Origin of the sequence: Marinobacter sp. W-8, assembly GCF_044342215.1 — a bacterium.
GTDB lineage: Bacteria > Pseudomonadota > Gammaproteobacteria > Pseudomonadales > Oleiphilaceae > Marinobacter > Marinobacter nauticus.
This window is the reverse complement of sequence record NZ_CP172297.1, coordinates 919,875-1,148,763: the sequence shown is the minus strand read 5'-3', so window position 1 is coordinate 1,148,763 and position 228,889 is coordinate 919,875. Positions and strand designations below refer to the sequence as shown.

The window sequence follows — 228,889 nt, the reverse complement described above, 5'->3', positions numbered from 1 at the left end:
CCGGGAAACTCCACTGGAACTGCGGGTCCCCTTCCTGCAGGAAGGCCTCGTAATCCAGATCGCTGACCTGAACGCCCTCACCATACTCCGGGTCGTCCACGTCAATCACCAGTGGCTTGTGCTCCAGATGGCGCACCGCATCCTTGATCACCTGACCGAACTCCCGGTCAGCAATCACCACCTTGGCTTCGCCATGCTCCAGCATGAAGGCGATGGCTTCGGCATCCAGGCGAACGTTCAGGGTATTGAGCACGGCACCGATCATAGGAATGCCGAAATGGCACTCCACCATGGCCGGAATGTTCGGCAGCATCACGGCAACGGTGTCGCCCCGGCCGATTCCACGGCCTTTCAGGGCAGATGCCAGGCGCAGACAGCGGTCGTAGGTTTCAGCCCAGGTGCGGCGGATAGCACCGTGAATGATGGCCGGGTAATCCGGATACACACTGGCCGTGCGCTCGATAAAATCTATGGGGGATTGAACAGCGTAGTTCGCGTCCCGGGGCTCTAGGCCCTGGTCAAAAATCGACGTCATTGGCGTGGTCCTCTAACTCGAATGTTGTTCTTATGGCGTATTCAGAAGAATCGCTAAATCAGCTATACTCAGCATTGCCGAAAATGGTAGACCACAGCAAAACTACTAGAAACTCTACCATGGTATTATGGGAATACTTCTATAATATATGACAAATCCCAACAATCCTCGACAAATCAGTCTCCTGCTGGACAGCGACCCGCAACCCACGCTGATTCTGGCAGCCGACGCAACGGTATCCGACTGCAACCGTGCCACCCGTGAGTTGCTCACTTCCAGTAAAGCACCTTCACCGGATACTTTGTTGCCGGTAAACACTCCGGCGCTGGTGCAGGCGGCCATCAGCCAGGGCCGGGCCATTGAGGATGTGGAGTCACGGTTCAGTGATCGAATCGTTCTGTGGAGCTTTATTCCCTTGCCAGAGGGCACGCAGGTTCTGGTGCGCGGGCGCGATGCCACCAACGACATTCTGGATCAGGAGCAGGCGGTCCGCTCCAACCGGCTTTACCGCCTGATCACTGAAAACACCACCGACCTGATCTCCCGCCATGCCCCGGATGGCCGTTTTATCGACGCCACGCCCGCCTCCTGGCGGCTTCTGGGATACTGGCCCGAAGAGCTGCGCGGCAAAGCCCTGGAAGACGTTTTCCAGGGGGAGAATCTGGCCGAAGAGCTGGCACAAACCCGCCACCGCCTGCGGGAAGACGGCTACGCCACCCTCACTCTGGAACTCCATCACCGGGACGGCAGCCGCCGCTGGTTCGAAATTGCCAGCCGGGCCATCCGCGAGACATACACCGGTGCCGTAGTTGAAGTGATCAGTGTCTCCCGTGATATTACGGCCCGGGTAGAATCGGAAGAGCAGAACCGCCGCCTGGCAGACGAGCTGGCCCACACCGCCCGCCTGGCCACCCTGGGCGAGCTCGCCTCGAGCATTGCTCATGAGATGAACCAGCCGCTGGCCTCCATCGTCAATTTCGCCAGCGCCAGCCAGCGTTTTCTCAAGGAAGCCGACAAGCATCCGGACCGTCTGCTGAAAGTGGACGACGGTCTGCAGAAGATCGTGCATCACGCCAACCGGGCCTCGGAGGTCATCAAACGGCTGCGAGCTTTCCTGCGCAAGGGCCAGAAGCGCATGGCACCGGTCTCGCTCAACGCCGTCATCAGCGACGTGGTAAAGCTGTGCCAGTGGGAAGCGGAAAAAAACGGGGTCCGGTTGCAGGAGTATCTGGCGGCCGATTCTCCTGTGATTACCGCAGACCCGGTTCTGCTGGAGCAGGTGTTGATCAACCTGGTCCGTAACGGCATAGAAGCCAATGTCGAAGCCCGCGGCGAAACCGGTCGACTGTCCCATATCGTGGTGACCACCTGCATCAACGATCAGCGCGAAACCCTGATCCAGGTCACCGACGAGGGTACGGGCCTGGATGACGAAGGCATACGCCAGATGTTCCAGCCGTTTTTCACCAGCAAACCCAAAGGCCTGGGGCTCGGGCTTTCCATGAGCCGTTCCATTATCGAAGGTTTTGGCGGCTTTCTCGACGCCATACCCGCCGAAACCGGCGGGCTGTCATTGATCTGCCGGTTCCCGCCCAACCAGCACCGGCTCGCCCCAAATCGCAGCGCAGATTTCGCACATCCGCCAGGAGAAAAACCCTGATGCCAGACACGCACAACACGGTCTACGTGGTCGACGACGACGCCGGCATGCTTGAATCCACCCAGTGGCTGCTGGAGTCAGTGGGACTGAAAGTGAAAGCCTACAGCGATGGCCGCCAGTTTCTGGATGCGGTGGAGGACCAGCGGCCTGGCTGCGTGGTTCTCGATATCCGTATGCCGGGGCTGGGGGGATTGAACGTACAGGAAGAGTTGCAGAAACGAGGCCTGGACGTGCCGATCATCTTTGTGTCCGGCCACGCCGACGTGCCCATTGTGGTACGGGCCTTCAAGTCCGGGGCTTTTGACTTCATCGAAAAACCATTCAACGAACAATTGTTGCTGGACAGCGTGCAACAGGCCCTTCAGGACGCCGACGATCCCGCACCAAACGCAACGCCTGCTGCCGGAACCGAAGCATTGATTGCCAGTATGACCCGCCGGGAGAAGGATGTATTCCTGCCCCTGGCCCAGGGTTACACCAGCAAGGAAATTGCCGAGCAGCTGGATGTCAGCGTCAAGACCATCGACCTGTACCGGGCCCGGGTGATGAAGCGCCTTGGTGCCGAGCGCCTGCCAGACGTGACTGGCCTGGCCATTGCCGCGGGTCTGTTGAACCCGCTCGAACTCAGGCAGCCCGCTCAGCCGGACTGACGCTGGACTTCGTGGGCCAGGGAACCAAGTCGTATCACCGCGGTCTCCAGCCGGTCTGTCCAGGGATTGCCACCATTCAGTCGCAGGCAGTTCTCGAACTTGTTGGTGGTTGAGAACATCAGCCCCGGTGCCACGTTGATGTTTTCAGCCCGGGCGCGCCGATACACGTCAGTACCGGACACACCGTCCGGCAGCTGCACCCAGAGCACAAACCCACCCTGTGGCCGGCTGACCGCCGTGCCCTCCGGGAACGACCGGGCCACGGACGAACGCAGCCGTTCGGTCGCCTCCCGGAAGTGTTGCCGGGCACCGCGCAAATATCGGTCGTAACCGCCCTGCTCCAGAAAATGCGCCACCGCCAGCTGTGGAATGGACGAGGTTGCCAGATTCACGAAATATTTGTGCTGGCGGGCACTGGCCATGTGTCGGCCGGGGATCATCCAGCCCAGTCTCAGGCCCGGTGAAATGGTTTTGGAAAAAGAACTGCAGTAGATCACGTTGTCTGCGCGATCAAAGGCCTTGGCCGGCCGCGGTCGTTCACCGGTGTGGTAAAGGTCGCCATAGATATCGTCTTCAATCAACGGCACATTGGCAGCCGCCATCATGGCTACCAGCTGCTGTTTGCGCTCGTCCGTCATCCGGGCACCCATGGGATTACTGTGGTTCGGCACCACCACACAGGCTTTCAGAGGCCACTGCTCCAGGGCCAGCTGCAGGCCCTCCAGACTGATGCCATCAGACGGATGGGTCGGAATCTCAATCACCCGGAGCCCCACCACCTCCAGCGCCTGCAAGATACCCGGAAAGGAAGGCGACTCCACCGCCACAATGTCACCGGGCTGGGTCACAGCCCGCAGGGCCAGAATGATGGCTTCCTGGGCACCGTTGGTGGCGAGCACATCGTCTGGCGAGATCGGCACGCCGAGGCTCGCCATGCGTTGGGCAATCTGCCGGCGAAAGGATTCCTTGCCAGGGAAGGCGTAGTCCAGGGTTTCCAGGCCCCGCCGGGCAGCCCACAGGGTGCTCTGCTGGATCTGCCGCAGCGGCAGGTAATCCGGGTGTGGTATGGCTGTTGCCAACGGCACCATGCGCTTTTGCTCATCCGCGCACAGACCCAGTGTCATTTCCCGGGCAGACACCGGCAGCGGTTGGCTGCGTTGTTCCGACATTCTGGGTTCCGGCACGTCCCTGGCAGGCAACCTTACGAAATAGCCACTGCGCTCCCTGGCCTGCAGATAACCACGGGCTTCCAGCGTCTGGTGGGCCTGAAGCACTGTGGAAATGCTGACACCAAACTGACGGCTGAGCACCCGAACCCCGGGCAAACGCTCACCCTCCCGGTAAACGCCATCCCGGATCAGCCCCTGCAGCTGATCTGCCACCTGGTTATAAAGTACGCCCATGGTCATCTCCCTGTTTGCAGTGGGCCAGTCAAAATCTATTGCAGCAGATCCGGCGCCAATTCAGGCAGTACAGATTGGCTACTTTTCGGCCAGCACAGTTTAGATTATAGGTCATCTGTACCGATTCAATGCATGGTTAACTGAATCTGTTATGGCGACACGGATAAGCGAACAATAAAGCCATCCACTGAAGAAGGAGTTTCACCATGGCACAGGTACAGAAAACCCACGAGCGTTTTGATCAGCAACCGGAAAGATCCAGAGCCAGTCAGAAGGATCTGTTCAACCTTGCCGGTGCAGACGCTACTAAAGGCAGCGGTCTTCACCTCAAAACCATACAAGGCCTGGCCCGGGAGGGCATCCAGGTAGTCCCGGCCGGCCACAACCACTGGATTCTCACCGGCAACCGCCCGCTGCCGGAAGTCCACTGCTACAGTGAGCAGGAATTACAGCGCTTCGCCCGTTCGCCAGCCAGACATTATCTGACCAACCTCAGCAGGGAGAACCTATGAACACCACACCGATTTATCAGGTCGATGCCTTTACCAACACCCTGTTCGGCGGTAATCCGGCGGCCGTTATGCCGCTGGACCAATGGCTGCCAGACGAGCGGATGCAGGCAATAGCGCTGGAGAATAACCTGTCGGAGACTGCGTTCCTGGTGCCGTTGCCAGAGTCTGACCGGGCGGATTTTCACATCCGCTGGTTCACCCCTGCGGTGGAAGTACCGTTATGTGGCCATGCCACACTGGCCTCGGCGTGGGTGGTGTTCAACCGGCTGAGCTGGCCGGCCGACACCGTGCACTTTCACTCCAAAAGTGGTCCATTGGCCGTTACCCGCCGGGCAGAAGGCTGGCTGGAGCTGGATTTCCCGAACCTGCCCTTCGAGTACAGGCCAACGCCGGCGCTGATTCTGGAGGCTTTGCCCGGGGCGCCGGCCGAGTCTTTCTTCGTGCCTAACGACACCAATTACATGGTGGTGCTGGGTTCCGAAGACGAGGTACGGAACGCAAACCCGGATAACCGCAAGCTGGCCGAGCTGGGCAACCAGGGCCTGATTGTGACCGCCCCGGGAACGGACTGTGATTTTGTCAGCCGCTATTTTGCTCCCGGCGCCGGTATCGACGAAGACCCTGTGACCGGCTCCATCCACAGTGTGTTGGTGCCCTACTGGGCTGAGAAGCTTGGTAAAACCGAACTCAGGGCGCGCCAGGTTTCTGCCCGCGGCGGCGAACTGCGCTGCGAGCTCCGGGGCGAGCGGGTGGCCATTTCTGGCCAGGCAGCCTTCTACATGGAAGGCTCCGTTCACCTGCCGTGAGGCTGGTATACTGCCCGGCGTTCTTCACCAACGGCGGGTAGTATCATGGCAGGTTCATCCTCAGCGTATGACGTAATCATCATCGGCGCCGGCGCAGCAGGGCTGATGTGTGCGGCAACCGCCGGCTACCGGGGCCGGCGTGTGCTGGTACTGGACCATGCCAACAAACCGGGCAAGAAGATCCTGATGTCCGGCGGCGGGCGCTGCAATTTCACCAACCTGAACAGCACACCCGCCAACTTCCTCTCGGACAATCCCCATTACTGTATCTCAGCGTTGAAGCGGTACACTCCCCAGGATTTCCTCGAACTGGTGGATCGACACGGCGTCGAGTACGAGGAGAAAGCGCCCGGTCAGTTGTTCTGCCGGGACAGCGCCAAAGACGTCCTCAATGTTCTGCTGACCGAATGTGAATGGGCGGGCGCGGAGATCCGACTGAAGACCCAGATTCAGAAAGTACGGGAAGCGAACGGTGGCTATCAGGTTGTGACTGGCAGCGGCGTGCTGAGCTGCGAATCTCTTGTGGTTGCCTGCGGCGGCCTGTCCATTCCCACCATGGGCGCGACCGGATTCGGTTATGAGCTTGCCAGAAAATTCGGGTTGAACATTCTGCAGACCCGGGCCGGGCTGGTGCCCTTTACCCTGCAACCGGAGCTGAAACAGCAACTGGCACCACTCTCGGGCGTCAGTTGCCCTGTGGGTGCCCACTGCCACAACCAGCATTTCCGCGAGCCCATGCTGGTGACGCACCGGGGGCTGAGTGGCCCGGCCATGTTGCAGGTGTCCAGCTACTGGCGGCCGGGGGATGAGGTGCACATCAACCTGTTGCCCGGCCTGCGTATTCAGGAGGACCTGCTGGCACTTCGCAGGCAAAAGCCGCAATCCACTCTGGCGCAGTATCTCAACCAGCATCTGCCCAAACGTTTTGCCCAGGCATTTAATGAACTTCAGGGCTGGCAGGGCCCACTTCAAGGCTGCAGCAATCAGGACATCGAGCAGATTGCCGAAACTCTGGGCAACTGGACGGTGAAACCTGCCGGCACCGAGGGTTATCGAACCGCAGAAGTGACCTTGGGCGGAGTTGATACACGCCAACTCTCTTCCAAAACCATGGCGGTTCTGGACCGGCCAAATCTGTTCTTTATTGGCGAAGTGGTGGACGTGACCGGGCACCTGGGTGGTCACAATTTCCAGTGGGCCTGGGCGTCCGGTGTGGCTGCCGGCAACGAGGCCTGAGCCCCGCTACAGGTACTTCTCGATAGGCAGCCACGACAGCATCCGCGACATGGCCCGGCGCCAGAAACCCACCTCCGGCTCGTGCTGCACCTCCTGCCCCTCTGACCGCCATACCAGTTCATCCTGGCCGTTCAGTTCAACCCGCCAGCTGTTCCGGGGCTCCATGGCGTAACGGATATCGTCCGCCACGGCACCGGCGAGCTCCTGACTTTTGATCACCAGCACCGTCTCGCCATTGAGATAGATGGAACGCAGATTCACGTTAAAGGAACCGATAAACAGGGTTTCCCGATCAAACACCACCGCTTTGGAATGAAGGCTTACCTCACCGCCTTCACAGGCTGCACTGGCGGCCACCCAACGTTGGCATGCAGGGGCATCCGGTCGTAATTCGTGTAGCTCAATACCCTGCTCCAACATCGCCCGGCGCCACCGTGCGTATCCGGAGTGGTTGGTAACTAGATCATTGGTGGCCAGCGAATTGGTCAGGGCGGCAACCTGTAAACGACCTCTGCCAATGTCGCTCATGGCACTGAGCTGATGGTCAGTCAGGATCAGATACGCCGATTCAATAAGAATCTCGGACCGGGCACCGTCCACCAGGTCATACAGGGTTTGCGCGGTTCGCTGGGGAGCCTCTGCGGGGGCATCCGGGTCTTCGGGAGGCGGATCAAACACCAGTTCGGCGGGTGCGGAAACGGTGTTGGCAAACAAGGTCTCCAGATAGGTTCTTGCCGTTTGCCGGTTTCCTGGGGGCTCGATCTGGTAATGCCGCGAGGCGGCAGATTCAATCAGGACGCTGAGCTTCGGTTGTGCCTGTTCAGGCTTGGGATAAAGCTCTACCAGCGGCAAGGTCCAGGGACTGTCCCAGTAGGCCTCAAAATTGGCGGTCATGTCCTCAGCCAACGGCCCCAGCACCAGAACATCGCGGTCCCGGAAGTTCAGTGTCGGATGCTGATCGAAGTACTCATCCCCGATGTTCCTGCCCCCGGCAATACCCACAAGACCATCCACCACAAAGGTTTTGTTGTGCATGCGCCGGTTGATGCGATCAAAGTCAGTGATAAACGAGAGCCAGCGACCGAATCCATCCCGGGACCGGGATGGATTGAATATACGCACACGGATATTGGCATGGGCATCCAGCAGGGCGAACAGGGATTCCTTGCCAGCAACATTAATGTCATCCAGCAGCAGGCGAATCACCACCCCGCGATCAGCGGCCGCAACCAGACGGCTGGCCAGGTAACGCCCACTGTCATCATCGTTCCAGATGTAATACTGGGCGTCGATGCGCTGGTTGGCGGTCTCGATCAGAGCAGCCCGGGCCAGAAAGGCATCCTGGCCTGTGTTCAGCAGCTTCACCGCCGGCAGCCCGGCGCCGACCCGCTCCTGGCTCTGCGACTGCAGAAAAGCGTCTGGCTCCGAAACAACCGGTATTGCCGGCCCGTGTTCCATGGGCTTGATTCCTCCTGCACAGCCAGCAAGAACGACCAGGGATATCAGGGTCAATAACCCTCTGATCATCGGTTTCCCTCCCCGGCTGCCTGTGAGCAATGGTTGTTCCTTATCTGAGAATAACCAGCGGTTTGTGCGCGGTTTTCAGCATGGTGGTTGTCGTACTGCCCACCAGAAACTGGCGGATTCGCGAGTGGCCGTAAGCGCCCATCACCAGAATGTCGATGCCGTGCTCTTCCTGATAGGCATGCAGCGTGGGCTCCACATCGCCGGCCCGGATAGCCAGGGTGATCTCCATGCCGAGGCCTTCCAGCATTTTTTCCGCCTTTTTCATCTGCTCCCAACGATCGGCCGTGTCGGCTCCAACCATGACCAGGTGCAGGGGCATACCCCGTAACACCGGGCTGGCCGCAATCATGTCAATGCCCTTGAAGGCCGTCGCGGAACCATCAAAGGCCACCATGGCACTTTTCGGCTCGCGGTATTCATCCGGCACCAGCAGAATCGGCCGATGCACACTACGGATCACGGTCTCAAGCTGGCTACCGATGTGCACATCGCGATCGGAACTGCTTTCACCGTGCAACCCCATCACAAATAGCCGGGTTTCTTTTTCCAGCGCGGTCAGGGCCTCGGCCAGGTTGTCATGGCGCTGGCGCTTGACCGTCTCGCCAATACCCGCGGCTTTTACCCTGGCCTCTGCTTCGTCCAGCATGTGGTGGCCGTGTTCCAGGGCAAGCTTGGAACGCTTACGGTCCAGCTCCGCCAGCTCATCCAGCAAATGCTCGCGGCTGCCAAGGCCGATGCTGCCAGCCAGATCCGGCTCGGCCGGATACCGTTCTTCATCCAGAACATGCAGCAGCATCAGCGGCGTGTCCATGTGGCGGCTGGCCCAGGCGGCGAAATCGCACACTGCAGGGGCGGCTCTGGAGCCGTCAATACACGCCACAATTCTCAACTTGTCTGCCGTCATAGCTGCCTCGCCTTGCGCCTGATTCTGGCTGTTATTATTGCTGCGAATGTCAGAGTTTTCTTTGGTCTGAGTCATATCAGTGCCCCATCAGCTGGTCAACGGCGTCGGGCTTGTCGTGCACCCCGAAGCGGTCAACGATGGTGGCACTGGCCTCATTCAGGCCAATCACTTCCACATCCGCACCCTCACGGCGGAACTTGATCACTGCCTTGTCCAACGCGCCTACGGCGGTAATGTCCCAGAAGTGCGCGCGGCTGAGGTCTATCACAACATTGTCCACCGCTTCCTTGAAGTCAAAGGATTCCAGGAATTTTTCCGAGGAACTGAAAAACACCTGGCCCACCACGGTATAGCGACGGGTGTCCGTTGCCTCGTCCAGCTCGGAGCTCACCAGCATGTAATGGCCAACCTTGTTGGCGAAGAACAGGGCCGCCAGCAGCACACCGGCCAGTACGCCGAAAGCCAGGTTATGGGTGGCGACCACCACAATCACCGTCACCAGCATCACGATATTGGTGGACAATGGGTGCTCCCTGAGATTACGTATGGAATCCCAGCTAAAGGTACCGATGGAGACCATAATCATCACCGCCACCAGGGCAGCCATCGGAATCTGCACCAGCCACTTGTCGAGCACCAGCACCAGAATCAGCAGGAAGACACCGGCCGTGAGCGTGGACAAACGTGTGCGACCACCGGATTTCACGTTGATGATGGACTGGCCGATCATCGCGCAGCCGGCCATGCCGCCCAGCAGGCCGGACCCGATATTGGCGATGCCCTGGCCCTTGCACTCGCGGTTACGGTCGCTGGTGGTGTCCGTCAGATCATCGACAATCGTCGCCGTCATCAGGGATTCCAGCAGGCCCACAACAGCCAGGGCAATGGAGTACGGCAGGATGATCATCAGGGTTTCAAGGGTCAGTGGTACCTCTGGCCACAGGAAAATCGGCAGGGTATCCGGCAGTTCACCCATATCACCCACGGTGCGAATATCAAGCCCCATGACCATGGCCACAATGGTCAAGCCGACAATGCAGACGAGGGGCGAGGGAATCAGTTTGCCCACGGTGGGTATCAGCGGAAACAGATAGATAATGGCCAGGCCTGCAGCGGTCATGGCATAAACATGCCAGGTCACATTGGTGAGTTCCGGCAACTGGGCCATAAAAATCAGGATGGCCAGAGCGTTCACAAAACCGGTCACCACCGAGCGGGACACAAACCGCATCAGGCCGCCCAGTTTCAGATAGCCAGCGGCAATCTGGATCACACCGGTCAGCAGGGTTGCCGCCAGCAGGTATTGCAGCCCATGCTCTTTCACCAGCGTCACCATCAGCAGCGCCATGGCGCCGGTGGCCGCCGAGATCATTCCCGGGCGACCACCTACAAAGGCAATAATCACGGCAATACAGAAGGACGCATACAAGCCCACTTTCGGGTCAACCCCGGCAATGATAGAGAAGGCAATCGCCTCCGGAATCAGTGCCAGCGCAACCACGGTTCCGGCGAGCAAGTCGCCGCGGATGTTCGAAAACCAGTTCTGCTTGAGTGCGTTTGTCATGGTCAGGGGTGTCGCTTTCAATTCCTGGGGATATCAGATCGGGGCCGCGAAGGGTACCAGAAACCGTCCTGAAAGTATGGCCATCCCGACAGACCGGGGGTGCCGCCGGGGCCGCTAATTGCCTAGAATGCGTTTAAATAATCTTTTTGGTGACAAGTACATGGATGATGTAGCAAGCCAGTTCCTAAACGCCAACCAGACCACCATCAATCTGGCCGTGGCCTTGCTGCTCGGAGCCATCATTGGCCTGGAGCGGGGCTGGGATGCCCGGGAGCAGAAATCCGGGGAACGCATTGCCGGTATCCGCACCTTCTCACTGGTCGGGCTGTTGGGCGGTATTGCCGCCGTATTGTCGGAGCAGATTACCCCCTGGGCCTTTCCGGTATTGCTACTCAGTGTAGTGGCCATGGGGCTGGTGGCCTACAGCGAGCGCCTGGAACACATCCGCAATTTCAGCATTACCGGCATGGTCGGCATGTTACTGACCTTCTGTTTTGGCGCCGTTGCCGTGGCGGTGGATCCGGTGATCGCCACCGCTGCTGCGGTGGTCACCGCCATCATTCTGGACAACAAGCAAGAAATCCACGGCTGGGTACACAAGCTTCAGGCCAGCGAACTGGACGCGGCCCTTAAACTGCTCTTGATCTCGGTGGTGATGCTGCCTCTGCTACCAAACGAGGCTATGGGACCGGGTGGCGTGCTCAACCCCCGGGAAATCTGGTGGATGGTGGTGATGATCGCCTCCATCTCATTTGTCGGTTACTTTGCCATCCGGGTGGCCGGAGCCCGCAAAGGCATTCTGTTCACCAGTCTGTTTGCCGGGCTGAGTTCATCTACCGCCCTGAGCCTGCACTTCGCCCGGCAATCGGCGAAGAATCCCGACTTCAGCCCGCAGTTTGCTGCCGGCATCCTGATTGCCTGCGGCACCATGTTCCCTCGGATTCTGGTTTATTGCCTGGTCATCAACAAGGCACTGCTACCCAGCCTGATCTGGCCGGTCGCCATGATGACCGCCCTCCTCTACGTGCCCGCGCTGATTATCTGGCGCCGCAACGCCCGGCAACTGCAGGTGAGCCAGCCCACCATGAACCAGAACCCGCTGGATCTCTCTTCCGCGCTGGTGTTCGGTTTCTTGCTGACCGCCATTCTGTTACTGGGGGAATTCCTCAAGAATGCCTTTGGCGATGTCGGCATTTACGCCCTGGCCGCCACCTCTGGCGTGGCGGATGTCGATGCCATCACCCTGTCTCTTACCCGGATGTCCAACGATGGCCTGGGCATGGATGCAGCCGTGCTGGGGATTGTCATCGCGGCAGCGGTGAATAATCTGGTGAAATCGGGCATCGCCTGGAGTATCGGCAACCGACAAACCGGTCTGCTGGTGGCTGGCCCGATGGTGTTATCTCTGGCCGCAGGCCTGTTGGTGGCCTGGCTGCAATAAGGCATCAGCCAGCCTTGCGGAAGGTCAGATTGTAGCGGGCCGAGCCGGTCACCGGGTGTTCACCGGCTTTCAGGGTCAGTACACCGTGGTAGCGCAAACGGGCCGGGCCGCCCCAGACCACCACGTCGCCGTGCTCCAGCAGAATACGCGCGGGGCGGTCACTGCGCTTAAGCCCGCCAAACTGAAACACAATGGGCAAGCCCAGGGATACCGACACAATGGGCCAGGAAAAGTCTTTTTCATCCTTATCCTGATGCAAACCCATTTTGGCCCCTGGCTGATAGCGATTAATCAGGCAGGCATCCGGGTCAAAGCCGGGAAATCCCGCTTCCCGGGCTGACTTGCAGGCCAATGAGACAAAGCTTTCGGGCATGGCCGGCCACGGAAGCCCGGATAAGGGATCCTGAGGCTGGTAGCGATACCCTGTCTCGTCAGTCACCCATCCCAGGGGGCCGCAACAGGTCATGGCGGCCGACATCTGATGGCCACCCGGCGTTTTCATGTGGCGAAACGGCGCCTGTCGCGCCACCTGTTCTATATCTCGTATCAAGGCTTGCTGGTGCTTCACGGCATGGCGCCGTAGCACAACCACGCCCTCGTCAAAGGCTTCCATTGTCGGTTGATCGTTCAACCCGGAAAACAGATCTGGCGTCATAAGCCACTCGCTTATCTTCTGAAATCAGAATAACGCCCGCAGAGCGTCTACACTTAGAGAACCCTTCATCCGTCGTTGGATCCCGACGCTGTGAGACAGACAAAACCGCCACACAACAAACAGTCCGCCCGGGTATCACTGGCATTCCTGATAGCCTCTGCCATTACCCTGGGAATGCTGATACTGGCCATCACACTGGTGGCCCAGAGTTATCGGGGCATGGAACAGGCCAAGGTCACCGCTGCCGCCGCCACTGCCCGACAGCTGGCTCTCAGCGTGGACGATCGTATCAATGCCATTACCCAACCGCCGGCTACGGCGCTGGCCTTGTTGCGGCACGACCCACTCACCCGGAGTTCCACCCTTGAGCAACGACGGCAACGCCTGCCGGTGATTGCCGATGTGCTCACCAGCAGCGATATTGTCAGTGCGGTATACGCAGGCTATGACAATGGCGATTTTTTCCTGTTCCGTAAGATTCGCAGTTCAGGCTCACTCCAGTTTCCGGACGCCCCCGCAACCAGTCGCTATCTGCTGCAAAGCCTGGAATACCAGGGCAACCTGCGCAAGGGCATCTGGCAATTCTATAATAGCGACCTGGAACTGCTCGAACGCCGCTCGCTGCCGGATTACGACTATGATCCCCGCCAGCGCCCCTGGTATCAGGCAGCCAGGGCCGGAGATTCACTGCAGCTATCAGCGCCCTATGTGTTTTTCACCACCCAGGAAACCGGGCTGACCCTGTCTCAGAGGGCCGCCAGTATCCCGGGTACCGTGCTGGGTGTTGATGTCACCGTGACCGACCTGGGCTCGCAACTGGCGGAGCTGAAACAGACCCCAGGCAGCCGGCTGGCCATTGTCAGCGCCTCCGGGGAACTGCTTGCAGACGCCGACGGTAACACCGAGCCCGATGCCGTGATCCGCCAGGTGCTTGAGCCTGGCACCAACCGGGAAATCCGCCGCTTTCAGCAGCAGGGCCGTGACTGGTATGGCATGGCCGAGCGACTTGGAACCCTGCCCGATGAAGCACTCTCCGTGGTTGTCGCCATTCCCTCGGATGAACTGCTGGCCGATGTCTGGGCTGCCCTTGCCCGCCAGACCGCGATCGCCGGAGCCATTGCCCTGCTGCTGTTGATACTTGGCTGGTTTATGGGGCGCCAGGTGGGCAAACCCCTTGAACGTCTGACCGACCGGGTCAGCAGCCTCTCCCGCTTCCGCTTTGACACGCCAATCCGTTCGGAGTCGCATATCCGGGAAGCCTCAGAGCTCAGCATTGCCCTGGATGACATGGCCCGCACCATCCGAAGCTTCCAGAACATCGCCACGGTGCTCAACCGGGGCCAGGATCTGAACCAGTTGTTACGCGACATTCTTGATCAGATCATCGCCATCGTCAGCCAGGAACGGGGCGCGATTTACCTGTACAGCAGCCATGAACATAAGCTCGACCTGGCGGTTAACCGCGGTCTTGAACTGCCCGCCAGCCTGCCAGCCATCAACCAGGCGGCAGACGATAACGAGATCATTCGCCAGCTAAGAAACCACATATCCGGCCACCCGGTGTTTGCCATCCTGCGTAATCGACGCAAGAAACTCATTGGTGCGTTGATCATCGAAATGGAAGTGGGCGACCACACCTACCTCAGTGATGACCTGATTGTTTTCGTGGATGAAATTGCCGGCTCCGCCGCAGTTGCCATCGAAACCCGTGAACTGATCGAAAGCCAGCAGGCCCTGCTCGATGGGTTTATCCGCCTGGTGGCCAGCGCCATTGATGCCAAGTCGCCCTACACCGGTGGTCATTGCGAGCGGGTACCCAAGCTCGCCCAGATGATCACGGAGGTGGCAGAGCAGGCATCGGAAGGGCCTTTTGCCCATTTCCGCATGAACGAAGACGAACGTTACGAATTTCACCTGGCGGCCTGGTTGCACGACTGCGGCAAGATCACCAGCCCGGAATATGTGGTCGACAAAGCCGTAAAGCTGGAAACCATCTACAACCGCATCCACGAAATCCGGGCCCGCTTTGAAATCCTGCACCGGGATGCCGAGGTCCGTTACCTTCAAGCCTGCCTGAATGGAGAAGACCCGACCCAGGCTGCCCGTTACAGAGATGAGGCCCAGGCAAAACTGCAGGCTGACTTTGGCTTCCTGGCAAACGCCAATGTGGGCAGTGAGTCCATGTCGGACGAGGATGTAGCGCGCATTCGCCAGATCGGAGCCCAGACCTGGCAACGCCATTTCAGTGACCGGCTGGGCCTCTCCGGGGATGAGCAGCAAGCCCTGGCGGATTCTCCGGAAGCGGCACTGCCCGCCACAGAGCCACTGCTGGCAGACAAACCCTGGCATATTCGCACCTGGGGCGACCGGGTGCCTCCGGTCCAGCGGGACGACCCGCGCAATCTCTGGGGCTTTGACATGAAGCTGCCTGAGTATGCCTACAACCGGGGAGAACTCCACAATCTGACCATCCAGTACGGCACCCTGACGGAAGAAGAGCGCTTCCGTATCAACGAACACATTGTCCAGACCATCTGCATGCTGGACGCCCTGCCCCTGCCAGACCGTCTGGCCCGGGTGCCCCGCCTGGCCGGCACCCACCACGAGCGTATGGATGGCAAGGGCTACCCCTTCGGCCTGAGCGGTGAGGACATGAGCATTCCAGAGAAGATCATGGCCGTGGCAGACATCTTCGAGGCGTTGACCGCCGTGGATCGCCCCTACAAGCAGGGCAAGACACTGTCTGAAGCGCTGAATATCATGGATAACATGACCCGGCAGGGCCATATAGACCGGGACGTATTTCTGCTCTTTGTCCGCTCCGGCACCTATCGGCGCTACGGTGACCAGCACCTGAAGGCCGAGCAGATCGATACCGTGGATGAAAGCCTGTTCATGAAGCCCTGACCAAAAACACGTATATTCTCAGGACTGTTTACTCAACGAAGGATAGAGAATGCTGTTCGCAATCATTTTTGGTGGTCTGATCGGGTATGCCGTTGGTCGATTCCCCGGCTTTCTGGTTGGCGCAGCCATTGGTGCGTTCCTGTTCCAGCGCATGAAAAGCCGACTGCTGGGCAAGCTTCAGGGGCTGCAGGCCAGTTTCATCGAATCCGTATTCGCGGTGATGGGCGCCCTGTGCAAGGCCGATGGCGTGGTCTCACGGGATGAAATCCAGATGGCAGAGGCCATGTTCATTCGCTTTCGCCTGAACGAATCCCAGAAAGCCATGGCCAAGGAAGCGTTCAACCGGGGTAAAGCATCGGACTTCGACCTGGATGCCGAACTCCAGCGCTTCATGCAGGCTTCTGGCCGCCAGCCGGTGCTGTTGCAGATGTTTCTGCAGGTACAGGTGTCTGCGGTTGCCGCAGACGGGCAGGTACATCCGGCCGAGCACGAAATGCTGGTTCGTATCGCCCGTGGGCTGGGGCTGCCGGAAAGTCAGGTCGACCAGCTCGAAGCTATGCTGCGTGGTGCCCATGCCGGCCAGGCGGGCGGTACCCGCAATTATTCCAGCAGCCAGCAGATCGATGATGCCTACAAGGTTCTTGGCGTCTCGCCAGAGGCCTCAGACGCCGAGATCAAGCGCGCTTACCGCAAGCTGATGAGTGAAAACCACCCAGACAAACTCGCCGGACGCGGCTTGCCCGAAAGTATGCGGGAAATGGCGGAAGAACGAACCCGTGAAATCAGCCACGCTTACGACGTGATCAAGGAAGCGCGGAACAAAGCGTCCTGAACCGGGCGGTCAGAACCAGCGGGGCACTCGTTTGCAATAGGCCTCGTACTGTTCACCAAAACGCCTGGCCAGGGCTTTCTCCTCCTCCCTGGCCTGGCGCATGATTACCAGCAAGCCAGTCACCAGACACACCAGCGAAAACACACTGGGCAACGCCAGAAAGAACCCCAACTGCCCCGTCATCACCGCCAGAAACAGCGGGTTTCGGCTGCGACCAAAAGGCCCCTCGGTCAGCAAATGGCCACTGCCATGGTGGTCATCAATGCCGGAACGCCAGTCCTCATGCATGTAGGCCTGCAGGTAATTTACCGAGGTGTAGGAAACCAGAAGCAAAACGGCGCCAGTCAGTAATACCGGCCAGTGGTACAGCATGGGGATAACGCCCAGCCAGGCATCCAGATCAACCCAGATCCTGGCCAGGCAAATCAGCAGGATCGCAGCCCGGAACAGGTTGAAGGTATGACGATGCCACCAGGTGGCCGTCCCGGTCTTGCCATAATTGATGTGTGAGAAGCCCAGTCGCGAATACAGGCCGAGTGTACGGGCGGCAAACTGCAGGCCAATCATCAGGAAAAAGACGCCGAGGAAAACCCGGACAGCAGGCTCAATCAGATCCATTATTCATTCTGGTTCAGTAGGTTGGCAACCAGCTTACTGTGCTTGACGCTGCATTGAAAGAGACGGGACGCAATCCTTACAAACCCACCTTTTGCACCTGTTTTGTGACGTCACACCTGAAATGACATATCGTCACGTTTAAGCCTGGGTTATGTTAGTAAGCCTCTGTTTTTGCATTCAGGAGCCGCCATGAATCAGCCAGCCAGTACCCGCTTCCATTGTTTCCGCAACGACGCGATGGCCGACAACGACGCCACCGCCCTTGCCGAACGGATTCGTTCAGGCGAAGTTTCGGTACAGGAAGTCACGGCGGCGGCGATTGAGCGGGCACGGCTGGCAGCGCCGGTGATCAATGGTGTGGTGGCCGAACGTTATCAACCGGCGCTGACGCAGAGCCAGCGCCCGGGCGCCCAGACCGGCCCTTTTGCCGGCGTGCCTACCTATATCAAGGACAACACGGACGTTGAGGGCTTACCCACCGGGCACGGATCACAGGCGGTTCCGCCCCGGGTGGCAAGCAGAACCAGCCCGTTTGCCCAGCAGATGCTGGCTCAGGGCTATGTTTGCCTGGGCAAGTCCACACTGCCGGAATTCGGCTTTAACGCCTCAACTGAGCCCGCCCAGGGAGACCCGACACGCAACCCATGGAACCTGGACTATTCCTGCGGCGCTTCTTCGGGCGGCGCTGCCGCCCTGGTGGCAGCCGGTGTGGTGCCCATTGCCCACGCCAATGACGGTGGTGGCTCGATCCGCATACCGGCGGCCTGTTGCGGATTGGTGGGCCTGAAACCGACGAGGGGGCGCGTCGTGGACAATGATGCCGCCCGGGATTTGCCCATCAACATCATCAGTGATGGCGTCGTCACCCGTTCGGTGCGTGATACCGCCGGCTTCCTGGCGCACGCAGAGTCCTGGTTCAAAAACCGGAAACTCCCAGCCATCGGGCATGTACATGGTCCCTCTGGCCGGCAACTGCGCATTGGCCTGGTTCTGGACTCCATCAACGGCCACCCCACCGATACGGAAACCCGGCAAACCGTTGAGCAGACTGCCCGCTACCTGGAAAAGCTCGGGCACATTATCGAGCCCATGGATGTGCCGGTCGCCAGCTCATTTCCGGATGACTTTGCGCTTTACTGGGGGATGCTCGCGTTCGGTGTAAAAGCCCGCGGTAAGAAGCTCTATCACCCGGATTTCGACAAATCCCGAGTGGACGGCCTGACCAATGGCCTGGACAAAATGTTCCGCCGCCAGTTCTGGCGCCTGCCCGCTGCCATCTGGCGGCTGAAACGGTCCTGGCACGATTATCAGAGGCACATGAATGATTATGACGCGGTGCTGACGCCAGTACTGGGACACACCACTCCGCCACTGGGCCATCTGAACCCCGGCGTACCTTTCGATACCCTGTTCGAACGGCTGACCCGCTATGTGAGTTTTACGCCGCTGGCCAACGCCACAGGTGCTCCGGCTATCGCCTTGCCTATGGGGGAAAGCAGCCAGCACCTGCCCATTTCGGTGCAGTTTATGGGTCGGCATGGCGATGAGCGAACGCTACTTGAAATTGCCTACGCGCTGGAAGCCAACCACCCCTGGCCCACTCTAAGCCAGGCAGCCCGGTCAAATCAGGCCTGACAGACTGCCTGGTCCTGCCCGGCCTGGGTGTTTGCAATCACCCTGTTGCGGCCCTCCGCCTTGGCCTGGTAAAGCGCGTCATCGGCACAAGCGAATAATGCCTTGGTGGCGTCCGCCTGGCTCGGCGCACAGCTGCACACACCGATGCTGACGGTCAGGTGAAGCACCTGATCGGACACCCGGAACGCCATTTTCTGGATATCCTCTCGGATTCGCTCAGCCACTCGAAGGGCACCGGCTTCCGGCGTATCCGGCAATAACACAACGAACTCCTCACCGCCGTATCGGGCCGCCAGATCCTGCGGCCGGGTCACGTGTTGTTTGATGCAGTCCGCCACCATTTTCAGGCAGTCATCGCCCACCAGGTGGCCGTAGGTATCGTTGAAGCCCTTGAAGTGATCAATATCCACTATCAGCAATGACAGCGTTTCCTCGAATCGATAGGCATGCACCACGTCGGACTGAAATTTCTGGTCGAAATGCCCGCGGTTTTTCAGGCCGGTGAGGGGATCGGTCGCGCTCAGTTCCAGTAATTGCTCGTTCAGGATTTCCAGGTCACGGGTCCGCTCCTGCACCCTTTCCTCCAGCAGTGCGTTGGCTTCCTGCTGAATACGAAGCGATTTTTCCTGGGCCAGTCGGGCCTTGCGCTCCTCCCGTAACAGCTTCTGCTGGGCGGCAAAGGACTTCTTCTTTTCCCGGTTCAGTCGGTCCGCCAGGGCAATGGACAGCAGAATCACGCCAAGTGCCGACCCCACCTGTGTGGCGTTCTCAGTCAGCAGATTGCGTGGCAACATAGTGAACTTGCTCAGCGCCAATACGATCCCGCCAAACAGCATGAACACCCAGGCCACCGTGTAATAGCGGGCAGCCGGGTCCTTCTTGATCCAGCGCACCACGCTGAGCATGAGCATGGTGGAACAACCCACAAAAGCCACCAGGATGGTGGGCAGAATCATCCAGCGATACGGAATCAGCAAACCGGCCGCCGCCAGCAAGCCAGCCGCCATAATCATGGCCCAGGTCCAGCGGTTGAGCCAAGGGTGGTTCTGCCGGGTAACACTGATGAAGCGGATGCTGAAGGCGCCACCGAACAGCACCACCAGGTTCAGGAAAACAATAATGGACTGGTCGTTCCACCAGATTGCTTCCGGCCACAGATACTGAAACGCCACACCATGCAGCGACGCCAGAAACAGTGGCATGGCCGCAATGTAGCCCACATAGTACAGAAAACTGCGCTCTCCCACGGCCATGAACACGAACAGGTTATAGAGAATCATCACCAGGACAATGCCGTAGTAGATGCCCTCAAACAGGCTCCGGGCCTGCTCCGCCGAGTAGAAGGCATCCTGATCCCAGAGCGTCATCGGCACCTGCATGGAGCTGGTGGTGTCCACGCGTAAATAGACCGTGGTGGTGGACTCCGGAGGTAATGGCAGGGGAACAATGAAATTGCGGTGGTGAATCGGGCGATCGTAGAAGGGATGTTTGTCGCCCAGCAGCAAGGGCTCCTGCATGCTGCCGTCGACTTCCCGATAGACTTCAACGTGGTCCAGAACCGGGTAGCCAATTTCCAGAAAATTGCTGGCTTCGGATTTCAGAGTATTGGTCAGCTCGACGCGGAACCAGTAGATGTCGTCGCCATAGCCAAGACTGACGCTGTCGCTCCCGTTCCGGGTCCAGGCCTGCGCCGGCAAACCACGAACGTCTTCGACCGACCGGGCGCCCTCTTCCTTCCAGTAGTCGACGAAACGGGAGAGCTCCAGTCGCTTGGAGAACGGGCCCCATTCCACCGATTCGGCACTCGACAGCGACGGTGCCAACAAGCAACACAGCAGACTGAGTAAGACAAAGAGCCTTGGCATATGGGTCTCTGGCGTCAAGCGCCTTTGTTATTGGTTATAAGCCTACAAAGGAGTATGCACCAAGGTGAACGAAGCGTCTGCCGAGGGTACTATTTGTCGCAAATTGACATAAAAAGCTACACAAGTTGGCCTGTTCGGAAACGCTCCGCTATTGCGGCAGTGGAAGGTCGTCCCCGTCAAAAATTGCCAAAACCTGCAAGAAACTGCGCTCAGGGTGGGCCTTCAGACACAGGGGTTCATCGGTTACCGGATGTCTCAGTCGCAACTCCGTAGCCGCCAGCATCAGGCGCCCCTGACCGAAACGCTCGGCGAAATACCGGTTGTGCCTGCCCCGACCGTGGTTGGCATCGCCAATGATCGGGTGGTTGATGTGTTTCATATGCCGGCGAAGCTGATGTTTCCGGCCGGTTTCGGGCTTCAGTTCCACCAGGCTGTATCGACTCGTGGGGTAACGCTCAATCGCCACGGGCAATTCGGTCGTCGCCAGCCGGCGATACCGGGTGAGCGCGTCACGAACCGGTTGCTCCTGGCCTTTGAGACGTCGGTCTTCCGGCTCTTCCCGGAGCGGGTGGTCGATCACCCCCTGCTCCGGTGCCCAGCCCCTGACCATCGCCAGATAGGTTTTGCTCACTGCACTGGCCATCATCGCCAGACCAAGCGTACGCGCGGTTTCCGGATCCCGGGCAAACAACAAGACGCCCGAGGTGGGACGATCCAGCCGGTGCACCGGGTATACATGCTCACCGCCATTCATGGCCCGGGCATACTGCAGGGCAAACTCGGTTTCGTGCTTGTCGATGGGACTGCGATGCACCAGCAATCCGGCTGGCTTGTGCACGGCCAGCAGCCAGTCGTCCCGATAAATTTCAGTGAGAGGGTTCAGCACTTAACGCTCCCTCAATCGCCCGGCCAGATCTCTGACCCGCTGGCCGGTGCGCTCTCCCAGAACCAGCAGAGCGGGCGTCAGCAGCAATGTCAGCAGAGTCGCAAAGGCAAGGCCCCCGGCGATGGCACTGGACAGCTGGGTCCACCATTGGGTGGATGGTGCCCCCAGACCCAATGACGGCTCCAGCAGATTGACATTCACCCCCAACACCATAGGCATAAGACCAAGAATCGTGGTGACTGCCGTCAGCAACACCGGCCGGAAACGCAGACAACCGGTCTCCAGGGCTGCCTCGTAGGCGGCTTTGCCTTCCCGCTTCATCTGGTTGAAGGTATCGATCAGGATGATGTTGTTGTTCACCACGATACCCGCCAGCGCAATAATTCCCATGCCCACCATCACCACGCCGAAAGACTGACCGGAAAACAGCAAGCCCAGAAGCACTCCGGCGGTGGACAACACAATCGCAGACAGGATCAGCAGGGTCTGGTACAGGGAATTGAACTGGGTCACCAGAATCAGCAACATCAGGCCAACCGCCACCAGGAAAGCGGAGGTCAGGAAGTTTGCGGCCTGCTGCTGATCCTCGTTTTCACCGGCAAAGCGCACGCTCACCCCCTCCGGTGGTTCCGGCATCTCAGCCTGCAGGGTTCGCAGCAGCTCGTCCATCCGCCGGCCGGGCGCAATATCCGATTTGATGGTGATCGTGCGCTGGCCATCCACCCGCACGATCGAGCCGGTCTTGTCGCCTGGCTCCAGGTCCACGAATTCAGACAGCGGCACCTGACCGCGGGGGGTGTTCAGTGTCTGGCGCTCCAGGTGATCCAGCTCCCGCCAGTTGTTGGGCACCCGCACCGCAATGTCCACCTCATCGCGAACATCTTCCGGCCGGTAGGTGGCCAGCACCAGGCCATTGGTTACCAGCCGAACCGCACTGCCGATGCTCAACACATCGGTACCGAATCGAGCCGCCGCCTCACGATCCACATTCAGGCGCCACTCGATCCCGGGCAGGCTCCGGTCGTCTTCAATATCGACAAAACCACCGAGTTCGCGCATGCGGTTCTCAATGCTGTCGACATAACCATCCAGCTGTGTACTGTCCATACTGCTGACCTGCAGCTCGATGGGCTTGCCTTCAGCCGGGCCGCCCTCCTGCTTGCGGAACTCCAGTTCAATGCCGGCAATGTCGGCCGTACGTTCCCGAAAGTCTTCCAGAATATCCGTGGCAGTGCGGCGGGTGTACCAGTCCGTGAACTGGAACTGCAGAACGCCGATCACATCCGGCGCCATCTGGGAGCTGGTGGTCACCATGGAGCGCGCATACAGGGCCTTTACCTCCGGCATATTATGCAGCCGAGACTCCACTTCCCGCACAATGGCATCCCGTTCCCACACCGACAGATCGCCACGAGCCCGCACCTGAACCTGGGCCGAATCCGGCTCGACACTCGGGAAAAACTCGACACCGTGGTTAAAGCGCCCATAGGCGGCGTAGATCACGACAATCACCACCAGGGTGCCAAGCAAGGTCAGGCCCGGGCGCTGCAGAAGAGCGGCCAGCACCTGTCGATAGCCCCGCATGAAACGCCCTTCGCTGGCATCCTGATGGTGCCGGCGACCGCCGCTGACACCGCCCATGACCGGCAGGAATACCAGCGCCATGGCAAGCGAGGCAATCAAGCAGATCAACACAGTCATCGGCAGGTATTGCATGAACTCGCCCACCACACCGGGCCAGAACAACAGCGGTACGAACACCGCGAGCGTCGTAGCGGTCGAGGCAATGACCGGCCAGGCCATGCGCGAGGCCGCTTCTACCCAGGCGGTCTTAACCGGCTGACCGTCCGACAGGTTCCGATCGGCCAGCTCCGAAACCACAATGGCACCGTCCACCAGCATGCCTGCTACAAGGATCAGGCTGAAGAGCACCACAATGTTGAGCGTCAGGCCCATACTCCAGATCACCAGAATGCCGGTCAGAAACGCCCCGGGGATGGTGAGCCCCACCAGCACCGCAGAGCGGGGCCCCATGGCCGCGATCACCACGATGATCACCAGCACAATGGCGGTCAGCACGTTGTTGAGCAGATCAGAGAGGATATCTCGCACTTCCTCGGACTGATCCATGATGAAGCGTATATCGAGGGTCTCCGGCAACCGGGGCCGGGCCTCATCAATCAAGGCACGAATCTGCTCAATGGTCTCAATAATGTTGGCACCGGAACGTTTGGAAACTTCCAGTACCAGGGCCGGCTCCCCGTTGATGCGGGCGAACCCGGTGGGGTCTTTGAAAGTGCGCTGCAGCATGGCCACATCACCGAAGGTAACCACGGTGTCTCCGTCTACTTTCACCGGCATGGACATCACATCTTCGATGGTTTCGATCACCCCTGGCACTTTCAGCGCCATCCGGCCATTGCCAGTGTCCAGCGAGCCGGCAGCCACCAGCTGGTTGTTCCGGGTAACCAGTGAGGCAAGCTGATCAAAATCGATGCCATAGCTTTCCAGCACCTGGGGATCCACCACAATTTCCAGCAGATCCTCCCGATCACCGCCAATTTCCACCTCCAGCACTTCCGGAATGGCTTCAATGGCGTCCTGAAGACGGCGCGCAATGGTGATCAGTTCGCGTTCCGACAGCGGGCCAGACAGGCCTACCGACAACACCGGGAACAGCGACACATTGATTTCATTCACCCGGGGTTCGTCGGCTTCCTGTGGTAGCTTGCTGCGGGCGGTATCCACCTTCTCCCGGACATCCTGCAAGGCCTTGTCCGGATCAAAGCCGGCGTCGAACTCCAGCATCACCGAGGCATGGCCTTCCGAGGCGGTACCGCGCATTTCCTTGATGCCTTCAAGCGAGCGCAGCTCCTGCTCCATGGGCCGGACCAACAGGCGCTCAGCGTCTTCCGGGCTGATGCCTTCGAGCGTCATCGAGACATAGATCATCGGAATGGTGACGTCCGGGTTCGATTCCTTGGGAATCACCTGGTAGGCCGCCATACCGCCCAACAGCAGGAACAGGAACAACAACAGCGTGGTGCGGCTTCGGTCCATGGCCGCGGCGATCAATACTCGCATGGCGGTCAGCCCCGCTGGTCTGAGGTGTCAACAGGGCGCACCTGCTCACCCGGCGAGACAAATCCGGCGCCCCGGGTAATCAGGCGGATCTCCGGCGGCAATCCGGCAACCCAGGCACCGTCGGTCGAGACGCTCAGCAACCGTACGGTTTCGAACACCACCCGGTTATCAGCATCGACAAACTTCACGCCGGGGCGACCGTCGTCATCCAGCCCCAGGTAGGCAGGCGATATGAATGTGGCCTGTTGCTCCGGCAGTTGAATGCTCAGGCTGGCGGAGCCGCCCGCAGCACGCCTCAGTTCCGGATTTTCCACCACCACTTCCACCGCAAAACTTCGGGTGTCTGGATTGGCAGCACTGGCCACAAAACTGACAACGCCGGCCAGCCGGGAGCCGTCCAGCAGTTGTATATCGACTGCCTGCCCCGGTTGAACCAGCGCCGCCGATTGTTGGGGGATCTGTCCGGTGGCTTTCAGGCGGTCTATCTGTACCAGCTCAAACAGGGGCGTTCCCACCTGCACCAGACTGCCTTCGTCCACTTCGCGACGATTCACAGTAGCATCAAACGGTGCGATGGGCTTGAGGTGATTCAGCGCCAGTTCAGCCGCAGCGAGTTCTGCTTGAGCCGCGGCGAGTTCACTCTGCAGACGCAGTATTTCAGTTTCGGCGGCCAGATTGCTGGAACGCAGCTTCCGGGCGGCGGCCAGATCCGCTTCCAACTTGCGAATACTGGCCTGCCAGCGCTGTACCACCGTGTCCCGACCATCCATCGACAAGGTCGCAAGCACCGTACCCACTTTCACCTGCTGCCCCAGCTCAACGTTCAGTTGCTCAACGGTGCCGGCCACCCGGGCACTGACCTGAACCGACTGCCAGGGTTCCAGTTGGCCCTGAAGCTTCAGGGCTGGCTGATAAGCCCGCGCGCTGACCGGTGTTACCTCAACCCGGGTGACAGATACCTGTTCGGAAGCCGGCGCCTCCGGCGCCTCTTCACTGGCGACTTTTACCTCACCCGTTGCCATCCATACAACCAATAAGACGATGACCAGAAGGGATAATCCCAGGGAGCTCCATTTTGCTCTTGTCATGCACCACTCGCCGTGAACAGATTTGGTTTGAGAAAGCGAAAAAGCCGGCACCGGTTGAATTTCCGGAAATAAGCCCTTGCATCCGCCTGAAAACGTGGGTTAGATTCTACACACATTGTTCAACTCAATTCAGAGCAGATTGTCGATTTCATGAATCTCAACGCAGTTATGGTCCTTGTGAAGCTAGTCCTGGTGGTCGTGGTACCGTCCGGGGGCTTTTGCGTGGACAAGCGGGTGAGATAGCGACAACCTGACAACGACACCAGAAACCCCCGGCACCGCAAGGTCCCGGGGGTTTCTTTTTTGCGGCAAAGAAAAAGGGAAAAACGACCATGAACGGCTCACAGCACATTCTTGCAGCGTTCCACCGCCATAACATCAGCACGGTTTTCGGGTATCCGGGTGGCTGCATCATGCCCCTGTATGACGCGCTGGTGGATGACGTGGGAATGGAGCATGTGCTGTGCCGCCACGAGCAGGCCTGCGCCCTGGCGGCAGACGGTTACGCCCGGGCCAGTGGCCAACTGGGGGTTTGTATTGCCACCTCCGGCCCCGGCGCCACCAACCTGATCACTGGCGTTGCCAACGCCTACATGGATTCCATTCCCCTGCTGGTGATCACCGGGCAGGTCCCCTCCGGATTGATTGGCACCGACGCCTTTCAGGAAACCGACATCCTTGGCATGACCCTGGGCATCGTCAAACACAGCTACCTGGTGGATGACCCCGAAGACCTGCCGGGCATTCTGGAGGAAGCCATCGACCTGGCCCAGGCTGGCCGCCCCGGGCCGGTATGGATTGATATTCCCAAAGACATTCTGTTGTCCGAGATTGAGGCTCCAGCCCCGGCCTGCACCGAGGCACCGCCAGCACATTGCCCGGAGATCAGCCCGGCCCTGGCCATGCTGAGATCAGCCAGGCGGCCCCTGCTCTACAGCGGTGGTGGTGTGTCTCTGGCCGGAGCCGAAGACCGTTTTCGTACCTTTGCCGAAGTCTCGGGGCTGCCGGGCGTGGTTACCCTCAAAGGCATAGGCAACGCCGGCCGAAACAACCCGAATGATCTGGGCATGCTCGGCATGCACGGTTCCCGGGCGGCCAACAAGGCGGTTGACGAGTGCGACCTCCTGGTCGTCATCGGCGCCCGGCTGGATGACCGAGCCACCGGCAAGCTGGACGGGTTCGCGCCTAATGCCCGGATGATCCATATTGATGCCGATGCCGCCGAGATCAACAAACTGCGGCCGGCAGACCTGTCTCTGCGTGGTGACCTGAACGCCATTCTGGCGGCATTGACCGATGCCATTGCGGCTGAGCCACTGGCTATCGACGCCTGGCAGAAACAATGCCGCACCTGGCATACCACCGGAGGCTTTCGCGCCGCAGATAACGAGGAACCGTTGGCACCCATTACCGGCCCCGCATTCATCCGTCAGCTTTCCGGCATCACCGGCGACGACACCGTCATCGCCTGCGATGTTGGCCAGCACCAGATGTGGGTTGCCCAGTATTACCAGTTCGCCCATCCACGCCACCACCTTACCAGCGGAGGCCTGGGCACCATGGGCTTCGGGCTTCCGGCGGCCATCGGCGCCCAGTTCTCGGACCGAACACGCACCGTCATCAACGTGACCGGTGATGGCTCGTTCATGATGAACGCACAGGAACTGGCCACCATACGGCGCTACAACCTGCCGTTGAAGCTGATCATTCTGGACAACCAGTGCCTGGGCATGGTTCGTCAGCAACAGGAACTGTTCTACAACAACCGCGAAAGCCAGATCGATCTGGACGACAATCCGGACTTTGTCGCCATGGCCCGGGCGTTCGATATCCCGGCCCTGCACATTGAGCGGACCGACCAGATCCGCCGCGGCATCGAAACCATTCTGGCTTACAACGGCCCGATGCTGCTGCACGTTGCCATCAGTCGTGAAGAGAACGTCTGGCCCATCGTCAAAGCCGGCGCCAGCAACAAGGAAATGATTGACGAACCCCGTAAAACGAACAGCCGCAAGGAGCAGGTAGCATGAAGCCGAATCATGAAAGCGCCAGTCAACGATATACCCTGAATTGCCGCATGAACCAGGAAGCGGCAGCTCTGGAGCGGCTGTGCCGGGTGGTGCGGGTACGCGGCTTCCGGATTTCCAGGATGGCCATGGAATCAACTGGCGATACCCTCGACATTGCCCTCACGCTGGAGGGTTCCCGGCCAGTTGCTATGCTTCAATCTCAGCTGGAGAAACTGCATACCGTTGCCGGAGTTGAACTGGTCTCCGATACCATGGCACGGTCGCGATCGGCTTGAAACGACGGAGAGGGATAACGCATGACAACCGATAAACGACGCCGACACTCGGCACCGGTGGTAGACGGTATCAATAAATCCGCCAGCCGGGCCATGCTCCGGGCGGTAGGTTTTACCGACGAGGATTTCCGCAAACCCCAGATTGGCATTGCCTCCACCTGGAGTAACCTTACGCCCTGCAACATGCACATTGACGGCCTGGCCCGGGAGGCCGCCAAGGGTGCCGACGGAGCCGGGGGCAAGAGCCTGATCTTCAACACCATCACTATCTCTGATGGCATCGCCAACGGCACCGAGGGCATGAAATATTCTCTGGTGTCGCGCGAGGTGATTGCCGATTCCATTGAGACCGTGGCCGGTTGTGAGGGCTTCGACGGACTGGTCGCCATCGGTGGCTGCGACAAGAATATGCCCGGCTGCATGATGGGCCTTGCCCGGCTGAACCGGCCCTCAGTCTTCGTTTACGGCGGAACCATCATGCCCGGCGAAAACCATACCGACATCATCTCCGTGTTTGAGGCGGTGGGCGCCCATGCCCGCGGTAACATGGAGCTGATCGAAGTCAAACAGATCGAGGAAACCGCGATTCCCGGCCCAGGCTCCTGTGGCGGCATGTACACCGCCAACACCATGGCCTCCGCCATTGAGGCCATGGGCATGAGCCTGCCAGGCAGCTCCGCCCAGAACGCCGTTTCCGACAGCAAACTGGCGGATTGCGAAGCCGCGGGCGCCGCGGTACTGAAACTGCTGGAAGCCGATATCAAGCCCTCCGACATCATGACCCGGGAAGCGTTCGAGAACGCCATCACCGTGGTGATCGCGCTGGGCGGTTCCACCAACGCCGTGCTTCACCTTCTGGGTATGGCCAGTACCGTGGGAGTGGAGCTGTCACTGGACGATTTCGTACGCATCGGCAAACAGGTACCGGTCCTGGCAGACCTTCGCCCCTCCGGCCACTACATGATGTCCGAGCTGGTGGCCATTGGTGGCATTCAACCGCTAATGAAGATGCTGCTCGACCGGGGGCTGCTGCATGGGGACTGCCTCACGGTAACCGGCAAGACCCTGGCAGAGAATCTCGAGACCGTGGTGCCCTACCCCGAAGACCAGCAGATTATCCATGCCTTCGATAACCCCATCAAAGCCGACAGCCATCTGCGTATTCTCTATGGCAACCTGGCTCCGGAAGGCTCGGTGGCGAAAATCACCGGTAAGGAAGGCACGCATTTTTCCGGTCGAGCCCGAGTGTTTCACTCTGAAGAGGAAGCCCAGGCGCGCATCCTGGACGGCACCGTGGTGGCCGGCGACGTGCTGGTGATTCGATACGAAGGCCCCAAAGGCGGGCCCGGCATGCGGGAAATGCTCAGCCCCACCTCGGCGATTATGGGTAAAGGCCTGGGCAGCGACGTGGCGCTGATTACCGACGGCCGCTTCTCCGGTGGCAGCCATGGTTTTGTGGTTGGCCATATCACACCAGAGGCCGCCGTGGGCGGGCCAATTGCGCTGGTGGAAGACGGCGACACCATCACCATTGATGCCGTGAGCAACTCGATTGTGCTGGAAATCTCTGACGCGGCAATGGAAAAGCGGCGCAAAGCCTGGACGCCGCCAGAACCGCGATTCACTCGGGGTGTGCTGGCCAAATATGCCCGTGTGGTGAGCTCTGCATCTACTGGGGCGGTAACAGATCTGCCATAGTGGGGCTTGGGTTCCCAGCCTTCTCGTCTAGGGGCAGGTACGGGGGTATGGGGTATTTTTTCTTCGGGAAAAAGAACTCGCTTCGCTCAGACACCTTTTTCCTGTCAGAAAAAATACCCCACACCCCCTACCGACGTGCAGAGCAGATATACCCCCCACCGACGTGCATCACCGCTATACCCCTAATGCCCGTCGGCGCGGGGTGGTTGGTGGATTTTTCGCCGGAAAAAGGTGTCTGAGCGAAGCGAGTTCTTTTTCCAAAACAAATCCACCGGCCACCCCGCAAGCCCGCCCCTGAGCTGACAGGCTACAGGGGAAATAAGCCGATCAGATCAGTTCAATAGCCACAGCCGTACCCTCACCCCCGCCGATGCAGAGCGAAGCCACGCCGCGCTTGAGCCCGCGCTGTTTCAGCGCATTGATCAGGGTGACGATGATCCGGGAGCCGGAGGAACCAATCGGATGCCCCAGTGCACAGGCACCGCCGTGCACGTTGACCTTCTCCGCAGGAAGCTTCAGCTCATTGATCGCCGCCAGAGTGACCACGGCAAAGGCTTCGTTGATCTCGAACAGATCCACATCATCCACACTCCAGCCTGCTTTCTTCAGCACCTTTTCGATGGAACCGATAGGCGCGAGGGTGAATTCAGCCGGTAAACGGGCGTGAGTCGCATGCGCCACGATGCGGGCCTGCGGGGTCAGGCCCCGGGCATCGGCTTCGGCAGCGGAGGCCAGTACCAGCGCGGAAGCTCCATCACTGATGGAGCTGGAGTTGGCGGCGGTGACAGAACCGTCCCTGGCGAACGCGGGTTTGAGATGTGGAATTTTCTCCGGTTTGGCGTTGCCCGGCTGTTCATCGGTATCCACTTCGGTGTCACCGCCCCGGCCCGGGACGGTTACCGGTACGATTTCGTCCCGGAACCAGCCGTTTTCGATGGCCGCCAGGGATTTTTGCAGGGAGCCGATGGCGAATTCGTCCATGGCCTGGCGGGTGATGTCGAATTTGTCTGCCGTGCGCTGGGCGAATACGCCCATCAGGCCACCCTCGTAGGCATCCTCCAGACCGTCCAGGAACATGCTGTCGAGCACCTGGCCATGGCCCATGCGCATGCCGGCACGGGCTTTCGGCAACAGGTACGGTGCCTGGCTCATGTTTTCCATGCCGCCGGCGATCATGATGTTATTGGTGCCAGCTTTGATCTGGTCGTGAGCCATGATGACGGCCTGCATGCCGGAGCCGCACATTTTGTTGATGGTGGTACAACCTGAGCTGTCCGGGATACCAGAGGCCCTTGAGGCCTGGCGAGCTGGTGCCTGGCCCAGCCCCCCGGGCAGTACGCAGCCCATGATCACTTCCTGGATGTCTGCCGGCTGAAGGCCGGAGCGTTCAATGGCTGCCTTAATGGCGACGGCACCCAGGTCCGGTGAACGTGCCGTGCTCAGGGAGCCCATCATTCCGCCCATGGGGGTTCGGGCGGAGCCTGCTATAACGATGTCATTGTTGTTCATTGAATCTGGTCTCCATGTTGGGAGTCAGGTTCGATCAGGGGGATACCTTTCCGAGACACGCTGTGAATACATCCCTGTACGCTCGACAAAAGCCATCCATGGCTTTTGACGGTCCCGGAAAGGTATCCCCCTGCTCGAACCCCATACATTTCAGTCGCCTTCAAAAAGAATTAGCGCTGGATTCAGGAGGTACTATCTTCCGAGTACCGAGCGAGCAATGATTTCCTTCATCACTTCCGACGTGCCGCCATAAATCCGCTGCACCCGGGCATCAATAAAGTTCCGGGAAATCGGGTACTCCGTGGTGTAGCCGTAGCCGCCAAACAACTGCAAACAGCCATCAGCAACGCGGCACTGCATCTCGGTAGCGCTGTACTTGGCCATGGACGCCGTGGGGGCGTCCAGCTTGCCCTCTTCGTATTCCCGAATGCACTGGTCCACAAACGCTTTGTTGATACGGTAATCCGTTTCCATGCGGGCAATTTCGAAGCGTGTGTTCTGCAACTGGCTGAGCTTCTGGCCAAACAGCTCACGCTCCTGGGCGTACTGGATGGTCATGTCCAGCGAGCCCCGGGCCGCTGCCACACCCAGCGCTCCGATCACCAGTCGCTCTCGGGGCAGTTCGCGCATCAGGTAAACGAAACCCTGGCCTTCCTCACCCAGCAGAGCCGAGGCGGGTATGCGCATGTCGGAGAAAAACAGCTCGGAGGTATCGCCAGAGTGCTGGCCAATCTTGTCCAGGTTCCGGCCTTTGCTGAATCCTGGCAGCGAGGTATCCACCAGAAACAGGCTGATCCCTTTGGCTCCGGCTTTGGGATCGGTTTTGGCGGCGACGATCACCATATCGGCGTGTTGACCGTTGGTGATGAAGGTCTTGGAGCCATTGAGGATGTAGTCGTCGCCGTCTTTTACAGCGCTGGTGCGCATGGCCTGCAAGTCGCTGCCGGCGCCCGGCTCGGTCATGGCAATGGCGCCCACCGCCTCACCTGATACCATCTTCGGCAGCCACTGCTGTTTCTGCTCTTCGTTGCCGATATGGCTGAGATAGGGCGCGACAATGTCGGAATGCACCATCACGTTGGTGGAAAGCGCACCGAATCCCAGCCGGGCAAGCTCCTCACCCACCACGACCGAGCACTGGAAGGGTGCGCCGCAGCCGCCGCAGTCTTCCGGCACATCGACGCACAGCATGCCTGCATCGCCCAGAGTGTTCCAAAGCTCCCGTGGCACAATGCCGCTTTTTTCCCAGGCCTCGTAATGCGGGGCCACTTCGGTTTCCAGAGCCTTGATCACAGACTCCCGGAAAAGAGCCAGTTCTTCCTGATCGACAGGGTTAGTCATATCACTCACCTGTGGTTACCGGTTCGCTTTTGGCGAACGCCATTACAGAAACCCGCTTTTGGCAGGTTGTTTCAATGTCACTTTGGCGCCATCCGCAGGGCACAATCAAGCCGGATGACTTCGCCATTCAGGATCGGGTTGCGCACCATCTGGTCCACCATCATCCCGAACTCTTCAGGTTTACCAAGGCGTTTCGGGAAAGGCAGCGTGGCTGCAAGGCTGTCCTGCACTTCCTGGGGCATACCCGCCAGCATTGGTGTCATAAACAGGCCAGGAGCAATGGTGTTCACCCGAATCCCTTCACGGGCCAGCTCGCGGGCTGCCTGCAGGGTCAGGGACACCACACCGCCTTTGGATGCGCTATAAGCAGCCTGGCCAATCTGGCCTTCGTAGGCAGCAACTGAGGCGGTATTGATGATGACACCGCGCTCGCCGTCACCGTTCGGTTCCCGTTGCGCCATATCGGCAGCCGCCAGCCGCAGGATATTGAAGGTGCCGATCAGATTAACCTGGACCACCTTGCTAAAGCTTTCCAGCGGCATCACACCTTCACGGCCCAGAATCTTGGCCGCCGGTGCAATACCCGCGCAGTTCACGGTGACACCGCAGGGGCCGTGAGCCTCTCGCGCAGCAGAGACAGCTGCCTCAGCACTGTCGGCCGAAGTCACATCGCAATGCAGAAAGATGCCGCCGAGCTCAGCCGCAACCTTTTCGCCCTGCTCCTTGTTCACATCAAGAATCGCAACCTTGCAGCCAGCCGCCGCCAGAGCACGGGCAGCGCCCTCACCCAGACCGGAGGCACCGCCTGTTACAATTGCCGGCACATTCTGGAATTCCATCGGGTACTCCTTATTAACAATGATCGAAGTCTGATCCGCGGGTATCCATTCGGACCACAAAAACACTTTACGTTTACGTAAACTTTAACTAACCTTGGTGAAAAAAGGAAATCCGTCATGAGCGAAAAACGAACTTTCAGCATCAGCGAGCTTTCCCAGGAGTTCGATGTAACCACCCGGAGCATCCGGTTCTATGAAGACCAGGGGCTGCTCAAGCCCTCCCGGCGTGGGCAAACCCGGATCTTCAGCACCAAGGACCGCGTTCGCTTGAAGCTGATTCTCCGGGGCAAGCGCATGGGCTTTTCCCTGGCCGAAACCAAAGAACTGTTCGACCTCTGGGACGAAACGCTGACTGGCAATGAAAAGCAGCTGCTGAAGATGCTGGAAATCCTCAGCGCAAGACGGGAACAGCTGGAACAGCAGAAAGAAGACATCGCCATGGCAGAGATGGAAATGGACACCGCCGAAGCACGGTGCCGCGAGGCCCTGACCGAACTGCAGAAGAAAAAGGAAGAGCAGGGCCTGACGACGAACACCAAAGAAACCGCTGTCAGCAAATAGCACCTGGCAGCCAACGGATACCCGACGTTAAAAACAAAAAGGTAGCAATCGATGAAATCACAGTACTCAGAGCTCAATTTCGGCCTCGGCGAGACCCTGGACATGCTCCGGGAACAGGTGAACAACTTCGCCGCCACCGAAATCGCCCCGCGGGCCGAGGAAATCGACAAAAACAACGAATTCCCCATGGACCTGTGGCGCAAACTGGGCGACATGGGCCTGCTGGGCATTACCGTCAGCGAAGAGTACGGCGGCTCCGACATGGGCTATGTGGCCCACGTCATCGCCATGGAAGAAATCAGCCGCGCCTCGGCCTCCGTTGGCCTCTCTTACGGTGCCCACTCCAACCTGTGCGTGAACCAGATTCACCGCAACGGCACCGAAGAACAAAAGCAGAAATACCTGCCCAAGCTGGTCACCGGTGAACACATCGGCGCCCTGGCCATGTCCGAGCCCAACGCCGGCTCCGACGTAATTTCCATGAAACTCCACGCCCGCGACGAAGGCGACCACTACGTCCTCAACGGCAACAAAATGTGGATCACCAACGGCCCGGACGCACACACTTACGTTATCTACGCCAAGACCGACCCGAAAGGCGGTTCGAAAGGCGTTACCGCCTTTATCGTAGAGCGCGACTACCCGGGCTTCAGCCGCCACCAGAAACTCGACAAACTCGGAATGCGCGGCTCCAACACCTGTGAACTGGTGTTCCAGGACTGCAAAGTTCCCAAAGAAAACGTCCTGGGCGGCGTGGGCAACGGTGCCAAAGTCCTCATGAGCGGCCTCGACTACGAACGCCTCGTCCTCTCCGGCGGCCCGCTGGGCATCATGCAGGCTGCTATGGACGTGGTCGTCCCCTACATCCGAGAGCGCAAACAATTCGGCCAGGCCATCGGTGAATTCGAACTGGTACAGGGCAAAGTCGCCGACATGTACACCTGGATGAACACCGCGAAATCCTACGTCTACATGGTGGCCCAGTCCGCCGACCGCGGCGAAACCACCCGCAAAGACGCCGCCGGTGCCATCCTCTACTCCGCCGAAATGGCCACCAAACTGGCCCTGGACGCCATCCAGCTGCTGGGCGGCAACGGCTACATCAACGAATACCCGACCGGCCGCCTGCTGCGGGACGCGAAACTCTACGAAATCGGCGCTGGAACGTCTGAAATCCGACGGATGCTGATCGGTCGCGAGCTGTTCCTGAACAAGTAACGACGCACAGAGTCCAGCTCCAATTGTACGACTAGGGCCTGGAGGGGTGTCGTTCCGAAAATTTCGGAGGCCATGGATGGCCGGAGAGAAGCGCACATGGATGTGCTCGTAGCGGTTTTCGGAACGACACCCCTCCAGGCCCGTGCCCCCAACCCGAGGGACCACGGAACATGACGATACTCCAAAGCAAAATCAACCCAAGGTCCGACGAATTCCAGGCCAACCACCAGGCCATGCAACAAGCCGTCGCCGACCTCCGGGAAAAAGTCGAAAAGATCCACCAGGGCGGCGGCCCCGACTACCAGAAGCGCCACACCGACCGAGGCAAACTCTTGCCTCGCGAGCGCATCAACACCCTCATCGACGAAGGCTCCCCCTTCCTCGAAATCGGCCAGTTCGCCGCCTACAACGTCTATAAGGAAGAAGTGCCCGCCGCTGGCGTCATCGCCGGCATCGGCCGCGTCTCCGGCACCGAGTGCATGATTATCGCCAACGACGCCACCGTCAAAGGCGGCACCTACTTCCCGCTGACCGTGAAAAAGCACCTGCGGGCCCAGGAAATCGCCATGGCCAACCGCCTGCCCTGCATCTACCTGGTGGATTCCGGTGGCGCCAACCTGCCCCAACAGGATGAAGTCTTCCCCGACCGCGACCACTTCGGCCGCATCTTCTATAACCAGGCCCGTATGAGCGCAGACGACATTCCCCAGATCGCCGTCGTCATGGGCCTGTGTACCGCCGGGGGCGCCTACGTACCCGCTATGGCCGACGAATCCATCATAGTCCGTAACCAGGGCACCATCTTCCTGGCCGGCCCACCGCTGGTAAAAGCGGCCACGGGTGAAGTGGTCAGCGCGGAAGACCTGGGGGGCGCCGATGTGCACTGTAAAATCTCCGGTGTGGCCGACCATTACGCCGAGAATGATGCCCACGGCCTGGCAATCGCCCGCCGTTGCGTGGCCAACCTCAACCGCCGCAAACCGGTACCGGTTGAGGTCCAGAAGCCCCGCGCCCCGCTGTACGATCAGGAAGAAATCTACGGCATCGTCGGCACCGACCTGCGCAAGCAGTTTGATGCGCGCGACGTCATCGCCCGCATCGTTGACGGCTCAGAATTCGACGAATTCAAGCGTTACTACGGCTCCACCCTGGTGACCGGGTTTGCCCACATCCACGGCTACCCAGTGGGCATCATCGCCAACAACGGCATCCTGTTCAGCGAATCCGCCCAGAAAGGCGCGCACTTTATTGAACTGTGCTGCCAGCGCAACATACCGCTGCTGTTCCTGCAGAACATCACCGGCTTCATGGTCGGCCAGAAATACGAAGCCGAGGGCATCGCCAAACATGGCGCCAAGATGGTGATGGCCGTGGCCTGTGCCAACGTGCCCAAGATTACCGTTCTGATTGGCGGTAGCTACGGTGCCGGCAACTACGGCATGTGTGGCCGCGCCTACAGCCCGGACTTCCTTTGGATGTGGCCCAATGCACGCATCTCAGTGATGGGCGGCGAACAGGCCGCCGGCGTACTGGCCCAGGTGCGCCGGGAAGGCCTGGAGCGTAAAGGCCAGAGCTGGAGCGCCGAGGAAGAAGCCGAGTTCAAGAAGCCCATTACCGAAACCTACGAACACCAGGGCCACCCGTACTACGCCAGCGCCCGTCTGTGGGATGACGGCGTGATCGACCCGGCCCAGACCCGGGAAGTGGTTGCCTTGAGCCTGTCTGCCACCCTCAACCGGCCCGCCAAGCCAACGCGCTTCGGCGTGTTCCGCATGTAAAGGAGCGCAGCCATGTCACAGCAAGACACAGCGGTTCTGCTGCACCAAAGGGGCGATGGCGTCTCGGAAGTGGTGTTGAACCGCCCGGACAAACGCAATGCCTTCGACGACGTGATCATCCAGCAGTTGATTCAGGCACTGGAACACGTGGACCGGGATGAGCAAACCCAGATTGTTATCCTGCGCTCAGAGGGCAAACACTTTTCCGCCGGTGCCGATCTGGGCTGGATGCGCCGCATGGCGGACAACACCCGCCAGGAAAACCTGGACGACTCCCGGGAACTGGCCCGTCTGATGAACACCCTGAACCACCTGTCCAAGCCCGTGATCGGCCTGGTGCAGGGCGCGGCCTTCGGCGGCGCGGTCGGCCTAGCGGCCTGCTGCGACATCGTGCTGGCCACTGAAAAAGCCAGCTTCTGCCTGAGCGAAGTCAAACTCGGCCTGATTCCGGCCGTGATCAGCCCCTATGTGGTGCGAGCCATCGGCGAACGTCAGGCCCGGCGCTACTTCCTGTCGGCGGAAGTCTTCAGTGCTCAGGAGGCGCAGCACTACGGCCTGGTTCACCTGGTGTGCGAAGACGAACAGGCCATGCACCAGCGTTGCGACGAGCTGCTACTGCAACTTGCGCTGAACGGTCCCGAAGCCATGAAAGCAGCCAAAGAACTGGTCTTTGCGGTCAGCCACAAGACCATCACCTCCGAAGTGATTGACGACACCGCGCAGCGCATCGCCGATATTCGTGTGGGCAAAGAAGGCCAGGAAGGGCTCAGCGCTTTCCTGAACAAACGAAAGGCCAGTTGGATTCCGGAGACACAATAATGTTTAACAAGATCCTGATAGCCAACCGGGGCGAAATCGCCTGCCGGATCATCCAGACGGCCCATCGAATGGGCATCCGCTGCGTGGCGGTCTATTCCGAAGCCGACGCCAACGCCCGGCACGTGGCCATGGCCGATGAGGCCTTCTACATCGGCCCTGCCCCCAGCTCTGAGAGCTACCTGCGGGCCGACAAGATTATCGAGATTGCCAAAGAAAGCGGTGCCCAGGCCATCCACCCGGGGTACGGCTTCCTGTCTGAAAACACCGACTTCGCAGAAGCCTGCGAGGCCAACGGTATCGTCTTCATCGGCCCGCCCTCTTCCGCCATCGCCGCCATGGGCTCCAAGTCCGCGGCAAAAGCGATCATGGAAGATGCCGGTGTACCGCTGGTGCCGGGCTACCACGGCAAGGACCAGTCGCCGGACCTGCTGCGGGCTGAAGCCGAAAAATGCGGTTTCCCGCTGCTGCTGAAAGCGGTTGCCGGCGGCGGCGGCAAAGGCATGCGGGTGGTCGAGAACATGGCCGAATTCGACGATGCCCTGGCCGCGGCCCAGCGCGAGGCAAAAAATGCGTTCGGCAACCCGGACATGCTGATCGAGCGCTACCTGACCCAGCCACGCCATGTCGAAATCCAGGTGTTCTGCGATCAATCCGGCAGCGGCATCTATCTGGCCGAGCGTGACTGCTCCGTGCAGCGCCGTCACCAGAAAGTTCTGGAAGAAGCTCCGGCTCCCGGCCTGAGTGAAGACACCCGCAAGGCCATGGGTGAAGCGGCCGTGCGCGCGGCCCAAGCCATCAACTATGTGGGTGCCGGCACCGTTGAGTTCCTGTACGACGTGGACGGTTCCTTCTTCTTCATGGAAATGAACACCCGCCTGCAGGTCGAGCATCCGGTTACCGAAATGGTCACCGGCCAGGATCTGGTGGAATGGCAGCTGAAAGTGGCCTGGGGCGAGCCCCTGCCGCTGCCCCAGGACCAGGTAAAGACCCGTGGCCACGCCATCGAGGCGCGTATCTACGCCGAAGATCCGGATCAGGACTTCCTGCCAGCCACCGGAACCCTGCGTTACCTCAGCACTCCGGATGAGTCTGCCCACGTGCGGGTAGATACCGGCGTGACCGAAGGCGATGAAATCAGCATCCACTACGACCCGATGATCGCCAAACTCATCGTGTGGGACGAGACCCGCGAACAGGCGGTCAACCGCATGGTTCAGGCCCTGGAGCACTACCGTATCGCCGGGCTGAAAACCAATATCCGGTTCCTGCACGCGGCGGTGGATGCGCAGCCATTCCGCGAAGCCGAACTGACCACCAACTTCATTGCCACTCACAACGACCTGCTGTTCCCGAAATCCAGACTGGATCTGGACAAGGCACTGGTGCTTGCCGCTGGATTCATTCTGGAGCAACGCAAATCAGCGGAACCGGTTACCGGCGATCCCTGGTCGCCGTTCGGCCGCAAGAACAGCTGGCGCATGAACTCCGAATACGCCCAGCCTCTCACCCTTCAGGTGGGCGACGATAAACACGAGCTCAAGATCCTGGAACGGGATGACCGCTACCAGGTGTTCGTGGGCGGCAGCGTGTACCACCTGAACGCCAAACTGAATGACGATTACCTGCAGGCGGTGATCAACGGCCACCGGCTAAGCGTGCACGGCAACCTGCACAACGAGGAACTGGTGCTCTTCTACGAGGGTGATACCTTCAAGTGCACCGTATACCGGGAAACCTACGGGTTTGAGGAAATGGCCAGCGAAGGCAGCCTGGCGGCGCCCATGAACGGCTCCGTGGTGGCGATTCAGGCCAAGGTAGGCGACAAGGTAACGGCCGGCCAGACGCTGGTGATCATGGAAGCCATGAAAATGGAACACGCCATCAAGGCACCCGCCGATGGTGTGGTTTCCGAGATTTTCTACGCCGAGGGTGACCAGGTGGCCGAGGGTGCGGAACTGATCGCCATCGAGGAGGCAGAATAATGGCCTTTCCGAAGCGGGTTCGGTTGGTGGAAATGAGCCCAAGAGACGGGCTTCAGAATGAGCCCGGCGATGTGATCGCCACCGGGGTCAAAACCGGCCTGATCGACCGGCTGGCCGATTGCGGTCTCAGCCACATCGAGGCCGCCAGCTTCGTATCACCCAAATGGGTGCCGCAAATGGGCGACGCGGCCGCAGTGATGGCCGGCATCACCCGTAAACCCGGCGTTCGCTACTCGGCCCTTACCCCGAACCTGAAAGGATTCGAGGGCGCCCTGGCGGCCGGGGCCGATGAAGTGGCGGTGTTCGGTGCGGCATCGGAGTCTTTCACCAAAAAGAACATCAACTGCACGATTGCTGAGAGCCTCGAACGCTTTGCGCCGGTGGTCGAAGCAGCCCGCAAACACGGCATCCCCGTGCGCGGTTACGTGTCTACCGTGATGGGTTGCCCGTACGAGGGCGATATCCAACCGGCACAGGTGGCCACTGTGGCCAAGGCCCTGTACGACATGGGCTGCCACGAAATTTCCCTGGGCGACACCATCGGCGTGGGCACGCCCCTGAAAGCCAAGCGCATGCTCGAAGCCGTGGCCGCCCATGTGCCCATGGACAAACTGGCGGCGCATTTCCACGACACCTATGGCCAGGCCCTGGCCAACCTGTACGCAGTACTGGAAGAGGGCGTAAGCGTGATTGACGCCTCTGTGGCCGGTCTGGGCGGCTGCCCTTATGCCAAAGGGGCATCTGGCAACGTAGCCACCGAAGACGTGCTATACCTGCTTAACGGCCTGGGCATCGATACCGGCGTGGATCTGAACAAGCTGGTGAAAACCGGCGACTGGATCTGCGCGCAACTGAAACGCCATAACGGCTCTAAAGTGGGCCAGGCACTCGGGGGCCTGTGCCAGTAACTTTCCAGCCCTCAACTACAAAAACAATGGAGGCAGAGACATGAGCAAGACTCTCCCAAGTTACACCAGTGGTATCGCAGAAAAGCCACTGCTGGGCATGACCATCGGCGATATGCTGGATCGCACCGCCCAACAGTTTCCCGACAACGAGGCCTTGGTTTGCCTGCACCAGGACATTCGCTGGACTTACAAAGAGTTCGTCGACAAGGTGAACGAAGCTGCCCGGGCGTTCATGGCCATCGGCGTCAAGCGTGGCGACCGCGTGGGCATCTGGTCACCCAACCGCTACGAATGGACCGTTACCCAGTTTGCGACCGCGAAAGTTGGTGCCATTCTGGTGAATATCAACCCGGCCTATGGTGTACATGAGTTGAACTACGCCATGAATCTGGCGGGCATCAGCGTGCTGGTCACCGCCGACACCTTCAAGACCTCCAACTACCGGGACATGATTTACGAGCTGGCCCCCGAACTGAAACGCAGCGCACCGGGTAAGCTCAAAGCGGACAATATACCCGACCTGCGGGCCGTGATTAACGTTCATCCAGACCAGCACGACGGCATGTGGACCTGGCAGGATTTCCTCGGCTTCGCCGCAGAAGTGCCGGAAGCCGACCTCGCCAAGCGGCAGGATCAACTGCAGTTCGACGATCCCATCAACATCCAGTTCACCTCTGGTACCACCGGCAACCCCAAAGGCGCCACACTCACCCACCACAACATTCTGAACAACGGCTATTTTGTTGGCGAAAGCCAGCGCCTGACCGAGAACGACCGACTGGTGATCCCGGTACCGCTCTACCACTGCTTCGGTATGGTGATGGGCAACCTGGGGTGCATCACCCATGGCACCGCCATGATCTACCCGAGCGAGGGCTTTGACCCGAAAACCGTACTCCAGGCGGTCCACCAGGAAAAAGCCACGGCCTTGTATGGTGTACCCACCATGTTCATTGCCGAGCTGGCCGACCCGGAATTCGACAGCTACGACCTCTCTACCCTGCGCACCGGCATCATGGCAGGTTCCATCTGCCCCGCCGAAGTAATGAAGAAGGTCAACGGCAAAATGCACATGAAGGAAGTGCAGATTGCCTACGGCATGACGGAAACCAGCCCGGTTTCCACCCAGACCAGTTCCCTAGACCCGTTCGAGAAGCAGGTCACCACCGTGGGCCGCACCCAGCCGCACCTGGAAACCAAGATTGTCGACCCGGGCACCGGCAACGTCATGCCCCGAGGAGAGATTGGCGAACTGTGTACCCGCGGCTACAGCGTGATGCTGAAGTACTGGAACAACGAGGAAAAAACCCGCGAAGCCATCGACGATGCCGGCTGGATGCACACCGGCGACCTGGCGACCATGGACGAGGATGGTTACATCCAGATCGTGGGCCGCATCAAGGACATGGTGATCCGCGGTGGTGAAAACATCTACCCGAAAGAGATCGAAGAGTTCCTCTACACTCACCCGGCCATTGAAGAGGTGCAGGTAACCGGTATTCCGGACGAGAAGTACGGTGAAGAGCTGATTGCCTGGGTGAAACTGCGGCCCGATGCAGACCCGGTAACCGCAGAGGACCTGCAGGCCTTCTGCAAGGGCAAGATCGCCCACTTCAAGATTCCCAAAAACTACAAGTTTGTGGATGCATTCCCGATGACCGTGACCGGGAAGATCCAGAAGTTCAAGATGCGGGAAATCTCGATTGAGGAAATGGGACTGAAGCAATAATCGAATACCGCCCAACCCCAGGAAACCCGGCCACGGCCGGGTTTCTGCTATCTGTGAAACCTAATGCTTGCTCATACGCTGGTACCGGTAGGGCTCACCCTCTTCATTCTGCAGTTGATAATCGTAGGCGGCCTGGAGCCCGGTTTCGTCTTCCGTCTCCTCCTCCGGTTCCTGCTCCAGATAGCGCGGGTATAGAGGTGAAAACATGACCACGACAATGCCAATGGCGCAGAAGAACCCAAAGGCATCGGCATAGCCCACCGGCCCCATGGACAGCCGCCCCGGCCAGAAAAAGAACCGTGGGCACCGCGACCATCACCCCCACGCTGGTACCAGCATTCATCACCGAGCTGACCCGGCCATGCATCGAGCGCCGCACCAGTGCCTGCATGGCCGCTGTCAGGGCAGGCATCATCAGGCCCGTGCAGATACCACAGGCAAATACGCCCAGCCCCAGTGACAGGGCACCGGCCGACTGACTGATCAAAGCCAGTCCGACTACCCCAAAAACGCCGGAGGCCATCGCCGTATTCCGGGCGCCGAGACGGTCGGCACACCAGGGCGCCACCACCGACGCCAGTGCAAAACTGATCAGAGGGAGTGCACCGATGATACCGATCACATGGGGCGACAAAGACAGATCCGCACGAATGGGCGGAATGAACAGGCCGAATGCAAAGCGCGCAAGGCCGAAGCTGATCGCAATCAACCCTGCGCCCAGTAATGCGAATGCTGTGCTTGAGGGAAACCTCATGCCACCTCCGCTAAATGAAAAGCATGGTGAACCATGTATTCAAATGTCAGCGTAGTCGCCAACCTCAACCAGCGACAACTTTGATTTACTTCCCACCATTCCCCTGCTGAGCTCAAACACTCGGTAAAGGCGCACGCCGCTCGCTTTCTGGATAGTTGCCGATAGCCGTTGTCGATTTCGACCATTCCCAACCGACTAGACTCATAGACACAAACCAAACGTCCAGGAGGGTTATTGCCATGACACATCCGAGAAATACCATTTGCCTCTGGTTCAACGGCCAGGCTGAGGAGGCCGCCCAGTTTTATACCAGCATCTTCCCCGATTCCTCAGTTGGCAGGATATTGCGCGCACCCGGGGACTATCCCGCCGGATCCAGGGGCGACGTCTTAACGGCCGAATTTACGGTGCTTGGCGTTCCCTGTCTTGGGCTCAACGGCGGCCCCGCCTTCCAGCATAACGAGGCCTTTTCTTTCCAGATTGCGGCTTGGGATCAGGAAGAAACAGATCGCTATTGGCATGCCATAGTCGATAACGGGGGCGAGGAAAGTGCGTGCGGATGGTGCAAAGACAAGTGGGGACTTTCGTGGCAGATAACCCCCGTGGCCCTTACTGAGGCGATCAATAACCCGGACCCCAATGTTGCCAAGCGTGCCTTCGACGCCATGATGACCATGGGAAAAATCGATATTGCTACTATCAAAAATCTCAGTGGAGGCTAGAACGGGCTACAACATTCTATCAAGTGTTTCCAAGCTTTCAGGCCCGCCGGCCAATCGCACACACCGAGCCGATTCTTCTTCCCAGGATGCAGCAGACTCTGTGTGAAGATGAACAGATATCTTCGACGTAAGAGTCTCTTCCAACAACCCAGCAGGAATCCAGATCATCCCGGTGTCCCTCAGACTATTAGGAACCGGACTGCCACAGACCGAGCAAAAATCGCTTCTGAACCCACTGGGCTTCTTGTAACTGCGTATACCACTCTCACCGGAAACCCACCGAAAGGCATGCTCATTTACAAAAGTTGCGGCATTCGCCGCCGCTCCAGTGGCTTTTCGACAGAGCGAACAGTGGCACTGATAGAGGTTTCGGATTCCCTCTGTGATTTCAAACTTTACACTTCCACAGAGACATTCGCCTTTCATAGATCATTCCTTTCGCCAGCTACCCCGTTCCCGGACTAATACCTCATCTCGGTTACGTATAACTTCAAGCAATCCATCCTGATGCACGTAGTACGTGGTATTTCCATTCTCAAACTTATACCCGAGAAAACGGCAGGGAGTATCGCCGTCGGCACAGAGTGTGTGCCAGGAACTCCCTTCCAGCATGATGCTATTTCCTGTTGCCTTGCTTGTACCGTGATAGGTCATTTGGTTGCACGAAACCTCGCCTTCAGCACAGCGTGATTCTATATTGATGATGAAGCTGCCTGTTTCCAGCTCCGCCGCCGAAGCCGAGAACGAAAGAAGAGCGATGAAAATGGGGTGATTCACCCTGAAGCTGATAGTCATACCTCTCCTTGGCAATTGGCGCCTGGGCGCTCCGTTGCCTTCGCGAAAACGGGGACCAAAGTATCCGGTGGAAACCGCAGGCTTGAACGACTGGTTAACTGGCTCCGCCGTTGTAGCAGGATCGTAGCACCTTATGACGGTGCTCGAAAACGAACCGAAAAACAGGTCCCAGGACATATGCCAGCAGCGGCAACCGACACTGAAACTCGACGGTATCGATGACCCGGCATGATACCTCGTTTCTATGGAGGTCCCGTCGATGGTGCCAAATTTTGTTCGTTAAAGAGCTTGATGCCTCGGAAAAACCTCTTTGGCGATCAATGGCTTGAAAAAAGAACGTATGTCGATCAATAGGCAGAATACCGAAAAGAAGTATCCAGCTTGAAAAGAGCACCTTACCGGTGGGCCATTCAAAGATTGATTTGCTGGACCACTCAGAGGGAGCCGTCATACGGATGAATGGGCTTAATTCTCTATTCACCCCTTGTATCCTGAGCAGCCCATCTGCATCTTCAGGACTGATTTCAAGATTGCTCGATACTTCAAATTTCATGAGGTATTCCTTGACAGTTAGCGAAGCACAGCGGCGCTGACCTGCACCCAACTTTCCTCAATCTACTCATAACGCCCCCAATCACGCGCTTGTCGCATGGATTGCATTGTTAAGGCTCCCGGATCAAAATGTACCAATTATTGGTACTAGCGAGGTGGCATCATGCAAAAGAACACCAGCATCACTTTAGGCCAACATTTTGATGCGTTCATTGCAGAACAGCTCAAAAGTGGCCGATACAGCTCAACCAGCGAGGTCGTTCGTGCCGCATTGCGCCTGCTTGAGGAGTCTGAAACCCGCCTGACTACACTGCGTAAACTGCTCAAGGAAGGCGAGGACAGTGGTTTCGAGGATTACTCCTATGACTCTTTTATTCGTGAACTGGACAACGAAGGGCGCTGATGCCAAGTTTCAAGCTTTCCAGGAAGGCCAAAGCTGACCTCAAATCTATTGCCCTGTACACGGAACGTGAATGGGGGCGAGATCAACGAAACCACTATGTTCTCCAGTTCGACCAATGCTTTCACCTACTGGCTGACAATCCGAACTTGGGGCAAGCTTGTGATGAGATAAGTCCGGGCTACCGACAGTACACTCAGGGGAGCCACATTATATTTTATCGGCTAGCCACCGAGAGCACTGTCGAAATTATCCGCATCCTACACAAACGCATGTTGCCTGAGGGGCATCTGCTTTAGGGCGTAACGCCGATGTGCAACGGCCCTACAGGGGCGTCCGGTGGAGGCCGAAGGCCGGAACGAACTTGATTGACTTGTTACAGGGCATTGGTCAGCTCCTGAATTTGGCGCCTACGCAGGGCTTCGTAGTCTCCGAAAACCTGGTGGAAACGATCCTTTCTTACGAAGGGAAACTGGAGATGGTAGTGACGGCTAAAACCCTGTACGTGACGAGTTTCTTTGCCGTAGATCGGGTTTTCGTCACACCACTCATTGTTAACGCCACGCACGGTAGCTCTGTAAACACTAATGGTTTGATCTTTGATATCCACGATGTAGGTGGCAAACGCACCTTTGATCAAGAGATAACCTTTGCATGACGACTGCTCAACAAACTTTGAGTGATCGGTTTGTCCAATCATGACCGGGACATCCCTAAACGTCTCAATTTCACCGAAATTGGTTTTGATCGTCATGCCGTAGGCATCACAACCCATCCGGAATTCTCCGAGAGGGTTAAGTTCAATATCCTCGACTACTGCTTCCCTTCTCATGAATTGCTATGCAAGTCCCTGTAACGCCCGCAGCATGCGCGGCTTTGAAATGGAGGCGAAGCCGCAATGAAAAAGACGTCGCCGTGCCTGCGATTGATACTGATTGAGCCTTCTCCCCAGCCCTGCGGTTACCCGCTAAGCTGGAAGGCGACCAAGCACTACAAGGGAGAAGACTCAATGAACTTTTACCATAGCACCCATCGCCATTATTGTGGAATCGATCTGCACGCCCGTAGTCTGTACGTCTGCATCATCGACCAACAGGGCGAGGTCCTTCTGCACAAGGAAATCAAAGCCCAGCCTGAACTTTTACTCGCCCTGCTCGAACCTTTCCGTGATGACCTGGTCGTGGGTGTCGAATGCATGCACTGCTGGTACTGGATATCAGACCTGTGCGAAGAACACGGCATCAACTTCATTCTGGGCCATGCGCTGTACATGAAGGCGATCCATGGCGGCAAAACCAAGAACGACCGTATTGATTCCTTCAAGATCGCCATGCTCATGCGCGGTGGCAATTTCCCATTGGCTTACGTCTACCCCAGGGAGATGCGGGCCACCCGCGATCTATTGCGCCGCCGTACCCGCATTGTCCGGCATGGTGCCATGCTCAAGGCCCACGCAGTGAACACTCTGGGCCAGTACAATCTGCCGCCCAGCAAAGCCAACCTCAACAACCCTGGTGGCCGATCACAACTGACCGCCGCTTTTAGCGATCCAGACGTTCAGCGCAATATCGATCTGGACCTGGCCATCGTCGACTGCTATCAGCACGAACTCAAAAAGCTTGAGTGGCACCTGGAGCAGCAAGCCAAGCAACACGACCCGGCATCACTCAACGTACTGAAGACCATTCCTGGAGTTGGTCGCATTCTGGCCCTAACCATTCTCTACGAAGTCGGCGATATCCAACGTTTCGAATCCGTTCAGAAGTTCGCGTCCTACGCTCGCCTGGTGAAGTGCAAAGCCGAATCCGCCGGCAAAATCTACGGCACTCAGGGCAACAAGATCGGCAATGCTCATTTGAAGTGGGCGTTCTCAGAAGCGGCGGTGCTGTTCATTCGTAACAACGACAAGGCCAAACGCTACGTCGAAAAATTGCAGAAGCGCATGAACAAACCCAAGGCCCTATCCGCCTTGGCACACAAGTTGGGTAGAGCTGTGTACTTCATGCTCAAAGACAAGAGGGTGTTCGATGAACAACGGTTCTTGAGAGGTTAGTCACGCCACGGGCTGAGCAAGACGTCTAACTGGATCAGAAAGGATGACACCGAAGACCGCAAGTCTGCTGACTGGTACACCGATACCCAAGCGGTTTTCTGTCACCGATGTTGAAGCCAGAGCGACTTGATTAGCCAGCCCGTGGGCGTGCCTTAATACCATGAGCCAGTGCGCTTACACCGGTCCTGAGCCTGACACTAACTGGAGCCATGCAGCCCGTCGTTTGAATAGTGCCAGTGACCGGTTAACCGATGAATGTCTGGTGCCCCTGACCCACTGATGGAACGACCGGTCAGGCAGTGGCCTAAAGCCACGTAAGAGAGCCCCTATATGTGTTTGCTGTAAGTGCCTGACAGCTCCGCGAGACTGACGAAGCAGGCGTTCTCGCTCATGGATTTAGGTTGGCCGCTGGCGCGGCCAAAAAAATGACTCTTGCCTATTGATTCCGAGAAGGCTCATATGTGTTATGACTTGCGAAGTTCGCCTGCTCCCTAGCCGGCCGCTGCCTAAGAAGACACTTCATGGCCATCGAAATTTTTAATGTGACGATCACTATAACTTTCGGGATTCATTCGGATCTTCGTGGCCAATGACACCAAAGCCTCTCGATTTCGGTTGTCATATTCGGTGACCTCGGACTCAGACAATTGAATGTCCACGGAGTACATCGCCACTGACCCACACAGAACCGTGAAAAACAGCTTCCCTTCATCTCTGAATAACATCCAGTCCCATGGACTCGACTCTAAAACCTGCACAAAGACCTCATAGAGTCATAACGCTTAGTTCAGCTGCGGCCGCTGCGCAGCAGTGGGCGTCGGCTGGAACGTATGGTTAGAGGCTGTGCTTGAGGTCATGTAGGTCCACCGGCCCCGGGCAAATTATTGATTGCTCGTTGCCCTTCTGTGCAATGAGCTTAAAGCTCGACTTCTCGGAGTCACTCTCAATTGGCCGAACTCCATCTAGCACACACAAAACTCCAAACAAGGTAGCATCTGCTGCATCTCGCATGGCTCTAGCCACCATGTTGCGGTCAGCGGACGATAAAGATTTGTACCACTTAGACATCTGAACAAGCGCTGGATCGGGTTTGCGTCCCGGTGGTGACTCAAAATCTTCAAGACACCCTTCAACAGCTAAATCCCTGCAATCGCGTTCAAGTGCTCTTACGAAATACTCAGGTTCCATATTGCCTCTAACGCCGCCAGCATGCGCGGCTACGGAATGGAGGCGAAGCCGCAATGTAGTAGGCGTCGCCGTGCCTGGCTTGGTTAAATGCCGTACTCACGCTCCACCCTTGCCACACGAACCCGAAAGCTGGAGTACCATTTCTCATGGCCAAGTCGCTGAGCTTCTCGATGCTCTGCGTTCTTTTTCCAATTGGTGATGGATTCCAGGCTTTCCCAGTAAGAGACCGTGATACCTAAATCCTCCCGCACAGACTCCATACCCAAGAAACCTGGTTGGGATGCCGCCAACTCGACCATCCTGTCTGCCATTTCCCCGTAACCGTTGTCACCCTCGGTGCGATGGCTACTGAAAATGACCGCGTAATACGGCGGCTCAGGAGTTTTGGCTAGCTCTGACATAGATCCCTCTAGGCATTTAACGCGAAGGTAACCGGCGCCGGAGCGCCAGCGGAGGGAACCAAAAGCGGTACGCTTTTGGCGTCCGGTTGACCGGCTAGTTAGTGGCAGGGTGTTGACGCTGCCGGCTCCCTGGCACTGACCGTGACGGCCTACTCCGTTACCTTGCACCGGCTTACGCCGATACGAATTGTTTGAAACCACCACCAATCCAGCGGTGGATGAACCTGACCTCAAAGGTATCAGATCCTCACTGAAATTTCGGCGAACAGCCCAAAACGACCAACACCGATTTTGCTACCAACGCCGTTGACAATTAAAGCTGCCAAACCGGACGCGGATTTTGCTGGCCTTGGTGCTCCCCAAACTGCCGGGTTTAGCTACCAAAGCCCGGCACCAAGGCCACTGGCACACAGCCACCAAAAAGACCGAGGCCTTTGCCATTAACACTGAAGCATTTAATGGTCGTGCGCAGCATGGCCTTTAAATGTGGGTTGGACTAAGCCGCTGCCACTAATGCCAGCACACAATGTATAAGGGTAAAGTAAATTTTGAACGGATACCGGGATGGCGGTTCAGGCCCGCAAAGGTACTCTGCAGAAGTGCTTATCGTCCTGATGGTCCCCATAAAATGCCTCATCCCTGGGTGGTTTGGATCAGCCTACCCCTCTGTCTCTTTCATTGCCAGCCTCAGACCGAGTCACAACCCAGCTCCTCAGGAACTGTAGCACCCACGGGAAGCCGCCAGGAAATGCGGCTAAACCGTCACTCTACCAACGGCTCTAAACCGGGGAATCTGCCGAACCATATGAACCACACCGTCCTCGCATCGAGGGCACGGCCAGCTGCGTTGGGACTCCGAGCCATTCTTGACTTCAACATCGACCTCGGGTGGCTTTTGAAGGGCCTGACGAATGGCCGTCAGCTTGCGACGTCGGGTTCGGTTACTCAGATAACCAAAGTGACGAATCCGCATAAAGCCCTTGGGCAGGATATGCATGAGGAACCGTCGAACAAATTCCGCCCCTTCCAGTTGCAGGCTCTTCTGGCGCCCTCCTTCCCGGTAGTCCACATAGCGGATCATGATTCTGCCGCCGTCCTGTGACAACAAACGACCGTTACTGATAGCAATGCGGTGGGTGTAGCGAGCCAGGTAATCCACCACCGTCTCCGCCTGATTCAGACAAGGGCGGGCGTAAACCACCCAATCCTGCTGCATCACTTTTTTGAGTACGTCGTCGATGGCTTGAGGCTCCGTGAGTCTGTGCAATTCGCCGGTTCTGACCGATCGTCTGAGGGACGATACCATGCGGCCGCGAAAGCGGCGGGACAAGGCCCTGACGGGGAACAGATATTGATGTTTAGCCTCATGCCATTCTCCGGCCTCTGTGAGCACCCCGCCCGGAATCAGGCAATGCAGGTGAACGTGGCGACTCAGATTCTGCCCCCAGGTATGGAGCACGGCTGTCATGCCCAACTCACCCTGCAAGTGTTTGGTTGTATGGCCAAACTGACTGAGCGTATTCCAAACTGACTCAAACAGGCGACGGTAAACCACTTCCGGGTGCACCTGAACCCAGCCATTCAGGGCGTGGGGCACGGTGAACACTAGGTGGAAGTAGGGTACCGGCAGTAGCGATCGACGCTGGCGCTCACACCACTGTTGGCTAGCCCGACTCTGGCATTGCGGACAATGCCGGTCCCGGCAACCGTAGTAATGCACGGTTCGTGCTTTGCAGTGATCACAACGCATTTCCATACCGCCCATCCGGGCTGTGCGGCAATCCATCAGTCGGCTGCACACCTTGCGACGGTGGCGGTCCAATGAGTCGGTCGAGAGGAACTGGGTCAGTGCCGACTGGACCGTAACTGAACCGGCCATCACGCACCTCCCAGATCCGCGATCAAGTCCGCAGGCGAACGGTTTTGTGAGGATATTCCCGGCAACCAGTGCAGGTAGCGCTCCGTGGTGCGCAGATCACTGTGCCCAAGATATTTCTGTAACTCGTTGAGCGGTACACCATGTTCCAGCTGATGGGTCGCATAGGCGTGGCGCAGTGCGTGTATCCCTCCGCGTCTTTGCACGCCGCTGAGTCGCTTGGCGTGACGATAAATCTTCTGGGCCGTGGTGGCGGTCAGGTGCTGACCAACCAGTACTTCACTCGGAAACAGCCAGAGTACGGGGCGGCCAAGGCACCAATACGCTCGCAATACATCGAGTAGCACGTCAGTCAGGGGCACCATGCGATCCTTACCGCCCTTGCCCTGATGGATGTGAAGCAGGTGGCGCTCCCCGTCGATGTTCTTCACTTGCAATGCCACGGCTTCACTCACTCGCAAGCCGCAGCCATACGTGATCAACAGCAAGGCCCGATGCTTGGGGTTCTTGGTGGCTCCCACTATCCTTGCAACGTCCTGACGAGTCAGTAACTCAGGAATGCGCTGTGGTCGCTTGGGCAGCACCAGGTTCACGTCGAAGTCTGCCCAATGCAGCACCTGCAGATACAAAAACCGAATGCCATGCAGGTAAAGCCGACAACTGGCCGGCGCCAGGGAACGTTCCTGGACGAGGTAATTAAAGTAGGTCTGCAGATCCCCGACCTCCAACTGGTCCGGGGATCGACGATAATATCGAGCCAGATCCGCGACTACATAGAGATAACTCTTTTGGGTCTGCGGGGAAAAACCATGCTGACGCATGGTCTGGATCATAGCCTGACGTAAGGGGGTCATGGCGGCATCTCCTCTTTGAAAAGCCCACTTGGGCCATTCAAAAGTATCCTCCAATCACCTCCATTCCGGGGAGTTTCTCAGTATCACCGCTACCGCGGAGCGGTTTAGTTCAACAGCTAATTATACGAACGCGTTCGTATAACACGCATTCGTATAACTCCAAAAAACGCGACTCTCAGAAACCCCAGCTTCACCAATAAAATCAGCAGATTACCTGAATCCACCACGGCTACCGCCGGAGTTATACGCCCGTGTTCGAGCCACCCCTGCTCCAGATTGGGGGCGTATAACTCCGCACGCCCCGATATTCCTTTTCAAACTTATCAGAAGGTTAGCAACATTTCCCGGTACCTTCCCGGAGTTTTGCGAACGCGTTCGTATAACTCCGGGCTGAATGTTGTTTCTGGCTGGTTTGGCACGGGGGAATCCTGCAATACTTGGGCTTTACCCTCACTGAAAGAGACGCCTTTATGCACGCGCCTTTCTGGCTGACTACGGCTTTGCTGTTTCCGGTGTTGCTCTATCAGGGCAAGCGCACCCGGCGGGTGACGCCACGGCTGCCAGAGGCCACTGGGGATTGCGCAGGCCAGTACGGCGAGGGAGAGCCCGTTTTTCGGTTGCTGGTGCTGGGCGAGTCCACTGCGGCGGGCGTGGGGGTTGAAAGCCACGCCCAGGGTCTGGCAAGCCAGTTGGCGTTGCAGTTACATCAACGCACCGGGCTCTGTATTGGCTGGTCTACCTTTGGGGTGAATGGTATTCGGCTGGGTGCGCTGCTTGATGCGCTGGGCTCCGCCGACTTGCCACCGGCAGATGCAGTATTACTGAGCATGGGGGTAAACGACACTACCGGTTTCACTCCACGGTTCCGGTTTCGCCGGCAACTGATTCAGCTCCGCGAAACCCTGGCAACCCGGTATCAGGCGCCCATTACGTTGCTCAGCGTGCCGCCCATGGACAAATTCTCGGCCTTGCCGGCACCCCTGCGCCAGGTTATGGGATGGCGGGCGCGGCAGTTGGACAGGGTGTATCAGGTGCTTGCGGCAAGGAACCCGGACGATTTCCGGTATCTGGGTTACCCCACGGTGTCAGACCCTGCCCTGCTCGCCCGGGACGGCTACCACCCGAGCGACAAGGGCTACCGCGCTATCGCGCAGGCGTTGGCCGAACAGGACTGGGGGCTGCCGCCCCCGTAACTCATCCCAGGTTCTTGCGCATGAATTTCTGCAGCTCGCCCACAATCCCGCTGCGGAAGGCCAGTACCGTCAGCACAAAGATGCCGCCGAGGATCGGGTCTACCCAGTCGCGCAGGGGCCCCTGGGACAGCTGGTATTCAATGTTCACCACAAAGGTGGCGCCCACCACCGGCCCAAGCAGCGTACCCATGCCGCCCACCAGAGTCATCAGGATGACCTCGCCCGACATATGCCAGTGGGCATCATTGAGAGACGCCAACTGGAACACCACGGATTTCATGGAGCCGGCCAGGCCCGCCAGCGCGGCGGAGATCACAAAGGCCAGGATCTTGTAACGATCCACGTTGTAACCCAGCGAGACCGCCCGCGGTTCGTTCTGCTTGATGGCTTTCAGGATCTGCCCGTACGGGCTACTGACAATGCGCTGCACCAGCAGATAACAGGCGATAAACACCACCAGCACGAAGTAGTACATGTTGAGGTTGTCTTCGAGGTTAATCAGACCAAACAGCTCGCCCCGGGGGATGCCGTGCATGCCGTCTTCGCCGCCGGTGAATTCCGACTGCACAAAGAAGAAGAACACCAGCTGTGCCAGCGCCAGGGTCACCATGGCAAAGTAGATGCCTTGCCGGCGGATCGACAGTAACGCAAAGGCCAGTCCCAACAAGGTGGCCGTGGCGGTACCGGCAATGATGCCCATCTCGGTGGTCAGGCCGGAGAAGTTACTGAGCAGGTAGCCCGTGGTGTAACCTCCGGTGGCCAGGAAGGCCGCATGGCCGAAGGACAGCAGGCCGGTAAAGCCGAACAGCAGGTTAAAGGCCACCGCAAACAAGGCAAAACACAGGATCTTCATCAGGAAGACAGGGTACATCACGAAGGGCGCGGCCAGCAGCAACAGCAGCAGCACGCCGTTCACCATCAGTTTCTTGCGGTCCTGGATCTTTTGCTGCTCGACAATGGCTTTGTGGATATCGACAGGATTAACAGGCTGGTTCATGATTATGCCTCCTTACCGAACAGGCCGGTGGGTCGGATCATCAGCACCAGGACCATCACCAGGAAGATAACGGCCGAAGACGCCGGCGGGTAAAACGTTTTGGTGAGGCCTTCGATCACGCCCATCAGGATGCCCGTGATAATCGCCCCGCCAATGGAGCCCATGCCCCCGATCACCACCACCGCAAAGACCACGATGAGAATGTTGGCCCCCATCACCGGAGTTACCGAATAAATGGGTGCCGCCAGCACACCGGCGAAGGCGGCCAGCATGACGCCGAAGCCGTAGGTCAGGCTCACCAGCCAGGGTACGTTAATGCCGAAGCCCTGCATGAGCTGTGAGTCTTCTGTCCCCGCCCGGAGGTAGGAGCCCAGCTTGGTTTTCTCGATGATGAACCAGGTGCCGAAACACACTAGCAGGGCCACTACGATGACCCAGGCCCGGTAGTACGGCAGGAACATGAAGCCGAGGTTGATGCCGCCTTTGAACATGTCCGGCATGGAATAGCGCAATCCGGACACGCCGTAGATATTGGTGAGCACGCCCTGGATGATCAGGGCCACCCCGAAGGTGAGCAGCAGGCTGTAGATATGATCCTGGCCGGCAATGCGCCGGAGCAGGAAGTATTCGATGAGCATACCAAACGCGCCAACCAGTACGGGAGCGACAAAGAGCGCGACCCAGTAATTGACGCCCAGCAGGTCAAACAGAACCACGGTGACCAGGGCACCGAGCATGTACATGGCGCCATGGGCGAAGTTGATGATCTTCAGCAGACCGAAGATAACCGCGAGGCCAAGGCTTAACAGGGCGTAGAAGGCGCCGTTGATAATCCCGATCAGCAGCTGGCCAGACAGCACAGCAAGGGGGACGCCGAAAATCATGGTCATGTTGCTAACTCCACAAGCAGCGCAGACGTTGTTTTTGTTGGGGTATTCGTCCGGGCGGGTACCCGGCGCCGGTCGCGCTTGGAGACCGGGCACCGGGTAATTCCCCGTTGCTTAGTTCACCAGCTTGCACTTGCTCTCAGAGAGCGGGCGGTAGGCTTCATCCGCCGGAATGGTCCGCAGGATCTTGTACAGATCCCATTCATTCTTGGACTCCGCCGGAGTTTTCACTTCCGCCAGGTACATGTCATGCACCATACGGCCGTCTACCCGGATTTTGCCGTTCTTGGCAAACATGTCGTTAATGGGTGTATCCATCATCTGCTTGCGCACGGTCTGGGCATCATCCGAGCCGGTGGCAGCCACCGCATTCAGGTATTGCATGGTGCTGGAGTAAATGCCGGCATGAACCATGGTCGGGCGCACACCGGTTTCTTTCATGAAGCGATCAGACCACTCGCGGGTTTCATCGTTCATGTCCCAGTACCAGCCGGTCGTCAGCTGGATGCCTTGCGCGGTTTCCGCACCGAGGGCATGGACGTCGGTAAGGAACAGCAATAACGCCGCCAGTGTCTGGCCCGCCTGGGTTACCCCGAACTCACTGGCGGTGGTGATGGCGTTGGTGGTGTCTGCACCGGCATTCGCCAGGCCGACCACATCCGCTCCCGAGGCCTGGGCCTGGAGGATGAAGGAAGAGAAATCCTGGGTCGGGAACGGATGGCGCACGCTGCCCACAATCTCGCCGCCGTTGGCCTCAACCACGCGGGTAACATCGGCTTCCAGGGCGTGGCCGAAGGCGTAGTCTGCTGTCAGAAGATACCAGGTCTTGCCGCCTTCCTTCACCACAGCGCTGGCCGTACCATTGGCCAGCGGGTAGGTGTCGTACACATAGTGAATGTGGTTGGGCGTACAGTGTTCGTTGGTGATGCTGGAAGCGGCAGAGCCGGAAACAATGCCCAGCCGGTCGTTTTCTTCCAGAATCTTGCTCACGGCGATGGACACCGATGAAGCCACCATACCGGCCACCATATCCACCTTGTCGTTTTCCACCCAGCGGCGAACGGTACTGGAAGACGTGTCCGGGCTATTGCGGTCGTCGGCACTCACCACTTCAATCTTGGCGCCATTGACGGTGCCGCCAAAATCCTTGATCGCCATTTCCAGGGCAGTCAGGCCATTGGGGCCGGCCAGGTCTCGATAGGTACCGGACATGTCGGCCAGGTAGCCAATTTTTACGGTGTTGTCCGAGATTGCCGCTTGGGCACCACTGGCCATCAGAGCTGATGCAACGGCTGAGGTCAGAAGCTTTTTCATCATTGTCATTGTTGTTTCTCCGCTACTGTCTTGCGTTGGTTCGGGTTGTTGTTGCTCTTATTACTCTCGTTCTATCCGGGGTCAGACCCCCAAATAGCCATCCAGCACCGACTGTTTGGCACTCAGTTCGTTGGCGCTGATTTCTTCCACAATCTGGCCGTGCTCCACCACGTAATGTCGGTCGGCCAACGGCGCGGCAAAGTGGAAATTCTGCTCCACCAGAACAATGGTCAGGCCCTTGTTCTTCAGGGCTATCAGGACTTCCCCCAGTTTCTCCACGATCACCGGGGCCAGGCCTTCGGTGATTTCATCCAGCAACAGCATGTTGGCGCCGGTGCGCAGAATGCGGGCCATGGCCAGCATCTGCTGTTCGCCACCAGAGAGCTTGGTGCCCTGGCTGAAGCGGCGTTCATAGAGGTTGGGGAACATGGTGTAGATTTCTTCCAGGCTCATGCCACCGCTGCGCACCACTGGCGGCAGGGTGAGGTTTTCCTGCACGCTGAGAGAGGAAAAAATGCCCCGATGCTCGGGGCAATACCCGACACCCAACCTGGCAATATGATGAGGCGCGCACTGCATGGTTTCTTCGCCGTTGATCATGATGGAGCCCGTGCGCCGGCCCACCATGTTCATGATGGCTTTCAGCGTGGTGCTGCGCCCGGCGCCATTTCGGCCGAGCAGTGTGACCAGTTCGCCCCGCTGAACCACCATGTCGATGCCGTGCAGAATGTGGGATTCGCCATAGAATGCGTGCAGGCCGGAAATGCGCAGCTGCTCGTATTCGCGGTCCGGATTCTTGCTCATTGGGCCGCCTCCACGTTTTCGCTGGCGGCGGCCTGTGACCCCCGCTCGCCACTGCCATCACTGCCCATATACACCTCACGCACACGCGGGTCGGCGGAGACCGTCTGGTAATCGCCTTCCGTCAAGACTGCACCCTGGGCGAGTACGGTGATGCGGTCGCACAGTTTGCTGACCACGCTCAGGTTGTGCTCCACCATCAGTACCGTGCGACCCTGGGCGGCCTTGCGCACCAGTTCCACAACGCGGTCAACGTCTTCCGAGCCCATGCCCTGGGTGGGTTCGTCCAGCAGCAACAACTGGGGTTCCATGGCCAGGGTGGTGGCCAGCTCCAGCGCCCGTTTGCGGCCATACGCCAGCTCTACCGTGGTGGTATTGGCGAACTCGGCCAGGCCAACAGACTCCAACAGCTCCATGCAGCGCTCGTTGAGCTTGTGCAGGGAGTTGCCGGATTTCCAGAAGCTGTAGGAGGAGCCCTCTGCGGTTTGCAGGGCCACGCGAATGTTTTCCAGCGCGGTCATGTGGGGAAACACGGCAGAGATCTGGAAGGAGCGAACAATGCCTTTACGGGCAATGGCGGCGGATTTCAGGGGAGTGATGTCTTCGCCGCGGTACAGAATCTGCCCGCGGGTGGGAATCAGGAACTTGGTCAACAGGTTGAATACGGTGGTCTTGCCGGCACCGTTGGGGCCGATCAGGGCGTGGATATCCCCCTGACGGATCTGGAGGTTGACGTCGTTAACGGCGACAAACCCCTTGAATTCCTTGACCAGGTTACGGGTCTCGAGAACGTACTGTTCACTCATGAGCCACTTCACCTTTTGTTATTGTTGTATTTCGCAACTAGCACACAGATTAGATTTACGTGCACGTAAACGTCAAGAACTAATTTTGTTATTTCTCGGGCGGTATGGAATAGGTCATGGTGGAGTGTGCCACCGGGTCTTCCATGCCATCGGAATAGACGAAAACCTCGCCCACGCCCATGGTGCGCCCCACCTTCAACAGGGTCGCCCGTGCCCGTATCGGCGCATGTGCCACCGGCTTGCGAAGGAAGTTGATGTTCAGGTTCGTCGTCACCGCCAACGGCACCAGGCCAATCCGGCTGAGCAAGGCTGCATACATGGTGACATCCGCCAGCGCCATCATCGCAGGCCCGGATACGGTCCCGCCCGGGCGCAGGTGATCATCCTCCACGGCCAGGGTCATTTCCGCCCAGCCGTCACCCAGTGCCTCCAGGGAGCCGTATGCGGCCCCCTGGGGGAACTGAACCTCGAGGAAGTCTTTCAGCTCCTCGAAGGTCACTTTCATGCCGGCACCTCATCCTGGGCCCGGTTGCGCAGCACGAAGCGCTGGATCTTACCACTGGGCGTTTTCGGCAGTTCATCCACGAATTCGATCTCGCGCGGATAGGCGTGGGTGGACAGACGACGGCGAACCAGCTCCTGCAACTCCTCCTTGAGTGCCTGCTCGTCCACCGGCTCCTGGCCAGCTTTGATCACAACATAGGCTTTGATGATCGAGCCGCGCTTTTCATCGGGCTTGGCCACGACACCGGATTCGGCAACAGCGGCGTGTTCCAGCAAGGTACTTTCGACATCGGCCGGCCCCACGCGGTAGCCTGCGGTGGTGATGATGTCATCGTCCCGGCCACTGAAAGAATAGCCGCCATCGCCATGGCAGATCACCATATCACCGGTCAGGTAGTAGCCGTTCACGAACGGGTCTTTCTCACCCCAGGTGTAACCATCGAAATGGAACAGTGGCGAGGCTTTGATATCCACCGCCAACTGGCCAATCTCGCCGGCCCCCACTTCTTCGTTTTTCTCGTTCAGCGCCACCACCCGATGCCCGGGCGATGAGTACCCCATGGAACCCTGGCGAATGGTGTGCTCCAGGCCATGGAAGTTGCAGCAGGTCATACCGGTTTCTGTCTGGCCATAATGATCCTTGACCGGGCAGAAGTGCCGGCGGGCAATCCAGTTCACCACTTCCGGGTTCAGCGGTTCACCCGCACTGCTGCACACCCGCAACCCCAGATTCTCCCCTTCCGGCAAGACCTGATCGTTGGCCTTCAACAGCCGATACGCCGTGGGCGCCGCCGCCAGGTTGGTGATCTTGTACTTGCGGATCATGTCGTAGGTAGATTCGGGGGTGAACGGGTTGGGGTTGAAATGCGTGGCGTGGCCCATCAACAGCGGGCCCGTAACGGCGTAGTACAGACCATAGGCCCAGCCGGGGTCAGCCACATTCCAGAACACATCGTCGTCGCGCAGTTCAATGGCGTACTTCATGTACACATAGAAGGCCAACAGGGCTTTGGCGGGCACCGCCACGCCTTTCGCTTTGCCGACAGTACCGGAGGTGAACATCTGCAGGAACGGATCGCTGCCGGTGATCATCACCGGCTCACACTGGTCTGACTGCTGGTCCAGTACCTGCTGGAAGTCTGCAACGTCCTCGCCCGTGGCGGCGGCGTTCACGCACAACACCGGCGGGCAGTTGTTGACGTCATTGAGCTTGGGATAGTTGTCCGGATCGGTGACCACCAGTTTGGTGCCGGCTTTTTCCAGGCGGTATTCAATGGCCCCGGAGCCAAACGCGGTAAACAGCGGCTGGTAAACCGCACCCAGGCGCAAGGTGCCGGCAATCACGATCAGCAGTTCCGGGCCCCGTGGCAGCAGGCCCGCTACCCGGTCACCCTTTTTGACACCATGAGACTTCAGGTAGTTGGCAAAGCGGGCCGAGGCTGCTTTCAGCTCTGCGAAGGTAAGCACGCCATCACCACCACCCACTTTCTCGTAAAACAGCGCAACCTTTTGCGGGTCGGAAGCCCATTTATCACAGATTTCGTGACAGACGTTCAGGCCACTGTCCAGGCGCCCGTCCAGGATTTCCGCTTCCAGTGCGGCCGCATCAAAGTTGTCATACACCTCGTTGTAGTGCGGTAGGCTCATCGTACACTCCATTTGTTGTCGTTGTTGGTTGCACAAGATTTAGTCAGGTTTAGCATAACCTTCACTTTACGTAAAGGTAAACTTTAGGCTAAAAAGAAAGGGCGACCTGCCATCGCCCTCCCCTGCTTACTCCGGTTTGTACAGCCGCAGAATGCTGGAGAAATCCAGCTCTCCGTTGCCCTGCCCAGCATGCAGCTGGAACAGGTTTCGGGCCAGGGAGCCCATGGGAATCGACGCCTGATTGGTCACCGCGTTGTCGAAGGCCAGGCCCAGATCCTTCGCCATCAGGTTCACCAGGAAACCGCCCTGATACTCGCGGGAGGCTGGCACACCCTCCATCACCCCCGGCCAGGGGTTATAGACATTCAGTGCCCAGTTACCGCCAGAGCTTTGTTTCATGATTTCCGAGAGTACGGCAGGGTCCAGGCCATTTTTCGCACCCAGGGCCAGGGCTTCGCTGGTGCCGGCCATCAGGATCGCCAAAAGCATGTTGTTGCAGATCTTGGCCACCTGCCCGGCACCATGGGGGCCGGCGTGGAAGATATTTTTACCCATGCCTTCCAGAATCGGCTTGGCTTTCTCGAAGGTACTCGCGTCGCCGCCACAGATGAAGGTGAGCGTGCCGGCTTTGGCACCACCCACACCTCCGGATACCGGGGCATCGATAAACGCAAGCTCTCGCTCAGCCGCCTGTTCGGCGACGTTGCGGGCCGTTTCCGGGGCAATCGTGGAAGAATCGATCACCAGCGTGCCGGCTGGCAATGCAGCCAGCAGGCCATCGTCACCCAGGTAGACCGCCTCCACATGCTTGCCGGCCGGCAGCATGGTGATCACGCATTCTGCGCCCTCGGCGGCGGCTTTGCCGGAATCCGCCGTGCGGGCACCTTCGGCCACCAGGGCCTCAACTGCTGGCTTGGACAAATCGAACACGGTAACGTCGTGGCCGGCCTTGAGCAGGTTGGCCGCCATTGGCGCACCCATGTTGCCCAGGCCGATAAAGGTAATCTTGGCCATGTTGCTTCTCCTTGTTGTTGTACGGGTCATCGCTGCGCAAAGGCAGACTACTGGCTGAAAAATCCGTTAACCCAGGCGCTGTCCACTTCACTGAGTGAGGCATAGCGCCAGCGGGGCTGCATATCCTTGTCGATCAGCAATGCCCGTATGCCCTCGGCAAATTCACCTTTCTTCAGGCTGTTGTGGGACATCACCAACTCGTTGTCGAGTACCTCTTTCAGGCTGTGCAGGCGGCTGCGGTGGTAGTGCTGCCACATCAGGGCCAGGGAGGTCGGAGACGCGGCCTTCAGCCCCTTCACCGATTTGCCGAGCCAATCTTCCCGAGCCCCCAGCTCATCCAGTTGCGCCACCACCTGCTCCAGAGAATCGGCATCGGTGGCCTGCTGGATGTCTTCAAAATGCTCACGCACGGGAGACGCGGGTAAGGCCTCACGGCTCTGCTGTTCAAACTGCCGCAGCACTGCACTCACCACCGCCTGCGCATCCGCTCGTTGCCAATCCGCCGCTTTCAGGGCATCCACAACCTGGTCTTTCAGACCATGGGAGATAAACCGGTCGGCCATGTTCACGAACAATGCATCGGCGCCGTTCATGCGGGCACCGGTCAGTCCCAGAAACAGGCCCGTGCGCATGGGCATGCGGTTCAGGAACCAGCCGGCACCGATATCCGGGTACAGGCCGATGCTAACTTCCGGCATGGCGAGCTTCGAGTGCTCGGTCACCACCCGGTGAGAAGCACCCACCATCAGACCAATACCGCCACCCATCACGATGCCGTTGCCCCAGCAAACGATGGGCTTCGGGTAGGTGTGGATCTGGTAATCCAGCTCATATTCCTCGTTAAAGAAGCGCTCGCCCTCCGCCAGCTTGCCCCGCTCGGTCATGGCCCGGTACAGCGAGACGATATCGCCGCCAGCGCAGAAGGCTTTGTCGCCCTCGGCTTCCAGCCAGACAGCCTGAACCTTGGGATCCTCGGCCCAGCGGCTGAGCTGGGGCTTGAGCAGGCTGATCATATCCATCGACAGTGAGTTGAGATTGCGCGGCGTATTCAGCCGTGCCACGGCAATCAGCTCACCATCAGCGGTTTTCCATTCTTCAAATACGATTGGTTGATCACTCATAGCGAATCCGGGTTATCGGTTTTTCCAGTCGGGCTTACGCTTCTCCAGAAACGCATTCACGCCTTCTTTCTGGTCTTCGGTATGGAACAGCTCCACGAACAGTTCACGCTCCATGCGCCAGCCGTCGCTGTGGCTGCGACCGTCGCGGGCGCTCATCACCAACTGCTTGCAGCGGGCGATGGACGACGGGCTCTGCTTACAGGCACCTTCCGCCAGTTTCAGGGCGGCTTCCAAGCCGTTGCCGGTGGGCACCACTTCTTCCACCAATCCGATTTCCAGGGCCTTGGCGGCGGTTACCCGTTCACCACACAGAATCATGCGTTTGGCCCAACCCTCACCTACCAGCCAGGGCAGGTTCTGGGTGCCGCCGGCACAGGGCAGCAGGCCAACGCTGGCCTCCGGCAGTGCCATCTGGGCATGCTCTTCTGCAATCCGGATATCACAGGCCATGGCACATTCCAGGCCACCACCCATGGCATAACCGTTTACGGCGGCAATCGATACGCCACGGAACGCCGTCAGCGCTGCGAACGCTTCACCGAATCGTTGCGCCATGTCGTTGGCGCGAGCCCGGTCGCCGTCGGCGAAGGTTTTCAGGTCAGCACCGGCGGAGAAAAACTTTTCCCCCTGGCCAGTCACCACCAGCGCGAAGATGTTCCGGTCGGCGTTGAGCTCTTCCACGGTCGCCTTCAGCGCGGCAAGGGAATCGGCCGTCCAGGTGTTGGCCGGCGGATTGGCGATGGTCAATACCGCAATGTGGCCGCGTTTTTCCAGTTGAATCAATTCACTCATCACAAATTCCTCGATAGTCCGTGGCCGGTTACTGGATCGCTTCGGCAACGCCGTCGTCCAGCAGCCGGCGGGCAATGATCAGGCGCATGATTTCGTTGGTGCCTTCCAGAATCTGGTGTACCCGCAAATCCCGAAGGTAACGCTCAAGCGGGTATTCCCGGATGTAACCGTAGCCGCCATGCAGTTGCAGGGCTTCGTTGGCCACCTCAAAGCAGGCGTCGGTGGCGAATCGTTTGGCCATGGCACAATGCAGCGTAGCCTCCGGGTCGCCACTGTCGAGTTTGCACGCACCCAAACGCACCATCTGCCGGGCAGCCACCAGGTTGGTAACCATGTCCGCCAGCTTGAACTGCAGCGCCTGGAAGGCCGCCAGCGGCTTACCAAACTGCTGGCGCTCGTGCATATAATTCCGGGCCCGGAGCAAGGCAGCCTGGGCACCGCCCAGGGAACAGGTGGCGATATTCAGGCGGCCGCCGTCCAGGCCCTTCATCGCAATGGCAAAGCCATCGCCTTCATTACCCACCCGATTGCTGGCAGGCACGCGAACGTCTTCCAGGGTAACCAGGCGCGTGGGCTGGCTATGCCACCCCATCTTTTCCTCATTCTTGCCGTAGGAGACACCGTCGGCATCCGCTGGTATCACGAAGGTAGAGATGCCCTTCGAGCCGCTGTCGGCGTCTCCGGTGCGCGCCATCAGAACCAGAATATCGGTTGCGCCAGCTCCGGAGATGAACATTTTGCTGCCATTGATCACATAGCTTTCACCGTCCCGAACTGCGCGGGTGCGGAGACTGGCAGCGTCGGAGCCGGCACCGGGTTCAGTCAGGCAATACGAAGCCAGCCATTCACCACTAGCCAGCCTGGGGACAATTTCCTGGCGAAGATCATCAGAGGCGAAACTTGCCACCATCCAGGTGGCCATGTTGTGGATGGTGATGAAGGCGGCGGTGGACGGGCACGCTGCCGCCAACTCTTCCACAATCACCGAGGTATCCAGGCGAGACAAGCCCATACCACCCAGGGATTCGGGCGTGTACATGCCCATAAAACCCATGGCTCCGGCTTCTTTCATGACATCGACCGGAAAAATATGCTCGGCGTCCCACTGGGCGGCATGGGGCGCCATGGATTTTTCAGCGAAGGCTCGGGCAGCATCCCGAAACGCCTGCTGGTCTTCAGTGAGATTAAAATCCATCGTCGGGCTCCTTGGTTGTTACGGTCGGGGCTTCCACTGAAGAAGCGGAAAAAGGGGCCGGTGGGGGAACCGGCCCAATAACCTCACCGACAACGAGATTAACGAAGCTGGATGGAGAAGTTGGCCTCGGATGAGGTCGCCTCACTGGAGAACCAGCGAGAGGTCACCGTTTTCGTCTCCGTGTAGAAGCGCACCGCCTGTTTGCCGTAAGCGTGCTGATCACCGTAGAACGAGCCCTTCCAGCCGGTGAACGAGAAGAACGGCAGGGGCACCGGAATGGGAATGTTCACACCCACCTGGCCCACATCAATCTCGTGCTGGAACCGACGCGCCGCGCCGCCATGACTGGTAAAGATGGAGGTTCCGTTGCCGTACGGGCTGGCGTTGATCAGCTCGATGGCATCACCAAGGCTGTCAACATTGACGCAGGACAGCACCGGGCCAAAGATCTCTTCGTTGTAGATATCCATGTCCGGTGTGACTTCACTGAACAGGGTTGGCCCTACCCAGTTGCCTTCCGGCAACCCATCGACGGTGCAGCCACGGCCGTCCAGCAGCAGTTTGGCGCCCTGGGCTTCACCGGTGGCGATCAGCGATTCAATGCGGTCTTTGGCCTTGGCACTGATCACCGGGCCATAGCTGGCACCGGAATCGTTCCAGGCGCCGGGGCGCACTTTCGCCATGGCCTCTTTCAGTTCCGGAATCCACTCCTGGGCAGCGCCCACGAAGACCGCCACAGAGATCGCCATACAGCGTTGGCCTGCGGCGCCTACCGAGGCACCTACCAGGGCGTTGATCACTTGTTGTTTGTCCGCATCCGGCATGATCACCATGTGGTTCTTGGCGCCGGCGAAGCTCTGCACCCGCTTCATGTTGCGGGTACCGGTTTCGTAGATGTACTGCCCGACCGGAACGGAACCGACGAAGGACACGGCCTTGATGGCCGGATCAGTCAGCAGGGTATCAACCTGCTCTTTGGCCCCGTGAACCACCTGCAGTACACCCTTGGGTGCGCCGGCCTGCTCAAACAGCTCGGCCAGGCGGGTTGGTGTCAGCGGGTCCTGCTCCGACGGTTTCAGGATAAAGGTGTTGCCGCAGGCAATGGCCATGGGGAACATCCACAGCGGGATCATGGCCGGGAAGTTGAACGGCGTAATGCCGGCACACACCCCCAGAGGCTGGATCCAGGAATGGGTATCTACCTCGCGGGCCACGTTCTCAACGGTCTCGCCCATCATCAGGGAAGCTACGTTGGCGGCGTGTTCCACCACTTCAATGCCGCGCCAGACATCGCCTTTGGCGTCGTCAAAAGTCTTGCCGGTTTCCTGGGACAGGATCTCGGCGATTTCGTCGTGATGTTCTTTAAGCAGCGCCTGATAACGCAGCATCACCCGTGCTCGCTCAGAAACCGGGGTTTCTTTCCAGCTTTTGAACACTTCACTGGCGTTATCAATCGCCTGACGCATCTCGTCGGCAGTGGCGCAGGGCACCTGGGCTATCACTTCGTTGGTGGCGGGGTTGGTCACGTCGATCCAGTTCTGGGTCTGGCTCTGAACGAATTCCCCTGCAATAAACTGAGGTACTTTTTTCATGATGATGTTCCCTGTTTGTTGTTATCCGGGATGAGCCGGCCTACCGATAACAAGGCAGATCCGACGATGATTTGAAGAAAGACTAGCACGCGGATTTACGCTTGGTGATTGACTAAATTTCGCCCATGATGGATTATTTTTCGATGAATGAGATCGCAGCCAAGAAACCGGCCACTCAAACCTCACAGTGGCCCGTGCCAGCCGACAGTGTTCGCTATGTGGTGCCAGAGCCTATTGTGCGGCTTTTGGCGGCACATCCGCTCACCCGGGAGCTGTATCCACTTGCCTTCGGGCATTATCGGAGAGCGGCCGGGCATCACATGCATAGGGAACACCACCGTGATAATCTTTTGATCTATTGCACGGACGGCAAGGCCTTTCTGAACGTCGCCGGCGTGCCCCTCACAGTCGAGGCCGGCGACCTCCTGCTACTGCCCGCCGGCGCCAGCCATCGGTACACCGCCGACCCGGACAACCCCTGGACCATTCACTGGGTTCACTATACCGGCCCCCTGGCCGAAGACTTTGGCCAGTACATGGGCTTTGATGACAGCACCCGCATCCGGCATCTGGGCAGACAGCCCCGGTTACTGGTGGATTTCAACGGCCTGCTGTCGGTGCGGCAGACGGGCTTCCGGGCCCGTGGGTTGATCCACGCCAGCAATCGGCTACGACAGTTGCTGGCCGCCGTACCCATCAACGCCGACGAAACCAGCCAGGCCCGACAGGCCGAGCTGGACTCCTTGCACAGCTTCATGCGGGAGCATCTGGAGGAACGCCTGACCCTGAACCAGCTGGCCGAGCTTTCCGGCCTGTCTCCGGCTCACTTCGCCACCCGGTATCGGGAACAGACCGGCACCTCGCCAATCCAGCACTTCCTGCATCTCAAAGTGGAACGGGCCTGTGAGTTGCTGGATACCACCAGCCAGAGCTTCGCCGACATCAGCCGGCAACTGGGCTATGACGATGCCTATTACTTCTCACGGCTGTTCAAAAAAGTGATGGGGAAGTCGCCCACGGATTACCGCCACACAGCGCGGCACTGAGCATCAGCGCCATGGATACGCACAAGCACCCACTCCATCCGGTAAAAATTTTGTAGCGCAGACCGTATTCTCGTGATAAATATCGCGCGAATACGGTCGGATTCCCCACCACCGTTTCCAGGATAAGCCTCAAAGGAGTCAAAAGGCGGCACCCCGGTGTTTTCGCAAACACCTGCCACCTCCGGCCACCCTCAGCAGACCTGCACAACACCGCGTGCGTCCTGCACGCTTTGTATCCATCCCTTTTCAGTGAGGGACACCATCCAATGTTGAAGTTGTGTAAGCCACAGGCGCTTGCCGCCGCTGTTGCTATGTCTCTGGGTGCATCTTCGGTTTTTGCAGCCGGAGAAGTGCGTGTCTACAACTGGTCTGATTACATCGCCGAGGACACCCTGGCGAAGTTCACCGCGGAAACCGGCATCAAAGTTGTTTACGACGTTTACGACAGCAACGAAGTGCTGGAAGCCGCCCTGTTGTCTGGCCGTTCGGGCTACGACCTGGTTGTGCCGTCCAACCACTACGTGGCCAAGCAGATTTCTGCCAAAGCCTTTGTCGCGCTGGACCATGGCCAACTGCCGAACATGACCAACCTGAACCAGGACCTGATGACCCAGCTGGAAAAGGTCGACCCGGGTAGCCAGTTCTCCCTGCCCTACCTGTGGGGCACCAACGGTTATGGCTACAACGAAGGCCGCATTCAGGAGATTCTGGGTGACACCGCACCGACCGACTCCTGGGCTCTGGTGTTTGACCCGGAAGTGACCGGCAAGCTGGCCGCCGGCGGCTGTGGCATTGCCATGCTGGATTCCGGTGAAGAAATGGTGCGTGCCGCCATGGCCTACATCGGCCTGGACCCGAACAGCAACAACGCCGACGACATCAAAAAAGGCGGTGAAGTGATCAAGGCTGTGCGCCCGAACATCACCTATTTCCACTCTTCCCGTTACATTGGCGATCTGGCTAACGGCGACCTGTGCGTAGCCGCCGGCTACTCCGGCGACATCCTGCAGGCCGCTGCCCGCGCGGAAGAAGCCGAGAACGGCAACGTCATCCGCTACACCATCCCCAAGGAGGGCGCGGTGCTGTGGTTTGACATGATGACCATTCCGGCCGGCGCGCCGAATGTGGAGAACGCCCACAAGCTGATGAACTTCCTGATGCGCCCGGAAATCATCGCCGATGTCACCAACTACGTGTGGTACGCCAATCCGAACAAGGCGGCCGATGAGTTTGTGGAGGCAGAAATCCGTAACGACACCAGCATCTATCCCACCGATGAGGTGATGAAGAAGCTGTACATCATGGAAGGTCGGCCTCAGGACGCCCAGCGTCTGATGACCCGCACCTGGACCAGCGTGAAATCCGGTCGCTGACGGTGGCCGTGACCAACAATACCTCCGCGCAAGCGGAGGTACTTCTCAGCATCAAGGGCATCTCCAAGAGCTTTGACAGCACCCTGGCGGTCGACGACGTCAGCCTGGACATCCACAAGGGCGAGATCTTTGCCCTTCTGGGTGGCTCCGGCTCTGGCAAATCCACCCTGCTACGCATGCTGGCGGGCTTCGAGACCCCGGATTCCGGCCGCATTGTGCTGGATGGTCAGGACATCACCGCCCTGCCGCCGTACCTGCGACCCACCAACATGATGTTCCAGTCCTATGCCCTGTTCCCGCACATGACCGTGGAGCAGAACATTGCTATGGGTCTGAAACAGGACAAGCTGCCAAAGAACGAAATCACCGACCGTGTGGCCGCCATGCTCAAGCTGGTGAAGATGGAGCCCTACGCCAGGCGCAAGCCGCAGCAGCTCTCAGGTGGCCAGCAGCAGCGTGTGGCCCTGGCCCGCTCGCTGGCAAAGCGACCAAAGTTGCTGCTGCTGGACGAGCCGATGGGCGCGCTGGACAAAAAACTGCGCACCGAAATGCAGCTGGAACTGGTGGATATTCTGGAGAAGGTGGGCGTGACCTGCCTGATGGTCACCCACGACCAGGAAGAAGCCATGACCATGGCCAGCCGGATAGCCATTATGTCCCACGGCCGGATCGCTCAGGTGGGTTCGCCCATTGATATCTACGAAAGCCCGAACAGCCGCATGACGGCGGAGTTTATCGGCTCCGTGAATATCTTTGAGGCGAACATTCTGGAAGACAATTCCGACAGCCTGTCTCTGGCCAGCGAGCTGCTGGACGCACCGGTGTTTATTGACCGCGGTGTAACCACGCCGGCGGAAACCACGGAAACCCTGATCGCCCTGCGCCCGGAGAAGATCTACCTGACGACCGAGAAGCCCGAAGGCGATAGCAACTGGAGCTGCGGCACGGTGGACAATATTGCTTACCTGGGTGACATCACGTCTTACTACGTGAAGCTCGCCAGCGGCAAACGGGTGCAGGCCACCATGGCCAATGTGGAACGCCGTGGTGAGCGGCCCACCTGGGGCGACCGGGTCTATGTATCCTGGGAAGCCTCCAGCCCTATCCTGCTCTGGAACTGACGCCATGACCAAGAAGCTTCTGGCAACCCCTCTGGCGGAGCGGGTGCGGGCGGTGGTATTTCACCGGCGGGTCGTCTTCGGTGTGCCCTTCGCCTGGTTACTGCTGTTCTTCCTGCTGCCGTTTGCGCTGGTGCTGAAGATCAGCCTGACCTCGGCGGTGATAGCCATTCCGCCCTACGAGCCGGTGTTCCGATGGGTGGAGAACACCCTGTCGGTGGTGGTGAACTTTGGCAATTATCTGTTCCTAGCCTCCGACAGCCTGTACATCGCCGCCTATTGGGGCTCGGTGAAAACCGCGTTTCTGGCCACCCTGTTCTGTCTGCTGATCGGCTACCCCATGGCGTATGCCATGGCCCGCGCGCCGAAACACTGGCAACTGGTGTTCCTGCTGATGGTGATGCTGCCGTCCTGGACCTCGTTCCTGATCCGCGTGTATGCCTGGATGGGCATACTCGGTAACCAAGGCCTGCTCAACAGCTTTCTGCTGTGGCTGGGCCTCATCGAATCACCGCTGAAAATGCTGAACACCAACTTCGCGGTAATTCTGGGGATCGTCTATGCCTACCTGCCGTTCATGATCCTGCCCATCTACACCAATCTGGTGAAGCTGGACATACGTCTGCTGGAAGCGGCGTCGGATCTGGGCTGCCGCAGCCTGACCACCTTCTGGGCCATTACCCTGCCGTTGTCCAGGGCCGGAATCCTGGCGGGCTCCATGCTGGTGTTCATTCCAGCCGTGGGCGAATTCGTGATTCCGGAACTGCTGGGTGGTCCGGATACCCTGATGATCGGCAAGGTGCTCTGGGAAGAGTTCTTCAACAACCGAGACTGGCCGGTGGCCTCTGCGCTGGCAATCGTGATGCTGGCGCTGCTGATGGTACCCATTGTGTTGTTCCACCGCTTCCAGGCCCGGGAGATGGAAAAGAATGGTTAGGTTAAAAGCCCATGGTTTCTCGAAGACCATGCTGATGCTGGGCATGCTGTTCCTGTATCTGCCCATGGTGGTGTTGATCGTCTACTCGTTCAACGCCTCACGGTTGGTATCGGTATGGGCCGGGTTCTCCACCAAATGGTACGGCGCCCTGCTCGCCAACGAACAGATCCTGTCGGCGGTGTGGATGAGCCTGCGCATTGCCTTCTACTCCGCCAGCATGGCGGTGTGTTTGGGCACCCTGTGCGCGTTCGTGATCACCCGGTTCAAGAAGATGCGCGGGCGCACGCTGCTGTCCAGCATGATCACCGCTCCTCTGGTAATGCCAGAGGTGATCACCGGCCTGTCATTGTTGCTGCTGTTTGTGCAAATGGCCCAACTGATCGGCTGGCCGACGGATCGTGGTATGGCCACCATCTGGATTGCCCATACCACCTTCTGCAGCGCCTACGTGGCTGTGGTGGTGAGTGCCCGCCTGAGAGAAGTGGATCGTTCCATTGAGGAAGCCGCCATGGATCTGGGCTGCACGCCGCTGAAAACCTTCTTTGTCATCACCCTGCCGGTCATCGCTCCGGCACTGGTTTCCGGCTGGCTGCTGGCATTTACCCTGTCGCTGGACGACCTGGTGATTGCCAGCTTTGTGTCTGGCCCGGGAGCCACCACGTTGCCGATGGTGGTGTTCTCCTCCGTTCGGATGGGAGTGTCGCCGGAGATCAACGCGCTGGCGACGCTGATTATCGCGGCGGTGTCTGTGATTGCGTTTATCGCCTGGCTCTGGATGCGGCGAGCAGAAAAACGACGACTCAGACCACACTAGATTTGTGGCGACTCGATAGTATGTGATGCAACCCATCACACTCCACCATCGGGTCGTCACAGTTCACCACAATGTCGGAACGGGCAATCACATAACCCCTGCCAGTGATACTGTTCTTGACCACCTGATACTCGCCCTCGGTTTCTACCGTGGTGAATTCACCGATAAAACCGGTGTCTCGAAGGGAAACGGTTTCCAGTTTATCGCCCGGCTGGATTCGGCCTTCGTAGTTCATCAACGCAAGCCTGGCCGAGGTGCCGGTACCGGTAGTGCTACGACAGATCACGCCGGGGTGGACGTAGGTAGCCGATCGTGAGCGGAAATAGCCATCGGCCACTTTTTCTTCCGGCCCCATAAAGTGCAGAAATGGCAGAGGCCCGACATCACCCAGGGTGTAGTGGGAAAATCCACGGGCAGCCTGAATGACCTCGACAATGGCATACGCGGTGCGGGCCAACTCCCGTTCCTCATCAAGGGTCAGGTCAAAGCCCAGTGATTTTGCATCCACCAGGGCATAGAACCCGCCACTATAGGCCACACTGTAGCCAACCTCGCCAATGCCCGGCACGTTAATACTGGTATTATAGGTGTGGATGTAGCTCGGCAAGCCCTCGCAGGTGACCGCTTCTACCACTCCGTCATGAACAATAGCCTCAATGTTTACGAGGCCCGCCGGCGATTCCAGCATGAAATGTTGCTTGCCCTCCTGCTTTGGCACTATGCCAGCCTCGAGGACCGCCGTCGCCGTACAGATGGTGTTGGAACCCGAATAGATGGGGTATCCCATCACCTCCATAATGATGTACCCAACCGCCGCCCGGGGATCGGTGGCGGGGACCAGCAAATCCACGGACATTTCGGGAATACCATAGGGCTCCTCCAGCAGGAGTTTGCGCAAGCCGTCAGCATCGTCCCGGAGGTACTCCATCTGCGCCCGCACGGTGTCGCCGGGCAAAAGGTCAATGCCGCCGGTAACAATGCGGCTGACATCAGCCCCGGCGTGGGTGTCCATTAATTGAATGGTCAGTTCCGGCTTCATCAGTCTGCCTCCACCGCAAAAGGTTGCCCGTGTTCCTGCCACTGGGCATCGGGAACAATCACGATTTTTCCCAGGTAATTGCTGCCACGGTTCATGAAGTACTCCTCCGCGCGGTGCAGCTCGGACAACCGGAAAGCACCGTGCAGTACCGGCTTCAAATCACCACTCCGGATCCATTTCATCAGCTGTTCTGCCTCTTCCCGGGTGCCATGGGACACACCGAAAATCTGCACCTGGTACAGATAGATGCGGGTCCAGAGAATTTCGCTGATGTTTCCGCCACTGGCCCCGGCAATACTCAGCCTCGGATAGGTGCTCCGGGCATTCATGTCAAAAATCATGGCGTCGATGAAACGGTCCGTCATGTCGCCGCCCACCAGGTCCATGACCGCGTCCAGCGGCTTGCCTCCGGTTTCCGCCTTCACCCGATCGACAAAGCTATCCATGTCAGTTCTCTCGAGAACGGCCTCGGCGCCCAGCTTCAGCAATGGATCAGCCTTGTCCTTCTGGCTCAGGGCATAGGGAATGGCACCGATAATCCGGCAGAGCTGAATCAGTGCCGTACCCACGCCACCGCTGGCACCGGTAACCAGCACGCGTTCACCAGCCTGAATATTGGCGGAGGTAAGCATGTGGTAGGCGGTCTGATAAGAACACATGCCCATGGATGCGAGCTCGGCGTCGGCCAGGTCCGGATTGGGAATGTGATGGAACTGATCGGACGGTAAAGCGACATACTCGGCGTATCCGCCATCTGCGCCATGCCCGTAATAATCCGGCGTGAGATTGATGTCTGTGCGGTTGTCCGCATAGATGTTGAAGTCCAACAAGCCGCGTTCGCCGATACGCTGTTCACTGACACCCGCGCCCACAGCAACAATACGACCGACAATATCGGCCCCCTGAATGCGCGGGAACGTGAGCGTAGGCTTGCCGCCCATCTGGAACGACGTCATTTCCCCTTTTTTAGTGGGATATAGCCCCTCACGGGCTTTGCGGTCTGTGTTGTTCTTGGCGGTGGCAGTTACCTGAACCAGCACCTCGCCTTCCCTCGGCTGAGGTACCGGTACATCCTGATACATGAGCTGATCAATTCCGCCATGGCCTTTCAGAACCATCGCCTTCATTGAGGATGGGATCATCGGCAACAGACCCTCCTGTTCTGGTGAATAAACTACTCAGACAGAATAGGAAAGATCACCGGGTGTGTCAGGGCCTTTTACGGATATCCATTAGACTCAAACGGTTTACCGAGCGATTACCCGATAAACCGGCCTTAACCGCGGAATCTGCTTGAGGACCACCTGGATAACCGTCATCAAGGGCACAGCAAGGAGAACCCCCACTGGCCCCCACAACCAGCCCCAGAAGAAGATCGAAACAAAGATGATCACGGGGTTGATCGCCATCCGGAAACCATGAATCCAGGGCTCAAGGAAAAATCCGACAATCGTGGTGAGCACAATGAAGCTGATCGGAGCAAGCACCATCATCCAGAGCACGTCCAGGGAAATGGCGGAGACTATGGCCAACAGGGTGATGGTAAGCATGTTACCAAGGTACGGAATAAACCGCGCAAGGCCTGCAATCAGGCCCCAGACGGCCGGGTCTGGCAGGCCGATGGCCCAACAGATCAGGCCGGTCAACACGCCAACAGACGTGTTGGACAACCCCAGCACCGCCAGATACTGCGCAATCTGATGCTGGGAATCGTGGGTGATCCTCAGCACTGTCTTGCGCTGGGACCGGGGCAACTGCTTGACGAAGTTGCGAATCAACCGGTCGCCGCTGACCAAAAGGAAATAGGTTAATGCCAGTGCCAGCGCCAGCCCAGCAATGCCGTTCCGAGCCTTGGACATCAACTGACTGCGCCAGGAGTCGGTTTGCAATACCACCGTGGTGGGTTTGGTGCCCTGATCTTTGGAAAGCTCCTCAACCGATTTTTCGACCTGCTCGGCAGACTGACTGACCTTGTCGATCTGGCGCATGATCTCACTTTCCCCCACCAACAGGCGAGACAGTCCCTCCGGAGCCTTCTGGGCCCACTCCAGAGCTGGCGTGGCGACCGCGGCACCCAGCCCCAGAATTCCAGCAAGGACCGCCAGCACCAGAACCAATGCGGATACCACACGCGGTAAATGCCAGCGCAAGTAAGCCTTTTTGACCAGAGGCGCCAGTAACAGGCTGGTCAGTACCGCCAGGATGATCGGGAGAACAATCTGATGAGCAATATACAGGGTGTATAGAATACCAAGGATGAACAACCCGTAGATTGGCGTGGAGAGATCCGCGAACGATCGCGAACCTGTGCCATTCGTTTGCGGGGATTCTGTCTTCTGGTCATCCATGGGCCGTTATACCTTGTCGGAGTGCCGCTCAGGGCACAGGAGTTTCGCCAGCGCAACAATCTGGAGATTAGCAACACAGTGTAGCGTTTACAGGAAGCACCCGCATTATCAAACAATTACCAAATGCATTTGAGGAAACTGAACCATCCGCGCCCAGCACACCGTATACCTTCGGGATAAACAGCTGACAGCGGAGAATCCATGGCACCGCGTTACGATACATTGTTCTACGATGGCTCCTGCCCCCTGTGCGCGCGTGAGATACGCACCCTGCGAAGATTGCAGACCGGCAACCTGATCTTTGCGGATATTCACGAGCAAAACCCGAGCAACCAGCAACTCCCCTCCCGGGAGCAGCTGCTTCGTAGGTTGCATCTGATGAGCTGGACCGGGGAGTGGGTAACGGGATTGCACGCCAATGTGCGAGCCTGGTCGCACACCCGATTTGGCTGGTTGTTCAAACCGCTGCTGTGGCCGGTGATTCACCCGATTGCCAGGCGGATTTATGAAACCTGGGCCGACAAACGGTATGAGCGTAAATACATTTGTGCGATGGGCCACGAAAACTCGTGCCCACCGGGAACCTGAGGCAAAAAGGCTGCTAGCTGGCCAGCTTAGGCAGGAATGAGGTATCCACCCAATAGCGATTGAGATTGGCCTCATCGACCAGCACGGGCACCGTTTCCTGGTGAATATGATTACTCGGATCGAACCACAGGTTATCGCTTCGGAATACATGAAGCTCACCGGTTTGCGGATGCTGCCACTGGCAGACAATGCGGAACGGGTTACGACCGTTTACGGTCAGACTGGTGTTTTGCTCAACCGACGAAAATATTGCGAGCACCTCGGTGCCGTGATCTTTCAGGTAAGCCTGTGAGCGGCTCTTCTTCCAACCAAACAACAGCATCCCGCCGCCAATGGCGCCAAACACGAGCCCCATACCTCCAAGAATCATGGGCAGCCCCCACAGGGAGAAGAAACTGTTGATTCTGGCGCTCTCCGGGGCCGAAGGCTCATAAAACACAGACACCCTCTCACCGCGACTGAACGACGGCGGATTTGAGCCTGAGCGCGACCGGAACTCGATCTCCCGACCACGGATATCCTCGAAAACGACCACCGGATAATAGGTAGTTGAATCGCTGGAACGCGAGCGCTCCAGATCAATGACCGTGCCCGTGGCTTCCGTAGCTCGCTCGATAAATGACACTGTACTGCTGTAACTCATCACCGCACCAACAAGCATACCGGCGCCAATGAGTGTGAAGACGTATTTGAGGATATTCAGGGTTTTCAATGGTTCAATCCTTGTGTTTTGGGTTCTCTTTCCTCATACCAGCTGACCGATTTCGGCCCCGTCGGGAACGAGAGAAGGCATTTGGGGCTCACGCCCCTTCAACATATTTGCCAGACGCCGCTCTCGTACCTTGTGAACGGAGGGATCAAACCTGAGTACCTTGAGGGGCACCGGGTCACCCTCCTGCAACTTGTCGAACGTCGCCAGCTTACTCAGATAGAAGGCCCCACTGTGATTTTGGCCATCAAACTGAAAATCAAACTCAATCATAAGGTTACACTGATAATGCCCTTCCCCCTGTGGCTCATTTCGATGATCGTATTCCTGATGAAACTGACAATCCGCTTCTTTTTTGGTCAGTACGCCGTCCACCTCTACACCGTGCTTCCGTAGCAAGGCCTGGCCGTATAGGTAGCTGGTACCCGAGTAAGTTATGACGATAGCAAGCAGAACCAACCCAGCGCCCATCAATGCGAAGAAACCTCCCGCAATCATGGCCCCCCAGTCGCCAAAGTCGACGTAGAAAATGCCACCACCCACAGCGGTGGTGATTATTCCTACGCACAGCATGGTTAGCATAGTGCCTAGGTCAGTTTTTATTGCTGACCACAGGAGCGGCCAATCTATGTGGTTTTTTCTGAGCATTTTTCTGGCGCTGGGAGGTTAGTTAATGGGTTGAGGCTGGTTATCAACGCAGCGAACCATTGGCTCTGCTGAGAAAAGACCTACCGGGGAAGAGTTTTGCGCATTCTTTCATGAAGCTCGTCCAGCTCCTTCTGTTTTTGCGCCATGTAGTTTTCTTCGATATCGGTCAGGCGGGTTGTAGGGCCCTTTGGATCCAGGCGTTCTTGGACGACTTCAGGCCAATGTTTCCTTGACCTCTTTCGATCAACCCTTTGTATGAATTCCATACCCAATGCAACCGGAAACAAAAGATAGGAACCAATCCATTCGATAACCGTGCTTCCCGAAATTCCATTGCCTTCCTTTCTCTCCTGGCCTAAAAAAGTTCTCGAATCCAGAATCAAATCGAGAAATGAAACTTGCCCAGATTCTAACGTTTCCTCAATGAACCGGCTCCTGGATTCCGTCCTTCGTCCGGTCTCATCAAACCAAGGGCCAATGGTCATGAAACAACGCAGATATTCCCATATACCAACCAGCGTTGACAGCCGCTTACCTGCAGAAATACCCGACAGGTTCAGTGCAACTCGGTTGCGGGGATCTCCAAATTTTTGAAGAATAATCTCCAGGTTTCCATGGACAATAGATCCGGAGTATTGATTAACCATTCTATATTCATAGGCTACGGCCTCTATGCTTTCCCATACTGCATGGTAAAGCTCTCCTTTAAGATCATAATAGATCTCCTGTGTGCGCCTATTGAATACTATTGGTAGCGACGGCGGGCGAGTGCACTCCCAAGCCGCCGGCATTAGTATCCCCAGAATTGAACACAGCAAAAGCCACCAATCTGAACTCAAAGCGTTTCCAAACCCAACGATCAGGAGAAAAAGTACTACACCGTACCCACCTACAAGAAAACCAAAGCCAGTGAGCATGCCTTTACTCTCGGCACTGCCCGTTCTCAAAGCCAGATAGATCTCATTTTGCGTCTCAATAAGACTCGGCTTGGATGGCGAATGACCACTGCGAGCACCACTGTTTAATACCCGAGCACTCGATGAGCTCCCTATCTTATTAACTATCGAATCAAATAGTTTTTTTGCATCCTCAATCACCAGATATCAACCTCTATCGGAGGCATTTCAAGACCAGGCTGAGGGCGATAGATCAGCTCCCCTGAAGTCCATAGATCGGGTCATCAGCGTGACAAACCTTTCTGTATGTTGCGGTGGCTGCGGCGTGCTCACGGCTACCTTTTTCGACCCAGGAGCCAGATTTTCCAAGTCTGGGCGAACCTAATACTGGGTCAGGATCAAATTAATCGATGGGCTTTGCGTGATTAACAACGCAGCGGAAGCCTAGATAGTAGGAGTTCAGGCTTCTTCCCATTCTCCCGTAGACCGTCGCATTGCCGCCAACATGATCACCCAATCCCGCCAGATCTCTTACAACCCTTTTATCCGCATGTTCGTTGCTCGGCTGCTTTGCTACAGGATTTTTGGCCGGGAGATGATCATAACCGGAATAGAACCAGTCTTTCGTCCATTCCGCCACATTCCCGGTCATATCATGCAAGCCCAGGGGACTCGGGGGGTAAGAGCCGACCGGGCGCCTCTCCACATCGATTGATGAGTGAATCAACACATTACCGGAAACTGGCTGCATCGGGTCGATGGCATATGAGGGGCGTTGAAGATACTTATCTAGCTCCACTTCAGCTGTATCGGTTGCGAATGCGATGGCCTGACCCCGATTCCGGGCCGCGTACTCCCACTGAGCTTCGGATGGGAGGGAAAAGGGGAGCCTCGTTTTCTCGGCCAGCCACAAACAGTAGTTTTCTGCTTCCTGGAAATTCGGACTGCGGGCAGGTTTGTGTTTGTAATTTGGCGAGGCAGGATCATCATTTGAGGTTATGGGCAACCTCACAGCACGTTTGAAGCCCTTTTCAACCGTGTAGTCGCCCGCTCGCCCCACATCCTTTAGAAACGTGACGAACTCCCCCCAAGTAACCTCTGTTTTGAGAATTGAAAAGCTCTCCAGCTCCACAAGCTTTGGCGGTTTGTTGTCATCGGAGATCGGGTTAAAAAGCACACCCGATTCGTTTCCGACATCTCCCAGCCAAAACTCGCCGCCTTCGACAAAAACCAGATTGTTTTTGGCATTCTGGAGTACCGCTTCAATTTCAATTTCTGAGGGCGCCTTCGGTGATGAACAAGCGGAGATTAAGGCAAGGCTGAGCATCGTGCTGACAAGCCTTATTTCCAAAGTTTTTGCTTCCCTGTCATCAAACTTTCTTTCTAGTCCAAGCATGCCAACTCAGAGATATCCAATTTGTTGATAAAAGAACTATCTTGGCAGGGTTTTACGCATCCGCTCATGAATATCACCCAGCTCTTGCTGTTTTTGTACCATATAGTCTTCTTCGATATCGATCAGTCGGGTTGTTGGGCCGTTTGGATCTAAGCGCTCTTGCACAACCTTCGGCCAACGATGTCGGGCTTTTTTTCTATCAATCTTCTGAATGCATTCCATTCCAAATGCTGGCAGAAGGAGCATGTAAGAAGTCAACCAAGAAAGAAAGGCGGTTCCAGAAACACCATGGCCCTCTTTACGCTCTTGTCCCAGTGTTCTTCTTGACTCAAGTACAAGGTCAAAAAAGGAAAGTTCGCCAGACTTCAAGCTTTTGTCTATGAATAAACTCTTAGACTCGGTCCTATTGCCATTCTCGTCAAACCACGGGCCAATCGTCATATAACATCTTAGATATTCCCAGATACCGACCACGGTTCGCAGGCGCTTGCCCGCTGGAACCCCTGATAAGTTCAGCGCTATCCGGTCGTCAGGGGCACCAAATTTCTTAAGAATGATTTCCAGATTTCCATGAACAATGGAACCTGAATACTGATTGATCACTTGGTATTCGTAGGCAACAGCCTCTATGTCGCTCCATTCTGCATGGTAGAGTTCACCCTTAAGGTCGTAATAAATCTCCTGAGTACGCCGATTAAAAACTATCGGCAGTGATGGTGGGCGGTTTATCTCCCATATTGCAGGACCGAAAATAACTAAAACTGAGAGTAAGAAAACCCACCAATCTAGATTGGAGCTATAAGGCGCTCCAAACAGATTGGGCAGCAAAACAAGAAGTATCCCAACTGCACCCACGAAAAAACCCACGCCAGTTAGAATGCCTTTGCTTTCTGCACTGCCTGTTCGTAAAGAAAGAAACACGCAATCCTGTGACTCTACAAGACCTGGCTGCGACGGTGCGTAGCCACTACTTGATTTGCCATTCAGTAACAGTACATTCGATGATGTCCCGAATTTACTAGCTACCGCGTCAAATAGCTTTTTCGCGTTTTCAATCACTAGATATCAACCTTTATCGTTGCCGGGCAGAGGACGATAGTGATCAGGTGGAAAACCAGTCACGATGTAAACGACCATCCTTCAAACGGTACATCGAAAGACCTAAGCGAAGATCCTGCCCACTGGCGTCTTTCACAAACCCCGAGTGTAAGGCCCTTGGCGATACCGGTCTTCCACTTACCCAAATAAAAACGATCGATTCCGAATATCCCCAGAAACATGACAAAAACCATTGCGATAAGGCGATTCTTTTGAGTTGTTCATGTTTTCCTCCGTGAAAACACTGGATTGATTAACTAACCGATGGGTTGAATTGGTTCCTTGAAAGCAAAATGCCTATATGCCGAATATTGGCAAATAATGAAGTATTGGTATGCCTACCAGAAGTTCTTCAGATCTTGCCCGCGCCTTGGCTATTGTGTCGGAATCCAGATCGCTCAAGCTGCGGTCGATGCTGTATTTAACCGATGGATTACCGGTTTCGCGATGCAGGGCCAAGAGAACTGCCAGGCCTTCAATTGGTCGGGGTTCGGGGTATTGAATCCTGTTCTTCGCACCATCTGGCCCCGTAATCAGGACCAATCCATATTCATGAAGAGCATCAAAATAATCCGTCTGCCCCATACGTTCGACCCACTCAGTCGCCTCATCAAACCGACCGTCGATACTGTATTCTGTAGCGAGTTTGAAGATCGCCTTAGGGAACCCCTGCTCCGCAGACGCCTCTAACCACTTGAGCATGTCTGCTCGACGGCCAGCTTCGGTCCAGTAAAAGCCCATATCCTGCTCTTCAAGCAAGATTGCCACCCAGTATTGAGAAAATGCGTGACCTCCTTCGGCTGCTCGCTGAATCCAGCCCCAAGCTTTTCCCTTATCGCCAGACACCCGATAAACAGAATAGGCTTCCTTCATTGCTTCAAGGTCACCAGCTTCAGCTTTGGGAAGGACCAAATCCAGCGCACGCTCCAGCCACTCCTCGCGGTCATAATCGCAATTTCGAAGCGTTCCGCAGAAGTTGCCTTTCCGAGCTAGCCTCAACATGGCGTAAACGTCTCCACCTTCTGCAGCCTGGCGAAAAAACTGTTCAGCCTCTTCCGTGATGTAGGTGTGGTTACGACGGAGGATGTTGCCTGCATAGTAGGCCGCCTCCACATGTCCTAACTGAGCTGCCTCCTTGAATTTGACGAAGGCGTCAGGGCTGTAATACTGCTGATAGAGTAAATAGCCTTCCTTAAACAAAGCGTCCGCGTGCTGATGTGTTGTGCCCTGTGTTGATATAGGCCATCCCAAGCTGACCACCAAAGCCAATACTAGATGCCGAAACAGCCTCATTATCCTTAGATCCCAAACTTAGGCAGGTAGTAGATGACGGGAGCATCCACCAGAAGCTCTTTAGACCGAGCCTCCGCTTTAGCCATGATTTCCGGCGTCAATTTGTCACGGTAAACTTCGATCATTTTCAGCGGGGCGTCTTTGCCAGTTTGACGATGAAGGGCAAGAAGAATCGCCGCCCCTTCCACCGGCCGAGGTTCAGCGAAACCGTAACCCGACCCTTCGCCATACAGGGATTCAGCGTCAGGCCCAAACAGAATAGCGGCTCCTGACTCTAGAATGGCATCGTAGTAATCGGTTTTACCCATTCTCTCTACCCAATAACGCGCTTCCTCAAGTTGCCCACCATCTCTAAGTTCCAAAGCCAATTTTAACATTGCCTTCGGGAACCCTTGCTCTGCCGAAGCCTTGAGCCACTTGAGCATATCTGCTCGGCGGCCACTGTCAGTCCAGTAGAAACCTCTCTCCTGTTCATCCAACATCACTGCCATCCAGTACTGAGCAAAAGCATGGCCATTTTCAGCAGCACGTTCGACCCACTCAAAATCCGCAGTTCGATCCCCTTTGATCGCATAAGCAGACGAGAGCGCCATCATGGCTCCAGTATCCCCGGCTTTCGCTCGGGGAAGAGCCGCATAAAACGCTCGATCCAACCACTCTTCGCGGTCATAATCGCAATTTTGAAGCGTTCCACAGAAGTTGCCTTTCTGAGCCAGCCTCAACATGGCGTAAACGTCTCCACCTTCTGCAGCCTGGCGATAAAACTGTTCAGCCTCTTCCGTGATGTAGGTGTGGTTTCGACGGAGGATGTTACCTGCATAGTAAGCAGCTTCCGCATGCCCTAATTGAGCTGCTTGCTTGAATTTTCCGAACGCATTGGGGCTGTAATATTGCTGATAGAGCGTATAGCCTTCCTGAAACAAAACATCCGCTTGCTTCTGGCTTGTTTCGCTCTGGGCTGACAGGGGCAAGCTCAGCCAAACCACCAAAGCTAACACTACAGGCCAAAGTACCTTCATCTTCCTTATAGTCCGAACTTAGGCAGGTAATGAAGAATCGGCGTATCAACCAATAATGACCCAGACAGAGCTTCGGCTTCCGATATAACCTCACTATCTAAAGTGTCTTTGTACTCGTCTATTGCCCGCTTCACCTCCGAGCTGCCTTTTTGGCGATGTAACGCAATTAACATAGCCAGGCCTTCGATGGGCCGGGCTACCGGATATCGGAACATGCCATCCGGGCCATCCAGCATGATCAAACCATAGTTAAAGAGCGCATCGAAGTAATCAGTTTTCCCCAAATGATCAACCCACTTGTTGGCCTCCTCGAACCGACCGTCTTCTTTTAACTCCAAAGCCAACTTCAAGATCGCCTTAGGAAAGCCCTGTTCTGCCGAAGCCTGGAGCCATTTGAGCACATCTTCGCGGCGACCATTTTCGGTCCAATAGAAGCCCCTATCCATTTCGTCCAGCATGACCGCCATCCAGTATTGAGCAAAGGCATCATCATTCTCGGCTGCCCGCTTAACCCACTCAAAATCCTTTTCCGGTTTTCCTGCAACTGCATAGGCTGCGCCAACTGCCATCATAGCGTCAGTGTCGCCAGTTTCCGCTCGAGGGAGGGCTGTATCTATGGCAAGCTCAATCCACCGTTGTCGATCGTAATCACAATTTCTGAGGGTGCCGCAGAAGTTGCCTATTTGACCAAGCCGCAACATCGCATAAACCTCCCCTCCCTCAGCAGCCTGAAGGTAGTATGCTTCCGCTTCCTCCGTGATATAGGTATATCTTCTGCGGAGAATTTCGCCCACATGATAAGCGGCTTCTGCGTGGCCGAGGTTTGCGGCCTTTTCCAGCGGAGTAATAGCAATAGCGCTATAACGTTGCTGAAAAAGCGTGAACCCTTCTTGGAACAATGCCTCAGCCTGCGCCTTGTCCGTTTCCGCCCAAACAGGAAAAGACCCCATGAAAAACAGCAGCAAACAGCAAGTTTGTTGAATCAGAAACCTCGGCATCACTTAAGCTTTCTCCCATATGTGGAGGCTGAATTTCTTGAGAAGTGTTTGATACTGCTTAAGTCGCCGTTGATCAGCAGGCTCAACAATTTGTTTTCCCATAAACTCATCCAGTCGAGCAATATTATTCCGAGCGACCAGCAAACTGTCTCCTTCAGGTTTAGCACCATGAGTGTTCATACGAATGATCGACTCTTCAAACTGCCTCTGAACTCGGTTAGGAGTTTGGTCGCGGTAGGATTCTGGATTAACCAGCTCTGCTTCGCTCATCCACCTGAAGCACTGATGAATTGAAACTTGCTGAAGTTTAAGCATTTCATCAGGAGACTTACGTCCATCCTCGCCCTTATATTCGGCAGGCTCGGACACCAAATTGTGCAACATCGGCCCTATCGCCTCGGGCTGTAAGCCCAAGAACCAGGACTTGTACTCATCCAGTGAAATTCGTGGTCGGTCATCAGAAACAACACCCCCACCCTCAGCAAGTGCGATGGCATCAGTGATTCTAACGGCCACGACACCAGCGTTCTCACTCCTGTAAAAATCGCTATAGACCTCTTGCACAAAGTCATAGCTCTGCGCAGCCAGGAACGAAATTTTCAATGCCGTTGAAAGGCAGAGGTTCATCAGTAGGCTCATATATTGAAAGGCATCTGGATCAATCCAGTAGATTTGGCGAAAACCGTTCTCGTGGAGCTCCTGCTGCAGCAAGCGCATCCACAGCGGCAGCGTGTCATAGGCCAATTCCACCCCGATAGACGCACCCCCGCCAATCCCGGCAATCACCTTACCCTTACCGTATAACACCAAGCGCTTATTTCTTAGGCCGATCCTGAAATCGACGTCGGCTCCAAGCCCAGTCGAGCCAACCAGTTCTCCAGTCACAAGGCCCACGGTAATCCACTCGGGGACCTCCTCACCCAACAGCCTCCACGTCTCTTTTTTCCGCAGGCGGTCAGGAATCGCCCACTTTATTTCAGCGCGGGCCAGGAGGCCTGCCTGAGCACCGGCAAAGGCATTCAACTTAACGCCTTCAACTCCATTCTCGTAGTTTTGTTTCTGCCCTGTTTTTCCATGGCCGGCGCCAGAGCCTTTATCCCTTCCGGTTTCTTCACGATAACGACCGGTAACCCGTAGCCCCTCGCCTTCAACGGCCTCAACACCAAGGGAGTGACTCAGCAAAATGCCAGCGCCGACAAAACCCCAGCATTTAACATCCAGACTACAGTGAAACCGTCCTATTTCCAGATGGCTTTTGCCCGCGTCGGTGTAATACGGAACGGTGATGAGCTCTGCATTGTCCGGTTCGGGCAGCCTCATAGAAATGATATCCATCTGCCCCTGACGGTATGTCAGGTTGGCGCCCAAAGAAACGTCTGTCAGCTTATAGCCAGGAACAATTCTCCCCTTCTCGTTCCTTCCGAAGTTTACATCTGGAGATAAACCCGCCTCACTCAGCACTTCAACTTTAACGCTATTCTTCAACTCCCCGCCGAGGTCACCGGCAATACCGCTCAGAATTAGACGAGTAAACTGACCAGCGTAGCTGTCGTCAAAGCCCATCAAATGTCGCTGAGCCTCTGACTGAAATATAAGACACCGCAGATGGGCGCCCCAGGCATCCATCTCATCCTGACTTTGGAGCGCCAGAACTCGCTCTCCCGCAAGCGCATTAAAAAATCGTTCTGGCATAAAAAGTCCGTTGGCATCGAACCAATGCTCCCGCAATGGGTACTTTTTGGCACCCAGCTCGGTGAAGATTTTATCCAATGCGTCGTCCTGATCAGGTGCTTGCGCCAACTTGATGGAGTTAGCCAGATCAAAGCGCGTTGCAGGCTCAACATCATCTTCCGGATTGAAGTTGGTATTCAGATAATCTTCACTGCCAGGAATGTTATCGATGGTAAAATGCCGGACGGTTGGCCCACCTTTCGGTAAAGAAAACTCCCGAAGCGGGATGCCAGGACGAACCAGTGACTTGTGAGGGCTAGGTTTGAATTCCGACGGATTCCACATGAACATGCGGGCCGGCACTAACGCCTCTGCTCTCTCCTTTGCTTTGCACTTTAGTTGCTCCTGCTGTTCCTGGCAGGCTTCGATTCTGGTCTGAAATTTCAGTAGCGCGGGCGCGGGAGCGGGGCCGTTCATTCCAAGGACCCTTAGCCAGGCATAACCATGCTCTTTCATGTCCTCAGTCAGGCGTTCAACATCCCATTCAAGTTGCTTGAAGTTCCCCAGCTCCAGAATCCCGCCCGGGACGTCCCCCTGGCCATTGGCCAAGGCATACTCAGGTGTAGCAATACCGATATTCGCCAACTTGAGCACGGCCTCTGAGTACTTCAGCATCTTGCCTTCGAGCGCGTTCAACTCCCTAAGGTACTTTTCAAGTTTTTGCACATCCAGCGTTTCCCGCCCCTTCTCGTATGCGACAAGCTCCCGGTTCAGGCGCATGGCATTTATAAAGCGGTCTGTTTGGGTGTCATTACTGAACGTGTCTTCCTCAAACGCTTTTCGTGCGTCTATGTAGTCACTGAGGAGGTCCTGGATTTTTCGCTGCTCAGGGGAGTACAAATCGCCCCCAACCACATCAAAGCCTGCCGCCTTTGCTGCATCCAGGCCCTCTTCTCTTAGGTCTTCCAATCTTTCCCGACGATCCATGATCCTGTCGCGGATATCATCTCTTCGTTTATTCAACTCCAATTGCTTGGTATGCCACTCCACTTTTAAGGCTGACCGCCTGCGATAGAAAGCTTCATCCGTAACTAACGACTGCACTTTTGCATGATAAACAACTTCAGCTGCCTGAATGTCCGCATCGAGCCTTTTCAAAGCGCGTTCATCTGCCCGATTTTCATCATGCAGCCTAGCCCACTCTTGCTGTTCAGCAGGCAGCAAAAAACTTTGCGCAGTTGCCGGTAGAAAGAGGTTCGTTAAACCTGCATCTTCAAGCGCAGCTAACCGCTGTTCAGCGGTTTCTTTGGAAGCTGCAGCTTGCAGCCGATCTGCACTTACTTCGATTTTGTCTAACACGCCCTGCGGAACCAACCAGAAACTACGCTGGCCCGTAACGTAGATCACCGTCGCAAACGTTTCGTCTTTACAAGGCTGGGCTTCGCAGTGCGCCGAAGTCTGGTCAGTGTCCGAGAGTGCCGGAGGTGGTAATTCGTTCTGTTTGACGAGCGTTCTGACATCCTGGTCAATCAACATGCTTTACCGTCCTTGTTCACATTCGAGTTGGCTGAGAATCTGCAGTGGCGATCGCCCGCTGTTCCCCGCAAGGTGCTGCCAATGATCCGATTCCATCAATGGGCCTTTGACCTTAATGGCCATCCGAAGCCACCGTTCAAAGTCTACCTGGGTAGACAAACCCGCCGACCTTGCGGCACTCACCTCATTCAGGGCAAATCCCTGCGCGTCTTTAGAAGGAATATGCTCGCCATACGTTTGTGCCATGAAGAGGGCAAACTGACGGGATCGGGTATCATCCACCTGTCTTATCTGTTCACTTGTGATCGAGAGCGTTCTCGGTGAATCAAAGCTCTCGCTTTGCTGCGATGATACAAATTGCCACCATTGCCGATGGTGATGCCACATCCACTTGCTGCTGCCCCCCAGCATCTGGTGGTGCTGGTTTGACTCCAGGACTTCAAACAAAGCACCAACGGCTCTAGGGTCGTAGAAACGAAATATGGATGGCTTACCATCCTGTTGCACGGTAATGATTGATCGGAGATGGTCCGCCATGGCCTCCAAATCCATATCAGGCGCCGAGATCAATATCCCCAGATATTCACTCTGATAACGTTCGATCAGCGCTTCGCGAAAAACCGGCGAATGTCTGAGATCAATCAGTATCGGGCCTTTTTTCCAGAGTTCTGCCAACTGGGTCTTCTGATATAGGGGGTCCCAAGGGATTTCGGCATTATCGAAATAGCGGTACATCCAGCCGAGCAGAGATCCTTCATCTTTTTGTGCCAGATCCAGAATGGCAAAATCCGCTATTTCTTCCGAGAGAGGCTGCTCCGCAACGAGCTCCATGTTATCCATGAGTGATAGCAATCCATGCTTTTAAATAAAAAATATCGCTTATTGATCTGATTTCATTTTCTCGAAGGTTTCATCATATAGATCCAGCCATCATGCATCTCCCAGAGCTCGCCATCCAGAACTTCGAGGTTTAAGAATGCCTCGCCGCTGGTATCCCCTTCTTCATAAACGTGCAGGACTTCTATAACCTCCCGTTCCAACCCATAGCCGTAAAAATTACTCCAGCGATTAGCACTGATTTCTCCCTCTCTCTGCGGTGGGTAACAGGCAAATTCGTACAAAGGGTCGGGAATGGATACATCCCTGACTTCAAACAGTTCTGGCTCAAGCAGAAGCTTTTTTCCAATTCGCTCCTCAGCCGAAGACTCAGAGGTAAGGCCTCCGCCGTACTTAACCACTTCATGGATAACATAAACGCCGTATAGCTCGTCCAAAGACCGACCCGAGCATGTTACGTTATCTTCGTTTGGGTTAACGGCAAAACAGCCCCCCGAAACGACCCCAAATAAGAGGACTACAAAAAACCTGATCATCGGTTACCCCAATCGCAAGCTACCATTGTTTATATATACCCTTTGAATAAACATCCCACTCAGCATTTCGCCGATTTATCAAGCCACGACTGACCGCACCCTGGGAACGATTCCAAGCTTTCCAAGCACTCTCAAGGTCTGGGTACGACGTCGAGGCTTCTGAATCATTAATCAAAGTAACAGCAGATGAGTTTGAAAAGCCTGCTATCCCTATGTTGAATGCAAGCATAACGGCCGCGTCAAATTGATTCTGCGTAAGGGGTACGGTAACTTTCTCGTTGACAGCTCGTACAAACGGCTCAAGATCTGACTCGAACAGGGCGTCCGCTTGATCAGCAGTGATACCGTTCTCGTAGATGGACCATTCGCTCCTTGCTATCAAATGTCCATACCCAATAGTCGCCCCTTTAACCCAAGAGGTAATACTCTCACCAGTCTGGTCATCGTAGGTAGTCAAGCGAAGCTCCTCTACGCTTTTCAGAAGCTCCTTTCCTTTTTCACTTAACGCCATTGTTCCAGAGCTTGATGGGGCCGGTGCTTCTCTACTATCCGTTTCATTATTTGCCATAACGTCCTGACCATTATCCTCTTTGGTAACGGAATCTTTGGTCGTTTTTTCTGCGGACGCGCCTTCGATAGTATCTTGGCCGTGATCATGAACCATGCACCTGCCTTGGCTATCTAGCTCACACCCGGCTATAAATGCACTCCCAGCTTTGGCGGAGCGAGATAGCACACCATTCGTCAATCCCGCAATGCCTGAATCGGCACCCGCTTTGGCTTGGCCAAGATTTGTTGTCGAAATCGACTCAGTCATGCCGTTCCTTCGCATTCCTGCGTCGACTAATGAGGCAGAAGAACCAGCCGTCGATGACTCCACCGCGAGCATTTCAGGAATATCTGGAGCCTTCACCCCAACCCCGGTACCACTCCCGGGCCCACCCCCGGAATTCATCCGCACCAAAGGCCCAGACACTGTCACCCCACTTGGGTCTACCTTCACAAAGCTGCCACCCGCTTTCAGCGTCACCTCGGCTCCGGCTTCGATCACTATTTTCATACCCGCCTTGTGGTGGATTTCGGTGCCGGCTTCCACCAGCTGGTTTTTGCCCTGCTTGCTGTGATGGCTGCCGTTTACGGTGAGGCTGTAGTCGGCGCCGATGCTCTCGCGATGTTCGCCATCTGTGGTGTGGTGGCGGTTGCCTTTGGTGTGGCTGAAACGATTGTTTTCCACCGTCAGGTGGCTGTCGTTCCTGATGACTTCGGTGCGATTGTTTTCCGTCAGCAGGTCGAGGTCTTTCTGGGCGTGCACGTAGATCTGTTCTTCGCCCGCTTCGTCTTCAAACCGCAGTTCGTTGCTGCCCTCACCCTTGTGGGTTTTGGTCTTCAGGGTGGTCCGGGTTTTGTGTTCCGGCAGCGCGTACGGCGGTGTGTTGGTGGCGTGGTAGGTTCTTCCGGTGATGATGGGCTGATCCGGGTCGCCGTCCAGGAAAGACACGATCACTTCGTGGCCGATTCTGGGCAGGGCCATAAAGCCGTACTGGCCTCCAGCCCAACCCTGGGCCACGCGCAGCCAGGCGCTTGAGTGTTCGTCGTTCTTGGAATAGCGGTCCCAAGGGAATCTTACTTTTACCCGGCCGTACTGGTCGCAGTGGATTTCTTCCCCCTCCGGGCCGGTGACAATGGCCATCTGCGGGCCGTCCATCATCGGCTTGTGTTCACACAGGGGCCGCCAGGTTTTGTCCGCCGGGATGGCGCTGAAGTCGTTGTGGTAGCTGGTGGGTTCGCTGCCGCCCTCTTCTTCCAAGGCCTGGGGCTGTTTGCCGGTGTGGGTAATAGCGGTGAGCAGCCATTCCCGGTTCAGGGTCTGGCTGTCGTGGTCCTGTAGTTCCACTTTGGCGCCGGGGGTGAAATCCGGGCGGTTGCTTTTGCCGTTGGCCATGGATGCGTCGTTTCTGAGGGCATCCAGTTTGTTCTGGGTGAACGGCTGGCCGCTGGCGTCGGCTTTGTAGCGGCCGGGGTAGTCATAGTGCTGGTAGTCTTCCCGGTGGTTAACACCGCCAGCACTTTGTTCATGCATCAGGGCGTAGGCGGGGTTCTTGAAGGTGTAGTCCTTCATGGCCACGGAGGAGGCTTTCACCCGTTCTTCGTAGGCAAACTGGAACACGCAGGCCTGTTGGGTGCTGCCGCCGGCTTTGGTGTTGCAGGTGACCGGGTCCAGTTTCGGGGCGTCGCCGTGGTGGTCGGCAAGAATCAGTGCTGGTTGTTCTTCACCATCCACGCTGCCGTGCTGGTAGCGGTAGTGCCAGCCTTCTTCGGCGGCCAGGCGTTCCAGGAACTGCAGGTCGGTTTCCCGGTGCTGGACGCAGTATTCCCGTTCTTCCGGTGGGCGCTTGAAGTCGAAGATGGAGTCCACAATGCCCCGCTCTTCGAGCAGGGTACGCACGATGGCGTCGGTGGTCTGGGTCTGGAAGATGCGGCTGTTGTGCATCAGGCCCAGTCGCCACAGGGGTGGCTGGATGACGACTTCGTAGCGGGTGCGGCGGTGGCCGGTGTCGCCCCGCATAAATTCGTTCACCACGCCGGTGAACCGGCGCAGGGGCTGGCCGTCCTGCCACACAACCAGGTCTACCGGCTGTTCCAGTACGTCGGCGGCGGCCACATCCGGGTCGGTGCTGGCCAGTTGCAACCGGCCATGGAACAGATCAGACAGCTGTTCGGTCAGCGCGAAGCCGACAACGACAAAGTGGTCCGAGGGGAATTCGCCTACACGGGCGGTGAACTGCAATCCGCTTGCCTGGGGCATGACTTCGATCCCTGAAGATTATGTTGAACTGACTCATCCTGAGCAGTCCCGATTATAACCACCAGCCTCCGGAATACCAACCAACAAACCGATGGCCTGTTTTAACCAGTTCTCAGTGATGAAAACCCGCGCCTGCGACTTTTGTTGAACCCGGTGAACGGTTAACCTTGAACACCGTCTAACAACAAGAGCAGCACCATGGCACAGTACACCATTGAAATTGATGAAACTTTCGATGTCCCCAGGCGCAAGGCTTTTGCCGTTTTTGCCGACCACCACCGCTTCGGCAAACTGGTCGGCGCACCGGTCAAGCGCATCAAGGACAGCGACCAGGCAGACCCCAACGGCATTGGCTCGGTTCGCAAGATCGGCATTGGCCCGCTGTCTCTTGAGGAAACCGTACTCGGTTTTGAACCCGACTCTCTGATTGAATACACCATCAGCAGCATCAGCCCTTTGCGTAATCACCTGGGACGTATTCTGTTCTCCGATGCAGGCGAAGGAAGAACCCGTATTCAGTACTCCATCCGTTTTGAGGATATTGTTCCGTTTACCGGCAAAGCGGTTCAGGTCGCGCTGGAAAAGGGATTACGCCGTGGTATCAAACGCCTGCCGTCAATGGCGTAAGCCTGTGGGAGCGCAGGCAACAATCGGTAACTTGATGAATATCAGATAATTGACCTGAGGCAACAATTTATATTTGTCAATTCTGTACTCTCCCGCGCAGTTTGCAATATCCGGCCATCGGGCTATAAGTGTGCCTGAAGCCGAAGACCCTACTGCTTTGCGGGAGACAGAAATGGCGGCAGCACCGATTGTTCTCTTCGACAACGGACACCACAAGTGCCTGATGTTCGATTCCCTGGTCACTGGCGAAGGCGTTCAGTCCAACCAGTTCCTGATTGTTGATGGCAAACACGAAGCCCTGATCGACCCCGGCGGAGATCTGACCTACACCCCACTCTCCGTCGCCGCGTCCAAGTACATGAACATCCGCGATATGGACTATGTCTTCGCGTCCCACCAGGACCCGGACATCATCGGCGCCATCGACCGCTGGATTGTTCACACCCGGGCAAAAATCGTTACCTCAAAGCTGTGGGCGCGCTTCTTGCCGCACCTGGTATCCAGCTACGTCACCAACCAGCTCAGCGGCAGCGTCTACGACCGCATCGTCAGTATTCCTGACGGCGGCGCCAATGTGAGGTTCGGGGAGACTTATCTGCAGTGCCTGCCGGCGCATTTCATGCACTCGGTCGGTAACCTTCAATTCTACGATCCGGTCTCAAAAATCCTGTTCTCAGGTGACCTCGGCGCGTCCATGGGCGGCGAAGACGACCACGAGCCGGTGAAAGATTTCGACAAACACATCCCGAACATGATCGGCTTCCACCGCCGTTACATTGCTTCCAAGAAAGTCTGTCGTCTTTGGGCCAACATGGTTCGAGACATGGACGTGTCGATGATCGTGCCCCAGCATGGCAAACGCTTTGAAGGCCCGGTGATGATTGATCGCTTCCTTAACTGGGTCAGCGATATGGATTGTGGCATTGATCTGGTATCCCAGGACAACTACCGCCAGCCGGTGGAATACGTGTAACAACCCGGTTCCGCAGGGACGCGGAACCACCTCCCGGCAAAAGCTGCGAAATCAGGCCTGTTGCAATCCGCTCAGGTTCAGTAAAATCCGCCTTTTCACTGAACCCTAGAGGCAGCGAATATGGGCAGAGCCTACCAAAACCGCAAAGAATCCATGGCCAAAACGGCCGCCGCGAAAACCAAGGTTTACAGCAAGTACGGCCGCGAGATCTACATGGCCGCCAAGGCTGGTGGCATCGACCCGCAAGCCAACCTTTCCCTGCGCGGGCTGATCGAGCGGGCCAAAAAAGACCAGGTGCCCACCCACGTTATTGAGAAAGCCATCGACAAAGCCAAGGGTGGCGCGGGCGAAGACTATGCGCCGGCCCGCTACGAAGGCTATGGCCCCGGCAACTGCATGGTCATCGTGGACTGCCTGACCGACAACCCGAACCGCACCTTTGGCGATGTTCGCCTGGCATTCACCAAAACCAAGTGCAAGATCGGCACCCCGGGCGCCGTGGCCCACATGTTTGATCACTGCGCCATCTTTGCATTTGCCGGCCAGGATGAAGAAGCCGTACTGGAAGCCCTGATGGAAGCCGACGTGGACGTTACCGACATCGAAAGCGAAGATGGCAAAATCACGGTATTCACCCCGAACACCGAATACGCCAAAGCCAAACAGGCTCTGGAAGCCGCGTTTGAAGGCATTGAGTTCGATGTGGACGAGATCCAGTTCCTGCCAAAAACCACCACCGTGGTAGAAGGCGACGACATCCCGATGTTCGAGAAATTCCTCGACATGCTTAACGATCTGGACGACGTACAGAACGTATTCCACAACGCAGAACTGCCGCAGGAATAACCTCTGCTGGCAAAGTGTAGTCAAAGCGGCGCGACAGGGCGGAGGTAGCAGGCGTGGAAAAGCCAAAGGCTATTATCCTGAAAACAGGCTCAACCTACCCGCAGATACGGGATCAGTTTGGTGATTTCGACGCCTGGTTCCTCCGCAACCTCAACGGTGATCTTGACGTTACCGTGCTGGATGCCGTGCAAACGCCACCCACGTCTGCTCCCAGCGACTGGGCTGGCATCGTCATTACCGGCTCGCCGGCAATGGTCAGCGACAAAGCGCCCTGGAGCGAAGAAACCGCCCGCTGGATAAAACAGGCCGTCGAGGCCAGGGTTCCACTTCTCGGAGTCTGCTATGGCCACCAGTTGCTGGCCCACGCTATGGGTGGCAAGGCGGACTACCATCCGAAAGGCCGAGAGACCGGGACGCACACCGTGCGATTGCTCGACAGCGCCAGTTCAGACCCCCTGTTCAGTCAGTTGCCGGCAGAATTCCCCGCCCACCTGACCCACAAGCAATCAGCACTTGAACTCCCTCCGGGCGCTGTACTGCTGGCCAATTCGGCCTTCGAGCCACACCAGGCGTTCCGGGTTGGCGACCATGCCTGGGGCGTGCAGTTTCATCCGGAATTCACCGAAGCCATCATGAAAGCCTATCTCGAAGTCCAATTTCCGGACATCATCGCCGAAGGCCTGGACGCCCAGAGTCTGCTGCAGGGCGTGCGCCCCGCCCCTGATGCCAATCACTTGCTGAAGCTTTTCGCTGAGTACCTGAACGCCCGCGCAATGACCAAATAGTCATGGAACCCGAGCGGCTGTGTGAACGTTTTGTATGTTGAATGAGTACAGATCGCTATCTACTGTACTCGAATACAACAGAGAAAGGAGCCTCACATGAACGGTATCAGAAAGCACTTGAGAAAGTTCTCACTGACCATGGCCGTACTCCTCGCGTTTACGACCACCTTCTCCATGTCCGCCAACGCAGGCATGGTGGGTACCGGTGAGTTGATCCAGCAACAGCAGGTCGATCTGGACCGGCAACAACTGCTGGAAATGCTTGAAGATCAGGAAGTGAAGGCAAAACTGCAGCAACTGGGCGTGACAGAAGCCCAGGTTGCGGAGCGCATCCAGAATCTGACGCCGGCCGAACTGGCCGAGTTCGAGCAACAACTGGCCGAAGCACCAACCGGCGAGGGGGTTGTCGGCATCATTGTTCTGTTCCTGGTGGTGTTCATCATAACCGATATGCTCTGCGCGACGGATCTGTTCCCCTTCGTGAAATGCATTCGCTGATTTGTAATGCTGAAAGCGAGCAGGTTTCCTGAACACACTACGGCCGTCATTCTGGCGGCCGTCGTTCTGCTGGCAGGGTGCGCATCCACCCCGGACTGGCCAGATACCACGCCCCGTAGCGCTGAATCAGCAAGCTCTGCCACACTGCTTGAGAGTGTTCCCTTCTATCCGCAAGAAAAATACCAGTGCGGTCCGGCATCGCTGGCCATGATGCTGAACGCACAGGGGCTGGAGACCAATCCCGATATTCTGAAAGAACTGGTCTATCTGCCGGGCAAGGAAGGCTCTCTGCAAGTGGAAATGGTTGCGGGTGCGCGGTCCCACGATATGCTGGTATACCGTTTACCACCAGAGCCCGAGGCAGTGCTCGCCGAGGTTGAAGCCGGCAATCCCGTTCTGATCATGCAGAACCTGCGCCTGGGCTGGTGGCCTCAGTGGCATTTCGCCGTGGTAGTCGGTTACGACACCGAGAGGCAAGTCTTGATTCTGAACACGGACACCCGGCGCCATTATGAAATGCCGTATAAAGTGTTTTACAACACCTGGGCCAAGGCCGACCACTGGGCTACCGTCATTCTGCCACCGGATCGGATACCCGCCACCGGTGAAATGCTTCCATACCTCCGGGCGGCCCACGATCTTGAAACAACAGGCCATACTCTCGCAGCTCAGCGGGCCTACGAAACGGCAATATCAAAGTGGCAAGAGCAGCCGACACCACTCATGGCAAAGGCCAATCTCCAGTACCAGCTAGGGCGTCATCAGAAGGCCGCTGAAGGCTTCCTGGAAGTCATCAACAAATTCCCGGAGTTCTCTGAAGGCTGGAACAACCTCGCTATCGCACTGAACGATGCAGGGTGCCCGGCTCAGGCTCGAAAGGCCTCGGCTTGTGCGGCCACGCTTGCACCGGACCGGTTTGAGTCAGCCGGCGATGACATCCTGTCCAAAGGGGCAAATCCGGAGGGATGCCTGGCGATCCCCTCCTGTCCATCAGAAACGGATTAACAACCGGTCAAACCGGTTTCCTCAGTAGTACAACATCTTTCGCCGGTATCTCAAGATCCCAGCCGTAGTTCTGCGCCAGCCAGTCAAAGGTGCACTCCCGGTAGAACACCACATGCGTCGGGTCACGCCGGTAGTGCCAGTTGTCAAAACGGTCGTCGTCGGTCTGAAAACAGGTCATGATGCCAATTAAGCCGCCAGGCCGTAACAGGCGATCCAGCATTTGGAACACCTCGGCCGGCTGGTAAAGGTGTTCGACGACTTCCGTGCAGGTGACAAAGTCATACCGCTGCGTCAACAGCCGGTCGTCGGGATAGAAGAACGGATCGTAAAGAGCCACCGCCAACCCGGCCTCTTCCAGCATCTTCGCTAATGCCGGACCGGGCCCGCATCCAAAATCCAGGCCGCAGGCGCCAGGTTCCATACGTGCCAGCAAGGGCTCCGCGAGTTTGGTGAGAAACCGCCGGTAACCCGGGTCAGACTCGCTATTCTCGTGCAACTCGTAAACGGCCCGCTCCCGGTCCTCAGCCAAACGACACTCCGGGGCCATGACCGTTGCCTGACACAAACCGCAACGAAGATAGCGCTGATCTCCAATCGTCCGAAAAGGCGCCAACTGCCCGGTTTGGCAAACCGGGCAGTGCGATTGAAGACATTCCTTAGGCTCCGGCTTTTCAATCATGCACTTTCAACCTGACAAAAGTTTCATTGTCATATCCGGCCATGTGGCAGGTTTGTGACCGGCTACGTAAAAGCCCCCCTTTCCCGCTGCCTATACTGCCGCAGAGTAGAGAGGAGCCGGATAGTACCTCTTGAATGATACCAACAGAACAATTTAAGGCTAAGTGCCAGGAAGCCCCCGGCTCAGAGACAGGAACATGGAAACGTCATCCGAACTTGCACTGGAAGTGCCGATCGTCTCGGCTCGTTATGCCCGCCGTTTTGTCCGTTTTATGGAACATCGAGGCGTAAAGCGGCATACCATTCTTGCCAATACCGGCATCACCGACGATATGCTGAATAACCCGGACGCCAGCTTGTCCATGCATCAGGTCATGGATTTGCTGCGACAGGCGGACTGGCTGATGACCGACGAACGCGCGGCGTTCGAATTTGGCCAACAACTGGACCTGCCCAGTCACGGCCTTCTCGGGTTCGCCATGTTGGGCCAGGAAAATCCGCGACGCCTGGTGAGCATGATCGTCCAATACCTGCGCGTAGGCCTGCCATTGATGGACATGGAACTGGAATCGACCGGCTCCATATTCCGCATCCGGCTGATCGATACCTGGGGCGTGGAGGACTTGAGACCCTGCCTGACCAAAATCTATATGGGCAGCATTCACCGTATCTCCTGCCAGGTTTGCAGCAACTTCAACTTCCAGTTTGATTTCCCGTCGTCTGCCTCGCTGGAGGACTGGCAACTCCTGGCCCCTGGATGCGAGTTCGAATTCGAGGCACCGGTTGCTCAGGTCACCATGCCGTTGAAGGGCTCACCAGCCCCTAAAAGTGAGGCTAACCTGGAGTTTCTGGTAGCCCGCACCCGATGCCATCGAAAACCGGGCAATCTGGAAGCCGACGAGACCGCCATGCAGGTTCGCGAACTGATCATGAGCCAACCCGGCCGCCCCTGCACCACCGAAAACATTGCGCGGCGCCTGGATATCAGCCCGCGCACCCTGCGCCAGCATCTTGCCAGCGCCGGCACATCGTTCAGGGAATTGCGGAACGAAATTCGCGAAAGCTTCGCCACCCTTTATCTGAAAGACACCAACGTACCGTTGGAGTCCATTTCCGAAAAACTGGGGTTCAGTGACCAGGCCGGTTTTACCAAAGCCTATCGTTCCTGGACGGGCACAACCCCTGGCGACGTTCGGCGGCAAGCCCGGTCAAAAAAGTGAACACAGCTCACTTTTCGTTTTGACACCGTTCACGGTTTAGACAATCCCTTCGCCTCTCTCCGCTTTGAACAAAAACGGTGCCGCGACAAGCAATGACCCGCGGCACCCTCTCCCCGTCTAATAACGCTGCACTCATACGTGAACACGTATGGCAAAGGGATCTTTGCAAGTCCGATTGAGCAGTCCTTATCGGTGTTGTCTGCAACCCACTACAACAAATAACGACGTACAGAGGACGAACTCATGAAACTCAGGAACCTCAATACGAGTGTCCGCAAGCTCGGCCCCGCGATTGCCGCGGCGGCTTTGATGGCGGGGGGCGCAGGTAATGCGTCTGCCGAGCAGGTTTCCCTGGAACTGGCCTTTGAATGCCCGTTCCCACTGATCGGCACCCAACCCATTCGCGCCCAGATCAGCGCCGATATACCGCCGGTCGCTACCGTTGGACAACCCACACCGCAGTTTCAGGTTGACGCCATTACCGTCGTTAATGACGACGCACGCACTGGTTTGAAGCTGGTCAATTCAGAGACCCTCGAGGGGGTTGCCACCAGCATCAACGAAATCGTGACGGTCAACCGCACGTTTGAACAGATCGTAAAGCTGGACATTCCGCCAACCAACATTCCGTCCGAGACCGGAGAGTTTAACGTTCCCGCTGCAGGCACGGCTCCCGAGGTGCTGTTCACCGATGATGATATCGGTGAGGCTGAAATTCGCGTCGGCTCCCTGTCCCTGGATCTGATTGCTCGCACCGCCAATGGTGACATAGCCCCGGCGCCTATCGGCGAGATCACCACAGACTGCGTGCAGCTTCCAGACCAGGACAACCTGCTCCAGACCGTTCTCGTCGAAGGCGATACGGTTGAGGCGCCCCGCATCAATGTCGGCGTTGAGGAGCTGGCCTTTGGCAACGTTCAGGCCGGTCTGACCGCTACGCAAACCGTTACCATCTCCAACACCGGCAATTCGGATCTGGGCATCAATGGCATCTCCATTGGTGGCACAGATTCCACAGTGTTCACACAAACCAATAGCTGTACCACCATTGCACCCAGTGCCTCCTGTGATGTCGACGTAACGTTCGCACCGTCCACGGAAGGTACCCGCAACGCCACTCTGACCATCCAGTCTACCGACGCCGAAACACCGTCTGTGGACGTTGGGCTGACCGGCCGTGGAGTCCTGGCACCGGTTCCCGAAATCGGCGTCAATCCGGAGTCCATCGACCTTGGCCGGATACTCCTCGGTGAATCCGCCAGTGCGGAAGTGACCGTATCCAACAGTGGCAACGCTGCTCTGCAGATCGACAGCATTGCACTGGAAGGGGCGAACGCGGCCGACTTCACCCAGTCGACAGACTGCACCACCGTCGCGGCCGGCGAGAGCTGCGCTGTTCAGGTAGCCTTTACCGCAGCCTCGGTAGGCGTGAGCAACGCTAACCTGGTGATCCGTTCCAGCGATTCCGAGAATCCGGAGATCCAGGTTCCGGTCACTGCCGAAGCGTATGAGCAGACCGGAAATCCGACCCTGGAACTGTTGCTGGGCCTTGAAGGCTCAACCCTGATCAAAGCTACCGACGGCACACTGCCCCTGACTGGCAGCATTGCCACACTCCTTGATCTTGCTTCTGGCACGTTCGAAGCGGACCTGGATGTTGAGCCAACCTCTGGCAACTTCTCCATCAAACTCCTGTTCAGCAAGATCCACGCATCTGCAAACGTTGAGTTTGAGCAGGCTGAAGTAACCACCGGTTCTCTGGTCGACGGCAAGCTGACGGCGAACTCTCACCTGTACGTGAAGGTGCCCAAGGTTGCCATCAAACTGTTCGGCCTGCCGGTGAAGATTGGTGGTGGCGAAGAGTGCCAGACCAGCCAGCCAGTTGATATCCAGCTCACTTCCGTTGAAGGCTCCAACTTCTCGCCTGCCACCGGCGGCGCGGTAAGCGGTGTCTATGAGCTGCCAGCACTGGAGAACTGTGGCTTGCTCACCAGCTTGCTGAATCAGTTCATGACAGGCCCGGGCAACACCATCGATCTGGAGCTGACTCCAGAGTAGTAAGAACTTCCGGCAATGCCGGAGGCGGGTCCATGGTCAGCGCAGCTGGCCGTGGACCTCATACGCAGTAAAAACAAAATCAAAAAAGGAACAATGCAATGAAAAGCCTGAAAAGAAATCTGCTAGCACTGGCTATCATCGGCGCGCCGTTTGCCGCGCAGGCAGAGCTTAAACCAATCGACGATGCTCAGATGGGCAGCATCACCGGCCAGGCCGGTGTCACCATCGAGCTCGAAACCAAAGTAAACATTGGTGAATTCAGATATACCGATGAGGGCTCTCTCGCCATCAAGGACATCAGCATCGGCGGTGCTGGCGCCGGCTATGAGGATGAGATGTTCAAAGACATCGAGGTCGGCAGAAGCCTGGCCTTCAAGGATTACACCGACCTGATCGATAATATCAAGATCGAGATCGACGTTGCCCCGGATGGCGACGCCATCATCAACGTACTGCCAATCACCGCGGCCCCGGTCGATTTTGGCGTGACAACCGGTGAATGGAGCCTGCAAGGCAACACAGACTCCACCCTGCTGGCAAGCAACTTTTCAATGAGGGGTATCTTCAACAAGGTCGGCATCACGGTGGATACCGCGACCGACAAGCTGACCCTGGACACAAAGGTCGGTATTTCCGATCTGGATATCGATGTCGACTTCCTCGCGATCGGTATTCGTGACCTGCAGCTCACCAAGAATACCTATCTCGAAAAGGTTGCTGACAAAGCAACTGGCGGCAATGGCCCGACCATTCTGGATGCCGCCGCGGATATCGTAGTGGAGGTCTACAAAGACCAACGCTTCGGCAGCTCAGACGATTCCCTGGCGATTGATCTGCAGCAGTTTGACGCAGACATGAAGATTGGCCAGGTTCTGGTGGGCGGAACCAGCATCGGCTCCCTGACACTGGACAACCTCTCTGTGCAGAACACCCGCATGAGAATCTACGGTCACCAGTAATGCACCGAGGGCCTATTCCGGGCCCTCACTCTGCCAACCCGGCGGCGCGTTTCATTTCCAGATCCAGATCGTTCTCTGCCAAAGGCTCTGAACTGATCAATTCAATCCTCGATTGTTCTCCCGGCTCACAGGGCTGAACGGTCAACGCACCTTCCACCTGATTGATCACGCGCCAACCATCCAGGGTATGCACGACGGCCTTGAACCGCACCAGACGTTCGTCCATCGCCGTTGCCAGTAGAGACGCCTCCGAGAATTGAATTTCCGGGTGGATGCGCCAGCCCAGGCTGTAATGCCCCTGACCACGGTTGGTCATCCGCTGCCAGGGCTGCTCGTCCAGAGACGGTGCCGGGGGGCGAAGATCAAGTGCAGCAAGCTGTTGATGAGCATCCGGGCTGGATACCGGCTGACGCTCCATCTCACCGTCCAGCCACTCGGGCGCCAAATGCCCCTGGCTTGTTGTGTAAACGGCACGCTTCGTCAGGGGCAGTGTGGCAACCCAGTCTTCAAACGCCGAGAGTTGCTGTGCCGTGCAAAGATCCGATTTGTTGGCGACCAGAATATCGGCAGCTTCGATCTGATCCCGGAACTGCACATTCTCAAGCACTTTCGGGTTCTCGAGTTTGCGTGGATCCACCAGAGTAATCACCGGCCCCAACGCCAGGACATCCTGATAATGCTCTCCAGTCAGGGTATCGAGAATCTGGGACGGATGGCCCAGGCCCGTGGGCTCAATCAGCAAACGATCCGGCTTGGCTCTGGCAATCAGCTGATTCAGGCCGATCTGCATGGGCAGCCCCGCGACGCAGCACATGCAGCCACCTGGCACCTCGCGCACCACCGCCCCCTCGGTCTCCAGGATGGCACCATCAATGCCCACCTCGCCGAACTCGTTCACCAGTACCGCCCAGGTTTCCCCTTCCGGCTTCTGGCGCAGAAGGTCCAGAATGGCAGTGGTTTTGCCAACGCCAAGGAACCCGAGTATCAGGTTGGTGGGAATCGGGCGGGGAATGCTGGACATAATTCTGGCCTCAAAAACGTTATACTATAACAACATTGACCAGGCCGGGCTACGTCCCGACTAAGGAGGAGTTAATGCCAAGACTGTTCTTCGGGCTGGAAATTCCTGAGTCGATCAAGACCAGCCTCTTAAAGGTAAAAACTGACATTAAAGGTGCCCGCTGGCAAAGCAAAACCCAGCTTCACCTAACCCTGGCGTTTCTGGGAGAGGTGGAGGCCGAACAGGTAATCCAGGCTCGGGATAACGCCAGAAAGGTGACCCATACGCCTTTTAAGCTGGAAGCCGCCGGGTTGGGTTGCTTCGGCAAGGAGGAGAGCCCGAAAATCCTATGGGCGGGAGTCTCCCCCGAGGCAGAACTGAGGGGACTGCAACGCACCCTTGCGCAAAGGCTCATCAACGACGGCTTCACTCTGCAGAATCCCTCATTCAAACCTCACATCACACTGAGCCGCTTTCGGGATGGCGCAGGCTCGGTGGCCGGACTGATCGAGCGTTATCGGAGCACCCGGTTTGGCAGTTGGTCGGTTCAGGACTTGGCGCTGTTTGAAAGTACTCCAGGCCAGAGCGGCTCTGTCTATACCGTGCTGGAACGCTATCCGTTAAACGCCTGAAGCTTCAGGATTGCTCAAGCCGGTTTGCCTCGTAGTCCTCAATCAAGGCTCTGGCGAGAACCCAGTCTTCGTCAGCGACATGCACGTTGGTAAAGCCGCTGCGCCGATCTCGCCCAGCGCGCCCTGCAGATAATGTCCGCCTACGTGCGCCTCTATGTGATTGGCACGCAGCAGGCCAGCAATGATGTGAGCTTCGGTAATATCCCGGGCCCGATAGGCTATTTGCAAAACGGAGCACTCCTATATGCTTAACGCTGTTTCGACTATAGTCGTCCACATGCCCTGTGTCTCGCGCCCCAAGGATTGTCCATGCTCTGGTTTCTGCTCGCTGTCGTTACTCTTGTTGTCCTGATCACACTGCTGATCTTCCGGGTAAAGGATCTTTCCGAGTACGACGGCCAGGACTGGGTTATCAAGGAAGTTGCTCCAAACCCGGCTCATGATGAGGTCATAGAACGCATCAAGGACATGGGGCGCGCCTCCCGTGGCCTGAAAGGCAAAGCCCGGCTGATCGCCCTCCGCAATCACCTGGATAGCCTGGGTGAAGGCGTGGATATCGAATCGGACATCCGTCATCAGGATCATCCGCGTGGAGAGTGGATATTGGCGCCCGGGGCAGATCCCCGCCGACGTGTGCTCTATATTCACGGCGGTGCCTGGGCTGCTGGCAGCCCTCGAAGTCACCGGGCGATTACCGACCGTTTTTCCCGGATTGCCAATGCTGCCGTTTTTGCGGTTGACTACCGGCTTATGCCCGAACACCGGTTCATGGATGGCATTCGGGACTGCCGCCAGGCCTATGCATGGTTGCTGAATCATGGCCCGGATGGCGAAGCGCCTGTCGACTTCATGGTGGTTGCCGGAGACTCAGCGGGCGGCAGCCATACCCTGTCACTGCTGGCGTGGATTCGCGACAATGGCCTGCGGCAGGCTGATGCCGCCGTTGCCCTGTCACCCTCCACGGATCTCACGCTTACGGCGCCGAGCAATCGCGAAAATATTCGCACGGACCCACTACTGGGCCCGGTGTTTGGTGGTTTGTCCAAAATCCCGCTGCCCGTGCTGTGGTGGGGAACACTTGCCGCATTCAGAATCTCTCCCACCAACCCGGTTGCATCACCTCTGCGGGGTGAGCTTAACAAGCTGCCACCCGTGCTTATCCACGCAAGCACCACGGAAATGCTGCTGGACAACGCCACGCGTTACGCCGCCAAAGCAAAAGTCCAGGGTTCACCGGTGGAGCTTCACACCTGGCAGAACATGGTGCATGTATGGCACATCTTCACGCCACTTCTCCCTGAGGCAGACGAGGCATTCGACGACATCGCGGCTTTTCTGAAGAAAGTGGAACAACCATAGTGGGCTGGTGCCGGCATTACTCAGCCGGCTTTCGCCTGACGTACAGCACCTTATGGACTCGGGCAACGACCGTTCCTGCCTCATCCACAACGTCGACATACCACTCCGGCAGGTACTTGTCGCCATCGGCGGTGGCTTCGCGTATTTCATCAAGACGCGCATCAGTCAGCTCGAAGCGGGCCTTGACCACGCCCTTGCCGGGGCGGATAAAATCAATACTCGCGGACTTGTCCCACACGATGTAATCGTTGCCCAGTCGGCGCATCAGCAACAGCATATACATTGGGTCAACCATGCTGTAGAGAGATCCGCCGAAGTGCGTGCCCACGTAGTTGGTGTTGTACCAGTGCTGACGCATTTCCACCGTTGCAGAGCTGAAGTCATCAGCAATGTGAGTGACTTTAATACCCGCCCCCAGGTAAGGGGCGAAAGTAGAGAGCACTCGGCGCAGAGCGCCGGCACTGGCAAACCAGCGGCGAATGGTTGAATTCATAGGAACATCCAAACGGTTGAGAATCAGCCTGAAAACTGTGTAGCTGGCTATCTTCTTACAGCCACACTGCATTTTCAACGAAAATTCATACGACCGTTTGAATTATTTAGACTGGAAACATCAAGGTTTCACGCCGAACCACTGGGGATAGTTCAGCAGGCAGTACAGTGCGAGCATGTCATAAACCGCATGCCAGACCATCACCATGGGCAAGCTGCCCCATACCAGGTAAGCGCCACCGAGAATCAGGCCCAGACACGTCGCTACCAGAAAATAGGTAAACGACACGTAGTGCACCAACCCGAACAACACAGAGGCCGCCAGCAAGGCTGTCCAGGGCCCGGTATGCTGCAGTAGCCAGCCCTGCACCGCTCCACGGAACAAGAGCTCTTCCCCCACCCCAGCGAGCACGCACAAGGTCAGCAATACCGGCCAGCGATAACTAGCCGCGAAACGGTAAAGGGCCTGCATTTGCGAACCAAGATCGTCAGGGAACAGCCAGGAGAGCTGAGTCAGCAGCAATAGCACAAGGTAGGTGGTGCCAGCGCCCAGGATTCCGTACAGCAGGATTTCCAGCAGATTCAGGCCATTCAGCATTAACGGAATATCGAACAGCCAGATCGCGAGCCAGCCTACCAAACCAATACCGCCCTGAAACAGCAGGGCGGCGGTAGTGGATATAGTGGCGCGACCTTGGGCCATAACTCAGTTTTCGAACAGGCCCTTGACCGGGAACAGGTCGTCGTAGGCGGGCGCCTGCTTCTGGGCCTTGGCCTGGAAGGATTTCATCATGTCCGTGGGGCGGAACATGCCAGACTGCCATGTGGCCATGTAGCGGAGGCTGTCTTCTACGCTGTGATCGCGACTGAAATTGATCATTTCCTTGCAGCCGGTCACCGCCAGCGGTGAATTGGCGGCAATCTGGGCGGCAATGGCCATAACGCCCTCAAGCATCGCTTCCTGAGTCTCGTAGACCGAGTTCACGAAACCCAGGCGATGGGCTTCTTCAGCACCGAATTTGCGGCCCGTGTAAGCCAGCTCACGCACCACGCCCTCAGGCATCAATTTAGGCAGCCGCTGCAGCGTACCCACATCGGCCGTCATGCCCAGCTCGGTTTCCTTGATGGTGAAGTAGGCATCGGCTGTGCAATACCGGCTGTCCGCCGCACACACCAGGTCCAGAGCCCCACCAATGCAGCCCCCGTGCACGGCCGCCAACACCGGCAGACGTACTTTCTCCAGAGAGCTCAGGGTATCCTGCAGCTGCAGTACTACTCTTCGCAGGTTCTCCGCCATTCGGCCAGGGTCGCCACTCATGGGCACGGATTTCGGATCCGAGAATACGCCCAGATCCATGCCTGCGGAAAAGTGCTTTCCAGTGGAGGAGATCACAATCACCCGAGCATCGGTGTTGGCTTCAATATCCTGAACGCAGCGCGGCAGCTCCAGCCAGAATGCCTTGTTCATGGTATTGAGCGCCTCGGGGCGACTGAACTGAACGTGGGCGATGTGGTCTTTTACTTCGATATTGAAACTTTCGTAGTTGGCGAGTTCAGACATGATGGATCCCGTATCATCTGAGAGCATGGTTTCGTATTATTAGGGTGCACATTACCGCGAAACGAGGCACGATGGAATTCACTTTCCTTGGCACATCGGCCGGAACACCAACCCGGTCACGCAACGTCACCGGCCTGGCTCTTTGCCTGTCGGGGCCCAAACCCTGGTATCTGGTGGACTGCGGTGAAGGCACCCAGCATCAGTTGATGCGCACACGGTATTCGGTGATGCAGTTGCGCGCCATGTTCATCACCCACATCCATGGTGACCACATCTTCGGGCTACCGGGATTGCTTACCAGCGCTTCCATGCTGGGTCGCACCGAGCCTTTGGACATCATTGCGCCGCCACAGGTACGCCGGTTTATCGATGCCGTCATCGAAAACAGTGACTCCAGCCTGAGTTATCCGTTGAACTTCATCAACTCCGAAGCGCCGGATTTTTACTGGCAGGATGACCATTTGGGCGTTACCAACGTGGCGCTTTCGCACCGGGTACCTTGCCGGGCCTACGTATTCACAGAGCGGAACCTGGAACGTCAGCTCCAGAAGGAGAAACTGGTTGCTGATGGCATCGAGCCTGGCCCTGAATGGGGCGACCTGCAGAAAGGCAAAGATGTTCTACTGGATGACGGGCGCCTGCTGCGTAGCGACGATTACACTCACATTCCCAGAACTGCGCGAAAAATCATTGTCGGCGGTGACAACGACACCCCGGAACTGCTGAAAGATGCCTGCCAAGGCACCCACGTATTGATTCACGAGGCCACCTACACCCAGGATGTCGCAGACCGGGTTGGCCCCTGGCCCCAGCACAGCTCGGCGCAGCAGGTGGCCCGGTTCGCGCAGGCGGCGAAGCTGCCCAATCTGGTACTCACCCACTTCAGCTCCCGCTACCAATCGGCCCCGGGTGGTACGCCGCATATCAATCAGCTCGCCGCCGAGGCTTTGCAGCATTACAAGGGCCACCTATTTCTGGCCCGAGATTTCGACACTTACCGGCTCGAAAAAGACTTCCAGCTGCACAAACTCAACGAAGGCTGATCAATCTGCCTTATGCCCGGGAGGCATTACCACCCATTCGGGGTCTTCAAATTCACCCAAAGGCCGGATCTCAACAAACGGAGCGGCGCTTTTAATAATCTCAGCAATCCTGGGGTCCTTCCGGGCATCCATGGCATCCCGGTCGGCCTTGCTGTCCCAACGGGCGATGGCAATCAGTTTGTTCGGCTCACCAATCTTTCGATGTAGCTCGGTACCACGGGCACCGGGCGCCTGCTGAATCAGCTCACTGGCCCGGACCCAGGCATCGGCATACTCCTCGGCAGAGTGCCCGTCTTTCACCGTGACCTCAAAAATATACTTCATCGCATTCTCCTCACTCCTATGGATCTTCGTGGTTCGCTGAAGCTTGCGGTAGACTGGCCGGACATTCACAGGGAAGTCACCAATGTCCGCACCGCTTGTTTTTACAGTTATCGCCATCGCCCTCATTGGTGGTTCGCTGTTCTATTTGTTTTTCTACCGCAACTGGCGACGCCGACGCGAACTGCAACAACCGTTCCCTGCACTCTGGAGGCACCACCTTCAGGAAAACGTGCCGCTCTATAATCGGCTCTCCGACAGCCACAAAACCCGGCTGGAGAATCTGGTTCAACTCTTTATCTCGGAGAAGGAATTCTACGAATGTGCCGGTTTTGAAATCGATGACCGGGTGCGAGTGACCATTGCCGGTCATGCTTGCCTTTTACTGCTTGAACGCGGGTTTTACGAATACGATGACGTTAAAAGCATCCTGGTCTATCCCGATATCTACCGGGTACAGGACACCGAGAGCGATGGCCTCGTGGTCAGCACCAGTGACGAAACCCGGGCCGGAGAGGCCTGGTCCCACGGCCGGGTGATTCTGGCCTGGAGCCAGTGTGAACAAGCCATCGCCAATCCCCATGGCCCGCACAATGTGATTCTCCATGAATTCGCCCATCAACTGGACTACCTGGATGGCACCGCAGACGGCGCACCACCACTGAGTGGCGATGAGGCGGAGCGCTGGCAGAAAGCCATGACCGAGGCCTGGGACCACCTGCAACACCGGCTGGAACACCACCACAAACCCTGGCTGGACCCGTACGGCGCCACCGAACCGGCCGAGTTTTTCGCGGTGCTGACCGAGGCCTTCTATCAAAAACCGCAGCACTTGAAGCGTGAACAACCTGACGTTTACGCTGCCCTGTGCCGTTTTTACCGGATCGACCCGGAGCACATGCGCGCCCACAAGCCTTGACGATCAGCCGCCAAGGCCGTCTCCCTTGACGCCGAGACGATCCAGGTACAGATGCAGCTCTTCCTCGCTGATATTCACGTATTCCAGTACCCGGCCATAGAGCATCACGGTCGGCACATTGCGGCCGCCCAGCTCCTTCTGGGTCTCGTTCAGGACGTAAAGTATCGTCCGTTCCGTTTTTGTGAGACCATCCCGCGCATCGGGGATTACCTCGTCTACTCCGCGTAAACTGCTCATATTTCTGAATCCGGTAAGCTGCCCATGGAAATCAAAGTCAATTATCTCGACAACCTGAGGCTTGAGGCCAAGTTTGACGATTTTACCGTCGTCTCAGACCAGCCCGTCCGCTACAAAGGCGATGGCTCGGCGCCCGGCCCGTTTGACTACTTCCTGGCCTCATCTGCCATGTGCGCGGCTTACTTCGTAAAGGTTTACTGCAACGCCCGGGATATTCCCACAGATAACATCCGCCTGTCGCAGAACAACATTGTAGACCCGGAAAACCGCTACAAGCAGATTTTCAAGATTCAGGTGGAACTGCCGGAAGACATTTCGGACAAGGACCGCCAGGGCATCATCCGCTCCATCGACCGTTGCACGGTGAAAAAAGTGGTGCAAACCGGCCCGGATTTCCAGATTGAAGTGGTGGAAAACCTGGACGAAGACGCCCAGGCCCTGCTCACCGCTGCCCCGGGCGGCGACGGCAACACCTATATCGAGGGCAAGGATCTGCCCCTGGAGCAGACCATTGCCAACATGACCGGCATCCTCTCGGATCTCGGCATGAAGATCGAGATTGCTTCCTGGCGCAACATCGTGCCCCACGTGTGGTCTCTGCACGTGCGCGACACCGCGGCCCACATGTGCTTCACCAACGGCAAGGGTGCCACCAAGGAAGCCGCCCTGTGTTCGGCCCTGGGTGAGTTTATAGAGCGGCTGAACTGCAACTTCTTCTACAACGACCAGTACTTCGGCCAGGACATCGCCAACAGCGAGTTCGTGCATTACCCGAACGAGAAATGGTTCCAGCCCGGCCCGGAAGGCGAGCTGCCGGACGGCATTCTGGACGACCATTGCCTGGCCATCTACAACCCCGATGGCGAATTGCTGGGCACCCACCTGTATGACACCAACTCCGGCACCCCGGAGCGGGGTATCTGCAGCATTCCCTACGTGCGCCACTCCGATGGGGAAACCGTATATTTCCCCTCCAACCTGATCGAAAACCTGTATCTGAGCAATGGCATGAGCGCCGGTAATACCTTGCAGGAAGCGCAGGTGCAGTGCCTGTCCGAGATCTTCGAACGGGCAGTGAAAAAAGAAATCATCGAGAACGAAATCGCCCTGCCGGATGTGCCGGACAGCGTGCTGGCCAAGTACCCGGGGATTGTCGAGGGCATCAAGGCCCTGGAGGAACAGGGTTTTCCGGTACTGGTGAAGGATGCCTCTCTGGGCGGTCAGTTTCCGGTGATGTGCGTCACCCTGATGAACCCGAAAACCGGCGGTGTGTTTGCTTCCTTCGGTGCTCACCCCAGCTTCCACGTTGCCCTGGAACGCAGTCTGACCGAGCTGCTGCAAGGTCGCAGCTTTGAAGGTCTGAACGATCTGCCGGCGCCCACCTTCAACTCCATGGCGGTGACAGAGCCCAATAACTACGTTGAACACTTTATCGATTCCAGCGGCGTGGTGTCCTGGCGGTTCTTCAGCGCCAAATCCGACTACGATTTTGTGGAATGGGATTTCTCAGGCAGCAACAAAGAAGAAGCCGACACCCTGTTCGGCATCCTCGCGGACATGGGCAAGGAATGCTACATGGCGGTGTTCGAAGACCTCGGCGCTCCGGTCTGTCGAATCCTGGTGCCGGGCTATTCCGAGGTGTATCCGGTGGAAGACCTGGTGTGGGACAACACCAACATGGCCCTGGAATTCCGCGAAGACATCCTCAATCTGCACCGTTTGAATGAAGACGAGCTGGCCGATCTGGTACAGCGCCTGGAAGAGGCCGAGCTGGATGTATACATGACCATCGTCACCCTCACCGGCATCGAATTCGATGAAAACACCGTGTGGGGCCAGCTCACCATTCTGGAACTGAAACTGCTGATCTACCTGGCCCTGGGCGAACTGGAAGAAGCCCAAGAACTGGTGGACATGTTCCTGCAGTTCAACGACAACACCGTTGAGCGCGGCCTGTTCTACCAGGCCATGAACGCAGCCCTGGAAGCCACGTTGAACGAAGAACTGGAGTTGGAAGACTACCTGTACAACTTCCGCCGGATGTTTGGTGACGAGGTAATGGATGCCGTCGTCGGCTCCATCAACGGCACGGTGCGTTTCTACGGCCTGGAAGAAACCGGCATGGACCTGCGCGGCCTGGACCGGCACCTGAAGATGATCGAGAGCTACAAAAAGCTGCACGCGGCCCGGGCCCGCAAAGCTGGGCGGTCAGCCTAATCGGCGGGCGCCCGCTCGCCGGTGTGCACCACCTTCTTGCCAATCACCCGGATTGCACCCGGCCGGCAGGTTGCCCGAAAGGGCGTTTTACCGGCCACGTCGCCATCCACCGTTACCGTCTTGGCGCGGGTGGTTTCTACGTGGCACCACTTGCCCTTGATCTGGATGACGGTACTGGTTCGGCGCGGCGTCTTGCGGTTCAGGCGCACCATCAGAAATGCAAGTAACAGCTGCGGCAACGGGCGCGGTTTAACGGCAATGACATCCAGCAAGCCATCGTTCGCAGAGGCCTCCGGTATTTCATGGCCGCCACCGAAATAGGCCCCCGTGGCAACCGCAATCGATAGCCAGCGACCACCCAGATTAGAGCGATCAGTACGAATATGGGCGTGGAACCCCCGCTGGGCGCCCAGTTGTCGGAACAGTGTGGCAATGTAACTGAACTTTCCAAAAAGCTTTTTGGTGGGTGAACTGGCCTGCCGTGAAGGCAAAGTGCCCAGGCCAATATGGGCCACGTTGAGATAGATGCGGTCATCAAACTCCGCCACATCAATCATCTCGGTGCTACCGTCCGCCACCAGACGGGCCACCTCTGCCGGTTCAGACGGAATACCCAGGTTGCGAGCAAAATCATTAGCGGTTCCCGAGGGAAGAACCGCGAGAGTCGCGCCGGTGCGCAGGCAAAGACCGGCCACACCGTTCACAGTGCCATCCCCACCCGCGGCCAACAGTACGTCGTTGCCAGTCACCAGGCGCAGCCACTGTTCAGCCTCATCCAGCCTGCACTCGGTTACGTTCTCGATGCCCTGCTCGCGCAGATAGGGCAACCAGAAATCCGCATTGCGGCCACCATCACCGGAACCGGGGCTATCCACCAGCCAATACGCCATACCATTCCCTCTGGAGAAAGAAACTGTCCCCTTCATTTGATAGCATGGCTGATCGATTTCTTCATGCAGGAAGCATTACCGTATGGCAACGCGCATTACTCTCCATTACTGCACCGGCTGTAACTGGATGCTGAGATCCGCCTGGATGGCGCAGGAACTGCTGACCACCTTCGACGGCATGGTCGACGAGCTCACCTTGAAACCCGGCTCCGGCGGCATCTTTGAAGTCTGGGTAAACGATACCCGAATCTGGTCCCGTAAGGAGCAAGGGGGCTTCCCGGATATCAAGCAACTGAAACAGCTGGTGCGGGATCAGATTGCCCCGGAGCACTCACTGGGGCACTCAGACAAGCCGGTGTAGTACATCTACGAGGGTGGCTACCCGCTCCCGCATCTTTTCGCTACCATACGCCACCCTCAAAACGCCCGCCCGCTGCGCCAGGCCCGTCTGCAGCTGCTGTTCGCCAGAGGTGATCCAGTTGACTCTGCAGAGGCTTTCCCTTGTCCATCAATGCCTTATATACCGACTTGTCGGGCTACTACGATCTGATGTGTGCCGATATCGATTACCCTGCCCAGAGTCTTGGGGTACAGCGGTTACATCAGCTATTCGGCAATGGCGGCAAGCGTCATCTGGATCTGGCTTGTGGTACCGGGCCGCACATCCGGCATTTCCTGAACCTTGGTTACCAGTGCGAAGGGCTGGATATTAATCAGCCCATGCTGGATGTAGCCCAACAGCGTTGCCCGGAAGCCGTCTTCAGTGTTCGGGATATGTGTGACTTCCGGTTCGATGATCCATTCGATCTGATTACCTGCTTCCTGTATTCAATTCATTACAGCGATGGTATCGAGAAGCTTCAGGGCTGTATCGAGAGCGCCTACCAGGCGTTATCGGCCAACGGATTGTTCTGTTTCAATGCCGTCGACAAGACCCGAATCAACAACAATCTGTATGTCAGTCACTCCGCCCGGCACGATGGCAGTGACTTTACCTTTCGGTCTGGCTGGCATTATGTCGGCGCTGGTGAACGGCAGTCGCTCCGGCTTAGCATTGATCGCACCACCAATGGCATCAGTGAATCCTGGCAGGATGAGCACCCCATGGTGGCACTGAGCTTCCGGGAGCTGGCCACCCTGTTACAGCCCTGGTTCGACGTGACCATCTTCGAGCACGACTACGAACGCATCGTGCCCTGGGATGGCGAATCCGGAAACGCACTGTTTGTCTGCGTAAAGCGTTGAGCGTTACCGGATTTCGCTGAGAAGAATAGTGGTTAGTGCTTCATGCCGGCGTGGTCGTTCATCGCCGGGGCACCGTCAAGGGGGCGCACCATCAGTTCGACATTCAGGTCTTCCGCGCCATCAAAATCCAGTCTTACCGGAATTCTCTCACCCTCAACCAGCGGCTCAGGCAGCCTTTCAAGCATCAGGTGATAACTGTGAGGTTTTAACTCCACGGTGTTGCCGGCGGGTATCAGAAGACCACCATCTACCGGCTGCATACGCATGACACCCTCATGCATGGAAGTTTCGTGAATCGAAACGTTGCCGGCTCTAGGGGTTTCTGCGCCCACCAGGATGATGGCCTGTTCACTGTGGTTGGTGATCGCCATATAGCCCACGCCCATGGGGGTACCCGGCGGTGTTGGCCGGCTCCAGGGGTGATTGATCTGTATCGGATGGCTCTGGTGGTCGTTACCGTGTGCGTGATCGGCGGCAAATGTGGCCGGGGCGACCAGGGCTGCGCCCAATGCCAGAGCAATCAGGGGTTGTTTCATTCGGCGTTCCTTGTTTTCTGACAAATATCACTACTGTAGCGGCCGGCTGCGACCACTTCAAAGCCATCAGGAGCGACGAATGGTCGCAGGGGTATTGTCCGTGTTCGCCGTGTCACTGAGCATCTGGCGAATGTCTGCCATGGCCACCGGCCGGCTGAAACAGTAACCCTGGAAGCGCAGGCAGCCCATTTTGATCAAGGCCTGGGCCTGAGCCTGCTCTTCTACACCCTCAGCGATCAGACTCATGTTGTGGCTGCGGGCGATGGCGACGATGCTGCGCACCATATTGGCGGCTTTTTCATCTTCAACAATACCGTCCACAAAGCTTTTGTCGATTTTAAGCTCATCCAGAGGTAACTGACGCAGCAGGCTGAGGGAAGAATATCCGGTGCCGAAATCATCCATGGCCAGGCGTATACCGTGGCTTCTCAGGTCGCAGATAGTTTGCAGCACCTGATCGAAATTGCCCATGAACAGCGTTTCGGTAATCTCCAGAACCAGAGAGGACGGCGAGACATCGTGGGTTTTCAGGGCGTTGAGTACTGTATCCACGAAGCCTGGCTGGCAGAACTGAATCACTGAGATGTTGATGGCCAGATCCAGCGGCTGTTGCACCTTGTCTATCAGGTGCCGGAATTCCCTCAGGCTGGTGTCCAGCACGAAGTTACCCAGAGGAATCATCAGACCGCTTTTCTCGGCCACATCCACGAATTCTGCCGGCGAAACGAATCCCAACTCTTCATCCTGCCAGCGCACCAAAGCCTCCAGACCAATGGTATCGCCGGCATCGTTCACCTGCGGTTGGTACACCATATAGAGAGCATGAGAGGCCAGGCCATAGCGCAGCCTCTGTTCCACGTTCAGCCGCCGGAGATAAGCGGTTTCCATTTCTGCCTTGTAGACGCAGACGGCATTCCGGCTTTGTTTGGCCTCATACAACGCCAGGTGGGCACTACGAATCAGCTTGCTGAGGGAGTCTCCGTCTTCGGGGTACCGGGCCACCCCGACACTCGCCCCCACCTGCAGACGAAGCCCGCCCACTTCGAAGATTTGGGCCAGATCTTCTACCAGTGCCCGGCAGGCATCGGTCAACGAGGGGATGTTGGTATTGGGGGTAACGATGGCGAATTCATCGCTCCCGAGCCTCGCCAGATCGTCGTGTCGTCCCGCCAACCGCTCAAGTCTTCGCCCGAATTCCACCAGGGTGTGATCCCCGTACTCCAGCCCAAAGCGGTCATTGATGCCACTGAAGTTATCAATGTTGATCACCACCAGACTGAACGGCCTCGCCTGAGAAAGCCTGCCTTCCAATCGATCCAGGAGCCCGGCGCGGTTTAACAGGCCGGTGAGATCGTCATGTCGAGCCCGGTACAGCAACTCTTCCCGACGCTCTCCCTCGGCACGATCAATAACCCGGAACAACAGGTAGAGCAACCAGGCACCCAGCACAAAACCAATCACGTAGGTTACGAGGGTTCCCATAAAATCGCGGTAAAGAGGGGCAAAACGCGTCTCGGACACTGTCCAGATCTGATACCGAGCGTCGAAGGTGGCGGCTATCAGATAATCTCGCTGGTCGCGGGTCATATGAAAAGAAACCGCCTCCGGACTGGCCATGATATCCGCCATGGTCTTTCCAGTTCTCTCCTCGAAATCACGACGCTGTGCACTCAAACGCTCCTCGTTAATCTGCAAGGCAGAATATCGCTCAGGTGTTGCGCCCTCTCGTGACATAAACTGGACGTATTTATCTGCCTCCCGAAACAGGATGACACTGTCTTCGGGACCATCGTGCAGATCCTGCCCAAGAACTAAACCTTCGGCACCAATCTGCAGTCCGGCGGTCATTACTGCAACCACAGAACCATCGTCCGCTCGCAACGCCTTTCGTATCGGGATTAACCAGGCACCAAGCGCATCCACATAATAAGTACGCCCTACCACCATCACATCCGACTCAAGGGCTTGCCTGAAACCTTCTGCGGTACTGGGGTTCTCCAGGAGATTGGGCAGGCGGCCGGTGTCCATATTGGTGCTGATACGAACCAGCGTGCCGTCCGGGCGAGCCAGACCAAAACCAACGAGGGCCGGGTTAACCGAAAGGATACTGTCCAATAAAGGCGTTTCCCTCCGCTCTTCCAGCGGTTCGCCACTGTCGAGGAGTTCGCGCCCCACGACATCAAGCACCAGCTCCTGAGTCCGGAACAGACTGTGAACGGATTGGGATATGAGCTCAGCTCTGGACAATTGATGCGCAGTTTCATCAGACAGGGTCTCCTGCCAGCGCTGCTGGAGAGACACCCCTAAAAGCGCAACGCCGACGATTACGATCAGAAAATACAGCGTCCAGATATTGCGTTTCAGAGCCGCCAAGTAGTCAGTCCATTTGTCCCGGTGAATGGGTTAATTTCGCTAACCATGATTATAGGATGACGTTGCAAATACGCACCCTGTTTTGACACAACCTTACCAAAAAAGATGATGCCAAAAGGAACTTTGCCGTCGTTATCCAGACAATCTGTTCATCTGGCGTTCATGCCGGATAGGTTTTACTGGGGCTAGTATTATCATCAAAGCCAACGGCAACCAGCCAGGAAAGGAGCCAGACAATGAACGTAATGTCAGTGCTGAACCAGATCATGAACCAGGCCCAGGGCGGTCAGTCCCGCCAGGGCAGCCAGGGTGGAATGGACGTAAACCAGATGATGGGCAACCTTGGCAGCCAACTGTCCGGAGGTAAAGGCGGCAGTGGCATTGATGTAAAAAGCCTGTTGGGTGGCGGAGCACTGGGATTGATGCTGGGCTCCAAGCGTGGCCGCAAAATGGGCGGCAAGGCACTGAAGTATGGCGCCCTGGCCGGCGTCGGCGTACTGGCATGGAAGGCCTATCAAAACTACCAGAGCAACAACCAGGGCCAGGCACAGCCCGCCCCGGTGCAACAGGGCCAACCCCTTGAGCAGTTGCAGGGAGCCGACCAGGAGCGTCGTGGGCTGGAAATTCTCCAGGCCATGATTATGGCCGCCCGTGCCGATGGCCATATCGATGCCAATGAAAGGCAACTACTGACTCAGGAAATCGAGCGACTGGGCCCAGACGACGAACTCCAGGCATGGATCCAGCAACAATTCGATGCGCCACTGGATGCCAGTGCTCTGGCACGCAACGCCGATTCGCCCCAGGCCGCCCGGGAAATCTACGTGGTCAGCGCCGTGATGATTGACGAACAGAACCCGATGGAGCGTGCCTGGCTGGAACAGCTGGCCGGTGCCCTGAAGATAGAACCCAATCTGGCCAAAGAACTGGAACAACAAGTGCTGGCTGCCAGTTAATCAATCACAGCAGACGGCACCGGACTCCCCGGTGCCGAATCCAAGTCAGGCCTTCTTAACAAACTCCGACTTGAGCTTCATGGCCCCCACACCATCAATCTTGCAATCAATGTCGTGATCGCCATCTACCAGGCGAATGTTCTTGACCTTGGTTCCCACCTTCACCACCAAGCTGGAACCCTTCACCTTCAGATCCTTGATTACGGTGACGGTATCGCCATCCTGCAGCTCATTGCCATTGGCATCACGAACCACCTTGCCTGCTTCAGCCGCTGCCTGCTCGGCCTCCGTCCATTCATGGCCGCACTCCGGGCACACCAGCTGAACGCCATCTTCGTAGGTGTATTCAGAACTGCACTTGGGGCAAGGGGGCAACTGAGACATTATCATTTCCTGTTAACTGAATGAGCACAGGATTATACCACCACTCAACATCATCAGTTTCCCGCCACCTCGAGATCTTCTGTATATCCCTTCTAAATCTGCCTGTTTGATAAAAATTTGATATTCCTCTGACCTTTTCTTGACCTGCCCCTCACTAACCTGACACCTCACAGAAATTTCTGACCGGCACCAAGAGGTTAGGCATGAAATATTGGCAGAGTGTTTTTTTCGACAGGTATTTCCACAAAGCTGGCTTCTACGTTACCAATACCGCTCGACGGTGTATTCCGGCAGCTAAGGCACAACGCTTTAGTGAACAAATTTAACGAGCTCCCGCTTCAAACTCAGGAGAAGCTCAGGCAACGCGCGCACTATTACAATCGCTTGAGCGAAAGGTTTGAACCAGCACCTTCTTCAGAAAAGGTAGGACGTTTCAACTTCAAGGGAAAAAGCAGCGCCTACTGCCATGACTTCCAGAATCTGATTTGCGGATTCCCTGCTCAAGCCCAAGTGAGTTACCGGTTTGGCGACGTCACTGAGGTCCCGCCATTTCCGACTTTTGTGAAAAGCCGTCCTATCAGCCGCAACAATGGAAATTCGGTGTTGTTGAAGCTGAACTCCGTCAGGCATTATCGGTTTATACCGGACCTAATACCTTTCGAGGATAAGATTCCCCTCGCGGTCTGGCGCGGCAAATCTAACAACCCGCTCAGAATCGAGCTGGCAAGCAAGTATAAAAAACATCCACTCTGCAACATTGGCTGTATCCGACACAAAGAACCCTCGGTTCAGGACTATCACCGTGAGTTTCTGAGCGTTAGCGAACAGCTCCGATATCGATTCGTGTTAAGCGTGGAAGGTGTAGACGTTGCAACAAATCTGAAATGGATTATGGCTTCAAATTCTCTTTGCATGATGAGAAAACCTCGCTTTGAAACCTGGTTCATGGAAGGCACTCTCAAACCAGGCGTGCATTATGTAGAGCTCATGGATGACTATTCAGACCTCGCTGATAAAATCGATTACTACAATCGGAATCCGAGCGAAGCCATGACCATCATTGCCAATGCCCAGGCTCATGCAGCGATGTTCCGAAACCACGAGGAAGAACAGATGGTTGCGATGCTCGTTATTCATAAGTTCCTTGAATTGAGCGGCCAGTTGGACCATCAAAACGAAACCGCCGTTTCGGTCTCTACCCCCTGGATTCAGCAGCCATCCTTAGCAGGAGGGAGAAAGAGTGCAAACACGCGTATTGATCGTTGAGGATCAAACTGCGCTTGCTGAAAACCTGATAGAGTTCTTCGGCGACGAACACTATTCGCTCGATTTTGCTGCCGATGGCTTGACAGCACTCCACCTCCTGGCCCATCACGCCTACGATGTCGTTATTCTGGATGTGATGCTGCCGGCGATCTCGGGCTTCGAAATCTGCCGACGAATCCGAGAAGATCTGCGCAACAACACACCAATCATTTTCATGACGGCAAAGGGAGCTTTGACCGACAAAGAGGAAGGCTTCGCGCTGGGAGGTGACGACTATCTGGTCAAACCATTTGCCCTGCGGGAACTCCAGCTTCGAGTAGACGCATTGGCCCGTCGCAAGGGCTCTGCAGCTCAACAACTTCAGGCAGGACCACTGGCCTACGACCCGGAAACGCTTGAACTTCAATATCAGCAAAAGGGCAGCTTGACGCTGTCCGGTTCATCATCCCGCATCTTTGAGGCGCTGATTCGAAAGCACCCGCGATTCGTTACCTACGAGGAACTCAGCCAGGTAGTATGGGGAACAGATAACGGCGACACGCATACCCTGCGCACACACGTTTATGCACTAAGAAAAGCCCTTCAATCCGCATTTGGACAGTCACTGATTGGCACCGTTCACGGTCGTGGCTACCGTCTGGAACTTCAATCGATATCTGAGAACGCGGTTTCACGATGAAGAAATCCTTCTCAAGCCGGGTTTTCCGAACCATGGTGGCTATTGGGATCCTCAATGCCACGATCACGTTATTGTCAATCGAAGCAATTTACGAGGACATCGAAGATACCAGTCTGACAATCGGTTTAGAGGAGGAGCGCGCATTCTTCGAGAAAAAACTCGACCCCAAGCAGATCCAAAGCTGGCAAACCGCTCTGCTGACAGTCATGTACGTCCCTGACGATCAACCTTCACCGGCACTTCCGCACATGTTTTCCGGACGTTCGGAACCTTTCGCGTCGGAAGTGGATATCGACAATGAAACCTATCTAATCTCCATCGTTCGCACTCGGGCAGACACTGGCGTTATCTATCTCGCGCAGGACATTACAATGCAGGAACGGCGTGAGGACATGATGCAGAGCATTGGTTACATCATATTTACAGGCATCATGGTACTGCTGAGCTTCGTCCTGGCCCGCATTGGTACCACACGGGTCATCACACCATTAAAGACTCTATCCCGACAGATTCGTAACATCCACCCCGAGCAATCGATTGAGCCGGTAACGCTGTACTCGGCCGACGAGGAACTGATAGAGATTACCCAAGTACTCAACAATCTTCTGGAAACGCTGGCAGCCTACCTTCAACGGGAAAAGGCTCTGATCAGCTTGGCAAGCCACGAACTGAGAACTCCGATTGCTGTGATATCCGGCGCTCTCGATGTCATTGATCATCGAGGCACGTTAAGTAATGAGAACCAGAAAACAATTGCCAGAATCCGACATGCAACGGAGAAAATGCAGGCAGATGTGGATGCTTTGCTGCATCTCGCACACCCGGCGGGACAACTAACCTCTGAGCCCGTGAACTTGGCAAACAGTGTTCGTGGGGTTCTGAACGAACTCGAAAACAGCAAAGATACAGCAATTCAACGAATCTCTGTTAACTGGCCAACTCAAGAAAAACTTATAGAGGCGGACCCCGCGTTGGTGCGCATGCTGATACGAAATCTGGTCCAAAATTCCTTGCGCCATACCGATGGCCAGGTGGGCATATCTCTTGACGAATACAATTTGACAATATCGGACCAGGGTCCGGGCCTGCCCGCTCACATCGTTTCGCGTCTTCAGACACAATCGCCCCTGAACGAAGTTCCCGATGACGGTTTGGGTCTTTTTATCGTAAAACTGATCTGTGAACGCCTTAACTGGCGCCTGGATATTGAGAACGACAACGCCTCCAGTGCCGGCATAGTGGTCTGGTTCGGTAATCCGACTTGAATCACCAAACTACCCGCCCCCTACACCTTCAACGCTCTGGACTGACTCTAGCCAGAATGTCCGGGCTGTCCGACAACGGCAACGCCAGAATCACCCCTTCATTCGAAGCCGGAAAAATGCCCGTCAACGCCGTCACATTCACCTGGTGCGACACCATCACAACGGGCGCGCCCTGCCCCAGGGCATTCACCAAGTTGATGGTTTCACGGGTCTGTTGCGGGCCGTCGCCACGGTTGCGAAAAAATGAATTCAGAGCCGGCCACTCAGTCACTGGCCCCATATTCATTTCCTGAGCGGTCTCAGTGCATCGACACCACTGGCTGGAAAACACCCTCGCCTCAACAAGCGATTATCACCGCGGCCAGACGGCGTGTTCAGGGATGGCTTCCAAAAAATTTCGGAGGCCATGGATGGCCGGAGAGAAGCGCTCAGGGATGAGCTCGTAGCGGTTTTTTGGAAGCCATCCCTGAACATGCCATGCACCATCGCCTCGACACCTCCCCAGCCAACCTCCAAGGGCCTATTAGCCAATACGCGGAACCAAACTAACAGGCTCACCCCATGAAAGGTTAAACTGACCAACAGCCAAACAAACGAAGGAAAACCGAAATGCCAATCTGGGTCGACGCCGATGCCTGCCCTGTTCCCATCCGGGAAATTCTCTGCCGTGCCGCCACCCGCTGGCAAATCCAGACCACCTTCATCGCCAACCACGCCATCAGCCTGCCACCAAGCCCACACATCAGCCGCCGGCAAGTCCCCCACGGTTTCGACGTTGCAGACAACGAAATTATGGACCAGATGAGCAAAGGCGATCTGGTGATTACCCAGGACATTCCCCTGGCCGCCGAAGCCATCGAAAAAGGCGCAGACGTCTTCAACCCACGGGGGCAGGCCTTCACCAAGGAAAATATCCGCCAGCGCCTTGCCATGCGTAACTTCATGGAAGAAATGCGTAACGCCGGCCAGGTAACCGGCGGGCCGGCCCCATTCAGCCAGGGAGATCGAAAAGAGTTTGCCGACCAACTGGACCGATGGCTGCAAAGAAACGCACGCAAGTGAAAATGATTCTGTTTTAATAAACAGAAGAATCCGCTACCCTTCCCGCCTCTGACAACCAGACAGCAGAAGGAAGCGGAACATGACCACACGCGCCCAGCACACCAGCAGCTTTGCCGCTCTCGGCCGCCTGCTTCGATACGCGCGTGGTTACCGGCGCCAGATCATCGCCGCCACCACCTGCTCCATCATCAACAAGCTCTTCGACATTGCCCCGGAAATACTGATCGGCGTCGCCATCGATGTGGTGGTGAACCAGGAAGAGAGCTTCGTTGCCGGCCTGGGCTTTGAGACTGCGCAGGAACAGATCACCATCCTGGCGGTGCTCACCTTCTTCATCTGGGCTGGCGAGTCGCTGTTTGAGTACCTGTTCCAGATTCTCTGGCGCAACCTGGCTCAGCGACTGCAGTCCGATCTCCGACAAGATGCCTACGAACACGCCCAGCGTCTGGACATGAGCTTCTTTGAGGCCAACAGCTCCGGACAATTGGTAGCCACCATGAACGACGATGTAAACCAGCTGGAGCGTTTCCTGGATGGCGGCGCCAATGCCATGATTCAGGTAGCGGTTACTGTAGTGGCTGTGGGTGCCGTATTCTTTGTGCTGTCGCCACTGATTGCCCTGTTGGCGTTCACACCGATTCCCCTGATCATCTGGGGTGCCTTCTATTTCCAGCACAAAGCCGGCCCGCTGTACGCAGACGTAAGGGAGAAAGTAGGCGACCTGTCCAGCCGCCTGGCCAACAATCTGGGTGGCATCGCCACAATCAAGAGCTTCACCGCCGAACAGCGGGAAGCCAAACGCCTGAAGGACGCGAGCGAAGCTTATGTTGATGCTAACCGCCGCGCCATTCGTATCAGCTCCGCATTCATTCCGGTCATTCGAATGGCCATTCTGGCCGGCTTCCTGGCCACCTTTACCGTTGGCGGCATGATGGCGCTGGAAGGCAGCCTGAACGTGGGCGCTTACGGGGTGCTGGTGTTCCTCACTCAGCGACTGCTCTGGCCCCTGACCGGGCTGGCGGAAGTGATTGATCTGTTTGAACGGGCCATGGCCAGTACCCGACGGATTCTCGATCTGCTCGCCGAACCGGTCAACGTCCGGGATGAAGCCGGCAAGTCCCTGGAACAACCCGTTCGCGGAAAGGTTTCATTCAACCAGGTGAGCTTCCGTTACGCTGGCAGTGGCGCGGATATACAGGACATTACCCTGAACGTTCCGGCAGGCAATACCCTGGCATTGGTGGGCGCAACCGGCTCCGGCAAGTCCACGCTGATCAAACTGTTATTGCGATTCTATGACCCCGCCCATGGTGATATCCGCATTGACGGCCAGCCCATTCGAGAGGTCAGTCTGAAGTCCCTGCGCGATGCCATTGGACTGGTCAGCCAGGATGTCTATCTGTTTGAAGGCAGCATCCGTGACAACCTCGCCTATGGCAAACCGGAAGCAAGCGAAGAAGAGATCATGGAGGCCGCTCGGACTGCCGAGGCCTGGTCCTTCATTGAGGGACTACCGCAAGGTCTGGACACCCCCGTCGGTGAGCGGGGCATTCGCCTCTCGGGCGGCCAGCGTCAAAGGCTGTCCCTGGCCCGGGCGCTGCTGAAGAATCCCCCCATTCTGGTTCTGGACGAAGCAACCAGTGCCGTGGATAACGAAACCGAAGCTGCCATTCAGCGCTCACTCAAGCACATTGGTCATAACCGCACCGTCATTATGATTGCCCACCGGCTTTCCACCATTGTGGATGCGGACACCATTGCCGTGGTCGAGAATGGCCGGATTGTTGAGGAAGGCGATCACGACAGCCTGATACGCAATAACGGAGCCTACGCCGCGCAGTGGCGCGTGCAAACAGGTCAGGCGTGAGAAGGTAATTCTGTTCACCACTTATCATTGATAGGTATTCGCATTTAGATTATCCTGCCAGCCACAGAAACAGGGGAATCTGAATGTCCGCGTTTTTTGATGTCCGCGATCTCGCCGTTCACATTGGTAGCACGGCTATCCTTCATAACATTAACCTGGCCTTTAACGAAGGCCAGGTGACCGCCCTGCTTGGCCACAACGGCTCGGGGAAATCCACTTTGTTAAAGACACTGGCCAGGCAGATTCCAGCCAGTACCGGTGATGTCAGGCTTGAGGGTAACGCTGCGAAAAGTCTGGGCGCCCGCGCTTTCGCCAGGATTGTCGGCTACCTGCCCCAGCACCCGCCGGGCACCGATGGCCTGACGGTCCGGGAGCTGATCGCGCTGGGCCGCTACCCCTGGCGAGGCCCTCTTGGCCGCTACAGCGATGCGGATTATGCGCTGATTGATCAGGCTATCGCAGACACCGACCTCAAACCTTTTGAACACCGCTCTGTCGACACTCTCTCTGGTGGCGAGCGCCAACGCGCCTGGATTGCCATGTTGCTGGCACAGCAAACACGCTGCCTGCTGCTGGACGAACCCATCTCCGCCCTGGATGTAAAGCATCAGGTAGAAACGTTGCGCCTTGTTCAGCGCCTTGCCCGCCAGCGCGAATTGACCGTGATTGTGGTACTGCATGATGTCGATCTGGCCTCCCGCTTCTGCGACCGGTTGGTGGCCCTGAAAGCGGGCCAGGTGGTGGCCGATGGCACTCCGGCAGAGATCATGGACAGCCAGATTCTTGAGTCCATCTACAGCGTTCCCATGGGCGTGATGGAGCGGGCGCCGGGGCAATGGGTTTCCTATGTCCATTAACACGAAAGCCATGATGCTCGGCGCGCTGCTCTTTCTGCTGCCGATCGCAGGAACCGCCCAGACCTGGCACCACGAAGGCGGCACACTAACCCTTGAAGAGCCCCCTGAACGCATTATCGCGCTGAACTGGGCCGCCACCGAGACGCTGCTATTACTGGGTATCACCCCCGTTGGCGTGGCAGACAAAGCCGGCTATCACACCTGGGTACAGGAGCCGGAACTGCCTGACAGCGTCGCCAATGTCGGCACCAGGGTCGCGCCCAGCCTGGAGGCAATCGCAGAACTGAAACCCGACCTGATCGTCACCAGCACCGAAATGGCTCCCGCGGCCGAACTGTTGGAGCGGATTGCGCCAACCTACGTCATCAGCGTGTATAAAAAAGACGCCCGACCATTCGACAGGGCCCAGGAAATGCTAATAACCCTGGGCGAAATCACCGGCCGGATCGACCGGGCCGAATGGGTACTGGCCGATATCGAACAGACCTTGCGTCAACAGAGGGAGCGCCTGAAACGGGCTGGCATTACCGAGAAGCCGGTTGCCCTGGTGAACTTTATGGACGACCGCCATGTCCGCATCTATGCCCCCAACGGTCTGTTCCAGACTGCCCTGGAAAACCTTGGGCTTACCAATGCCTGGTCAGATCCAGGCAACTACTGGGGGTTTTCAGCCATAGGCCTTGAATCTGTGGCAGATGCACGAAACAGCCGCATCGTGGTGATAGAGCCACTGGTTCCGGGCCTGGCTGACAGTCTGGCTAACAGTCCCTTCTGGACCTACCTGCCACCGGTACAGAACGACGAGATCTACCGGATTCCCGCTGCCTGGCCTTTTGGTGGGGTTTATCCGGTGAAGCGCCTGGCCATTGCCCTGACCAACGCTCTGATTGAAGGGGGCAGTGACAATGTCCGCCGTTGAATCCGCTCTGCACACCGTCAGTCGCCCGACGATTCCCGCCAGGCTTCCGATTGCGGTCGCGCTACTCTGGCTTACCGCTTTCAGCGCCAGCGCCTTACCCTGGTTCGACCAACTGCACTTTTCACAGCTTCTCGCCGCATTCTGGACCTTTGATGGCAATCAGTACGCCTCCGTTCTGGCCCACTTCAGCTGGGCACCGAGGGTCTCCATCGCGATACTGATTGGCTGCGCACTGGGATTGGCAGGAGCTGTTACCCAACAGGTACTTGGCAACCCATTGGCCTCACCCACTACCCTCGGGGTCGAAGCCGGAGGACAATTCGGTGTTACCTTTGCCACCCTGTTTGCACCAGGTTTGCTGGCTTTCAGCCCTGATCTTGCCGCAGTAGCCGGTGGCTTGCTCGCCATCGGCCTTGTAATAGTGCTGACATGGCGGCTTGGCTTCTCACCTGTCACCGTGATTCTGGCCGGGCTGGTGGTTACCTTTTTTCTCGGCGCCATCAACATGGCCTTCCTGCTTCTGAAAGGTGAGTGGCTCGGTAATCTGTTTATCTGGGGCGCGGGATCTCTGGTACAGAATAACTGGGCCCCATTCTTTGATCTGCTTCCCCGGGTGCTGGTTATTGCAGCGCTCATGCTGGCCCTGATGCGCCCGCTACAGCTGCTTCAGCTTGGTCAGGCCTCGGCAGATTCGCTGGGGGCAAAGGTGTCGTTGCTTCGCGCCGCTGCACTTTTCCTGGTGGTGCTTATGAGCTCCGTGGTGGTGAGCCGGGTTGGTCTTGTCGCATTTGTTGGCCTGGCAGCACCAGTATTGGCAAGACTGCTGGGCGCCAGAACACTGACCGAACGGCTGTGCTGGAGCACACTGGCTGGTGGCGGCCTGCTGTTACTGGCGGATACTCTGGCCCAATGGGCGACTGCCTGGGATGGCGGCTCGCTGGTGCCGACCGGTACCACCACCGCTCTCATTGGCGGCCCGGTTATCCTTCTGGCACTTCAGGGGTTCCGAAACACTCACCATATGCCTGACCAGGGCAACGGACCTGCGGGCTTTCTGCCGCGCCGCCGAAGCCCGCTGTTGGTTGCCGGAACTCTGTGCTCTCTGTTAGCCCTGACGATCATTCTTTCCATGAGTTGGTCTCCGGGTCTTGAAGGTTGGAACTGGACCCCGTTGGCGCAGTGGACAGACGCCTGGGTATGGCGAGGCCCAAGATTGATGGCTGCCATCCTTGCGGGCATGGCTCTGGGTATGGCCGGCACCCTGATTCAGCGGATGACCGGCAACCCCATGGGCAGCCCGGAGCTGCTGGGCATCAGCGGCGGTGCAGCGTTGGTGATGGTGGTTATGGTCCTGACAGGGCTTGAGATTGGCCGCCTTGGCCAACTGGCGGCGGCCACGGCGGGTGCCTTCGGCGCTCTGGGCCTGTTACTGTTGCTGGCCCGCAAGCACCAGTTCGCGGGCAACCAGCTGTTGCTTGGCGGCCTGGCACTGTACGTTTTCATGGATGCCGGCCTGAGACTGGTGATGGCCTCTGGCGGCACCGTTGCAGCACGCCTGCTGAACTGGATGTACGGCTCCACCTGGCTGATCTCGGAATCCGAAGCCATCGGTTTACTGGCACTGGTGGTAGGCCTTTCGACCTTGCTCTTGCTTGCCCTGCGACCGCTCACACTGCTGCCCCTGGGCGAAACATCCGCCTCTGCCCTGGGACTGCGGGTGCCACGGGCGCGACTTCTTCTACTGGTGCTGGCTGCCGTGCTGACCGCGGCGTCGACTGTAGTGATCGGGCCATTAAGCTTCGTCGGGTTGATCGCCCCGCACCTGGCCCGGGTACTGGGACAACAGACCGTGGGCCGGCAAATGCTGGTCGCAGCCCTGGCAGGGGGCCTACTGCTTTCACTGGCCGACTACCTGGCCCGGGTTCTGGTGTATCCCAATCAGCTACCCGCGGGGCTGCTGGCCGCCCTGGTCGGCGGCTTGTACTTCTTGTGGGGGCTAAGCCGTCATGGTCGCGGCTGAGACAGCAACGCAATGGCTGACGGATTACCACAATCTGTTGGCCCGCCACGGCCTTGACGCTACCACTCTGATGGACAGCGCACTGACACCCGCCAACCGCGAACAGCCCGCGTTGTTCTCCCTGGCCCAGCTACTGGCAAATCCAGACCTTCTGCAACAACAGGTCCTCAAGGACTATCAGGATGCCGATCATCCGAGGCTCCGCAAGGCGCGGCTTTCTGTCCTGCACCAGAGCCTGGCACTTCAGATTATCGGACCATTGGTGATCCGGCTGTTCAGGGATGGCAGCAGTGCTGCACTCGATCCCCGGCGGGTTTTCCTGTGCCCGACAACATCAACACCAGCGGACCCGTCTCGCTGGCAATATGCGGCCAGTGAACAGGAGATCCTGGAGCCTGAGGCGTTCATAAGAATTCTCAGTGAACAGATGCAAGACTGGTACGGTGTGTTCCGGCAGCATTTCGGGGTTAGTCCAGGGGCCTACTGGAGCAGTGTCGGGCTGGCGTTGGGTGCGCCCTATTCGGTGGTGTGGAACCGGGTTAATCCGGCAGAGTTGTGTAAACAGGCCGGTAGCTGGCTGGCGCAGTTCAAATGCGAGGCCAACCGATACATTGACTGGATTCCGGCAGAATTCAGCCAACAGTGGTGTGCCATCCCTCAGCGCAAAGGGTGCTGCCTCAAATATCTTTTGCCCGGAGGCGGCTATTGCGGAACGTGTGGGATCTATCGGAAAGAGCGGATCAGCTAGCTCCGAGCATCGAAACCAGTATCACTCCCAACGCAATCAATCCTATGACGGCACCTGAACCTGCCGCCAGCTTCAATCCATCGAGTATTTCCTGTTCCAGATTCATGCTCACTCTCCTTGAGGCTTGATCAACAAAACCGGGGCAGCCAGCGCAGCGCCGACTGCCCCACCCTGTGATTAATACACCCAGGAAACGGTCAGGCTGGCATTGGCCGGCTCACCGTAGAAACCCTGGGCCGAGGCACCAAATTTCTTCAGGCTCTCGATGTACTTCTCGTCGGTAACGTTGTTTACGTTCAGGGTTGCATTCCAGTGTCGGGCGAAATCATAGCTTGCCATCAGATCCAGCACCGCATAGCTGTCCTGCTCTGTGACGATGGTCTCACCAGCATTCGGGCCGGTGGTAGCAACACCCTGTTCCTGGGTGATCTCAGACTGCCAGCGTACCTTGCCACCAAGCTTGAACCCTTCGACCCCAGGCACCTTCCAGGTAGCGCGCAACTGGGCTAGATGCTCCGGCACGAAGGACTTGGCCCCTTTACCATCCTTGTCCTCAATATCCACATAGGTATAACCGGCGAAGAGCTGGATTCGGTCGGTGAGATCACCCACTATTTCGGCCTCCACACCCTGGCTGGTCAACCCATCCACAGCGGTGTAGTAAGAATCATTGGTTCCGGAGAACACTCCTTCTGCCTCGGCTACGTTCTTCTGCTCAGTCTGGAACAAAGCAATAGTGGTGTTCACACGGTCGTTCTGAAACTCACTTTTCAGGCCCAGCTCATAGTTGACCCCGTCAATCGGATCCAGTCGATCGCGATTGATGTCCACTTCAGTCTGGGGAGTGAAAATCTCGGTATAGCTGGCGTAGACCGAATGATCGTCATTGATGTCATAGATCAGACCTGCGTATGGCGTTTCCACTGCATCGTAGCTACTTTCCTTGGTCGCTCCGTAGCTTTCGCCCTTGTTATCCAGCCAGGTCAGACGGAGCCCGGTAATGGCGGTAAGTTGATCGGTCAGCGACCAACGAGCGGCAGCATAGGTGGACGTTTCGCGGTCGGTCCAGTCAGAGCCCGAAGGAGCATAGACCAAGTCTGGCTTGGCAAAATTGCCATCCCAGTCATTGAGAGGAGGCAGCGGAACGAAAACACCCTGTGTGTAGTTATAATCGAACCGCGACTCATCTTCGGTTTCTGAACGGGACCAATTGACCCCAACCACCAGTTCGTGAGTTCTATCGGCCAGGGTGAAGGGGCCAGTGGCATACGCATCGACCACCCATTGTTCCACATCCAGGTCGTATTGACTTGGATAGGCAAACAGCCCCTGGCCGGTTTGCCGATCCGGAGTCCCGAACTGATAGAAAAGCTCAGAATCACTTTCATTCTCCAAACGGAACACCGTGCCCGTGGCTCTCCAGCCACCAGCAAGCTCCTGACGCAATTCAACAAAGCTGTTGTGCTGGGTGTTGTCCCAGTAGGACCAGTCTGACGCCGTGCTGGTTGAACGCGCAAAATCCGTCGCTGAGCCATCGGAGTAGAACAAAGGCAGCGCACCCCACAACGGACTGTCTGTATCAGACGTCTGAATGGCGTGGCCAAGAGTTAGCAACGTGGTATCGGTCAGGTCTGCTTCCAGCACCCCGTAAAACATCTGCTTTTCGTTGTTATACCGGTCAAGGTAGGAGCCTTTGTCCTCATAACCGGCAACCACCCGGCCGCGCACCGCACCGGATTCAGACACGGCACCGGAAACATCACCGACAATCCGTTTTTTGTCCCAGGAACCACCAGTCACCGCAACCGAGGCATTGGCGTCTGCGGTTGGGCGCTTGCGGATAAAGTTGACTGTGGCGGCCGGGCTGCCGGAACCGGTCATCAAACCGTTGGCGCCCCGAACCACCTCCACGCGATCAAAGAAGGCTGTGTCCAGCTCACCCTGAACGTTGTCATATACCGCCGGCATGCCAACACCGTCGTACTGGAAGTTATTGATATCGAAACCACGTGAGGTGTAGTACGTGCGGTCTGTTTCCACCGACTCTACGGTGACACCGGTGGTGCCTTCCAGAACATCGTTGATGTCGTTCTGGGCGAAATCGTCCATCTGTTCGCGGGTAATGACCGTGACGGCCTGGGGGACCTCCCGGTGTGACAGCTCCATCTTCATGGAGGTTGTGCTGGCACCGCTAATGTAACTCTCCGTCGCTTCCGAGGCCACCTGGCCACGGCTTGCGGTAACATCCAGGGCTTCCAATGCCTTCGGTTCGCTGCCCTGCGCTGCTGCCAGTCCTGGCAGAGTCGCACACATCATGGCAGTGATCAGGGTTTTTCTTCTAAATCGGGGCTCCGGATTCAGAGACATCTAACGGCTCCTTGGTTGATTAAGACCATGTCATTTTTAAACCCCACTATGTTAATGCGAATGGTTTCGATTTGAAACACCAAATGCAAATGATCTGGGATTATCACGAAACTCTATATCTCCAGAGGCTCGCATCGGCCGCAATACCACGACCTGCTATGGTTATTGCAGGTGCTGAAGATCTCTAAAAACAGCAGAGAGGCGGAGACGGATATGTTCAAGCGCAAATTCTGGAAGTGGAGCCTGGCCAGCTTACTGGTCTCGGCAGCCCTGGCCACACAGGCAAACCAGACCTTTCAATCCGAAAAGGCAGACTTTCATCTGGAAACCGTAGCCGCGGGGCTGGAACACCCCTGGGCCATCGCTTTTCTGCCCGACGGGTCTGCACTGATTACTGAAAGGGAGGGCCGTTTGCGAATTCTGGAAAATGGGCAACTTCGCAGTGAACCAGTCAAAGGCCTGCCGGAGCTAGTCGTTTCGGGCCAGGGTGGTCTGCTGGATGTGCTGCTGCATCCGGATTTCGAGACTAACCGGCTGTTGTTCCTTAGCTACGCCCATCGTAATCGCGAGGGCATGACCACCCGGGTTGCCCGGGCAACTCTGGCTGACAACTCTTTGCAAGATGTCGAGGTGATCTTCGAGGCTCTTCCCCGCTCAAACACCAGCCGGCACTTCGCAGGCCGGATGCAGTTTGATCGCGACGGCAATCTATACATCTCAGTCGGTGACCGGGGTGAAATGGATCGTGCCCAGGATACCGCAGACGATGCCGGTGGCGTTCACAGAATCACCATCAACGGAGAGCCCGCCAGTGGTAATCCCTTTGCCGATCGGAGCGGCTTCAACGCGTCTTTCTTCACCTATGGCAACCGCAACATTCAGGGCATGACCTGGCATCCACAAACCGGTGAGATCTGGAGCCATGAACATGGCCCCCGGGGAGGCGATGAGATCAATATCCTTCGCGCGGGTAACAACTATGGCTGGCCCAAGGTCACCTACGGTATTGACTACTCGGGCCTTCCGATCTCCAGCCGCACCACAATGGAAGGCATCACGGAACCGCTGCATTACTGGGACCCGTCCATTGCGCCCTCTGGTATGGCGTTCTATACCGGAGAGCTGTTCCCGCAGTGGCAGGGCGATCTGTTTGTCGGCGCCCTGAAGCTTCAGAAACTGGTACGATTGTCCCTGGACGGAGAACAAGTAACCGAAGAGGAAGACCTGCTCACCGACCTGGGTGAGCGTATCCGCGACGTGCGCATGGGGCCGGACGGTGCACTCTGGCTGCTGACCGACTCCGATAACGGCAAGGTATACCGGATGGTGCCGGCGGATTGAGGCTCAGTGCGGGTCGTTGGTTCTTTCGGTTTTCTCGAACTGCGGCAGGTTGTCGGTGATCTCGAACCAGTCAGATTTCGACCCCACATAAACATGCTGGGCCGCCTTTTTTCCCAGCGGCTCATTGATCACGCCAATTCGCAGCCTGAGGATGCCAGGAATAGCGTCGACCCGGCTGTAAAGAGGGCTTCCACAACGGCTACAGAAGGCCCGGTATTTGCCGGGCCGGGATTCAAATTCGGTGATCCGGTCCTCACCGGCCGTAAATCGGAACCGGACAGCCTGAACCGGCGCACTGGCTGAAAAGGCACTGCCATGATTGCGGCGGCACTGGCTGCAGTGGCACAGCGCCACGGGCCCTATTGGGCCATCGTATTCAAACTGGATATCGCCACAAAGGCACTGGCCGGTATACATAACACTCCTGACTCCGCGAAGACTCACTGTTCGCGCAGATGATACCGGCTGGCAGCCGGATTAGCAGCCCTGGTTCCGCAAACTCGTTACCCGTAGTTTTTTTCCAGATAAGCAAGAATGCGCGCCGATTCAAACAACCCCTCCCCGCTATTGGGATCTTCCAGGTAGGGCACCTGCACCCGGCCATGTTGCTGGAAAAACGCGTCCCGCTTGCCGCCAGGAATGGGCCGATACGGACCGGGTTTGATACGCTGCCGGGCCGGGCCGGCTTCGGTCCAGTGTTCCTTGCCCAGATTATGCAAGGTGTACGGAATCTCGTTTTCGCAGAGTCGTTCCCGAATCAGGCGCGAGAACGGGCTGCCCTCGAAACTCCACAAGTGAAGCCCCTGCTCAGGCCGCCGGGCTGGCCGCGCCCGCATCCCGCGAAGCTCACTGGCCCCGGAGCCTGCAGCGCCGAGTGCCGGTTGCCAGGGACGGCCCTGGTAGTAGCGCGGCACGGAACGATGCGCATACTGGCGGAACAGATACTCGATAATCGCCTCGGATTCATACAGCACTTCGCCGGTGTTCTGGTCATGCAGCAGGGGAAACTGCTGTTTGCCCCCCAGGGTCTCGGCTTCCGGGCGGAATACCCGACCACCCTTCGGGCAGGGTCGAATCTCAACGTCCAGATGCAATGCCGTCAGCACCTCACGAACACGTCGGCAGTATGGACAGGCTTCAATGTCATAGAGAACCAGCGGCTTCTCAGGTTGCGGAACAGCCTTGATAACCAGGCACCCGCGCCAGGCTGCAAAAGAAGAAGTGGCAACCGATTCCAGCACATTCACCTGATGCTTCAGCGTTTTTAACATGATCGTTCCCTTGTTTTCGTCATTTTCTGCATTGTCCCACAGGAGAATCTGTGCCCATTGGCCCGCAGGCCCCTGTGCCGGCGTCATACTAACTCACTGATTCTTCAGGCCACTTACTCGATGTCACAAAAACTCAATATAAACAAAGACTCTACTGCCATTTTTTAACGTCATGTATAGCTTTTCTGCATAGTACATACGCACAGAATGGGCTATTGTACAAAGAGAACACAACAACGGGTTCCGGTCATGAATACTCAGGGGTTGCAGGCAGGCAAAGGTCTTGCCACAGGCAGATTTGCGTCAGGAGCAGTGGCGCTGGCCATCGCGTTGGCCAGCGCCCCGCTCGGCCAGGCTTTCGCTCAAGAACAGACCTCTGCGGAAGAGGCCTTTGCCAGCTCCCGTCACTGGGCCAGCCAGATCCGAAGTTACGCCAGCAAATCCCTGAACAGCGATGAAGCTCTGAGTGTTGCCGTTATTCCCCTCAACGGCCCCGGCATTGAGCAGTATGTAAACGCTGACACACTGATGAGCCCGGGCTCCATCATGAAGCTGGTAACCACCTATGCTGCCCTGGAACTCCTGGGCCCTACCCACCACTGGAAGACCGATTTCCTCACAGACGGCATGATGGTGGGCGACAGCCTTGAAGGAAACCTCTACGTGCGCTTCGGCGGCGATCCCAAACTGACTCTGGAACGGCTCTGGAGCACCCTGCGTGAACTCAAGAGCATGGGCATTAACCGCATTGAAGGCGACCTGGTACTGGATGGCAGCTATTTCCGCGTCGACGGCGGCTTCCCGACGTTCGAGGATAACGGCGACAACCCCCACGCGCCCTTTCTGGTGGAACCCTCCGGCTATCTGACCAACCTGAATCTGCTGCATTTTCAGGTACGCGCCGATGAGCGTGGAACACAGGCCTGGACAACCCCGGATCTGGGCGAAGTCTCCATTGATAACCGGGTAACCGCATTACCGGAAGGTCCCTGCCCTGCTCGTAGCCGCTTTGACTGGGAGCCGGTATTTCATGAACACCATCAGGTAACGGTTCGGGTAACCGGGCAGTTACCGCAAGGCTGCCGCAGCACCACCTACCTGTCTCTGCTACCGCACGAACGGTACTCCGCTTCCGTGATTCGCTCTGTGCTGTCGGACATGGGCATTATTGTCAGCGGTGGCGACCGCTTTGAGAGCACACCGGAAGACGCCCGGCTGATCATGCGCACCACCTCACCTGATCTGGTTTCCATGGTGCGAGACATCAACAAATGGAGCAGCAACGTCATGGCCCGCCAGATGCTGCTGACCATTGGCGCCGAGTTCCGCAAGGAAGATGACAAAGACGACCGGGTAGCCGGTATCCGCACAGTGTACGAATGGCTGGAGAATATGGGCATCAACACCGCAGGCATGGTGATTGACAATGGCGCCGGGCTCACCCGCCATGGTCGCATCACGGCCCGGCAAGGCGCCCAGATACTGCAACAGGCCTGGGACAGCCCCTACGCCTCTGACCTGATGGCCTCCATGCCCATTATCGCCATGGACGGAACCATGGCGCGCCGGCTTCGCAACACCGGTATGGATGGCGAAGGCCGAATCAAAACCGGTTATCTGGAGAATGTTCGCTCAATCGCGGGGTTCACCCGGGACGATAACAACACCACCTGGGCCATTGTCGGTATGGTGAACAACGATCCGGCCTGGAACGGTCAGGCGGTTCTGGATCGGGTACTCTACTCTCTGCATTTCCGGCCACCGGTGGGGGTGACCCTATCTCAATCTGCCGATGAAAATCCGGCATCTTCTATTCAATAAGCCAGTATAAAAAGGCCGGCAACAACAGCCGGCCCACTACTCATGCTTTGAACAATGGCACAGTAGTTCATCTACTAGTCGACGGTATAAATCACCTTATCAATCACATGAATCACGCCGTTCGACGCTTCAACATCGGCTTCGATGACGGTACTTCCCTCGATAATCAAAGCGTTGTTTTGGATGTCAACATTCAAAGTGGTGCCAGCCAAGGTAGGTACTGTACCGCCGTTCGAAGCGTATGCAGTGAGAGAACCGACCGAACTGCCGGCAATAATATGTTGCTCTAGAACTGTCGGCAGATTTTCATCTGCCAGCAACTGCTCTGGTGTGAGATTCAATTCCGATAGTAAATCCCCAAAAGCATCATCTGTCGGCGCGAACACAGTTAGAGTCGCATTCTCATTCAAAGCTGCCGCTAGCAACTCGGAAGCGCCATCAGTCTTAAGTGCCGCCAAAAGCGTTGTAAACTCGGCACCTTCTCCAGCCTCTGCAAGCGCCGTCACGATAGCCCCGATTGTTGCATCTGTATCACTGAGATCGCTCGGAGGCGGAAGCAGTACTTTGTCAATAAGGTGAATAACACCATTGGTGGCGTCTACATCAGGCCCCGTTACTCGAGAGGTGTTGACGTATAGCACGTCTTCACCGCTTTCCTGGGAGATCGAAAGCGCGACGTTTTCACCGTTCACTGTTGGAACGAGGTTTTGTGGGACCGGGCTTTGCGCGACGCTAATCGCAGCGGCTGCCTTCACTTCACCCACGGACGTTGCAAGGACATGGTAGGTAAGAACTGTGTTTAATAACTCTGTGTTGGCTAACAACTCTTCCGCCGTGAGTCCCAAGTCGTCCAACAGGGCTTCGAAGGCCGCATCTGTCGGTGCGAACACCGTTAACTGGTCATCGCCACCGAGCAGTTCCGCGATGGATGGGTCGGCCTCAAGAACGGCAGCTTCCAGAATCGTCGTGTTTGCATTCTCAACAGCGATTTCCAGGATGCTTTGCGTTGCAGCCTCGGTAGTGCCGTTATCATCGTCATCAAGCCAACAACCGGATAGCATGACACTGCCCGCTAAAACCATGGGTAAAGCGTATTTTGCTTTCATTTTTCGTGCCTCGTCTGGAGGGTTGATTACCAGGTTAAAGTGGTTCGAACCTGCACTGATTCAGTCCCTGACCAGTGTCGAAAGCAAATTACGGTAAGGCGAGAGAAACGGATTTACAGTTTTTTACATTACAGCGAACAATTGTAAGGTGAACTACAGCGATACAGTGCCTTTATCAGTCTGGCCGGCGTTCTTTGGAAAACAATCGGGCCATGGTCCAGTCCGCCATTTTGCCTGCCATTGGTGCGATAAAGCTGACCAGCGGGAAGACCACGGCCCAAGCGACCGCAAATGCTGCGGCCCAGCGATGGAAAAATCCGTTAATCAGGCCGGTGTTGATCAGGGTAATAATCCCGGACATCAATAGCGACATGATGCCGGACATGTAAAAGGCAAAAACAAACTGGCGCACACGCGTTTGCTTGTAACTGGACATGTTTTCCTTCCCGGTTTTAACGTATGGAACACTGCCGAATCCAATCAGGCGACCGCAGCGTAGGAGAAAAGACACTGCCACCGATGCTGGATCGCAACATCTTAGTGAGCATGCAACATTTTTCCATACGGCTTTTTACCAAGGAGTACAGGTAGTGGATGCCCCAACGCCCGGAACACGCCGCGCCCGCTGGATCGTCGGGCTGGTGTTATTGACGTTTTTGGCGGGCTGCAGTCAGACGCGCCTGGCCTACCGGTACGCCGACTGGGGCGTCGTCTGGTGGGTGGAGGATTACATCAGCCTGACCGGTGAACAAGAAGCTCAGTTGAGTCAGGATCTGGAAGCGCTCAGACAATGGCATTGCTCGGCAGAGTTGCCCCGTTACCAGCAATGGTTGGCAGTCCTCAAATCAGATCTGGAGGAAGGGACGCCGAGCGAGGCCACGGTTCTGTTCCACCAGGAACAACTCATGGACTTCTTACCCGAATTGTTGGAACGGGCCACTCCGGTAGCCGTCAATCTGCTGTCTTCTCTATCGGATGAGCAGGTAGCGCAACTAGCCGACAACATGGCGAACAAGCAGCAGGAGCTGGAGCAGGAAATGCTGGAGGGAACACCCGCTAAAACGGCACAGGCGCGCTCTGAACGGACTATTGAACGCATTGAACGATGGCTTGGCGACCTGAATCAGCAACAGCGGGCCATCGTCGAAAGCTGGTCAGCGGATCGTGGCCGGCAAACGGAAATCTGGTTAGCGGGGCGAAGAAACTGGCAATTAACATTGCTAGACGTACTGGAGCAACGAGGCGAGCCCGGCTTTGCTGACCAGGTGAAAGAGCTGATGGTTCACTCAGAGCGTGCCAGAGGCGCGGAGTACCAGGCCATGCTGGCCGAAAGCCGGGTGGCCATGGCCGGTTTGATGCACGATCTTCTGCAGGCTGGAGATACCCGGCATCAGGATCACCTGCTGGCCAGGGCCAGTGAGCTGAACGGAGATTTCGCAGCGCTCACCTGTAGTTAGAAACCGATTGCGATACCAACGAAAAAGGGCCCGATGACTCCGTATCATCCGGCCCTTTTTGCGTATCGATCAGCTTTTAAACCGTCAGGTAACCACCGTCCGCATTAATGCAGGCACCAGTGGTATAGCTGGAAGCATTAGATACCAGATACAGCACAGTACCGGCCATCTCGTCCGGATCCGCCACGCGCTTCATCGGAATGTGGGCCATGGCCTGTTTCTTAATGGCCTCGTTGGTGGTCAGGGCACTGGCAAACTTGGTGTCCGTCAGGCCCGGCAACAAGGCATTCACCCGCACATTCTGCTGGCCCAGCTCCATGGCGAAGGATTTGGTCATGGAAATCACTGCGGCCTTGGTCACCGAGTAGATGCCCTGGAAGTGGCCAGGGTTTACGCCGTTAACCGACGCCACGTTCACAATGGAACCGCCGCCGTTTTTCTTCATCAGCTGGGCGCCACGGGCACACATGAAGAAGTAACCACGGATGTTCACATCCACGGTTTTGTGGAAAGCACCCAGATCGGTGTCTTCAACCGGGCCAAAATACGGGTTAGCCGCGGCGTTGTTGACCAGGATATCCAGTTTGCCGTGCATTTTGGCGATGTGCTCCCACACCGCTTCAATCTGGTCCATCTCGCCGATGTGGCAGGCGAAGGCTTCGGCGCTGCCGCCGTCTTCACGGATGCTGTTGGCCACGGCCTCACAACCGTCAATCTTGCGGCTACTGACAATCACGTGAGCACCGTAATGAGCCAGCGTACGGGCGATACTCTCGCCGATACCGCGGCTGGCGCCGGTTACCAGGGCGACTTTGCCAGTCAGGTCGAACAGGTTTTTGTTGCTCATGGAGTTCCCTCAGCTTATCGGAATGTCACCAGGGCGGGGTCTTCCGCTTCCAGGTGGCTATAGTTGTTGAATACGGCCAGGCTGCGCCGGGGGCCGGAATACAGAATACGGGACACGCTGGTATTGGCGATCACGTTGTTCATTTCCAGCGCCTTGTGGTCTGACAGTTCCAGCAGGCGCTGGGCAATGACCGCAATGGGACCGCCAGAGGTAGACACAATCACATCGGCGCCATCGGCCAGGTTAATCAGCTGATCCAGTGCATGGCCAACCCGCTGCCGGAATCCGTGCCAGGTTTCGCTGTATTCCTGGTCGAACTCGCCGCTCACCCATCGGGCCACCGCCTTCTCGAAAGCCTGCTGGAAGGCTCTTGCAGGTTTGGGAAAGCTGGCGAGGTCCCGCGCCATCACCTGTTTATCCGCCCATTCCGGGCGCAGGCGCTCCACCACTTCCAGATGATCAAACTCGTTCAGGCCTTCCAGCACCTGCATATCCGGCAGGCTGACACCGTAACCGGTAGTGATCGCCTCCACCGTTTCCCGATGGCGCTGCAGGTTACCGCCAAAAACAGCACCCGGCTCCACCTTGCCCGCCAGCCAGCGGCCCAGAATCCTGCCCTGCTCCCAGCCTCGCGGCGAGAGCTGGTCGTAGTTTTCCTTGCCGAAACTGGCCTGACCGTGGCGCACCAGATAAATCGTGGCCATTACAGGGTGCTCTCGCTAATCAGGCGCTGGCACCGTTTCTCCAGATAGTTGGCGGCGTGGCCAAAGGCAGCGAAGCGCTTGTCTTTGGTCTGGCCGTGATAGAAGCGGTAGTAGATTTGCTGGATGATCACCGCCAGGCGGAACAACCCGTAAATTTCATAAAAGTCGAACTTTTCCGCCCGGAAGCCGGATTTCTCCATGTAGTAGTCCACCACTTCTTTACGAGTCAGCATGCCCGGCCGGTGCGTGGGCTGGCGCCGCAGCATCTGGAACGGGCCTTCGTCGTCGGCTTCGATCCAATAGGCCAGACTGTTGCCCAGGTCCATCAGCGGATCACCAATGGTGGCCATTTCCCAGTCCAGCACGCCAATCACTTCAAACGGGTTGTCCGGGTTCAGCACCACATTGTCGAAACGGTAGTCGTTGTGAATAACCACCTGAGCGATGTCATCCGGCATCTTGTCGTTCAGCCAGGCCATGACTTCTTCGAAGTCACCGACATCGTCGGTACGGGCCTTGCGGAAGCGGTCGCTCCAGCCACCAATCTGCCGCTGAACGTAACCCGAGCCCTTGCCCAGCTTATCCAGACCAGCGGCCTTGGCGTCCACCGTATGCAGATCCACCAGCTTGTCGATCACGTTCAGGCACAGTTTGCGAGTGTCTTCGAGGCTCAATTCCAAATCCTTCGGGAAATCCTGGCGCAGAATGATGCCCTTGAGGCGCTCCATCACATAGAAATCACACCCCAGCACGCTGTGATCGTCGCAAATGGCAACAATGTTGGGCACATAGGGATAGGCTGGCTTCAATGCCTCCATCACCCGCGCTTCCCGCAGCATGTCGTGGGCGGACTTGGCGATCTTGCCGAACGGCGGCCGGCGCAGCACGTAGGACTGGTCGCCATAATCCACCTGATAGGTCAAATTGGACGCACCACCGGGGTACTGCTTGATGCTCGGCTGGCCTTCCAGGCCAGGAATGGCCTGCTTCATGAACTGGTCGACGGCGCTGATATCCAGCTCTTCGCCTTCACGGATGTCTACGGCCTGGTCGATCTGTGTCATTCAATCTCTCCTGTGATGTGTTCAGGCGTTCGCCTTGCTACCCATCTTGCTCATCCAGCGCTTGGTTTCCTGGTGCATCAGCCAGTCAAACGCCCAGGGTGCGTGGCGCTTGAGCATCCACATGCGGCGCTCTTTGGCGTGGGGCAGTACCCAGAAGTCTTTGTCTTTCACACTGCGGAAGATATCCTCGGCCACATCTTCGGCGGTGATGCTGGAGCGCTTCATAAGCTTGTTCACGTTCTGTTGAATACCGGGAATATCCGAGCGCATGGTGCTGGCCAGGTTGGTCTGGAAGAACGCCGGGCACACGCAGCTGACGTGAATGCCGGAATCACGCAATTCCTGGCTGAGGGTTTCCGACAGGGCTATCACCCCGGCCTTGGAAACATTGTAGCTGTCCATCAATGGCGCCAGCATAAGCCCGGCCATGGAAGCCACATTCACAAACGCACCGGAGCCTTGTTCCTTGAACAGCGGGGTAAAGGCTTTGCAGCCGCGCACGACGCCCAATACGTTGATGTCTAGAATCCATTCCCAGTCACCGATGGTGGTGTCTTCAATGGAGCCTGCGGAGGCAACGCCGGCGTTGTTCACGACTACGTCCACTCCACCCCATTTCTGGACCAGGTCATCACGGACTTTCTCGAAGTCGCTCAGGCGGCGTACATCACATTCAACAAAGTATCCTTCGCCACCGGCCTGGTTCAGTTCCGCCTCAACGGCTACGCCCTGCTCCGGGTTAATGTCCCCGATGCAGACTTTGGCCCCTTCTTTGGCATACCGCAACGCAATCGCCCGGCCCAGGCCACTGGCCCCGCCGGTTATAAATACCCGTTGTGTCATCGTTGTTTCTCTCCGTTATGTTTTGGAGTTCCTGTTCTTTTTTACCCCGGAGTAAGAGTTGGTACCGGAGGGGCTGTCCAAAAACCGCTACAAGCACATCCATGTGCGCTTCTCTCCGGCCATCCATGGCCTCCGACATTTTTGGACAGCCCCTCCGGTACCAACTCCCATACCACTGAGCATGCTGTTCTGACAGCCCTCTCCTGAGCACGCAGGAGCCGGTGGGCCGGGGGTTCTGAAAATTTGTGGAGCCATGGATGGCGGAACACAAGCGCCACATGGATGTGCCGCCAGGAGCGCTTTTCAGAACCCCCGGGCCACCGGCGCCCACCTCCGCACTCAGAGGCTAGAGGAGTAAAACTCCAACGCCCGACTCAGGACTTGTACTTCCGAAGCTCCAACCGCGCCACCATAGCCCGATGAACTTCATCCGGGCCATCGGCCAACCTCAGAACCCGAGCGTAGCCGAACAACGCCGTCAGCGGGAAATCGTCGTCGCTGACACCAGCCCCGCCGTGAATCTGAATCGCGTCATCCACTATCCGCTGAAGCATCTTCGGCACCACCGCCTTGATCATGGACACTTCCTGCAACGCGCCCATAATGCCCTTGGTATCCAGGGCCCAGGCACATTTCAGGGTCAGCAACCGTGCCTGTTCGATGTTCATCCGGGCATTGGCGATGATGTCCGGATTGCCACCCAGCTTGGCGATTGGCCGGCCGAAAGCTTCGCGGGTCATGGCGCGCTTGATCATGATCTCAAGAGCGCGCTCGGCAGCCCCGATGGCGCGCATGCAGTGGTGCACGCGGCCGGGCCCCAAACGGCCCTGGGCGATTTCGAAGCCGCGGCCCGGGCCGGCGATGATGGCGCTTTTGGGCAAACGTACGTTGTCGAACAACACCTGGCCGTGGCCGTAGGGCTCGTCGTAGGCACCAAAGACCGGCAGCATGCGCTCGATGGTGATGCCCGGGGCATCCAGCGGAACCAGCACCATGGAGTGGCGGCGGTGCTTCTGGGCGTCCGGGTCGGTTACACCCATGAAGATGCCGACTTTGCAGTCCGGGTGGCCAATGCCGGTGCTCCACCATTTGCGGCCGTTGAGCACCACTTCGCCACCTTCCACGGTGGCGGTGGCTTCCATGTTGGTGGCATCGGAAGAGGCAACGGCCGGTTCGGTCATGCAGAAGGCGGAGCGGATTTCGCCACTCAGCAGTTTCGGCAGCCATTCGGCTTTCTGTTCTTCGGAGCCGTAGTGGATCAGCACTTCCATGTTGCCGGTGTCCGGCGCGTTGCAGTTGAAGATTTCCGGGGCGATGAAGCTGCGGCCGGTTTCTTCGGCAATCAGGGCGTAGTCGGAGTTGAGCAGGCCACAGCCGTACTTGTCGTCCGGGAAGAACATGTTCCACAGGCCCTGGGCCTTGGCTTTTTCTTTCAGTTCTTTGATGATCGGCAGCACCACCCAGCGGTTATCCTGAGAGGCAAGCTCCTTGTGATACTGCTCCTCAATGGAAAAGATCTCGTCACGCATGAACTGTTTCACGCGCTTGAGGTAATCCTGGCCTTTCTCGGAAATGTTGAAATCCATGGTGCAGCTCCTCGTGCTTGCCCGCGCCCTTGCGGCGCACTTTCAGTCAGATGGCAGACAGTCTAGGAGCCAATGCATTATTACGCGACTGAATTGTTCTTATCATTTATCATTAACCATACTTATTCAGAACACGGACACCCATCATGGCCCTGAATCGACTGGACCTGAACCTGTTGCATGTTTTCGACACTATCTACCGGGAAGGCAGCCTGACCCGGGCCGCCAAAGCCCTGCACCTGACCCAGCCGGCCATCAGCCATTCCCTGGCCCGGCTTCGGGATCATTTCAATGATCCGCTGTTTACCCGCCAGGGTAACCAGATGGTGCCCACCCCCCTGGCCCGACGGTTTCTGGAATCCATGCGCCCGGGGCTGAACCAGATCCAGAGTGCAGTGAATCAGTTTCACGCCTTCGACCCCGCCAGCCAGCGTAAAACCTACGCTCTCGGCCTTCGGGATGTTCTGGAATCCACCTTTCTGCCTCAACTGATTTCAAAACTCGCGCCCTATCCGGACATGGAGGTGCAGAGTCAACGGGTGGCAAGACGAGACATGGAAACGCAACTGGCCGCAGGCAAGCTGGACTTTGCCATTGATGTGTTACTGCCGGTGAGCAACCAGACCAGCCATGAACTGCTGAGGCAGGACCGACTGGTGGTCTTGGCGCGAAAGGGTCACCCGGTTATCGCGCAAGGGCTGGATATGGCCAGCTATCTGGAGGCCCGGCACATTCTGGTGTCGTCACGAGCCGAGGGCCCGGGTATTGAGGATTTCGAGCTCTCCCGCCACGGCGCCCAGCGCACTATTCGCCTACGCTGCCAGCACTACTACGCGGCCTGCCGGGTGGTGGAGAGCTCAGACCTGTTACTGACGATGCCGGAAACCTACGCCCGGATCATTGCCCAGAACACCGACATCGAAGTGCTGGCGCCGCCGGTGGAGATGCCGTCGATTGATGTGCATCTGTATTGGCACAAGGCCTATGAACAGGAACCGGCGCTGGTGTGGTTTCGGGACTTGCTGCGCAACCTGCAAAAGGCTCAATAGGCTCCGACCAGCATCAGAAAGCCGAAGAAGCCAGCCGCAGTAATCGCCAGAGATACCGCCACGATACCGAAGCCCCACCAGATGGCCGCGCCATCGGCAATATCGACACCATGACCGCGCAGGGTGCGATAGAACGCCCATGGGCCAAGCACGAACGCGCCCACGACGGCAAACACCAGTCCGATGGCGATTCCGGCAAAGGTCCAGGTAGCCAGTACAGTCGCGCGGTCCGAGGTCTGGTCGGTCACGCCATGATGTTCCAGAAACTTCTTGCAGAAGAACCAGACCAGGGCAAACAAGGCAGCCACAAAGACCAGGCCGCCAATCAGGGTAATCAGGCGATAGAGCACGGAAACATCCTGTTAAGAGTCAATCAGTCGGGAAACACCGGCTCCGGCAGACATTCGAATCCCGGTTTGGCGAACAGGTAGCCCTGGTAAAGGGCAATCCCTTGAGAACGAAACCAGAAGTATTCTTCCGGCGTTTCCACGCCCTCCGCCACAATTCGGCCGCCAAGCTGGCGCATCATGGTGATGATACCTGAGACCACTGCCTGCTTGTTGGGTTCCGCATGAATGTTGCGAACCAGCCCCATATCCAGCTTCAGCAAATCCGGCGGGCTCGAGATCATCAGGTTGTAGCGGGAGTAACCGGCACCGAAATCATCAATGGCGGTGCTGAACCCCATGCTCTTGTAGGCCTCGATGATGGAGGTTAGGTGATCAACCGAGGTCATCTCCTCACCCTCTACCACCTCGAAGATGATCTTCCGGGTGTCGAAATCATAGGTCTTGGCGGCCGCCAGCGTGGTGCGAATGCAATATTCTGCCTGATAGACCGCGTTGGGCATGAAGTTGATGCTCAACATGGCCTTCATATCAAGCCGCGACGCCAGCTTCACCGCCTTGACCCGGCATATCTGGTCGAACGCGTACTGGTTCTGGCTATTCACCTTATCCAGCACAGTCATGGCCCCTTGCCCTTCGGTTCCGCGCACCAGCGCCTCGTATGCAAACACCGTTTTATTGGTGGCATCAACAATAGGCTGGAAGGCAAAGCTGAACGAAAAATCCAGGCCATTACCACAGGCGCACTCGTCGCAATGGGATTCATCAAAAAGAACAGAGGGTCTATCCACAGAAGCTCCAGAGCGGCTCGCTCGAAATGAATTCGGGTGGAACTGTAAAAGAATCAATCACATTCAACTATAGACACCATCCGCAATCGGGTAAAACGAAAACTCGTTATACCACCCATAGTCGGGTGGCATCTGCCGGCTGCGGGTCTACACTGGTTTTGGTGTATTTAATCAGTCAAGTCGCTCTTGCAAGGAGGTTCATGGATGGCCCAGACCACCCGTATTGCAGTAACACCCGGAGATGGTATCGGCCCGGAAGTGGTCGCGGAAGCCGTGCGCTGCCTGGAGACACTGCGATCCAGGCACAGCCTGCCACTGGAATGGACCCGTTTTCCATGGCCTTCTCACGCCTGGCATGAAGAACACGGCGAATCCTGGCCCGCAGATGCCCTTGAGCAGCTCAAGGCCTACGACGCCATATTGCTGGGCGCGCTGGGAGATCCGGGCCCCATGCACGACCCGGAGCGCTATCTGTTACCGGACAGCATTTCGCTCGCGCCCCTGCTGGACATGCGAAAAGGCTTTGACCAGTGGGTGTGTGAACGCCCGGCACGACTGCTCCCCGGCGCTCGCCAGTACCTGAAAGATGACCGCGCCAAGGACATCGATATGCTGGTGATTCGCGAGAACAGCGAGGGTGAGTACGTCAGTCAGGGTGGCCGGCTGCGCCCGGGATCGCCCGACGAAGTGGCCACCCAGATGGAGGTGTTCACCCGCCGGGCCACTGAGCGCATTATACGGTACGGCTTTGAACAGGCTCGTAAACGGGCCGGAGAACGTATTCAGCAAGGCCGCACCCGCAGCTTCCGGACCCTGGATGGCAAGACCTGCGAAAGCCAGGTATGCCTGATCACCAAGCGCAATGCCCTGCGCTACTGGGGTGACATGTATACCGAAGTGTTTGAGGAAATCAGCCGGGAATTCCCGGATGTAGCCACCCATCACGAACTGGTGGATGCCGCCTGCATGAAATTTGTCTCCAGCCCCTGGGCCTTTGACGTAGTCGTAGCCAGCAACCTCCAGGGCGATATTCTGACCGATCTGGCCGCCGTGATCTCGGGGGGCATGGGGGTAGCTCCGTCCTGCAACCTGAACCCGACCGACCCGGACATGCCCTCCATGTTTGAACCGACCCACGGTAGCGCGCCGGATATCGCCGGCCAGGGCATCGCTGATCCAACCGCCATGCTGTTTACCACCGCCCGCATGCTGGACTGGCTAGGCCGAAAAGATCCGTTGCTGGCCCAGGCCGGGCAGGAACTGTTCGATGCGGTGGCCGCGGATCTCGCAGAGAAAGGCTCTGAACAACGCAGCACCCGGGAAATCGGGGATGCTATTTGTAAACGCCTTGGGGCCTGACTAGGCTGCAAAAGAGGTATTCCATTCACTTCGGGAGGTGTCCATGACCGACCACAAAGGCAAACTGTCCCCCCTGCTCAAGCAGGCTACTGGCATCACCGCTGCCAAAGGCGAAGGTGCCTATATCATTGACCCTGAAGGTCGCCGTTACCTGGACTTTACATCCGGCATTGGTGTCACCAGTACCGGGCACTGTCACCCGAAAGTGGTGGAAGCCGCCCAGAAACAGGTAGCCACCATGATCCATGCCCAGGCCACCACAGTCATGAACCCGAGACTACCTGAACTGGCAGAAAAACTCGGCGCCGTGACCCCTGACCCGCTGAATGCCTTCTTCTTTTCCAATGCTGGCACCGAAGTTGCCGAAGGTGCCATCCGCCTGGTGCGCCAGGCCACCGGCCGCCCCAATGTGATCGTATTCCATGGCGGCTTTCATGGTCGCACCATGGGCTCACTGTCCATGACCACCTCCAGCGTGGGCCTGCGAGCCGGCGTCAGCCCGATGATGGGGGGCGTGGTCGTCGCGCCATTCCCTCATGCCTTCCATTACGGCTGGAGCCTGGATGAGGCCACGGACTTCTGCCTGAGAGAGTTGGATCGCATCTTCGTGACCTATTCCGCCCCCAAGGAAACCGCGGCCATGCTGATTGAGCCGGTTCAGGGAGAGGGTGGCTATGTGCCGGCCAACGCTCGTTTTATGCAGGGGTTGCGGGAGCGCTGCGACAAGCACGGCATCATGCTGGTGTTTGACGAAGTACAGGCCGGGTTCGGCCGCAGCGGCAAGTTCTGGGCCCACGAACACTTCGGGGTAACACCCGACGCCATCATGATCGCCAAAGGCCTGGCCAGCGGCTTCCCCATTTCTGCTCTGGCGGCTTCAGAAGAAACCATGGCCAAGGGCTGGCCGGGTTCTCAGGGCGGCACCTATGGCGGCAACGCTGTAGCGGCGGCTGCCGCCATAGCAACCATCGACGTGATTCAGGAAGAGGGCCTGGTGCAGAACGCCGATGCGATGGGCAAACGCCTGTGGGACAACCTGCACAGTTTGAAAAAGGACTACCCGGAAATGGCAGATGTCCGGGGCAAAGGCCTGATGGTTGGCGTGGAGATGCGCCGCGGAGACTGCCCGGACGGAGAACGCGCCGGCAAGATCCTGAAAGAATGTGAAAAGCGGGGGCTGCTGATGCTGCGGTGTGGCCCATACCAGGAGATAGTACGCTGGCTGCCGCCGCTGATCGTCAACCAGCACCAGATTGACGAAGCCACCGGCATCTTCGAAGAGGCACTGAAAGCCACGGCCTGAGCCATAGGCCGGTACCAGCAAGCAGAAAGGCCGGGAGGAACGTCATCCACCCGGCCTTTTTTGCTTCCACTCACCGCAAGGCAGGATCTGGCCTTACTGATCCGCCATCACAAACTCCAGTCGTCCCGGGGCTACCCGCACATCCATCGGTACCATCCCGAACATGCGCTGGGCGAAATCGGTTTCATCCAGACGATACACCGGCATGGTTTCCAGCATCTGAGCCACCGCTCGCATGACATTGTCGGTGATGGGTGCCAGATCCCCTTTGAAGAAGGGCGAGTCAATCGAGCTCTCCAGCAACTGCAAGCGGCGGATATACACAGCTTTCTCCTGGCTGTCGTATACCGGCGCGCCCTCCACTTTCAAAGCGAGGTCCACGGGTAACTTGGCCATCAACGCATTCAGGGCTACCTGTCCACGCAGGTCGATCACCGCTACGTCCCGACCATCAGGCCCAAGGGTAATATCAGCGTCATCCAGGCTGAGACTGAGAGGCGACCCACTCTGCAGCTGTTTTCGATCAAACTCCGCCACCACATCCTTCAGGTGACCCTCAATCTCACCCTCGGAGATGGCGTAGGGCGAAAGGCTTGCGCAGCCGCTAGCCGTCAGCACAACGAACAGAGACAGCAGCCAGGCTTTGGCGTGATTCAACATGATTGGATTCCCTGCAAATTGGTCGGCTTTTATCCTGCGCCAGAGCGCCCTGCACCGCAACTGACTGGCATTAACGATTGGTCATGCGCTTACTCATTCTCGGGGCGGGCATCCACGCTGACGACTCGCCCCTCTTCCAACTGGACAGTCAGAACAATGGGCTGGCAGCACACCTGACAGTCCTCGACATATTCCTGCTCAGGCACGGTCGGGTCGACGCTGACATCCAGCGTCTCCCAACAGTAGGGGCATTGAATCAGGACCGATTCCAGAGCCGACATGCCAGGCCTCAGAACTGCTGCTTGGCCATCCAGGGGATGATCCGGTCGAAGGCCTCTTCCATACGCTCGCAGGTAGTGGAGAAACTGAACCGCAAGGCGTTGGTGCAGTGCTCACCAAAGGCGTCCCCCGGCACCACGCAGACACCGGTTTCCTTGAGCATGCGCAAGGCCAGATCCGAACCATCCACGTGGGGCGGCAAGTCCGGGAAGGCGAAAAAGGCACCACCGGGCTTGTAGCCGGTCAGGTAAGGGGTTTGATCAATCAACTCGACAACCTTGTCCCGACGCTCCCGGTAGATATCCACCATGTCCTGAACGCATTGCTGGTCGGCCGTCAGCGCCGCCACGCCGGCAAACTGGGATGGGGTATTGGCCACTGAGGTGGTGAACATATGGTACCGGCGCAGGGATTTGATCGCTGCCTGGCTGGAAATGACCCAGCCCACGCGCAGGCCGGCCATACTGTAGGTTTTGGAGAAACTGCTGATGCACATGATGTTGTCCAGGTCCATGGAGCAATTGAGGACACTGGCAAAATCATCGTCATCAAAAATCAGGTGGTCATAGACTTCATCGGCGTATACCTGGATACCACGATAGGCGCACTCTTCCAGAATGGTCTCCACGGTGCTGCGAGGATACACCGCCCCGGTGGGGTTGTTCGGGTTGTTCAGGATCAGCGCAAAGGTGCGGGAGCCCATGGCCCGAATCACATCGTCCGGATCCAGCTGGTGGTTGTTCTCGGCCCGCGTGGGAACAAACTTCACCTCACCCCCGGTCATCCGGATCAAAGGTGCATACAACAGAAACGATGGGTCTGTCACGATGAACTGCCGCCCGGGTGCCGAGGTGGCCGAAATGGCGAGATACATGGCCTCAGTCGCGCCGCTCGTTACCAGGATGTTGTCACGGGTGAGCTTGCGGTTGTAGCGCTTGCCATAGTAATCCCGCAGTGCAACCAGCAACTCCGGCAGGCCGGCATCCATGGTGTAACCGGTCTGGCCGGCATTGAGCGCATCAATGTAGGCGTCGATAACATGTTTGGGCGTGGGCAGATCTGGCTGGCCGATCGACAGATGAATCACATCCTTCATGGTAGATGCCATATTCACCAGGCGACGAATCCCCGAAACAGGAATGGCCTGCATGGCAGGGTTCCAACTGGCCTTGGTCTTCCGGTACTTCACTTTACGCGGCTTGGTCTGGCCGGTGTCCTTGTTCGCGGATTCCGCCATAAGCACCTCCTGGGGGACAGGGTAAATAAAAGCGTACCTTTGCAGGTTAGTCAGGAAAGAGGGGGGGTACAAGCAAGCGGGACTAAAGGATAACCGAACCCCTGAAAAACCGGTTCCGGCCGCCTCAGGTTGACCAGCCCACAACCGCCTACCAGACTAGTAAGACAGTCGTTATTGAGTGCACCATTACCGGAGGTTACATGACAGATTCACGCAAACCGGTCGTTACCGTTCTGACAGCACCGGGAGAGCCGGCACCGCCGGGTATAGAGGCGGTCAAGGCCCGGGCTGAAGTACGCTTCGCCTGCGACGAACCCACCCTGCGTGAAAGCCTGCCCGGTACCGATGTCATGATGGTCACGGACTTCCGTACCGAAGCCCTTGAAGCGGCGTGGCCCTGTGCTGACAAGCTGCAATGGATTCACGCCACCAGCGCGGGGGTGGATGCGCTGATGTTTCCCGCCCTGATCAAGAGCGATGTGGTGGTCACCAACGCCCGCGGCATTTTCGACCGCACCATCGCCGAATACGTACTCTGCACCATTCTGATGTTCGCCAAGGATTTCCCCCGCTCCATCCGGCTGCAGATGAATCAGGAGTGGAAACACAGAGATACCGAACGGGCCGAGGGCAAACAGGTACTGGTGGTTGGCGCTGGCTCCATCGGCCGCCAGATTGGCCGGCTGGTAAATGCCATCGGCCTGCACGCCCACGGTATCGCCCGTACCCCGAGGCATGATGACCCGGACTTCGTGGCGGTGCATGGCAACGACGAGCTCTATGAGCAGCTCTCACACGCAGACTTCGTGGTGATTGCGGCGCCGTTGACGCCACAAACCGAAGGCCTGTTTGATGCCAAAGCCTTTGCCGCCATGAAAAAGACCGCACGCCTGATCAACATCGGCCGCGGCCCGATCGTCAATACCGAAGCCCTGCTCAAGGCACTCGACGATGGCGAGATTGCCGGCGCCGGACTGGATGTTTTCGAAGAGGAACCACTGCCCTCAGACCACCCGCTCTGGCAGCGGGAAAACGTGATCATGACCGCCCATATGGCCGGTGATTTTATCGGCTGGAAGCGGGCGCTCACCGATCAGTTCCTGGAGAACTTTGATCGGTGGCACAAGCAGGGCGAGCTGTTTAACCTGGTGAACAAGGAGCTTGGTTACGCCGGGAGTTAATTCAGATTGGCTGCTGAGTACTCTGATTGTAACGGCAGCAAATCAAACACCCGGCCCTCGTTATTGGGATCCACCAACTCCGTCGGGGATTTGTACACCCTCGGAGTGGTGTACAGCATCCTGAGCGCGGTGCCGTGAGGCATGGCCATATAACGCTCCGGCTCGTTTTCCTCCAGCCACTTGCGAACCCTCGGCGCCATGTTGTGGGCCATTTTCGGAAAAAAGTGGTGTTCAATATGGTGGCTGAATCGGAAATGCAGGCGGTCCAGCACCGGATGGCTGCGCAGGCTCATCGAGTTATCCAGCGGGTTATTGGTGGCGGTCTGTGGGCGCAGGAAGTGATTGGTGAGGATATAGCCCTGACCCAGCGCGTTGGCCACCATGAACGGAATCAGCACCGTAAACAGCGCGAGCGAGCCAGAAACCGCAGCCAGCGCCAGCCAGCCCCCCAGGCACAGAAACACCTGCGCGATGGCCTTCCGGCGATCAAACCCCTTGAACTGCTTGCGGCGTTTCGCCTGAATCCACAGCACCAGCTGGGCGTGGAAGGTGAAGGAATAGGTCAGGAACAGATAGCTGTACCAGGTACCCGAACCCGGAGCCAGCTTGTGAAACTTCTTCTGGCCTGGATTGGTCTTGTAACGACGCAGCGTGCCGAAGCTGTCCGGGTCCGTATCGCCGGTATTGGTGTTACCGTGATGCACGACATTGTGCCACTTGCGCCAGAACTCCGGCGGCACCAACAACGGCCCAAATCCCAGCCAACCAAACACATTCTGCCAGCGCCGGCTCATGCCCAGAGCACCATGCAGCACCTCATGGGCCAACAGCGCCTGGCAACCAATGGTGTGCCCCACCAGCAACGCCAGCCCCAGATTGGCGTACCACGGCAAACCCGCCATCAGGATAACGGCCAGCCCACCCCAGATAATGGCCTGCAGAGGCAGAAACCAGATTACCCGCCAGGTCTGCGGCTTGAACGTGTCAGCGGGAAGTTCCTTTTTCATGCGATCCCGGAGTTCCCGTTCGTCCGGTTTTCCGAAGACAGCACTCACACTTGTTTCGGGTTTCACTGCTGCGTTCATCTTTTACCTGTCACCATTTGCTGTTGAACACACCCACCATGCACCAAACTTTCAGCGCACACTTGTTAGCCGAAAACTACAACAGAAAACCCGATAAAACAATGGCCAAAGAACGAGAAAGGGAACCCGCCCATAAAATGGATAACAAGCGTATCCCGATAAGCAATCACCAAAGCATGATGACGCAGGTGGGGAGGCTTTCCCTGGGATGTCTTTGGCCATGGATGGCCAAAGAGAAGCACACATGGGTGAGGCAAGCGATTATGAAGCGAAGCTTCATGCGCAGCAGAACGACGGCAATCCATGATTGCTGGCTGGACCCGCTTGCGGGTGCTCGTAGCGGTCCCAGGGAAAGCCTCCCCACCTGAGGCACAGCACCAGCCCCGAGAGCTACAGAACACAAGCAAGCCGAAAACAAAAACGGGAGCCCAAAGGCTCCCGTTTTGAAACAAACTGAAAAGCTAAAACCTCAACTCCCCGAAAGCGACTGCTCCGAAGGATCCAGCTCCATCTGCTGAATGGCGATCACCGCCTGAGTCCGGTTACGAACCCCAAGCTTGCGGAACACCGCCGTGATGTGAGCTTTGATCGTCGCCTCCGAAACATCCAGATCGTAAGCGATCTGCTTGTTCAGGAGCCCTTCGGCCAGCATCCCCAACACCCGGAACTGCTGCGGTGTCAGCGACGCCAGACGCTCAGAGAAATCCGTGGTCTCAGCCTGCATACGCTCAATCTTGTCGGCGACTCCCTCCGGCAGCCAGACATCCCCCTCCAGCACCGCCTGTATAGCCTCGGTAATGGTTGGCAAAGGTGCCGATTTGGGAATAAAGCCGGAAGCACCGTAATCAATCGAGCGGCGCATCACCTGCAGATCTTCTGAACCGGACACAACCACCACAGGCAAACCCGGGTACTGGCCTCGCATGAACACCAGACCCGAAAAACCATGGGCACCCGGCATGTTCAGATCCAGCAGGATCAGGTCCGCGTCCGGATGCGACTCTACCGCCGCCTGCAGCGCCTTGATGCTGTCGACCTCCACCGTCTCGGCATCCGGCACCGCCTGATTGACCGCCTGTTTCAGTGCTGCCCGAAACAGCGGGTGATCATCAGCGACGATAATTGTTTGTGTCATTCAACAGATTCCTCACAGGTTAGTGCCAGCAGCGGGGCGTTACTTGAACGCCCGACTGCTGATCAGCTCATCCACTACGCCCGGATCAGCCAGAGTGGATGTATCTCCAAGCTGATCGTGCTCGTTAGCGGCAATTTTACGCAAAATCCTGCGCATAATCTTGCCAGACCGGGTCTTGGGCAGTCCAGGTGCCCACTGAATCACATCCGGCGAGGCAATCGGGCCGATTTCCTTACGCACCCACTGTACCAGCTCTTTCTTGAGCTCGTCGCTGGGCTCCTCGCCCTGCACCAGCGTTACGTACACGTAGATGCCCTGCCCCTTGATGTCATGCGGGTAACCCACCACGGCAGCTTCTGCCACCTTGTCGTGAGCAACCAGCGCACTCTCAACTTCCGCAGTGCCCAGTCGATGGCCAGAGACGTTCAGAACGTCATCCACCCGACCGGTAATCCAGTAGTAACCGTCCTCATCCCGACGGGCACCGTCACCGGTGAAGTACATACCCTTGTAGGTGCTGAAGTAAGTCTGAACGAAACGCTCGTGATCACCGTAGATGGTGCGCATCTGGCCCGGCCAGCTGTCGAGGATCACCAGGTTGCCTTCGGTCTTGCCTTCCAGGATGTTGCCTTCGTTATCCACAAGCGCCGGCTGAACGCCGAAGAACGGCAGCGTCGCGGAACCAGGCTTCAGATCCACCGCGCCAGGCAGCGGAGAAATCAGGATGCCGCCGGTTTCAGTCTGCCACCAGGTATCTACGATCGGGCACTTGCTGTTACCGATTACGCGGTGATACCACTCCCAGGCTTCCGGGTTGATTGGTTCACCCACAGAGCCCAGCAGTTTCAGGCTGCCGCGGGTGGTGCCGTCCATGCAGGACTCACCCTGCGCCATCAATGCGCGGATAGCGGTCGGTGCAGTATACAGGATGTTGACCTTGTGCTTGTCGACCACCTGCCCCATACGGGAACTGTCCGGATAGTTGGGCACGCCCTCGAACAGCAGGGTGATGGCGCCGTTTGCCAGCGGGCCATAGAGAATGTAGCTGTGGCCGGTTACCCAACCGAAGTCAGCGGTACACCAGTAAACATCACCATCGTGATAGTCAAACACGTACTGGTGGGTCATGGAGGCATAGACCATGTAGCCACCGGTGGTGTGCAGAACGCCTTTTGGCGCGCCGGTAGAGCCCGAGGTGTACAGCATGAACAGCGGGTCTTCCGCATTCATTGGCTCTGGCTCGCACTCGGCCGAGGCGTTCTTCATCAGGTCTTCGTAACGCAGGTCGCGGCCTTCGGTCCAGGGCACCTGATCGTTACCGGTGCGAGACACCACGATCACCTTGTCGACCTTGGCGTCGTCCTCGTGCTTGAGGGCGGAATCCACGTTCTTCTTCAGCGGGATGGCACGGCCACCACGCAGACCTTCATCTGCGGTAATCACGAAACGGGATTTGCCGTTCACAATCCGTGCGGCCAGAGCTTCCGGAGAGAAGCCACCAAACACCACAGAGTGGATCGCACCAATACGTGCGCAGGCCAGCATGGCAACGGCAGTTTCAACGATCATGGGCATGTAGATGGTAACCACATCACCCTTCTTGACGCCCTGATCCTTGAGCACGTTGGCAAACTTACAGGTCTCTTCGTAGAGCTCCCGGTAGGTGACATTCCGGGATACCGAGGGATCGTCCCCCTCAAAGATGATCGCGGTCTGATCGCCCCGCTGTTCCAGGTGACGGTCCAGGCAATTGGCCGAGGCGTTCAGGACACCGTCCTCGAACCATTTGATGGACAAGTTATTGTAATCGTAGGTACTGTTCTTGACCTTGGTGAACGGCTTGATCCAGTCAATACGCTTGCCATGCTCGCCCCAGAAGGTATTCGGGTCCTCTACGGACTGGCGATACATTTCCTCATATTGCGATTTGCTGACCAGTGCGCGCTCGGCGACCTCCGGATTTACCGGATATACCTGCTTGTCAGTCATTGTGCTCCCCCTTGATCTGAGTCTGTTGTCATTGTCGGTTTTTAAATTCAGGGTGGTCGGGCGTTTTTCGCCCGCAAGACAGATGCCTGTAGTTCAACATGTGTGCCACCGCACAATGAATTAGACTAACGTCCTAAGATGCCCGGCAATTAGGGGCAACCTGCTCAGAAATGCAGCGATAACGGCAGTGACGGGCCACTACCAGATAACTCTCTCAAGGATAGTTGGCCCGCAGGAAATGGCCAAAACAGAAGGAGGAATCCGGAGCAGAAACGCTTTCCTGCCCCGGAGAAGATTTTCAGGCAGCTTTTTTGCGCTGGCGCGCGGTTTTCAGGCTGTACACCTTTCGTTCTTTCAGGGCATAGCGATTGAGCCCGGCCAGGTGAATCTTGCGCAGGTAGAGCTCCCAGTCAATCAGGCGGGCATCCACCGGGAACAGCCCTTTATCGACCTCACCCATCCGGTTCGCCAGCGCCATCAGCTCATCGTTCCGGAAGATATAATCCGGCGCGGTGTAGAAACCAAAAATGGTTGCCAGCGACTGGGTGGTATCCAGATTCCTGAGCATTTTCAGGTCCCGGGAATTTCCCAGTAATTTGAGCACACGGTCCGTCAGGGAGAGCGGTAAGCGAACACCACTGATCACCAAATCAAACAGCGCCCGGTTAACCGCCAGAAACGGCTTGCTGGGCTGCCCGTAGAACAGGTGATCGTAGGCAGCGTAATTGGCTTTTGATTCCGCCATGAGATGATCGATGAACTCACCCAGGGAGATTGGATTGCCGCCCCCGCTGCAACATTGATAGATGCGACGTCGACCGGGTTCTCCAAGAGCTTCCGCCAGGGAAAGGATGATGGAGTTGGCCACCAGGTCCACTGGAATCACATCGATGATACCGGAGCGTTTGCCCGGGAAGAGGGTGACTTTTTCCCGTGCGTAAGCCAGGATGATGGCATCTGCCACCTTCACCCCCTCAATCCAGCCGGGCGCTGGTTCCTCCAGGGCACTTTCGATAATCGAAGGACGCAGAATGGTCAGCGTGCGCCCGTTTAACGCCTTCATCAGCAACTGTTCGCCCAGCCACTTGGTAAAGGTGTAGGTATCGCTCCAGCCATAGCGGTTGGCTTCCCGAATCCCCAGGTCCACCAGCTTCTTCTCCAGCACTTTGCCGGAATAACGGGCCTGAACGTCTTCAATTTTATCCTGAAGCAGGCGAACAAGCTCTTCTATCTCATAGAAGCCGTCCGGGGAACGCGGCACGGCCTCGCCTGCCGGCTTGATCACCGATTCGGTGACCTGCCCCGAGTTCATGCCATTGACATAGCAGGTGGAGACCTGCAGGACCGCAAGCTTCGGATTCAAATCCACCATGCCGGCAATATTCCGAAGGCACAGGGTGTTGATGGCCAGAGCCTTGTCGAGCTCTTCACGGAAATTCACGCTCGCGGCGGAGTTGATCACCGCATCCAGTTCGGTGGCGAGTTTGCGATAGTCTTCCTGCCCTATCCCGAAACCCGCTTCGGTCACCTCACCGGTCACGCAGTGAATGCGCTCTTCCAGAAAGGCGTCAAATGCCTCTGAATCGGCCTCGCGAAGACGGTCAAACACCGAGGACGTGGCAATTTCTTCCAGGAAACGGGAACGAGCATCCGGGTGCCGTTTATTGCCCCGGATCAGCAGGTAAATAGCGCCGATATCAGGCACCGCCCGAATCAGCTTTTCGAGGACCACCTTGCCCAGAAAGCCGGTGGTACCGGTGATCAGAACCCGCTTGCCGCGTAGCTGTCCGAGCACCTTTGATGATGAAGTGTCAGCGTGATGTACCTGCTGTATTGCCATGATAGAACTCCTTCTCTGAGATCACTAATGCCGATCTGACACCGGCCAGTACTGTGCGGGCGGGGCACATCCCTTTCCCCGTCGTCACTGATTCCCTGTTGCAACCGCCTGTCAGAGTGCCTGCATATTGCGGGCCACGAGCCACGATATCGGTCAATTCTCACACAACGAACGTGACAGCACGGTGACAGACTGCAAAATTACGACACAAAAAACGCTAATAAAATGACAATTAAAAAGGCACATGGATCGACCCTGAAACGGCTGCCTCATGAGCCCGTTCGGTCTTTGCCCGCCAGCGCCCGCAACAGGTCGTCTAGTGAGACATTGGCCGGTTTTTCCCGCAGGGCGCGTACCAGTTGCTCCTGCTCACCAAAACTGACCCGGTCATACAGAGGCCCCTCAAGGCTGTGATGAACCGCCTGAGAGGGGGGCTGGTCACTCGGCGGTGGCGCCAACTCATCTGACAAATGCCGCAAATGACGAGCAAGACTGGCGCGATCGCGAGTCGGCAGCTTATCCCAGTTCATGGCGGCGAGACTGGTCTGAATGATCTCCACCGTGTCGGCATCGGGACTGCGCCCCAACAGTGCAAACAGCCGGGTAAATGCTTCATATCTGAGCATGACATCATCGGGTACCGATATCATGGCCTTCTCTAATTGTGCGATCAGATCCAGACAATGCTGCCGGCTGCTTTTATCCGCCCCACTGTTCTGACCATTACCTGCGTCCGCCTCAGTGGCGCGTTTGGCGGCCCGGTACCAATAAGCGGCGATCCCCGCCTTTCTTGGGGGCAGTCGGCCAACATGAACGTTCAGCATCTCGGCCAGGGAGTGAAACTGCCGACAGGAGGGGTCCGAAGCCGGCAGCACCGTCACCGGCATCTGGTCCAGCACTGACTGACGCAGAGTTTCATCACGCCAGAGCCCGCCCAGATAATGCAGCGACCACTGCAGATGGCGCTGACAGGCACCATTAAAACGCTGAAACACAGAGCGCGCCTGACTGGCCCCCTGCGCCATATTAACGATCACTGCCGGAGTCCGGCGGTAGCCGCGGCGTTTGAGTACCTTCATCAGAGAAAAAGCGTCGGTTAGTGAGGCCGGATCAGGCGTGACAACCAGACAGGCCAGCTCGGCAGCAGCAATCATATGCAAGCCCACCGACTGTAAACCCGACGCCGTATCGATAATAACAGTGTCGTAGCGGTTCTCAAGCTCATGCAGGGCTCGCAGAACGGCCAGACCGCCCTGCTCCGACATCTCCATACAGCTCTGCACACCGGATGCACCGGGGATCAGATCCAGCCCGCCGTATGTGGTCATGATAATATCCTGCATGGCACATCGCCCCGCCACCACATCGGCAAGGGTGCGCTGAGGATAGGCACCTACCATAATGCTGACGTTGGCAAGGTCGGTATCGCCATCCAGCAGAAGCACCTTCTGGCCCTGCTCGGACAGGGCAATGGCCAGGTTCAGCGCCACCGTGGTCTTGCCAACACCACCCTTTCCGCCCGTAATGGCGATGGTTCGGGTCTGGCGCGATTTTTGCGCTGGGTTCTGGCTTTGTGTCTGCTTGGGGACTTCCATGAAAAACAGCCTGGACGCTTAAACTTGTCACTATAAGCGACATTTTAACCTGTAAAAAGGGTACACATATCACAGACCGGATGACAGATTGCTTAAAAAAGCACCAATAAGTATTTAATAGTGACGGATTATTGTCTAAGCTCAGGGACCAACAAGAAGAATGAACACCCTGTCATATTATTTCAATTCAGAACAGGGAAGCTTGCGCACGGCCATTAGCGGACCGCGCAGGACCAAAGGGGCGTGCCATGACTACAGCGACGGATATTGCGTCAGATCTACAGCTGCCGAGCCTTCCGGAGGTTATCCTGCGCGCTCTGGACGCCTGCCATTCCGGTCAAAGCTATCGCGAAATCAGTCGTATCGTTTCTGCCGACACCGCCCTCGTTACCCAGTTACTCGCCCTCACCAGTTCCGCGCTCTACCATCGGGGAGCTCCCAGCCATTCTGTTGAACAAGCCTTGTTGAGACTGGGGACCCGAAAATTCCAGACGCTGCTGCTGACGTCCGCCCTGCGACAGCTGATGTTCGAACTTGGAGGCGATGAGTGGCAACAACTGAGGGACTTCTGGCGGCACTCCCTGACCACCGCATTGACGGCCAAGACGCTGGCTACGCTGACCCGCTACCCGGAACCGGAAGAGGCCTTTCTTCTGGGGATGATGCATAACATTGGCGAGCTCATTGCGATCAAAACACCCTGCCCCGAACGCAAGCAACAGATATTGAACCAGCAGAACGACATCGCCGCCGGGCTGGTGTCCTCCTGGGGGCTGGGCACAATGGCTGTCGATGCCATGCGCTATCAACAGGCCTTGCCCGGACAACTGAGGGATGCCGGGCACCTGGTCAAGGTGGTCAGTCTCTCTACCCGGCTAGCTCTGTCTGATGCCGTAGGCGTAGGGGCAGCGGCCACCATTTTCGGGTTGCAGGAAGATCTGACCCGTGAGATCAACAAGAAGATCGGCGAAGAGGTTGCCAGCGTGGCCGCATCCCTCGGTATCCCTCTGGATACTGACTACGATGCCCGCGAGGCCAGACGTCAGCTGAACCAGCGGCTGCTGGAACACACCATGGTGCGAACCGCGCTGGCGTTGCCAGCCTCTGGCCCGGAAAACCTCTCCACACTGGTGTCGGAAGCCGCCAGCAGCCTGGCACTGATCACCGGTCTCCCCGTGCTCTGCTTCAGCCGGGAGGGTGAGGATCTTAGGCTGCGTTCAGGCACCTGCCGGCAACTGCCCGAGATGTCCGTTAATCCAGCCTACGGCGACAGTGCGCTAACCACTGCTCTGAGAACCGGCACCACCACAACCATGGATCAGGCCGAACCCACCGTGCTTGATCAACAGCTGTGCTCCCTGCTGGCCGCACCCTCACTACTGGCGCTCCCCGTTTCAACCGGGGACAGTGTGTTCGTGATTGGCATCGACGACCAGACAGTGGCGGGTGCGCGCAACCTCGGCGAGTTGTTCACCCGGGAACTCTCGGCGGTTCTCAAGCTGTCATCTGCCGATCGCCTTGGCTCGGACCAGCAAATGGTGAACGATCGTCTGCGCCGACAGGTACACGAGGTCAGTAACCCGCTCACCATTATCCGCCAGTACCTGTTCCAGCTGCGCAGCCGGCTCCAGGATCCAGATGTTCAGGATGAGCTGAACATCATTCAGGAAGAACTCGAGCGTGCCGGCAACCTGTTGTTGCAGATCAGCCAGCACGCGGCCGAAGCAACAGGCTCCGACACCGATCTGAACGAAGAACTGACCGGTCTGGGCAGAATCCTTCGGGATAGCCTGTTCCATGACGATCACCGGGAGCTTCACCTGCACCTCTGCAAAGCGGACACTCAAGTACAGGCAGCCCCCTCTGCGGTCCGCCAGATCGTCCTTAATCTGGCCAGAAACGCAGTTGAGGGCTTTGGAGAGCGGCCCGGAACCGTCACGTTGAAAACCACGGCACCCCTGTTTCAGAACCGGCGACGCTGGGTTGAGTTGCAGGTCACCGATAACGGTCCCGGCATTCCGGAGCCATTGCAACGCCGACTGTTTGAACCGGTCAACAGCACCAAGGGAGATGGCCATAGCGGCCTGGGGCTGAGCATTGTTAAACAACTGATTGATGACATGGAGGGCATCATTGCTTGCCACACCGGCCAGGAGGGCACGGCCTTCCGGATACTGCTGCCGGCGGCAAGTCATAACGATAACGACACCGACTGACGACGAAACCACGGACACACAGCCATGGCAAGCGAACAGACCACAGAGTCCTCCAGCCTTTCACGACGCTCCAGTATCCTGGTGGCAGACGACGAGCCACGCCTGCTCAAAACCCTGGCCGACCTCCTCCGGAGCCGGGGTTTTGAGGTGTCAGAAGCCCACGGTGGGCGACAGGCCTGTGAACAGCTTCACCGGCAAGCCTTTGATCTGGCCCTGCTGGATCTGAACATGCCAGAGCTGGACGGTTTCCAGGTAATGGCGGAAACCGGCCGGCTGCAGCCGGATTGCGGTGTCATTGTGGTCAGCGGAGAGTCGTCTTTCAGCACCGTCAGTCGGGCCCTGCGCCGGGGCGCACTGGATTACATCCGTAAACCCTTTGACCCGGAAGAATTGCTGGCAACTGTGGAAGGGGTTCTGGGCAAGCAGTCGCTTATTCGCGCCCATGAGATGGTTCAGTCCCGGCTGGAGAAATCCGAGGCTCTGCACCGCTATATCGTCAACAGCTCGCCGGACATCGTGTTCATGCTCGATGAAACCGGGCATATCTGCTTCATCAACAACAAGGTCGAAAGCCTGCTCGGCTATCAGCCCTCAGAGCTCTGCGGGCAGCATTTCCGCCACATACTGGACGACCGGGACGTGGCCCGTGGCACCTATGCTCTGCAGGGCCCCAACATCTCTGCCGATAATCCCCGGGTGCTGGAGGTCCGCCTGAAAACCAGGGGCAGCCGCAAGGCCACCCGTCATTTCGAGATCACCGCCTTCCCGGTAGACCCACAAACCTGGCCCCAGACCGGCAAGACCCAGGGCGGCTGCACCGGCCAGCCAGCGCGTTATTATGGCATCGCCCGCGATGTCACCGAGCGCAAGGAGGCCGAGGCCTTCATCAATTTCCAGGCTTACCACGACCTGCTGACCCGGCTGCCGAATCGGGCTCTGTTCAAAGACCGGCTGGAACTGGCCATCACCCATGCACGACGCAGCCAGCAGAAACTTGCCGTGATGTTTCTGGATCTGGACCGCTTCAAGGTGGTTAACGACACGCTCGGACACGCCATGGGAGATCGCCTGTTGCAGGCGGTCACGCATCGACTGGAAAAGTGCCTGCGCCGGGGAGACACCCTGTCCCGCTTCGGGGGCGATGAATTCACCCTGTTATTGCCGAGCATTCACGGCAACGACGACGCAAGGAACATTGCCCGTAAACTGATCAACGCTCTGAAAGCGCCGTTCCAGCTGGGAGACCACGAGGTCTTTGTGGGGGTCAGTATCGGGATTTCAGTATTCCCCGAAGCCGGCGAGACCATGGATCTGCTGATACAGAACGCCGATATTGCCATGTACCACGTGAAAGCGCGGGGTAAAGATGGCTATCGCTTCTATTCCGACAGCATGAGCATCAACACCGCCAACCGGCTGAGCCTGGAACGGGATCTTCGCCTGGCACTGGAACGCAACGAGCTCCGGGTGTTTTACCAGCCTCAGGTATGCTCCCGTTCCAACCGGGTGGTGGGCCTGGAGGCCCTGGTGCGCTGGCAGCACCCGGAACGGGGACTGCTCTACCCCGGGGATTTCCTGCCCCTGGCAGAAGAAACCCGGCTGGTTGGCAAACTCAGTGAACAGGTTATCGATCAGGCCTGCCGCGACGTGGGCCGCTGGATCAGTAGCGGGCATTCCGACCTGCGCCTGGCGGTGAACCTCTCCCCCAGCCAGGTGGAGCACCCCAGATTCGTCGAAACCCTGATGAACCGGGTGGCCGCCCACAACTTCCCGGCCGATAACCTGGAAATCGAAATCACAGAAAATGTGATCATGAATGATCTTGAACAGATCAGCCGCAAGCTCAAGGAGCTGGCCGCCACCGGCGTGCGCATCGCCATCGACGATTTCGGTACCGGCTATTCCTCGCTCAATTACCTGCACCGTCTACCGATTCACACTCTGAAGGTGGACCAGTCCTTTGTTAAAGCCATACGCAGTGGCGAAGACGGAGCCTGCATCGTCAACGCCATTATCGCCATGGCACACGGCCTGAAACTCGAGATTGTGGCCGAAGGTGTGGAAACCGACGACCAACTTGCGTACCTGAAAAGCCTCGGCTGTCACCAGGTTCAGGGCTTCTTCTACGGCCCCGCCCGACCCGCCGCCGACATTACACGGTTGCTGGCCAAAGATGGTCTGGCCTTCGCACATACCGGCTAAAACGATTATCGATTGTCTGACACTCAGAACCAAAACATTGACCCGGTTTGCAAAGTGTATCCTTACGTTACTTTGTGTATCCGGAAATGCGCAGTACTGCACATCTTTCAACCTACCCCTTCTCTAAGCTCGGTTTATCAGTAACCGATCACCGGAATGTCCGACAGGCTGTCGGAGCAACAATCACAATAACGGTGGCGGACAACCAGGGAACAAGAAGAAGGCAGCAGTCATCATGCGCGACAAGTACAAGTATATTGGCCCCGTCTACGATTTTCTCAGCAATCTCTACAGCGGCAAGAACATCCATCGCTGCAAGACCGCCATGCTGGATGTGGAAACGGTAAAACCCGGAGACCGCATTCTCTTTGCCGGCGTCGGCCACGGCCGGGACGCTATCCGAGCCGCAGAGCTGGGAGCGGATGTAACGGTGGTCGATCTGTCCGAAACCATGCTGCGCAAATTCGCCGATGCCCAGCATAAAGAAGCGCCTCATCTGACCATACGCCGCATCCACAGCGACATCATGAAGGTGGATGAGTTCGAGCAATATGACATGGTGGTCGCCAACTTTTTCCTGAACGTGTTTGACGAAGACATGATGGTGAAGGTGCTCGAGCACCTGATTCGCCTGGGCAAGGCCGATGCCAGAGTGGTTGTCGGCGACTTCTGCTACCCGACGGGCAACATCCTGTCCCGCATGTTCAAGAAACTCTACTGGTACATGGCGGTGTTCATTTTCTGGCTGTTTGCCAACAACGCCTTCCACAAGATCTACAACTACCCCGAGCACATGCAGCGCCTGGGCCTGCAGGTAACCGAGAAGAAGCACTTCAAGCTTCTGCACATGGACTGCTACTGGTCCATCCTCGGCCGAAAACAGGCCTGAACCCCTGACACCAAAAACAACAACAGGTTATCGGGAGCGTCATCATGTCAGACCAGATTCTTGCACTGGACCGTACCCAGGGACTCACCGACGGACAGTTTACGTTTTCAGAGCGGGTGAACTACCTCAAGCAGTTCGGCGTGCACTCACAGTCCTTCTCGACTCTGCAGCCGGGGATGCAGTACTTCGATGTTGAAGGGATGGGCTACGTGGCCTACATGCGTAAATGGGGCGGCACCTTTGTGCTGTCAGACCCGGTTTGCGCACCCGAGAACTTCCCGGTGATTCTGGAGCGCTTCCACCAGAAGTTTCCGAATGCCTGCTACATCCAGGTCTCCAAACCGGTGGTGGATTTCCTGCATCTACGCTTCGGGCTCTACGGCACCCAGTTTGGCAGCGAATCCCGCATCGACCTGCGCAAATGGTCCCTCAGCGGCAAGAAAAAGCAGATTCTGAGAACCGCCCTGAACCAGGCCGAAAAGAACGGGATCACGGTGAAGGAGCGTTTCAGTGATGACCACACGCGGGAAATATCGGAAGCGTGGATTCGCACCCGAAAATGCAAGAGCAACGAAATCCGTTTCCTGATTCGCCCGATGGAAATGGATTATCGGGAAAACGAACGCCATTTCTACGCCTATCAGGATGGCAAAGCCGTCGGCTTTATCTACTTCGACCCGATCTATCGCAACAACGAAATCATCAGTTATGTGCCCAACATCTCCCGCGCCAACGCGGATTTCCGTCAGGGTATCTTCTATACCCTGATGGCCCACGCCATGGATGTTTTCAAGGCCGAGGGTGTGCCATTTCTGGACCTGGGCCTGATACCTCTGTCCCTGGACAAAGCCACGGAGCACCAGGAAAGCCGGCTGCTCAAGAAGATGCTCCACGGCATCTATGAGAAAGGAAACTTCCTGTACAACTTCAAGGGGCTGGAGTTCACCAAATCACGCTTCCGCGGCGATGGCTTCAAAACCTACTGCTGCCACAAGCGGGCTATTCCAGCTCTGGAATTCCTCGCCATGTTCAAACTGACCCGGTTGCTGTAACGCCGGGCCAGTGACCGGCGACCATCACCACCGGGATGCCCATTTCCGACATGAACGGGCCCAGGTCTTCCGGCGCATCACCAGAAAAGCAGGCACTGGTCACCACAGCCCCGGACTGGTTAGGCGGTGTCTGCGCACAGGCCAGGTCACCGGCCTGTTCAAACCACCAGGCCACGCGGCGGGCAATCGCCTCGCCAGACTCCACCCAGTGCATCACCTCCGGTAACGCCTTGCGCAACCAGGGCAACAGTAACGGGTAATGGGTACAGCCCAGAACCACCGTGTCGACACCGGCATCCCGCAGCGGCACCATGGCCTCATCCACCTCCACCTGATTCGGCGCAGAGCCGCCAACCAGCTCCTCTGCCCAGCGCACCAGGGCCGGATGACCAAGGCGGAATACCTCACAATCCCGGGCAAACTCCTGAATCAGATCATCCAGATAGGCGCGTTTCACAGTCGCCGGTGTCGCCAGAAGGCCTATGCGGCGATTGGTGGAACAGGCCGCCGCCGGTTTAACAGCCGGCACCACCCCCACCACCGGCACATCAATGGCGGCCCTGAGCTCGGGCAAGACAACGGTACTGGCGGTATTGCATGCCACCACCACCACATCACAGGGGAATCGGGCCAGGCACTGCCGTATAAGCGTGCAACAGCGCTCGATCACCACCTGTTCGGGCTTGTCGCCATAGGGAAAGCCGGCATTATCAGCCAGGTAAACAAGCTCCGCACCGGGCAACGTCTGGTGGATACAGGCGGCGACACTCAGGCCACCGACCCCGGAATCAAACACCAGCACCCTCGGGCGACGGTCAATCATGGTGGTTACCACCATTGCCGGCAGTAATCTCTGCTTTCAGGGCATTGATCAATCGCCCTGCTATGGTGGTTTCTGGCGGAACCGGAGGATGTTCATCCACCGTAAACCAGCCAGCATCCGCCAGTTCGTCTTCCTGCAACCGCAATTCACCACTCTCGTAGTCGGCAAAGAAGCCCAGCATCAACTGGTGAGGAAATGGCCAGGGCTGCGACCCCTGATAGCGAATGTTGGTCACCGCCAAGCCGGTTTCCTCCATCACCTCCCGGGCCACCGCCTGCTCCAGATTCTCGCCCGGCTCCACAAAACCAGCGATCAGACTGTAGAAGTTGCGGGTGACCCGCGCGGATTTTGCCAGCAGGAAGCGGTCGCCCCGGAGAATAACGGTAATGATGCAAGGGGCAATACGCGGGTACCAGGGGATGCCACACCGGTTGCACCAGCGCGCCCGTTCGCGGGGATGGGCTCCGGTTTTCTCTCCACAGCGGCCGCAGTAACGATGGTCCTGCCACCACTGCCAAACCTGATAACCGGTACTGAGCAGATCCACCGGCGCCCCGGGCGTAAGCAGCATAGCCTCACGCAGGGACAGCGTCTGCATGCCCGGCACACCGGTGTCCGGCAGCATGGTGACATACAGAGGGCGCCCCTCCCAGGCGCCCAGGGACAGCGCCTCCGGTCGGCTGCCACCCATTTCCGGGCCACCCCAGCGAAGGAACCAGCCATCCGCCGGCTTCAGAATACTGTTGCCCGTGAACGCCAGCAGCAGATCACCCTGCTCCGGCGAGGCCTCATTCCACCCGGGTACCCACTGTGCCTTGTCGTCTGCCATGCCCTGCCTTTCCTGCTGCCTGAATACCAGTCCCGAAATGTACCACATCACATTCATCACCAAGAATTAGTGCACGACTTTCCGCTACCGCCCCAACCCGTTAAACTTGGCGCCTGTTTCCAGGACCGGAGTAACCGTTTATGCGACTTTATCAGGGCATTCGCAGCCTGATCCTGTCTCTTTTCCGAAAGATCCTGTTTTTATGGGTCAGGACTGATGTCAGTGGCAATACCCTGGAAGCCCTCGGGCTGGACCCGGACAAGCCCGTCTGTTACGTGCTCCAGTACAGCTCGCTGTCGAGCCGGCTGGTGCTGGAGCAGGAAGTCATCCGGGCCCGGTTGCCGGGAGCCACAGATACCTTGCCGGTCAAAAACGGGCCCTCGCATTCGTTTTTCTTCCTTTACAAACGCATTGGCGGCCTGTTTCGGGGCGGCCGGCACAAGCCGGTGCCTACCCGGGAATTTACTGATCTGGTCCACTTCGGGCTGGAACATCCGGATCAGGACGTCCAGATTGTGCCCGTCTCGCTGTTCTGGGGCCGCTCACCCGACAAGGAAAAGTCCCTGGTCAAGCTACTGCTCTCCGACACCTGGTCGGTGGCGGGCCGCCTGCAGAAATTTCTGATTATTCTTGTGCATGGTCGCAACACCTACGTGCAGTTCAACCAGCCGCTGTCACTCAGGCAGGTGGTGGACGAGTATCGCGACAACGAGCAGAAGGCCAACCGCAAGCTGGCGCGAATTCTGCGAACCCACTTCCGTCGTGTACGCCAGGCGGTGCTGGGGCCGGATTTGTCGCATCGACGCACCCTGGTGGAGGGGCTGGTACGCACCCAGGCGGTCAAGGAAGCCATCCGTGAGACTGCTGCGAAGGATGATATCCCGCCGGAGAAGGTCCGCGCCAAGGCCTACAAATACGCCGACGAGATCGCCGCCAGCATGTCGATTGTCACTATTCGCTTCCTGGAACTGGTATTGGCCTGGCTCTGGAACCGGATCTACAACGGCATTGCCATCCACAACATTGGGGTAGCCAAGGAAGCGGCACAGGACAACGCTGTGGTCTACGTACCCTGCCACCGCTCCCACATCGACTACCTGCTGCTGTCCTATGTGCTCTACAAAAACGGCCTGATGCCGCCCCACATTGCGGCAGGCATTAACCTGAACATGCCCATCGTGGGACCAATCCTGCGACGTGGTGGCGCGTTTTTCATGCGCCGCAGCTTCAAGGACAACCCACTCTATGCCACCGTGTTCAACGAGTACATGCACGTGATGTTCACGCGAGGCTACTCGGTGGAGTATTTCGTCGAGGGTGGCCGCTCCCGGACCGGCCGCATGCTGCCGCCACGCCCGGGCATGCTGTCGATGACCGTTCGCAGCTTCCTGCGGGATCACCGCAAGCCCATCGTTTTTGTACCGGTGTACATCGGCTACGAGAAAGTCATGGAAGGGCGCTCCTACCTCGGCGAGCTGCGCGGGAAAAAGAAACAGAAAGAAAGCATTTTCGGTCTCGCCAAGACCGCTCGCAAACTGACCAACTCGTTTGGTCGCGTTGCCGTCAACTTCGGTGATCCAATCCACCTGGACAAGGTGCTGGACGACGTTCACGAAAGCTGGCGCCACGAAGCCTATGACGCCGAGTATCGCCCGTCCTGGCTGAACCAGGCCGTTGATAATCTGTCCCAGCGTGTGGCCAGCAACATCAACGCCTCGGTGGCCGTGAACCCGATTGGCATGACGGCCACCGTTCTGCTGGGCACTGAGCGGCTGGCGATGGATGAGGGCCAGCTGATCCGCCTGCTGGACAAGTATGCTGACCTGCTGCGCGCCTATCCCTATGCCGAAACCATTACCCTGCCCGAAGGCAGCGGCCGGGACTGGATTGCCTATTGCGAGAACATGGGGCTGATTACCCGTCAGCCCCAGAAACTGGGCGACATTATTGCCCTGGAAGGCTCGAACGCCATCCTGATGACTTACTACCGCAACAACATCCAGCATCTGTTTGCTCTACCAGCGCTCATTGCCAGCCTGTTCGAGAACAAGGCCAGCCTGAGCCGGGAAAAGATCGTTTTCCTCACCAGCGTCGCCTATCCCTACCTGCAGTCAGAGCTGTTCCTGCAGTATGACCAGGAAAAGGTAGACGCGGTGATCAACCAGTGGATTGACGTGCTGGTGGACCAGGGCTTGCTGATCAGGCTTGCGGATGAGCGCCTGGGACGGCCCGAGGAAGGTACCGAAGCGATGCTGCGGTCGCGGATTCTGTCCCGCTTCATCATCCAGACCCTGGAACGCTATCACATCACCCTGGGCATACTCAGAAAATATGGCTCCGGCAACCTGACGGCGGCGGAGCTGGAAGAACAGAGCACCTTGCTGGCGGAAAGGATGTCGATCCTATTCGGCCTGAACGCACCGGAGTTCTTCGACAAGACCCTGTTCCGGAACTTCATAGCCAATATGCAGAAAAACGGCGTTCTCACAACCGATGAAGACGGTCGGCTGTGCTATGGCGAGGGTCTGGATGAAGTGGCTGAAGACGCCCGTCTGGTTCTGAGCGTGGAGAAGCGACAGGCTATCCAGCAGGTCACCATGCTAGACGCCTGACAGATCGCTGCGGCACTGTCAGGCCGGCAGCGCCCGGATCGGATAGATGTCGTAGCGACTGCTTTTACCCTCAACCCGCGCAGCCGGCTCCGGTCCGGCGATCGCGGGTGCCTTGCGGGGGCGTTTGACCACCACCCGATAGCGGGCACAGCCGAGCGCGGCCTCCAGTAGCTGGCTGGCGTCGTCATCATCACCCACCACCTGCCGGAACACCTGCATTTCCTTCTTGACCAGCGCAGACTTGTCCCGATGCGGAAACATCGGGTCCAGATAGACCACATCGACGGCTTCGGGTCCTGCCTGGTTCATCCAGTCCAGTGAGTTGCCAGAGTGCAGCGTCATTCGCGCCACAATCGGTGCACAAGCCTCATTCAGGCTAGCCCGGTACAGGCCATCGGCCAACAGGGCATGAATGATCGGGTTACGCTCGAACAGTGTCATCTGGCACCCCAGGGAGGCCAGTACAAAGGCGTCCTGGCCGAGGCCGGCGGTGGCATCAAGCACCTGCAACGGAGCCCGGGTTTTCTGCATACCCACGGCGCGCGCCACCAACTGGCCAGCGCCACCACCGTGCTCGCGCCGGTAGCCCATCTTGCCACTGACAAATTCCGCCCTGACTGGCCCGGGCGCACCTTTACCGGTTTGTTGTAACGCCAGCCCATGCTCGTCCATGAACAATAGAAGACCGTAGTCCCGAACCTGTTTGGGGGCGACCACGCCCAGCCAGTCAAGCCCCAGCTCGGTGGCCAGCGTACGGGCTACGCCCGGTTCAGCCAAGGGGCTATGAGCAACGGCCAGGATGTGACGGAGAGACGAGGAATCCGGAAGCTCGGTGTGAGAGGAAGGCGACGGCATCAGACCAGAATATCAATTCCGCTCAGCACGCTGCCGCTCTCAAACTCCTGTCCGGCAGCGGCAACGCCGGCAAAAGCCGACAGCGCGCGGGCGGCAGGAAGCGGCAATTCATCTGCGCGGAAACGTTCAAGCCGGGCATCTTCCGCCGCGCGCCGGGCTTCGACACGCCGGCTGTCCAGTTCCGGGCCGGTACCACCGGGCTGTGCCGGATTACCGGGGGCGGTATCCCGATCCTGACGGGCGGTATTGAGCTGGTTGCGAACATCACCCGTGGCAAGTGCCTGGGGGTCCGCCGCCGGGGTGCGGGATACATCCGTGCGTTCCCGGGCCGGGGAGTTATTACCCGCCTGGTACAACGAAGGATTTGAGGGATTGATGCCGCCAATCATAACGCACCACCGGGGTGAGGATTCAGAGTCGTCATCGCATTATGGAGGATCTGGTGCAGAATGCAAAGACGGCGGTTGGAGCGGGGTTCACTCCCGACCGGGCAACTTCTTCCAGGCCACTTCGTCCCGGATATACACCGGTTGTGCCTGCTCTGCTGGCACCGCCTGCCCGTTCGACATTCCCTGTTCGGCCAGCTTCGCCACCTGGGCCGCTGCCGGCAACAACGTATCGTCAATGGCTGCGAGGCGTTCAACGAGTTCACCGGGCATCTGCTCTTTCAGGGTCCAGCCCTGACCGGCGCCGTACCAGTTGCCACTGGCATCCGGTGGCAGAGTCACCGCGTCAGGCGGGCAGACCCGCTCCTCGCTCAGCAACACTGGAAGCCCCGCCTCACAGCGGAACACGCCCCAGTAAACCTCCCCCATGCGGGCGTCAAAGGCCACCGCAATGCAATCACCCTCCTGCAGGGCGTGCGTTTCGATCGCCGCGAGCGCCACCGCCGCCAGGGACGACACTGGAACCACGGGGATATCCAGCCCCCAGGCCAATCCCTGGACTACACCGGTTGCAATCCGCAGCCCGGTGAAAGAGCCTGGGCCCCGGGCGAACGCCAGCGCATCGAGATCGGTTGGGGACAGGCCCTGCTCCGCGAACAATTCGCGAACCATGGGCATTAACAGGCGAGTGTGGCCCCGCGGAGCCACCTCGAATCGCTCGGTCACCCGGCCATCCAGCCAGAGTGCCGCGGAACAGCCCTCGGATGAGGTATCCAGTGCCAGAAGTTTCACAGAATCACGCCTCCTGGGCTGAGCCGGTTTCGATCACTTCAGTTGGGACAGAATCTGATCGCGAATACTGTCGAGGCTGCCAACGCCTTCAACGCGCACATACCTGGGTGCATCGGCCGGGGCCTTCTCTGCCCAGCTCTGGTAGAAGCCCACCAGCGGCGCTGTCTGCTCATGATAGATTTTGAGGCGCTTGCGAACGGTCTCTTCCTTGTCGTCTTCACGCTGGATCAGCGCTTCGCCGGTCTCATCGTCTTTGCCTTCTACCTTGGGCGGATCGTATTTAACGTGGTAGATGCGGCCACTGCCCTCGTGTACACGACGGCCAGACAGGCGGCTGACGATTTCTTCGTCTTCAACCGAGATTTCGACCACGTAGTCGATGGCGATACCCTGGTCTTTCAGGGCCTCAGCCTGGGGAATGGTGCGCGGGAAGCCATCCAGCAGGAAGCCGTTCTTGCAATCTGGCTGCTGGATACGCTCTTCAATCAGGGCAATGATGATGTCATCAGACACCAGGCCACCAGACGCCATAACCTCTTTAACCTGCAGGCCCAGCTCGGATTCGGCTTTGACCGCAGCGCGGAGCATATCACCCGTGGAGATCTGGGGGATCTCGAAACGCTCGGTAATAAACTGGGCCTGGGTGCCCTTACCTGCGCCTGGCGCGCCTAACATAATGATTCGCATAACGTTGTGCTCCCATTGCTTTATATTATCGTTTGAAAAGTTATGGCAAAGACCTCTGCCTTTGCGACAACCTCTCGACGGCTCCGGACCGTGTATCCGGCGCACACGCACAAAAACGAGGCAGCATTATACGAACTCACACCCGGCAGAGAAAGTCGACCTCCGTATCATTGTCCGAAAGCCGGGCTGTCAGCTGCCTCAACGGCCGCTGCAGGGCTGGGAATAATCAGGAAGCGAGGGAAGACGCCAACACGTCCAGATCGGAAGCCACCTGGTCCATGTCGCTCTGAACCCGTTCCAGCACATCCGCCCGGAGCCCAAGGCTTTCAACCAGTGCCGGCAGGTCGTCAGGATTGAGTTCGTCACCGATACCACGCTCCTTGAGCATGGCATTGGCCAGCTGCACCATCTGGACATATTCCTCGTGCTCGCCATGGTATCCGATGTGCTGGTGCATGCCGGCGGCTTTGATCACGGCTTCCGGCAGCTGCCACAGCCGGTGCAGAATACCGCCAATGGCACCATGACCAACAGCCAGAATATCCTGGCGCTCACTGTGGCCAAACACTTCCTGCTCGAGCGAGTGCATGCTTGCCTCCGGGTTGATTTCCCGCAGAGCATTGAGCTCTTCAAACTCCGATGGAAACAGATGGCCCACCAGCAGCAGGCCGAAGTTGTGCAGCAATCCGCACAGATAGGCGAGCCCCTTGTCGCGGCCGGAATAGGCGGCGAGGTTCTGGCACAGGAACGCGCAATAAAGCGAGTGGCGCCAGAAATTATCCATGCCGAGCATGCCTCCGCGGGGCACATCAAACGCCCGCACCGAGGCAATACCCAGGGCAATGTGGGCAACCCGGTCAAAACCGAGGACCCGGGTGACCGCTTCCTGTACAGAGTTTATCTGGCCGGGGTAGTTGAACAGCGCTGATCGGGCATAGCGCATGATCTGCGCGGTCATACTGGGGTCGAATTCGATCAACTCGGCCAGTTCTTTGGCCGTCGCTTCAGTATTGGCGGTCAGCCGCAGGATTCGCAATGCCAGGGCCGGCATTGGCGGCAGCCGATAAAGCTTTTGCAGTTTGTCTGCCACGTCTTCCAGAGTCAGGGCTTCGCGATCTTCCACGCCCTGACCACGAATAACCAGATGTCCCTGCCGGGCGCCAGCCTGGGCCAGACGGAAGGCCCGGCCGTCCATTTCAACCAGGCTGTGGTCCGTGCCACCGGAGAAGATCACACTTTCGGCTGTCACTACATCTTCATCCACCAGAACCGGCAGCTCCCAGGCGGCTCCGATCGGAGGTACGAATCCGGCGTCACAGTCCCCGAACAACCGGGAAGTCTGGCGCGCCGTCAGCGGCTGCAGGCGCCGACCGGTGAACTGGTGCACGGCATCCATATCAAGCGTGCTGTCAAAACGGTGTACCACCATAACCACCCCATTGATATCGATCAGCAGGGTCGCCTTGATAAAGTCATGCTGGGGTTTACCCGAAGCAAGCACCGCCGCGTCCAGATTGGCAACGGGCTCCGTTTCCAGTGGCTGGTAGGTAATGCCCTTGCGGGCCAGAAAACGCGAAAGCCTCTCCGACAATGCCAACGGGGGTAACTCCTTAAAGCAAATGGGCCGGGGCTGTCCGGCCCCGGCCTTATTATGCACCTTAACCGGTATTTCGCATACCGGCAGAAATTCCGGCCATGGTCACCTTCAGCGCCCTCTCGACCAATTCCGGCACCTTTCCAGCCCCCTCGCTTTCCCGGTCACGCCTGAGTAATTCTGCCTGCAGATAGTGCAGCGGATCAGTGTAGGGATTCCGGACTTTCATTGAATGGGCAAACACCGGCTCCTGCTCCAGCAGAGTCTGTTGCTGTTTAAGCTCCAGCAGACGCTCAATGCAGCCCTGCAAACGCTGCCTCAGGCTCTGGCCAAGCGCCAGCAGGTGCTCGTCCTCAACCAGGGTCTGTTCGTAATAGCTGGCAATACGCAAATCTGCCTTGGCGAGGACCATTTCCAGCATATCCACATAGGTGCGGAAGAACGGCCAGCCCTGCATCATCTCCCGCAGCTCTGGCAGGCGGTCCGCCTGGGCCGCCTCTTCGAGGGCAACATCACTGCCCAGCCAGCTGGGCAGCATCAACCGCATCTGGGTCCAGGCAAAAATCCACGGAATGGCTCTCAGGCTTTCAACGCCCCCTGTGGCCTTGCGCCGGGCCGGCCGGCTGCCAAGGGCGAGTTTACCCAGAGCCGTTTCCGGTGTGACCTGGCGGAAGTAAGGCACAAAATCGGGATTCTCACGGACCACCTCACGGTAGGACCGCAGCGAACGCTCGGTCAGCCAGTCCATCACCTCGCGCCACTCATCCTTTGGCACAGGTGGTGGCGCCAGGGTCGCCTCAATCACCGCGGTGGTGTACAGAGTCAGGCTCTGCACCGCCAGCCTCGGCAGACCAAATTTAAAGCGGATCATCTCGCCCTGCTCGGTAATCCGGAAGCTGCCGTTCACCGAGCCCGGCGGCTGGGACAGAATCGCCCGATTCGCCGGACCACCGCCCCGCCCCACGGTGCCGCCGCGGCCATGAAACAGTGTCAGATGCACTCCATACCGATTGGCCACTTCGGTCAGCTTCTCCTGGGCCTGGTACTGGGCCCAGGCCGCCATCAACTGGCCGGCATCCTTCGAGGAGTCTGAATAGCCGATCATCACTTCCTGGCGCCCGCTGCAGTATTCCCGATACCAGTCCACCTCGTACAGGGCCGCCATACTGTCGGGCGCACCCTTGAGATCATCCAACGTTTCGAACAGCGGTACGACGCGCATGGGGAACGCCATCCCCGCTTCCCGCAGCAGCAAAATCACGTTTAAAACGTCCGAGGGCTTGCTGGCCATGGAAATCACATAGGAACCCAGGGCTTCCGGTGTCTGGCCAGCGACCACCTCGCAGGTTGCCAGCACCTCGCGAACCGGCTCGGAGGGTTGCCAATTCCGGGGCACCAGGGGGCGCCGCCCTTTCAGTTCCTTGACCAGAAACGCCTGGCGCTCCTGTTCCGACCAGGACAGATAGTCACCCAACCCCAGGTAGTCCACCATCTCTGCCACCGCCTCGGCGTGGCGTGAGGCCTCCTGGCGGATATCCAGTCGGATCAGTGGCAGGCCGAAGGTATGAGCCCGGCGAATGGTATCCAGCAGCGGACCATTGGCAATGGCTTCCAGCCCGCACTCCATCAGGGAGCGATAGCACAATTCCAACGGCCCGGTGAGATCTTCGTTCTCGAACAGAATGCCCGAATCGTCTGCCGACTCGCCCTTGACGCTGGCTTCTGCCCAGTCCCGGGTCTTGATCAGGCGCTCCCTCAACTGGGCCAGCACCTGACGATACGGCTCCCGGGAATCTCCCACCTCGGCCCGCAATTCATCGCTTGCCTGCCACATGGAAAGCTCTGCTCTCAGCGCCTGGATATCGCGCAGATAGAGATCTGCGGCCATCCAGCGACCGAGCAGGAACACTTCCCGGGTCACTTCGTGGGTGACATTGGGGTTGCCATCACGGTCTCCCCCCATCCACGAAGCAATACGGATCGGCGACACCTGCAACGGAAGCCCCTGACCGGTCGCCTCCGACAACGAGGTATCCAGGCTACGGAGAAATTTCGGCAGCGCCTGCCAGAGACTGTTCTCGATAACGGCGAAGCCCCACTTGGCCTCGTCCACGGCGGTCGGCCTTTCATGCCGAATCTCGTCGGTATGCCAGGCCTCGGCAATCAACAGCGACAACCGGTCAACGATTTCCTCCCGTTCACCGGGCATCAGGTCGTCATGATCCAGCCTCGACAGGCAATCGGACATTTCATCGTACTTGAGGATCAATGTACGCCGGGCCACTTCGGTGGGGTGTGCGGTGAGCACAAACTCTATGCGTAAATCTACAACCTTCCGATGCAACTCTTGCGGGTCTATCCCCCCGGACTTCAGCCGATCAAACACGTCCCCCAGAGATTCCACCATCAGATCTGACGGATGCCCCTGCTTGCGACGAATTCCGTGGTACTGCTCAGCGAGGTTGGCAAGGTTGAGAAACTGGTTAAAGGCTCGGGTCACCGGTAACAGCTCATCATCGCTGAGCTGGCCCAGGAGCTTCACCAGGCGTTGTCCGGAACCGCTTTCCTGGCGCCGGTCAGCCTTGGCAGCGGCGCGGATTTCTTCAATGCGGTCGTAGCAGTCCTGTCCGGGGAATCGGAGTATGCTCTGGCCAAGCAGATCGCCCAGCAAACGTACGTTTTCTCGAAGATCCGGGTGCAGTTCGGTCACGGCAGGTTCCTTCTGAATTGACGGAAACAATCTAAACTTACGATACTAGGGAGCACTGCAGAAAGTCTATTGACGATTCAACCACTTCGCTCAGGAGCTGACATGAAAGTGACCGAACTGCCCCAGCATTGGGAAAAGGAAAAACAGGCCCAGGAGCGCAGCCATGAATACAACCTGCGCCTGCCTCTGGAAGATGCCGCACGGATTGCGGCCCTGGCGGAACTCTACCCGGACCGGAGCGAAAGTGAGATCCTGAACGACATGATTGCCGCCGCTCTGGACGACCTGATCAGCCAGGGCCCGCTGAAAGACCGATTGGCAGAACAGAAGAAGTCGTAATACAAACAACAACGCCGGGCTGAGCCCGGCGTTGTTGTTACAGAATCTATGGCAATGGGTGTTGGCAACCGTCAGGCAACCGACTCCAACTGGCGGGCCTTGAGGCGCTTGATGTGTTTCTGGCTCAGGGCAACGAATTGCGGCGTCAGGCCTTTGTCCTCATAGATTTCAAAGCCATCCTCGTCGTAAGCCACAACCTTCTCACCCTGAACGTAGGGGAAACTGGTTTCCAGCTCGTCGAGAGCGGCGGAGATCAGATCCCGCATCAGATCCTGAGTGGACTTCATCGGATACAGTGCCGCAAGCTTCTGCAAACGGTCATGATGCCGGTCAGCCAAAGACAGATAGGCGGCGTCCCGGGTCAGTCTTCCACGGCCGTGTTTATCCCAGTGCTTGACCAGATCTTTGATCTTCATGGTGCCTTCACTCCTGCATCTTGTTTGATGGCACAACGCACTTTTTCAGTGCGACTGTTCCCGGAAGTGTAGACGAAGAATGACAGGCCGGTGACGGAAAATTGGTAACGGATTGTACCTATCGGTGACGGTTTCCAGTTCCGCTTCCCTACTCCTTTTCCACCCCTTTCACGCTCTGCCACACGGCATCCAGCGCTTCCAGGGTTTCTTCATCCAGATTACGACCTTCTTTTTCCAGCACCCGCTCAATGGCACGGAACCGGGCATCAAACTTGTGATTGGTTCGCTTCAGGGCCTGCTCGGGATTTACCTTCAGGAAACGTGCCAGATTTACGCAAACAAACAGCAGGTCACCCAGCTCGTCCTCAACCGCATCCAGATCTCCGGTACCGGCCTCGGCCATTTGCCAGGCTTCCTTCAGCTCATCGATCTCTTCGTGAAGTTTGTCGAACACCGGGCCGATATCCGGCCAGTCGAAGCCATGCCGAGCCGCACGCCGTTGCAGTTTTTCCGCCCGGGCCATGGCCGGCAGAGTGCGGGCAATACCGTCCAGACGGCTGGCCGGAGTCTCCGCCACCGGCTTCTCAGCGCGCTCCTCGGCCTTGATGCGCTCCCAGCTTTCCTTGATCCAGGCTTCATCGGGTCGATTATCCGGATCGATACGGCTCTCCAGTGTGCCCCCCGGAAACACGTGGGGATGGCGCCGAACCAGCTTGCGAACCAAGTGGTCAACAATGCCATCAAACTCAAAGTGTCCGGTTTCTTCTCCCATGCGGGCATAGAAGATGACCTGGAAAAGAAGATCTCCCAATTCGTCTTTCAGATGTGGGAAATCCTCCTGCTCGATGGCATCAGCGACTTCGTAAGCTTCTTCAATCGTGTGAGGCACGATGCTGGCAAAGGTCTGTTTGGTGTCCCAGGGGCAACCGGTGTCCGGATCCCGGAGCCGGGCCATCAGGTATTTCAGATCTTCGATGCTGTAACTCATCCGCGCTTCCGCCTTACGTCGATGATGTTCGGCAGGTTCCGAATCTGGGCCAGCAGCCGCGCCAACTGCTCCAGGCTGGAGATTTCCACCGTCACCCGCATAGTGGCCGTGTTCTCGTCTTTGTTGGTCACGGTGTTGAGAGACAACACATCACTGCGGGACGAAGACAGCACCTGGGTGATGTCACGCAGCAGACCGGATCGATCGTAGGCCTCAATTTCTATATCCACCGGATAGACCGCCGCGGGCTGCCCGCCCCAGTTCACTTCAATGATGCGGTTCGGTTCAAATTCCCGCAGGTTCAGGAACGTGAGGCAGTCCTGGCGGTGCACGGTCACGCCGCGGCCCACGGTGATGTATCCCCCGATCGGGTCGCCGGGCAGCGGCTTGCAACACTTGGCCACCTGGGTTTTCAACTTGCCAACACCGAGTATCTGGATATCGGATTCAGTATCGTAGGGCTTTTTCCGGTTCGGGGTCAGCTTAAGATCCAGCTGTTCAGACCGGGGCTCCAACAGTTGCTGCGCTACGTTGGCCACATGGGTGGGCCGCAGATCTCCCGCCCCGATAGCGGCAAACATGTCATCGGTGCTGTGGTAGTTGACCTTGGACGCCAGCTCTTCCAGATCCACATCAAACAGCGACAAGCGCTTGAACTCATCCTCCAGGATAGCCCGGCCGTCAATGACGTTACGGTCGCGGTTCTGCTGTTTGAACCAGTGCGTCACCTTGGCTCGGGCCCGGGAGGTCTGGATGTAACCCAGGCTCGGGTTGAGCCAGTCCCGGCTGGGGGCCGGGTTATTCGAGGTCAGAATAAACACCTGGTCCCCGGTCTTGAGCGGGTAAGTCAGCGGAACGATGCGGCTGTTCACCCTGGCACCCCGGCAGGCATGACCAATTTCGGTATGCACGCGGTAGGCAAAATCCACCGGTGTGGCGCCCTGGGGCAGATCCACCACATGGCCTTCCGGCGTAAACACGTACACCCGGTCGGAAGCCACATCGGTTTTCAGATGATCCGCCAGGCCGGAAATATCGCCCAGTTCCTCCTGCCACTCCAGAACCTGGCGCAACCAGTTGATCTTGGCGTCGTAGCCGGTGGACTTGTTCCTGGTATCGGTGCCCTTGTACAGCCAGTGGGCACACACACCCAGCTCCGCTTCCTCATGCATGGCATGGGTGCGGATCTGCACCTCCATCACTTTGCCCTCCGGGCCGATCACCGCCGTGTGAAGTGACTGGTAACCGTTCTCCTTGGGGTTGGCAATATAGTCATCAAACTCGTTGGGAATATGGCGCCAGAGGGTGTGCACAATCCCCAGCGCGCCATAGCAATCACGCACTTCCGGCACCAGAATGCGCACGGCACGGACATCGTATACCTGGGAAAAATCGATTCCCTTACGACGCATCTTCCGCCAGATACTGTAGATGTGCTTGGCCCGCCCGCTGAGCTCGGCCTTGATACCGGAAGCCTTGAGCTCGGTTTGCAGGGTATCAATCACCCGGCGGATGTAGCTTTCACGGTCCAGCCGTTTCTCATCCAGCAACTTGGCGATTTTCTTGTACGCGGAGCCATGCAAGTAGCGGAACGAGAGATCTTCCAGCTCCCATTTGATGTGGCCGATACCGAGCCTGTGCGCCAACGGAGCATAGATGTCGAAGACTTCCCGGGCCACGCGCATGCGTTTTTCTTCCGGCGCATCTTTCACTGCGCGGATAGCGCAGGTGCGCTCTGCCAGTTTGATGAGCGCCACCCGAACGTCATCAATCATGGTGACCAGCATCTTGCGGACATTGTCCAACTGGCCTTCGCTCTGCCCCAGGACATTGCCCTTGAGCGGATGATGGATGGACGAAATCGCAGCCATCTGCTGCACGCCGTTAATCAGCCCCGCCACTTCATCGCCGAATTCCTTGCGAACCTCTTCAAGCGGCACCCGTTCTTCACGCACCGCCCGATAGAGCACGGCGGCAACCAGGCTGGCCTGATCAAGATGCAGCTCTGCCAAAACCTGCGCCATTTCCAGACCGGTCCGGAAACTGCTGGCTCCGGGCGCCCACAAACGGTCTTCCCTGAACGCCTGAACGGCGATCTGGGCGGCTTTCTCACAAGCCCGCCGAAGCTGATCCGGATCCTCGAGATGAGTCTGTTCAGCGATGTGCTGCACGCAGCGGTCTATATCGACCTCGCCGTCACCGCTGATCGAATAGTCTTCCCGAACTTTTACCATGGCAGAGCTTTACCCATTTGTTTTTCGGTTATTCTCACGGCCATCCTGGCCGTTCCGTTGCATACCCCCGAAACCCGGTCAGTCTGCGCTACGCTCAAACAACGCAATGGACTCAACGTGGGTGGTATGGGGGAACATATCCATCACACCGGCCTGTACCAGCCGATAACCATTGCGCACCATCACCCCGGCATCCCGCGCCAGGGTAGCGGGGTTGCAGGACACGTAAACAATGCGGTTGGCACCGAAAGCAGTCAGATACTTACAAATCTCCTCCGCGCCTGAACGAGGTGGATCGATCAGAATCTTGTCAAAACCCTCTTTTGCCCAGGATTGCCCGGTGAAATCCCCGTGCAGATCTGCCCCGTGGAATTCCACATTGGAGAGATCGTTCAGGCGGGCGTTTTCACGGCCGCGAACCACCATGGCATCGTCGCCTTCCACACCCACAACCTGCCCGCCCTTGCGGGCCAGTGGCAGTGTAAAGTTGCCCAGGCCGCAGAACAGATCCAGTACCCGCTCTCCGGGCTGGACGTCCAGCCACTCGACCGCACGGTGTACCATATTGCGGTTGATGCCGGCGTTCACCTGGGTAAAGTCCATGGGATGGAAGGCCATGGTGAGGTCAAACTCATCCATACGATAGGTCAGGCGTTCATCGTCCCGCCCGCCGGATTCCGGCCAGATCCGGTGCACGGTGTCCGGGCCCTTGGGCTGCAGATAGATATGCAAGTCATGGGCCTGACCAAAGGCGATCAGCTTTTCCCGGTCGTCCGGCACCAGGTCATCCATGTTCCGGAACACCATGGCAGCCGTATCATCGCCACAGGCCACTTCTACCTGGGCAATCCGGTCAAATGCCGCCATGCCATGTAGCAACTCCCGAAGAGGCTCGATTCGCTCACCGATCCGGGGATCCAGTACCACGCAGCGGTCAATGTCGGTCAGAAAGCTGTTGCGCTTCTCCCGGAAACCAACCAGCACCGACTCCCGGGCCTTCACATAACGTACGCCCAGCCGCGCCTTGCGACGATAGCCGAGGCTATCCGGAGAACGCATCGGAGCCACCCACTGCTCCGGTTCAATGCCCCCAAAGTGGGCAAAATGCTCGCGCAGGGTATTTTCCTTGAACCGTATCTGGGCATCGGCGCTCATGTGCTGAAGACTGCAACCACCGCAAAGATCGGCAAACTCACAGGGTGGCTGCTGGCGGTCAGGGGCTGTTTCCAGCACTTCGGTTGTGCGCAGCTCATCAAACCGGCTGCGGGTGCTGACCATTTTGGCCATCACGGTTTCGCCCGGCAGGGCTCCGTCAACAAACTGGGTTTTGCCATCAGCGCGGGCAATGCCCCGGCCATCGTGGCTCAGGGTCTCGATTTCACAACGCACGGGCTCCTTGGGCAGAACCTTGCGGCGACGCTTACTCATATAAAATTCTCTTGATTGGGGGCCACTCAGGCGCCGGGAAACACACCGGTGGAGAGGTAACGGTCTCCGCGGTCACAGATAATGGCCACGATCACGGCGTTTTCAACCTCACGGGACAATTTCAGGGCCGCTGCAATGGCGCCGCCGGAGGACACACCACAGAAAATGCCCTCTCGCTCGGCCAGTGCCCGCATGGTGTCCTCGGCTTCCTGCTGGCCAATATCCAGAACCTGGTCGACTCGGCTGGCATCGTAGATTTTCGGCAGGTAAGCCTCCGGCCAGCGGCGAATACCCGGAATTGACGCCCCATCCTCTGGCTGCAGGCCGATAATACGGATATCGGGATTCCGCTCTTTCAGGTAACGGGACACGCCCATGATGGTGCCGGTGGTGCCCATGGAGCTGACAAAGTGCGTAACTCGCCCGGCGGTCTGCTCCCAGATTTCCGGGCCCGTGGTGTGATAGTGGGCCGAAGGGTTATCGGCATTGCTGAACTGGTCCAGAACCTTGCCCTTGCCCTCGGCCTCCATTCGAATGGCCAGATCCCGGGCGCCTTCCATGCCCTGCTCACGGGAAACGTTCACCACCTGGGCGCCGTATGCACGCATGGAGGCCCGGCGCTCCTCACTCAGGTTATCAGGCATGATCAGCACCATTCGGTAGCCCTTGATGGCCGCAGCCATGGCCAGCGCGATACCGGTATTGCCGGAGGTGGCTTCAATCAGGGTGTCCCCGGGCTTGATCTCGCCCCGGCGTTCAGCCTCCTGGATCATGCTCAAAGCCGGCCGGTCTTTCACCGAACCTGCCGGGTTGTTCCCCTCCAGTTTTGCCAGGATGACGTTACTGGTGTCTCCCGGCAGACGCTGCAGACGCACCAGGGGTGTATGGCCGACATAATCTTCAATGGTGGGGAAAATCATATTGATACCCTGTGATACACTTTCGGATTCGAATCATACGCGTTATGGCCGCCTTGTCCCAATACAGCTTGTCGCTATATCCATGACCTGCGGCTATAACTGTTTCCGGGATAACGGCCACGGTTATATCATCGCCGTTCAGCTATGCTGACAAGGAAGTATCCACCAGCAGGCGTTCTCTGCCGGTGGACAAGGTAATTTTACAGGAACACGGTATGCGACGTTGGGGCATTCGCAAGAAAGTACTGGTGGTAACTCTGGTTCCCACCCTGCTCACCACGCTGTTGTTAGGGCTATTCTTTACCTACAGCTGGGTGAACAACATTGAGAACCTGCTGAAGGATCGCGGTGAGTCCCTGTCCCGACAGCTTGCCGCAGGCTCTGAATACGGCCTGTTCACGGCCAATCGCAGCCTGCTGAGCAGCCTCTCCAACGCCCTTCTTGAAGAACAGGATGTTCGCTCCATCACCTTCTATGGCAGCGATGGCCAGCGCATGCTTCATACAGGCCCGGGCAGCGCTGAAACCGTGGCGATGGCACCGCTGGAACCCAACCAGCCGATCCGGTTGACCCACGACAGCAGCACTCGTTTTGTCACGCCGGTTCACCTTCAGGATCTGATGATCGAGACCATGCTGGACCCGGACGCCCGCCAGTCTGCGGCGAAGCGCCAGGCCCCGCTGGGCTGGGTTGCCGTAGAGATGTCCCACGTCCGCACGGAAAAGGAAACCTACAAGGCGCTGCTGATCTCGCTGCTGCTGGTGATCGGTGGTGTCCTGCTCAGTCTTGCCATCGCGCTGCGGCTGAGCCGTGCCTTTACCGATCCGGTGTTCCAGCTCAACGAAGCCGTAGCCAAACTCAAGGAAGGCAAGCTCGACACCCGGGTTTACACCAGTGCCGGCCCGGAGTTCGAACAGCTGGAATCGGGGCTCAACGATATGGCCTCGGAATTGAGCAAGGCCCAGGCCGAAATGCAACAGAACATTGACCAGGCCACCGAAGACCTGCGGGAGACCCTGGAGACCATTGAAATCCAGAATATCGAACTGGACTTTGCCCGCAAGGAAGCACTGGAAGCGAGCCGGATCAAATCCGAGTTCCTGGCCAACATGTCACATGAAATCCGGACGCCGCTGAACGGCATCATCGGCTTCACCGAACTGTTGCTGAAAAGCCCACTGCCCCGCCAGCAGCGCGACCACCTGAACACCATCCGCAAATCCTCGGAAATCCTGCTGACCATCATTAACGACATTCTGGATTTCTCCAAGATCGAAGCCGGCAAACTGATCCTGGACCGCGTGCCGTTCCAGCTCCGGGATATCGTTGAGGAAGTGATGGTCATGCTGGCACCGGCGGCCCACGCTAAAAACCTGGACCTGGTGCCACTGGTCTACAACGATGTACCGGACAACATCATGGGGGATCCGCTGCGGGTCAAGCAGGTGATCACCAACCTGGTGAACAATGCCATCAAGTTCACCCAGACCGGCGAAGTGGTATTACGGGCGAGTCTGGAAGATGAAGATACCGAGCATAACCGGGTCACACTGCGCCTGAGCATAACCGATTCCGGCGTTGGTCTGTCACGTGCCCAGCAGCAGTCACTGTTTAACGCCTTCAGCCAGGCCGATGCCTCCACTGCCCGGCAGTATGGCGGTACCGGTCTGGGGCTGGCCATCTCCAAACGGCTGGTGGAAGAAATGGGCGGCAAGATCGGCCTGGAAAGCGAACTGGGCAAAGGTTCCACGTTCTGGTTTACCCTGACCCCGGAACTGTCCTCAACCGGCGACAGCTCCAGCCCCAAAGAGGCGCTCAGGGGCGAGAAAATCATCTATCTCGAACATCAGAAAACAACCGGACTGGCGGTGGAGCACCTGTTACGGGATTGGGGCGTGACCGTTGAGCGGGTTGCCTCGCCCGGGGCACTCCAGGAACAGGTAGAAGAGGCGCAACGGCGGCAGGAAGGCTACGCCGGTGCCATCATCGGCATTACCCGTCACCTGCTCAACTCCAGCCAGTACTGCAATCTGGTGCGCTCGCTGGAAGTGGAACGCGACTGCCGGACCCTGCTGCTGACGCCCACTCTGGAAACCCACGACACGCCGCTGTCAGGCCTGGCCAGCGGCCACCTGACCAAGCCGGTCTGCCGGGATGCCCTCTACGATGAACTGCTGCTGCTCATCCATGGCATTCAGTCGGGCAACCGAAGCACGCCGGAAGCCGCGCTGCCACTGCGGCAGGAGAGTGGTTCCGGCACGCCCCGCATTCTGGCGGTGGACGATAACGAAGCCAACCTGAAACTGGTGATGACCTTACTCAATGACTGCCGCCTGGAAGCCGAAGGTGCCTCCAGCGGGTTCGAGGCATTGACCAAGGTTCGTCAGAAAGCCTTTGACCTGGTGTTCATGGACCTGCAGATGCCGGGTATGGACGGCGTGGAAACCACGGCCCGCATCCGTGATCTGGACAGCGGCTCACACCACACCCCCATTATTGCCCTGACTGCCCACGCTCTGGCGGACGAACAGGAACGGCTGGCGCAACAAGGCTTCGACGGCTATATGCCCAAGCCGATCAGCAGCAGCCAACTGGTGGAACTGATTCGCGAATACACCGGCTACGACTGCACCAATAGCGCCGACCGCTTCCGGATCTCCGAAGTGCGGGATACCCGCCGAACACTGCGGCCGTCAAACCGCCGGATGCAACAGGACTGCGTCAGTGTAGAAGAGAGCATTCAACTGGCGGCGGGCAAGGCCGATCTGGCGGAGGAGCTGTTCAGCATGCTGCTGGAGCAGTTACACACCGATATCGACCGGGTTCAGGCGCTTTGGCAGACCGGTGACAACGAGCCCCTGCTTGAGTGCGTGCATAAGCTTCACGGGGCAACCCGGTACTGCGGCGTTCCCGAGCTGCGCACAGCCGCCAACCGGTTCGAGACCGCCCTGAAGTGCGAGGCACCGGATCGTGAGCTGTTGAAAGATCAATTGATCGCGGCCATGGAGCGGCTGCAGATCTGGAGTGAGCAGACCGACTGGCAGCAACTGTTCCGGGAACAGCAGCGCCAGCCGGAAACCACCTGATTGTTGATCAGGCTCTGGCCCGGTGAAGAATCGCCTTCATATCCCGTACGGCGTCTTTCAGGCCGGTAAAGACGGCGCGGGCGATGATCGCATGGCCAATGTTCAACTCATTGATACCAGGGATAGCGGCCACCCGCTCGGTGTTGTGGTAGTGCAGACCATGGCCGGCGTTCACAATCAGTCCCTTCTTGCGGGCATAGGCCACAGCATCGGCAAGCACTTTGAATGAGGCTTCCACCGCTTCAGGTTCCTTGGCCTCGGCATATTCACCGGTGTGCAACTCCACGACCGGCGCACCGCAGCGCACCGCCGCGTCGATCTGTACCGGGTCCGGATCGATAAACAACGAAACCTCGGCGCCGATTTTTGCCAGGCGATCACAGGCCTTGGCCACCCGCTCTTCCTGGCCATCCACATCCAGGCCACCCTCGGTGGTGAGCTCTTCGCGTTTTTCCGGCACCAGGCAGACACATTCCGGCCGCACCTGCTCGGCGAACGCCAGCATGGCGTCGGTCACCGCCATTTCCAGGTTCATTTTGGTCTGCAGCACTTCCCGTAACAGCAGCACATCCCGGTCCTGGATATGCCGCCGATCCTCCCGGGGGTGAATGGTGATGCCATCGGCACCGGCCTCTTCCGCCACCAACGCCGCCTGCACGGGGTCCGGGTAACGGGTGCCCCGGGCCTGACGCAAGGTGGCCACATGATCAATATTCACTCCAAGCAGGACTCGGGTATTCATGATTCTCTCCCAGATGACGGATTCGAATGACTGAACAGGGAACGGCTGTGCAGCGGCCTGCCCTGCAAAAGGTAATCCACCAGCACCCGCATGACGCGCTTGGCGGTTTTACGGGGCGCTTCACTTATGAAATCGCCGGCCGCCAGTGCCAGCAATGCCTCACCCGGCAATTGGCGCAATGGCAGCTCGGGCGCGAGATTGGAAACGATCCCCTGGCCCGGGTCGTAGCCATAGAGCTCCCCCGCCTGTACAGACATACCGGTATCCGTGGTTTCGTCCCAAGCAAAATCGTAGCCCAGCGAGGCGGCGAACGCCCGCTCAAAACGCCTCAGTAAAGGCTCGACATCGTCCTGTGAAGACAGATCCGCCAGGGCCTGCAGGGTTTCAATATAGCTGGCAAACAACGCGGGGGAGGGATCGGCCACCGGTAACACCCGCTGAACCAGTTCATTAATGTAGAAACCACTGTACAGTGCACGGGGTTGGCTGACCGCTGGCGCGCTGCGAACTTCCAGCTGCACCAGGGTTTTCAGCTCGCTCTTGCCGGTCCAGTCCACTAATAACGGCTGGAACGGCTGCAATTGGGCCTTGAGCGGGCTTCTGGTGCTGTTGGCGCCGCGGGCAACCACACTCATGCGGCCGTGATTCAGAGTAAACAGATCCACCAGTAAGGCGGTTTCGCGCCAGGGTCGCCGATGGACCACATAAGCGGGCTCTTGCTGCACCGCGCCCTTCATGGCGGCCTCAGAAATCGCTCATGCCCAGGCTTTTCAGAGCCCTGTCGCTGTCAGCCCAGCCTCGCTTGACCTTGACCCAGAGCCGGAGCATCACCTTGGACCCGAACATCCGCTCCATATCAACCCGGGCTTCCTGACCGATACTGCGCAGGCGCTCACCCTTATCGCCAATGATGATTTTCTTCTGGCCTTCCCGTTCGACCAGAATCAGTGCCGAAACATGCAGGGTATTGCCCTGATGCTTGAACTCTTCAATCTCCACTGCCACGGAATACGGCAGTTCAGCGCCCAGTTGGCGAGTGATTTTCTCCCGGACCATTTCGGCCGCCATAAAGCGTTCACTGCGATCGGTGATCTGATCATCCGGGTAAAAGTGAACACTCTGGGGCAGAAAGCGGCCAACAGCCGTTTCCAGCGGTTCCAGGTTGGTCTCTTTCAGTGCCGAAAGCGGAATGATCTCGGCAAACTCCCGCTTTTTAGACAGAGTCTCCAGATGGGGCAGCAACAGCTCCCGCTTCTCCAGCTTGTCGACCTTGTTGACCGCCAGGATAACCGGGCACTTCACCCTGCTCAGCTTCTCCAGCACCATTTCATCAGCACTGGTCCACGCCAGTTGATCGACAACAAAGACCACCACATCCACGTCGATCAGAGCCGATGTGGCCGCCTTGTTCATATAGCGGTTCAGCGCCCGGGGCTCATCCTCATGCATGCCCGGTGTATCGACATAAATGGCCTGTACCGGGCCCTCGGTCTTGATGCCCAGAACCTGATGCCTGGTGGTCTGAGGCTTCCGTGAGGTGATGCTCAGCTTCTGGCCAAGGATGTGATTGAGCAGTGTGGACTTGCCCACATTCGGCCGGCCGACAATGGCGACGAAACCACAGCGGCTTTCCGGGTTTTCCGGGCGGGTAATATCGGTCATCAGGAATTCTCCACACCCAGTTGCTTGAGTGCATTTCGGGCGGCCTGCTGTTCAGCAACACGTCGACTACTGCCAGTGCCGGTGGTTTTACGGTCCAGCGAGGGCAAGGCGCAGGAGACATGGAAAGTCTGGTTGTGGGCCTCGCCGTCAACAGAAATCACTTCATAGCGCGGCAACGGAAATTGCCTGGACTGCAGGTACTCCTGCAACCGGGTTTTCGGATCTTTCTGGGTGTCCTGAATATCCAGGTTTGCCAAGCGCTGTTCAAACCAGCGTAACACCTGAGCCCGACAGGTATGAAAGTCGCTGTCCAGATAAATGGCCCCGATAATGGATTCCACGGCATCGGCGAGTATGGACTCACGGCGGAAACCACCACTTTTCAGCTCTCCCGAACCGAGCCTCAGATACTGGCCCAACTGAAATTCACGACCGATCTCGGCGAGGGTAACCCCCTTGACCATACGGGCCCGAAGCCGGCTCAACTGCCCTTCCCGGGCCTTCTCGAAATGAAGATACAGATATTCGGCGATCACCATGTTCACGATGGAATCGCCCAGAAACTCAAGACGTTCGTTATTCTGGTTGCCAAAACTGCGATGGGTCAGCGCCAGCAGAAGCCGCTCCGGTTCCTTGAACTGGTAGCCAATGCGGCGCTGAAGTTGGTCTAGGTCTGGTTGTGAACTCACTGGCCCTTAAACTCATACTCGTGCTGGAAGTGCACAACGGTGTCCACGTTCCGGAAGATGTTATTGCGAACCTCGTAATCCACCTTGATCACGACCAGTTCGCCATTTTTTTCAACGGAGATGTTCTTTGGATCAAAACCGTCAACGTTATTCACACTCAGGCGCTTGTTGATCAGGCTGCGCACCTGCGCCGGGCCCATCTGTGACAGGCCTTCGGTACCATCCAGGCTTTCCAGCGCTTCCTGGATGGTGAAGTCATCCAGGTAGGCCGGCCCGATCTTGATCGCCAGAGTCAGCAGGCCACCGAAGAACAGAGCCATGATCATCATCGTCAAAGCGCCGCCCTGCTGCGTGTTCAGGCCTGCGGGATAGTGTCTTCTCATCGTCTTTTACTCCGGAACCATCAGAATTATTGGATGCCACCCACCCGATCAAAAGATGGCAGACTTGTCAGTGATTTCCAGTGCATCCAGATGGCAAAGGCCTTGCCCACCACCATCTCATCCGGCACCGTGCCCCAGAAACGGCTGTCGTTACTGTTGTCACGGTTATCGCCCATGACAAAGTAATGGCCTTCAGGAACAACCCATTCCCCCTCACCGGAACCGCTCACCCGGCCCATGGTCAGGTACAGATCATGCTCAACCTCACCCAACTGTTCCCGCCAGCGCTCCATGGGGGGCAGACGCGCGACGAAATTCCGGGGCACCGGCTCGCCATTAATGAACAGCTGCTTGTTGCGATAACGAATATGATCGCCCGGCAGACCGACAACCCGCTTGATGTAATTGGTGGCGCCATCCTCAGGATAGCGGAACACCATGACATCACCGCGTTCCGGGTCGCCGATCTCAACGATCTTGGTGCCGGCCACGGGCAGGCGCAGGCCGTAGGCATACTTGTTGACCAGGATAAAATCCCCCACTTCGAGGGTCGGCAACATGGAGCCTGAGGGAATCTGGAACGGCTCGATCAGGAACGACCGAAGCACCAGCACCACCGCCAGCACGGGGAAAAATGAGCGGCTGATATCCACCAGCCAGGGTTCCCTGTCCTCGAAGTCCTCGGCTGATTCTTCTACGTTGCCGCCCTGCTCTGCGCCGGCCAGGCGACGCTTTCTCAGGAAGAGGACGTCCGCCAGCCAGACCACGCCGGTCGCGAAGGTGAGGACCACCAGTACCAGTGGAAAATCAATGTCCATCCAGGTGCCTTTTTAGTTATCCACTTTCAATACAGCAAGAAACGCTTCCTGAGGCACCTCGACATTACCCAGCTGCTTCATGCGTTTTTTACCTTCCTTCTGCTTCTGAAGCAGTTTCTTTTTACGGCTGACATCGCCGCCATAACACTTCGCCGTTACGTTCTTGCGCAGGGCCTTGACCGTTACCCGGGAAACCACCTGGGTACCAATCGCCGCCTGGATGGCAATATCAAACATCTGGCGCGGGATCAGCTCTTTCATCTTCTCGATCAGCTGGCGCCCTTTGCGGTGGGCCAGGTCCCGGTGCACAATCAGCGCCAGGGCGTCGACACGTTCACCGTTGATCAGTACATCCAGGCGCACCAGGTTGGCATTCTGGAAACGGACAAAGTGGTAATCCAGTGATGCAAAGCCTCGGCTGGCCGACTTGATCCGGTCGAAGAAGTCCATCACCACTTCCGCCATCGGCAGCTCGTAGGTGAGCTGTACCTGTGTGGACATAAAGTGCATGTTCTTCTGCACACCGCGCTTTTCTTCGCACAGAGCAATGACATTACCGAGATGCTCCTGGGGCACCAGGATGTTGGCCTCGACAATGGGCTCACGCATTTCTTCGATGGAACCAATATCCGGAAGCCTTGATGGGTTGTCCACCGACAGGGTCTCACCCTGCTTGGTGACCACTTCATAGATTACCGTCGGCGCCGTGGTAATCAGATCCAGATCGTACTCTCGCTCCAGCCGCTCCTGAATGATTTCCATGTGCAGCATACCCAGGAAACCACAGCGGAAACCGAAGCCCAGAGCATCCGAGTTCTCGGGCTCAAAGAACAGCGAGGCGTCGTTGAGGGTGAGCTTTTCCAGGGCATCCCGGAAATCGTCATAATCATCGGCGCTGACCGGGAACAGACCGGCGTAAACCTGGGGTTTGACCTTCTTGAACCCAGGCAGCATCGGGGTTTCTTCTGCGAACTTCTGGTGCACTATGGTGTCACCCACCGGCGCACCGTGGATATCCTTGATTCCCGCAACAACGAAACCGACGTCACCAGCTTCAAGCACATCGGTGTCGGTGGGCTTGGGATTGAAGACACCGACCTTGTCGGCGTTCCAGGCTTTCTTGGTGGACTTGATAACGATCTTGTCGCCCTTGCGCAGCACACCCTCGGTCACCCGCACCAGTGACACCACGCCCAGGTAGTTATCAAACCAGGAATCAATAATCAGTGCCTGCAATGGCGCGCCGCGATCACCCTTGGGGGGCGGAATCTTTTTGATCAGATCCTCGAGTACATCCTCAACACCCAGCCCGCTTTTGGCACTGCAGCGCACGGCATCGGAAGCGTCAATGCCGATAATGTCCTCAATCTCCGCCGCAACCCGGTCGGGCTCGGCCTGGGGCAGGTCCATCTTGTTCAGGACCGGCACCACCTCCAGGCCCTGCTCGATAGCGGTGTAGCAGTTGGCCACCGACTGGGCTTCCACACCCTGACCGGCATCCACCACCAGCAGCGCCCCTTCACAGGCGTACAGTGAGCGGGACACCTCGTAGGAGAAATCCACGTGGCCCGGGGTATCGATGAAATTCAGTTTGTAGGTTTCCCCATCTTTTGCCTTGTAATTGAGCGTGACGCTCTGGGCCTTGATGGTGATCCCGCGTTCCCGCTCCAGATCCATGGAGTCCAGAACCTGTTCGGCCATTTCACGGTCTGTCAGGCCACCGCAGATCTGGATAAAACGATCCGCCAGCGTCGATTTACCGTGGTCGATGTGGGCAATAATGGAAAAGTTACGGATTCGGCTCAGTTCAGTCACAGACAATGATTACTCATATAAGACGTAGGATTGAGCCCGGAGGGGCCGCTACCGGGATCCGGGAACGGCGTGATTTTACCGGTTACAGGCCGCCATTGCCATGATCAGGAAATAAGCGGCTTCTCGTACTGCCGGATCAGGAATCCGATCAGGGCATCTTCGTCCAGCGGATAGCTGAACAGATTGCCCTGGCACTGGGCGCAACCGGCGGATTTCAGGAACGTCAGCTGCTGCAGGGTTTCCACCCCTTCCGCCACCACCGTCAGGTGCAGCTTGTGAGCCAGGGCGATCACTGCCGACGCCACGTCGGTGGCACTGACGTTGTAGGGAATGTCGCGAATGAAGCGATGATCAATCTTGATCACATCCAGCGGCAACTGCTGCAGCGCCACCAGGGAGCAGGAGCCGGTACCGAAATCATCCAGAATCAGGCACACGCCCAGATCGTTCAGGGACACCAGCAATTCCCGCAGCATTCTCGGGTCTTCATTGAGCAACTCCGCCGGCATTTCCAGCTCCAGCCGCTCGGGAGATACTCCCGTCTCGGTAATCACCCGCCGGATCATGTCCAGGAAGCCGGAGTCCGTCAGCTGACGCACCGAGAAGTTCACCGCCATCTTGAGAGACTCGAACCCGGCCCGCTCAAGTGCCTGAACCTGGATGCAGGCTTGTCGCAGAGCCAGCTCACCCAGGCGGATGATCAGCCCGGTTTCTTCCGCCAGGGTGATGAACTGCTGGGCCGAGACCAGGCCTTTTTCCGGATGGTGCCAGCGCAGGAAGGCTTCCACCCCGATCACCCGCTGACTGGCAAGATCCACTTTCGGCTGGTAGTGCAGCACGAACCGGTCGCCATCGAGTGCTGTGGCCAGCTCTTCCTGTTGCAGCAGGCGGCGGGCAGCCTGGATGTTCATAGCCGGGGTGAAGAACTGATAGGTATTGCGCCCCAGTTCCTTGGCGCGGTACATGGCCAGGTCTGCATATTTCATCAGCGCACCGGCATCCTCACTATCGTGAGGGATCATGGTGATCCCGATGCTGACGGTCACACCCACCTCATGGTCATTCAGGCGAATACGCTGACACAGGCGCCTGAGGATGTTTTCCGCCACTTTGCCGGCGGCTTCGGAGCCGCTGATCCGGGACAGCAACACCACAAATTCGTCGCCACCGAGCCGGGCCACGGAATCTTCCTCACGGACACAGCCTTCCAGCCATTGTGCGACCTGACGCAGGAGTTCGTCACCGGCATCGTGCCCCAGGGTATCGTTGATTCGTTTGAAACCGTCCAGATCAAGGAACATCAGGGCTGCCGCCTCGCCACTTCGGCGGCTGCGACGAACCACGTGATTCAACCGATCCCGGAACAGCTGCCGGTTGGCGAGTCCGGTCAGCGGATCATAGAACGCCAGTCGGTGCAGCTCAGACTGGGCCGCCTTGAGCTGGGTAAGATCCCGAAGGCTCAGAACCACACCGTTGACGCCAGGCACTGAGAGCATCGCGGTGAAGGTGCCTTCCATATCACGCCACTGGCCATCGGCATCACGCACCCGGGCACGCACCACCGGCATCTGTTTGCCCGGTGAGGCCATGGACTCTTCAAAACCTCTTTGCAGGTGCGACCAGTCATCCATGTGCACCAGCTTCTCGAATTCCAGGGCTTCCACCTTGTCCGGATCGAATCCCAGGATGTCACGACTGGACGGGCTGGCATAAAGCGGGCGCCCACGACGATCCATGACCAGGGTGACGTTGGCTGCGCCCTCAGTGATGGCGCGATAACGGCCGGCGCTGACCTGGGCAATCAGACGGGAGCGAATCAGGGCCAGCACGAACAGCCAGAGCAGCAAACTGATGGCCAGACCAGAGCCGAGAACAATGGGGGGGCGTGGGTCGGCGGCGAGATAATCAAAGGCTGGTGTGGAACGGGTCTGCAGCAGCCATTCCCGGCCACCGTGTCTGATGGTCTGGCTCATTTCAAAGCTGAATTCGTTGTCCAGCGATCCGAGATTGGAGCCATACATCAGCGTATCTCGTGCCACCACCCCGCTGTCGTAGATGCGCACATCCAGAAACGGCGATATCAGGCCAACGATACCGTCGATCAGGTTGTTCATCCGGAAGGCACTGAACACGTACCCGGCCAGCATCATGCGGCGCTCGGCCCGGATCTCCGGAATCTCACCACCCTGGAAGACGGGGTAATACATAAGAAAGCCGGCCTGATCCTCGGCCACAGACTCCTGCACCAGCACAACCTTGCCGGTAACCGTCGGGATAGCGTCATCCCTGGCCTGCTCCATGGCGGTCCGGTGGATGGGATCGCTGAAGGCGTCATAACCCAGCGCCTTGCGATTACGCTCGGTGCCTGGCTCCAGATAAACCATGGGATAGTAGTAGGGCCCCGTCCCCAGCGGCTTGACCAGGTAATTGTACAACCCCTCCGCCCGAACCGAGGCAATGTGGTCAGCCATTTCACGAACACCAATACGCTCAACGTAGCCGATACCCTCAATGCCCGGGTAGTAACGATTGATATCAACGTTGTCGACGTACTCTTTCCACTGATCGCGTGTGACTTTACCGGTCACCGCAAACAGACCGGCACTGCCAGCCAGAACCTGTTCGTAATTGAGCAAGCGTTCTTCGATGGCGGTTTTGAGCTGCAGGGATTGGGTGCGGAACCGGGCCTCGGTGCGATCTTCAACCAGCCGGATGGAAACCTGCCAAAGCAATACCGTGGCGACCACAGACACCAGGAACACCACCCAGGCGATCCAGGAATTGCGCAGCTTCAGCAACTGACGGAGGGGAAGATCCTTTTTGGTCATCATCGTGTTCGGCCCATTCCATGACCCGGTTTATTGTCGATTCCGGCGAGTATAACAAAAGTGTTCTTGAACCCACAGTTTGGCCGGCCGTTGGTGCAGATGTGTGTACGTCTGTTTGGTCGGTGCTCCTGACACCATTGGGAATTCCGCCTGGATTCCGGACTGATGAGAACGAGCGAACTTAGCCGGCATAACTAAGGAGTGAGCGGTTCAGCGATTGGAGGCGATACAAACTGACGCTACGGTCGCAAAGCGAACGTTTAGATTTGGCGTAGGCTCGGGGATAAGCGGCGACGTATGATGCCGACCGGATCGGCCCCCTTGCTGGTTGCCATAACCGACCCCGGCAGAGAAGTTGGCTCTCGTAGATAAGCTCACGACGTGTTTTCCTCTACGCCCTTATAAAGAGACGTAATGAGCGGGCACTTCACGTCACCCTGCTCAGTGCAACATGCCTGCACCAGCCCCTCCAGCGTTCGCTCGATACGCCGCAGACTTGAAATTTTCTCACGCACCTTGGCGAGCTTCTGTCCGCCCAGTACCCGTGCTTCATCGCAATGGGTGCCGTCTTGCAGTGTTAGCAGTCCTCCGATTTCATCCAGGCTGAAGCCCAACCATTGGGCCGTTCGAATGAACTGAAGACGCGCCAACGCCTGATCGTCGTAATGGCGGATGCTTCCATAGGGTTTGTCAGGCTCTGCCACCAGTCCCCGGCGCTGGTAATAGCGGATGGTTTCCACTCCGATATTGGCGGCCTTGGCCAGGGCGCCAATGGTCATTGAACGTGGTTTCTTGGACATAGGGGGTTGATTCCGTAGCTGACTACGGGAGTAACCTTATCTCAGTCATCCATCTCATGAAAGGAGCCAACGTAATGTCTGAGCCCAAATCCGGTCGCGGTTCGCTGATCGCAGGGGGCGTTGCCGCCGTCCTGGCATCCGCCTGCTGTCTTGGTCCCCTGGTTTTAATCGCGTTAGGAGTTTCAGGCGCCTGGATCGGCAATCTGGCCGCCCTGGAACCCTATCGGCCCTGGTTCATCGGTGCGGCACTGGTGGCCATGGTGTTTGCCTGGCGCCGGATATACCGGCCTGCACAGGATTGCCAGCCGGGCGATGTTTGCGCGGTGCCGCAAGTACGCACAACCTACAAGGTTGTTTTCTGGATTGTCGCGCTGCTCATTCTGACTGCGCTGGCGTTCCCTTATGTTTTACCCCTATTTTACTGAGAGGCATAGCACCATGAAAAAATCACTGATCGCCACAGCGTTATTCCTGTTCGTTAGCCTGCCGGCCCTGGCAGCACCACAAACCGTCACCCTGTCAGTCCCTGGCATGACCTGTTCGGCCTGCCCGATCACCGTCAAGGCCGCTCTCAACCGGGTGGAGGGCGTGACCTCTGTGGATGTTCGTTATGAAGAACGCGATGCGACGGTCACCTTCGACGACGAGAAAACGACCGTTGAGGCACTGACGCAAGCCACCACCAACGCCGGCTATCCGTCCACGCTGAAACAATCTCAGGCAAAACAGGAGTAACCATGGCAAACCCCAAAACCCTGTTGCGGGTGAGCGTCATCGGCACGGTGCTGGTCGCCCTGTGCTGCTTTACCCCAATACTGGTGGTTTTGCTGGGAACCTTAGGCCTGTCAGCCCTCACCGGCTATCTCGACTACGTGCTTTTGCCCGCACTGGTCTTTTTTATTGGCCTGACCTGCTATGCCGTCTGGCGTAAAAAGAAACACGACGCCTGCTGCGATAGCCCTTCAACCAAGGAGTAACGTTTATGAGTGACAACAACCTGCACATTGCGGTGATTGGCAGCGGTGGCAGTGCCATGGCTGCGGCCCTGAAAGCGACGGAGCGCGGTGCCCGGGTGACGCTGATTGAGCGCGGCACCATCGGCGGAACCTGCGTCAACATTGGTTGCGTACCGTCCAAAATCATGATCCGGTCGGCGCATATCGCCCACCTTCGCCGGGAAAGCCCGTTTGACGACGGACTGAGTGCCCAGGCACCGGTGGTGGATCGTTCAGCCCTTCTGGCTCAGCAACAGGCCCGGGTGGAGGAGCTGCGCGAGTCCAAGTACCAGAGCATTCTCAATGACAATGCCGCGATTACCGTCCTCAAGGGCGAGGCGCGGTTCGTGGACGAGCGCACACTGACGGTTACGCTCAACGACGGCGGCGAGCAGACGGTGCACTTCGACCGGGCCGTTATCGGCACCGGTGCCCGGCCCGCCGAACCGCCTGTTCCGGGGCTATCCGAGACGCCCTATCTCACGTCCACCAGTGCGCTGGAGCTGGATCACATTCCCGAGCGCCTCGTTGTGATTGGTGCCTCGGTGGTGGCCATCGAGCTGGCTCAGGCCTTTGCCCGCCTTGGCAGTCGGGTCACCATTCTGGCCCGCAGCCGGGTGCTGTCTCAGGAAGACCCGGCGGTGGGTGAAGCCGTGGAAGCGGCCTTCCGTCGCGAGGGCATCGAGGTGCTCAAGCAGACCCAGGCCAGTGAGATTACCCACAATGGCCGGGTGTTCACCCTCCAAACCAACGCCGGCACCCTGGAGGCGGAGCAACTGCTGGTGGCCAGTGGCCGCACACCCAATACCGAGAACCTGAACCTGGAGGCCGTCGGCGTGGCTACCGAGCGCGGCGCGATCCGGATCGACAACCACCTGCAAACGACCGCGTCCGGCATTTATGCAGCCGGGGACTGCACCGATCAACCCCAGTTCGTCTACGTGGCTGCCGCCGGTGGTAGTCGGGCCGCCATTAACATGACCGGCGGTGACGCCAGCCTCGACCTCAGCGCCATGCCCGAGGTGATCTTTACCGATCCACAAGTGGCCACCGTCGGTCTGTCCGAGGCGGAGGCCCAGGCTCAGGGATACGACACCGACAGCCGCACCCTGACCCTCGATAACGTGCCCCGGGCCCTGGTTAACTTCGATACCGGGGGCTTCATCAAGATGGTCGCTGAGCGTGGCAGCGGACGATTGCTGGGTGTCCAGTCCGTCGCGGGCGAAGCCGGTGAGCTGATCCAGACGGCCGTCATGGCGCTGCGTGCGCGTATGACCGTGAACGACATTGCCGATGAGCTGTTCCCGTACCTGACCATGGTGGAGGGGCTCAAGCTCTGTGCCCAAACCTTCACCAAGGACGTGAAGCAATTGTCGTGCTGTGCGGGATAAGACGGTGCCGCCAATGTATAACATGGATGAGATCGTGGAACGGCTGGGTCTGACCGGCGAAAGGGAAGCCGCGCTTCATGTGACGCTGTTGCGCGAGCTTGCCCTGGGACAACCGGTCACTGTTGAGCGGCTCGCGAAGTCGCTCAACTGGACGACTGATGAGGCAGAGTTGGTGCTGGAAAAACTGCCCTGCGGGACCATCGAGTACGACGGCCAGGGACGGCTGATCGGCTCCGGCATCACACTGCGAGAAACCCCGCATGCATTTGTCATCAACGATCGGCCCCTTTACACCTGGTGTGCACTGGATGCCTTGATGTTTCCAACCGTTATTGGCGAACGGGCGCAGGTGCAATCGCGTTGCCCGCAGACGAACAACCCGATCAACATGACGATTACGCCACAGAGAGTGGTTTCGCTTGAGCCGGAGGACGCGGTCGTCTCTTTAGTGTCGGTGGCCGCATCGGGAGACATTCGAAGTGCGTTTTGTTGCGATGTCCTTTTCTTTGCCTCTCGACAGGCCGGGGAGGCCTGGGGGCGAGATAAACCAAGCGCGCAGCTGGTGACTGTGCAGGAAGGTTTCGAACTGGGACAGCGGATTGCGCACCTTATGCTCGACAGAGCAAGGCGTTACCAACATGACCTTTAATACCTGAATGTTCGATACCAATCTTGAACGTAGGTCAGCACCCAGGAGCTAGGCCATGTCATTTCCAAAGCGTTCCGTCGCTGCACCCTGTCTGTGCATCAAATCAGGAATTATCTGGACATGCGATTGGTGTATTCCTGTGGTGCCTCACCCGAACAACCGGACATGCACCCATTACACTGGCGATCGACGTGCCAGAACCGTGTGTCCGCCCGTTCCATTGCCGGGGTCTTGAAAGGCGATTTTTGCCCGTTTCGGGGAGTGAGAAGACCGGTAATTGGGGATGCATCGAATGTTCGCTTCTGTTTAGCGACGGGAGGAGCCTGTAACCCGAGGGTGATCATCGACCGGGGCTTGCAGCGTCAGAGGCATCCAAAGGGACCAAGGACACAAGTTACGCACCTAGATCTCAATACTCTCAGCTATCTCCAGAGCATCCTCGACCTCGACACCAAGGTACCGCACGGTGCTCGACATATTCGTGTGTCCCAACAGCAACTGAACGGCTCGAAGATTTTTGGTCTTCTTGTAAATCAATGTCGCTTTGCTACGTCTCATTGAATGGGTTGCGTAGACGGAAGGGTCAAGTCCAATGCTCGTAATCCACTTTTTGACAAGACGGGCGTATTGGTGAGTAGTGATATGGTCGAACTTTCGCATCCGGCTCGGCCACAAATAATCCATCCCTGAGAGTCCACGCAACTCGATCCATGCTTCGACCGATTCGCGCGTCTTTTTGGTTATCTCAAACTGAACAGGCTGACTGGTCTTCTGCTGGATGACTTGCGCCCGGTCCAGAACCTCACCGTTTCTGGAAATATCTCGAACCAATAGCTTTACCAGATCGCAGGATCGGAGTTTGCAGTCAATTGCCATGTTGAACATCGCCAGCTCGCGGATGTTCTTTGCTATCTCTAACCGAATACGGATAGCCCATATTTGTTCGAGTTTGAGCGGCAGCTTCTGGCCGACGAGCTTCCCTTTGTTCCAGGGAACTTTGCTGGTAGGAAACGTCATGACGTGGCCCTCTTCGGAGGGTAAGGGCCTTTAAGTATGGCTCAAAAGATTGTTCTCTGCTGGCCAACCTGGTCGCAAAGCGAACGTTCAGAACGGGCGATCAAAGACTTTTCACAGTCCTCCGTTTGGGGCATAGCGGTTTCACGCTCGGTGGGGGTAAGTCCACAGCTTTTTTAGGAATGTCCGCAGTAACGGGGTTGAACCCGATCCAGCCGCTACCCAATACAGTTATTCAGTCCAATGCGCAATTTTGTCCAAGAAATGCATCTGTGCTCAGCCCTATACTACATCGTAACCTGTAGACGCTTCCTGATGCGTAGAACGGTGAGTTGTTATGAAGCAAGACAATCTATTCCAATATGCTAAAAGCCAACACCTTGATCAGGTAACTGCATTGCAAGCCGAGATGAGGGACTTTTCTTATGGGAAACATGCTCATGAGGAGTATTCGTTTGGCGTAACACTGGCTGGCCGTCAGGATTTCTTTGCCAGTGGTTCGTTTCATCGCAGCTACCCAGGAAATATCATCATCTTCAACCCAGGTGAGGTACATGATGGTCATTCAGGTGTGGATGATGCACTGCTGTACCGCATGCTCTATATACATCCTGACCAGTTGGAACCAATGCTTCGCAGTGCAGGTGTAAAGCAAAGCAGTGATTTCCGAATCAAGGATACCCTGTTGGATGATCCGTTGTTACGTCAGCATATTCTCAATATTGCCTTGTTGATTGAAACTCACGCCGAAAGTGAGCTTCAGCAAGAGTGCGAGCTTTATCAGTTGGCAGCACGTGTCGCGGAGCGTCATGAAAGCCTCGCCCTCGATAACAGCGGCCGAAAGACCGACAGCCTGCTGCTTCGAGCCCGAGATTTTATCCATGCGAATATCCAGACAGATTTATCTCTGGATGAAATAAGCCAACACGCAAGCCTCTCAAAATACCATTTCCTGCGCATGTTCCGGCAGCAATTTGGCATGACGCCACACCAATATGTTCTCAATTGCCGAATCAACCGTGCTCGTGAAGATCTGGAGTCAGGCGTCTCGCTTGATGACGTTGTATTTAACTACGGATTCAGCGACCTCAGTCACTTTAACCGCCGGTTCAAACCGATCTACGGCACCACGCCAAGAGAATATCAGCAACACTTTCTCAGCGGTTGATCTAAACCTCGTTACTAAAACAGCAACGATTGGGCAACGTCGTTAATCCCCAATTTCTTTTTCTAATTCCAGGGTATTCACTATGATTGAAATGCTAGCGTACGCGTTTGGCATTATGTACACACCCGGCCCGTCAAATCTTTTAAGCCTGAATGCCGGTCTCAATTCTCAGGTCGGTCCTACCTTACGCTTCAGTATGGGTGTTGGGTTCGCCATGCTGCTGCTATTCCTTGTCTTCGGATATACCGGATCTTGGTTGGTGAACCCAAACTACCAACTATTTATCAGCTGTGCCGGCAGTCTCTATATTGCCTACTTGGCGTACACGATCGCTCAAGCCAGCATCAACCCCTCTTTAGAGAACTCCACAGAACAGTCAAAAGCCCCAGCTAGCAATTTGAGTTTCAGAACCGGGCTAGTTATGCAGTTGCTCAACCCTAAGTCCTACATTGCTATTTTGCCTATCGTGACCGTGCAGTTCCCAGCGGCGGAGATCGCTGGCAGCTCGATTTTGATCTGGTCATTACTGTTATCGATTCTAGCGTTCGGTGCGCCAAGCGCATACCTGCTGATCGGTGCACGTCTGGGAAAAAGGATTAGTCAGCCACACTATTTTCGTTTCCTGAATTTGAGTATGGCGTTGTTGCTGCTGTATGTGGCAGGCGATATTGCCTATAACGATGCATACTTGAAATGGGGATAGTTTTTTTTAAAAACTGACGAAATAATTCAATAGCTCAGCAAATAAAAACACTGAAGGAGCAACCATGAGCCCTTTCTCACTACCAGACGCCTTCTATCATCAGCAAGATGAGGGGCGCTTCCTGCCCACCGAGGCAACAATCGGCCCATGGTCATCACTCACCCAGCACGGCGGCCCTCCCATCGCCCTGATCTCCCGTGCTCTTCGTTCCTATCCTGCACCGCCCGAGTTAGAGATAGCCCGAATAACGGCTGAGATTCTAGGGCCTATTCCTGTCGAACCCTGCGAAATTACCGTCAGGACCCTACGGCCTGGCAAGCGAATTGAACTTCTTCAGGCTGAAATGAGGTGTAATGATCGAACTATCCTTTTGGCCCATGCATGGCTGCTTGAGCGTCAAGCCAATTGTCTAGAACCAGTGCCAGATCCCTTCACTCCCCCCGATCTACCAGAGGAGCAACCCCAGCGCTACTTCAGCGGCATGGGGCCCTTTCCCTACGCCCAAGCTATTGAGTGGCGCTTCACCGAAGGCTGCTTTTCTAGGCAAGGGCCGGCCACGGTGTGGGCCCGCCCAAGAATCCCCTTGGTTAAAGATGCAACCCCGCATAGCCTCGATGCGCTGCTATTGATGCTGGACTCGGCCAACGGTATCAGCGCCGAACTGGATATCAACAGCTGGAGCTTCGTGCCTGTCGATCTCACTCTGAATATGCACCGACTCCCTGAAGGTCCTTGGGTCGGGATGGATGCTCGGACACAAATCGATTCCGGAGGGGTCGGCGCAGTCACCACCTCAGTTTTTGATACTCAAGGCGCTCTAGGACGAAGCCTCCACACGCTCTTTGTTCGCCCTCTCCGTTAGTCAGCAGCAATTCATTTAATATATTGGGTATACGGATTTAATGGTTGATGGGGTACCTTCACCCCACCAACCTGATACCACCCTCAGATGGTTGATAGATCGACCCCGTAGTTGAGTTCCTCTGCGAAGTCCGGCAGTCCGTAACCGATGGTTTTCTTGTAGAACGGAGAGACCTTCGCAGTCGGGGCCTTCTTCTTGTGCTTCGTGGTGTAGAGCATTCGTGCCCGCATTACCTCAAAGGAGTAACCACGCCCTTCACGGTTCTTGTCCTTGGCCAGTCGGTTGATGGACTCCGTGTAAGCGTTGGTGACGGGAATGTCCGTCTCGAAGTAGGTCATGATCTCTTCGCGCCAGTTACCCACCGCCCTGACCAGATCGCTCCAGACCTCCTTCTGCCCCTTCGGGATGGTGGCTATCCAGTCGTCCAGGGCGGCTTCTGCCTGGGGTCGTGTGGTGGCGTCCCAGATGCCGTAGAAGCGTTCCTTGTGCTCGTAGGCGGCCAGCAGTTGCGGGAATGCGCCTGTCCAGCTCTCCATGATGAGGCGTTCCCGGTCTGAAACTTCGTGAGCGCGTTTCAGCAGGATTTTCCGGTCTCCCTTGAGGGTTCGACTTTGGGAAGGCTTCAGCTCCTTTCTGAGGCCCTTGCGCACCTTCTCCAGGGCATCGTTGGCCATGCGCACCACATGGAACTTATCGACGACGATACGGGCCTGTGGCAGCACCGCCTTCACCGCTGCCCGGTAGGGATTCCACATGTCCATACTGACGATCTCGACCTTCTGCCGGTCTTTCAGCTTCATCAGGTAGTTGGTCACCACGTCCTGACGGCGGGAGGTCAGCAGGTCGAGCAGGGTTCGCTCTTCGATGTTGGTCAGGATGCAGCGGTAGCGCTTGTTCAGGTACAGCTCGTCAATGCCGAGAATTCGGGGCGTCTCGAAACGGTGCCAGCGCCCCAGGAATTCTGCGCGAGCATTGAATATGTCGCGTACCGTCTTCTCGTCTAGGCCAGTCTGTGCAGCTACAAAGGTGTAGGGATGGTTGAAGGACTCTTTCTCCACGTATTCATGCAGCCGCAGCGTCATGCGGAAGCCGTCTACCATCTCCGGTAGCTGGGGCCTGAAGGTGGTCTTGCAGGCCCGGCAGGTGTACCGGCGGCGGATCACCCAAAGGGTGACCCGCTTGCCGTGGATGGGCAGATCAAGATAGGGAACATCACGTTTGCCGAACCGGACGAACTCACCCTGCACGCCACACTTCTCGCAGGCGATGGGATCGGGCGCATCCACCTGGAAATGCATTTCGTCGTCGGTGGATTTGCAGCCCAGTACCTGGTACTCAGGCAAGTGCAAGATGTTGTCGGGCAGCCTGTTCACGCAACCTCTCTATAAGGCGATTAAAAACGTGCTCTAATTAAATATCTCCTAAAAGCTGTGCCCTGGGCCTGGAAAGTCACCGTTTACAACGTCATTCATAAATGCTTCGGCCGCCTCGCTTAATAACTTATTCATTTCCGCATATTGTTTTACAAACCGTGGAAGTCGCCCGTTACGTAGCCCAGCCATATCCTGCCAGACCAAAACTTGAGCATCACAACCATTGCCAGCACCGATCCCAACTGTGGGAATGCGCACAGCCTTGGTAATAGCCGCCCCAACCTCAGCCGGTACCATTTCTATTAGTACGGAAAAGGCTCCAGCCGTCTCGAAAGCCTTAGCCGTCTCTATTAATTGTTGCCCTCTGTCTTCTTTGCCTTGCACCCGGTAACCTCCCAGTTGATGTTCTGCCTGAGGCGTAAAACCTATATGGGCCATGACCGGTATTCCAGCGCTTACCAATTTCTCTACCTGTGGAAGCATGTCTAACCCACCTTCCAGCTTGACCGCGTGAGCACCACCTTCCTTCATAAACCGTACTGCGGTATGAAAGCACTGCTCAGGTGAGCCCTGATAAGAGCCAAAAGGTAAATCCGCAATCACTAGCGGGCGTTGAGTGGATCTCGTAACAGCTCGAACTAGAGGAATAAGTTCGTCGACGGTGATTGGCAATGATGTGTCATATCCAAAGACATTATTAGAGGCCGAGTCTCCGACCAATAAAACGGGAATCCCAGCCTCTTCAAAGATGGCCGCAGTGTACATATCATAGCTGGTAAGCATGGCCCATTTTCGGCCTTGTTCTTTCATTTCCTTAAGGTGCCGGATACGAACCTTGGCAATATTGGTGGTCGGATTTTTTCCGTAAGGGGAAATCTGTTCATCCATCTTAGTCTCCTCAGGTTTTCTGAATTATTGCTTCGGCCATAATCAGGAGGGCAATGCAAGTCATTGCCACTCCAGAGAACCGGCTCACTCGCTTGGCGGCAGCGGGTCTAGCCTTAAGAGTTACCTGAGAACCGTAACCAACGAACAAGTAGACAATGCCACAGCTAATTACATGGACAATCCCCAGCGCCAGCATTTGTGTTGACAGGGGCCATGGACTCTTCGGATCGAAAAATTGTGGAAGTAACGCCAGAAACAATAAATACACTTTGGGGTTCAAACCACTAACGCCTATGCCTTTCAGTACCCACTGCACGGCTTTATCTGGAGTGTCAGTAAATTCCGTGGCTGATGTCGCTGGATTGCGAACTAGACCAATCCCAAGCCATAGCAGGTAACTGGCCCCTGCAAAGGTCAGCATGGTCATTGCGAGGGGTATATTCATTACCAAAGCGCCTACACCAGCGGCAACCAAGCCGGTAGCTGCCAAATGACCAAGCAACATGCCGCCAACAGCTGGCAAAACCATTCTGCCGCGAATACCCGCCGAGATGGCATACGCCCAGTCCACTCCAGGGGTGATAATGAACAGGAAAGAGACACCCCAAAAGGCCGTCAGAACACTCAGAGACACATTTAATCCCTCATCACGGATAAACGAAGAGGGAAGGATATCCTTGTCTTGATAGAATGTGCTTCCAATCTATACTAAATATAGCATTATAATTGGGAGATAATTTGTGATGGATGGCTTTGATAAGAAGATTCTTGCTGAGCTTCAACTGGATGGAAGGCTAACAGTGACAGAGCTAGCCGAAAGAGTCGGTTTGAGCCTGTCACCTTGCCACCGCCGCCTGAAGGCTCTGGAGCAGTCAGGTGCGATACAAGGTTATCGTGCACAACTTGACCCGCTGGCCCTCGGATTTAATTTCTCGGCATTGGTGTTTGTGACTATGAGGGATGGCAACCAGAAAAGCGTGGCCAGATTCGAGGCTGCTATCGTCGATATACACCAAATCATCGAAGCAAAGCGACTATTCGGCGATCCAGACTACATGTTGAATGTGGTGGTAGAAGACCTAGAGGCTTTCCAGAAGCTTTATGACGATAAGCTTTCGGCTTTGCCTGGTGTACAACGATTGACTTCCACCTTGGTCATGAAAGGTGTGGTCCAGAATAGGGAGCTTCCATTGTGAGGAATGGGGATGCACCTTTTCTTATCGGAGCAACAATTTAACATCCCAAGCAACCAGTTAATCCGTTGGGAAAGCTGTTACGCTGAGCCTAACGACTTGATGGAGTCAACCATCAAATCCGTATACCCAATATATTTAGCTTAAGACCTAAACGAGAGTTGGACTGAAATGCGACCGTTGGTCGCAAAGCGAACGTTCGGGTTCGACCCAAAGAGCCTGGCCCTGCCCCCGCTTTAGCTCCACCCAGAGTTGGAAGAATCAGGCTCCAATTGCTTCTCTCTTCTTCGTGAAACCGCATGTTTTTTGGCGTAGTCAGACTTTGTCTTTGCTTTGCAGAGGGCGCTTCGGTTTCTGGCTAAAATTTAAGCGAATCAAGTTCCGCAATCAGCTTTTTTGCTGGCTCGGGATTTGTGCTGCGGTAATGAAGCAGCTTGCCTCGAAGACTTGTATAGCTTTTTTGAAGTGTTTCTATGCTGGAGGTTTGGTTTTGTATGTCTTGGCGCAATTGATTAAGTTCGGCCCTGAGTCGTCCTTTCTTGTCTTTTCCTCCGGATGGCCGACCCGAGTTGACTATAAGGTTGTTCGCAATTTGTTGTTTATTGCGGTCCATGACCTTTGTTTTTCTTGTCTTTATTTGAAGTCCTTTTGACAGAAAAACCTTTTGAGCGGTCCGGATGGCCCAAGACTTTTCCTGAGAGGAGAGCTTCCTCCGCCTCGATACAATTATGTCGTCCACATATCGAGTGTATTGAAATCCTCTGCTTTCTAACTCTCGGAAAATGTGCGGTTCGATGTCCCAAAATGCGAGATTCGCTAAATAGGATGAGACTGGGGCGCCCTGAGCTAAAAAGCCCGACCTAGTGCACAGTTGCGTGAGGACTTGAGAGGGTGCTTCACCGAACTTAAATAGCTGATTCCAAATACGGAATACTAGCTCGTCTGAGATGCTTGGAAAGAAATTGGTGGCATCAATTGTTAATACCGTTCCTTGCCCTGCATGCCTAACTGCGTTTTTAATGTAGCTCGATCTTGGTAATGAACCGGTTAAATATTCGGGGTAGCGGCAGCGCTTGAGAAAATGGGCATTAATCCGCTGCTGAATAACTTTCAGGGGAGGGTTAAGGTCGAAGAGTTCTCTTGTTGTTCCATCAGGCTTTTCGATCCTGTCGTGTAGACGGAAGTATTGATCGCTTGATCTAGCTATTTCTACCAGTTGTTTCTCTGGATACTCTAGCGCCATAGATAAGGCGTGAACGGTTGAGATGCGCTTAGCTGGATACGAGGGGGTTGTCCTTCTCGGCCTGTGCCTGGATGAGTTTCGTGGCGACAGTGCGGAGTTCATCTTTCACCTCAAGCGACATGTTTGGAAGCTCGCTGTCATCAGACGCAAGAAAGAGAAGAATGCTAGAGGGCACTCCTAGCGCAGAGGCTATATCTTCTAGCTTAGAGATAGTCGGCTCCCTTTCACCTTTTATGATTAAGGTGAGATAGGAGGCTGACAAGTCCGATTCCTTTGCAAGCCTGCTTTTAGTTATGCCCCTTAGTTTTCGGCATTTTTCGATAGCTAGCCCTATGTTCACGAACAATCCTCAATAAAGTTTGAGACCTGGGGTGCCTCATCGTCCGTTTCACTCGAAAAACTTCGCAATTTCCGGGTAAAACTTAACGAGGACTCCCAGGGCTAAAATACAGCGCTTTCTGAGAAGTCCTTTCCGGGCTTCCGATACCTCCTTGCCATGAGCCTTTTCAATATCGGCAATAAGCAAGTCGATTTCTCGCTCGGTTTCGGCACTACATTTCAGCTTCCCATTCAGCTCTTTTCTAAGACGCTTCAAAAGCGCCCGAGTTTGATTAAGGTCGTGCATAGCACTATCTCCGTGGTTGCGACGCAGGATTGCGTCTGCCCCCCAATTTCCGCATTCTGAGTCGCTGCCGTGAGATGCGCAGAGAGTGAAGGAAGCTGAAATCCCAGGTCTCTACTTCGAAGCGTTAATGGCTTCGCGTTCTGCCCCCCTTCCTGCTTCGTGGCGCTCCGCCTCGGGACGGTTAGCCGGTCGGCTGCGTGGCGCTCCGTTACGGAACGGCCAACGTTGTGGGGTGGACTTAATGACCTCGAAAGGTCAAGACTCAGTTTTTGGAGATATCCTTAATCTCTTTTAGAGCTGTTTCCGGGTGAATCACCCGTCCACACATAGAAGATAAAACTTTCGCGGCCCATCTGTCAATAAAAATTTACTCACAGAAAATATTGATAAGCTTTCGGGCTCTCTGCGAATGCTCAAAGAATCAGAGGTTAGCTCTGGCGCGCGCAGCCTCAAGCGTATATTCGAGCGACGGTTTTAAAAAGTCTGTGGACTTCTCAACTTGGCGCAGCGCGGCAAAAAAGGTCCGCTTGCAAATGTTCGCTTCTGTTTAAAGACTGGAGCTGGCAGAGTCTGCCGCAGCCAGGGACCAAGGAGACAGGTTACGCATTTAGATCATACCAAGAGGCTCAAGGAACTCTTCAAGCATAATCTCTCCCGGATGAATAGGACGCATACCTACAGTAACCATTGCGCGACCTCCTCAGTGATAATCAACAATCTCGACAGTTTCCACCCCATCGTCTGTCCCGCGGAAACACACTCGCCACTGGTCATTGATAAAGCTGCTGCGGGGGTTCGGGTTCAGATTAAGCACTAGGCCGGCCAAAGACGGGCCTGTCCGCTTGAGCGCTTTCTTGGGCGTCGGACCGTTTGAGCCCGCTAATTTCCGCCATGATCCTTTCAATCACCTGTGTTCGCACAGCAGGGTTGATCCCGTCTTCTGGGTAGCACCTCACCAGATCAAGATGACTTACGCCTTCATGAGCATGGAACATGTGGTTTTCGATCCGCTGCGAGGCTCTGCTCCCAACAGCTTCGTTCATTTGGTGATTTCGATCGCAGCCAAGCAGGTCTCCCTGCGAAAAGAAATTAAGGCATACATCAACATTTGTTGGCACGTTGCGAGGTTCGAAACCCCAGCGTCCTGGAAATACTCGCCCCAGCCCTCCGGCGGCAATGCTCACGAGCAGCGCAACATCTACACCTCGCCGCTCAAGCTGCCGAGCAACCTTGACCGCCTGGAACCCGCCCTGACTGTACCCGAGTATGACAATACTCCGCCCCTCGCTACGCGATGCTTGTAAGTCATCTGAAATCGAATCAACCGAGTGCATGTGACCGTAAAGTGTCACATCTGACAGGCCCCGACTTCTAAGGTAATGCAGCAAGTTCCGTTGCATCAGCCGTCGGGCCATGAAGCCGTAAATCACCGCAACTCTTGGACCAGAATAGCTACCGCATTTTTTTGGTCGGTCAGGAACCTGCAACCGTTGGACCAGGCCCATAAATTTACTATCCAAGAAGCATCCCCTTGCAGTGCCTAAAAGCCTTTTACGGTAGTTCATCCAAAGCGGACAAACCAAGGTTTAAAAACCAAAAGCCCCCGGACGCGTCCTGACACGCCGGGGGCCCAATCTTACTTGGAATGTGGTTATTAACTCAGGGCTTCATGACCAGGTAGATCGCCCGCCCCTGCCTTACAATCCGGACCGAAACCGCCCGGTTTTCCGGCAAGTCGCGGATCACCGACCGGAAGTCCTCCACCGAGCGAATCTGCTGGCGGTTGATCTCGGTAATGATGTCCCTGGCACGAATACCAGCCTCAAACGCCGGGCCACGATCTACGCCAGCGACTACAACACCGCCTTCCACGCCGATGGAGCGAGCAGTCTCGGGAGCCAGTGGCTCAACGGACAACCCAAGCGGTGCGCCCGCACTGTTGTCGCGGCTACCGGTGGAGGGCTGGGCAGCGTCATCGCCGTCTTCCGGCAACTTGCCAATTGCCACGTCGAGGGTGATTTCATCACCACCGCGCAACACCGTCAGGCGCGCCGATTCACCTACCGGTGTGCGGCCAACCATGGGCGGCAGGTCAGAGGACAACTGAACATCCTCGCCATTGTATTCCAGCACAATGTCACCGGCCTCAAGGCCCCCCTTCTCCGCCGGTGAATCCGGCATCACTTCGGCAATCAACGCGCCGCGGGGACGGCGCAGCCCGAAACTCTCGGCCAGATCCCGATTCACTTCCTGAATAAGCACGCCCAACCAACCCCGGGCGACGGTACCTTTGTCACGGAGCTGGCGGAATACGTTCATGGCATCGTCAATCGGAATGGCGAACGACACCCCCATGAAGCCGCCGGAGCGGGTGTAAATCTGGGAGTTGATGCCCACCACTTCGCCTTCCAGGTTGAACAGCGGGCCACCCGAGTTACCGGGGTTAATGGCAACGTCGGTCTGGATAAACGGCACGTAGTTCTCGGATGGCAGCGAGCGGCCCAGAGCACTGACAATGCCCGCCGTCACCGTGTAGTCAAACCCGAATGGCGAGCCGATGGCGAAAACCCATTCGCCGACTTTCAGATCCCGGGAACGTCCAACGCTGACCACCGGCAGGTCTTCACCATTCTCGATTTTGAGAACCGCCATATCCGAGCGGGGATCGGTACCCACGATAGTGGCGGAGAACTCGCGGCGGTCATTCAGGCGCACAATCACTTCATCGGCACCCTCAACCACGTGATTGTTGGTCAGTACGTAACCATCCGCTGACACAATAAAGCCGGAGCCCATGCTCCTGCGCGGCTGCTGCGGCCGAGGGGAACCACCAAAAGGAGACTGCGGGCCGCGGAAAAAATCCTGAAGGAAAGGCGGCAACTGCTCCAGTTGCCTTTCATCAAAAGGGAGCCCATGGAAGCCAGAGCTCTGGCTGCCCGGATCCGTCGTGGTACTGATATTCACCACCGCACTGGAGTTATCTTCTACCAGTTCAGTGAAATCCGGCAGGCCTCTGGCTGCGACGCCCTGGCTCCAGAATACCGACACCATGGCAGCCAGCATCAGCAGAACGCCCAGCATGGCACCGGGCCTGGCCAGGGAAGGCATACGGGCAGCTTCTATATTTTTTTCTGGCATGTAGAACCCCCTGATTTTACTTGCGTTTATAGAGCTATTCTGGGGCTGGGGCGTGAATTTTCAACTTAAAAAACGGTAGGGATCATGGACATGTCGAGGATGGAATTGTCTTTATCCTCAACAACCGCGGCTGGTAGCGATCACCGGCCCCGGCCTGCCAACGCTGCACCAGCCAGAACCCGACGCCCAGGCCTGCCACCGCTCCGGCTATGGCGCCCAGGTCTGACCCCGCAGCCCAGTTATGAGCCATCACACTGGCAAGCACCATCAGCACCAACGGCAAACCGTAAATAATCAGCGAGGCATTCAGCAGCGACTGTTCATCCAGCCCGATGACCACTTCATCCCCCACCCGGGCGCCCACGGAATTATCTACCAGTACCTGGTTCGCCCGGCCACCGGAGACCGCAGCCAGGGCTCGCTGCCCGCAGCCCGAGCGGGCCGAACAACTCTGACAGGCACTGGTTCTTATCGTCTGAACCCAGACCTGATCACCCACCAGGGCCACGACTTTACCGGTTTCCGTGATCATGACCCGGACAGCTCAGCTACGAAATCATCATCCACTTCCACGGCATCTGCCACCTTTCGTGCAGTGCCCGGCGGAATTTCACCAACCACCGCTATCAGGAAGGGGCGATCAGAGACCATGACTTCGCGCATGTAGATGGTGGTTGCCCCTATACGGGAAGCGCCTGTCGGCATTTTCAGCCGCCCGACAGGCTCAACAAATACGGAAAACGCAGCCAGGCCATCGGAGAACGCCACGGCCTTGCCACTGCCCGAACGTGGTGCAGCCGCCGGCACAAAGCCCTCCGGCTGCCAGGACAGAGTCCAGCCATTCATCCGGCCAACAGTTGACTCCTGTTTCCGGCCATCGTCCAGGGTACGGCTAATCTCACGACCACGGGTCTGAACCTCGAGTTCCTCGTCGGAAATATCGTCAGTGATCTCAAGATCGGTGAACTGAAAATGCTCCAGTACCTCACCGTTTACATCCCGCACCTGGCTCTTGACCAGTAGTCCCGTCTCTTTTTCCAGCCAGAGGCGGTGGCTATAGCGATCATCATCCCGGGCCCCGAGCGCCACGATCACCACATCGTAGCCGGCGACCCGGTCTTCACCCGCCAGTTCAGGCAGATACCAGCGGCCAAACGGCATCAATTGACTGGTAAACGCTTCTGCGAACGGGCCCGAAGGTATCACCTCGTCCAGCCGGACCCTGCCCCTGTCAGGCAATACACAGACCACGTTCATGCCTTTACGGACGATTTCACCACTGCCGCCGTCCTGCATCACCAGGCGTTCCTCAACACGCCCGTTCCGGTAACGGTGGGCAATGCGCATGGAATGTACCTGATCGCCCCGGGCATAAACAAAGACCCCGCGGTACGAAGTCATGTTGAGTGCAGGGCCAAGCCGCTCCAGCCAGGCCATGGCCGCCGGAGCTTCACCGCTTTTCGTTGTCTCGCTGGCCAACTCGGCCCTCACCGGATTGATCAACAGGCACAGCAGAGCCACAAGAGCGGCAACCGCTCCGAATACCGACCTGCTGGATACCCGGTTATTCATAAATCCATGCTCCCGGCTCAATAGTTACCACTGGCGCTGACCAGGCGGGCGTAACCCACCGAGCCACGACCTGCACCCACGCTGTTGTGCTGGGCATGCTCAAGCAGGTACTGACGCATCTGGCGCAACTGGTCTTCGTCCAACCGCTGCAGTGCCACTTCCTCAACCGCCGCCGACAGCGTTACCGCAGAGGCTGAAGGCTCGGCACTGCCGCCGGCCAGTGCCTGAACAGATACTCCGGTGCGGGTATCCCAGCCGGCTCCGGCACCGAAGCCCACAATCAACGCCATGAACACCATGGCGGCCACCGGCCAGCGCCAGACCGACACCCTGGGCACCTCCACCGGCGACCGGGCCTGTTCTGAGCGAGCATGGCCATCGAGCGCTTCCCGCACTGCGCCGGCAACATCAATACCATCGGCAGGACCGTGCTGCTCGTGCATCAGATCACGTATCTGCTGCCATCGCTGCCACTGGCCGCGCACGTCCTCCTGGTTGCCATGTGACAACAACCGACGAACCGATAGCTCATCGGCCTCGTCATCCATCATCGAAGACAGTGTTTCTCTGAGACGCTCATCCATAGGATGCAACCTCATTCACGTTACTGACTGATCAAGGAGCGGGCCAAGGTGGCGATCCACCGAGTCCCGCGCCCGGAAAATTCTTGAGCGCACGGTACCTATGGGGCACTCCAGTATCCGGGCAATATCTTCATAACTCAGGCCATCGTATTCCCTGAGCAGGAACGCCGACCGCAGTTCCTCCGGCAGGCTGGCAATGGCTTCCGCAAGAGCTTTCTGCAACTGTTCTCTCTGCAGCAACCGCTCCGGCGAGGCCGGGTCACGCAGTCGGCCGCCATCATCAAAGTTTTCCGCATCGGTGACATCCGCCGATCCCTGGGGCCGCCTGCCGCGGGCCTCAAGGAAATTCTTGGCGGTGTTTACGGCAATCCGGTACAACCAGGTGTAAAACGCGCTGTCGCCGCGAAAGCGATCAATCGCGCGGAAGGCTTTGACAAAGGTTTCCTGAGTCAGATCCATGACTTCCTGGCTGTCGTAGACATAGCGGCTGATAATAGACGCGACCCTGGACTGGTATTTCACCACCAGCAGATCGAAGGCCGCACGATCTCCGTTCCGGACCTTGCGAACCAACTGCAGATCCGTCTGGCTGTCGGACTGCTCTCCGGGTTTCCAGTCATTTTCAGGCGTCATGGACGAAGCAACAGAAAGTCCTGTTTTGGGAGCCAGTGGTCTGGCCTCGATACGAGTGGCTTGTGTCATTGGGCTGATCCAGCGTTCGTTCACTAACCCTTGATGCAGACCGCACCCGGCTGACAGGGTTATCCGTTAGCCCAAATAGACAGCAAGCGTAAAGTTTAGTTCAATACACGTCCACATTATGGCCCGCGACCACGACTCAATGCCACAGTCCTACGAATACGATGTTCTGATCATCGGCAGCGGCGCTGCCGGCCTTACCGTTGCGCTGAATCTTCCGGAGCACTTGCGGGTTTGCGTCATCAGCAAAGCCGATATCAGCTCTGGCGCCACCCTCTGGGCCCAGGGAGGCATCGCTGCGGTTCTGGACGATACCGATTCCGTGGAGAATCACATACAGGACACCCTCAACGCGGGCGGCGGTCTGTGCCACGAAGATGCGGTCCGCTTTACCGTGGAACACAGCAAGGAAAGCATCAGGTGGCTGATCGACTCCGGCGTGAAGTTCACCAGGCAGGACGATGGCGAGGACTACCATCTCACCCGCGAAGGCGGCCATAGCCATCGCCGGATTATCCACGCCGCCGATGCCACCGGCCACGCGGTTTCCACCACCCTGGCGAGCCAGGCCCAGGCCAGGCCGAATATTGACCTGAAAGCCGGCCGGGTGGCTGTGGACCTGATTACCAACCGCAAGCTTGCGCTTCCCGGCAACCGCTGCGTCGGCGCCTACATCCTGAATCTCGAAGACAACCACGTGGAACTGTTTCGAGCCAGGTTCACCGTCATCGCTACCGGCGGCGCCTCCAAGGCGTATCGCTATACCACCAATCCGGACGGCGCTTCCGGAGATGGAATTGCCATGGCCTGGCGAGCCGGTTGCCGTGTTGCCAACATGGAGTTCAACCAGTTCCACCCCACCTGCCTGTACCACCCGCACGCCAAGTCCTTCCTGATTACCGAGGCGGTTCGGGGCGAAGGTGGCGTGCTCAGGCTGCCGGATGGCAGTCGATTTATGGACCGGTTTGATGAACGGGCGGAACTCGCGCCCCGGGACATTGTTGCCCGGGCCATTGACCATGAGATGAAGCGCCTGGGTGCAGACCACCTGTTCCTGGATATCAGCCATAAGCCGGCCGACTTCATCAAACAGCACTTCCCGACCATTTACGAAAAGTGTCTGAGCTTCGGGATCGACATTACCCGCGAACCCATCCCCGTGGTGCCTGCTGCCCATTATACCTGCGGCGGAATTGTCAGTGATGAACGGGCGCGCACCGACATCAACCAGCTCTATGTCGTTGGCGAAGCCGCCTTCACCGGCCTGCACGGCGCCAACCGCATGGCCAGTAACTCGTTGCTGGAATGTCTCGTATATGGCCGGGCCGCGGCTCAGGACATCACCCGCAGGGAGGCTGACATACCGCCACCACCGTCAGCCCCGGACTGGGACGAGAGCCAGGTGCGGGACTCCGACGAAGACGTCATCATCTCCCATAACTGGGACGAGCTTCGGCACTTTATGTGGGACTATGTCGGCATTGTCCGAACGACCAAACGCCTGCAGCGGGCGAAACACCGGGTTGACCTGCTGTCCCGTGAAATCGGCGAGTTTTACAGTAACTACCGGGTCTCCAATGACCTGATCGAACTGCGCAACCTGGTCACAGTCTCCGACCTCATCATCTGCTCGGCACTGCAACGCAAGGAAAGCCGTGGCCTGCATTACACACTGGATTATCCGGGCCTGCTGAATGACGCCCAGGATACCGTGCTGGTGCCGACGACTTACCGCACCCTGTCTCCCTGAGACCGGGCCTTACTCCGTTTCCAAAGGCAGAATCCGTTATGTCCGAAACCAATACTTCTCAGGATCACACCGAATTTCATCGCCTGTGGTGGCACAGCCGCCGCGGCATGCTGGAACTGGACGTTCTGCTGCTCCCGTTCCTTGAAGAGGTATACCGGGATCTTTCAGCGGAAGACCAGGCCCGTTACCGCAAGCTGTTGAGTTGCGAGGATACGGACATGTTCGAGTGGTTCATGCAGCGCAGCAAGCCGGAGGACCCGGATCTTCGTCACATCGTTGACATGATCCTGAACCGTGTCCAACCCGATTGAACTGAACCTGTCGCCCTCCAGGGCCGCGGGTATTTGCGCCAGCCTGCCCTGGCTGGCGCTGTCTGCTGTACTACTGGCAATCAGCCTGTCCATCACCCCGCTGGCACTGGTGTTGTTACCGGTTTCCCTGCTTCTGGGCTGGCAGGAATTCCGTCGTTGTGGCCGGCTCCGTGGAGCCAATGCCATTATCAGCCTGACCACTGACGACCGGCATCTTCGATGCCAGCTGGCCAATGGCCAGGAAGTTACCGCCAGAGTTTGCGGCTGCAGCTCGCTCGGTGCATCCTTTCTGGTCTTGAAAGTAGAGTCCGTTGTCACCAGATCAGACACCATGACCGCGATCCTGCTCAGTCCATCCCGGCTATGTCGTGGCAATGTTTCCGAACAGGCATTCCGTCGGCTGCGCATGTGGCTCCTTGCAGGGCCAGCAGCTATTTCACGGTGAACCCCCGATTCCATCCGGAGTTTTCGATGACTAACGCCAATACCGAAACGCCAGCCAATCCCACTTACGAGGGTTGGGCTCATCTGACCGACCGGGTTCTGGCCAGAATCAGCGGGCCGGGTACCGACAAGTTTGTCCAGGGCCAGTTCAGCCAGAGTGTGGACGAAGTCAATGCCGGACAGTCCCTGAGGGCAGCAGCCTGCACCCCGAAGGGCAGGGCCTACTGCATTACGCGACTGGTCCGGGATGGCGAAGACTTGCTGCTCAGCCTCGAGCGGGAGACCGCCGACGACACCCTTCAGCACCTGAACAAGTATCTGATGCTGTTCCGGGGCACATCCCTTGGCGTTCTTGACTCGGGCCGGATCACCGGTCTACTGGGGATCGAGACCGCCCGACAGGTTGCCGGCGCGGCCACAGACGAACTGACCCGCCCCGGTCAGGTGTTAAGTACCGATAACGGGTACCTGATTCGTGTCGAAGATGACAGCAACCACCTCGCTCGCTTCGAACTCTGGCAAACCGATGCCCAGCCTGCGTTGCCGCCCACCTCCGAACTGCCTATGCCGACCTGGCAGGCCTCGGAGATCAGCGCCGGCGTACCCTGGCTGACCGCTGCGACCCGGGAAGCCTATGTTCCCCAGATGCTCAACCTTCAGCACCTGCAAGGCATTCACTTCAAGAAAGGCTGTTACACCGGACAGGAAGTGATTGCGCGGATGCATTTCCTCGGCCAGTTAAAGAAAAGCCTGTTCCGGGTCGCCTTCTCCGGCACTGACGCCGCCCCGGCACCCGGTACCCGCCTGATCGCCGATGGCAGTGCCGTGGGCGAGGTGGTTAACTCAGTACTGACTGGTGAGCAGCAGGGGGAAATGCTGGCGGTGATCCGACATGACGCGGCCAGCAAGCACCTGGGCGTAGACGGTTATGAGGGCCTGCAACTTGAGGTGCGGCCGATACCCTATCCGGTCCCTGAACGAGAGAAAGCCGAACAGCCGGATACATAAGTTGACAGGAAATACCGGAAAAATTTGCTATAAATTAAAACACATACCGGTTTTATCCCCGTACGTGGGATGCCTCCAGACAAGTGGAACCTAACTGACCATGGCCAATATTGTTGAAACCATCAAGTCTGACCTGACGGCTGCCATTGAAAACGACAAGCTGGTACTTCCAACCCTGCCTGAGGTAGCGCTTCAGGTACGGGAGATTGCCGAGTCCGAAGACTCTGCCATTGCTGATCTGGTTAAGGTCATCAGCAACGATACCGCGCTCTCGGCGCGTATCATCCGGGTGTGCAACAGCCCGCTGTTTCGCGGCAGTCGCGCCATCGAGAACCTGAACATGGCGGTCAGCCGGCTGGGTATGGCTTACACCAGTAATCTGGCCATGGGGCTGGCGATGGAACAGATGTTCCAGGCCACGTCAGATATGATCGACAAGCGCCTGCGCGCCACCTGGCAGACCAGCACCGAAGTGGCGGGCGTGTGCCATGTTCTGGCGCAACATTACACCCGCCTGAAGGCGGATCAGGCAACGCTGGCTGGCCTGGTGCACCTGATCGGTATTCTGCCGATTCTGCGTTATGTGGAGGATCAGGATATCCAGATCAGCAGCATCATGCTGGACAATGTGATTGATGAGCTGCACCCGCGTATTGGCTCTATGATTCTGAAAAAATGGGATTTTCCAAAGGAACTGCAGAATGTGCCTCTGGAATACGCCAACTTCCAGCGTGAGGTGCCGGCAGCGGATTATGCCGATCTGGTCATGGTGGCCAACCTGCAGCTGGTTGCCGGGAGCGATCATCCCTGGAACGAGATGGACTGGACGAAGATTTCTGCGTTCGATCGGCTGGGACTGGATCCGAATGTCGATATGAGCGAGGAAGAGGATCTGAATGCGCAGATGGAAGCGGCTATGGCGCTGCTTCAGTAATACCTCGTGGTTTTGGGAGTTTGGCGCCCGTCCTTGCGATGGGACCAGCTCCCGAAACACGCTGTAAATACCTCCCTGTATGCTCGGCTCCGCGCGGTTTCGGCAGCCTGCCCCGCCCTGAAGACTACCTTTGCATTGCCTTCGTCAGCGCGTCACTGTTTATACTTGGCAATCAACGCAGCTTTGCTTGGCAAAGCCCAATCAACGGAGGGCCTGCCCTGCTCCCTCAGCCATTCGTTAGCCTTCGAGAAATGCCGGCAACCAAAGAATCCACGGTAGGCACTGAGCGGTGACGGGTGTGGGCCATCCAGAACCAGGTGGCGGTTCCGGTCAATGTGCTGGCCCTTTTTCTTGGCGTAGCTGCCCCACAACAGGAACACCACGTTGTCGCGCTCCCGGTTGATAACTTCGATTACCTTGTCGGTAAACTGCTCCCAACCCTTGCCTTGATGGGCTCCGGCATTGCTCTGCTCGACCGTGAGGACACTGTTGAGCAGTAGCACGCCTCGCTCTGCCCACGGCTGTAGACAGCCGTGATCCGGTGGCGCGATACCCAGGTCGGTTTCGATTTCCTTGAAGATATTGACCAGGGACGGTGGTGGCGGAACCTGAGGGCGCACGGAAAAGCACAAACCATGGGCCTGGCCGGGGCCGTGGTAGGGGTCCTGGCCAAGAATCACTACGTTTACGTTCGCCAGCGGTGTGCTGTTGAGGGCATTGAAGCAGTGGGTGCTGGGGGGATACAGAACCTTGCCGGCCTGTTCCTCGGCGGCGAGGAATTCGGCCAGTTGCCGCATGTAGGGCTGGCGGAACTCATCCGCCAGCCAGTGGTCCCAGCCGCGGCCGGGCTTCAGTTGTTGAGCCAGTGCCTCGGCAGGGTGCATGGGCTTACTCGCTGTCCGGTTTCTGTTCCGTCTTGTGCTCCGGGCGCATGGCCGGGAACAGGATGACGTCGCGGATGGATGGCGAGTTGGTCAGCAGCATGGCCAGGCGGTCGATGCCGATACCTTCACCGGCGGTAGGCGGCAAACCGTATTCGAGGGCCATGACATAGTCGTCATCGTAGAACATGGCTTCGTCGTCGCCGGCGTCTTTCTCAGCCACCTGGGCCTGGAAGCGTTCGGCCTGGTCTTCGGCATCGTTAAGCTCAGAGAAGCCATTGGCAATCTCGCGACCGCCCACGAAGAACTCGAAGCGCTCGGTCACAAACGGATCGCTGTCTTTGCAGCGGGCCAGGGGCGACACTTCTTTCGGGTACTCGGTGATGAACGTCGGCTGCATCAGGCGATGCTCGGCGGTGGCCTCGAAGATCTCAATCTGCACCTTGCCCAGGCCCCAGATGTCTTTCACGTGGATACCCAGGTTCTTGGCCACTTCGCGGGCCTGGGCGTCGTCTGCCAGCTGCTCGCGGGTGATGTCCGGGTTGTAGCGCAGGATGGCGTCTACCACAGTGAGGCGCTCGAACGGCTTGCCGAAATCGTATTCGATGGTTTCTTCGCTGCCATCTTTCAGTACCCGGGTGTTCACCACGGTGGTGGTGCCCAGTACTTTCTGCGCGATGGTACGCAGCATGTCTTCGGTCAGGTCCATCAGGTCGTTGTAATCGGCGTAGGCCTGATAGAACTCGACCATGGTGAACTCGGGGTTGTGCCGGGTCGACAGCCCTTCGTTACGGAAGTTACGGTTGATCTCGAACACCCGCTCGAAACCGCCCACGACCAGGCGCTTGAGGAACAGCTCAGGGGCAATCCGCAGGTACATGTCGATACCCAGGGCGTTGTGATGGGTCACAAACGGACGGGCCGTGGCGCCACCGGGGATCACCTGCAGCATGGGGGTTTCCACCTCCATGAAGTCACGGTCGGTGAAGTACTGGCGCATGGTGTTGATGATCTTCGACCGGGCATGGAACACGCGGCGGCTGTCTTCGTTCACCATCAGGTCCACATACCGGTGACGGTAGCGGGCTTCGGTGTCGGTCAGGCCCTTGTGCTTCTCCGGTAGCGGGCGCAGAGACTTGGTGAGCAGCACGTAGTCTTCCATGGTGACGTACAGGTCGCCCTTGCCAGACTTCGACAGGGTACCGCGCACGCCCACGATGTCGCCCATATCCCAGTGCTTGGTGTCCTTCTGGACATCCTTGGAGGCATAGATCTGGATGCGGCCGGTCATGTCCTGAACCACCTTGAACGCCTTGCGGTCGAGCATCATGCGGCCGGCAATGGCCACCTTGATGCCCAGGGACTCCAGCTCTTCCTTGGATTTGTCACCGTATTTTTCCTGCAGCTCGGCAGCGGTGGCATCGCGACGGAAGTCGTTCGGGAACGGATTGCCCTGCTCACGCATGTTTGCCAGTTTGGCGCGGCGCTCGGCAATCAGCTTGTTGTCCTCGGGCTGTGCAGCGTTCTGGGTGTGTTCAGTCATTTTGGCTCACTAAGAAGTCGGGATTGTCCGGGTGTGGGTGAATGGCGCTGATTACAGCGCCATCTTCAGACTGGCTTCAATAAACTTGTCGATGTCACCATCCAACACCGACTGGGTGTTGCTGGTTTCCACCTTGGTGCGCAGGTCCTTGATACGGCTGTCATCCAGCACGTAAGAGCGGATCTGGCTGCCCCAGCCGATGTCAGACTTGGAGTCTTCGGCTTTCTGTTTCTCTTCGTTGCGCTTCTGCATTTCCAGCTCAAAGAGCTTGGCCTTGAGCTGCTTCATGGCCTGGTCTTTGTTCTGGTGCTGGCTTCGGCCGGCCTGGCAGGCCACCACAATCCCGGTCGGGTTGTGGGTCAGTCGCACCGCAGATTCGGTCCGGTTAACGTGCTGACCACCTGCACCGGAGGCGCGGTAAACGTCGACTCGCAGATCCGCCGGGTTGATCTCGATTTCGAAACTGTCGTCCACTTCCGGCGATACGAATACCGAAGAGAAGGAGGTGTGACGACGGTTGCCGGAATCGAACGGGGATTTACGCACCAGGCGATGTACGCCGGTTTCCGTGCGCAGCCAGCCGTAAGCGTATTCGCCCTGGATGTGAATGGTGGCACTCTTGATGCCCGCCACTTCACCTTCCTGCAGTTCAACGATCTCGGATTTGAATCCGCGACGCTCGGCCCAGCGCAGGTACATGCGCAGCAGCATATTGGCCCAGTCCTGGGCTTCGGTGCCGCCGGAACCAGCCTGGATGTCCAGGTAGGCGTTGTTGGCGTCCATTTCGCCGGAGAACATGCGGCGGAATTCGAGTTTCTCGAGTTCTTTATCGAGGCCTTCGAGATCGGCTTCGATTTCCTGGACGGTACCTTCGTCGTCCTCTTCCACCGCCATGTCGAGCAGGCTTTCTGCATCTGCCAGGCCGTTGGTGAGGTTGTCGATGGTTTTGACGATCAGTTCAAGATCAGAGCGCTCTTTGCCCAATGCCTGGGCCCGCTCGGGATCGTCCCAGACGGTGGGTTGTTCGAGTTCGCGTTCGACTTCGGTCAGGCGTTCACTGCGCTGATCGTAGTCAAAGATACCCCCTCAGCGCTTCGGTGCGCTCGCGAAGCTCTTTGATCTTCGTCACTATGGGATTAATTTCCATGAAACCTTGTCTCGCTTTGGAAAATGGTGCGATAAAAACAGAGGGCGGATTCTACCGGAATTTGCGGGTTAAATCAGCTATTCATGGCTTGGAGTAAGCACCGTGCGAGGTAGGGCTTTCCGAGAGACGCGGTGAATACATCCCTGTACGCTTGACGAAAACATCCCTGTTTTCGACACTCTCGGAAAGCCCTACCCCGAACGGCGCCCCAGCTTGATTCGGGGAGTCAACAGATTCAGCCTAGCGGCTCCAGATAATCCACCAGAAGCTGCAAATTGGTCCGCCCCCGGAACGTATTGGCATCCGGCTTGTAAACCACCCGCGCCCCACTCCGGGTAAAGTCCGGCACTTCCGGCCCGGTGTTGAAGGCGATGCCATCAATAATGCCGCCGCCCTCAACCGGCTGCAGCACCAGCTTTAGATGGTTCTCGCCGACAATTCGCTGGCTCACTACCCGGAATTCGCCATCAAACACCGGCTCGGGAAAATGCTGGCCCCAGGGGCCGGCGCGTTTGAGCAGGTAGGCGGTGTCCAGGTTCAGCTCTTCCGGGGCCAGCGGGCCGTCGGTGGTGATGGCGGCTTCAAGGTCTTCCGGTTTCAACGTGTCACGCACGGCCTGGTCGAAGGCGTTGCTGAAACGTTCGAGGTCGTCCCGGGCGATGGTCATGCCGGCGGCCATGGCGTGGCCGCCGTATTTTTTCATCAGGCCCGGATTCTTGGCGTCGACCACGGCCAGGGCATCCCGGATATGCAGGCCGGGGATGGATCGGGCAGAGCCTTTCAGGTGTTCGCCGTCGTCGTCGGGCGCAAAAGCAATGGTAGGGCGATGGGTCTGTTCGCGGATGCGGGCCGCCAGGATGCCGATCACGCCCTGGTGCCAGTCCTGATCGAACAGGGCCAGACCCCAGGGCAAGCCGTCAATATCGAGGGACATGGAGGCCAACAGGTCCTGGGCCTGGGCTTTCATGTCTTTTTCAATGGTGCGGCGTTCGCGGTTGAAGTTGTCCAGTTCCCGGGCCAGACGCAGCGCTTCGTCGCGACTGTCGGCGAGCAGGCAGGCGATGCCGATACTCATGTCGTCCAGCCTGCCGGCAGCGTTCAGGCGCGGGCCAACCACAAAGCCCAGATCGGTGGCGCTGATTTCGGTGTAGTCGCGGCCGGCTACTTCCAGCAGAGCCAGGATGCCCGGTCTGGCTTCGCCTTTGCGGATGCGGCGGATGCCCTGCTCCACAAAGATGCGGTTGTTATGGTCCAGCGGAACCACGTCGGCCACGGTACCCAGGGCCACCAGGTCCAGCAGGCTACCCAGGTTAGGCTCCGGGTCCGGCAGCCGGTTGTTGTCTCGCAGGTGCTTACGCAGCGCCGTGAGCACGTAGAACATCACGCCCACTCCCGCCGCATTTTTGCTCAGGAACGGGCAACCGGGTTGATTGGGGTTCACAATGGCATCGGCATCTGGCAGCTCTTCTCCGGCCAGATGGTGGTCGGTGATGACCACTTTGATGCCCAGCTCCCGGGCAGCACGCACGCCTTCGATGGCGGAGATGCCGTTATCGACGGTCACCAGAAGATCCGGCAAATCCCCGTCTTCCTGCAACCGGTGGATGATGCCGGGTGTCAGGCCGTAGCCATCAGAGAATCGGCTGGGCACCCGGAAATCAATCGCCGCCACACCGAGCATAGACAAACCCAGCATTGCCACCGAAGTACTGGTGGCGCCATCGGCGTCGAAGTCTCCCAGCACCATCACCCGCTGTTTCTGCACAATGGCCTCGGCCAGCAGTTCAACTGCGCGATCAATACCGCGAAGCTGCATCGGCGACGCCAGGTGTTTCAGGGTGTACTGGAGCTGGTCGTCGGATTGCACACCACGAGCGGCGTACAGACGGCGAAGGATGGGAGGCAGGTTTTGCCCCCAGCCCGTCACATCGGACGGCTGGGGGCGACGCAGGATCTTTTTAGGAGTCATGCCGGATCAGGCGTTCTTCCAATGCTTGGCGATAAAGCCCTGCACCTCGGACACATTGTTATCCAGCACAGTGTAGCGCTCTTCCCGCTCGAAAAGATCGGCCATGTGGGCCGGCAATTGCGGCTTCACGCTCAGGCCGGATTCAGCAATGGCATCCGGGAACTTGGCCGGGTGCGCGGTACCCAGGGTGATCATGGGCACGGCAGAGTCGCGGCGGCAGTTGCGGGCAGCGCGTACGCCAATGGCGGTGTGCGGGTCCAGCAGATATTCGTTCTGCTCGTAGACGTCACGAATGGTGTCGCAGGTGGTTTTGTCGTCCACCGCATCGCTGTCGAACAGCTTGCGGGCGTGCTTCCAGCGGTAGTCTTCAATGCTGACCGGGCCTTTGGCTGCATTTTCCAGCAAGGCTTTGACCGCCGCGCCATCACGGCCGTGCAGATCAAACAGCAGACGCTCGAAGTTGCTGGACACCATGATGTCCATGCTCGGCGACAGGGTATGCTCCAGCTGGTGCTGCTCATACTTGTTGCCGCTCATGAAGCGATGCAGGATATCGTTGCGATTGGTGGCAATCACCAGCTGGCTGATGGGCAGCCCCATTTTCTTGGCCAGGTAGCCGGCGAAAATATCGCCAAAGTTGCCTGTGGGCACAGAGAACGCCATGCTGCGGTCCGGGCCGCCCAGAGCGAGAGACGCCTGGAAGTAGTACACGATCTGGGCCATGATCCGGGCCCAGTTGATGGAGTTCACCGCCGCCAGCTGGGTTTTGCCGCCCAGGAAAGACTGATTGCCGAAGCTCTCCTTCACCATGCGCTGACAGTCGTCGAAGTTGCCTTTGACTGCGATGTTATGGATGTTGTCGCCCTGCACCGTAGTCATCTGGCGGCGCTGCACTTCAGACACTCGCTGATGCGGATGCAGGATAAAGATATCCACGTGCTCGCACCGGCGGCAGCCCTCGATGGCAGCAGAACCGGTATCACCGGAGGTGGCCCCCATGATCACAACGTGCTGGTTGCGCTTCTCCAGAACGTAGTCCAGCAAGCGGCCCAGCAGCTGCAGGGCAAAGTCCTTGAACGCCAGCGTCGGGCCACGGAACAGTTCCATCACCCACTCGTTGGTGTCCAGCTGCACCAGCGGTGCCACCGCCTGGTGGCTGAACACGCTGTAGGTTTCATCCAGCATCTTGCGGAAGTCGTCCGCCGGGATGGCATCCTCTACGAACGGATACATCACTTTATAGGCCAGCTCCGCATAGGGAAGCCCACGCCAGCTACGAATTTCTTCCAGGCTGAAGTGCGGCAACGATTCCGGCACATAGAGGCCACCATCGGTGGCCAGCCCGGTCAGAAGAACGTCCTCAAAGCCCAGTGCGGGAGCTTCACCCCGTGTACTGATGTATCTCACGTGCGTACCTGTCAGTTAAAGTTTTCTGCGCGAATACGGACAACCTTGCCATCGATGTCGGCGAGGGATTCCATCTCGTCAATGGCCAGGTTCATCTGGCGCTCCTGAACCGTGTGGGTCAGGATGATGACCGGAATCCGGCCATCCTTGAATTCGGATTCTTTCTGCATGATTGACTCGATGTTGATGCCATGCTCACTCAGAATGGCAGCAATCTTGGCCAACACACCCGGATGGTCAAAGGCCTGGATTCGCAGGTAGTAAGCCGACTGGACATCTTCCATTGGCAGCACCGGCAGGTCTTCCAGGGCGTCCCGCGTAAATCCGAGGTAGGGAATGCGCTGCTGGCTGTTGCTGGCCACCGCACGGGCGACGTCCACGATGTCTGCGATGACCGCAGATGCTGTAGCCTCATCCCCGGCACCAGGACCGTAATACATGGTCTGGCCAACAGCATCGCCATCCACCAGGACTGCGTTAAGAACGCCATCAACCTGAGCAATCAGATGACTCTGTGGCACCAGCGTCGGATGCACCCGCAGTTCAATACCGTCTTCACGACGACGGGCGATGCCCAGGTGCTTCACCCGGTACCCCAGCAACTCTGCGTGGGAAATATCATATGGAGTAATACCGGAAATTCCCTCGGTAAAACCTTTCTCAAACTGCAGGGGAACGCCGAACCCGGACGCCGCCAGGATGGTCAGTTTGTGAGCGGCATCAATGCCTTCCACATCGAACGTCGGGTCCGCTTCCGCGTAGCCCAGTGCCTGCGCTTCCTTGAGAACTTCACCAAATTCCCGGCCCGCGCGCATTTCGGTGAGAATGTAATTGCCGGTGCCATTGATAATGCCGGCAATGGTATCAATGCGGTTGGCGGCCAGGCCCTCGCGCACAGACTTGATCACCGGAATGCCGCCGGCAACGCCGGCTTCATAGGCAACCACGACGCCAGCCTTCTCCGCTGCGTCAAAAATCTCATTACCGTGCACGGCAATCAGGGCCTTGTTGGCAGTCACCACATGCTTGCCGTTGGCAATGGCCGCCAGCACCAGCTCTTTGGCCGCATCATAGCCACCAATCAGCTCCACCACGATATCAATCGAAGGATCGTTCACCACGTCATAAATGTCGGTACTGAACGGGACATTGCCCAGATCAAGGTCATCGCGGCTATGGCGGCTCGCCACCCGGGCAATCCGGATGTTGCAGCCGGCACGACCCGCAATAATCGCGGCGTTGCGAGTCAGGACATTGAATGTACCGCCGCCTACGGTTCCCAGTCCGCAAATTCCGACATTGACGTCTTTCAAGCTCTCACCTCTGATCCCGATGGGGGTGCTGATGGATTGCAATAAGGGGGCATAGTATACCGATTCAGGGCCGGCTGAATAAGCCCTGAATCGGTCACACTTTCAACAAAGATGACGACTGGCGACGAACACCGACAGGGTCACAGAATACCGAGACCCTCGGCCAGATTTCGGGCCGGCACATAACCCCGAACCATATTGCCGTCTTCCAGCAAAATAGCCGGCGTGCCGGTCACCCCAACCTGACCGCCGAGACGATACTGCTCTGCCACCGGGTTCTCACAACTCTTCTGCTCTACCGAACGCCCGGCCTTGGCGGCATCCATAGCGGCCTGCTGATCGTCAGCGCACCAGACCGAGATATATTTATTGAAGGAGGCCGTACCTGGCCCGGAACGGGGAAACGCGTAGTAATTGACGGTAATACCGTACTCATTCAACTGGGGCACTTCATCGTGCAACTTCCGGCAATAGGGGCAATCGATATCGGTAAACACATTAACGACCGCCTTCTCTTTACCCTTGGCCGGATACGAAATCACGCCCTTGCCACCATAATCCGCCATCAGGTCCTTACGGGAACCCGCACGGGATTCTTCCGTAACGTTGGCAATGCCGTTTTCGGTGATTTTCAGCAGATCGCCCGTCAGCAGATAGGTGCCGTCTTCCGTGGTGTAGATGGTGTCGCCGTTGTTGCTCTGAACTTCGTACAACCCTTTTGCCTCAGATTCGCGAACAGAATTTACCTTGAGACCGGGAACTGCCTCGGTCAGCCGCTGGGCAATGCGGTCTTCGGCTTCGCCTGCCTGGGAGGCTGGCGCCCCGACCAGGGTCAGCGCCAGTCCAACGGACACTGCTACTGATTTGATGTTCATGAGCTTGAAACTACCTCTGTCGGTTTGTGTGGTGTCTGCGACACCGGAAAATCGGATTAGTTCAGCCTCCGGAGCGGCCGCAGTCAACCCCTGGGGTGATGGGCCTGATGAAGATCCTGCAATCTTTGCCGCGCAACATGGGTGTAGATCTGGGTGGTCGACAGATCTGAATGCCCCAACAGCATCTGCACCACCCGAAGATCCGCCCCGTGATTGAGCAAATGGGTGGCAAATGCATGCCTGAGCGTATGAGGAGAAAGGTGCTTGGTGATTCCGCAGCGAATCGCATAATGCCGGATTCGATACCAGAAGGCCTGCCGGGTCATGGCGGTGCCACGATTACCCGGAAACAGGGCATCACTGGTTTTGCCTCGCAGCAGCTCGCCCCGGGCCTGCCGCATATACTGTAATAACCAGTCCACAGCTTCTTCACCCAGCGGCACCAAACGCTCCTTGCCGCCCTTGCCCTGTATGCGAACCACGCCCTGCCTCAGGTTGACCTGGTCCACCGTCAGCCCCGTCAACTCCGAAACCCGAAGTCCGCAGCCATAGAGAATCTCCAGCATGGCCCGATCCCGCAATTCTACCGGCAGCTCCGGGTCCGGCTCAGTCAGCAGCGACTCCACGTCGGCCTCGGTCAGGGTATCCGGCAAGCGCCGGGGCAACCTAGGGCTGTCAATCCGCAACGTTGGGTCTTCGGCAATAATGCCTTCACGCAACAGAAAACGATAGAAGCGCCTTACGCCAGACAGGCGGCGGGCCGCCGTGCTGGTTTTCAGGCCGTCGGACAAGCCCCGGGACATCCAGGCCAGAAGGTCTGTGCGTCGTGCGCTGCGCAGGGTTGGCGCCCCAGCTTGCTGCTCCAGCCACCCGGACAAACGGTACAGATCACTGGCATAGGCCTGCCGGGTTTTCTCGCCAAGGCCATCCTCAAGCCAGACCGCGTCACTGAAACGCTCTATCAGCTGTTCATCTTCTGGCCTCAGCACAGCACCCTCTTCGATTACCGAGTCATCGCAGGCATTAAACCATAAAAAAAGCAGCCCCTTGAGGCTGCTTTTTGGTACTGAACAGACGAATCTGAATCAGTTGAGCTTTTCCTTGATACGAGCTGCCTTACCAGACAGGTCGCGCAGGTAGTAAAGCTTGGCCTGACGCACGTCACCACGACGCTTCACACTGACGCTGTCGATCAGCTTGGAGTAGGTCTGGAAAGTACGCTCAACGCCCACGCCGTAAGAGATCTTACGAACGGTGAAGGAAGAGTTCATGCCACGGTTACGCTTGCCGATAACCACGCCTTCAAACGCCTGCAGACGCTCACGGTTACCTTCAGTTACGCGAACCTGTACAACCACGGTATCGCCCGGCGCGAACGCGGGGATTTCCTTGGTCATCTGTTCTGCTTCAAGTTGACTGATGATGTTGTTCTTGCCGCTCATCGTAATGCTCCTGATACCCAATCTTTCAATGCCCTGATGACTCAGAGGCACCCGGTTCGTTCAAAATTTCTTCCAGCAACTGACGCTCTTCTTCCGTAAGTTCCCGCTTTTCCAGCAGGTCGGGGCGCCGCTCACTGGTTCGCCTCAACGATTCTTTCAATCGCCAACGCCGGATCTGTTCATGGTGACCGCCCAACAGAACTTCCGGCACCGCCTGACCTTCGTAAACCTCGGGCCGGGTGTAGTGCGGACAATCCAGCAATCCGTCGGCAAAGGAATCCTGCTCTGCCGACTGCGCATGACCCAGCGCTCCGGGGATGAGGCGTGTTACCGCATCAATTACAGCCATCGCTGCCAGCTCGCCACCCGAGAGAACGAAATCCCCAAGGGATACCTCCCGGTCGACCTCTGCCGCAATCAGGCGCTCATCCACGCCTTCATAACGACCGGCAACGAGGATCAGCTGCTGCTCGGCGGCGAGTGACTCCACCACCGACTGATCCAGCCTTTCACCCTGCGGCGAAAGATAGACCACACAGGCCTTGCCGGGTGCCGATGCCCTGGCCGCCTGGATTGCGTCCCGCAGAGGCTGAATTTTCATCAGCATCCCCGGGCCACCACCATAAGGCCGGTCATCCACCGTGCGATGACGATCGTGGGTGTAATCCCGAGGATTCCAGTTCTGAAAGGTCAACAGACCTTCACGCACTGCCCTCCCGGTAATCCCGTAATCCGTCACCGCAGAAAACATATCCGGGAACAGACTGACTGCGCCAATCCACACCCGTCAGAACTCCGGATCCCAGTCAACCACCATGCGAGAGCCTTTGAGATCTACCTGCTGAACCACTTGATCCGGCAGATAGGGAATCAGACGCTCGCGCTGATCAATAGAGCCCGCCGTAGCGTGCACCACCAGGACATCATTGGAGCCTGTCTCCAGAAGGTGATGCACCTTACCCAGGCACTCACCTTCTACCGTGAAGACATCCAGACCTTCCAGCTGATGCCAGTAGAACTCCCCTTCGGGCAGTTCCGGCAGTTGCTCGGTGGGAAACCGGATCTCCGCTCCGCAATAGGTGCGGGCTACTTCACGATCATCAATACCTTTAAGCCTGACGACGATCCCCTGCCCCTGGCGGCGACCTTCCTCAAGCCTGATCGGAATACGCTTGCCGTCCAGGAGCAGAGTCCAGTCACGGTAGTTCAGTATTCCGTCTTTCGGGTCTGTGTAAGAGAAGACCTTAAGCCAACCCTTTACCCCGAACACCGAGGTGATCCGGCCGATCACAGTTTCCTGCGAATTCTGCGTCATGCCTTTACAACCCCGGTACCAACAATGCTATTACTGAGCAGCCTTCAGCAGCTGAGCAACACGCTCACTGGCCTGTGCACCCTGGCCCAGCCAGAAATCAACGCGCTCACGATTAACACGCAGACGCTCTTCCTGACCACGGGCAATCGGGTTGAAGAAACCAACACGCTCAATGAAACGGCCGTCACGGGAGTTACGGCTGTCAGTGACTGTCAGATGGTAGAACGGGCGCTTCTTGGAGCCGC

General features: G+C 57.4%; 213 protein-coding genes and 2 pseudogenes (2 of these 215 only partly in view). 84 read left to right on the top strand and 131 right to left on the bottom strand.

Annotation, left to right across the window (positions count from 1 at the left end):
- Positions 1 to 535 carry the start of an acyl-CoA synthetase gene (locus ACF8YQ_RS05280; protein ID WP_396622798.1) on the bottom strand. 1,094 nt of this gene lie to the left of the window's left edge, so the window shows 535 of its 1,629 coding nt (coding positions 1–535); the start codon lies at positions 533 to 535; its stop codon lies off the left edge, out of view.
- Positions 536 to 683: 148 nt separating this feature from the next.
- On the opposite strand from ACF8YQ_RS05280, the gene ACF8YQ_RS05275 reads away from it, so the two are divergent.
- Positions 684 to 2,195 carry a PAS domain S-box protein gene (locus ACF8YQ_RS05275; RefSeq protein WP_396622797.1) on the top strand — a complete coding sequence of 504 codons (1,512 nt, stop codon included), beginning with the start codon at positions 684 to 686 and terminating at the stop codon, positions 2,193 to 2,195.
- A complete protein-coding gene (locus tag ACF8YQ_RS05270; RefSeq protein ID WP_023010768.1) occupies positions 2,195 to 2,845 on the top strand; it encodes a response regulator transcription factor in 651 nt (216 codons plus the stop codon). Before ACF8YQ_RS05275 ends, ACF8YQ_RS05270 begins: the two co-directional genes overlap by 1 nt.
- On the opposite strand, the gene ACF8YQ_RS05265 is transcribed toward ACF8YQ_RS05270, so the two are convergent.
- A complete protein-coding gene (locus ACF8YQ_RS05265; protein WP_396622796.1) occupies positions 2,833 to 4,248 on the bottom strand; it encodes a PLP-dependent aminotransferase family protein in 1,416 nt (471 codons plus the stop codon). The two genes, ACF8YQ_RS05270 and ACF8YQ_RS05265, sit on opposite strands and share 13 nt — an antisense overlap.
- A gap of 206 nt (positions 4,249 to 4,454) precedes the next feature.
- On the opposite strand from ACF8YQ_RS05265, the gene ACF8YQ_RS05260 reads away from it, so the two are divergent.
- Genes ACF8YQ_RS05260 through ACF8YQ_RS05250 form a run of 3 tightly spaced genes read left to right on the top strand, consistent with a single transcriptional unit; the run spans position 4,455 to position 6,802 of the window.
- Positions 4,455 to 4,760: a hypothetical protein gene (locus tag ACF8YQ_RS05260; protein WP_396622795.1), complete on the top strand. Its 306-nt coding sequence runs from the start codon at positions 4,455 to 4,457 to the stop codon at positions 4,758 to 4,760.
- Positions 4,757 to 5,566, top strand: coding sequence for a PhzF family phenazine biosynthesis protein (locus tag ACF8YQ_RS05255; protein WP_396622794.1), 810 nt, complete (start codon positions 4,757 to 4,759; stop codon positions 5,564 to 5,566). The genes ACF8YQ_RS05260 and ACF8YQ_RS05255 overlap by 4 nt, the downstream gene beginning before the upstream one ends.
- 45 nt (positions 5,567 to 5,611) lie before the next feature.
- Positions 5,612 to 6,802, top strand: coding sequence for an NAD(P)/FAD-dependent oxidoreductase (locus ACF8YQ_RS05250; protein WP_396622793.1), 1,191 nt, complete (start codon positions 5,612 to 5,614; stop codon positions 6,800 to 6,802).
- Between the two features lie 6 nt (positions 6,803 to 6,808).
- On the opposite strand, the gene ACF8YQ_RS05245 is transcribed toward ACF8YQ_RS05250, so the two are convergent.
- The 3 genes from ACF8YQ_RS05245 to ACF8YQ_RS05235 all read right to left on the bottom strand — a co-directional run bounded on the left by ACF8YQ_RS05245 (position 6,809) and on the right by ACF8YQ_RS05235 (position 10,797).
- On the bottom strand, positions 6,809 to 8,260 hold the full coding sequence (locus ACF8YQ_RS05245) for a phospholipase D family protein (protein ID WP_396622792.1): 1,452 nt from the start codon (positions 8,258 to 8,260) through the stop codon (positions 6,809 to 6,811).
- A 109-nt stretch (positions 8,261 to 8,369) separates the two neighbouring features.
- Positions 8,370 to 9,308, bottom strand: coding sequence for a universal stress protein (locus ACF8YQ_RS05240; RefSeq protein WP_396622791.1), 939 nt, complete (start codon positions 9,306 to 9,308; stop codon positions 8,370 to 8,372).
- Position 9,309: 1 nt separating this feature from the next.
- Positions 9,310 to 10,797, bottom strand: coding sequence for a SulP family inorganic anion transporter (locus tag ACF8YQ_RS05235; protein ID WP_396622790.1), 1,488 nt, complete (start codon positions 10,795 to 10,797; stop codon positions 9,310 to 9,312).
- Between the two features lie 160 nt (positions 10,798 to 10,957).
- Here ACF8YQ_RS05235 and ACF8YQ_RS05230 point away from each other — a divergent pair, with 160 nt between their 5' ends.
- The gene (locus ACF8YQ_RS05230; RefSeq protein ID WP_396622789.1) at positions 10,958 to 12,238 is read left to right on the top strand and encodes an MgtC/SapB family protein; all 1,281 of its coding nucleotides are present in this window, start codon (positions 10,958 to 10,960) and stop codon (positions 12,236 to 12,238) included.
- A gap of 4 nt (positions 12,239 to 12,242) precedes the next feature.
- Here the strand turns inward: ACF8YQ_RS05230 and alkB are convergent, their stop codons facing one another.
- Positions 12,243 to 12,893, bottom strand: coding sequence for a DNA oxidative demethylase AlkB (gene alkB, locus ACF8YQ_RS05225; protein ID WP_396622788.1), 651 nt, complete (start codon positions 12,891 to 12,893; stop codon positions 12,243 to 12,245).
- A gap of 90 nt (positions 12,894 to 12,983) precedes the next feature.
- On the opposite strand from alkB, the gene ACF8YQ_RS05220 reads away from it, so the two are divergent.
- Together ACF8YQ_RS05220 and djlA are read left to right on the top strand one after the other, a co-directional pair.
- The gene (locus ACF8YQ_RS05220; protein WP_396622787.1) at positions 12,984 to 15,800 is read left to right on the top strand and encodes an HD domain-containing phosphohydrolase; all 2,817 of its coding nucleotides are present in this window, start codon (positions 12,984 to 12,986) and stop codon (positions 15,798 to 15,800) included.
- Positions 15,801 to 15,849: 49 nt separating this feature from the next.
- Positions 15,850 to 16,632, top strand: a complete 783-nt coding sequence (djlA, locus tag ACF8YQ_RS05215; RefSeq protein WP_396622786.1) for a co-chaperone DjlA — start codon at positions 15,850 to 15,852, stop codon at positions 16,630 to 16,632.
- A 9-nt stretch (positions 16,633 to 16,641) separates the two neighbouring features.
- Here djlA and ACF8YQ_RS05210 read toward each other — a convergent pair whose 3' ends face one another.
- Positions 16,642 to 17,250 carry a methyltransferase family protein gene (locus ACF8YQ_RS05210; protein WP_396622785.1) on the bottom strand — a complete coding sequence of 203 codons (609 nt, stop codon included), beginning with the start codon at positions 17,248 to 17,250 and terminating at the stop codon, positions 16,642 to 16,644.
- A gap of 189 nt (positions 17,251 to 17,439) precedes the next feature.
- Here ACF8YQ_RS05210 and ACF8YQ_RS05205 point away from each other — a divergent pair, with 189 nt between their 5' ends.
- Positions 17,440 to 18,885 (top strand): amidase, encoded by a 1,446-nt coding sequence (locus ACF8YQ_RS05205; RefSeq protein WP_396622784.1) that lies wholly within the window; start codon positions 17,440 to 17,442, stop codon positions 18,883 to 18,885.
- Here ACF8YQ_RS05205 and ACF8YQ_RS05200 read toward each other — a convergent pair.
- From ACF8YQ_RS05200 to ACF8YQ_RS05185, 4 genes are all read right to left on the bottom strand, one after another.
- Positions 18,876 to 20,750 carry a diguanylate cyclase gene (locus ACF8YQ_RS05200; RefSeq protein ID WP_396622783.1) on the bottom strand — a complete coding sequence of 625 codons (1,875 nt, stop codon included), beginning with the start codon at positions 20,748 to 20,750 and terminating at the stop codon, positions 18,876 to 18,878. The genes ACF8YQ_RS05205 and ACF8YQ_RS05200 overlap by 10 nt on opposite strands.
- Before the next feature lie 148 nt (positions 20,751 to 20,898).
- Entirely contained in the window at positions 20,899 to 21,636 is a 738-nt protein-coding gene (locus ACF8YQ_RS05195) for a pseudouridine synthase (RefSeq protein ID WP_396622782.1), read from the bottom strand.
- Positions 21,637 to 24,720 carry an efflux RND transporter permease subunit gene (locus tag ACF8YQ_RS05190; RefSeq protein ID WP_396622781.1) on the bottom strand — a complete coding sequence of 1,028 codons (3,084 nt, stop codon included), beginning with the start codon at positions 24,718 to 24,720 and terminating at the stop codon, positions 21,637 to 21,639. It abuts the gene before it with no gap.
- Positions 24,721 to 24,725: 5 nt separating this feature from the next.
- Positions 24,726 to 25,808, bottom strand: coding sequence for an efflux RND transporter periplasmic adaptor subunit (locus ACF8YQ_RS05185; RefSeq protein WP_396622780.1), 1,083 nt, complete (start codon positions 25,806 to 25,808; stop codon positions 24,726 to 24,728).
- A gap of 332 nt (positions 25,809 to 26,140) precedes the next feature.
- Here ACF8YQ_RS05185 and ilvG point away from each other — a divergent pair, with 332 nt between their 5' ends.
- Genes ilvG through ilvD form a run of 3 tightly spaced genes read left to right on the top strand, consistent with a single transcriptional unit; the run spans position 26,141 to position 29,811 of the window.
- Positions 26,141 to 27,838, top strand: coding sequence for an acetolactate synthase 2 catalytic subunit (gene ilvG, locus ACF8YQ_RS05180; protein ID WP_396622779.1), 1,698 nt, complete (start codon positions 26,141 to 26,143; stop codon positions 27,836 to 27,838).
- Positions 27,835 to 28,113, top strand: coding sequence for an ACT domain-containing protein (locus ACF8YQ_RS05175; RefSeq protein ID WP_011785586.1), 279 nt, complete (start codon positions 27,835 to 27,837; stop codon positions 28,111 to 28,113). The genes ilvG and ACF8YQ_RS05175 overlap by 4 nt, the downstream gene beginning before the upstream one ends.
- Before the next feature lie 21 nt (positions 28,114 to 28,134).
- A complete protein-coding gene (gene ilvD, locus ACF8YQ_RS05170) occupies positions 28,135 to 29,811 on the top strand; it encodes a dihydroxy-acid dehydratase (RefSeq protein WP_396622778.1) in 1,677 nt (558 codons plus the stop codon).
- Between the two features lie 327 nt (positions 29,812 to 30,138).
- On the opposite strand, the gene ACF8YQ_RS05165 is transcribed toward ilvD, so the two are convergent.
- The 3 genes from ACF8YQ_RS05165 to ACF8YQ_RS05155 all read right to left on the bottom strand — a co-directional run bounded on the left by ACF8YQ_RS05165 (position 30,139) and on the right by ACF8YQ_RS05155 (position 33,500).
- The gene (locus tag ACF8YQ_RS05165; protein ID WP_396622777.1) at positions 30,139 to 31,320 is read right to left on the bottom strand and encodes an acetyl-CoA C-acyltransferase; all 1,182 of its coding nucleotides are present in this window, start codon (positions 31,318 to 31,320) and stop codon (positions 30,139 to 30,141) included.
- A 192-nt stretch (positions 31,321 to 31,512) separates the two neighbouring features.
- On the bottom strand, positions 31,513 to 32,661 hold the full coding sequence (locus tag ACF8YQ_RS05160; protein WP_396622776.1) for an acyl-CoA dehydrogenase family protein: 1,149 nt from the start codon (positions 32,659 to 32,661) through the stop codon (positions 31,513 to 31,515).
- Between the two features lie 77 nt (positions 32,662 to 32,738).
- A complete protein-coding gene (locus tag ACF8YQ_RS05155; RefSeq protein WP_396622775.1) occupies positions 32,739 to 33,500 on the bottom strand; it encodes a 3-hydroxyacyl-CoA dehydrogenase in 762 nt (253 codons plus the stop codon).
- Positions 33,501 to 33,617: 117 nt separating this feature from the next.
- Between ACF8YQ_RS05155 and ACF8YQ_RS05150 the strand changes: the two genes are divergently transcribed.
- The 7 genes from ACF8YQ_RS05150 (at position 33,618) to ACF8YQ_RS05120 (ending at position 42,495) form a co-directional block, all read left to right on the top strand.
- Positions 33,618 to 34,061, top strand: a complete 444-nt coding sequence (locus ACF8YQ_RS05150; protein ID WP_396622774.1) for a MerR family DNA-binding transcriptional regulator — start codon at positions 33,618 to 33,620, stop codon at positions 34,059 to 34,061.
- A 51-nt stretch (positions 34,062 to 34,112) separates the two neighbouring features.
- Complete coding sequence (locus tag ACF8YQ_RS05145; protein WP_014420930.1) at positions 34,113 to 35,279, top strand: isovaleryl-CoA dehydrogenase; 1,167 nt, start codon at positions 34,113 to 34,115, stop codon at positions 35,277 to 35,279.
- Positions 35,280 to 35,449: 170 nt separating this feature from the next.
- Positions 35,450 to 37,057, top strand: a complete 1,608-nt coding sequence (locus tag ACF8YQ_RS05140; protein ID WP_023009357.1) for a carboxyl transferase domain-containing protein — start codon at positions 35,450 to 35,452, stop codon at positions 37,055 to 37,057.
- Positions 37,058 to 37,069: 12 nt separating this feature from the next.
- On the top strand, positions 37,070 to 37,876 hold the full coding sequence (locus ACF8YQ_RS05135; protein WP_396622773.1) for an enoyl-CoA hydratase-related protein: 807 nt from the start codon (positions 37,070 to 37,072) through the stop codon (positions 37,874 to 37,876).
- Positions 37,876 to 39,858: an acetyl/propionyl/methylcrotonyl-CoA carboxylase subunit alpha gene (locus ACF8YQ_RS05130; RefSeq protein WP_396622772.1), complete on the top strand. Its 1,983-nt coding sequence runs from the start codon at positions 37,876 to 37,878 to the stop codon at positions 39,856 to 39,858. Before ACF8YQ_RS05135 ends, ACF8YQ_RS05130 begins: the two co-directional genes overlap by 1 nt.
- Positions 39,858 to 40,766, top strand: a complete 909-nt coding sequence (locus ACF8YQ_RS05125; protein ID WP_396622771.1) for a hydroxymethylglutaryl-CoA lyase — start codon at positions 39,858 to 39,860, stop codon at positions 40,764 to 40,766. The genes ACF8YQ_RS05130 and ACF8YQ_RS05125 overlap by 1 nt, the downstream gene beginning before the upstream one ends.
- Before the next feature lie 40 nt (positions 40,767 to 40,806).
- Positions 40,807 to 42,495 (top strand): AMP-binding protein, encoded by a 1,689-nt coding sequence (locus ACF8YQ_RS05120; protein WP_396622770.1) that lies wholly within the window; start codon positions 40,807 to 40,809, stop codon positions 42,493 to 42,495.
- Positions 42,496 to 42,598: 103 nt separating this feature from the next.
- Here the strand turns inward: ACF8YQ_RS05120 and ACF8YQ_RS05115 are convergent, their stop codons facing one another.
- Entirely contained in the window at positions 42,599 to 43,249 is a 651-nt protein-coding gene (locus ACF8YQ_RS05115) for an MFS transporter (RefSeq protein ID WP_396622769.1), read from the bottom strand.
- 239 nt (positions 43,250 to 43,488) lie between these two features.
- Between ACF8YQ_RS05115 and ACF8YQ_RS05110 the strand changes: the two genes are divergently transcribed.
- Positions 43,489 to 43,971, top strand: coding sequence for a VOC family protein (locus ACF8YQ_RS05110; protein ID WP_396622768.1), 483 nt, complete (start codon positions 43,489 to 43,491; stop codon positions 43,969 to 43,971).
- A gap of 6 nt (positions 43,972 to 43,977) precedes the next feature.
- On the opposite strand, the gene ACF8YQ_RS05105 is transcribed toward ACF8YQ_RS05110, so the two are convergent.
- The 3 genes from ACF8YQ_RS05105 to ACF8YQ_RS05095 form a co-directional block, all read right to left on the bottom strand.
- Positions 43,978 to 44,397, bottom strand: coding sequence for a GFA family protein (locus tag ACF8YQ_RS05105; protein WP_396622767.1), 420 nt, complete (start codon positions 44,395 to 44,397; stop codon positions 43,978 to 43,980).
- A gap of 3 nt (positions 44,398 to 44,400) precedes the next feature.
- Positions 44,401 to 44,766, bottom strand: a complete 366-nt coding sequence (locus ACF8YQ_RS05100; RefSeq protein WP_396622766.1) for a hypothetical protein — start codon at positions 44,764 to 44,766, stop codon at positions 44,401 to 44,403.
- A gap of 94 nt (positions 44,767 to 44,860) precedes the next feature.
- Positions 44,861 to 45,319, bottom strand: coding sequence for a hypothetical protein (locus ACF8YQ_RS05095; RefSeq protein ID WP_396622765.1), 459 nt, complete (start codon positions 45,317 to 45,319; stop codon positions 44,861 to 44,863).
- 162 nt (positions 45,320 to 45,481) lie between these two features.
- Here ACF8YQ_RS05095 and ACF8YQ_RS05090 point away from each other — a divergent pair, with 162 nt between their 5' ends.
- On the top strand, positions 45,482 to 45,721 hold the full coding sequence (locus tag ACF8YQ_RS05090; protein WP_226597236.1) for a type II toxin-antitoxin system ParD family antitoxin: 240 nt from the start codon (positions 45,482 to 45,484) through the stop codon (positions 45,719 to 45,721).
- Positions 45,721 to 46,017 (top strand): type II toxin-antitoxin system RelE/ParE family toxin, encoded by a 297-nt coding sequence (locus tag ACF8YQ_RS05085; protein ID WP_396622764.1) that lies wholly within the window; start codon positions 45,721 to 45,723, stop codon positions 46,015 to 46,017. Before ACF8YQ_RS05090 ends, ACF8YQ_RS05085 begins: the two co-directional genes overlap by 1 nt.
- Positions 46,018 to 46,094: 77 nt before the next feature.
- On the opposite strand, the gene ACF8YQ_RS05080 is transcribed toward ACF8YQ_RS05085, so the two are convergent.
- Entirely contained in the window at positions 46,095 to 46,550 is a 456-nt protein-coding gene (locus ACF8YQ_RS05080; RefSeq protein WP_224849400.1) for a hypothetical protein, read from the bottom strand.
- A gap of 177 nt (positions 46,551 to 46,727) precedes the next feature.
- Between ACF8YQ_RS05080 and ACF8YQ_RS05075 the strand changes: the two genes are divergently transcribed.
- Positions 46,728 to 47,771: an IS110 family transposase gene (locus tag ACF8YQ_RS05075; protein ID WP_228223648.1), complete on the top strand. Its 1,044-nt coding sequence runs from the start codon at positions 46,728 to 46,730 to the stop codon at positions 47,769 to 47,771.
- A 1,271-nt stretch (positions 47,772 to 49,042) separates the two neighbouring features.
- Here the strand turns inward: ACF8YQ_RS05075 and ACF8YQ_RS05070 are convergent.
- The 3 genes from ACF8YQ_RS05070 to ACF8YQ_RS05060 form a co-directional block, all read right to left on the bottom strand.
- Positions 49,043 to 49,360, bottom strand: a complete 318-nt coding sequence (locus tag ACF8YQ_RS05070) for an antibiotic biosynthesis monooxygenase (protein ID WP_224851623.1) — start codon at positions 49,358 to 49,360, stop codon at positions 49,043 to 49,045.
- Between the two features lie 754 nt (positions 49,361 to 50,114).
- Complete coding sequence (locus ACF8YQ_RS05065; RefSeq protein ID WP_396622763.1) at positions 50,115 to 51,239, bottom strand: IS91 family transposase; 1,125 nt, start codon at positions 51,237 to 51,239, stop codon at positions 50,115 to 50,117.
- Entirely contained in the window at positions 51,239 to 52,090 is an 852-nt protein-coding gene (locus ACF8YQ_RS05060; protein WP_394133510.1) for a tyrosine-type recombinase/integrase, read from the bottom strand. Before ACF8YQ_RS05060 ends, ACF8YQ_RS05065 begins: the two co-directional genes overlap by 1 nt.
- A gap of 470 nt (positions 52,091 to 52,560) precedes the next feature.
- On the opposite strand from ACF8YQ_RS05060, the gene ACF8YQ_RS05055 reads away from it, so the two are divergent.
- Entirely contained in the window at positions 52,561 to 53,283 is a 723-nt protein-coding gene (locus tag ACF8YQ_RS05055; protein ID WP_014420875.1) for an SGNH/GDSL hydrolase family protein, read from the top strand.
- Between the two features lies 1 nt (position 53,284).
- Here ACF8YQ_RS05055 and ACF8YQ_RS05050 read toward each other — a convergent pair whose 3' ends face one another.
- From ACF8YQ_RS05050 to ACF8YQ_RS04995, 12 genes are all read right to left on the bottom strand, one after another.
- The gene (locus ACF8YQ_RS05050) at positions 53,285 to 54,280 is read right to left on the bottom strand and encodes a branched-chain amino acid ABC transporter permease (protein ID WP_396622762.1); all 996 of its coding nucleotides are present in this window, start codon (positions 54,278 to 54,280) and stop codon (positions 53,285 to 53,287) included.
- Between the two features lie 2 nt (positions 54,281 to 54,282).
- Positions 54,283 to 55,170, bottom strand: coding sequence for a branched-chain amino acid ABC transporter permease (locus ACF8YQ_RS05045; RefSeq protein WP_396622761.1), 888 nt, complete (start codon positions 55,168 to 55,170; stop codon positions 54,283 to 54,285).
- A 111-nt stretch (positions 55,171 to 55,281) separates the two neighbouring features.
- Positions 55,282 to 56,490 (bottom strand): ABC transporter substrate-binding protein, encoded by a 1,209-nt coding sequence (locus ACF8YQ_RS05040; RefSeq protein ID WP_303293740.1) that lies wholly within the window; start codon positions 56,488 to 56,490, stop codon positions 55,282 to 55,284.
- Positions 56,491 to 56,562: 72 nt separating this feature from the next.
- The gene (locus ACF8YQ_RS05035; RefSeq protein ID WP_014420871.1) at positions 56,563 to 57,285 is read right to left on the bottom strand and encodes an ABC transporter ATP-binding protein; all 723 of its coding nucleotides are present in this window, start codon (positions 57,283 to 57,285) and stop codon (positions 56,563 to 56,565) included.
- Complete coding sequence (locus ACF8YQ_RS05030) at positions 57,282 to 58,088, bottom strand: ABC transporter ATP-binding protein (protein WP_014420870.1); 807 nt, start codon at positions 58,086 to 58,088, stop codon at positions 57,282 to 57,284. The genes ACF8YQ_RS05035 and ACF8YQ_RS05030 overlap by 4 nt, the downstream gene beginning before the upstream one ends.
- An 88-nt stretch (positions 58,089 to 58,176) precedes the next feature.
- Entirely contained in the window at positions 58,177 to 58,593 is a 417-nt protein-coding gene (locus tag ACF8YQ_RS05025) for a PaaI family thioesterase (protein ID WP_014420869.1), read from the bottom strand.
- Positions 58,590 to 60,239: an AMP-binding protein gene (locus tag ACF8YQ_RS05020; RefSeq protein WP_222448310.1), complete on the bottom strand. Its 1,650-nt coding sequence runs from the start codon at positions 60,237 to 60,239 to the stop codon at positions 58,590 to 58,592. Before ACF8YQ_RS05020 ends, ACF8YQ_RS05025 begins: the two co-directional genes overlap by 4 nt.
- Before the next feature lie 126 nt (positions 60,240 to 60,365).
- Positions 60,366 to 61,253 (bottom strand): 3-hydroxyisobutyrate dehydrogenase, encoded by an 888-nt coding sequence (gene mmsB, locus ACF8YQ_RS05015; RefSeq protein ID WP_014420866.1) that lies wholly within the window; start codon positions 61,251 to 61,253, stop codon positions 60,366 to 60,368.
- A gap of 47 nt (positions 61,254 to 61,300) precedes the next feature.
- Entirely contained in the window at positions 61,301 to 62,374 is a 1,074-nt protein-coding gene (locus ACF8YQ_RS05010) for an enoyl-CoA hydratase/isomerase family protein (protein WP_396622760.1), read from the bottom strand.
- A gap of 12 nt (positions 62,375 to 62,386) precedes the next feature.
- Complete coding sequence (locus ACF8YQ_RS05005; protein ID WP_014420864.1) at positions 62,387 to 63,166, bottom strand: enoyl-CoA hydratase; 780 nt, start codon at positions 63,164 to 63,166, stop codon at positions 62,387 to 62,389.
- 28 nt (positions 63,167 to 63,194) lie between these two features.
- The gene (locus tag ACF8YQ_RS05000; protein ID WP_396622759.1) at positions 63,195 to 64,361 is read right to left on the bottom strand and encodes an acyl-CoA dehydrogenase family protein; all 1,167 of its coding nucleotides are present in this window, start codon (positions 64,359 to 64,361) and stop codon (positions 63,195 to 63,197) included.
- Positions 64,362 to 64,459: 98 nt separating this feature from the next.
- Positions 64,460 to 65,953, bottom strand: coding sequence for a CoA-acylating methylmalonate-semialdehyde dehydrogenase (locus ACF8YQ_RS04995; RefSeq protein ID WP_014420862.1), 1,494 nt, complete (start codon positions 65,951 to 65,953; stop codon positions 64,460 to 64,462).
- Between the two features lie 143 nt (positions 65,954 to 66,096).
- Between ACF8YQ_RS04995 and ACF8YQ_RS04990 the strand changes: the two genes are divergently transcribed.
- From ACF8YQ_RS04990 to ACF8YQ_RS04970, 5 genes are all read left to right on the top strand, one after another.
- Positions 66,097 to 66,999 carry an AraC family transcriptional regulator gene (locus tag ACF8YQ_RS04990; protein WP_396622758.1) on the top strand — a complete coding sequence of 301 codons (903 nt, stop codon included), beginning with the start codon at positions 66,097 to 66,099 and terminating at the stop codon, positions 66,997 to 66,999.
- Between the two features lie 266 nt (positions 67,000 to 67,265).
- Positions 67,266 to 68,372 (top strand): polyamine ABC transporter substrate-binding protein, encoded by a 1,107-nt coding sequence (locus tag ACF8YQ_RS04985; protein WP_121208716.1) that lies wholly within the window; start codon positions 67,266 to 67,268, stop codon positions 68,370 to 68,372.
- Between the two features lie 8 nt (positions 68,373 to 68,380).
- Complete coding sequence (gene potA, locus ACF8YQ_RS04980) at positions 68,381 to 69,493, top strand: polyamine ABC transporter ATP-binding protein (protein WP_236072804.1); 1,113 nt, start codon at positions 68,381 to 68,383, stop codon at positions 69,491 to 69,493.
- A 4-nt stretch (positions 69,494 to 69,497) separates the two neighbouring features.
- On the top strand, positions 69,498 to 70,427 hold the full coding sequence (locus ACF8YQ_RS04975) for an ABC transporter permease subunit (protein WP_396622757.1): 930 nt from the start codon (positions 69,498 to 69,500) through the stop codon (positions 70,425 to 70,427).
- Positions 70,420 to 71,241 (top strand): ABC transporter permease subunit, encoded by an 822-nt coding sequence (locus ACF8YQ_RS04970; protein WP_396622756.1) that lies wholly within the window; start codon positions 70,420 to 70,422, stop codon positions 71,239 to 71,241. Before ACF8YQ_RS04975 ends, ACF8YQ_RS04970 begins: the two co-directional genes overlap by 8 nt.
- On the opposite strand, the gene ACF8YQ_RS04965 is transcribed toward ACF8YQ_RS04970, so the two are convergent.
- From ACF8YQ_RS04965 to ACF8YQ_RS04955, 3 genes are all read right to left on the bottom strand, one after another.
- Complete coding sequence (locus ACF8YQ_RS04965) at positions 71,228 to 72,280, bottom strand: proline racemase family protein (protein WP_396622755.1); 1,053 nt, start codon at positions 72,278 to 72,280, stop codon at positions 71,228 to 71,230. The genes ACF8YQ_RS04970 and ACF8YQ_RS04965 overlap by 14 nt on opposite strands.
- Positions 72,280 to 73,422 (bottom strand): zinc-binding dehydrogenase, encoded by a 1,143-nt coding sequence (locus ACF8YQ_RS04960; protein ID WP_396622754.1) that lies wholly within the window; start codon positions 73,420 to 73,422, stop codon positions 72,280 to 72,282. The genes ACF8YQ_RS04965 and ACF8YQ_RS04960 overlap by 1 nt, the downstream gene beginning before the upstream one ends.
- Before the next feature lie 105 nt (positions 73,423 to 73,527).
- The gene (locus ACF8YQ_RS04955) at positions 73,528 to 74,628 is read right to left on the bottom strand and encodes an AI-2E family transporter (protein WP_022993486.1); all 1,101 of its coding nucleotides are present in this window, start codon (positions 74,626 to 74,628) and stop codon (positions 73,528 to 73,530) included.
- Between the two features lie 201 nt (positions 74,629 to 74,829).
- Between ACF8YQ_RS04955 and ACF8YQ_RS04950 the strand changes: the two genes are divergently transcribed.
- Complete coding sequence (locus ACF8YQ_RS04950; protein ID WP_396622753.1) at positions 74,830 to 75,216, top strand: thiol-disulfide oxidoreductase DCC family protein; 387 nt, start codon at positions 74,830 to 74,832, stop codon at positions 75,214 to 75,216.
- Positions 75,217 to 75,229: 13 nt separating this feature from the next.
- Here ACF8YQ_RS04950 and ACF8YQ_RS04945 read toward each other — a convergent pair whose 3' ends face one another.
- The 14 genes and pseudogenes from ACF8YQ_RS04945 to ACF8YQ_RS04880 all read right to left on the bottom strand — a co-directional run.
- Positions 75,230 to 75,928 (bottom strand): DUF3592 domain-containing protein, encoded by a 699-nt coding sequence (locus ACF8YQ_RS04945; protein WP_396622752.1) that lies wholly within the window; start codon positions 75,926 to 75,928, stop codon positions 75,230 to 75,232.
- Between the two features lie 33 nt (positions 75,929 to 75,961).
- Positions 75,962 to 76,507 (bottom strand): DUF3592 domain-containing protein, encoded by a 546-nt coding sequence (locus ACF8YQ_RS04940; RefSeq protein WP_396622751.1) that lies wholly within the window; start codon positions 76,505 to 76,507, stop codon positions 75,962 to 75,964.
- Positions 76,508 to 76,653: 146 nt separating this feature from the next.
- Complete coding sequence (locus tag ACF8YQ_RS04935) at positions 76,654 to 77,670, bottom strand: hypothetical protein (protein WP_396622750.1); 1,017 nt, start codon at positions 77,668 to 77,670, stop codon at positions 76,654 to 76,656.
- Positions 77,671 to 77,872: 202 nt separating this feature from the next.
- The gene (locus tag ACF8YQ_RS04930) at positions 77,873 to 78,865 is read right to left on the bottom strand and encodes a formylglycine-generating enzyme family protein (protein ID WP_396622749.1); all 993 of its coding nucleotides are present in this window, start codon (positions 78,863 to 78,865) and stop codon (positions 77,873 to 77,875) included.
- Between the two features lie 36 nt (positions 78,866 to 78,901).
- Positions 78,902 to 79,924, bottom strand: a complete 1,023-nt coding sequence (locus tag ACF8YQ_RS04925) for a hypothetical protein (protein ID WP_396622748.1) — start codon at positions 79,922 to 79,924, stop codon at positions 78,902 to 78,904.
- A gap of 59 nt (positions 79,925 to 79,983) precedes the next feature.
- Positions 79,984 to 80,145 (bottom strand): TM2 domain-containing protein, encoded by a 162-nt coding sequence (locus ACF8YQ_RS04920; RefSeq protein WP_396623276.1) that lies wholly within the window; start codon positions 80,143 to 80,145, stop codon positions 79,984 to 79,986.
- Between the two features lie 115 nt (positions 80,146 to 80,260).
- Entirely contained in the window at positions 80,261 to 81,256 is a 996-nt protein-coding gene (locus ACF8YQ_RS04915) for a tetratricopeptide repeat protein (RefSeq protein ID WP_396622747.1), read from the bottom strand.
- 5 nt (positions 81,257 to 81,261) lie between these two features.
- Positions 81,262 to 82,275 (bottom strand): tetratricopeptide repeat protein, encoded by a 1,014-nt coding sequence (locus ACF8YQ_RS04910; protein WP_396622746.1) that lies wholly within the window; start codon positions 82,273 to 82,275, stop codon positions 81,262 to 81,264.
- A gap of 5 nt (positions 82,276 to 82,280) precedes the next feature.
- Positions 82,281 to 83,273, bottom strand: a complete 993-nt coding sequence (locus ACF8YQ_RS04905) for a tetratricopeptide repeat protein (RefSeq protein WP_396622745.1) — start codon at positions 83,271 to 83,273, stop codon at positions 82,281 to 82,283.
- Positions 83,274 to 83,276: 3 nt separating this feature from the next.
- Positions 83,277 to 86,480: a hypothetical protein gene (locus tag ACF8YQ_RS04900; protein ID WP_396622744.1), complete on the bottom strand. Its 3,204-nt coding sequence runs from the start codon at positions 86,478 to 86,480 to the stop codon at positions 83,277 to 83,279.
- Positions 86,481 to 86,483: 3 nt separating this feature from the next.
- Positions 86,484 to 87,320 (bottom strand): DUF4123 domain-containing protein, encoded by an 837-nt coding sequence (locus ACF8YQ_RS04895; protein ID WP_396622743.1) that lies wholly within the window; start codon positions 87,318 to 87,320, stop codon positions 86,484 to 86,486.
- A gap of 53 nt (positions 87,321 to 87,373) precedes the next feature.
- The gene (locus ACF8YQ_RS04890) at positions 87,374 to 87,853 is read right to left on the bottom strand and encodes a hypothetical protein (protein ID WP_396622742.1); all 480 of its coding nucleotides are present in this window, start codon (positions 87,851 to 87,853) and stop codon (positions 87,374 to 87,376) included.
- Positions 87,854 to 87,872: 19 nt separating this feature from the next.
- On the bottom strand, positions 87,873 to 88,364 hold the full coding sequence (locus ACF8YQ_RS04885; protein ID WP_226597851.1) for a lysozyme: 492 nt from the start codon (positions 88,362 to 88,364) through the stop codon (positions 87,873 to 87,875).
- A 378-nt stretch (positions 88,365 to 88,742) separates the two neighbouring features.
- A pseudogene (locus ACF8YQ_RS04880) lies at positions 88,743 to 90,659 on the bottom strand (type VI secretion system Vgr family protein); the annotation flags it as partial.
- Between the two features lie 198 nt (positions 90,660 to 90,857).
- Here ACF8YQ_RS04880 and ACF8YQ_RS04875 point away from each other — a divergent pair.
- The 6 genes from ACF8YQ_RS04875 to ACF8YQ_RS04850 all read left to right on the top strand — a co-directional run bounded on the left by ACF8YQ_RS04875 (position 90,858) and on the right by ACF8YQ_RS04850 (position 95,393).
- The gene (locus ACF8YQ_RS04875; protein ID WP_022992924.1) at positions 90,858 to 91,286 is read left to right on the top strand and encodes an SRPBCC family protein; all 429 of its coding nucleotides are present in this window, start codon (positions 90,858 to 90,860) and stop codon (positions 91,284 to 91,286) included.
- Positions 91,287 to 91,458: 172 nt separating this feature from the next.
- The gene (locus tag ACF8YQ_RS04870; RefSeq protein WP_023007984.1) at positions 91,459 to 92,259 is read left to right on the top strand and encodes an MBL fold metallo-hydrolase; all 801 of its coding nucleotides are present in this window, start codon (positions 91,459 to 91,461) and stop codon (positions 92,257 to 92,259) included.
- 120 nt (positions 92,260 to 92,379) lie between these two features.
- Positions 92,380 to 93,105 carry a YebC/PmpR family DNA-binding transcriptional regulator gene (locus tag ACF8YQ_RS04865; RefSeq protein WP_011785624.1) on the top strand — a complete coding sequence of 242 codons (726 nt, stop codon included), beginning with the start codon at positions 92,380 to 92,382 and terminating at the stop codon, positions 93,103 to 93,105.
- Positions 93,106 to 93,158: 53 nt separating this feature from the next.
- Positions 93,159 to 93,890, top strand: a complete 732-nt coding sequence (locus ACF8YQ_RS04860) for a glutamine amidotransferase (RefSeq protein WP_396622741.1) — start codon at positions 93,159 to 93,161, stop codon at positions 93,888 to 93,890.
- A gap of 96 nt (positions 93,891 to 93,986) precedes the next feature.
- Positions 93,987 to 94,388 carry a PA2779 family protein gene (locus ACF8YQ_RS04855; protein ID WP_141067805.1) on the top strand — a complete coding sequence of 134 codons (402 nt, stop codon included), beginning with the start codon at positions 93,987 to 93,989 and terminating at the stop codon, positions 94,386 to 94,388.
- Between the two features lie 6 nt (positions 94,389 to 94,394).
- Positions 94,395 to 95,393 carry a PA2778 family cysteine peptidase gene (locus ACF8YQ_RS04850; RefSeq protein ID WP_396622740.1) on the top strand — a complete coding sequence of 333 codons (999 nt, stop codon included), beginning with the start codon at positions 94,395 to 94,397 and terminating at the stop codon, positions 95,391 to 95,393.
- Positions 95,394 to 95,400: 7 nt separating this feature from the next.
- On the opposite strand, the gene ACF8YQ_RS04845 is transcribed toward ACF8YQ_RS04850, so the two are convergent.
- Positions 95,401 to 96,072, bottom strand: coding sequence for a class I SAM-dependent methyltransferase (locus ACF8YQ_RS04845; protein WP_396622739.1), 672 nt, complete (start codon positions 96,070 to 96,072; stop codon positions 95,401 to 95,403).
- Positions 96,073 to 96,268: 196 nt separating this feature from the next.
- On the opposite strand from ACF8YQ_RS04845, the gene ACF8YQ_RS04840 reads away from it, so the two are divergent.
- The 3 genes from ACF8YQ_RS04840 to ACF8YQ_RS04830 all read left to right on the top strand — a co-directional run bounded on the left by ACF8YQ_RS04840 (position 96,269) and on the right by ACF8YQ_RS04830 (position 100,308).
- On the top strand, positions 96,269 to 97,291 hold the full coding sequence (locus ACF8YQ_RS04840) for an AraC family transcriptional regulator ligand-binding domain-containing protein (protein WP_396622738.1): 1,023 nt from the start codon (positions 96,269 to 96,271) through the stop codon (positions 97,289 to 97,291).
- A 243-nt stretch (positions 97,292 to 97,534) separates the two neighbouring features.
- Complete coding sequence (locus ACF8YQ_RS04835) at positions 97,535 to 99,349, top strand: choice-of-anchor D domain-containing protein (protein WP_396622737.1); 1,815 nt, start codon at positions 97,535 to 97,537, stop codon at positions 99,347 to 99,349.
- A 98-nt stretch (positions 99,350 to 99,447) separates the two neighbouring features.
- The gene (locus ACF8YQ_RS04830; RefSeq protein WP_114433568.1) at positions 99,448 to 100,308 is read left to right on the top strand and encodes a DUF6160 family protein; all 861 of its coding nucleotides are present in this window, start codon (positions 99,448 to 99,450) and stop codon (positions 100,306 to 100,308) included.
- A gap of 25 nt (positions 100,309 to 100,333) precedes the next feature.
- Here the strand turns inward: ACF8YQ_RS04830 and ACF8YQ_RS04825 are convergent, their stop codons facing one another.
- Positions 100,334 to 101,329 (bottom strand): CobW family GTP-binding protein, encoded by a 996-nt coding sequence (locus ACF8YQ_RS04825; protein ID WP_396622736.1) that lies wholly within the window; start codon positions 101,327 to 101,329, stop codon positions 100,334 to 100,336.
- A gap of 74 nt (positions 101,330 to 101,403) precedes the next feature.
- On the opposite strand from ACF8YQ_RS04825, the gene thpR reads away from it, so the two are divergent.
- A complete protein-coding gene (thpR, locus tag ACF8YQ_RS04820; protein WP_396622735.1) occupies positions 101,404 to 101,940 on the top strand; it encodes an RNA 2',3'-cyclic phosphodiesterase in 537 nt (178 codons plus the stop codon).
- A 42-nt stretch (positions 101,941 to 101,982) separates the two neighbouring features.
- Here the strand turns inward: thpR and ACF8YQ_RS04815 are convergent, their stop codons facing one another.
- Complete coding sequence (locus ACF8YQ_RS04815) at positions 101,983 to 102,168, bottom strand: putative signal transducing protein (protein ID WP_396622734.1); 186 nt, start codon at positions 102,166 to 102,168, stop codon at positions 101,983 to 101,985.
- Positions 102,169 to 102,249: 81 nt separating this feature from the next.
- On the opposite strand from ACF8YQ_RS04815, the gene ACF8YQ_RS04810 reads away from it, so the two are divergent.
- On the top strand, positions 102,250 to 103,299 hold the full coding sequence (locus ACF8YQ_RS04810; RefSeq protein ID WP_396622733.1) for an alpha/beta hydrolase: 1,050 nt from the start codon (positions 102,250 to 102,252) through the stop codon (positions 103,297 to 103,299).
- 16 nt (positions 103,300 to 103,315) lie between these two features.
- On the opposite strand, the gene ACF8YQ_RS04805 is transcribed toward ACF8YQ_RS04810, so the two are convergent.
- From ACF8YQ_RS04805 to ACF8YQ_RS04795, 3 genes are all read right to left on the bottom strand, one after another.
- Positions 103,316 to 103,792 (bottom strand): DUF4442 domain-containing protein, encoded by a 477-nt coding sequence (locus tag ACF8YQ_RS04805; protein ID WP_222179868.1) that lies wholly within the window; start codon positions 103,790 to 103,792, stop codon positions 103,316 to 103,318.
- A 120-nt stretch (positions 103,793 to 103,912) separates the two neighbouring features.
- Positions 103,913 to 104,494: a lysostaphin resistance A-like protein gene (locus ACF8YQ_RS04800; RefSeq protein ID WP_396622732.1), complete on the bottom strand. Its 582-nt coding sequence runs from the start codon at positions 104,492 to 104,494 to the stop codon at positions 103,913 to 103,915.
- Between the two features lie 3 nt (positions 104,495 to 104,497).
- Positions 104,498 to 105,352 (bottom strand): crotonase/enoyl-CoA hydratase family protein, encoded by an 855-nt coding sequence (locus ACF8YQ_RS04795; protein ID WP_396622731.1) that lies wholly within the window; start codon positions 105,350 to 105,352, stop codon positions 104,498 to 104,500.
- Positions 105,353 to 105,423: 71 nt separating this feature from the next.
- Here ACF8YQ_RS04795 and ACF8YQ_RS04790 point away from each other — a divergent pair, with 71 nt between their 5' ends.
- Positions 105,424 to 106,395 (top strand): ribonuclease Z, encoded by a 972-nt coding sequence (locus ACF8YQ_RS04790; protein ID WP_396622730.1) that lies wholly within the window; start codon positions 105,424 to 105,426, stop codon positions 106,393 to 106,395.
- On the opposite strand, the gene ACF8YQ_RS04785 is transcribed toward ACF8YQ_RS04790, so the two are convergent.
- Positions 106,396 to 106,719, bottom strand: a complete 324-nt coding sequence (locus ACF8YQ_RS04785) for an antibiotic biosynthesis monooxygenase family protein (protein ID WP_396622729.1) — start codon at positions 106,717 to 106,719, stop codon at positions 106,396 to 106,398.
- An 82-nt stretch (positions 106,720 to 106,801) separates the two neighbouring features.
- On the opposite strand from ACF8YQ_RS04785, the gene ACF8YQ_RS04780 reads away from it, so the two are divergent.
- Complete coding sequence (locus tag ACF8YQ_RS04780) at positions 106,802 to 107,635, top strand: zinc-dependent peptidase (RefSeq protein WP_396622728.1); 834 nt, start codon at positions 106,802 to 106,804, stop codon at positions 107,633 to 107,635.
- Positions 107,636 to 107,638: 3 nt separating this feature from the next.
- Here ACF8YQ_RS04780 and ACF8YQ_RS04775 read toward each other — a convergent pair whose 3' ends face one another.
- On the bottom strand, positions 107,639 to 107,872 hold the full coding sequence (locus ACF8YQ_RS04775) for a hypothetical protein (RefSeq protein WP_396622727.1): 234 nt from the start codon (positions 107,870 to 107,872) through the stop codon (positions 107,639 to 107,641).
- A gap of 24 nt (positions 107,873 to 107,896) precedes the next feature.
- Here ACF8YQ_RS04775 and ACF8YQ_RS04770 point away from each other — a divergent pair, with 24 nt between their 5' ends.
- Entirely contained in the window at positions 107,897 to 110,089 is a 2,193-nt protein-coding gene (locus ACF8YQ_RS04770; protein WP_396622726.1) for an OsmC domain/YcaO domain-containing protein, read from the top strand.
- On the opposite strand, the gene ACF8YQ_RS04765 is transcribed toward ACF8YQ_RS04770, so the two are convergent.
- The gene (locus tag ACF8YQ_RS04765) at positions 110,086 to 110,979 is read right to left on the bottom strand and encodes a diacylglycerol/lipid kinase family protein (RefSeq protein ID WP_396622725.1); all 894 of its coding nucleotides are present in this window, start codon (positions 110,977 to 110,979) and stop codon (positions 110,086 to 110,088) included. The two genes, ACF8YQ_RS04770 and ACF8YQ_RS04765, sit on opposite strands and share 4 nt — an antisense overlap.
- 82 nt (positions 110,980 to 111,061) lie before the next feature.
- Here ACF8YQ_RS04765 and ACF8YQ_RS04760 point away from each other — a divergent pair, with 82 nt between their 5' ends.
- Positions 111,062 to 111,340, top strand: coding sequence for a SelT/SelW/SelH family protein (locus ACF8YQ_RS04760; RefSeq protein ID WP_014420825.1), 279 nt, complete (start codon positions 111,062 to 111,064; stop codon positions 111,338 to 111,340).
- Positions 111,341 to 111,480: 140 nt separating this feature from the next.
- On the top strand, positions 111,481 to 112,224 hold the full coding sequence (locus ACF8YQ_RS04755) for a class I SAM-dependent DNA methyltransferase (protein WP_396622724.1): 744 nt from the start codon (positions 111,481 to 111,483) through the stop codon (positions 112,222 to 112,224).
- A gap of 32 nt (positions 112,225 to 112,256) precedes the next feature.
- Here the strand turns inward: ACF8YQ_RS04755 and ACF8YQ_RS04750 are convergent, their stop codons facing one another.
- Positions 112,257 to 112,760, bottom strand: coding sequence for a copper chaperone PCu(A)C (locus tag ACF8YQ_RS04750; RefSeq protein WP_396622723.1), 504 nt, complete (start codon positions 112,758 to 112,760; stop codon positions 112,257 to 112,259).
- A gap of 66 nt (positions 112,761 to 112,826) precedes the next feature.
- The gene (locus tag ACF8YQ_RS04745; RefSeq protein WP_396622722.1) at positions 112,827 to 115,133 is read right to left on the bottom strand and encodes a putative bifunctional diguanylate cyclase/phosphodiesterase; all 2,307 of its coding nucleotides are present in this window, start codon (positions 115,131 to 115,133) and stop codon (positions 112,827 to 112,829) included.
- 236 nt (positions 115,134 to 115,369) lie between these two features.
- Between ACF8YQ_RS04745 and ACF8YQ_RS04740 the strand changes: the two genes are divergently transcribed.
- The gene (locus ACF8YQ_RS04740; protein WP_226597829.1) at positions 115,370 to 116,089 is read left to right on the top strand and encodes a tellurite resistance TerB family protein; all 720 of its coding nucleotides are present in this window, start codon (positions 115,370 to 115,372) and stop codon (positions 116,087 to 116,089) included.
- A gap of 45 nt (positions 116,090 to 116,134) precedes the next feature.
- Here the strand turns inward: ACF8YQ_RS04740 and ACF8YQ_RS04735 are convergent, their stop codons facing one another.
- Positions 116,135 to 116,473: a zinc ribbon domain-containing protein YjdM gene (locus ACF8YQ_RS04735; protein WP_011785654.1), complete on the bottom strand. Its 339-nt coding sequence runs from the start codon at positions 116,471 to 116,473 to the stop codon at positions 116,135 to 116,137.
- Between the two features lie 312 nt (positions 116,474 to 116,785).
- Here ACF8YQ_RS04735 and ACF8YQ_RS04730 point away from each other — a divergent pair, with 312 nt between their 5' ends.
- The 3 genes from ACF8YQ_RS04730 to ACF8YQ_RS04720 are packed head-to-tail and all read left to right on the top strand — an operon-like array spanning position 116,786 to position 119,683.
- Positions 116,786 to 117,739, top strand: coding sequence for a glycosyl transferase family 90 (locus ACF8YQ_RS04730; RefSeq protein ID WP_396622721.1), 954 nt, complete (start codon positions 116,786 to 116,788; stop codon positions 117,737 to 117,739).
- On the top strand, positions 117,714 to 118,418 hold the full coding sequence (locus tag ACF8YQ_RS04725; protein WP_226597827.1) for a response regulator transcription factor: 705 nt from the start codon (positions 117,714 to 117,716) through the stop codon (positions 118,416 to 118,418). The genes ACF8YQ_RS04730 and ACF8YQ_RS04725 overlap by 26 nt, the downstream gene beginning before the upstream one ends.
- Positions 118,415 to 119,683 (top strand): sensor histidine kinase, encoded by a 1,269-nt coding sequence (locus tag ACF8YQ_RS04720; RefSeq protein ID WP_396622720.1) that lies wholly within the window; start codon positions 118,415 to 118,417, stop codon positions 119,681 to 119,683. The genes ACF8YQ_RS04725 and ACF8YQ_RS04720 overlap by 4 nt, the downstream gene beginning before the upstream one ends.
- Positions 119,684 to 119,711: 28 nt before the next feature.
- Here ACF8YQ_RS04720 and ACF8YQ_RS04715 read toward each other — a convergent pair.
- A pseudogene (locus ACF8YQ_RS04715) lies at positions 119,712 to 120,023 on the bottom strand (histidine phosphatase family protein); the annotation flags it as partial.
- Positions 120,024 to 120,292: 269 nt separating this feature from the next.
- On the opposite strand from ACF8YQ_RS04715, the gene ACF8YQ_RS04710 reads away from it, so the two are divergent.
- The 6 genes from ACF8YQ_RS04710 (at position 120,293) to ACF8YQ_RS04685 (ending at position 127,156) form a co-directional block, all read left to right on the top strand.
- Entirely contained in the window at positions 120,293 to 120,745 is a 453-nt protein-coding gene (locus ACF8YQ_RS04710; protein ID WP_011785656.1) for a YaiI/YqxD family protein, read from the top strand.
- A 79-nt stretch (positions 120,746 to 120,824) separates the two neighbouring features.
- Positions 120,825 to 122,612 carry an ABC transporter ATP-binding protein gene (locus tag ACF8YQ_RS04705; protein ID WP_396622719.1) on the top strand — a complete coding sequence of 596 codons (1,788 nt, stop codon included), beginning with the start codon at positions 120,825 to 120,827 and terminating at the stop codon, positions 122,610 to 122,612.
- A gap of 83 nt (positions 122,613 to 122,695) precedes the next feature.
- A complete protein-coding gene (locus ACF8YQ_RS04700; protein WP_121208461.1) occupies positions 122,696 to 123,469 on the top strand; it encodes an ABC transporter ATP-binding protein in 774 nt (257 codons plus the stop codon).
- Complete coding sequence (locus tag ACF8YQ_RS04695) at positions 123,459 to 124,388, top strand: ABC transporter substrate-binding protein (protein ID WP_396622718.1); 930 nt, start codon at positions 123,459 to 123,461, stop codon at positions 124,386 to 124,388. The genes ACF8YQ_RS04700 and ACF8YQ_RS04695 overlap by 11 nt, the downstream gene beginning before the upstream one ends.
- The gene (gene fhuB / locus ACF8YQ_RS04690; protein WP_396622717.1) at positions 124,375 to 126,408 is read left to right on the top strand and encodes a Fe(3+)-hydroxamate ABC transporter permease FhuB; all 2,034 of its coding nucleotides are present in this window, start codon (positions 124,375 to 124,377) and stop codon (positions 126,406 to 126,408) included. Before ACF8YQ_RS04695 ends, fhuB begins: the two co-directional genes overlap by 14 nt.
- Positions 126,395 to 127,156 carry a (2Fe-2S)-binding protein gene (locus ACF8YQ_RS04685; protein WP_023007958.1) on the top strand — a complete coding sequence of 254 codons (762 nt, stop codon included), beginning with the start codon at positions 126,395 to 126,397 and terminating at the stop codon, positions 127,154 to 127,156. Before fhuB ends, ACF8YQ_RS04685 begins: the two co-directional genes overlap by 14 nt.
- Positions 127,157 to 127,333: 177 nt before the next feature.
- Here the strand turns inward: ACF8YQ_RS04685 and ACF8YQ_RS04680 are convergent, their stop codons facing one another.
- Entirely contained in the window at positions 127,334 to 129,523 is a 2,190-nt protein-coding gene (locus tag ACF8YQ_RS04680; protein WP_396622716.1) for a TonB-dependent siderophore receptor, read from the bottom strand.
- A 213-nt stretch (positions 129,524 to 129,736) separates the two neighbouring features.
- On the opposite strand from ACF8YQ_RS04680, the gene ACF8YQ_RS04675 reads away from it, so the two are divergent.
- Entirely contained in the window at positions 129,737 to 130,864 is a 1,128-nt protein-coding gene (locus tag ACF8YQ_RS04675) for a PQQ-dependent sugar dehydrogenase (protein ID WP_396622715.1), read from the top strand.
- Between the two features lie 3 nt (positions 130,865 to 130,867).
- Here the strand turns inward: ACF8YQ_RS04675 and ACF8YQ_RS04670 are convergent, their stop codons facing one another.
- Positions 130,868 to 131,281: a GFA family protein gene (locus tag ACF8YQ_RS04670; protein WP_014420808.1), complete on the bottom strand. Its 414-nt coding sequence runs from the start codon at positions 131,279 to 131,281 to the stop codon at positions 130,868 to 130,870.
- An 86-nt stretch (positions 131,282 to 131,367) separates the two neighbouring features.
- Positions 131,368 to 132,135, bottom strand: coding sequence for a glutathione S-transferase N-terminal domain-containing protein (locus ACF8YQ_RS04665; protein WP_396622714.1), 768 nt, complete (start codon positions 132,133 to 132,135; stop codon positions 131,368 to 131,370).
- A gap of 249 nt (positions 132,136 to 132,384) precedes the next feature.
- Between ACF8YQ_RS04665 and dacB the strand changes: the two genes are divergently transcribed.
- The gene (gene dacB / locus ACF8YQ_RS04660; RefSeq protein ID WP_396622713.1) at positions 132,385 to 133,956 is read left to right on the top strand and encodes a D-alanyl-D-alanine carboxypeptidase/D-alanyl-D-alanine-endopeptidase; all 1,572 of its coding nucleotides are present in this window, start codon (positions 132,385 to 132,387) and stop codon (positions 133,954 to 133,956) included.
- Between the two features lie 74 nt (positions 133,957 to 134,030).
- Here dacB and ACF8YQ_RS04655 read toward each other — a convergent pair whose 3' ends face one another.
- A complete protein-coding gene (locus tag ACF8YQ_RS04655) occupies positions 134,031 to 135,062 on the bottom strand; it encodes a fasciclin domain-containing protein (protein WP_396622712.1) in 1,032 nt (343 codons plus the stop codon).
- Between the two features lie 175 nt (positions 135,063 to 135,237).
- Positions 135,238 to 135,498 (bottom strand): DUF2798 domain-containing protein, encoded by a 261-nt coding sequence (locus ACF8YQ_RS04650; protein ID WP_396622711.1) that lies wholly within the window; start codon positions 135,496 to 135,498, stop codon positions 135,238 to 135,240.
- Positions 135,499 to 135,652: 154 nt separating this feature from the next.
- On the opposite strand from ACF8YQ_RS04650, the gene ACF8YQ_RS04645 reads away from it, so the two are divergent.
- Complete coding sequence (locus tag ACF8YQ_RS04645) at positions 135,653 to 136,519, top strand: DUF6279 family lipoprotein (protein ID WP_396622710.1); 867 nt, start codon at positions 135,653 to 135,655, stop codon at positions 136,517 to 136,519.
- Between the two features lie 76 nt (positions 136,520 to 136,595).
- Here ACF8YQ_RS04645 and ACF8YQ_RS04640 read toward each other — a convergent pair whose 3' ends face one another.
- From ACF8YQ_RS04640 to ACF8YQ_RS04620, 5 genes are all read right to left on the bottom strand, one after another.
- Positions 136,596 to 137,366, bottom strand: coding sequence for an SDR family oxidoreductase (locus ACF8YQ_RS04640; RefSeq protein ID WP_396622709.1), 771 nt, complete (start codon positions 137,364 to 137,366; stop codon positions 136,596 to 136,598).
- A 14-nt stretch (positions 137,367 to 137,380) separates the two neighbouring features.
- Positions 137,381 to 138,070 carry a histidine phosphatase family protein gene (locus ACF8YQ_RS04635; protein WP_278350015.1) on the bottom strand — a complete coding sequence of 230 codons (690 nt, stop codon included), beginning with the start codon at positions 138,068 to 138,070 and terminating at the stop codon, positions 137,381 to 137,383.
- The gene (locus ACF8YQ_RS04630; RefSeq protein ID WP_396622708.1) at positions 138,070 to 139,134 is read right to left on the bottom strand and encodes a phosphotransferase family protein; all 1,065 of its coding nucleotides are present in this window, start codon (positions 139,132 to 139,134) and stop codon (positions 138,070 to 138,072) included. Before ACF8YQ_RS04630 ends, ACF8YQ_RS04635 begins: the two co-directional genes overlap by 1 nt.
- A gap of 21 nt (positions 139,135 to 139,155) precedes the next feature.
- Complete coding sequence (locus ACF8YQ_RS04625; RefSeq protein ID WP_011785673.1) at positions 139,156 to 139,977, bottom strand: SDR family oxidoreductase; 822 nt, start codon at positions 139,975 to 139,977, stop codon at positions 139,156 to 139,158.
- Positions 139,978 to 140,351: 374 nt separating this feature from the next.
- Positions 140,352 to 141,563, bottom strand: coding sequence for an acyl-CoA dehydrogenase family protein (locus ACF8YQ_RS04620; RefSeq protein WP_396622707.1), 1,212 nt, complete (start codon positions 141,561 to 141,563; stop codon positions 140,352 to 140,354).
- Positions 141,564 to 141,709: 146 nt separating this feature from the next.
- On the opposite strand from ACF8YQ_RS04620, the gene ACF8YQ_RS04615 reads away from it, so the two are divergent.
- On the top strand, positions 141,710 to 142,612 hold the full coding sequence (locus ACF8YQ_RS04615; protein WP_226611249.1) for a LysR family transcriptional regulator: 903 nt from the start codon (positions 141,710 to 141,712) through the stop codon (positions 142,610 to 142,612).
- Here the strand turns inward: ACF8YQ_RS04615 and ACF8YQ_RS04610 are convergent.
- Positions 142,606 to 142,962: a hypothetical protein gene (locus tag ACF8YQ_RS04610; RefSeq protein WP_014420797.1), complete on the bottom strand. Its 357-nt coding sequence runs from the start codon at positions 142,960 to 142,962 to the stop codon at positions 142,606 to 142,608. The genes ACF8YQ_RS04615 and ACF8YQ_RS04610 overlap by 7 nt on opposite strands.
- A gap of 23 nt (positions 142,963 to 142,985) precedes the next feature.
- On the bottom strand, positions 142,986 to 143,750 hold the full coding sequence (locus ACF8YQ_RS04605; protein WP_014420796.1) for an EAL domain-containing protein: 765 nt from the start codon (positions 143,748 to 143,750) through the stop codon (positions 142,986 to 142,988).
- Between the two features lie 204 nt (positions 143,751 to 143,954).
- Between ACF8YQ_RS04605 and ACF8YQ_RS04600 the strand changes: the two genes are divergently transcribed.
- Entirely contained in the window at positions 143,955 to 145,109 is a 1,155-nt protein-coding gene (locus tag ACF8YQ_RS04600; protein WP_014420795.1) for an isocitrate/isopropylmalate dehydrogenase family protein, read from the top strand.
- Between the two features lie 43 nt (positions 145,110 to 145,152).
- Complete coding sequence (locus tag ACF8YQ_RS04595; protein ID WP_121208449.1) at positions 145,153 to 146,412, top strand: aspartate aminotransferase family protein; 1,260 nt, start codon at positions 145,153 to 145,155, stop codon at positions 146,410 to 146,412.
- A gap of 93 nt (positions 146,413 to 146,505) precedes the next feature.
- On the opposite strand, the gene ACF8YQ_RS04590 is transcribed toward ACF8YQ_RS04595, so the two are convergent.
- From ACF8YQ_RS04590 to ACF8YQ_RS04580, 3 genes are all read right to left on the bottom strand, one after another.
- A complete protein-coding gene (locus ACF8YQ_RS04590) occupies positions 146,506 to 147,072 on the bottom strand; it encodes a DUF1439 domain-containing protein (protein ID WP_011785680.1) in 567 nt (188 codons plus the stop codon).
- A gap of 89 nt (positions 147,073 to 147,161) precedes the next feature.
- On the bottom strand, positions 147,162 to 147,353 hold the full coding sequence (locus tag ACF8YQ_RS04585; protein WP_011785681.1) for a CPXCG motif-containing cysteine-rich protein: 192 nt from the start codon (positions 147,351 to 147,353) through the stop codon (positions 147,162 to 147,164).
- Between the two features lie 8 nt (positions 147,354 to 147,361).
- Positions 147,362 to 148,588, bottom strand: coding sequence for a pyridoxal phosphate-dependent aminotransferase (locus tag ACF8YQ_RS04580; RefSeq protein ID WP_011785682.1), 1,227 nt, complete (start codon positions 148,586 to 148,588; stop codon positions 147,362 to 147,364).
- A gap of 200 nt (positions 148,589 to 148,788) precedes the next feature.
- On the opposite strand from ACF8YQ_RS04580, the gene ACF8YQ_RS04575 reads away from it, so the two are divergent.
- A complete protein-coding gene (locus ACF8YQ_RS04575; RefSeq protein WP_228224901.1) occupies positions 148,789 to 149,769 on the top strand; it encodes a D-2-hydroxyacid dehydrogenase in 981 nt (326 codons plus the stop codon).
- Here the strand turns inward: ACF8YQ_RS04575 and ACF8YQ_RS04570 are convergent.
- The 5 genes from ACF8YQ_RS04570 to ACF8YQ_RS04550 all read right to left on the bottom strand — a co-directional run bounded on the left by ACF8YQ_RS04570 (position 149,766) and on the right by ACF8YQ_RS04550 (position 157,413).
- A complete protein-coding gene (locus tag ACF8YQ_RS04570) occupies positions 149,766 to 150,824 on the bottom strand; it encodes a fatty acid desaturase family protein (RefSeq protein ID WP_396622706.1) in 1,059 nt (352 codons plus the stop codon). The genes ACF8YQ_RS04575 and ACF8YQ_RS04570 overlap by 4 nt on opposite strands.
- Positions 150,825 to 151,323: 499 nt before the next feature.
- Positions 151,324 to 151,989: a response regulator transcription factor gene (locus ACF8YQ_RS04565; protein WP_011785685.1), complete on the bottom strand. Its 666-nt coding sequence runs from the start codon at positions 151,987 to 151,989 to the stop codon at positions 151,324 to 151,326.
- 39 nt (positions 151,990 to 152,028) lie between these two features.
- Positions 152,029 to 153,978: an acetate--CoA ligase gene (gene acs, locus ACF8YQ_RS04560; protein ID WP_396622705.1), complete on the bottom strand. Its 1,950-nt coding sequence runs from the start codon at positions 153,976 to 153,978 to the stop codon at positions 152,029 to 152,031.
- 298 nt (positions 153,979 to 154,276) lie between these two features.
- A complete protein-coding gene (locus tag ACF8YQ_RS04555; protein ID WP_396622704.1) occupies positions 154,277 to 155,818 on the bottom strand; it encodes a fatty acyl-CoA reductase in 1,542 nt (513 codons plus the stop codon).
- A gap of 269 nt (positions 155,819 to 156,087) precedes the next feature.
- Positions 156,088 to 157,413 carry an AAA family ATPase gene (locus ACF8YQ_RS04550; protein WP_113879894.1) on the bottom strand — a complete coding sequence of 442 codons (1,326 nt, stop codon included), beginning with the start codon at positions 157,411 to 157,413 and terminating at the stop codon, positions 156,088 to 156,090.
- A 248-nt stretch (positions 157,414 to 157,661) separates the two neighbouring features.
- Here ACF8YQ_RS04550 and ACF8YQ_RS04545 point away from each other — a divergent pair, with 248 nt between their 5' ends.
- From ACF8YQ_RS04545 to ACF8YQ_RS04530, 4 genes are all read left to right on the top strand, one after another.
- Positions 157,662 to 159,629 (top strand): HDOD domain-containing protein, encoded by a 1,968-nt coding sequence (locus ACF8YQ_RS04545; RefSeq protein WP_396622703.1) that lies wholly within the window; start codon positions 157,662 to 157,664, stop codon positions 159,627 to 159,629.
- A 24-nt stretch (positions 159,630 to 159,653) separates the two neighbouring features.
- Positions 159,654 to 161,831, top strand: a complete 2,178-nt coding sequence (locus ACF8YQ_RS04540) for a putative bifunctional diguanylate cyclase/phosphodiesterase (protein WP_396622702.1) — start codon at positions 159,654 to 159,656, stop codon at positions 161,829 to 161,831.
- A gap of 235 nt (positions 161,832 to 162,066) precedes the next feature.
- Positions 162,067 to 162,720 carry a class I SAM-dependent methyltransferase gene (locus tag ACF8YQ_RS04535; protein WP_396622701.1) on the top strand — a complete coding sequence of 218 codons (654 nt, stop codon included), beginning with the start codon at positions 162,067 to 162,069 and terminating at the stop codon, positions 162,718 to 162,720.
- Between the two features lie 44 nt (positions 162,721 to 162,764).
- Positions 162,765 to 163,772 (top strand): DUF2156 domain-containing protein, encoded by a 1,008-nt coding sequence (locus ACF8YQ_RS04530; protein ID WP_014420787.1) that lies wholly within the window; start codon positions 162,765 to 162,767, stop codon positions 163,770 to 163,772.
- On the opposite strand, the gene murI is transcribed toward ACF8YQ_RS04530, so the two are convergent.
- Both murI and nudC read right to left on the bottom strand, forming a co-directional pair.
- Positions 163,750 to 164,595 (bottom strand): glutamate racemase, encoded by an 846-nt coding sequence (murI, locus tag ACF8YQ_RS04525; protein WP_396622700.1) that lies wholly within the window; start codon positions 164,593 to 164,595, stop codon positions 163,750 to 163,752. The two genes, ACF8YQ_RS04530 and murI, sit on opposite strands and share 23 nt — an antisense overlap.
- On the bottom strand, positions 164,588 to 165,424 hold the full coding sequence (gene nudC, locus ACF8YQ_RS04520) for an NAD(+) diphosphatase (RefSeq protein ID WP_396622699.1): 837 nt from the start codon (positions 165,422 to 165,424) through the stop codon (positions 164,588 to 164,590). The genes murI and nudC overlap by 8 nt, the downstream gene beginning before the upstream one ends.
- Before the next feature lie 140 nt (positions 165,425 to 165,564).
- On the opposite strand from nudC, the gene plsB reads away from it, so the two are divergent.
- Complete coding sequence (gene plsB, locus ACF8YQ_RS04515) at positions 165,565 to 168,036, top strand: glycerol-3-phosphate 1-O-acyltransferase PlsB (RefSeq protein WP_396622698.1); 2,472 nt, start codon at positions 165,565 to 165,567, stop codon at positions 168,034 to 168,036.
- A gap of 18 nt (positions 168,037 to 168,054) precedes the next feature.
- On the opposite strand, the gene ACF8YQ_RS04510 is transcribed toward plsB, so the two are convergent.
- The 6 genes from ACF8YQ_RS04510 to ppc all read right to left on the bottom strand — a co-directional run bounded on the left by ACF8YQ_RS04510 (position 168,055) and on the right by ppc (position 175,060).
- Entirely contained in the window at positions 168,055 to 168,891 is an 837-nt protein-coding gene (locus ACF8YQ_RS04510; protein WP_011785696.1) for a class I SAM-dependent methyltransferase, read from the bottom strand.
- A complete protein-coding gene (locus ACF8YQ_RS04505; protein WP_011785697.1) occupies positions 168,891 to 169,280 on the bottom strand; it encodes a hypothetical protein in 390 nt (129 codons plus the stop codon). Before ACF8YQ_RS04505 ends, ACF8YQ_RS04510 begins: the two co-directional genes overlap by 1 nt.
- An 87-nt stretch (positions 169,281 to 169,367) precedes the next feature.
- Positions 169,368 to 170,069, bottom strand: coding sequence for a tRNA (adenosine(37)-N6)-threonylcarbamoyltransferase complex dimerization subunit type 1 TsaB (gene tsaB / locus ACF8YQ_RS04500; protein WP_153741222.1), 702 nt, complete (start codon positions 170,067 to 170,069; stop codon positions 169,368 to 169,370).
- A gap of 33 nt (positions 170,070 to 170,102) precedes the next feature.
- Positions 170,103 to 170,756, bottom strand: coding sequence for an adenylate kinase (gene adk / locus ACF8YQ_RS04495; protein ID WP_011785699.1), 654 nt, complete (start codon positions 170,754 to 170,756; stop codon positions 170,103 to 170,105).
- Between the two features lie 226 nt (positions 170,757 to 170,982).
- Positions 170,983 to 172,353 (bottom strand): HDOD domain-containing protein, encoded by a 1,371-nt coding sequence (locus tag ACF8YQ_RS04490; RefSeq protein ID WP_286895006.1) that lies wholly within the window; start codon positions 172,351 to 172,353, stop codon positions 170,983 to 170,985.
- Between the two features lie 61 nt (positions 172,354 to 172,414).
- On the bottom strand, positions 172,415 to 175,060 hold the full coding sequence (gene ppc / locus ACF8YQ_RS04485; protein WP_396622697.1) for a phosphoenolpyruvate carboxylase: 2,646 nt from the start codon (positions 175,058 to 175,060) through the stop codon (positions 172,415 to 172,417).
- Between the two features lie 102 nt (positions 175,061 to 175,162).
- On the opposite strand from ppc, the gene ACF8YQ_RS04480 reads away from it, so the two are divergent.
- Positions 175,163 to 175,399 carry a hypothetical protein gene (locus ACF8YQ_RS04480; RefSeq protein ID WP_011785702.1) on the top strand — a complete coding sequence of 79 codons (237 nt, stop codon included), beginning with the start codon at positions 175,163 to 175,165 and terminating at the stop codon, positions 175,397 to 175,399.
- A 71-nt stretch (positions 175,400 to 175,470) separates the two neighbouring features.
- Here ACF8YQ_RS04480 and ACF8YQ_RS04475 read toward each other — a convergent pair whose 3' ends face one another.
- The 5 genes from ACF8YQ_RS04475 to cysM form a co-directional block, all read right to left on the bottom strand.
- Entirely contained in the window at positions 175,471 to 175,815 is a 345-nt protein-coding gene (locus ACF8YQ_RS04475; protein ID WP_396622696.1) for a pilin assembly protein, read from the bottom strand.
- A 148-nt stretch (positions 175,816 to 175,963) separates the two neighbouring features.
- Positions 175,964 to 176,803, bottom strand: coding sequence for a nucleoside triphosphate pyrophosphohydrolase (gene mazG / locus ACF8YQ_RS04470; RefSeq protein ID WP_011785704.1), 840 nt, complete (start codon positions 176,801 to 176,803; stop codon positions 175,964 to 175,966).
- Positions 176,800 to 179,037 carry a GTP diphosphokinase gene (relA, locus tag ACF8YQ_RS04465; protein WP_396622695.1) on the bottom strand — a complete coding sequence of 746 codons (2,238 nt, stop codon included), beginning with the start codon at positions 179,035 to 179,037 and terminating at the stop codon, positions 176,800 to 176,802. The genes mazG and relA overlap by 4 nt, the downstream gene beginning before the upstream one ends.
- A 78-nt stretch (positions 179,038 to 179,115) precedes the next feature.
- Positions 179,116 to 180,465 (bottom strand): 23S rRNA (uracil(1939)-C(5))-methyltransferase RlmD, encoded by a 1,350-nt coding sequence (rlmD, locus tag ACF8YQ_RS04460; protein ID WP_396622694.1) that lies wholly within the window; start codon positions 180,463 to 180,465, stop codon positions 179,116 to 179,118.
- Between the two features lie 26 nt (positions 180,466 to 180,491).
- Positions 180,492 to 181,385, bottom strand: coding sequence for a cysteine synthase CysM (gene cysM / locus ACF8YQ_RS04455; protein ID WP_011785707.1), 894 nt, complete (start codon positions 181,383 to 181,385; stop codon positions 180,492 to 180,494).
- 215 nt (positions 181,386 to 181,600) lie between these two features.
- Here cysM and ACF8YQ_RS04450 point away from each other — a divergent pair, with 215 nt between their 5' ends.
- Positions 181,601 to 184,471: an ATP-binding protein gene (locus ACF8YQ_RS04450; protein WP_396622693.1), complete on the top strand. Its 2,871-nt coding sequence runs from the start codon at positions 181,601 to 181,603 to the stop codon at positions 184,469 to 184,471.
- 7 nt (positions 184,472 to 184,478) lie between these two features.
- Here the strand turns inward: ACF8YQ_RS04450 and pdxJ are convergent, their stop codons facing one another.
- From pdxJ to ACF8YQ_RS04405, 9 genes are all read right to left on the bottom strand, one after another.
- Positions 184,479 to 185,213: a pyridoxine 5'-phosphate synthase gene (pdxJ, locus tag ACF8YQ_RS04445; RefSeq protein ID WP_396622692.1), complete on the bottom strand. Its 735-nt coding sequence runs from the start codon at positions 185,211 to 185,213 to the stop codon at positions 184,479 to 184,481.
- Positions 185,210 to 185,950, bottom strand: coding sequence for a DNA repair protein RecO (recO, locus tag ACF8YQ_RS04440; RefSeq protein WP_014420774.1), 741 nt, complete (start codon positions 185,948 to 185,950; stop codon positions 185,210 to 185,212). The genes pdxJ and recO overlap by 4 nt, the downstream gene beginning before the upstream one ends.
- A 7-nt stretch (positions 185,951 to 185,957) precedes the next feature.
- A complete protein-coding gene (era, locus tag ACF8YQ_RS04435) occupies positions 185,958 to 186,875 on the bottom strand; it encodes a GTPase Era (protein WP_396622691.1) in 918 nt (305 codons plus the stop codon).
- On the bottom strand, positions 186,875 to 187,564 hold the full coding sequence (rnc, locus tag ACF8YQ_RS04430) for a ribonuclease III (RefSeq protein WP_011785712.1): 690 nt from the start codon (positions 187,562 to 187,564) through the stop codon (positions 186,875 to 186,877). Before rnc ends, era begins: the two co-directional genes overlap by 1 nt.
- Entirely contained in the window at positions 187,561 to 187,947 is a 387-nt protein-coding gene (locus ACF8YQ_RS04425; RefSeq protein WP_199453821.1) for a DUF4845 domain-containing protein, read from the bottom strand. Before ACF8YQ_RS04425 ends, rnc begins: the two co-directional genes overlap by 4 nt.
- A gap of 26 nt (positions 187,948 to 187,973) precedes the next feature.
- Positions 187,974 to 188,765 carry a signal peptidase I gene (lepB, locus tag ACF8YQ_RS04420; RefSeq protein WP_396622690.1) on the bottom strand — a complete coding sequence of 264 codons (792 nt, stop codon included), beginning with the start codon at positions 188,763 to 188,765 and terminating at the stop codon, positions 187,974 to 187,976.
- Between the two features lie 12 nt (positions 188,766 to 188,777).
- Positions 188,778 to 190,580 (bottom strand): translation elongation factor 4, encoded by a 1,803-nt coding sequence (gene lepA / locus ACF8YQ_RS04415; RefSeq protein WP_396622689.1) that lies wholly within the window; start codon positions 190,578 to 190,580, stop codon positions 188,778 to 188,780.
- 104 nt (positions 190,581 to 190,684) lie between these two features.
- Complete coding sequence (locus tag ACF8YQ_RS04410) at positions 190,685 to 193,411, bottom strand: EAL domain-containing protein (protein ID WP_396622688.1); 2,727 nt, start codon at positions 193,409 to 193,411, stop codon at positions 190,685 to 190,687.
- A gap of 371 nt (positions 193,412 to 193,782) precedes the next feature.
- Complete coding sequence (locus ACF8YQ_RS04405; protein WP_008175593.1) at positions 193,783 to 194,208, bottom strand: MerR family DNA-binding protein; 426 nt, start codon at positions 194,206 to 194,208, stop codon at positions 193,783 to 193,785.
- Between the two features lie 74 nt (positions 194,209 to 194,282).
- Between ACF8YQ_RS04405 and merT the strand changes: the two genes are divergently transcribed.
- From merT to merB, 5 genes are read left to right on the top strand one after another with little or no spacing between them, the layout of a single operon-like run.
- A complete protein-coding gene (gene merT / locus ACF8YQ_RS04400; RefSeq protein WP_008175596.1) occupies positions 194,283 to 194,633 on the top strand; it encodes a mercuric ion transporter MerT in 351 nt (116 codons plus the stop codon).
- Between the two features lie 13 nt (positions 194,634 to 194,646).
- Entirely contained in the window at positions 194,647 to 194,943 is a 297-nt protein-coding gene (merP, locus tag ACF8YQ_RS04395) for a mercury resistance system periplasmic binding protein MerP (RefSeq protein WP_008175598.1), read from the top strand.
- 2 nt (positions 194,944 to 194,945) lie between these two features.
- Positions 194,946 to 195,185, top strand: a complete 240-nt coding sequence (gene merF / locus ACF8YQ_RS04390) for a mercury resistance system transport protein MerF (protein WP_396622687.1) — start codon at positions 194,946 to 194,948, stop codon at positions 195,183 to 195,185.
- A 5-nt stretch (positions 195,186 to 195,190) separates the two neighbouring features.
- Positions 195,191 to 196,594, top strand: a complete 1,404-nt coding sequence (merA, locus tag ACF8YQ_RS04385) for a mercury(II) reductase (RefSeq protein ID WP_396622686.1) — start codon at positions 195,191 to 195,193, stop codon at positions 196,592 to 196,594.
- A gap of 13 nt (positions 196,595 to 196,607) precedes the next feature.
- Positions 196,608 to 197,243, top strand: coding sequence for an organomercurial lyase MerB (gene merB, locus ACF8YQ_RS04380; RefSeq protein WP_008175605.1), 636 nt, complete (start codon positions 196,608 to 196,610; stop codon positions 197,241 to 197,243).
- Positions 197,244 to 197,645: 402 nt separating this feature from the next.
- Here merB and ACF8YQ_RS04375 read toward each other — a convergent pair whose 3' ends face one another.
- Positions 197,646 to 198,260, bottom strand: coding sequence for a tyrosine-type recombinase/integrase (locus ACF8YQ_RS04375; protein ID WP_011786646.1), 615 nt, complete (start codon positions 198,258 to 198,260; stop codon positions 197,646 to 197,648).
- Positions 198,261 to 198,594: 334 nt separating this feature from the next.
- On the opposite strand from ACF8YQ_RS04375, the gene ACF8YQ_RS04370 reads away from it, so the two are divergent.
- The 3 genes from ACF8YQ_RS04370 to ACF8YQ_RS04360 all read left to right on the top strand — a co-directional run bounded on the left by ACF8YQ_RS04370 (position 198,595) and on the right by ACF8YQ_RS04360 (position 200,990).
- Positions 198,595 to 199,425: an AraC family transcriptional regulator gene (locus tag ACF8YQ_RS04370; RefSeq protein WP_058340751.1), complete on the top strand. Its 831-nt coding sequence runs from the start codon at positions 198,595 to 198,597 to the stop codon at positions 199,423 to 199,425.
- A gap of 82 nt (positions 199,426 to 199,507) precedes the next feature.
- Positions 199,508 to 200,128 (top strand): LysE family translocator, encoded by a 621-nt coding sequence (locus ACF8YQ_RS04365; RefSeq protein ID WP_058340750.1) that lies wholly within the window; start codon positions 199,508 to 199,510, stop codon positions 200,126 to 200,128.
- Positions 200,129 to 200,192: 64 nt separating this feature from the next.
- A complete protein-coding gene (locus tag ACF8YQ_RS04360; protein WP_396622685.1) occupies positions 200,193 to 200,990 on the top strand; it encodes a thioesterase family protein in 798 nt (265 codons plus the stop codon).
- Between the two features lie 83 nt (positions 200,991 to 201,073).
- On the opposite strand, the gene ACF8YQ_RS04355 is transcribed toward ACF8YQ_RS04360, so the two are convergent.
- Genes ACF8YQ_RS04355 through ACF8YQ_RS04345 form a run of 3 tightly spaced genes read right to left on the bottom strand, consistent with a single transcriptional unit; the run spans position 201,074 to position 203,885 of the window.
- Positions 201,074 to 202,363, bottom strand: coding sequence for an ISL3 family transposase (locus ACF8YQ_RS04355; protein ID WP_396622684.1), 1,290 nt, complete (start codon positions 202,361 to 202,363; stop codon positions 201,074 to 201,076).
- Between the two features lie 48 nt (positions 202,364 to 202,411).
- Positions 202,412 to 203,251 (bottom strand): 3-methyl-2-oxobutanoate hydroxymethyltransferase, encoded by an 840-nt coding sequence (panB, locus tag ACF8YQ_RS04350; protein WP_396622683.1) that lies wholly within the window; start codon positions 203,249 to 203,251, stop codon positions 202,412 to 202,414.
- A gap of 10 nt (positions 203,252 to 203,261) precedes the next feature.
- Positions 203,262 to 203,885 (bottom strand): LysE family translocator, encoded by a 624-nt coding sequence (locus ACF8YQ_RS04345; protein ID WP_396622682.1) that lies wholly within the window; start codon positions 203,883 to 203,885, stop codon positions 203,262 to 203,264.
- 109 nt (positions 203,886 to 203,994) lie between these two features.
- On the opposite strand from ACF8YQ_RS04345, the gene ACF8YQ_RS04340 reads away from it, so the two are divergent.
- Positions 203,995 to 204,447: an Lrp/AsnC family transcriptional regulator gene (locus ACF8YQ_RS04340; protein ID WP_396622681.1), complete on the top strand. Its 453-nt coding sequence runs from the start codon at positions 203,995 to 203,997 to the stop codon at positions 204,445 to 204,447.
- A gap of 355 nt (positions 204,448 to 204,802) precedes the next feature.
- Here ACF8YQ_RS04340 and ACF8YQ_RS04335 read toward each other — a convergent pair whose 3' ends face one another.
- The 9 genes from ACF8YQ_RS04335 to rpoE form a co-directional block, all read right to left on the bottom strand.
- Positions 204,803 to 205,687: a reverse transcriptase family protein gene (locus ACF8YQ_RS04335; RefSeq protein ID WP_396622680.1), complete on the bottom strand. Its 885-nt coding sequence runs from the start codon at positions 205,685 to 205,687 to the stop codon at positions 204,803 to 204,805.
- Positions 205,688 to 205,715: 28 nt separating this feature from the next.
- On the bottom strand, positions 205,716 to 206,027 hold the full coding sequence (locus tag ACF8YQ_RS04330) for a helix-turn-helix domain-containing protein (RefSeq protein WP_396622679.1): 312 nt from the start codon (positions 206,025 to 206,027) through the stop codon (positions 205,716 to 205,718).
- A 48-nt stretch (positions 206,028 to 206,075) separates the two neighbouring features.
- Positions 206,076 to 206,312: a hypothetical protein gene (locus ACF8YQ_RS04325; RefSeq protein WP_396622678.1), complete on the bottom strand. Its 237-nt coding sequence runs from the start codon at positions 206,310 to 206,312 to the stop codon at positions 206,076 to 206,078.
- Between the two features lie 806 nt (positions 206,313 to 207,118).
- The gene (locus ACF8YQ_RS04320; RefSeq protein ID WP_396622677.1) at positions 207,119 to 207,832 is read right to left on the bottom strand and encodes a hypothetical protein; all 714 of its coding nucleotides are present in this window, start codon (positions 207,830 to 207,832) and stop codon (positions 207,119 to 207,121) included.
- Between the two features lie 139 nt (positions 207,833 to 207,971).
- Positions 207,972 to 209,420: a DegQ family serine endoprotease gene (locus tag ACF8YQ_RS04315; RefSeq protein WP_396623275.1), complete on the bottom strand. Its 1,449-nt coding sequence runs from the start codon at positions 209,418 to 209,420 to the stop codon at positions 207,972 to 207,974.
- 112 nt (positions 209,421 to 209,532) lie between these two features.
- The gene (locus ACF8YQ_RS04310; RefSeq protein ID WP_011785725.1) at positions 209,533 to 209,982 is read right to left on the bottom strand and encodes a SoxR reducing system RseC family protein; all 450 of its coding nucleotides are present in this window, start codon (positions 209,980 to 209,982) and stop codon (positions 209,533 to 209,535) included.
- Positions 209,979 to 211,022: a MucB/RseB C-terminal domain-containing protein gene (locus tag ACF8YQ_RS04305; RefSeq protein ID WP_396622676.1), complete on the bottom strand. Its 1,044-nt coding sequence runs from the start codon at positions 211,020 to 211,022 to the stop codon at positions 209,979 to 209,981. The genes ACF8YQ_RS04310 and ACF8YQ_RS04305 overlap by 4 nt, the downstream gene beginning before the upstream one ends.
- A 17-nt stretch (positions 211,023 to 211,039) precedes the next feature.
- A complete protein-coding gene (locus ACF8YQ_RS04300; RefSeq protein ID WP_022991046.1) occupies positions 211,040 to 211,606 on the bottom strand; it encodes a sigma-E factor negative regulatory protein in 567 nt (188 codons plus the stop codon).
- A 15-nt stretch (positions 211,607 to 211,621) separates the two neighbouring features.
- Entirely contained in the window at positions 211,622 to 212,239 is a 618-nt protein-coding gene (gene rpoE / locus ACF8YQ_RS04295; protein WP_011785728.1) for an RNA polymerase sigma factor RpoE, read from the bottom strand.
- Between the two features lie 208 nt (positions 212,240 to 212,447).
- On the opposite strand from rpoE, the gene nadB reads away from it, so the two are divergent.
- The 5 genes from nadB (at position 212,448) to ACF8YQ_RS04270 (ending at position 216,752) form a co-directional block, all read left to right on the top strand.
- Entirely contained in the window at positions 212,448 to 214,055 is a 1,608-nt protein-coding gene (gene nadB / locus ACF8YQ_RS04290) for an L-aspartate oxidase (protein ID WP_396622675.1), read from the top strand.
- A 38-nt stretch (positions 214,056 to 214,093) separates the two neighbouring features.
- Positions 214,094 to 214,366 (top strand): succinate dehydrogenase assembly factor 2, encoded by a 273-nt coding sequence (locus ACF8YQ_RS04285; protein WP_011785730.1) that lies wholly within the window; start codon positions 214,094 to 214,096, stop codon positions 214,364 to 214,366.
- Entirely contained in the window at positions 214,350 to 214,811 is a 462-nt protein-coding gene (locus ACF8YQ_RS04280) for a hypothetical protein (protein WP_303293486.1), read from the top strand. The genes ACF8YQ_RS04285 and ACF8YQ_RS04280 overlap by 17 nt, the downstream gene beginning before the upstream one ends.
- Positions 214,812 to 214,837: 26 nt before the next feature.
- Positions 214,838 to 215,818 (top strand): YgfZ/GcvT domain-containing protein, encoded by a 981-nt coding sequence (locus ACF8YQ_RS04275; RefSeq protein WP_396622674.1) that lies wholly within the window; start codon positions 214,838 to 214,840, stop codon positions 215,816 to 215,818.
- A 100-nt stretch (positions 215,819 to 215,918) separates the two neighbouring features.
- The gene (locus tag ACF8YQ_RS04270; protein WP_014420748.1) at positions 215,919 to 216,752 is read left to right on the top strand and encodes an HDOD domain-containing protein; all 834 of its coding nucleotides are present in this window, start codon (positions 215,919 to 215,921) and stop codon (positions 216,750 to 216,752) included.
- Positions 216,753 to 216,904: 152 nt separating this feature from the next.
- Here ACF8YQ_RS04270 and ung read toward each other — a convergent pair whose 3' ends face one another.
- The 12 genes from ung to rpsP all read right to left on the bottom strand — a co-directional run.
- The gene (ung, locus tag ACF8YQ_RS04265; RefSeq protein ID WP_396622673.1) at positions 216,905 to 217,636 is read right to left on the bottom strand and encodes a uracil-DNA glycosylase; all 732 of its coding nucleotides are present in this window, start codon (positions 217,634 to 217,636) and stop codon (positions 216,905 to 216,907) included.
- 4 nt (positions 217,637 to 217,640) lie between these two features.
- Entirely contained in the window at positions 217,641 to 219,176 is a 1,536-nt protein-coding gene (gene lysS / locus ACF8YQ_RS04260; protein WP_396622672.1) for a lysine--tRNA ligase, read from the bottom strand.
- A 51-nt stretch (positions 219,177 to 219,227) separates the two neighbouring features.
- Positions 219,228 to 220,323, bottom strand: a protein-coding gene (prfB, locus tag ACF8YQ_RS04255; protein WP_396622671.1) for a peptide chain release factor 2 whose coding sequence is annotated in 2 segments (ribosomal slippage) — positions 219,228 to 220,250 and positions 220,252 to 220,323 — 1,095 coding nt in all. Because the reading frame shifts where the segments join, the coding sequence is not laid out codon by codon here.
- Positions 220,324 to 220,558: 235 nt separating this feature from the next.
- On the bottom strand, positions 220,559 to 222,292 hold the full coding sequence (gene recJ, locus ACF8YQ_RS04250) for a single-stranded-DNA-specific exonuclease RecJ (protein ID WP_023008843.1): 1,734 nt from the start codon (positions 222,290 to 222,292) through the stop codon (positions 220,559 to 220,561).
- A 6-nt stretch (positions 222,293 to 222,298) separates the two neighbouring features.
- Positions 222,299 to 223,699: a threonine synthase gene (gene thrC, locus ACF8YQ_RS04245; protein ID WP_011785738.1), complete on the bottom strand. Its 1,401-nt coding sequence runs from the start codon at positions 223,697 to 223,699 to the stop codon at positions 222,299 to 222,301.
- An 11-nt stretch (positions 223,700 to 223,710) separates the two neighbouring features.
- Entirely contained in the window at positions 223,711 to 225,012 is a 1,302-nt protein-coding gene (locus ACF8YQ_RS04240; protein WP_141067753.1) for a homoserine dehydrogenase, read from the bottom strand.
- Positions 225,013 to 225,152: 140 nt separating this feature from the next.
- Entirely contained in the window at positions 225,153 to 225,887 is a 735-nt protein-coding gene (locus ACF8YQ_RS04235) for a DsbC family protein (protein ID WP_121208421.1), read from the bottom strand.
- 83 nt (positions 225,888 to 225,970) lie between these two features.
- Complete coding sequence (gene xerD / locus ACF8YQ_RS04230) at positions 225,971 to 226,873, bottom strand: site-specific tyrosine recombinase XerD (protein WP_396623274.1); 903 nt, start codon at positions 226,871 to 226,873, stop codon at positions 225,971 to 225,973.
- A gap of 99 nt (positions 226,874 to 226,972) precedes the next feature.
- On the bottom strand, positions 226,973 to 227,329 hold the full coding sequence (rplS, locus tag ACF8YQ_RS04225; RefSeq protein ID WP_011785742.1) for a 50S ribosomal protein L19: 357 nt from the start codon (positions 227,327 to 227,329) through the stop codon (positions 226,973 to 226,975).
- Between the two features lie 25 nt (positions 227,330 to 227,354).
- Complete coding sequence (trmD, locus tag ACF8YQ_RS04220) at positions 227,355 to 228,113, bottom strand: tRNA (guanosine(37)-N1)-methyltransferase TrmD (RefSeq protein ID WP_396622670.1); 759 nt, start codon at positions 228,111 to 228,113, stop codon at positions 227,355 to 227,357.
- 3 nt (positions 228,114 to 228,116) lie between these two features.
- Entirely contained in the window at positions 228,117 to 228,644 is a 528-nt protein-coding gene (gene rimM / locus ACF8YQ_RS04215; protein ID WP_396622669.1) for a ribosome maturation factor RimM, read from the bottom strand.
- 30 nt (positions 228,645 to 228,674) lie between these two features.
- A protein-coding gene (gene rpsP / locus ACF8YQ_RS04210) for a 30S ribosomal protein S16 (RefSeq protein ID WP_011785745.1) crosses the window boundary here: on the bottom strand, positions 228,675 to 228,889 show its 3' portion. Its footprint extends 25 nt past the window's final position; only the last 215 of its 240 coding nucleotides appear in the window; its start codon lies beyond the right edge, outside the window; it ends in the stop codon at positions 228,675 to 228,677.

Coding starts and splice junctions, on each gene's coding strand:
- ACF8YQ_RS05275 (WP_396622797.1), top strand. CDS start 684: ATGACAAATCCCAACAATCCTCGACAAATCAGTCTCCTGCTGGACAGC.
- ACF8YQ_RS05270 (WP_023010768.1), top strand. CDS start 2,195: ATGCCAGACACGCACAACACGGTCTACGTGGTCGACGACGACGCCGGC.
- ACF8YQ_RS05265 (WP_396622796.1), bottom strand. CDS start 4,248: ATGGGCGTACTTTATAACCAGGTGGCAGATCAGCTGCAGGGGCTGATC.
- ACF8YQ_RS05260 (WP_396622795.1), top strand. CDS start 4,455: ATGGCACAGGTACAGAAAACCCACGAGCGTTTTGATCAGCAACCGGAA.
- ACF8YQ_RS05255 (WP_396622794.1), top strand. CDS start 4,757: ATGAACACCACACCGATTTATCAGGTCGATGCCTTTACCAACACCCTG.
- ACF8YQ_RS05250 (WP_396622793.1), top strand. CDS start 5,612: ATGGCAGGTTCATCCTCAGCGTATGACGTAATCATCATCGGCGCCGGC.
- ACF8YQ_RS05245 (WP_396622792.1), bottom strand. CDS start 8,260: ATGGAACACGGGCCGGCAATACCGGTTGTTTCGGAGCCAGACGCTTTT.
- ACF8YQ_RS05240 (WP_396622791.1), bottom strand. CDS start 9,308: ATGACTCAGACCAAAGAAAACTCTGACATTCGCAGCAATAATAACAGC.
- ACF8YQ_RS05235 (WP_396622790.1), bottom strand. CDS start 10,797: ATGACAAACGCACTCAAGCAGAACTGGTTTTCGAACATCCGCGGCGAC.
- ACF8YQ_RS05230 (WP_396622789.1), top strand. CDS start 10,958: ATGGATGATGTAGCAAGCCAGTTCCTAAACGCCAACCAGACCACCATC.
- alkB (WP_396622788.1), bottom strand. CDS start 12,893: ATGACGCCAGATCTGTTTTCCGGGTTGAACGATCAACCGACAATGGAA.
- djlA (WP_396622786.1), top strand. CDS start 15,850: ATGCTGTTCGCAATCATTTTTGGTGGTCTGATCGGGTATGCCGTTGGT.
- ACF8YQ_RS05210 (WP_396622785.1), bottom strand. CDS start 17,250: ATGGATCTGATTGAGCCTGCTGTCCGGGTTTTCCTCGGCGTCTTTTTC.
- ACF8YQ_RS05205 (WP_396622784.1), top strand. CDS start 17,440: ATGAATCAGCCAGCCAGTACCCGCTTCCATTGTTTCCGCAACGACGCG.
- ACF8YQ_RS05200 (WP_396622783.1), bottom strand. CDS start 20,750: ATGCCAAGGCTCTTTGTCTTACTCAGTCTGCTGTGTTGCTTGTTGGCA.
- ACF8YQ_RS05190 (WP_396622781.1), bottom strand. CDS start 24,720: ATGCGAGTATTGATCGCCGCGGCCATGGACCGAAGCCGCACCACGCTG.
- ACF8YQ_RS05185 (WP_396622780.1), bottom strand. CDS start 25,808: ATGACAAGAGCAAAATGGAGCTCCCTGGGATTATCCCTTCTGGTCATC.
- ilvG (WP_396622779.1), top strand. CDS start 26,141: ATGAACGGCTCACAGCACATTCTTGCAGCGTTCCACCGCCATAACATC.
- ACF8YQ_RS05175 (WP_011785586.1), top strand. CDS start 27,835: ATGAAGCCGAATCATGAAAGCGCCAGTCAACGATATACCCTGAATTGC.
- ilvD (WP_396622778.1), top strand. CDS start 28,135: ATGACAACCGATAAACGACGCCGACACTCGGCACCGGTGGTAGACGGT.
- ACF8YQ_RS05165 (WP_396622777.1), bottom strand. CDS start 31,320: ATGAACAACAATGACATCGTTATAGCAGGCTCCGCCCGAACCCCCATG.
- ACF8YQ_RS05160 (WP_396622776.1), bottom strand. CDS start 32,661: ATGACTAACCCTGTCGATCAGGAAGAACTGGCTCTTTTCCGGGAGTCT.
- ACF8YQ_RS05155 (WP_396622775.1), bottom strand. CDS start 33,500: ATGGAATTCCAGAATGTGCCGGCAATTGTAACAGGCGGTGCCTCCGGT.
- ACF8YQ_RS05150 (WP_396622774.1), top strand. CDS start 33,618: ATGAGCGAAAAACGAACTTTCAGCATCAGCGAGCTTTCCCAGGAGTTC.
- ACF8YQ_RS05145 (WP_014420930.1), top strand. CDS start 34,113: ATGAAATCACAGTACTCAGAGCTCAATTTCGGCCTCGGCGAGACCCTG.
- ACF8YQ_RS05140 (WP_023009357.1), top strand. CDS start 35,450: ATGACGATACTCCAAAGCAAAATCAACCCAAGGTCCGACGAATTCCAG.
- ACF8YQ_RS05135 (WP_396622773.1), top strand. CDS start 37,070: ATGTCACAGCAAGACACAGCGGTTCTGCTGCACCAAAGGGGCGATGGC.
- ACF8YQ_RS05130 (WP_396622772.1), top strand. CDS start 37,876: ATGTTTAACAAGATCCTGATAGCCAACCGGGGCGAAATCGCCTGCCGG.
- ACF8YQ_RS05125 (WP_396622771.1), top strand. CDS start 39,858: ATGGCCTTTCCGAAGCGGGTTCGGTTGGTGGAAATGAGCCCAAGAGAC.
- ACF8YQ_RS05120 (WP_396622770.1), top strand. CDS start 40,807: ATGAGCAAGACTCTCCCAAGTTACACCAGTGGTATCGCAGAAAAGCCA.
- ACF8YQ_RS05115 (WP_396622769.1), bottom strand. CDS start 43,249: ATGAGGTTTCCCTCAAGCACAGCATTCGCATTACTGGGCGCAGGGTTG.
- ACF8YQ_RS05110 (WP_396622768.1), top strand. CDS start 43,489: ATGACACATCCGAGAAATACCATTTGCCTCTGGTTCAACGGCCAGGCT.
- ACF8YQ_RS05105 (WP_396622767.1), bottom strand. CDS start 44,397: ATGAAAGGCGAATGTCTCTGTGGAAGTGTAAAGTTTGAAATCACAGAG.
- ACF8YQ_RS05100 (WP_396622766.1), bottom strand. CDS start 44,766: ATGACTATCAGCTTCAGGGTGAATCACCCCATTTTCATCGCTCTTCTT.
- ACF8YQ_RS05095 (WP_396622765.1), bottom strand. CDS start 45,319: ATGAAATTTGAAGTATCGAGCAATCTTGAAATCAGTCCTGAAGATGCA.
- ACF8YQ_RS05090 (WP_226597236.1), top strand. CDS start 45,482: ATGCAAAAGAACACCAGCATCACTTTAGGCCAACATTTTGATGCGTTC.
- ACF8YQ_RS05085 (WP_396622764.1), top strand. CDS start 45,721: ATGCCAAGTTTCAAGCTTTCCAGGAAGGCCAAAGCTGACCTCAAATCT.
- ACF8YQ_RS05080 (WP_224849400.1), bottom strand. CDS start 46,550: ATGAGAAGGGAAGCAGTAGTCGAGGATATTGAACTTAACCCTCTCGGA.
- ACF8YQ_RS05075 (WP_228223648.1), top strand. CDS start 46,728: ATGAACTTTTACCATAGCACCCATCGCCATTATTGTGGAATCGATCTG.
- ACF8YQ_RS05070 (WP_224851623.1), bottom strand. CDS start 49,360: ATGTCAGAGCTAGCCAAAACTCCTGAGCCGCCGTATTACGCGGTCATT.
- ACF8YQ_RS05065 (WP_396622763.1), bottom strand. CDS start 51,239: ATGGCCGGTTCAGTTACGGTCCAGTCGGCACTGACCCAGTTCCTCTCG.
- ACF8YQ_RS05060 (WP_394133510.1), bottom strand. CDS start 52,090: ATGACCCCCTTACGTCAGGCTATGATCCAGACCATGCGTCAGCATGGT.
- ACF8YQ_RS05055 (WP_014420875.1), top strand. CDS start 52,561: ATGCACGCGCCTTTCTGGCTGACTACGGCTTTGCTGTTTCCGGTGTTG.
- ACF8YQ_RS05050 (WP_396622762.1), bottom strand. CDS start 54,280: ATGAACCAGCCTGTTAATCCTGTCGATATCCACAAAGCCATTGTCGAG.
- ACF8YQ_RS05045 (WP_396622761.1), bottom strand. CDS start 55,170: ATGACCATGATTTTCGGCGTCCCCCTTGCTGTGCTGTCTGGCCAGCTG.
- ACF8YQ_RS05040 (WP_303293740.1), bottom strand. CDS start 56,490: ATGACAATGATGAAAAAGCTTCTGACCTCAGCCGTTGCATCAGCTCTG.
- ACF8YQ_RS05035 (WP_014420871.1), bottom strand. CDS start 57,285: ATGAGCAAGAATCCGGACCGCGAATACGAGCAGCTGCGCATTTCCGGC.
- ACF8YQ_RS05030 (WP_014420870.1), bottom strand. CDS start 58,088: ATGAGTGAACAGTACGTTCTCGAGACCCGTAACCTGGTCAAGGAATTC.
- ACF8YQ_RS05025 (WP_014420869.1), bottom strand. CDS start 58,593: ATGAAAGTGACCTTCGAGGAGCTGAAAGACTTCCTCGAGGTTCAGTTC.
- ACF8YQ_RS05020 (WP_222448310.1), bottom strand. CDS start 60,239: ATGAGCCTACCGCACTACAACGAGGTGTATGACAACTTTGATGCGGCC.
- mmsB (WP_014420866.1), bottom strand. CDS start 61,253: ATGGCCAAGATTACCTTTATCGGCCTGGGCAACATGGGTGCGCCAATG.
- ACF8YQ_RS05010 (WP_396622760.1), bottom strand. CDS start 62,374: ATGAGTGATCAACCAATCGTATTTGAAGAATGGAAAACCGCTGATGGT.
- ACF8YQ_RS05005 (WP_014420864.1), bottom strand. CDS start 63,166: ATGAGTGAATTGATTCAACTGGAAAAACGCGGCCACATTGCGGTATTG.
- ACF8YQ_RS05000 (WP_396622759.1), bottom strand. CDS start 64,361: ATGGATTTTAATCTCACTGAAGACCAGCAGGCGTTTCGGGATGCTGCC.
- ACF8YQ_RS04995 (WP_014420862.1), bottom strand. CDS start 65,953: ATGAAAAAAGTACCTCAGTTTATTGCAGGGGAATTCGTTCAGAGCCAG.
- ACF8YQ_RS04990 (WP_396622758.1), top strand. CDS start 66,097: ATGAATGAGATCGCAGCCAAGAAACCGGCCACTCAAACCTCACAGTGG.
- ACF8YQ_RS04985 (WP_121208716.1), top strand. CDS start 67,266: ATGTTGAAGTTGTGTAAGCCACAGGCGCTTGCCGCCGCTGTTGCTATG.
- ACF8YQ_RS04975 (WP_396622757.1), top strand. CDS start 69,498: ATGACCAAGAAGCTTCTGGCAACCCCTCTGGCGGAGCGGGTGCGGGCG.
- ACF8YQ_RS04970 (WP_396622756.1), top strand. CDS start 70,420: ATGGTTAGGTTAAAAGCCCATGGTTTCTCGAAGACCATGCTGATGCTG.
- ACF8YQ_RS04965 (WP_396622755.1), bottom strand. CDS start 72,280: ATGAAGCCGGAACTGACCATTCAATTAATGGACACCCACGCCGGGGCT.
- ACF8YQ_RS04960 (WP_396622754.1), bottom strand. CDS start 73,422: ATGATCCCATCCTCAATGAAGGCGATGGTTCTGAAAGGCCATGGCGGA.
- ACF8YQ_RS04955 (WP_022993486.1), bottom strand. CDS start 74,628: ATGGATGACCAGAAGACAGAATCCCCGCAAACGAATGGCACAGGTTCG.
- ACF8YQ_RS04950 (WP_396622753.1), top strand. CDS start 74,830: ATGGCACCGCGTTACGATACATTGTTCTACGATGGCTCCTGCCCCCTG.
- ACF8YQ_RS04940 (WP_396622751.1), bottom strand. CDS start 76,507: ATGCTAACCATGCTGTGCGTAGGAATAATCACCACCGCTGTGGGTGGT.
- ACF8YQ_RS04930 (WP_396622749.1), bottom strand. CDS start 78,865: ATGCTTGGACTAGAAAGAAAGTTTGATGACAGGGAAGCAAAAACTTTG.
- ACF8YQ_RS04920 (WP_396623276.1), bottom strand. CDS start 80,145: ATGTTTCTGGGGATATTCGGAATCGATCGTTTTTATTTGGGTAAGTGG.
- ACF8YQ_RS04915 (WP_396622747.1), bottom strand. CDS start 81,256: ATGAGGCTGTTTCGGCATCTAGTATTGGCTTTGGTGGTCAGCTTGGGA.
- ACF8YQ_RS04910 (WP_396622746.1), bottom strand. CDS start 82,275: ATGAAGGTACTTTGGCCTGTAGTGTTAGCTTTGGTGGTTTGGCTGAGC.
- ACF8YQ_RS04905 (WP_396622745.1), bottom strand. CDS start 83,273: ATGCCGAGGTTTCTGATTCAACAAACTTGCTGTTTGCTGCTGTTTTTC.
- ACF8YQ_RS04900 (WP_396622744.1), bottom strand. CDS start 86,480: ATGTTGATTGACCAGGATGTCAGAACGCTCGTCAAACAGAACGAATTA.
- ACF8YQ_RS04895 (WP_396622743.1), bottom strand. CDS start 87,320: ATGGATAACATGGAGCTCGTTGCGGAGCAGCCTCTCTCGGAAGAAATA.
- ACF8YQ_RS04890 (WP_396622742.1), bottom strand. CDS start 87,853: ATGATCAGGTTTTTTGTAGTCCTCTTATTTGGGGTCGTTTCGGGGGGC.
- ACF8YQ_RS04885 (WP_226597851.1), bottom strand. CDS start 88,364: ATGGCGTTAAGTGAAAAAGGAAAGGAGCTTCTGAAAAGCGTAGAGGAG.
- ACF8YQ_RS04875 (WP_022992924.1), top strand. CDS start 90,858: ATGGCACAGTACACCATTGAAATTGATGAAACTTTCGATGTCCCCAGG.
- ACF8YQ_RS04870 (WP_023007984.1), top strand. CDS start 91,459: ATGGCGGCAGCACCGATTGTTCTCTTCGACAACGGACACCACAAGTGC.
- ACF8YQ_RS04865 (WP_011785624.1), top strand. CDS start 92,380: ATGGGCAGAGCCTACCAAAACCGCAAAGAATCCATGGCCAAAACGGCC.
- ACF8YQ_RS04855 (WP_141067805.1), top strand. CDS start 93,987: ATGAACGGTATCAGAAAGCACTTGAGAAAGTTCTCACTGACCATGGCC.
- ACF8YQ_RS04850 (WP_396622740.1), top strand. CDS start 94,395: ATGCTGAAAGCGAGCAGGTTTCCTGAACACACTACGGCCGTCATTCTG.
- ACF8YQ_RS04845 (WP_396622739.1), bottom strand. CDS start 96,072: ATGATTGAAAAGCCGGAGCCTAAGGAATGTCTTCAATCGCACTGCCCG.
- ACF8YQ_RS04840 (WP_396622738.1), top strand. CDS start 96,269: ATGGAAACGTCATCCGAACTTGCACTGGAAGTGCCGATCGTCTCGGCT.
- ACF8YQ_RS04835 (WP_396622737.1), top strand. CDS start 97,535: ATGAAACTCAGGAACCTCAATACGAGTGTCCGCAAGCTCGGCCCCGCG.
- ACF8YQ_RS04830 (WP_114433568.1), top strand. CDS start 99,448: ATGAAAAGCCTGAAAAGAAATCTGCTAGCACTGGCTATCATCGGCGCG.
- ACF8YQ_RS04825 (WP_396622736.1), bottom strand. CDS start 101,329: ATGTCCAGCATTCCCCGCCCGATTCCCACCAACCTGATACTCGGGTTC.
- thpR (WP_396622735.1), top strand. CDS start 101,404: ATGCCAAGACTGTTCTTCGGGCTGGAAATTCCTGAGTCGATCAAGACC.
- ACF8YQ_RS04810 (WP_396622733.1), top strand. CDS start 102,250: ATGCTCTGGTTTCTGCTCGCTGTCGTTACTCTTGTTGTCCTGATCACA.
- ACF8YQ_RS04805 (WP_222179868.1), bottom strand. CDS start 103,792: ATGAATTCAACCATTCGCCGCTGGTTTGCCAGTGCCGGCGCTCTGCGC.
- ACF8YQ_RS04800 (WP_396622732.1), bottom strand. CDS start 104,494: ATGGCCCAAGGTCGCGCCACTATATCCACTACCGCCGCCCTGCTGTTT.
- ACF8YQ_RS04795 (WP_396622731.1), bottom strand. CDS start 105,352: ATGTCTGAACTCGCCAACTACGAAAGTTTCAATATCGAAGTAAAAGAC.
- ACF8YQ_RS04790 (WP_396622730.1), top strand. CDS start 105,424: ATGGAATTCACTTTCCTTGGCACATCGGCCGGAACACCAACCCGGTCA.
- ACF8YQ_RS04785 (WP_396622729.1), bottom strand. CDS start 106,719: ATGAAGTATATTTTTGAGGTCACGGTGAAAGACGGGCACTCTGCCGAG.
- ACF8YQ_RS04780 (WP_396622728.1), top strand. CDS start 106,802: ATGTCCGCACCGCTTGTTTTTACAGTTATCGCCATCGCCCTCATTGGT.
- ACF8YQ_RS04775 (WP_396622727.1), bottom strand. CDS start 107,872: ATGAGCAGTTTACGCGGAGTAGACGAGGTAATCCCCGATGCGCGGGAT.
- ACF8YQ_RS04770 (WP_396622726.1), top strand. CDS start 107,897: ATGGAAATCAAAGTCAATTATCTCGACAACCTGAGGCTTGAGGCCAAG.
- ACF8YQ_RS04765 (WP_396622725.1), bottom strand. CDS start 110,979: ATGGCGTATTGGCTGGTGGATAGCCCCGGTTCCGGTGATGGTGGCCGC.
- ACF8YQ_RS04760 (WP_014420825.1), top strand. CDS start 111,062: ATGGCAACGCGCATTACTCTCCATTACTGCACCGGCTGTAACTGGATG.
- ACF8YQ_RS04750 (WP_396622723.1), bottom strand. CDS start 112,760: ATGAAACAACCCCTGATTGCTCTGGCATTGGGCGCAGCCCTGGTCGCC.
- ACF8YQ_RS04740 (WP_226597829.1), top strand. CDS start 115,370: ATGAACGTAATGTCAGTGCTGAACCAGATCATGAACCAGGCCCAGGGC.
- ACF8YQ_RS04735 (WP_011785654.1), bottom strand. CDS start 116,473: ATGTCTCAGTTGCCCCCTTGCCCCAAGTGCAGTTCTGAATACACCTAC.
- ACF8YQ_RS04720 (WP_396622720.1), top strand. CDS start 118,415: ATGAAGAAATCCTTCTCAAGCCGGGTTTTCCGAACCATGGTGGCTATT.
- ACF8YQ_RS04710 (WP_011785656.1), top strand. CDS start 120,293: ATGCCAATCTGGGTCGACGCCGATGCCTGCCCTGTTCCCATCCGGGAA.
- ACF8YQ_RS04705 (WP_396622719.1), top strand. CDS start 120,825: ATGACCACACGCGCCCAGCACACCAGCAGCTTTGCCGCTCTCGGCCGC.
- ACF8YQ_RS04700 (WP_121208461.1), top strand. CDS start 122,696: ATGTCCGCGTTTTTTGATGTCCGCGATCTCGCCGTTCACATTGGTAGC.
- ACF8YQ_RS04695 (WP_396622718.1), top strand. CDS start 123,459: ATGTCCATTAACACGAAAGCCATGATGCTCGGCGCGCTGCTCTTTCTG.
- fhuB (WP_396622717.1), top strand. CDS start 124,375: ATGTCCGCCGTTGAATCCGCTCTGCACACCGTCAGTCGCCCGACGATT.
- ACF8YQ_RS04685 (WP_023007958.1), top strand. CDS start 126,395: ATGGTCGCGGCTGAGACAGCAACGCAATGGCTGACGGATTACCACAAT.
- ACF8YQ_RS04680 (WP_396622716.1), bottom strand. CDS start 129,523: ATGTCTCTGAATCCGGAGCCCCGATTTAGAAGAAAAACCCTGATCACT.
- ACF8YQ_RS04675 (WP_396622715.1), top strand. CDS start 129,737: ATGTTCAAGCGCAAATTCTGGAAGTGGAGCCTGGCCAGCTTACTGGTC.
- ACF8YQ_RS04670 (WP_014420808.1), bottom strand. CDS start 131,281: ATGTATACCGGCCAGTGCCTTTGTGGCGATATCCAGTTTGAATACGAT.
- ACF8YQ_RS04665 (WP_396622714.1), bottom strand. CDS start 132,135: ATGTTAAAAACGCTGAAGCATCAGGTGAATGTGCTGGAATCGGTTGCC.
- dacB (WP_396622713.1), top strand. CDS start 132,385: ATGAATACTCAGGGGTTGCAGGCAGGCAAAGGTCTTGCCACAGGCAGA.
- ACF8YQ_RS04655 (WP_396622712.1), bottom strand. CDS start 135,062: ATGAAAGCAAAATACGCTTTACCCATGGTTTTAGCGGGCAGTGTCATG.
- ACF8YQ_RS04650 (WP_396622711.1), bottom strand. CDS start 135,498: ATGTCCAGTTACAAGCAAACGCGTGTGCGCCAGTTTGTTTTTGCCTTT.
- ACF8YQ_RS04640 (WP_396622709.1), bottom strand. CDS start 137,366: ATGAGCAACAAAAACCTGTTCGACCTGACTGGCAAAGTCGCCCTGGTA.
- ACF8YQ_RS04635 (WP_278350015.1), bottom strand. CDS start 138,070: ATGGCCACGATTTATCTGGTGCGCCACGGTCAGGCCAGTTTCGGCAAG.
- ACF8YQ_RS04630 (WP_396622708.1), bottom strand. CDS start 139,134: ATGACACAGATCGACCAGGCCGTAGACATCCGTGAAGGCGAAGAGCTG.
- ACF8YQ_RS04625 (WP_011785673.1), bottom strand. CDS start 139,977: ATGACACAACGGGTATTTATAACCGGCGGGGCCAGTGGCCTGGGCCGG.
- ACF8YQ_RS04620 (WP_396622707.1), bottom strand. CDS start 141,563: ATGGATTTCAACATTTCCGAGAAAGGCCAGGATTACCTCAAGCGCGTG.
- ACF8YQ_RS04615 (WP_226611249.1), top strand. CDS start 141,710: ATGGCCCTGAATCGACTGGACCTGAACCTGTTGCATGTTTTCGACACT.
- ACF8YQ_RS04600 (WP_014420795.1), top strand. CDS start 143,955: ATGGCCCAGACCACCCGTATTGCAGTAACACCCGGAGATGGTATCGGC.
- ACF8YQ_RS04595 (WP_121208449.1), top strand. CDS start 145,153: ATGACCGACCACAAAGGCAAACTGTCCCCCCTGCTCAAGCAGGCTACT.
- ACF8YQ_RS04590 (WP_011785680.1), bottom strand. CDS start 147,072: ATGTTGAATCACGCCAAAGCCTGGCTGCTGTCTCTGTTCGTTGTGCTG.
- ACF8YQ_RS04585 (WP_011785681.1), bottom strand. CDS start 147,353: ATGTCGGCTCTGGAATCGGTCCTGATTCAATGCCCCTACTGTTGGGAG.
- ACF8YQ_RS04580 (WP_011785682.1), bottom strand. CDS start 148,588: ATGGCGGAATCCGCGAACAAGGACACCGGCCAGACCAAGCCGCGTAAA.
- ACF8YQ_RS04575 (WP_228224901.1), top strand. CDS start 148,789: ATGACAGATTCACGCAAACCGGTCGTTACCGTTCTGACAGCACCGGGA.
- ACF8YQ_RS04565 (WP_011785685.1), bottom strand. CDS start 151,989: ATGACACAAACAATTATCGTCGCTGATGATCACCCGCTGTTTCGGGCA.
- acs (WP_396622705.1), bottom strand. CDS start 153,978: ATGACTGACAAGCAGGTATATCCGGTAAATCCGGAGGTCGCCGAGCGC.
- ACF8YQ_RS04555 (WP_396622704.1), bottom strand. CDS start 155,818: ATGGCAATACAGCAGGTACATCACGCTGACACTTCATCATCAAAGGTG.
- ACF8YQ_RS04550 (WP_113879894.1), bottom strand. CDS start 157,413: ATGGAAGTCCCCAAGCAGACACAAAGCCAGAACCCAGCGCAAAAATCG.
- ACF8YQ_RS04545 (WP_396622703.1), top strand. CDS start 157,662: ATGACTACAGCGACGGATATTGCGTCAGATCTACAGCTGCCGAGCCTT.
- ACF8YQ_RS04540 (WP_396622702.1), top strand. CDS start 159,654: ATGGCAAGCGAACAGACCACAGAGTCCTCCAGCCTTTCACGACGCTCC.
- ACF8YQ_RS04535 (WP_396622701.1), top strand. CDS start 162,067: ATGCGCGACAAGTACAAGTATATTGGCCCCGTCTACGATTTTCTCAGC.
- ACF8YQ_RS04530 (WP_014420787.1), top strand. CDS start 162,765: ATGTCAGACCAGATTCTTGCACTGGACCGTACCCAGGGACTCACCGAC.
- murI (WP_396622700.1), bottom strand. CDS start 164,595: ATGATTGACCGTCGCCCGAGGGTGCTGGTGTTTGATTCCGGGGTCGGT.
- nudC (WP_396622699.1), bottom strand. CDS start 165,424: ATGGCAGACGACAAGGCACAGTGGGTACCCGGGTGGAATGAGGCCTCG.
- plsB (WP_396622698.1), top strand. CDS start 165,565: ATGCGACTTTATCAGGGCATTCGCAGCCTGATCCTGTCTCTTTTCCGA.
- ACF8YQ_RS04510 (WP_011785696.1), bottom strand. CDS start 168,891: ATGCCGTCGCCTTCCTCTCACACCGAGCTTCCGGATTCCTCGTCTCTC.
- ACF8YQ_RS04505 (WP_011785697.1), bottom strand. CDS start 169,280: ATGATTGGCGGCATCAATCCCTCAAATCCTTCGTTGTACCAGGCGGGT.
- adk (WP_011785699.1), bottom strand. CDS start 170,756: ATGCGAATCATTATGTTAGGCGCGCCAGGCGCAGGTAAGGGCACCCAG.
- ACF8YQ_RS04480 (WP_011785702.1), top strand. CDS start 175,163: ATGAAAGTGACCGAACTGCCCCAGCATTGGGAAAAGGAAAAACAGGCC.
- ACF8YQ_RS04475 (WP_396622696.1), bottom strand. CDS start 175,815: ATGAAGATCAAAGATCTGGTCAAGCACTGGGATAAACACGGCCGTGGA.
- mazG (WP_011785704.1), bottom strand. CDS start 176,803: ATGAGTTACAGCATCGAAGATCTGAAATACCTGATGGCCCGGCTCCGG.
- relA (WP_396622695.1), bottom strand. CDS start 179,037: ATGGTAAAAGTTCGGGAAGACTATTCGATCAGCGGTGACGGCGAGGTC.
- rlmD (WP_396622694.1), bottom strand. CDS start 180,465: ATGAGTAAGCGTCGCCGCAAGGTTCTGCCCAAGGAGCCCGTGCGTTGT.
- cysM (WP_011785707.1), bottom strand. CDS start 181,385: ATGATTTTCCCCACCATTGAAGATTATGTCGGCCATACACCCCTGGTG.
- ACF8YQ_RS04450 (WP_396622693.1), top strand. CDS start 181,601: ATGCGACGTTGGGGCATTCGCAAGAAAGTACTGGTGGTAACTCTGGTT.
- pdxJ (WP_396622692.1), bottom strand. CDS start 185,213: ATGAATACCCGAGTCCTGCTTGGAGTGAATATTGATCATGTGGCCACC.
- recO (WP_014420774.1), bottom strand. CDS start 185,950: ATGAAGGGCGCGGTGCAGCAAGAGCCCGCTTATGTGGTCCATCGGCGA.
- era (WP_396622691.1), bottom strand. CDS start 186,875: ATGACCGATATTACCCGCCCGGAAAACCCGGAAAGCCGCTGTGGTTTC.
- ACF8YQ_RS04425 (WP_199453821.1), bottom strand. CDS start 187,947: ATGAGAAGACACTATCCCGCAGGCCTGAACACGCAGCAGGGCGGCGCT.
- lepB (WP_396622690.1), bottom strand. CDS start 188,765: ATGGACATTGATTTTCCACTGGTACTGGTGGTCCTCACCTTCGCGACC.
- ACF8YQ_RS04410 (WP_396622688.1), bottom strand. CDS start 193,411: ATGATGACCAAAAAGGATCTTCCCCTCCGTCAGTTGCTGAAGCTGCGC.
- ACF8YQ_RS04405 (WP_008175593.1), bottom strand. CDS start 194,208: ATGTCCAAGAAACCACGTTCAATGACCATTGGCGCCCTGGCCAAGGCC.
- merT (WP_008175596.1), top strand. CDS start 194,283: ATGTCTGAGCCCAAATCCGGTCGCGGTTCGCTGATCGCAGGGGGCGTT.
- merP (WP_008175598.1), top strand. CDS start 194,647: ATGAAAAAATCACTGATCGCCACAGCGTTATTCCTGTTCGTTAGCCTG.
- merF (WP_396622687.1), top strand. CDS start 194,946: ATGGCAAACCCCAAAACCCTGTTGCGGGTGAGCGTCATCGGCACGGTG.
- merA (WP_396622686.1), top strand. CDS start 195,191: ATGAGTGACAACAACCTGCACATTGCGGTGATTGGCAGCGGTGGCAGT.
- merB (WP_008175605.1), top strand. CDS start 196,608: ATGTATAACATGGATGAGATCGTGGAACGGCTGGGTCTGACCGGCGAA.
- ACF8YQ_RS04375 (WP_011786646.1), bottom strand. CDS start 198,260: ATGACGTTTCCTACCAGCAAAGTTCCCTGGAACAAAGGGAAGCTCGTC.
- ACF8YQ_RS04370 (WP_058340751.1), top strand. CDS start 198,595: ATGAAGCAAGACAATCTATTCCAATATGCTAAAAGCCAACACCTTGAT.
- ACF8YQ_RS04365 (WP_058340750.1), top strand. CDS start 199,508: ATGATTGAAATGCTAGCGTACGCGTTTGGCATTATGTACACACCCGGC.
- ACF8YQ_RS04360 (WP_396622685.1), top strand. CDS start 200,193: ATGAGCCCTTTCTCACTACCAGACGCCTTCTATCATCAGCAAGATGAG.
- panB (WP_396622683.1), bottom strand. CDS start 203,251: ATGGATGAACAGATTTCCCCTTACGGAAAAAATCCGACCACCAATATT.
- ACF8YQ_RS04340 (WP_396622681.1), top strand. CDS start 203,995: ATGGATGGCTTTGATAAGAAGATTCTTGCTGAGCTTCAACTGGATGGA.
- ACF8YQ_RS04335 (WP_396622680.1), bottom strand. CDS start 205,687: ATGGCGCTAGAGTATCCAGAGAAACAACTGGTAGAAATAGCTAGATCA.
- ACF8YQ_RS04325 (WP_396622678.1), bottom strand. CDS start 206,312: ATGCACGACCTTAATCAAACTCGGGCGCTTTTGAAGCGTCTTAGAAAA.
- ACF8YQ_RS04315 (WP_396623275.1), bottom strand. CDS start 209,420: ATGCCTTCCCTGGCCAGGCCCGGTGCCATGCTGGGCGTTCTGCTGATG.
- ACF8YQ_RS04310 (WP_011785725.1), bottom strand. CDS start 209,982: ATGATCACGGAAACCGGTAAAGTCGTGGCCCTGGTGGGTGATCAGGTC.
- ACF8YQ_RS04305 (WP_396622676.1), bottom strand. CDS start 211,022: ATGAATAACCGGGTATCCAGCAGGTCGGTATTCGGAGCGGTTGCCGCT.
- ACF8YQ_RS04300 (WP_022991046.1), bottom strand. CDS start 211,606: ATGGATGAGCGTCTCAGAGAAACACTGTCTTCGATGATGGATGACGAG.
- rpoE (WP_011785728.1), bottom strand. CDS start 212,239: ATGACGCCTGAAAATGACTGGAAACCCGGAGAGCAGTCCGACAGCCAG.
- nadB (WP_396622675.1), top strand. CDS start 212,448: ATGCCACAGTCCTACGAATACGATGTTCTGATCATCGGCAGCGGCGCT.
- ACF8YQ_RS04285 (WP_011785730.1), top strand. CDS start 214,094: ATGTCCGAAACCAATACTTCTCAGGATCACACCGAATTTCATCGCCTG.
- ACF8YQ_RS04275 (WP_396622674.1), top strand. CDS start 214,838: ATGACTAACGCCAATACCGAAACGCCAGCCAATCCCACTTACGAGGGT.
- ACF8YQ_RS04270 (WP_014420748.1), top strand. CDS start 215,919: ATGGCCAATATTGTTGAAACCATCAAGTCTGACCTGACGGCTGCCATT.
- ung (WP_396622673.1), bottom strand. CDS start 217,636: ATGCACCCTGCCGAGGCACTGGCTCAACAACTGAAGCCCGGCCGCGGC.
- lysS (WP_396622672.1), bottom strand. CDS start 219,176: ATGACTGAACACACCCAGAACGCTGCACAGCCCGAGGACAACAAGCTG.
- recJ (WP_023008843.1), bottom strand. CDS start 222,292: ATGACTCCTAAAAAGATCCTGCGTCGCCCCCAGCCGTCCGATGTGACG.
- ACF8YQ_RS04235 (WP_121208421.1), bottom strand. CDS start 225,887: ATGAACATCAAATCAGTAGCAGTGTCCGTTGGACTGGCGCTGACCCTG.
- rplS (WP_011785742.1), bottom strand. CDS start 227,329: ATGAGCGGCAAGAACAACATCATCAGTCAACTTGAAGCAGAACAGATG.
- rimM (WP_396622669.1), bottom strand. CDS start 228,644: ATGACGCAGAATTCGCAGGAAACTGTGATCGGCCGGATCACCTCGGTG.